We start from the raw sequence: 229,371 nt of genomic DNA, 5'->3' as shown, positions 1-229,371 counted from the left end.
GGCGCACCGCCCTCCCACCCCTCCCCCGGCCGATCGACGGAGATCTGATGACCGCAACGATGGAGAAGCGCCCGGCCCGGCGCTCCGAACCCTCCCGCTCCCCCGAGCCGCCGAAACGACGCAAGGCCATGAAGAGCCCGTACCCGACGTGGTTCTACCTGCCGGCCGGCGTCTTCTACGTGGTCCTGTTCCTCGTCCCGACGGTCGCCTCCCTCTACTTCTCCCTCACGCGCTGGACGCTCTTCGACTCGACCTTCATCGGCTTCGAGAACTTCGTCGAGTTCTTCCAGGACCCGGCGCTGACGACCGGCTTCGTCAACACCTTCATCTACGCGGCGATCACCTCGGGCCTGAAGATCGTGCTCGGCATGGCCCTCGGCGTGCTGCTGAGCTCGCAGATCATCGGCCGCGGCTTCCTCCGCAGCGTGGTGTTCTTCCCGGTGCTGGTGTCGACGATCGGCATCGGCATCACCTTCAAGGTGCTGCTCGACCCGTTCGACGGCCTGATCAACCAGGGCCTCGCGACGATCGGCCTCGCCGGCCCGGGCTGGCTCACCGACCCGCAGTGGGCGCTCTTCTCGGTCGCGCTCGTCGACGTCTGGAAGGGCGTCGGACTCGCGACGCTCATCTACATCGCCGGCATCGTCGCGATCCCGCAGGACTACTTCGAGGCCGCCCGCGTCGACGGCGCCGGCGCCTGGCACAACTTCCGGCACATCACGCTGCCGCTGCTGCGCCCCGCCACCGTGACGGTGATCCTGCTCTCGCTGATCGGCGGGCTGCGCTCGTTCGATCTGATCTGGGCGATGACCAAGGGCGGGCCCGGCTTCACCAGCGACGTGGTCGCCTCGGTCATCTACAAGCAGTACCAGGCCGGCTTCTACGGCCTCTCGACCGCCGGCAACGTCATCCTCTTCCTCGTCGTCGCAGCGCTGATCTTCCCGCTGTCGGCCTGGCTCAACCGGAAGGACAAGGAGCTGTGACCACCACGCCGCTCACGCCCGCCCCGCTCTCGCCGACCCCGCTCCAGGACGACCCGCTGCGCGCGAAGGTGCGCCAGCGCGGCGTCGGCCGCGGCTCCCGGACCTGGCGCTACGGCGGCGGGATCCTCGCCATCGTCCTCGCGGTCATCGTCTTCATCGTCCCCTTCCTCTTCATCGTGCTCACCGCCGCGAAGACGCAGCAGGAGTCGTCGCTGCTCGGCTTCACCCTGCCGACGCAGTGGGTGTTCCTCGAGAACCTGCAGGAGGTGGTCTCGGCGCGGAACTTCGTGCTGCTGCGGGCCTTCGCGAACAGCGCGATCCTGACGATCGTCTCCGTCACGGTGATGGTGGTCCTCGCCGCGATGGTCGGCTACGTCCTCCAGCGCCGCCGCTCGAAGTGGAACCCGCTCGTCAACGGCTTCGTCCTGGCCGGCCTGATCATCCCGCCCGCCGTCGTCCCGACGATCTGGGTGCTGCAGGGCCTCGAGCTCTTCAAGACGCTGCCCGGCCTGATCGCGGTGCACGTCGCCTTCGGCCTCTCCTTCTGCATCCTCCTGTTCCGCGCCTTCGTCTCGACGATCCCCCGCGAGCTGGACGAGGCGGCGACCATCGACGGGGCCGGCCCCTTCCGCCTCTTCTTCACCGTGGTGCTGCCGCTGCTGAAGCCGGTGATCGTGACAGTGATCGTCGTGCAGGCCGTGACGGTCTTCAACGACTTCACCTACGCGCTGTACTTCCTCCCCGGCGACGACAACGCGACCGTGCAGCTGACGCTCTACAACTTCTCCTCGCAGTCGGTGTCGTCCTGGAACCTGCTCTTCATGGACGTGCTGCTCATCACCATCCCGCCGCTCGTGATGTACATCTTCTTCAACCGCCAGATCGTCGCCGGCATGACGTCCGGAGCGGTCAAGGGCTGAGCGGAGCCGTCGGGCAGCCACGCCGTTCCGGAGCCGCCGTCGAACTCCTCCCGTTCCACCGGGAGAGGTTCGGCGGCGGTTCCGTCGTGGGGCGTTGAGCAGGCTCGACATCGAAGGTCGAGTTTCGAAGTCCGGCCTTCACCCTTTCCGTCGTGACGCGGTGTCGTCCCGAATAGCCCTGTTATGATCTCCGTATGCTGCGTCTCGCGCCAGTTGCATCTCTGGGTGATGAGCATCGAGGCGGTCGCTCAGCGCCGTAGAAGGACCCGTCCACCAGCGGAGCCGGCAGGACGAGCGACCGACAGACGTCCGTACTGGCGCGGATTGCGCGTCCTTCGAGGCGGCGCTCACACACACCCGCCGCAGGAGACCTCTCTCCGAGCCGGAGCGCTCGGCCTCCACGGCCGGGCGGGGCGGATGCCCCGTCGAGCGCCGTAGCGATCAGGCCACCCGTTCGATCCTCGTACTCTTCGTCGGCGACCGCAGAGCGCGAAAACCGAACGGTCTTCTCACGCTCGAAGACGTCGGTCTGAAGTCACGAAGGAGTGCACAGAATGGTCATGCGAACGAAGTCGACAATCCATCCGACCATCGTCGTGTCGAGCCTGGTGAGTGAGCGCTTTCGTCGACTTCCGTCGGCGTGAGCGGTAGACCGAGAGCCGAATATCGGCGCAGGAAGATCAGGACGGCTGCTCGTCCTCGCTGATCATGTTCAGCAGGGGGACGTTCTTCACGTTCTCCGCTGCCGCCGAGGACGAGCCGACGTGGTGGATCGTCCTCGCCGCGATCGGCCTCCTCGGAACCGGCATCGGCGCTTGCGCTGATCTTCATCGGCGATGACGCTGGGCGTCGCACGACGACATCACCCCTCGACGCCCGAGCCGGAAGGTCACGGGCTGCGCGGCCCTCGGTCCTCGTCCGTCGGGTGCTCCCCCGGCGGGCGCCGCTCGGTCCAGCGGGCGAGGTCCGACGGGGGCTCGGTCGTGGGGAGGTCACGGGGGCCGACGAGTCGGCGCAGCCGGGCCGGTCGGCGCGAGCGGGTCAGGGCCGTGCGCCAGCGGACGTCGACCGCGGCGCGCTGGAGCGGGTCGATCGGCTGGAGGACGCCGTCGATCCGCTCCTCGATGCGCACGAGCGGCGGGCGCACGAGGTGCAGGCGACGGCCCGGCTCGCGCTCCGGATCGGCGCGGCCGGCCCGGGTGCGGAGCTGCTGCTCCAGCTGCTCGGGATCGCGGGCCGACCAGGCACTGACGCCGACGCGGCCGTCGGGCAGGACGAAGCGCTCGGTGATCCGCAGCGGGAGCTCGTCGTGGGGGTGGGTCATCGTTCGTGCCTTTCCGAGGGAGGGTGGTGCCGAGCGGATCTGCGCCGGGGGACGTGGCATGGGGCCTGCGCGGGGGCGGTCGTCCAGCCGCATCGGGAGGAAAGTACTGCTCGCTTCCGCACGGCAGAGGGGCACGGGAGCGAGCTGTGGAGAGCTCCGCGATCCGCACTGTTGGGGAGGAGTGGCGTCTCCTGCGCCGGACCGCGACGGCGCGCGGGATCCGTGGCACGCTCGTGGAGACCGAAAGGCCGTGATGACCACCGCACCTCCCTCCGCTCCGACTCCCTCTCCCGCTCCGCTCGCCGGCGTCCGCGTGCTCGAGCTGGGCAACTTCATCGCCGCCCCCACCGCGGGCCGCCTGCTCGCCGACTTCGGCGCCGACGTGATCAAGGTCGAGCGCCCCGGCACGGGCGACGAGCTGCGCAAGTGGCGGCTGCACCCCGGATCGACGACGTCGATGCTCTTCCACACCCTCAACCGCAGCAAGCGCTCGGTCGCGCTGGACCTCCGCACGGAGGAGGGCCGCGACGCCGTCCGCGAGCTCGCCGCCGAGTGCGACGTCGTCCTCGAGAACTTCCGCCCGGGCACCCTCGAGCGCTGGGGCATCGGACCGGACGTGCTGAACGAGGCGAACCCCGAGCTGGTCATCGGCCGCATCTCGGCGTTCGGCCAGACCGGTCCGCTCTCCAGCCGGCCGGGCTTCGCGGCGGTCGCCGAGGCGATGGGCGGCTTCCGCGAGCTGGTCGGCGACCCGGACCGCCCGCCCGTCCGCGTCGGCGTCTCGATCGGCGACTCGATCGCCGGCCTCTACGCCGGCTACGGGGTGATGATGGCGCTCTTCCAGCGCGAGACCCGCCGTGCCGCCGGGCTCGGTCCGGCACCGCTGGTCGAGCGAGTGATCGACGTCGCGCTGAACGAGGCGATGTTCTCGATGATGGAGTCGCTCATCCCCGACTACCAGGCGCACGGCATCGTGCGGGAGCGCGTCGGTGGCCGAATGGAGGGCATCGCGCCGACGAACGCCTACGTCTGCGGCGACGGCTCGAGCATCGTCGTCGCGGCCAACGGCGACGCGATCTTCCAGCGGCTGATGGCGATCATCGACCGCGCCGACCTGGCCGAGGACCCGGACCTGCTCACCAACGACGGCCGCTGGCGCCGCCGCGACGAGCTCGACGCCGCGATCGGCGCCTGGACCGCCACGACGACCTCGGATGCGGCGCTCGCGATCCTCGACGAGCGCGGCGTGCCCTCGGGCCCGATCCTCACCGCCGCCGACATCAGCACGAACGAGCAGTACGCGGCCCGCGGCATGATCCAGAAGTTCGACGTCGACACGGGCGCCGGGATCATCGAGGGCGTCGGCTTCCCCGGCATCGTCCCGGTGCTCGGCGACCGCTCGCTCCCCATCCGCACGCTCGCGCCCGCGCTGGGCCACGACACCGAGGAGGTCCTGGCGATGCTCGGACGCAAGCGGATCGACGACACGACGGCGGAGGAGGAGACCCGATGACCGCCGCCGACCGTACCGTCCGGCTGCGCGACGTCACCCTCCGCGACGGACTGCAGCTGACCGGCAAGCTCCTCTCGACCGAGCGCAAGGTCGAGCTGGTCCGGGCGCTCCTCGCGGCGGGCGTCCCCGAGCTGGAGATCGGCTCGCTCGCCCGGGGCGATCTCGTGCCGCCGATGGCCAACACCCTCGAGGTCGTCGCGGCGCTGACCGCCGAGGAGCTCGAGCACTGCTGGGTCTGGGTGGCCACCCCGCGCCACATCGAGCGAGCGGCAGCGGCCGGCGCGCGCAACTTCCAGTACTGCCTCTCGGCCTCCGACTCCCACAACCGCGCCAACATCGGGCGGAGCACCGAGGCGAGCCTCGACGCGATGCCCGAGGCCGTCGCCCTCGCGCACGCGGTCGGCGGACGCATCCAGCTCTGCATCGCCACGTCCTTCACCTGCCCCTTCGAGGGCCCGGTTCCCGAGGAGCGGGTGCTCGCGATCGCGAACGACCCCCGCGCAGCCGGCGCCGAGGACGTCGTCATCTGCGACACCCTCGGCCAGGCCCACCCCGAGCAGGTGTTCTCGCTCGTCTCCCGGGTCGCCGCCGAGACGCCGCCGCGGGAGATCGTCTTCCACGGCCACGACACCTGGGGCGCCGGCGTGGTCAACGCGCTGACCGCCGTCCGCGCCGGCGCGACCGTCGTCGACGGCGCGCTCGGCGGGCTGGGCGGCTGCCCGTTCGCACCCGGCGCGAGCGGCAACACCGCCACCGAGGACCTCGTCTTCGCGATGCGCCCCGACTGGCTCGACACCGAGCGCTTCGCCGAGCTGGTGCGCCAGTCCGAGCGGCTGCTCGCCGACGTCGAGGAGCCGAACCGCTCGAAGGCCCGCCAGGGCGCCCGCTCGAAGGCCGAGGCGTTCCCCTGGGTGGTCGCGGACGCGACGTCCTGAGGCCGGGCGTGCCGGCGGATCCACGTGGAAGAGCTGCCCGCAGCCTTTGCTGGTCGAGTAGCCCTGCAGTGGCGCATCGAGACCCGCCGACACCAGCAGGGCGGGTCTGCAGACTCAGGTGCTGACGGTGGTGGATCTCGATACGCCCGCTCCGCGGGCTACTCGATCAGCATGGGCAGGGCCGCTTGACGGGCTGATCGATCAGCATGGGCAGGGCCGCTTGGCGGGCTGATCGATCAGCATGGGCAGGGCCGCTTGGCGGGCTGGTCGATCAGCAGGGGGCGGGCCCGCTGCGCGGGCTCCTCGATCCGCTTGCGCGGGCCCGCTCGGCGGGCCGCTCGATCGGCGCCGGGTTCGCTGCGTGATCGGCGCCCGAGGGCGGGCGGTCAGGCCGGGACGCGCTCGCGCGGGACGCGGGGCTTCGCGGCCGAGGTGAGGAGCGAGGCGAGGGCGACCAGCACGAGGACGACGGCCATCGCGCCGCGGAGGCCGAAGTGCTCGCCGAGGAAGCCGAGCAGGGGCGGGCCGACGAGGAAGGCGATGTAGCCGGCGGTCGCGACGGCGGCGACGGCGGAGGTCGGGTCCTCGCTCTCGCCCGCGGCGGAGAGGGTGACCGGGAAGCCGAGGGCCGCGCCGAGACCCCAGAGGACGACGGCCGCGCCGGCGACGACGGCGTTATCGGCGAAGACGACGATGCCGATCCCGACCGCCGAGACGAGGGTGCTCGCCAGCAGCACGGTCGCCTTGCCGAAGCGGGCCAGCAGCGGGGTGCCGAGGAAGCGGCCGACGGTCATCGCCGCGGCGAAGGCGGTGAACACCACGGTGCCGACGGTGGCGGAGACGCCGTGGCCGTCGACCATGAGCAGCGGCAGCCAGTCCGTCGCCGAGCCCTCGGCCAGCGCCAGGGCGAGCACGATCAGGCCGAGCATCAGCACGCGCGGCTGCTGCCAGACCGGCGTCGAGCGGACCTTCTCGCGGGGAGCGCCGGCGACGGCGCGCTCGACCCGACCGGTCTCGACCGGGATGGAGCGGATCACGGTGAGCAGCAGCGCCAGCGCGACGACCGCGACTCCGACGAGCTGCCAGACGACGGGGAAGTCGATCGCCGTCAGGCCGATGCCCGCGACCGCGCCAGTGACGGTGCCGAGACTGTAGAAGCCGTGCAGCGCGGGGAGGACCGAGCGGCCCGTGAGCGTCTCGAGCGCGGCGCCCTCCACGTTGAGCGCGATCTCGGAGATGCCGATCCCGAAGCCGACGAGGGCGAGGCCCGCCGCGACGCCGAACGGGGTGGAGAGCTCGGCGAAGACGCCGGTCAGCGCGATGCCGGTGACGAAGGAGGCGCCGCCGATGACGACGGTGAAGCGCACCCCCTGCCGACGCACGACGGCGGCCGAGGACAGGACTCCGCTCATCGAGCCGACGGAGAGGCCCAGCAGGACGAGGCCCATCTCCGCGGTCGAGGCCGCGAGCAGGTCGCGGACCGCCGGGGTCCGCACGACCCAGGAGGCCATCCCGATGCCGAAGACGAGCATGAAGGCCGAGATGGCCAGGCGACGCTTCACGGCGGAGACGGGGCGGGACGGCATGAGTACGACGGTATCGCCCGGGGGTGGACGGCAGTCGCCGCCGGACGGACGGGGCGCCCGTCAAGGTCCCCCGTCGGCACGCGGGCCGCGGCTAGCGTCGAGGAGGGCCGGTGCCGCGGAACGACGGCGCTGCCCGCTCGACGACCCCGGAGGACCCCATGCCCGACCAGTACACCTTCACCAACCCCGCCACGCAGTATCCGAACGTCACGCCGCCGGTGCAGCAGCAGCCCGAGCCCGGCCTCCAGTCGCGGATGACCCCGGTCCCGGACCTCGGCGAGGACAGCTACCGCGGCACCGGCCGCCTCACCGGGCGCCGCGCGCTGATCACGGGCGCCGACTCCGGCATCGGCGCGGCGGTCGCGATCGCCTTCGCCCGCGAGGGCGCGGACATCGCGCTCGCCTACCTCCCCGACGAGGAGGAGGACGCGCAGCACGTCGTCGAGCTGATCCGCGCGGCCGGCCGAACCGCCGTGACGATCCCGGGCGACCTGACCGACGCGCAGTACTGCCGGGACCTGGTCGCGAAGGCCGTCGAGGGGCTCGGCGGCCTCGACACGGTCGTGAACGTCGCCGGCAAGCAGGTCTGGCAGGACGACGTGCTCGAGCTCAGCGACGAGCAGTTCGAGACGACGTTCGCGATCAACGTCTTCGCGCCGTTCCGGATCATCAAGGCGGCGCTCCCGCACCTCCCCGCAGGCTCCACCATCATCAACACCGCCTCGGCCGAGGCGCACACGCCCGCGCCCGACCGCCTCGACTACGCGATGACCAAGGGCGCGATCAACAACCTCTCCAAGGGGCTCGCCCAGCAGCTCGCGTCGAAGGGCATCCGGGTGAACGTCGTCGCACCCGGTCCGACCTGGTCGGTGCTGCAGGTGACCGCGGGCGTCGACCCGGAGAGCCTGCCCGAGTTCGGCTCGAGCGAGGCGCCGATGGGCCGCGCGGCACAGCCGGCCGAGCAGGCGCCCGCCTACGTCTTCCTCGCCTCGGCGGAGTCGAGCTACGTGGTCGGCGAGACGCTGAACGTCAACGGCGGGATGGTCTCGCCGTAGCCGGTGCCGCTGGGGTCCGCGCCCGCCCTCTACCGTAGGGAGCATGAGGACGATTCGCTGGCTTCTACCGGCGGCGGGCGTGCTGCTCGTCGTGATCGGGATCGTCGTCGCGGCGACCACTCCGCGCGAGGTGTCGTTCGGCTGGTTCGCGTACGCGCCGCTCTCGGAGACGATGTTCTCGCCCGGGACGATGGTCGTCATTCCGGGCCTGGCGACCGCCGCCGCGCTGATCGTGCTCGGGCTGCTGGTGCTGGCGTTCTGCGCGGGCTGGGCTGTCGCCCGCCGGCACCCGCAGACCGCGAGCGGAGCACCGAGTCAGGGCGCCTGACGCCTCGGTTCGCGCGCCTGCGCTGTTATGCGGTGACGATGCGACGCGAGTCGGCGACGGACCTCCGGCTCGCGGAACGCGGTTCGGCTTGCTGAATCGGGCGGATCCCGCGAGCCGGAGGTGATTCCGCGAGCCGGAGCTGGACGTCGGCGGTGGCGCTCGCGACGTTCGGCACGTGGATCCGGGTCCGGCTCGTGGGATCGGCCGGTTCTCACGAGCCGAGGCCGTTCCTGCGAGCCGAGGCCGGTGCGGGTGGACCTCCGGCACGTGGAAAGAGGCTCGGCTCGCCGGATCGAGTCGATTCCACGAGCCGGAGCCGACTCCGCGAGCCGGAGCAGATCGCAGAAGCCGAAGCTGACTCCGTGAGCCGCCGCGGAGCAGGAGACCCTCACGCGAACGGACCCGAAACGAGCCCTGTGCATGGAGGGGAGCCCGATTTCCGTCCACTCGCACGCGGCTCCGACTGCGAACGGACCCGAACCGGGCGCTGCGCCCGGAGCGGAGCCCGATCCGCGTCCGGTCGCACGCCCGGATACGGGCCTCGCGTGGAGGCCAGGGCCCGTTCCGCGTCCGGTCGCGGAGCCGCCGCCCCAGGAGCCGGCCCGCCGCTAGGGTGAGCGCACCCGCCGCCGCCGCGATCCCCGCGCGACCGGGACACCGAGAGGCGGCCGCCGTGGTCCCCGACATCAACCCGTGGGCGGTCGGACTGGCCACCCTGTCGACGATGCTCGTCGGCTCGATCTGGTACACCCCGAAGGTCTTCGGCACGCTCTGGATGCGGCTGGCCGGCATCAGCCGGGAGCAGATGAGCAGCCGCAGCGCGGTCGTCCCGATCCTCGTCACCGTCGTGGTCAGCCTGGTCACCGCGCTCGTCCTGGCCGGCTGCGTCGACATCGCGCACGCCTTCTACGGCGGCAGCTGGTTCGCGAACTCGGTGGTCACCGGGCTGTTCCTCTTCGTCGGCTTCACCGCCGCGCGGATGATCACCCACGACGCCTTCGAGGGCCGGCCGGCCAAGCTGACGATCCTGAACATCACGCACGAGCTCGTCACGATCCTCGTGATGGCCGTGATCATCGGCCTGCTGCCCGCCTGACGCCGGGCCGGCTCGGCGCCGGCAGGGTCAGCCCTCGGGCAGCTCGGCGAACGTGCGCTTGGCGCCGTTGTACCAGCCCATCGACTGCACGGGGTGGCGCCAGCGGTTCTTCATGTCGTTGCGCGCCTCCTCGTGGACGGCGTCGCCGGCCTTCACCGCGTCGCGCAGATGCCGGTCCTGGAGGTTGATGACGACGTCGGCCGAGTCGCCGCGGTGCTCGTGATCGCAGGGTCCGCCGAGCTGGCGGCAGGTCATGGTCTTCATCGGGTGCTCCTTCTGTCGGGGCCCGGGTGGGCCTCTCTCCTGTTCGACGGCCGGGGAGCCGCCGATGTGACACGACACGCCGGAGCGCGTCAGCCCGCGTCGACCGCGGCGCCCTCGCGCCGGACGATCGACGCCAGCACGGCCGGGGCCGCCCGGAAGACGACGGCGGCGACCCGCCCGTCGAGAACGGTGAAGTCGAACGCGACCTGCGGGGCTCCGCGGTGGAACCAGGCGGCGCCCGGCCGCCCGTCGACGACCGCGGCGAGCGCCGCATGAGCACTGCCGTCGAAGAAGGCGGCCACGGCTTCGCGACCGTCGATCCGCTCCGGGGTCCCCGCGGCGAGCGCGTCGGCGTCCGCCCGGATGCTCGCGCCCGGTGCCAGCAGCCGCAGCAGTCGCGCCAGGTCGCCGCCGCGCGCCGCGGCCAGGAAGGCGTCGACCACTTGCCAGTCGGCGACCGGCCCGTCCGCGGGTCCGGCCGTGGTCTTGGCGCGCGCCCGCGAGGCGAGCTTGCGCGCCGAGACCGCGCTGCGCCCGAGGATCTCGCCGATCGTCGCGAAGTCGACGCCGAAGCTGTCCGCGAGCACGAACGCGACGCGCTCGTTGGGCGTCAGGGTCTCGACGACGACGTGCAGGGCCTGCCCGACGGCCTCCGCGCGCTCGAGCCCCGCACCCTCCGTGCCCGGGCCGGTCTCGACGAGCTCGGCGGGCTCGGGGATGCGCGCGCGCAGCCGGTCGAGGCAGAGCCGGGTGGTGACCGTCGTCAGCCAGGCCGGCAGGTTGTCGATCGCGGCCGTCGTGCCGTGCAGGCGCAGCCACGCCGACTGCACTGCGTCCTCGGCCTCGTGGTGATCGTCGAGCAGCCGCGAGGCGAGCCGGGTGAGCCGGCCGCGCTCCGCCTCGAAGGCGACGGCCTGCTCGTCGTCGGAGCGGGACACGCGTCCTCCTGACCGGACCTGCGGCGGCCGCAGCTCGCGCCCCGGCCGCCGGTCCGGAGAGGACCGCGCGGTGAGGGACGCCCCCAGTGTCGCGGCCGGCCGCCGCCGCGACAAGAGCGACGGCGGCCGGCCCCCGCGTCAGCGGTCCGCGCGCGCGTCCTCCGGAGCCTCCGACCGCACCCCGGCGGCCGGCGCCGCGAGGCTCTCGCGGTGCAGGCGCTCCGCCTCCTCGCCGCCGACGGCCTCGCCGCGGGCGACCATGCCGGACTGGTCCGACAGCGGGATCTGCTTGAGCAGCAGCGCGAGCACGAAGGCGATCGCGATGAACGGCAGGAGGTACCAGAACACCGGCGCCAGCGACTCGGCGTAGGCGCGGACGACGCCGTCGCGGACGTCGTCCGGCAGGGCGTTCAGCGCCTGCGGGTCGAGGGTCGCGGTAGCCGCTCCGACGTCGGCGACGCCCGCGTCGGTGAAGACGCCGGTCAGCTTCTCGGCGAGGGAGTTGGTGAAGATCGTGCCGAACACGGCCACGCCGAGCGAGGCGCCCACCTCGCGGAAGTAGTTGTTGGTGCTGGTCGCCGTGCCGATCATCTCGGGGGCGACGGCGTTCTGCACGACGAGGACGATGACCTGCATGATCAGGCCGAGCCCCGCGCCGAAGAAGAAGAGGTAGACGCAGATCAGCGGGATCGGCGTCTCGGCGGTGAGCGTCGTCATCGCCGCCATCGCGAGGCCGGTGAGCAGGGCGCCGACGATCGGGAACGCCTTGTAGCGGCCGGTGCGCGAGATCGCGATGCCCGAGTAGATCGACGTGCCCATCAGGCCCGCCATCATCGGCAGCATCAGCAGGCCCGAGGCGGCGGCGGAGGTTCCGGACGCCATCTGCAGGAAGGTCGGCACGAAGGCGATGGCGGAGAACATGCCGAGGCCGAGCGTGAGGCCGATCGCCGTCGCGTTCACGAAGATCGGGTTGCGGAAGAGGCTCAGCGGGATGATCGGGTCCTCGGCCCGCGACTCCACCCAGATGAAGCCGGCGACCGCGGCGATCAGCCCGGCGCCGAACGCCCAGGTCTCGAGGGCGCCCCAGCCGTGCGCGGCGTCGCCGCCGAAGTCGGTGAAGAAGATCAGGCAGGTGGTGGCGATCGAGAGCAGCAGCACGCCCGGGATGTCGATCCGCTTGGTCGCCCGCTTGCTGGGGAGGGTCAGCGCGAACCAGGCGATCGCGAAGGCCGCGATGCCGACCGGGATGTTGATGTAGAACGCCCACTGCCAGGTGAGGTGGTCGACGAAGAGGCCGCCGAGCAGCGGGCCGGCGACGGCGGAGAGGCCGAAGACGGCGCCGAGCGGGCCCATGTACTTGCCGCGCTCGTTGGCGGGGACGATGTCGGCGATGATCGCCTGCGACAGGATCATCAGCCCGCCGCCGCCGAGGCCCTGCAGGGCGCGGAAGACGACGAACGACCAGAAGTCGCCGGCCAGCGCGCAGCCGACGGACGCGAGGGTGAACAGCGCGATGGCGATCAGGAAGAGCGTGCGGCGGCCGAGGACGTCGCCGAACTTGCCGTAGATCGGCATCACGATCGTGGTCGCGAGCAGGTAGGCGGTGGTGATCCAGGCCTGGTGCTCGACGCCGCCGAGCTGGCCGACGATGGTCGGCATCGCGGTCGAGACGATCGTCTGGTCGAGGCTGGAGAGGAGCATGCCGGCGATCAGCGCGGAGAAGATGATCCAGATCCGGCGCTGCGTGAGCAGGAGCGGTGAGGCGGTGGCGGGGGCGGTCATGGTGTCCTCGGGGTCGGGTGGGGCGAGAGGGAGCGGGGCCGGTCGGCGCGGCGGGGCCGGGTCAGCCCAGGAGCAGGCGCGTCACAGCCGCGATGCGGTCCTGCGCGAGGCGCTCGAGCGGCACGGAGCCGTCGGAGTCGAGGTAGGCGCCGACGGCGCTGCGGATCACGGTGCCGGCCGTCTGCACGGCGAGCAAAACGGACGGGTCGGCGGAGTCGAGCCCTTCGCGCCGCGCGACGAGGTCGGCGACGAGCAGGTCGCGCTGGGTGCCGACGTCGAGCAGGGCCTGCAGGAGCTTGGGCTCGCGGTCGGCGACGGCGACGAACTCGCGGACGCTGTCGGCGTTCAGGCCGATCGCGGCGAAGTGCACCGTGCCGAGGGCGACGAGGGCCTCGAGCAGCGAGACACCCGGGCGGCGGGTCAGGAACTCCGCGACGCTGTCGTCGTCGAGGCCCTCCTCGGGCCGGCCGACGATCGCGTACTCCTTGCTGGGGAAGTAGTTGAAGAAGGTGCGGCGCGAGATGCCGACCTCCTCGCAGAGCTCCTCGACGGTGAAGCCCGAGAAGCCGTGGCGGATGGTCAGCTCGCGGGCGGTGCGGGCCAGCTCGCTGCGCCGCTCGGCCGCGCGCTGGTCGCGCCGGGTCGCGGTCGCATCTGCTTGCATACTGTGCATCATTGCACCATCGGGACCAAGGTGCAATGCTAGGAGTGTCGCGTAGCGGTGACCCCCGTCCGGGTGACTAACGGCCCTCAGCGGCGACCGGGGGCGCACCGTTCGATACCGTCATCGCGGAGGCGAGACACCGCCTCCGCTCGAGACTCGGGGGGACGATGTCGCAGCAGACCAGCCAGGACCCGGCGATCGGCGCCGACGCACCGCCCGGGGCGCCCGACGACCGGGACCGCCGCGCCGCCGTGATCGAGGCCCTCGGCCTGATGGGCTCCGGCCCCGAGGAGCGCTTCGACCGGATCACCCGGATGGCGCAGGAGCTCTTCCAGGTGCCGGTGGCGGAGATCCACATCCTCGACGAGACGACGCTCTTCACGAAGTCGCCGCAGCCCGAGGGGCCGGTGTCCTACCCGCGCGCGGGGACGTTCTGCGACGCGACGCTCGCCCAGCGGAGCACGCTCGTCGTCCCCGACCTCGGCGCCGACGGAGCCTGGGCGCAGCACGTGCACGTCTCCGGACCGCCGCACGTGCAGTTCTACGCCGGCCGCCCGCTCACGGTGGACGACGGCCTGCAGCTCGGGACGCTCTGCCTGCTCGACTTCGTCCCCCGCGCGCTCAGCCCGGAGGAGGAGCTGCTCTTCGAGGAGTTCGGCCAGTGGGTCGAGCGCGAGTTGCGCGACACCGCGGAGTGGGACCGCGCCGCCGACGTGCAGGCCCGCCTCTCCCCCACCGCGTTCCGCCACCCCGCCGGCTACGACCTGGCAGGCGCCTCGCTGCCCAAGTGGCAGATCTGCGGCGACTTCTACACCTGGACCGCGACCGAGGCGGTCGTCGACCTGACCCTCGTCGACGTGATGGGCAAGGGCACCGGCGCCGCGATCCTCGCCGCCGGCATCCGCGCGGCGTTCCGCGCCCGGGCCGGCGGCGCTCCGGACGCGGTGGTCGCCGCGGTCAGCGAGCAGCTGCAGCCGGACTTCTCCGCCACCGAGACCTTCGCGACGCTCTTCCACGGCCGGCTCGACACCGCGACCGGCCGGGTCGACTTCGTGGACGCGGGCCACGGGCTCACCGTCCTGCTCCGCGCCGACGGGACCTTCCACCGCCTCGCCGCGCTCGGCCTCCCCCTCGGCATCGCGGAAGACGGCGGCTGGGTCACCCAGACCGTCGATCTCGCCGTCGGCGACTCCCTGGTCTCCTTCACCGACGGGGTGCTCGACCTCTTCGACGGGACCCTGCAGTCGCTCGTCCTCGCGGCGGACCTCGTCCGCACCTCCGAGGGCGCCATCGGCTTCCTCACCGCCCTGACCGCGCTCGCCGGCTCCGGCCGCGCGCTCGACGACATCACCGCGCTCCTCGTGACGCGGACCCACGACACACCGCGCCCCGCCGCGGACACCGACCAGGAGCAGGCATGACCTTCAGCACCGAGACGATCGCTCCCGGCGTCGCCGTGATCACGGCGGCGGGCCGGCTCAATCTCGCCGCGGCGCGGGATCTGCGGACGGAGGTGCGCAGCGCTCTCGACGAGGGCAGCAGCCGCATCGTCGTCGAGCTGAGCGAGGTCACCTTCATGGACTCGTCCGGGCTCGGCGCGCTCGTCGCCTGCCTCAAGAGCGCCCGCCAGGCCGGGGGCGACCTCCGGATCGCCGCCCCGAGCGAGCAGGTCACCATGGTGCTCGAGCTCTCCAACCTCGACCGCGTGCTCGTCGGCTACGCCTCGGCCGGCGACGCGTACCGTGACTGAGCGCACCCTCGCCTTCCGGACGCCGCCCGACGACATCGAGCTCGTGCACGACCTGCTCGACTCGCTCTTCGGCGAGCGCGCCGACGTCGGCGCCCGCGACCGGATGGAGTTCGAGACGGCGCTCGTCGAGCTCGTCTCCAACGTGATCCAGCACGCCGTCTCGACCACCGCGGTCCTCTGCCGCCTCGTCGTCACCGTCGACGACGAGGCGCTCCGGGCCGAGCTGGTCGACACCGCGGACCCGCCCGGCGTCGACACCGGCCCGCGGGAGATGCCGGACGCGTTCGCCGAGTCGGGTCGCGGGATCGCCCTCATCCAGGCGCTGGTGACCGACTTCGACTACGAGCGCACCGCGAGCCGCAACCTCTGGTCGATCCGCAAGGACCGCGCCCTGCAGGCCTGACGCGCGGGGTCGCTCGCGCTCAGCCGATCGTGTGCGCCGTGATGACCGCCGCGGCGCGCGCGAGGTCCTCGACGACCTCCTCCTCGCCCAGGCGCGGGGACGCCCGCAGCACCTCGACGCTGACCGCGCCGTAGCGCTCGTCGACCGCCGCGAGCAGCGCGGTGCCGGAGTCGGTCAGCTGGAGCAGGACGCTGCGCCGGTCCTGCGGATTGGAGACGCGGTCGAGGTGGCCGGCCTTGGCCAGGCGGTCGAGCAGCGCGGTCACCGCCCCTGTCGTCAGCGACAGCTCGAGCCCCAGCCACTTGGGCGTCAGCCCGGGCGACTCGGCGAGCGCCTCCAGCGCGCTCAGCTCCGAGATCCCGATCCCGGCGTCGAGGGCGACCGCGGCGCGCAGGTGGCGCTGCGCCGTCTCGAGCTGCCGCAGCGCCTGCCGGAGGGCCGCGCCGGCGGGCTGCTCGCCGCCGTCGGCGGGGGGTGTGTTCTCGGGATCCATGCGGCCTTCTCGGGTGTCGGAGCGGGGGTGGGAGCGGGTGTCGGAGCGGCGACGTCGCCGGCGAGGTGGCTGTCCCCACAACAGGGGGTATTAGAACGATTGCAAAGTATCTTTGCCATCAAGTAACTTACTCGACAAGCCAGAAAACACCCCACAGCGAACTGCACGGCAGTTCACCTTCTACCCGATCAGGAGTCCTGTCATGTCGAACCACACCGCAAAGCGCAAGCGCGTCCGTTTCGCCCCCCTCGTCCTCGCCACCAGCGTCGCCGCCGCCGCGCTGCTGTCGGTCTCGATGTCCGGAACCCTCTCCGGCTTCGTCGCCAGCATCACCAACACCAACAACACCGCCGCCTCCGGCTCGCTCGTCATGGAGGAGAAGTCGACCGGCACCACGCCCGTCACCTGCCTCAGCACCGACGGCGGCTCGATCAGCACCAACACCGCGACCTGCTCGACCATCAACAAGTTCGGCGGATCGACCACCATGGTCCCCGGCCAGACCGTCAGCACCTCGATCACCATCAAGAACGCCGGCACCGTCTCGGCCAACACCTTCACCCTCACCCCCGGCGCTGCCTGCGCTCAGAGCGCCAACGGCACCCCGGCCGGCACCGCGACCGACTTCTGCTCCAAGCTCAACGTCGTCATCACCTCCGGCAGCACCACCGTCTACAGCGGCACCGCCGCCGCGCTCGCCGGCACCGCCGCCAAGTCGCTCTCCGCCGCCCCCGTCACCGCCGGCACCAGCACCCCCTTCACCATCGCCGTCACGCTCGACTCCTCGGCCGGCAACACCTACCAGGGCCTGTCCGCCTCGCTCCCCCTCACCTGGACCTTCGCCAGCTGATCGAGCCTCCCCGGCTCGCGCCGATCGAGGAACCCTCGATCGTCACCTGATCAGCTCATGCTGATCGAGTAGCCCGCAGAGCGGGCGTATCGAGATCCACCACCGAAGACCGCTTCCCCCGAAGCACCCGCCCCACCCCGAGAAACGCCCCCGCAACACCCGACACCCGCACCCCGGGGGCCGCCGCCCAGGCGGCCCCCACCCCGCCGAGGAGGTGGACCCGTGACCACGCTGCAGACCCGCCCCGCCCCCGCGCTCCCCGGATCCACCGCCGTCCCCACCGGCACCGCCTCCCCCCTCACCCCCGCCACCACCGTCTCCACCCCCGAGCCCCGCTCCCCCCGCTCCCGCCTGCGCACCGTCGCGACCTGGACCGTCACCGCCCTCGTCGCTGCCCTGGTCGTCGCCGCCTTCCTCTTCCACGCCTCCGGCGGACGCTGGTTCATCGTCCAGACGCCGTCGATGGGCACCGCCGCTCCCGTCGGCACCCTGGTCCTCACCGCCCCGACGCCCCTCGAGGACATCCGGGTCGGCGACGTCGTCAGCTTCCACCCCACCACCACCCCCGACGAGACCTACACGCACCGCGTGGTCGACCTCGCCGAGGACGGCACCCTGGTCACCCGCGGCGACATCAACGGCGCGACCGACCCGTGGGCGACCGGCGCCGAGCAGCTGATCGGCGAGGTCGTCGTCGCGCTCCCCGGCGCCGGCTGGCTCGCGAAGGGCCTGCCGATGCTCCTCGCCGGCACCGTCCTCGTCCTGCTGCTCACCCGCCTGCTCTCCTCCCCCACCCACCGCGCCGCGATGCGGGTGCTGGGGATCTCGCTCGTCGCCTCCTTCACGGTCTTCGTGCTCCGCCCGTTCGTCGGCATCGTCGTCCTCGAGGCGACCGTGGAGGACGGGCAGACGGACGCCTCGCTCGTCTCGGTCGGCATGCTCCCGATCCGCGTCACGGCCGTCGGCGGCACCCATGCCGACCTCGTCTCCGGCCAGGTCGGCAGCATCCAGGTGCCGGCCAACGGCGAGGACTTCTACAACGTGTCCTCGGCGCTGCACCTGCCGCTCTGGGGCTGGATCCTCTTCGGGGCCCTCTGCGCCACCCCCGTGCTCTGGACGATGCTGGTCGGACTCCCCGCCGAGGCCGAGCCGCGCGGCGAGCACGGCCGCCGGGCCCGCGCCACCGAGACCGCGCCGACCGAGACCGAGCCGGCCGAGACCGCCGAGACCGCCGAGACCGCCGAGACCGAGTCGGCCGCCCGATGAGCCGCCACCGCCGCACCCGCTCCGGCCTCCTGGCCCGCCTCCGCTCCGCGGCGCCGCGGACCCCGCGCACCACCCTCGCCGCGCTGCTCGTCGCCGCGCTCTCGGCCGTGCTGTTCCTCGCCCCCGCCACCTCCGGCGCCTACGTCGCCTCCATCCGCAACTCGAACAACACCGTCGGCAGCGCGGCGGCCTTCTTCACCTGCGACTCGGCGGTCGCCGCCGACAGGGGCGACGCGCTGTTCTCCTACACGCTCGCGCAGGCCACCGGAGCGACGACCGCCGTCGACACCGACTCCGGCGCCTACCCCGGCACCTACCGTCCGGCGATGACCAGCTCCGCGACCACCCCGAAGGCCTGCCCGCGCGACGCCGGCGGCTCCTGGCTGCTGAACGGGACGAACGGCTACCTCAGCACGCCGCTGCAGCTGGCCAACCCGACCACGTTCAGCACGGAGATCTGGTTCAAGACCACCGTCGCGGGCGGCAAGCTCTTCAGCTTCAACAGCAGCCGCGACACCGCCGGCAGCCAGTACGACCGGCACACCTACATCGGCGCGGACGGCCGCCTCGTCTTCGGCATCTACAACAACGGCGTCCAGTCGATCACCAGCCCGAACCCGGTCAACGACGGAGCCTGGCACCACGTCGTCTCCACCCTCTCGCCGACCGCCGGGACGAGCCTCTGGCTCGACGGCGTGAAGGTCGCCGGCAACACCGCCTTCCGCAGCGCGGAGAACACCACCGGCTACTGGAAGATCGGCTACGACACCCTCGGCGGCTCCTGGACGAACGTCGGCCCCGCCTCCTTCTCCGGCAGCCTGCGCTACGCCGCCGTCTACTCGACCGCGCTCACCGCGACCCAGATCCAGAACCACTACAACGCCGGCCGCTGAGCCGCCGCTCCGCTCCGCCCTTCACTGCCCCGCACCCCACTGCCCCGCCCCGCCCCGCCTCGCCCGCCCACCTCCGCACCCGAACGGATCCCGCCATGACCAGCACCCCCGCGCCCGGACTCTCCCGCCGCTCGCTCACCACCACCGCCCTCTGGACCGTCCCCGTGGTCGCCATCGCCACGGGCGCACCCCTCGCCGCCGCGTCGACCGCTCCCTGCACGAGCGTCACGCAGTTCGCCGCGACGAACTCGAGCGGCAACCCCGCCGTCCTCGGCGCGACCTCCGCGTCCGGCCGCACCTCGACGATCCGCATCACCTCGACGCTCGCCGCGGGCACGACCGACCTCTCCGGCGGCACGCGCTACAACATGAGCCAGAACGGCTCGGGCTGGGCCGGCAACGCTCCCGGCGGCGTCCCCTCCGAGTACTCCTTCGCCGGCTTCGGTCCGGCGGGAGCCCTCGTGCTCAATCAGCGTCGCGAGGGCGACCTCGCCGTCCTGCCCACCCCCGGATCCGACGCGCAGACCCTGACCTTCGAGTTCCGCGACGCCGACGGCGCGCTCTTCGACCCGGTCGACTTCCAGCTGACGGTCTTCGACATCACCTCGAACACCGACGCGAACTCGTGGGTGCCGACGTACTGGGACGCCGTCGGCTTCAGCACCGAGCCGACCTCGATCGCGACCTCGGGCTCCCTCCCCGGCGCCGGCGTCGGCACCCTCGCCGACCCCTTCCGCCGCGCGACCGGGAACGAGTACACGACGGCGGGCGTCACGAGATCCGACACCTTCCACTTCGGCGTCTTCCCCTCGGGCAGCACCCTCACCTACACCCAGCACGACGGCCGCCAGGGCTGGCACTTCGTCTCGCTCACCGACCTCCGCTTCGGCGCCGACGACTGCTAAAGTCGTCCTGGACGCGTTGCTTGCGACGCTCCACTTCCGAGGCCCACGCGAGAGCGTGGGCTTTCGGCGTCTCCCCGCCGCGCTGCCAGGATGAGGGCATGCGCGCTCTCGTCCTCGACTCCGTCCGCGGCGAGCCGGAGGTCCGCGACGTCCCGACCCCGAAGGCTCCGGCCGACGGCGTCGTCGTGCGGGTGCTGGCCACCGGGCTGTGCCGGAGCGACTGGCACGCCTGGGCCGGGCACGACGACATCGCGTTCCCGCACGTCCCGGGGCACGAGCTCGCCGGTGTGATCGCCGAGGTCGGGCCCGAGGTCCGGAACTGGGCGGTCGGCGACCGGGTGACCGTGCCGTTCGTCTGCGGCTGCGGCCGCTGCGAGTGGTGCCTGCAGGGCGACGCCCAGGTCTGCCCGGACCAGGAGCAGCCCGGGTTCACGCACTGGGGCTCGTTCGCCGAGTCCGTCGCGCTGCACGCGGCCGACACCAATCTCGTCGCGATCCCGGAGGGCGTCGACTTCGCGACCGCCGCGAGCCTCGGCTGCCGCTTCGCCACCGCCTACCGCGCGCTCGTCGGGCGGGCCCGGGTGCAGCCCGGCGAGTGGGTGACGGTGATCGGAGCGGGCGGCGTCGGCCTCAGCGCCGTGATGGTCGCGCACGCGCTCGGCGCCCGTGTCGTCGCGGTCGACCGGAACGCCGCCGCCCTCGAGGTCGCGACGAGGGTCGGCGCCGAGCACGTCCTCCTCGCCGACGCCCGCGATCTGCCGGCCGCCGTGAACGCGCTCACCGGCGGCGGGAGTCACGTCGCCGTCGACGCCGTCGGCAGCGAGCAGACCTCCTCCGACGCCCTCCTCAGCCTGCGCCGGCGCGGCCGGCACGTGCAGATCGGCCTGCTGCCGCCGGTCGAGGGCCACCCGCGCGTGCCGATGGCGCGCGTGATCGCCTGGGAGCTCGACGTCCTCGGCAGCCACGGGATGGCGGCGCGCGACTACCCGGCGATGCTCCGGCTGATCGAGCAGGGCGTCCTCGCTCCGCAGCGCCTGATCGAGCGCACCATCGGACTCGAGGAGGCGGCCGAGCTGCTCCCCGTCTTCGACCGCTCGAACCCCGCGGGCATGACGATCATCGACCCCGTGCGCTGATCTGCTCACTCCGCGGCGGGACCTCCGAGCACTCGCAGCACTCGCGCCCTCTCCGCGACGTCGTCCACGATGTAGCGGTGGCGGGGAAGCAGCAGCGCATCGGAGTACGTGCGCCTCAGAAGCGCCGCTCCCTCCTCCGCGGTGGTTCAACCCGCGTCGAGCTCTCCGTCTCCGGTCATGCGCGCGCCAGGGACCGTCCGGTGATCAGGATCCCGCGCTGGCGGAAGGCACGAGGGCTGTCCCGTTCGGCCTCCTCGCGGAAGATGCTCGGCACGGAGGGATACCAGGCCTCGACACGACGCTCAGCAGCCGACGCCCACGCGGGCGTCTCCCACCCGTCTCGTCCGGCCAAGTGATCCGCCAGAGCCGCGAACGCCGCATCGAGCTCGGCGGCACCTGTCAGCCCGGGCTCCTCCGAGAACACCCCGGAAGCGACCTCGGTACCGGCCCGCTTCGCCGTCGATACATAGTCGTCGAGGGTCTGCAGGATCCCGAACCTCCAGCAGGTCTCGAGCGACTCACCCTCGGCGAGCAGCTGCTCGACTCGGCGCGCGTTCCCCGCCGCGGTGTGAAGGACGCCTGCTCTGCGCCCGACCGGCGAGGAAGGCTGCTCGTCCTCGAGCTCGAGGAGCGCCCCGATCGACAGCACGTGACCTGTGAACTTCATTCCGTGACCTCGTCTCAGCGTGACCAGAGTAGTCCGGCACCGGCGGCCGCCTCCAGACGGCCTGCCCGCAGTGGGGCGCAGGTAATCGCTTTCCGATACGCTGGCCGGATCATGCAGCGCAGACGAGACGACCGCAGCCGCCCGCTCTCCGGAGTCCGACCGTGATCCCCCGGATCGGGCTCGTCGGCATCGGCGGCTACGGCGCCTCGCATCTCGGCGCCGTCCTCGCGGCGCACCGCGACGGCCGCGTCCGGCTCGTCGGCGTCGCCGACCCCCGGCCGCCGGTCGAGGGACTGCTCCCCGGCGGCGTCGCGCACCACCCCGACGCGACCGGCCTCTTCGCCGCCGGCGGCACCGACGTCGTCATCATCAGCACCCCGATCCACACCCACGCCGCGATCGCCCTCGCGGCGATGGACCACGGCAACGACGTCCTGCTGGAGAAGCCGCCGGCCGCCTCGCTCGCCGAGTTCACCGCCATCACGGAGCGCGCCGCGGCGACCGGCTCGCTCGTGCAGGTCGGCTTCCAGAGCCTCGGCTCCTCCGCGATCCCGGCGATCCGCGCGGCCGTGGCCGACGGCGAGATCGGCGACGTCGTCCGCTACGGCGCCTCCGGAGTCTGGGTCCGCGACGACCGCTACTGGTCGCGCTCCCCCTGGGCCGGCCGCCGCACGCTCGACGGCGCGGTCGTCGCCGACGGCGTCCTGACCAACCCCTTCTCGCACGCGACCGCCACCGCCCTCGCGATCGCCGGCGCCGACCGGCTCGAGGACGTCGTCGACGTGCGGCTGGACCTGCGCCGCGCGAACGACATCGAGGCGGACGACACCTCGGTCGCCGTGCTGACCCTGGCCGACGGCCTGCGGGTCACGACCGCGGTCACCCTCTGCGCCGAACGGCCGGAGGAGCCCTCCGTCGAGATCGTCGGCACCGGCGGGACGCTGCGGTTCTACTACACGCTCGACGTGGTGCAGCTCGTGCGCGAGGACCTGCCGCCGCGCACGCTGCAGTTCGACCGGATCACGCCGTTCGAGGGGCTGCTCGCCGCCCGCGAGCTGGGCACTCCGCTGCACGCCGGGATCGAGCGCACCGGAGGCTTCCTCCGCCTGCTCGAGGCGGTGATGGCGGCTCCGTCGCCGCGCGCGCTGCCCGCGGACGCCTGGCGCGAGGTGCAGGACGTCGAGGGACGCCACCGCGTCGTCGACGGCGTCGAGCACGCCCTGCAGGAGGCGCTGCGCCGCGAGTCGACGTTCGACGCGCTGGATCTGCCGTGGAGCTGAGCTCGCTAGGCCTCTAGAGAGCTCACTGGTCCTCGAGAAGAAGAAGCCCGGTCCGCCGCTCACCCTCCAGCGACGGCGGACCGGGAGTTCAGGGGTGCGCCGCTCAGAGGTGCGGCGACACCGTCTCGGCGAAGGTCGCGACGACGCGCTCCGCCACCTCGGGGTACGCCGTGTCCCAGACCTCCTGGTGGAAGATCTCGACCTCGACGTCGCCGGCGTAGCCCGCCTCGATGACCGCGCGGGTGAGCGATGCGAAGTCGATGACGCCCTCGCCCGGGTAGCGGCGGGCGAGCAGCACGTCGACCGGCAGCGGGGTCGCCCAGTCGCAGACCTGGTAGCTCGCGATCCGGCCCTCCGCTCCGGCGCGGGCGATCTGCGCGAGGACCTGCGGGTCCCACCAGACGTGGAAGGTGTCGACGACCACGCCGACCGCGGCCGCGTCGAACGGCGCGGCGAGGTCGAGGGCCTGGCCGAGCGTCGAGACGACGGCGCGGTCCGAGGCGTACATCGGGTGCAGCGGCTCGATCGCGAGCTGCACGCCCGCTGCCGCGGCGTCGTCGGCCAGCTCGGCCAGCGCCTCCTGCACGCGGGCCCGGGCGCCGATCACATCGCGCGAGCCGGCCGGCAGCCCGCCGGCGACGAGCACGAGCGCGGGGGCGCCGAGCGCGGCGGTCTCCTCGATCGCGCGGCGGTTCTCGTCGATCGCCGCCCGCCGCTCCGGACCCTCGGGCGCGGTGAAGAAGCCGCCGCGGCAGAGGGAGGAGACGCGCAGGCCGGAGTCGGCGACGAGGCGCGCGGCCTCCGCCAGCCCGACCTCGGCGACCGGCTCGCGCCAGAGGCCGATCGCGCTCATGCCCGCGGCGACCGTGGTGTCGAGCGCCTCGGCGAGCGAGGCGTGCTTGATGGTCGCCTGGTTGAGCGAGAGTCGCGGGTCGGCGCTCACGCGGTGACCGCCTCGACCAGGTGCAGCGCCTCGACGCCGCGGGTCACGTCGACCCCGTTCAACGCGAGCAGCCCGGTCCAGCGGTCGGCCGCGAGCTCCGGCCGCTCCAGCGCGCCGGACGCGTTCGCGAGCCGGACGATCTCGGACAGGTGCGGCAGCGAGCGCGCGGAGTGCAGCCCGCCCACCATCGAGAAGGCCGGCTGGTGGCCGTTCAGCCAGGACAGGAAGGCGACTCCGGTCTTGTAGTACTGCGTCGGCGCGGCGAAGACCTGACGCGAGAGCGCCTCGGTCGGGCCGAGCACGCGGCGGTACTCGGCGGTGTCGCCCGCGTCCAGCGCCTGGATCGCGGCGGAGGCGCTCGGCGCCAGCGCGGCGAAGGCGCCGAGCAGCGCGTCCGACCAGCGCGGCGTGCCGTCGGCGTCGGGGGCGCCCTCGATCAGGCCGACGTAGTTGAAGTCGTCGCCGGTGAAGAGCGTCGCGCCCTCGGGCAGCCGCGAGCGCAGCGCGATCTCCGCGTCCGCGTCCAGGAGCGACATCTTGATGCCGCGCACCGAGTCGAGGTTGTCCTCGATGATCCGCTGCACGACCGGGAAGGCGTCGACCGGGTCGGCCGCGCCGAAGTAGCCCTCGAGCACGCCGTCGAAGGCGGTGCCGAGCCAGTGCAGGACGACCGGCTTCGTGGCGCGGGCGAGCACGGCGGCGTAGACGCGCTCGTAGTCGGCGGCGGTCTCCGCGGCGCGGGCGAGGTGACGGCTGGCCATCAGCACGACCTCCGCCCCTGCGTCCTCGGCGAAGGCGAGCTGCTCGACGTAGGCGTCGATGACGGTGTCGAGCGGGACGACGTCGTCGGTGAGCTGGTCGGTGTTGATCCCGACCACGAGTGCCCCGCCGACCGTCGCGGCCTCGGCGGCGCTGCGGCGGATCAGCTCCTGGGTCGCGCTCCAGTCCAGGCCCATGTTGCGCTGCGCGGTGTCCATCGCGTCGGCGACGCCCAGGCCCCAGGACCAGACGTGGTGGCGGAAGCCGAGCGTGGCGTCCCAGTCGATCTGAGCCGGGTGGCCGGGGCGGTTCTCGCCGTGCACGAGCGGCACGACGTGCGCGGCGGCGTAGGCGGTGCGCGAGCGCAGCGGGGCGGTAGGCCTCGTGTGCGCGGGCGCCGGGAGCAGCTCGATGGAGCGGGTCGCGCCGTCGGCGCCGAGGAGGGTCAGCCCGCTCACTGGACGGCGCCCGCCTGCACGAGCACCTCGGCGTCGGCGGCGGCGTCGAGCGCGGCGACGTCGATGCGGCGCCCCTCGCGGGAGGACTCCAGGCCCAGTTCGGCCAGGCGCACGCCGCGGGCGCCGGCGAAGAAGTCGTACTCGTGCGGGGCGTCCTCGACCACGTGGCGGATGAACTGCTCCCACTGGGTCTTGAAGCCGTTCTCGAACACGTCGTTGACGGGCAGCTCCTGCCAGTCCTCGGCGTAGTCGTGCGTCTCGGGCAGGTCGGGGTTCCAGGTGGGCTTGGGCGTGGCGACGCGCGGCTGGATCTTGGCGCCGAACAGGCCGACCACGGCCGAGCCGAGCGTGCCGTCGACCTGGAACTCGACGAGCTCCTTGCGGTCGACCCGCACGGCCCAGGAGGAGTTGAGCTGCGCGGTGATGCCGCCGGCGAGATCGAAGATCGCGTAGGCCGCGTCGTCGGCCGTCGCCGTGTAGGGCGCGCCGTTCTCGTCGACCCGGGTCTCGATGTGGGTGGTCGCCTTGGCGTAGACGCCCTCGATCGGTCCGAAGAGGTTCTCGAGCACGTAGTTCCAGTGCGGGAACATGTCGACGATGATGCCGCCGCCGTCCTCGCTGCGATAGTTCCAGCTCGGGCGCTGGGCGGCCTGCCAGTCGCCCTCGAAGACCCAGTAGCCGAACTCGCCGCGGACGCTGAGGATGCGGCCGAAGAAGCCGGAGTCGATCAGGCGCTTGAGCTTCTGGAGGCCCGGCAGGTAGAGCTTGTCGTGCACGACGCCGTTCTTGATGCCGGCCTCCTTGGCCAGCTCGGCGATCTCGAGCGCCTCGGCGTAGGACTCCGCGGTGGGCTTCTCGGTGTAGATGTGCTTGCCGGCGGCGATCGCCTTCTTGATCGCGGGGACGCGCGCCTTCGTCACGAGGAAGTCGGCGTAGACCTGCCACTTCGGGTCGGCGAGCGCGGCGTCGAGGTCGGTGGTCCAGTTCGTCAGGCCGTGCTTGCCGGCGAGCTCGGCGAGCTTCGCCTCGGAGCGCCCGACCAGCAGCGGCTCGACCTGCACGCGGGTGCCGTCGGAGAGCAGCACGCCGCCCTGCTCGCGGATCGCCAGGATCGAGCGGACGAGGTGCTGGCGGTAGCCCATCCGGCCGGAGGCGCCGTTCAGGATGATCCCGAGGGTGGGGGTGGTCGACTCTGACACGGTGCGCCTTTCGAAGGAGGGGAAGCGTTTTCCTGATGCTAGCCGCGGACCGGTGCTGTGGGCAAGCGCTTTCCCATCCAGCGGAGCAACGGTGGCGACCGGGTCTCGATACGCGCTGCGCGCTGCTCGACCAGCATGTGCCGGCTGCGCCGCTCCTTCCGGCGATGCGGCTCGCGCGCGCCCCATGCTGATCGAGTAGCCCGCGCAGCGGGCGTATCGAGATCCACCACCGTCAGAACAGGCGTCTGCAGACCTGCCCTTCAGGGGAAGGCGGGTCTCGATACGCCCCTGCAGGGCTACTCGACCAGCACGACGCGCGCTACGCGGGCGGCGCGGCCCGCGGCGGGGTGCTCGCGCGCAGGACGACGCGGGTGGGCAGCTCGACGGAGGCCCCGTCGGCCTCGTCGCCGAGGGCCGCGGCGACGGCGCGCTCGCCGAGCGCGGCCAGCGGCACGGCGACCGTGGTCAGCCCCGGGTGCACGTCCTCCGCGATCGGGGCATCATCGAAGCCCGCGACGCCCATGCCCGTGCCGGGCTCGACTCCGGCCGCGCGCATCGCGGAGGCGACGCCGACGGCCATCAGGTCGGTCACCGCGAAGACGAGGTCGATGTCGCCGGCGCGCTCGGCCAGCAGCGCGGCCGCCGCGTCGAACGCGCCGTCCCGGGTGAGCGGCGCCTCGACGATCAGACTCGGATCGACGCTCACCCCCGCCGCCGCCAGCCCCTCGAGGAACCCCGCGACCCGGTCGGACGACGTCAGCACTGCCTCCGGACCGCGCACGATCGCGCAGCGCCGGTAGCCGGCCTCGGCGAGCGCCGCCGCGAGCGCACGCGCTCCGGCGCGGTTGTCCACCTGCACCGAGGGGAACGGCAGCCCGCCCTGGCTGATCATCGCGACCCGACCGCCGGACGCCTCGTAGGCCTGCAGCTCGGCGATCAGCGCGTCGCGGTGCCGGTCGGCGGCGAAGCGGCTGCCGGCCAGGACGATCGCCCGCGGCCGCCCACCGCGCAGCGAGCGGACCAGGCCGAGCTCCTTGTCCGGGTCGCGGTCGGTGACGGCGATCCGCACGTCCAGCCGCGACGCGTCGGCGGCGGCGATCACTCCGGAGGCGATGCCCGAGAAGTAGGGGTCGGTGATGTCGCTGACGAGCAGCGCGATCGTCGAGGTGGTCCCGCGCGCGACGGCCTGCGCCGCCGGGTTCGCGGAGTAGCCCAGTTCGGCCGCGGCCGCCTCGACTCGCTCGCGGTACTCGCCCTGCACCTTGCGCGCGCTGCCGTTGAGCACGCGCGAGGCGGTGGCCAGGGACACCCCCGCCGCCCGGGCGACGTCGTGCAGCGTCGCGGCGGCGGTCGTTCGTCGTGCTGCCACGGTGCTCCTCGGGGTCCGGCGGCGGCTTCCCGCGCGCTCGCCAGTGTACGGAGGAGCCGGGATCGGGCGGGAGCGAGTGTCCTCGGGGAGCGGTCCCGTTCAGCTCGCGTCGAGCGGCGACACCCCGGTCAGCTCGACGGCGCGGTCCCAGAGCCGGCGCGCGGCGTCCCGGTCGCGGGCGGCGCGGTTCGGGTTCACCTGGCGCGGCGCCCCGCGGACCTCGCCGAGGCCGCCCGGTCCGTAGTAGGCGCCGGAGCGCGCGTCGGGCGAGGTCGCCGCGAGCAGCGTCGGCAGCGCGCCGTCGTCACCGCTCTGCCCGACCGTGCGCATCAGGGCGCCCATGATCGCGCCCTGCCCGTCGCCGGTGTGCGTGTGCAGCTCGGTGACCGACATGCCGGGGTGCGCGGCCATCGAGCCGACGCTCGACCCGGCCCGGCGCAGGCGCCGGTGCAGCTCGAACGCGAAGACCAGGTCGGCCAGCTTGGACTGCCCGTAGGCCGGCCACGGGCTGTAGCGGCGGCGCTCCCAGTTGAGGTCGTCGAAGTCGAGCGTGCCGAAGCGGTGGGCGAGGCTCGAGAGCGACACGACGCGGTCCGCGATCCGCGGCAGCAGCAGCCCGGTCAGCGCGAACGGCCCGAGGAAGTTCGTGCCGAACTGCAGCTCGAAGCCGTCCGCGGTGCGCCCCTCCGGCACCGCCATGATGCCGGCGTTGTTGACCAGCACGTCGATCGGCCCGGTCGCCTCGGCGAACTCGCGCACCGAGGAGAGGTCGGCGAGGTCGAGCCGCCGGACGACGACATCGCCGCCCATGCGCTCCGCCGCCCGCTCGCCCTTCTCGACGGTCCGGCAGGCGAGGACCACGCGGGCGCCGTGCTCGGCGAGCGCCCGCGCGGTCGCCTCCCCCAGTCCGCTGTTCGCGCCGGTGACGACGAACGTCCTGCCGGTCTGGTCGGGGATGTCTGCGGCGCTCCAGGAGGTCATCCGCCCACCCTAGATTCCGGGCGTGCACGCCACCTGGGCGCCGGTCAGTCCTCGGTCCAGCGGTACCAGTGCGCCAGGACGACCGGGCCGAGCTCGAGAAGAGGAGAAGCGTCCCGGCGCCGGCGCTCCTCGGCGCTCCCGGTCAGGCCGATCCGCGCGTCGGGCGACATCGGCAGGATCTCCAGGACGACGTCCCCGGAGCCCGCGTTCAGCGCGTCCAGGTCGAGCACCCACGGTCCGCCGTCCCAGAACTGATCGGCGACGACCTCGCCGCCAACGAGGATCCGGGCGACGTCGCCGGCCCAGTGGATCTCGAGCTCGCGCCGCTGCGCCGCCGGATCGGTCTCCGGCAGCTCGAGCCGGTGCGCGGCCGCGGCGGCGAAGTCGGCGTCCCGGGGTGCGGAGGCGCGCCCCGCGGACTCCCCGTAGGACACCGGCACGGCGTCGCTCGCGCGGAGCAGGGGCGCCTCGGCCGCCTCCGTCTCCGGCCGCATCGACGCCGCCGATCCGGCGACCGGGACGAAGCGCTGCCCCTCCGGGTCGTAGACGCGCGGCAGGCGACTCCCCGCCCGGACGTCACCCGCGATCCGCCCCGCTCCGTCGAGCCACACGGGGTCCTCCGAGAGGACGAGACGACGCGAGCCGGCGTCGACGAGCACCGACGCCTCCTCGCCCGCCTCCGCGGACAGGATCAGCACCGAGCACGCACCCCCGTCGCCCTGCGCCCGCACCAGCACCGGCTCGACGACGTCGAGGCGGAGGAGCGCGCCGTCCCGCCGCTCCCCGTCGACCTCCAGCCGCGTGCCCTCGGTGAAGGCCAGCTCGGCGACGACGCCCGCGGCCGCCACCAGGACCAGCGTCGGCTCCGCCCCGTCGAGGAGCGTCAGCGGCGTCGCGGTCGCCCAGTCCAGCCGGACCCCGCCGACCGTCAGCCGCACCGGCCAGACCGCCAGCGTCCCCGCCGGCACGGGCGTGCTGACGGAGGGGAAGCGCACGACCTCGTCGTCGAGGCCGACCTCGAGCACCACGCCGGGGTGCTCCGGCAGCGGCTCGTGCGGCTGGTGCCAGGTGACGAACACGAAGCCGCTCGACCCGTCGCTCCGCAGCGCCCAGCGCAGCGTGTCCGTGTCCTGCTGGTCGACCGGCAGCTCGTCCGGCAGCGTCGACGGCATCTGCGCGAGCCGCTCGCCGAAGGCCTCGAGGAAGGCGTGCTGGCGCCGCAGCAGCGCGAGGGTCGGCGACGGCCGGCCGCTCGCTCCGATCGGCGCGCGGAAGTCGTAGTCGAACCGCGGCAGGTCGTTCGGGTAGCCGGTCGCCTGCGACTCCTGCAGCCCGTCGGCGACGGCGCTGCGCGGGTTCATGCCGCCGGCGTACATGTAGTAGCCCTGCCAGGCCGAGCCGTTGCCGATCTTGGTGTGCGCGACCGCCGCGATGTCGAGCGGCTGCACCGCCGGGCGCCGGTGGTAGGCGGTGGCCATGCCGCCGCCGAGCTCGCAGGTCGCCGGCGGGTAGTCGAGCGAGGGGGCGCGGGGCGTCACCGCGTCCGTCGTCGCGCCGCGGACGTCGGCGCCGATCCCCGGGTCGTCCCACTGGTGGCTGAAGAAGAAGTGGTCGCGGAACGTCGAGTCCCACGGCGAGTCGGACTCGACCCAGAAGCCGTCCGCGTAGCCGCCGAACAGCGGCAGCACCTCGTCCAGCGGCAGGTCGGCGCCGCCCCAGCCCGTCGATGTCCAGATCGGCGCCGTCAGCCCCGCCTCCCGGGCCAGGCCCTTCAGCGTCCGGATGTGCTCGGGCTGGTCGTAGATCTCGTTCTCGATCTGGATCGCGACCACGTTGCTGCCCGGTCCGCACCGCGACGCCAGCTGCCCGCCGAGCGCGCCGAACCAGTCCCGGACGAGCGCGAGGTACCCCGGGTCGTCGGTCCGGTGCTCCACCTCGGCGGCCTGCACCCAGTCCGGGAACCCGCCGTTGCGGACCTCGCCGTGGCACCACGGCCCCACCCGCAGCACGACGTCCAAGCCGACCTCGGCGCAGAGGTCGACGAACGCGCCGACGTCGAGGTCCCCGTCGAAGCGGCGCTCTCCGCGCGCCTCCTCGTGGTGGATCCAGATCACGTAGAACGCCACGACCGTCACCCCGCTCGCGCGCATCAACCGCAGCCGCTCCTCCCACCGCGCGCGCGGCACGCGGCTGTAGTGCAGCTCCCCGGAGACCGGGACGAAGGGCCGGCCCTCGCGCAGCACCGAGCGGCTGGTCAGCCGCCACCGGTCGTGGCGGTCGACCGCGGTGCTCATCGCGGGCTCCCGCGCGGGCGCGGCCCACGGGAGGTGCCGCACGGTGGCGGCGCTGACGGTGTCCTGGCGTGCTGCGGTCATCGAGATGCTCCTTCGGATCCGGTCGACGATCCCGTCCACGCTAGCGGGAGGCCGATCCGCAGCCGCCGCCTCAGCGCCGCGCCCGCGTCGACGCCCGCGCGACCAGCTCCGGCAGGAACACCGTCTGCCGCGGGATCAGCTCCGGGTCCGCTGCCTCCTCGAGCAGCACGCGCAGCGCGGTCCGCCCGATCACCGAGCTCGGCTGCCGCATCGAGGACAGCGGCACGGCGGCGGCCGCGGCGAAGGAGATGTCGTCGAAGCCGATCAGCGCGATCTCGTCCGGCACCAGCATCCGCCCGTCCACGGCGAGCGCCTGCAGCAGTCCGAGCGCGACCAGGTCGTTGGCCGCGAAGAGCGCGTCGGGGCGGTCGCGCCGCGGGCGGGCCAGGATCCGCATCCCGGCGGCGACCCCCTGCGCGACGGTCAGCGCCGTGGTCGCCACGACCTCGAGATCGACCGACGCATCGCTGTTCTCGACCGCGACCCGCGCGCCCGCCAGCCGGTCGGTGACCTGGCGGATCTCGAACGGCCCGCCCACGAAGGCGAGCCGGCGCCGCCCGGTCGCGATCAGGTGCTCGGCCGCCATCCGCCCGCCGGCCACGCTGTCGACCGAGACCGAGCTGTAGCGGCCGTCCCCGCTGAAGCGGTCGACCAGCACGACCGGCACCCCGCGCCCGCGCAGCTTCTCCAGCCGCTGCGAGATGTCGCCGTACGGCGCGATCAGCACGCCGCGCACCTGCTGCTCCTCGAACAGGTCGAGGTACTGCCGCTCGCGCGACGGGTCCTCGTCGGTGTTGCCGTAGAGCACGGCGATCTGGTGGCGCGACGCCTCGTCCTCCGCGCCGCGGACCACGTCGTTGAAGAACGGGTTCTGCCCGTCGAGCACCACGAAGCCGACGGTCGAGCTCACGCCGTTGCGGAGCTTCCGCGCCGCGTCGTTGCGCACGTAGCCGAGCGACTCGACGGCGGCGTTCACCCGGGCGAGCGAGTCGTCGGAGACCTCGTCCGGCCGGTTGAGCACGTTGGAGACCGTGCCGACCGAGACGCCGGCGCGCAGGGCGACGTCGCGGATGCTCACTCGCGCCACATCGCCTCCCCTGGGACGCCGAGCCGCATCTCGCGTTGACCGCTCCGGCTCAGCGTCCCTATAGTAGCGATGAAGCTGGATGAATCGATTCAGGTCCTCTTCATCCGAAGCCGGGACCTGACCGCGATTCCCCTCGATGAGGAGGTACCACCCGTGGCATCAGATCCGCCACCCGCACTCGAGCTCGCCCGCGTGGTCAAGGCGTTCGGCGCCGTCGTCGCGCTGCGCTCGGGCACCATCGCCGTGCACCGCGGGTCGATCCACGCGCTGGTCGGCGAGAACGGCGCCGGCAAGTCGACGCTCGTCAAGATCATCGCCGGAGTGCACCAGCGCGACGCGGGCGAGTTCCTCCTCGACGGCGAGCCGGTCGACTTCTCCTCGACCGCGCAGTCGAAGGCCGCGGGCATCGCCGTGATCTACCAGGAGCCGACGCTCTTCCCCGATCTCAGCGTCACCGAGAACATCTTCATGGGCCGCCAGCCCCGCGGTCGCCTCGGCCGCATCGACCGCAAGGCGATGCGCACCGAGGTCGTCGGCCTCTTCGAGCGCCTCGGCGTCCGGATCGACCCCGACCGCCCCGCCGAGGGCCTCTCCATCGCCGACCAGCAGATCATCGAGATCGCCAAGGCCATCTCGCTCGACGCGAAGGTCCTCGTGATGGACGAGCCGACCGCCGCGCTCTCCGGCGTCGAGGTCGAGCGCCTCTTCACCGTCGCCCGGTCGCTCCGCGACGAGGGCCGCGCGCTGATCTTCATCTCGCACCGCTTCGACGAGGTCTTCTCGCTCTGCGACACCATCACCGTGATGCGCGACGGCGCCTACATCTCCACCACCGCCACCGAGGACGCCACCGTCGACGGCATCGTCCGCGAGATGGTCGGCCGCGACATCACCGAGCTCTTCCCCAAGCAGGCGACCGAGATCACCGACGTCCTGCTCGAGGTGAGCGGCCTCACCTCGGCCGGCGTCTTCCACGACATCTCCTTCACCGTCCGCGCCGGCGAGATCGTCGGCCTGGCCGGCCTCGTCGGTGCCGGCCGCAGCGAGGTGGCCCGCGCCGTCTTCGGCGTCGACCCCTACGACTCCGGCTCCGTCACCCTCGTCGGCGGCCGGATCCCGGCGGGCAGCCCCTCGGCCGCGATGCGCGCCGGGCTGGCGCTCGTCCCCGAGGACCGCCGCAAGCAGGGCCTCGTGCTCGACTCCTCCGTCTCGCGCAACATCACGATGGCGATCCAGAAGTCGCTCTCCAAGGGCGGCCTGATCACCGGCCGCCGCGAGAACACCGCCGCGCGCGACTGGGCCGCGCGCCTCGAGGTCAAGACCGACGCGCTCGACACCGTCGCCGGCACGCTCTCGGGCGGCAACCAGCAGAAGGTCGTGCTGGGCAAGTGGCTCGCCACGAACCCGAGGGTCCTGATCATCGACGAGCCGACCCGCGGCATCGACGTCGGCACCAAGTCCGAGGTGCACCGGCTGCTCTCGCAGCTCGCCGGGGAGGGGATGGGGATCCTGATGATCTCGTCCGAGCTGCCCGAGGTGCTCGGCATGGCCGACCGCGTCCTGGTGATGCGCGAGGGGCGGATCACCGCCGAGCTCGACCGCGCCGAGGCCACCAGCGAGACCGTGATGCTCGCCGCCACCAGAGGAGCAGCCGCATGAGCACCGCCCAGGCACCGACGCAGAAGCGTGTGCCCGCCGCCAAGCCCAACGCCTTCGCCTCCGGCTTCGGCTCCTTCGTCCGGGCCCGCGAGACGGGCATCCTGCTCGCGCTGGTCCTCGTCGTCATCGCGACGACCGCGAAGAACCCGACCTTCCTCTTCTCCCCCGACGGCTGGCGCGACCTGCTGCTGACCCCGTCGATCCTGATCCTGATCGCGGTCGGCCAGGCCATCGTCGTCATCACCCGCTCGGTCGACCTCTCGGTCGGCTCGATCCTGGGGCTGACCGCCTACCTCACCGGCCGGCTGTTCCTGGACGTGCCGGGGATCCCGATCCTCGCGGTCTTCGCCGCCGGCATCGTCTTCGGCGGACTGCTCGGGCTGATCAACGGCGCGCTCGTCGCGTTCGCGAAGGTCCCCGCGCTGGTGATCACCCTCGGCACGCTCTACGCCTACCGCGGCATCAACGTCGCCTGGACGGGCAGCGACCGGATCAACGCGTCCGACATGCCCAAGGACTTCCTCGCCCTGGGCACCGGGCAGTTCCTCACCATCCAGTACCTCACGATCATCGCCCTCGTCGTGCTGGTCGCCGCGGGCTGGTACCTGCGCAACCAGCGCGCCGGCCGCGAGTTCTACGCGATCGGCTCCGACCCGGACGCGGCGCGGCTCTACGGCCTGCCCGTCACCCGGCGCATCCTGGTCGCCTTCGTCGTGTCCGGCGCGCTGACCGGCCTGGCCGGCGTGCTGTACGCCGCGCGCTACGGCACCGTCAACTCGCAGGCCGGCTCCGGCTACGAGCTCGACGCGGTCGGCGCCGCGGTGATCGGCGGCGTCGCGATCTTCGGCGGCTCCGGCACGGTCTGGGGCGCGGCGATCGGCGCGGTGCTGCTGCTCACCATCAACCGGGCCCTGCCGATCCTGGGCGTGCCCGACTTCTGGCAGCGGGCGGTGGTCGGCGTGCTGATCATCGGCGCGATCGTGCTCGACCGCGTGCTCTCCCTCCGACAGTCCCGCAAGCTCCTCGAAGAGAGGGACGACTCCTGATGAGCCTCGTCACCGACACCACCGCCGTGCGCACCGCGCGCGAGTACCGCGACTACGCCCGGCCGGCCTGGCAGCGCGTCCTGTTCAGCCGCGAGACGGCGATCGTCGTGCTGCTGATCCTCGTGATCGTCGTCGCCTCCGCCTCGGTGAAGAGCTTCGACAAGCCGATCACCATCACCTACCTCTTCCTCGACATCGCGCCGACGCTGCTGATCGCGCTGCCGATGACGCTGATCATCATCACCGGCGAGATCGACCTGTCGGTCGCCTCCACCGTCGGGCTGGCGAGCGTGCTCACCGGCACGCTGCACCAGGCCGGAGTGCCGTTCGAGGTCGCCGCGCTGATCGCGATCGTGGCGGGCGCCGTCGGCGGAGCGCTGAACGGCTTCCTGGTCACCGTCGTCGGGCTGCCCTCGCTCGCCGTCACGATCGGCACGCTCGCCCTCTACCGCGGGCTCGCGGTCGGACTGCTCGGCACCACCGCGGTCACCGACTTCCCCGAGTTCTGGACCGACCTCGCGAAGGCGAAGCTCGTCGGCCCGGTGCCGCTGGTGGTGCTGCCGTTCGCGATCCTGGCGATCGTCTTCGCGGTGGTGCTGCACTCCACCCGCTTCGGCCGCGGCGTCTTCGCCATCGGCCTGAACGACGAGGCGGCGATCTTCTCCGGCGTGAACGTGAACCGCACCAAGTTCATCCTGTTCGTGGTCTCCGGCGCCGTCTCCGCGCTGGCCGGCATCTACTACACGCTCCGCTACGGCTCCGCCCGCGGCGACAACGCGACCGGGCTCGAGCTGCAGGTGATCGCGGCCGTCCTGCTGGGCGGCGTGTCGATCTTCGGCGGCCGCGGCGCCCTGCACGGCGTGATCGCCGGCGTGATCCTGATCGGCGTGATCGCCTCGGCCCTGCGCCTCGCGAACGTCACCTCCGACGTCATCAACATCATCACCGGAGTGCTGCTCGTGCTCTCGGTGGTGTCCACCAGCTTCCTGGCCTGGCTGTCGCGACTGCGGCGCTCGGGCAGGAGACGCCCCTGATCCCGCATCACCGGCACAGCACCCGCACCACCCCGCACCACCCCCACAGCACCTCGACGAAAGGCAGACGATGATGTTCTCCTCCCGTGGGCGCCGCCTCGGCACCCTCACCGCACTGGCCGTCTCGGTCGCGCTCGTCGCGACCGGCTGCTCCGCCTCCGACGGCGACACCGGCGGCGACTCCGGTGGCGACGCCGGCTCCGGCGACTACTCGATCACCTTCCTGCCGAAGAACCTCGGCAACGCCTACTTCGACACCTCCGACGCCGGAGGCGAGAAGGCCATCGAGGAGTTCGGCGGCACGTACGCCGAGGTCGGCCCCGCCGAGGCCTCCCCCGACGCGCAGGTCTCCTACATCAACACGCTCACCCAGCAGGGCGCCGGAGCGATCGTCGTCTCGGCGAACGACCCGAAGGCGATCTGCGACGCGCTGAACGAGGCGCGCGACAACGGCACCAAGGTCGTCACCTTCGACTCCGACACCAACGCCGACTGCCGCGACCTCTACATCAACCAGGCCACCGCCGAGGGCATCGCCAAGGCGCAGGTCGACCTGATCACCGAGCAGATCGGCGACAGCGGCGAGGTCGCGATCCTCTCCGCCTCCGCGAACGCCACGAACCAGAACGCCTGGATCGAGCTGATGGAGGAGGAGCTCACCGCGAACCACCCGGACGTCACGCTCGTCGACACCGTCTACGGCGACGACGACGACCAGACCTCGTTCGACAAGACCGCGGCCCTCCTGCAGACCCACCCCGACCTCAAGGGCATCATCTCGCCCACGACGGTCGGCATCGCCGCCGCCGCCCGCTACCTCTCCACCTCGGACTTCAAGGGCAAGGTCGCGCTGACCGGTCTCGGCACGCCGAACCAGATGCGCGAGTTCGTCGAGGACGGCACCGTCACCGCGTTCGCGCTGTGGAACCCGGGAGACCTCGGCTACCTCGCCGCCTACGCCTCGAAGGCCCTGATCGACGGCGACATCACCGGCGCCGAGGGCGACACCTTCGAGGCCGGCGACCTCGGCTCCTTCACCGTCGACGCCGACGGCACCGTCCTCCTGGGCGACCCGTTCACCTTCACCGCCGACAACATCGCCGACTTCGACTTCTGACCCGTCGCAGTCCTACTGATCGCGCCATGCTGATCGAGTAGCGCCCGCAGGGCGACGCCATCCATGCTGATCGAGTAGCGCCCGCAGGGCGCGTATCGAGATCCACCGTCCCTGAAACGGTGGGTCTCGATACGCCGCTCCGCGGCTGCTCGACCAGCATGTTTCTTGCTGGACCAGCATGTTCCATGCCGATCGAGTAGCGCCCGCAGGGCGCGTATCGAGATCCCCCACCGAAAGGCCCCACCCCATGCAGCGTGTCTGCTTCCAGCTCCAGGTGCGACCGGAGCGCATCCCCGAGTACACCCGCCGCCACGCGGCCATCTGGCCCGACATGGCCGCCGCCCTGAAGGCCACCGGCTGGAACAACTACTCCCTCTTCCTCCGCCCCGACGGCCTGCTGATCGGCTACTTCGAGACCCCGTCCCTCGACGCCGCCCGCGCCGGGATGGCCGCCACCGAGGTCAACGCCCGCTGGCAGGCCGAGATGGCCGAGTTCTTCGTCGAGCTCGACGGCGCCCCCGACACCGGTTTCCTGCAGCTGACCGAGGTCTTCCACCTCGAGGACCAGCTGCCCTGACTCCCTCCTCCTCCCCGACACCCATCGGACAGAGCCGCGGCTCCGAATGATGCACGGGGTCGATCGAGGAGGTCGCAAGGATGTCGTTCAACAGTCGCCGCTGGCAGGTGCGCACCATCGTGGCCCGCGTCCAGGCCACCGCCGCCGTCGGCACCGCGGGTCTGGACACGGCCGCCCGCGCCGACCGCAAGCTCGAGATCCTCCGCATCGCGGACGGCGTCGACGCCGGCCGGGTCAGCAACGACGAGGCAGTCGCCGCGTTCGAGCGCCTGGCGGAGGAGCTCCGTCCGCACTCCGAAGGCAGCCTGGGGTCCGCCGGGTGCTGAGCGCTCCGTGACCGCCGACGCCCTGTCCGCTCCGGAGGGCCTCGTCCCGGGCCTCGCCGACGGCGACCACGCCGCGTTCCGCCGGCTCTACGAGCGGACCGTGCGCCGCGTCCGCTCGATCACCGTCGGCATCCTGCAGGACCACGCGCAGGCCGAGGAGGTCGCGCAGGAGACCTACTTCGAGCTCTGGCGCTCCGCCGGCCGGCACGCGGTCCTGGAGGAGCAGCAGCACCTCGTCGCCGTGATCGCCCGCCGCCGCGCGATCGACCGGGTCCGCGCCTCTCAGTCCTCCCGCGAGCGCGACCACCGGTACGCGATCCACAGCTACCTCCGCGAGATCGACGAGGCGGAGTCGCACGGCGAGATCGTCGGCGAGTTCAGCCGCGCCGCCGCCGAGATCCGCCGTCTCGCGCCGAAGCACCGCGACCTGCTCTTCCTCGCCTACGTCCGAGGCCTGACCCACGCCGAGATCGCCACCGAGCTCGGCCTGCCGATCGGCACCGTCAAGACCCGCCTCCGCGACACCCTCGCCCGCCTCCGCCGCGAGCTGACGCCCCCGCCCCCCTGACGCGCACTGCACGCCGGCCGAGCAGCCGCGCAGCGCCCCCTCCATGCCGGTCGAGCAGCCGCGCAGCGCCCCCGCATGCTGGTCGAGCAGCCGCGCAGCGCCCCCGCATCCTGGTCGAGTAGCCGCGCAGCGGCGTATCGAGACCCACATCCTCAGCACGGCGGCCCTGCAGCGGCCCCTCCGATGTCGTCATCGTCCGACGCGGACGCAGAACATCAGCCAGGAATCCGTCTCATCGCCCATCAGCGATGACAAGCGCTTCCAGCCGATGTTCTGCCGCCGCAGCCGCGCACAACATCAGCTGAGAAGGGGGTCCCTCGGCTGACAGAGGAGGCCGGTTGCTCTCAGCTGATGTTGTGCGCAGCACCGCAGCGAGACCCACCCACGCCGAAGCCCCCGCCCTCCGAGAGTGGAGAGCGGGGGCCACGGCGAGACCGTCAGCGCGTCAGAGCGTCTGCGCGAACGGGTCGAAGTCCACCGGCACCGCGGGCACCGGCGCGGACAGCGTGCTGTCGATCGCGACGAACTCGCCGTTCTCGGCCGACTCCTGCGCCGACAGCATCACGTCGAGCACGTGGAAGCCGAGCTCGCCGGTGGCCACGTGCGGGCGGTCCTCGGCGATCGCGCGGACCATGTCGAGCAGTCCGAGGCCGCGGCCGACGACCGTGCCCTTCTGCTCGATCTCGGTCCACTCCTGCTCGCCCCACTGGCCGTCGGCGATCGAGGTGCGGGCCTTCACGTACGCGGTGCGCCCCTCGAACTGGTTCGGGTCCGGGATCACGATCGACCCCTCCGTGCCGTGGATCTCGAAGACGCCGTGGCGCTCGAGCGCGGAGTCGAAGCTGAGCAGGCTCGACGCCTGCGGCCCGGCCGCGAACGAGGTCAGCACCTGCAGCGAGGTGGGCACCTCGACCGGGAACGTCGTCCCCGCGTCGGGGCCGGAGCGGATGACCCGCTCCTCGAGCTTCTTCCGCCCGAGGGCCGCGACCCGCTGGACCGGTCCGAACAGGCTGACGAGTCCGGTGAAGTAGTACGGACCCATGTCCAGCAGCGGGCCCGCGCCCTGCGCGAAGAGGAACGCCGGGCTCGGGTGCCAGAGGTCCGGTCCGACCGTCTGGAAGACGGTGGACGCGAACATCGGCTCGCCGATCACGCCGTCCGCGATCGCGCGCTTCGCGGTCTGGAAGCCCGGGCCGAGCAGCGTGTCCGGCGCCGAGCCGACGCGCAGCCCCTTGGCGGCGGCGTCCTTCAGCAGCTGCGCGGTGCCGGCGCGGTCCAAGCCCAGCGGCTTCTCGCTCCAGACGTGCTTGCCCGCGGCGATCGCCGCGGCCGAGACCTCGACGTGCGCGGCGGGGATGGTCAGGTTGACGACGACCTGCACGCCGGCGTGCGCGAGGACGTCCTCCGCCGAGCCCCAGGCGGGGACGCCGTGCTTCTCGGCCTGGCTCTTCGCCCGGTCGAGCAGCAGGTCGCCGACGATGAGCACCTCGACGTCCGGGAAGGACGCGAGGTTCTCGAGGTAGGTGTCGCTGATGACGCCGACGCCGATGACGCCGATCCCGATGGGCCCGCTCATGCCGCGTACCCGCCCTTCACGAGGAAGTCGTAGCTGGCCTGGATGTCCGCGAAGACGTCGCCGGGGGCGTTGTCGTACTCGATGACGGCGTACTTGATGGCGCCCTCGCCGGCCTTGAGCGCCTCGACGAGCGGCACGTCGCCCTCGCCCGGGCGGCGCTGGTCGAGAGTGTCCGAGCCGAAGGCCGCGGCGCCGGGGGCGAACGGGTTCTCGGCCGGCGCGATGCCGTCCTTGACGTGCACCGCGACCAGGCGCGAGCCCAGCTTCGACACCAGCGCGGGGCCGTCCTGGCCGCCGGTCAGCGCCCAGAACAGGTCCAGCTCGATCTCGACGCGCTCGTCGGTCGTCGCGACGAAGCGCTCGTAGGCGGTCTCGCCGTCGAAGGAGGCGATGAACTCCTGCGCGTGGTTGTGGTAGCCGACCTTCAGGCCGAAGGTCGCGGCGACCTCGGCGGCCTTGTTCAGGCGGTCGGCGATGTCCGCCACGCCGTCCTCGGTCAGCCAGCGCTCGGCCGAGACGAACGGGTCGATGACCGTCTGGATGCCGATCTGCGCGGCCGCCTCGAAGACGACCTCGGGGGCGGGCGTGGGGATGGAGCCGTCCGGCGTCCACAGCTCGTCGGAGAGCAGCGGAGCGTGGCCGGTCGGCGAGGCGAGACCGCTCGCGTCGAGCGCGGCGCGGATCTCGGCGGGACGGCGGACGAAGTCGAACGCCTCGACGTTCTTCAGTCCGATCGCCGCGAGCTTCTCGAGCGAGCCGTTCGGGTCCTCGGAGAACTCCTTGGCCAGCGTGTAGAGCTGGATGGAGGCCAGGGGCAGAGTCATGATCGATGTCGCTTTCACTGGTGATGGTGGTGCGGGCAGGACTGTCGTCTCCGACCAGCCTGTCCTATGGACGTCTGAGAAAGGCCTATCGGACTTTCTTGATGGGGAGGATGACGAGCGCGCCGACCACCGCGGCCAGTGCGCAGACCGTGAACCACAGCCCGTAGTTGTTGCCGGTCGGGTCGCTGACGTAGACGAGGATGCCGCCGACCAGCGGCGCGAGCGTCTGCGGCAGCGCGTTGGCGATGTTGAAGACGCCGAGGTCCTTGCCCGAGTCGTCGGGGTTCGGCAGCACGTCGACGACGAGCGCGAGGTCGACGCCGACGTAGATGCCGTAGGCGAGTCCGAGGACCGCCTCGAGGACGTAGAAGGCGCCGATGTCCTGCACGAAGATCAGCGCGAAGGTGCCGACCGCGAAGAGCGCGGTCGAGCTCCAGACGAACACCTTGCGGCGCCCGATCCGGTCGGAGAGCCAGCCGGCGAAGTAGCTCGCGCCGACGAGGGTCACCGTGTAGATCAGCACGCTGGTGGTGATCACGGCCGGGATGCTCCCCTCCTCCACGCCGATGTGGTTGAGGAGGTAGAAGAAGCGGAAGGTGGTGAAGCCGAAGCTCGCGAAGATGATCAGGAAGCGCGACCACCAGGCGAGCGCGTAGTCGGGGTTCTTCACCGGGCTGACCCAGAAGGTCTCGGCCCAGTCGCGCAGCGTCGCGCGCGGCGGCGCCTGCGGCAGGCGCTTGTCGGGCAGCACGACCGCGAAGACGACCATGGCGACGATCGCGAGGATCGACGGGGCGACGAACATCACGACCAGCTGACCGGCGAACGCCTGGGCCACGTAGGTGCCGCCGAGGATGCCGACGTTCTGCGCGATGCCGAGCGCCGCGGTGATCTTGCCGCGCTGGAACTTCGGTACCTGGTCGGCGAGCGTCGCGGTGAAGGGGGCGAGCGTCATGTTCGCGCCGAGCTGGGCGAGCGACCAGCCGACGGTCGCGACGAGCAGGGTAGGGGCGAGCGCCATGATCGCGAAGGCGACCGTCATCAGCACCGTGCCGGTCACGATCCAGATCCGGCGCCGGCCGAAGCGGCTCGTCGTGCGGTCGGAGAGGCGGCCGACGACGACGTTCGCGATCGTGGCGAAGAGGGCGCCGAAGCCGCCGAGCACCGCCGCGGCGCCGGTCGCGCCGTCCTGCGCGATCTCGCCCGACTCGACGAGCGACTGGATCTTGAGGCCGATTCCGACGACCGCCGGCCCGAGCAGCGCGATGAAGAAGATCAGCTGCGCCGCGAGCAGCCAGAAGACGTAGCCCTTCGTCGCCGGCTCGGTCGGCTCGGAGAACGCGTGGTGCCCCCGCACCGTCGCCGTCGCGGTGGTCATGCCCGAGGGCATCCCCGCCGCGGATCCGCTGGACGTCGTCATGATCGTTCCCTCTCGTCATCGAGTGTGCGGAATCGAGCGGTCGCACCCAAAACCTTGCATCGTATGGTTTTGAGTATGCAGGGCCACCCTCCCCGCCGCAACCGTCCACCGCACGAGACCGGAACCCGAGTTGCGCAAGATCCCGCCCCGACGACGCTAGCCCTCCCCCTCGCGCCGCCGCCGCCCCGCACCCGAGCTGGCGCGCGACGTCCCGCGAGCAGCCGTGTCGACGAGCTCAGCGCGACCACGGACCTCGGCGGCATCGCCGCGGCCGTCGACCGCTCGCTCGATCCACCGGCCGACGCCGCTTCGGCCTCTGCACAGGCGCAACGCCGCGATCGCGAGCGAGCGGCTGGATAAGGCGTTAAACCAAGAACGGCCCGCCGAAGCGGGCCGTCCTGTTCTGTCTCAACCAGAGTGCGCCCGGAGGGATTCGAACCCCCAACCTTCTGATCCGTAGTCAGATGCTCTATCCGTTGAGCTACGGGCGCAGTCCATCGCGTGGCCTTGGGGGGCGCACGCAACGAGGTACGACTATACACATCGGGGAGCCCCGCCGCGAATCGAGCGGGCGCCCGCCCGGGCCCGCGTACCGTGGCAGTCATGGAGGCCGCCGCGATCGAGCTCGTGCGCTTCGTCGTCTCGCCGCTGCACCGGTTCGAGGGCCGGCCGGCCGACGGCCCGATCCCCTCCGAGGGCAACGAGCAGCCCGAGCGGATCGAGATCCGCGCGGGACTCGGCATCGTCGGCGACCGCTACTTCGCCCAGCGCGCGCATCGCACCGCCGCGGTCACCCTCTTCGCGATCGAGTCGCTCGAGCACGTCGCGGCGGAGCTCGGCCGTGCCGCGTTCGACCCCGCCGACACCCGCCGCAACATCATCGTGCGCGGCGCCGACATCGACGCGCTCGCCGGCCGCACCTTCGCGGTGGAGCAGGGCGGCGAGCGGATCGAGTTCCAGGGCGGCCGCCCGGCCAACCCCTGCGCCTGGATGGACGTCTCGCTCGCGCCCGGCGCCTTCAAGGCGATGCGGCGCCGCGGGGGCGTGCGCTGCGCCCCGCTCACCAACGGCCTCCTCCACATCGGGCCGGCCCGGCTGATCCTCCACCGCTCCGAGGACATGCTGATCTGAGCGGATCGGCCAGCGCCTAGGCTCTCCCCCGACCCGTTCCCGCCAGGCCGCTGCGCCGCGACACCCGAGGAGGCGCCCGTGCCCTACCCCGGCCGCCCCCTGCGCGCCCTCGCCTCGAGCGTCCGCCACGGCCTGCGCGACGTCTTCTCCACCACGCGCTCCCGCCGGCGCGACCCGCGCCGCCGCTACAAGAACACCGACGTCTCCGTCCTCCGCGTCCACCGCCGCGACGTCTACGCCCGCGTCAACACCGTCGGCCACACCGGCGAGCGCACCTTCGTCCTCGTCCCGGGCATCGGCGTCGCCGCCACCTACTTCGAGCGGCTCGCCCCCGCGCTCAACGAGTTCGGCCCCGTGCACGCCCTCGACCTGCCCGGCTTCGGCGGCGTCCCGCACCCGCCGAACGCCCGGCACATGACCATCGGCGACTACGCCGAGCTGGTCGGCGCCGTCATCGACGACCTCGGCCTCGACGACCCGGTCGTCCTCGGCCACTCGATGGGCACGCAGGTCGTCGCGGAGCTCGCCGCGCGCCGCCCCGAGCTCACCACGATCGTCCTGCTCGGCCCGGTGATGAACCCGCACGAGCGCCGCATCCCCGTCGCCGCCTGGCGCTTCCTCCAGTCGAGCGTCCGCGAGCCGGTGCAGGTCGCCGTCCTCGCCGCCGCGGCGTACCTGCTCTGCGGCCCGCGCTGGTTCTCGCGGGTGCTGCCCGAGATGATGCAGTACCGGATCGAGGACGTCCTGCCCCGGATCCGCGCCTCCACGCTGGTCATCCGCGGCGAGTTCGACCGCCTCGTCCCGCGGGAGTGGGCCGAGGAGGTCGCCGAGGCGATCCCGCACGCGCGCGCCTGGGAGATCCCGGACGCCTCGCACTCCGTGATGCACGCCCACGCGGAGGAGGTCGCCCGGCTCTGCGTCGAGCACGCCCGCGCCCCGCAGCCCGACCGCGACGAGGCCGAGCTCCGCCGCTTCCCGGACGACGAGGTCGACCGCTCGCAGGAGGACGCCCCGATCGACGACCCGCTGGGCGCCCTCCGCGGCCGGGTGACCGAGCTCGCCGGCATCCTCGTCGACGACGACTCGCTGATCGCGGAGGGCAAGACCCAGCACGCCGAGGCCACCGACCCGGCCGCGCTGCAGGAGTCCGACACCGATGCCGGAGACGGCGACTCCGGGCCCGGCCTGTTCGACACGCCCACCGCACGCTGAGCGCGGAGCCCGCTCAGGACTCCTCGCCCACGATCTCCTCGCGGATGCGACGCAGGTCCTCGGCGAGCGCCCCCAGCAGGATCCAGTGCTCCGGGTGCGGGGTCACGATGACGAGCGGGGCGGTGAGCGCCGGCAGCTCGTCGGTGATCGGCTCCGGCTCCGGCACCGCGACCGAGGACTGCACAAGCAGCCGCAGGTCGTGCGCCGCCCGGTGCAGCTGCACCGCGATGTCCCCGATCGTCGGCTCGCCCACCAGGTCCTGGTCGTAGAGGTCGTGCACCGTGCGGGTCATGCCGCGGACGCGCGTCACGATGCGGGCGAGCCGCGGAGTGACGGAGTCCAGCGCCAGCAGCCGGTCGCGGTGCGCTGAGCGGCGGGGGTTCAGCCGCAGCGACTCCTCGCCCGTGGCGATGGCCTCCTCCGCCTTGGTCTGCATGGTCTGCAGCAGCCGCGCGTTGATCAGCAGCTCGCTGAGCCGCTCGCGGCCGACCTTCGTCTCGAGCACGTCGGCCAGGTCGTCCAGAGCCGCGGCGAGCTGCGCGGTCAGGTCGCCGACGGCCCGCTCGGCCGGCGCCAGCGTGATCGGCGGGACGATCAGCGCGTTGACGACGATGCCGACCGCCGCGCCGATCAGCGTCTCGAGGATGCGGTCGACGGCGTAGTTCGGCGTCACCGAGCCGACCGAGAGCACGAGCATCGCGCTGATCGGGATCTGCACGGCGGAGGCGGGCGTCAGCCGCACCGCCCAGCCCACGGCGATCGCGGCGACGATCGCCCCGAGGACGATCGCGCTGTCGTCGCCGAAGGCGGTCCCGATCAGCGACCCGACGACCACCCCGATGATCACGCCGACGCTGCGCTCGAGCGCCTTCGAGAACGACTGGTTCACGCTCGGCGCGACCACCAGCAGCGCCGCGATGGCGCCGAAGACGGGCAGCGTCCCGGGGAAGATCAGGGCGGCGATGATCCAGGTGACGACGGTCGCCGCCGCCGTCTTGACCAGCTGCAGCACCGGCGGCCGCGTGTCCACGGTGAAGCTGGACGTGAGGCGCATGGCTCCACGGTAGCCGCGGCGTGCGGGCGCGGTCACCGCTCGGGCGCCGCCTCGATGCTCGCGAGCACCGCCCGCAGGCCCCGGGCGGCGTCGTCGCGGAGCGCGTCCGGCACCGCGGCGAGCAGCTCCCGCTCCACCTCGAGCACTTCGGGGAAGGCGGCGTCGACCAGCGCGGTCCCCTCGGCGGTCAGCGCGATCAGCGCGCCGCGCCCGTCCGCCGGGTTCGCGGTCCGCAGCACCAGCCCGCGGCGCTCGAGCGCGTGCAGCCGCTTCGTCACCGCAGGGGCGGAGGCGAGGCCGATCGTCCGCAGCGTCGTCGGCGACTGCGGCGCGGCGAGCCGGCGCAGCGTCGTCAGCACATCGAACTCGCCGCGGGTCAGCTCGAAGACGGCGAGCCGCTCCTCGGTCGCCCGCACGAGCAGGGCGGAGGCGCGGATCAGCCGCCCGGCGACATCGACCGCCGAGGTGTCCAGCTCGGGCCGCAGCCGGCGCCAGCCCGCGCGGATCTCGTCGACGGCGTCCGGAGCCGCGTCGTGGTCCGGATGCGACGAGTCGCTCGACAGAAGATGATTCACGAGTAAAGTATATCTGGTTCACCCGTGAACGACCTCTCCGGCCGCTGCCGCTCGGATCCGCCCGCCGACCCGAGGACTCCGATGCCCGCCACCCCCTCCCTCCGCAGCGCCCTGCCGCACCCCCGCGAGCTCGTCGCCTTCGGCCCGCACGACGGCGCGCACCGCGTCGCCCTGCGCGCCGGGATCTCGATGGCGGTGCCGCTCCTCCTCCTCTGGGTCTTCGGCCGCACCGACCTCGCCCTCTACGCCACCTTCGGCGCCTTCACCGCGCTCTACGGCCGCCGGCACACCCACCGCCCGCGCCTGCTGATGCAGGCCTCGGCCGCCGCCTACCTCGTGGCGATGGTGACGATCGGCAGCGCCGTCGCCCTGTCGCCGCAGCGCGACTGGCTGATCATCCCGGTGGTCACCCTCTCCGCCGCCGGCGCCGCCTATCTCAGCGACGCCCTGCACTGGCACCCGCCCGGCCCGCTCTTCCCGGTGTTCGCCGTCACCGCCTGCGCGTCGGTGCCCGTCGAGGCGACGCGGATCCCGGAGGCATTCGCCCTCGCCGCCGCCTCCGCCGCCTTCTCGCTGCTCATCGGAGTGAGCGGGATCGCCGCCCCGCGCGCCCGGCTGCTGCCCGCGACGCCGTGGCGACCCTCCTTCCGCGCCGCCGCCGTCCGCTCCACGACCCGCGCCGGGATGCTCCGCTTCGGCGCCGTCGTGCTGATCGCCGGCGCGATCCCCACCGCGACCGGCCTCGGCCACCCCTACTGGGCGATGGTCTCCGCCGTCGCGGCGGTCTCGGGCGCCGACGCGACCGCCCGCCTCGTCCGCGCCGGCCACCGGATGCTCGGCACCGTCATCGGCGTCGCGATCGCCGCCGCGCTGCTCGCCCTGCCGCTGTCCCCGCTGGCCACGATCGGTGTCGTCGTGCTGCTGCAGATGCTCGCCGAGCTCGTCGTCGGCCGCAACTACGGCCTGACCCTCGCCCTGATCACCCCGCTCGCGATCCTGATGGTCGAGCTCGCCCACCACACCGACGAGTTCGTCCTCCTGCGCGACCGCGCCCTCGAGACCGCGATCGGCGTCGCCGTGGGCGTGGCCGCCACCCTGCTGTCCCACGCGGTCGCCACCCGCACGCCCCGGGGAACTACCGCCACCCGCTGACCGGCCGCTCGCCCGCATCCCGCGTCGCCCCACTCCAGATCTGCTCCAGATCGTGACAGAATCTGGAGCAACGAGAGGTGGGTGTGACGGTGAAGGTCCCCATGCCGCCCCCCGACTGGGCCGCGATCCTGCACGGCGAAGGGCGAGATCGGATCTTCTCGGCGATGGTCGGCGCCGATCTCGACGACAGCGCCTACCTGCCCTGGGACAAGGTCCGCTACCGGACCCCTCCCGCCGGCCTCACCGCCCAGGAATTCTGGGCGGCGCTCAAGCTCCGTCGTCAGTCCGGGCTGCGCACGGTCTCTCTCCTCTCGAAGGGCGGCAAGGCCTTCTCTTACACGCTCACCGATCACCTCCTCCGGAGGTGCGAGGAGATCGCGGCCCGCGCGAGCGGCACGATCTCGATGCCCGAGCTCGCCGTCTCCCAGGGCGATCGAGACCGGTACGTCGTCAGCTCCCTCATCGAAGAGGCGATCACCTCCAGTCAGCTGGAGGGCGCCTCCACCTCGCGCCGCGTGGCCAAGGAGATGCTCGTCTCCGGTCGCCGTCCCGTTACGAGGAGCGAGCGCATGATCCTGAACAACTATCGCGCCATGGAGCGCATCCGCGAGGTGACCGAGGAGCGGCTCACCCCGGAGCTCGTCCTCGAGCTGCACCGCATCGTGACCGATGGCACGCTCGACGACCCCGAGGACGCCGGACGCCTCCAGCAGGAGAGCGACGAGCGCGTCCGCATCTTCGGCGACGACGACCAGATCCTGCATGTGCCGCCGCCGGCCGCCGAGCTCGCCGATCGGCTCCAGGCGCTCTGCCGTTTCGCGAACGGCGAGGACGGCGACACGGCCTATCTTCCCGCTCCGCTCCGCTCGATCGTCCTGCACTTCATGGTCGGCTACGACCACTACTTCGCCGACGGCAACGGCCGGACCGCGCGGATCCTCTTCTACTGGAGCATGCTCCGGCAGGGCTACTGGGTGACGGAGTACCTCACCGTCTCCCGGATCCTCAAGAACGCTCCCGCCCGTTACGCAGGCGCTTACCTGCTCACCGAGGACGACGACGGCGATCTCTCGTACTTCCTCACCTTCCATGTCGACGTCTGCACGCGAGCGCTCGACGATCTGCAGAGACACCTGCAGCGCAAGAGCGCTGAACTTCGGGACATGAGAGCCCTGCTCGATCGCCGTTCGAACGACTTCAATCCTCGCCAGCTCGCCGCATTGGAGTCGGCACTCCGCGATCCGCAGTCGGAGTTCACGGTGCACGGGCACGCCACCACCCATCGCATCTCAGGAGAGACCGCTCGAGTCGATCTCCTCGGCCTCGAGGAAGCGGGGCTGTTCGTGCGCTCCCGACGGAGCAAGAGCTACGTCTGGCGCCCCGCCGGGGACGCGGGGCGCGTGGTCGAGATCGCTGCGGACGAATGACCGCTCGCTCCACCGTTCGATCCGGATCCCGGCGGGTCGGAGCCTCGCTCCCTCACCCGGGCACGACGGAACCCCCGGTCGGCTCGCGCTGACCGGGGGTTCCACGGCGGGGGTCGGCGGGCGCCGGACCCGGTGGGCCCGCCCGCCCCCGCACGAGGCGCGGAGTCGCGCGGCGGTTTCCCCCCACCGCGCGACCCTCACGCCTCAGCTAGGCGACGAAGCTCCACTTCTGGTGGTTGCCTCCGTTGCAGGACCAGGTGCCGAGCTGACGACCCGCGGTCGTGCTCTCGTCGGGCACGTCGAGGCAGGCGCCGCTCGCGCGGTTGACGATCGTCTGACCGCTCACCTGCCACTGCGTCGTCTGCCCGGACGTGCAGGGCGCCTGCACCAGCGCACCGCCGGAGCCCGAGGTCCCGGACTGCGCGAGGCAGAGCCCGCTGTGCTGCGTCTGGAACTGCACGGAGCCACCGGCTGACGCCCGGGCGAACACGGCGTTCGACCCGTTGCCGCAGGTCCACTGGACCACCTTCGAGCCGGTCGCGGTCGAGTCGTCCGCGACGTTCACGCAGAGTCCGCTCGACGCCGACTTGATCGTCGACCGCGGCAGCGCCGGAGCGGCGTTCACCGTTCCCGCCGCCGTGTCGATGACGACCCCGTCCACCTCGGGCATGGCGACCGAGGTGTTCGACGGGAACTGCAGTGGCTGCCAGACGTAGCTGGAGTCGTTGACCGCTCCGTTGTTCGCGCCCGCCCAGCGGTCGCCCATGTAGAGGTAGGACGTGCCGGCGGTGCCGCTGATCGTCGCGACGTAGGTCGGCTGCGAGCGGTTGCCGGTCGGCCCGCCGAAGTCGGTCGGCGTCGACCACGGCCCGGTGATCTTCGTGGCCGTGGAGTACTTGTTCTGGTTCGGGCTCCAGCCGGTGGTCCCGGAGGAGAGCGCGAAGTAGACGCCGTTGCGCTTGAAGACGGTCGGCGCCTCACGCGACTGGTTCTCCCAGTGCAGCCCCTGGAACGACTCGACGTTCGTGTACGACGCGTTGAGCTTGAAGATCGCCGTCGACGCGTTCGTGGTGGGGATGGCCGTCGACGAGAAGAGGTACGCCGACCCGTCGTCGTCCTGGTACACCGTCATGTCGCGCGACTCGTAGCCCTGCGGCCGGAAGCTGCCCTGGTAGGCGTAGGAGCCGTCGATCGTGCTCGAGGTCGCGACCGCGACCCGGCCCTCCCAGTAGTTCTGCCCGTTCTCCCAGTGCATCCAGAGCACGTACTTCTGCGTCGCCGCGTTGTACACGAGCTTCGGCCGCTCGATGGTGGAGACGTTCAGCTCCGGCGCCGAGTTCTTGGTGAGGATGTCGCCGCGGAACTCCCAGTTCTTGAAGTCGGTGGAGCGGTAGAGCGGAACCGAGATGAAGCGGTTGTCCGCGTCGGTGCTCTGACCGACCCAGTAGTAGTACTGCCCGACCTTGAGCAGCCCCGCGCCGTGCCCGTGGATCGGCTGGCCCTGGGTGGTGAGGAACTGCGTGCCGTTCGTGACGGTCTGCGGCGCCGCCGTCGCGGGCGCCAGGCCCGAGACCGCGACCAGCGCCGCCGTGGCGAGCGCCATGAGCGCCAGCCGGATCCGTCCTCGTCGTTTCGTCATTGAAACTCTCCTTCTAGTTGAGGGTCATCGAGGGGACGACCCACGTGGTGGTCGACATCGCGGGAGCGGATGCCGTGAACCGGTTGCCGGCGAGCGCGGCGGAGGGCAGCGCCGCGAGGTCCTGGGAGCCACTGGTGCGCACCCCCGAGGCGGTCGCGGTGGCGGGAGCGAAGCGGCTGAGGTCGTAGGTGACCGTCGCCGGCGTCGAGGTGTTGTTGACCGTGACCAGCACGACGCGCCGGCCGGCCTCGTCGTGGAAGGCGACGGTGTCGTTGTCGCTCACGCCGATCACCCGGTAGCCTCGGCGGATGTAGCGGCTCCACTGCGCCATCGCCCAGAACTTCTTGTTCCGGGTGTAGCTCGACAGGTCGGCCGAGGCGTTGTTGAGGTCGGTGTCGAGCATCCCCCAGCCGCCGGAGTCGACCGCCTGCCAGTAGGCGAACGCGCTCGCGCCGAGCCACTTCACGTCCCAGAGGATGTTCTGCGAGAGGGTCATGCCGCTCGCGTCGCCGTTGCCGTGCTCGGAGTCCCAGATCCGCCCGCCGCGCGCGGCCGTCTTGAAGCCGGTCCGGTCCGAGCCCTCGTAGCTGTGCACGTTGTACTGGCCGACGAGCCCGCGGGTCTGCGCGGACCAGCTGTTCACCGTGTCGCGGCCGACGTCGATGCTCGTCTCGTCCGACGCCGCGATCCGCGTCGGGGACCCCTGCCGCGCGAGCTCGTCCGCCAGGGCCTTCAGCATCGTCGCCTGGTTGGCCGGGAGCATCCGGTTGCCCTCCTGGCGGTTGCCGAAGCTCCAGTAGGCGGCGCTCGGCTCGTTCACCGGCGACAGCGTGCGGAAGGGCACACCCCAGGTCGTGCGGAAGCGCTCGTTGACCGTCACGAGGTACCGGGCGAAGGCCTCGTAGCTGTCGGTGCGCAGGTTCTCGGCGGCGTTCCTGCCGCCGGTGACACTGCCCGAGATCGTCATCCACCAGGGTGGCGAGTTCGCGAACGACTCGGCGAGGAACTCACTCGCCGGGATCCGCGACTTGGCGGCCTGGAGGAACCAGCGCTGGTTCGGGTCCGCCGACCAGTCGTAGGCCGCCGTGGCGGAGGCGAGATAGCCGGGGATGCGGGCGCGCAGGTCCATGTGCCCGGGGTAGGCCGGGTTCTCGCCGCCGCCGATGTTGTAGCGGACGATGTTCAGCCCGAGACCCTTGTCGCGGTCGAAGAGCAGATCGGCGTAGGTGTCGCGCACCGCCTGCGTGCCGCCGATGCGGTGCGCGAACCAGCAGAGCGCCGTGCCGAAGCCCTCCCACACGGGTCCGCGCTGCCCGGGGTCGACGACCGCGGTGCCGGTGGCGGCGTGCGCGGGTGCCGCGCCCGACCCGGCGACCGCCGTGACCGCGCCCGTGAGCGCCGCCGTGCCTGCGAGGGCGAGAAGCCCTCTCCTGTCCATCTTCATGGGTACCTCCTTGTACCTGTGGTGCTCGTGCCGCGGCGCCTGATCGGCATCTCCCCCGCACGGATGTCCACGTCAACATCACTCCGGCGAACGTAGCATGGCAGCGCAACCATCTCCAGCACGATGCGCGCCACCACCGGCAGAAGCCTCGGACGGGGGTCACCCACATCTCCGCGTGAGGGTCGTCGCCCCGAGTGCCAGGAGCGACGCACCCGGGAACGACAGAACCCCCGGTCGGCTCTCGCTGACTCGGGGGTTCTGACTGGCGGTACCGATCGGGCTCGCCGCGGTGCATGTCGGCTCAGGTCGCCGGTCTAGTCGACCTCGCTACCCCTCACCGCTGAGACGACGAGCGCACCAGAGCTGATCACCGCAGGGACGAAGCCGAGCAATGACTCCGCTGGGAAGCCCTGCACGATGAGCACGACACCGGCCGCGAGGCCTACGACAGCGAGGAGCTGCGACCCGATCGCTCCGACGATCACACCGACGGATTCCGCCCTCGTGAGCCGAGTCAGCGCTCCCGCGCGAGCATGTTCATTCGCGACATGCGCATCGACGATCTTCTCGGCACTGCCCGGAACGACGCGCTCGTATCCCTCGATCATCGCGACCGGAGGGAGAGGACCTCGAAACGATCGGCTTCGAGCGATCGCCTCTACCGTGCCGGAGCGCTCAGATTCTTCTTCGATTTCGGCGTCGAGCGTTCCATGGATGAGACCTCGGTCGGCGTCGGGTGACCAAGCACCTTCTTCATCTCGCCCAGGCGCCGTCTGTCGCCCGTCATTCCCACGAATGCTCCATGGGCCAGGCCCCTCATCGCTGCTCGAGCTGTCGGTGTCATCTGGCAGACCTACGTCCTCCGCCGGGCGAGAAGGAGCTCTCGCCACGTCATCGACCGAGAGCCTAGGCAGGTGACGCACCGGGGGCACGGGAGGCGCGTTTCCTCTGTCGCTCCGCGTCACCGGCCCCCTCCTCGAGAGCTTGACAGCTGCCGCCATCCGCCTCCGCCGACGGTGACGCGCGGGCCGGGAACGACAGAACCCCCGGTCGGCTCTCGCTGACTCGGGGGTTCTGACTGGCGGTACCGGTGGGATTTGAACCCACGGTGGACGCAAGCCCACACATGTTTTCGAGACATGCTCCTTCGGCCGCTCGGACACGGTACCGAGGACGAGTGTACGCGAGGCTCCGGAATCCCGCCAATCGGCGCGGGAACCGCGGCCGAGCGCGGGCGTGCGGCCGTCGCCGAGGCGTCAGGCGGGCTCGGGCAGGAGGAAGGCGAGCACCCGGTCCCACTCGGAGACGGCGAGCAGATGGCCTCGGCCGGGCACGACCTCGAGGCGCGAGTCCGGCAGGCGGGCGGCGTACCACTCGCCGTGCTGGCGGCCGACGGTCGCGTCCTCGCCGCCGTAGAGGAGGAGCGCCGGGGCGTCGACGGTCTCGACCGCGAAGCCCCACTCCTGGAGGGTGTAGCCGACGATGTCCGCGGCCTGGCCGAGGTTGCCCTGGGCGACGGCGCGCTCGAGCATCGCCAGGAGCCGCTCGCGGACGCCGGGCGCCTCGAGCACGTCCTCGTCGGCGGCGTCCGCTCCGAGCACGCCGAGCAGCGACTCGGGGGTGGGTGACGGGCCGAACGCCGCGTCGAGCGCGGCGGCGAGGGAGCGGACGGCCTCGTCCACCGGCAGCTCGCGCAGCTGCTCGAGCATCGCCCGGTTCTGCTCGCCGACCCACGGCACGGCGTCATCGGGCGCGGGAGTGCCGAGGACGGCGACGCGCCCGACCAGGCCCGGGTAGTTGGCCGAGAGGGCGAGGGCGACGCGGCCGCCCGCCGACCAGCCGGCCGCGGTGACGGAGGCGATGCCCGCGGTGGCCAGGTACTCGGCGATGTCGGCGGCGGCCTGCTCCGGACTCGCCCCGGCGCCGGCGCCGGCGGGATCGACGTCGGTCAGCAGCTCCGAGGCACCGTAGCCGGGGCGGTCGAACGAGAGCAGCCGCACGCCGTGTCGGGCGGTGGCCGCGGGGTCGGGGTCGAGACCGGCGGCGCCGGGTGCGGGGTGCGCGAGCACGACGACGTGCTCGGCGTCCTCCGGGCCGACCCAGGCGACTCCGAGCGCGCGGCCGGACTTGAGCGTGTGCACCGTCGAGGTCATGGGCCCAGTCTCCCGCAGACGACCGACACCGCCCGCGCGCCGCTCTGGTGCCGCCAGGACTCCTCCCCCACCGGGACGCCCGCCCGGCTGTCCACCGATCGGGCGCGGCGCGTCCGGGTGTCGGCGGTGCCCGCTAGGGTCGAAGACACGTTCGAAGGAACGCTCCGATGTCGGAGACCGGCCGTAGCGTCGCCGGTGCTCCCTCGCTCCACCACTGCCCCGCACTCCACCACTGCCCCGCACTCCCCCGGCCCGGAAGGACCCCATGGCCTCCTCGAAGACGCGCACCGCCGCCTACCGCTGCTCCGAGTGCGGCTGGACGACCGCGAAGTGGGTCGGCCGCTGCGGCGAGTGCCAGCAGTGGGGCTCCGTGATCGAGAGCACCGAGCGCACCGGCCTCGTCCGGGCGGTCGCGGCCGTCGCCCCCACCGCGGCGCGGCTCGCCAAGCCGATCACGCAGATCGAGACCACCTCCGCGGCGCACCGGCCCACCGGCGTGGGCGAGCTCGATCGGGTGCTCGGCGGCGGCATCGTCAACGGCGCCGTCGTCCTCCTCTCCGGCGAGCCCGGCGTCGGCAAGTCGACGCTGCTGCTCGAGGTCGCCTCCCGCGCCGCCGCCGAGGGCCAGCGCGTCCTCTACGTCAGCGCGGAGGAGTCCGCCGCCCAGGTGCGGATGCGGGCCGAGCGCACCGGCGCCATGCACGACAGCCTCTTCCTCGCCGCCGAGACCGACCTCGCCACCGTCCTCGGCCAGATCGACGAGGTCCGCCCGGACCTCCTGATCGTCGACTCGGTGCAGACCGTCGCGAGCGACACGGTGGACGGTCTGCCCGGCGGTCCGAGCCAGGTCCGCGAGGTCGCCGCGACGCTGATCCGCGTCTGCAAGGAGCGCGCCCTCCCCCTCGTGCTCGTCGGCCACGTCACCAAGGACGGCTCGATCGCCGGCCCGCGCCTGCTCGAGCACCTCGTCGACGTCGTCTGCCACTTCGAGGGCGACCGCCAGACGGCGCTGCGCTTCGTCCGCTCCCTCAAGAACCGCTTCGGCCCGACCGACGAGGTCGGCTGCTTCGAGATGACCGCCGAGGGCATCGCCGAGATCCCCGACCCCAGCGGCCTCTTCCTCAGCCGCACCCGCTTCCCCACCCCGGGCATCTGCGTCACGGTCGCGATGGAGGGGCGCCGCGCCCTGCCCGTCGAGATCCAGGCCCTCGTCATCGCGAACGACGGCGACCACCCGCGCCGGGTGACCAACGGCGTGGACGCCTCCCGCGTCGCGATGATCCTCGCGGTGCTCGAGCGCCAGGCCGGCATCCCGCTCCGCCGCTGCGACGTCTACGTCTCGACGGTCGGCGGCGTGAAGCTGATGGAGCCGGCCGCCGACCTCGCCATCGCCGTCGCGATCGCCTCGGCCCACGCCTACACGCCGCTGCGCCCCGGCATCGCGGCCTTCGGCGAGATCAGCCTCTCCGGCGACATCCGCCCGGCGTCCGGCGCGAAGCAGCGCGCCAACGAGGCCACCCGGCTCGGCCACCCCTCCCACCTGGACTCGAGCGCCTTCACCCTCTCGAGCGCGATCACCCACGCCCTGGTGCCGGTGCCCGCCCGCATCCCCGTCGGCTGACGGGCCCCGCGCCGGACCGCCGCCCTAGGCTGACGCCGTGAGCAGCGACACCGAGCGGGCCGGCACCGACCAGGACCGTCCCGCCACGGACGGAGACTCCGCCCCCGCTTCCGCACCGGCGGTCCGCCGCCGCCGCCGCTTCCCGATCCCCGCCCTGCTCGACCAGGCCTTCTTCGTCCTCGGCGGCGTCGCCGCGACCCTCCTGGCCGTCGTCCTCGTCACCGACGGCGTCCGCTCCGGCTGGGCGCAGATCGGCTTCTACGTCGCCGTCTGGGTCCTCGTCGCCTACCTCGTGCTGCCGCGGCTGCACCGGATCCTCACCCGGCTCTACGTGCCCGACTACTTCATCGGCCGCGCGCGCACCAGCGACGGCCTGCTCGGCGACCCGGTCAACCTCGCCTTCCAGGGCAGCGACGCGCAGCTCGTCCACGCGATGACCTCCTCCGGCTGGACCCGCGCCGACGAGGTCACGGTGCGCAGCAGCCGGCGGATCATCACCGCCACGCTCACCCGCCGCAGCTACCACCGCGCCCCCGTCTCGCCGCTCTTCGTGTTCGGGCGGCAGCAGGACGTCGCGTTCCAGCAGGAGGTCGCCGGCAACCCGGGCAAGCGCCACCACGTGCGCTTCTGGCGCTGCCCCGAGAACTGGTTCCTGCCCGGCGGATTCCCCGTCGAGTGGGTCGCCGCCGGCACCTTCGACCGCAGCGTCGGACTGTCGCTCTTCACGCTCCAGGTCACGCACAAGATCTCCCCCGACACCGACCAGGAGCGCGACCACATCGTGGCGAGCCTCCGCGAGCACCACCCCGAGGTGATGGTCGACGTCATCCAGGACTTCTCCACCGGCTACCACTCCCGGAACGGCGGCGGCGACTCCATCGTCACCGACGGCGATCTGCCGGTCGTCGACCTCCGCGCGATCCTCCTGCCGTCCGGGGCCGCCGAGCGCGACGCGATCGCCCCCGTCGCCGCCACCGAGCTGGCCGGTGCGCTCGGCACCTCGTCCGCCACGGTCCTCCGCCGGCCCGTCACCACGCACGTGGGCGCCCTGATGCTCGTCGCCCGCGGTCTCGCGTACGCTCTCCAGGCCGTGCTGCTGCTCGCCGGCGCCGCCTCGCTCGACGACCTGACCTGGCTCGACGGCGGCACCGCCACCGCGGGCGGCTCCACGCTCGACGAGGCCTCGACCCGGCCGATCGCCGCGGCCCTCCTCGGGGCGGCGACGCTGCTCTGGCTGCTCCTCGGCGCACTCGTGCTCCGCGGCTCCGGGACGGCCCGCCTGCTCGCCCTCTCCTCCAGCCTGCTCAGCACGATCACCGCCTTCGCCGCGGTGCTCCAGGGCGGCGCGGCGATCAGCCTGCAGACCAACCTCGGCAGCGTCGCCTTCGACATCCTCGTGCTGCTCGCCCTCTCGAGCCGCAGCTCCCGCGACTACGCGGCCGCGAAGAGCCGGCTCCGCGCCGACCGCCGCGCCGAGAGCAGGTCGAGACGGGCCGCGCGCAGCCGGACGGGCTAGACCCCTCCGCCTCCGCCGCCGCCCCCGCCGCCGCCGGAGCTGCCGCCACCACCCGCGCCGCCGCTCGACGAGCTCGACGAGGAGCCGACGAAGCTCGACGCGGACGAGGAGAACGAGGAGATGCTCCCCGCGAACGCCGCGGCGTGGAACCCCGTCGTCCCCGAGTACCAGACCGGGCTCTCGCCGGTCTGCTCGTAGGCGGTCGCGAGCGCCGCCGACCACTCCTTCTCCAGCCCGAGGAGCACCGCCCACGGCAGCAGCCGCTCGGTCACCTCGACGACCTCGACCGGACCGACGCTGCGCCGGTCGGCACCGCGGGGCGACTGCAGCATCGCGAACCGGTCCGCCTCCGCCAGCCGCAGGTACAGCTCGAGACCCTTCAGGTGATCCCGCAGCTCCGCGCCCGCGGCGGTCAACGGCACCTTCGCGAGCAGGACGCAGACCAGCGCCCCCACGACCAGCGCTGAGAGGAGCAGCACGATCGGCAGCGCCCCGCCGAGCGCCGCCCCGAGCAGCAGCGCTCCGGACAGCACGACGCCGACGACGGCGACCACCGCGAGCACGACCAGGAGCACGGAGCCGCGCACCGTCCCGGAGCGCCGCAGTCCCTCCTCCACGACCTGCGCGGACATCACCGTCTGGAAGGACGACACCGCCTTCCCGAACTCCTTGTCCTTCCCGCTCAGATCGCGGACGGCGCCCGGCGCGGGCGAGGGCCCGAACGCGATGTCGAAGAACTCGCGGTCGACGGGAGGGACGACCCGCGGTCGCCCGGCCCGTCGCGGCGCGGCCGTCGCCGGATCGAGCACGCGGAGGAGGAAGCCGGGCTTCCTCCCCGAGTCCTTCTCCTCGACCCGGACCAGCCCGCGGACCGCCGCGTCGAGCAGCGCCGCGGCCGGAGCGCGCGAGGACCGCCCGCGCAGCGCCGCCGAGAGGAAGAGCCCCTGCGCGGGCGGCTCGTACTCGGCGATCACCGTCGGGCGCCCCGGAGCATCGCGCAGCACCGTGGCACGCCGTCGGATCGCCGCGACGAGCACGCCGAGCAGCACGAGCATCGACGCCAGCTGCACCCAGGCCCAGCCCGAGGCGAAGTAGCCGTCGTCGCGCGGCGTGAAGGTCCCCGGCGCGAAGCCGACCGCGACCGTCACGTTCTCGTACGCCGCCAGGTCGGTCCCGCTCGCGGTCACCACGGCGCCGTCGCGGCCGATCGAGCAGCCGTCGGTGGAGCCGGCCGCGCCGCGGTAGCAGGACTCGGTCCCGGTCGCCGCCTCGGCCAGGCCGCCGGTGAGCCGGATCCGGACGTCGTAGCGGTCGAAGGGCTGCCGCCACTGCGTGCCGTTCGCGTCCCAGTAGAACTCGTCCTCGCCGCTCCTCGTGCCGGAGCCGGGCAGCGTCACGTCGTGCTGGGTGTAGGTGAAGACGTAGGTCTGGCTGCCGCTGACGAAGCCGTCCGCGGCGCTCGTCACGAGGAGGATCCCGTCCTCGGTCTCGGTGTCGACGGGCCGGGCCCGCCCCGTCTCGTCCGTCACCGACACCAGGTCCACGCCGGTCGGGTAGCCCTGGTACTGGAGCGGGATCGCCCGCTGCATCCCGCGGTTCTGGTCCTCGGGGAACTCCGCGACGAACGTCTCGACCGTCGTCAGCGTCGAGCGCCCCTCGGCGTCGCGGCCGAGGTCGTAGTCGACGGCGTAGCGGGAGAAGCGGAAGTCGTCGACGCCGCGTGCTGGTCCGCCGATGGCGGCGGCGCCGACAGCAGCGGCGGCGACCGGCTCGCCCCCGCGGCCCGCGGGCAGGGGCCCCGCCGCCGCCGTGGGCGCCCCCGCCAGCGCGGCCGCGAGCAGCATCCCCGCCGCTCCCGCGGACAGCCCGGATCCGCGCGCTCCGGAGCCCCGCCCCCTCGGCGTGATCGCGGACAGGAGCCGGCGGAGCGTCCTCATCATGTCCGTGAGCGTACGCGCGCGTGTTCCGCGCCACCTCCCCCTGAAGGGCGACAGGCGGGACGGACTACTGCAGCAGGAACTGCGTCGTCGACCCCGACGGGATGCCCGCGACGGAGACCGACAGGTTGTACGCCGCGCCGCCCCCCTCGACCGCCTCGCGCCCGCCGGAGCAGGTGTCCGGCGAGGAGCGGGTGCGGTCCCAGGTGATCGCGCTGCCCGTGACCGAGGTGCCGGCCTGGAGCAGGATCTCCAGGGAGGACCCGTTCGTCTGGCAGTCGGTCGAGGTCCAGACCGGGTCGGACCCGCTGGTGATCGTGAAGACCTGTCCGCTCGTCCCGGCGTCGATCACGCAGTCGGTGCTCGAGATGTTCGCGAGCGAGAGCGAGAGCTGCGGCGCCTCGTCGGGCCCGTAGCTCGTCGCATCGGTGACGGCCGTGACCGCGACGGTGTCCGCGGTGCAGGCGGCGGCGTCGGCGGGCGGCGAGCCCTCCGGCGCGGTGGAGGGGTAAAGCGTCGGCAGCGCTGAGGCCGTCGGGCTCGCGCTCTCGGCCGTCCCGCGCGCGCCCGCCCACGGCTGCAGCGAGACCAGCGCGGCGATCCCGGCGATGATCACCAGGAGCGCGAGCAGCAGGCCCGCTCTGCGCCGCCGGTAGACCCGGGAGGGCAGGCGGCGGGGAGGCGGAGTCACCGACACAGGCTACGACGCGCGAGCGCTCAGAGCGTCTTGAGCATGCGGGTGTTGCCGAGCGTGTTCGGCTTCACCCGGGCGAGGTCGAGGAACTCGGCGACGCCCTCGTCGGGAGAGCGGAGCAGCTCGGCGTACACCTCGGGGTCGACGACCTTCTCGCCGATCGGCGCGTAGCCGTGGCGCTCGAAGAAGCCGACCTCGAAGGTCAGGCAGAACAAGCGCTTCAGCCCGAGCTCGCGCGCGTCGTTCTCGAGGCGCTCCAGGATGTGGTGGCCCACGCCCCGGCCGAGCCAGTCCTTCGCGACGGCGAGGGTGCGCACCTCCGCGATGTCGTCCCACATCACGTGCAGCGCGCCGCAGCCGATGGCGGTGCCGTCCCCGGACTCGGCGATGCGGAACTCCTGCACGGCGCCGTAGAGCACCACGCGGTCCTTGCCGAGGAGGATGCGCTCGTTGACGAGCGGCTCGCTGAGCTCCTGGATGAAGGGGACGTCGCTCGTGCGCGCGCGGCGCACCGGGTACTTCCAATCGGCCATCCGACAAGCGTACGGCCGAACGACGACGAGCCCGTCCCTCCGCGAGGAGGAACGGGCTCGCTGTCGTGCTGTGCGGGTGCTACGCCATCAGGTCGGGCGTCGCGGGGCCGGCGGTCGCCGCTCCCGCCGTCGCACCGGCGCTGATCGAGATGAGACGCGGCGTCGTCGTGAAGACGAACTTGTTCTCCGCGAAGTCCACGTGCACGTGGTCTCCGGCACCGAGCTGGCCGTGCAGGATCTGCTCGGACAGCTGGTCCTCGATCTCGCGCTGGATCGCGCGGCGCAGCGGGCGGGCGCCGAGGGCCGGGTCGAACCCGACCTCGATCAGCCGCTCCTTGGCCGACTGCGTCAGCTCCACCGTCATGTCGCGGTCCAGCAGGCGGTCGCCGAGGCGGCCGATGAACAGGTCGACGATCTGGAGCAGCTCGGGCTTCGACAGCTGCGGGAAGACGATGACGTCGTCCACGCGGTTCAGGAACTCGGGCTTGAAGTGCTTCTTCAGCTCCTCGTTGACCTTGCCGCGCATGCGGTCGTAGCCGGTGGCGTTCTCGCCCTCGATCTGGAACCCGACGGGACCACCGGCGATGTCACGCGCACCGAGGTTGGTGGTCATGATGATGACGGTGTTCTTGAAGTCGACGACGCGCCCCTGGCCGTCGGTCAGACGACCCTCCTCGAGGATCTGGAGGAGCGAGTTGAAGATGTCGGGGTGGGCCTTCTCGATCTCGTCGAAGAGGACCACGCTGAAGGGCTTGCGGCGGACCTTCTCGGTGAGCTGGCCGCCCTCCTCGAAGCCGACGAACCCGGGAGGGGCGCCGAACAGCCGCGAGACGGTGTGCTTCTCGCCGTACTCCGACATGTCGAGCGAGATCATCGCGTTCTCGTCGTCGAAGAGGAACTCGGCGAGCGCCTTGGCGAGCTCCGTCTTTCCGACACCGGTGGGGCCGGCGAAGATGAACGATCCCGAGGGGCGCTTGGGGTCCTTGAGGCCGGCGCGGGTGCGGCGGATGGTGCGCGAGAGGGCCGCGATGGCCTCCTCCTGGCCGATGACGCGCTGGTGCAGCGCCTTCTCCATGAAGACGAGCCGCGAGGACTCCTCCTCGGTCAGCTTGAAGACCGGGATGCCGGTCGCCTGGGCGAGGACCTCGGCGATCAGGCCCTCGTCGACGACACCGGTCGCCTTGACGTCGCCCGACTTCCACTTCTTCTCCAGGCGCAGGCGCTCACCGAGCAGCTGCTTCTCCTCGTCGCGGAGCGACGCGGCCTTCTCGAAGTCCTGGTCCTCGATCGCGGCCTCCTTCGCGGTGCGGACGACGGCGATCTTGTCGTCGAACTCGCGCAGCTCCGGCGGGGCCGAGAGGATCGAGAGGCGCAGGCGGGCGCCGGCCTCGTCGATCAGGTCGATGGCCTTGTCGGGGAGGAAGCGGTCGCTGATGTAGCGGTCCGCGAGGTTGGCGGCCGAGACGATGGCACCGTCGGTGATGGACACCTTGTGGTGCGCCTCGTAGCGGTCGCGCAGGCCCTTGAGGATGTTGATGGTGTGGGGCAGCGACGGCTCCGCGACCTGGATCGGCTGGAAGCGGCGCTCGAGCGCGGCGTCCTTCTCGAAGTGCTTGCGGTACTCGTCGAGCGTGGTCGCGCCGATGGTCTGCAGCTCGCCGCGGGCGAGCAGCGGCTTGAGGATCGAGGCGGCGTCGATCGCGCCCTCCGCGGCCCCTGCGCCGACGAGGGTGTGGATCTCGTCGATGAAGGTGATGATGTCGCCGCGGGTGCGGATCTCCTTCGTCACCTTCTTGAGGCGCTCCTCGAAGTCTCCGCGGTAGCGGGAGCCGGCGATGAGCGAGCCGAGGTCGAGCGTGTAGAGCTGCTTGTCCTTGAGCGTCTCGGGCACGTCGCCGCGCACGATCGCCTGGGCGAGGCCCTCGACGACGGCGGTCTTGCCGACGCCGGGCTCGCCGATCAGGACGGGGTTGTTCTTGGAGCGGCGGGAGAGGATCTGCATGACCCGCTCGATCTCCTTCTCGCGCCCGATGACCGGGTCGAGCTTGTTGTCGCGCGCCGCCTGCGTGAGGTTGCGTCCGAACTGGTCGAGGATCTGCGAGCCGCCCTGAGGCTGCTGCTGCTCACCGCCCACGGCGACCTGCTCCTTGCCCTGGTAGCCCGAGAGGAGCTGGATGACCTGCTGGCGCACCCGGTTGAGGTCGGCGCCCAGCTTGACGAGCACCTGTGCGGCGACGCCCTCGCCCTCGCGGATGAGGCCGAGCAGGATGTGCTCGGTCCCGATGTAGTTGTGGCCGAGCTGCAGCGCTTCGCGCAGGGACAGCTCGAGGACCTTCTTCGCACGCGGCGTGAAGGGGATGTGGCCGGTGGGCTGCTGCTGCCCCTGGCCGATGATGTCCTGGACCTGCTCGCGCACCGCGTCGAGCGAGATGCCGAGGGACTCGAGCGCCTTGGCGGCCACTCCCTCGCCCTCGTGGATCAGGCCGAGCAGGATGTGCTCGGTCCCGATGTAGTTGTGATTGAGCATCTTGGCCTCTTCTTGGGCCAGGACGACGACGCGCCGTGCGCGATCGGTGAATCTCTCGAACATGCTGTCACTCCCTACAGAACCCGCAGGGGTGGGCTCCGATAGCTCGACTGTAACCAGCGCTCCCCCCGGTCGGACCCCCTGTTCGCCCTGGGCGTGAGACGGGTGCCCGAGAGCGGCCGTGCGGCGGCGCCGACGCCCAGCGACACGTCCGCCTCCCGGCGGATGCGACGGGGTCTCCCGTGCGGGATCGTGACTCAGCGCACTCACCACCGAGAGCCTCGATCACCTGGGGGACCAGCACCACATGACACGACTCGCACCACCCTTCGCCCGCGGCGCCGTCGCCGCCACCGCCGCCGCACTCGGCCTCGCGCTGCTGGCGGCGACGCCCGCCTCGGCCGCCGAGGTCGAGGGCGAGGAGATCTTCGAGTACAACGGAGGCGGGATCACCGTCGACGCAGGTCCCGAGTACGCCGGCTACGACGTGTTCGTGCAGTCGCAGATCCCGCGCACCGTCGAGGGCTACGAGGGCGGAGGGGTCTGGAACATCCGCAAGGCGTCGCTCGACGCCGAGGGCACCGCCCGCGTCGTCAACTTCGCCGGACCGACGAACCTCTACTTCTTCAGCCCGAGTGCCGTGCAACCCGGACTCGAGCTGCCCGAGCCCGACGCGACGGCGGCCATCTACCGCGGCGGCGAGATCGAGTACGACGTCGACCCCGAGGCCGGCACCGCCGTCGTCGACGGGGCCGTCCCGACGGTCGTGGCGCCCGCGCTGGCCGACCTGCAGACGTACGGCACCCCGCTCACGCTCGCGACCGTCCAGCCGTCGAGCTACACGGTCGACGAGGCGTTCGATCTCACCTTCTCCGAGCTCTACTGGGCGGCGCCCGGCGACCTGGACGGCCAGTCGACCAGCACGGTCGTCTACTCGGAGCCGACCACCATCGGCACCTCGACGATCGCCGGCGGCTCGGTGACCACCACGATCGGCGCCGAGTACACCACCGACCCGCACACGGTCGCGCTGCTGGACGGCTACGGCCGCGTGCTGTCGGCCGCGACGCTCGACGGCGGCGCCGCCGCTCCCGAAGCCGAGCCGACGGCGACCCCGACCGCGACTCCGACGCCGGTGGCCGTGGCCCCGGTCTCGAACAGCGGATCGAAGCCGGGCGCGAAGCCCGGCGCGCACCTGGCGGAGACCGGCGTCGAGGCCGGCTCGATCGCCCTGCTGGCGAGCGGCCTGCTCGCCGCGGGCCTCGGCGGACTCGTCCTGGCGCGCCGTCGCCGCGCGAGCGCCTGACGATCGATCGGGCGGGCGGCCCGTCGTGCCTCGGCACGGCGGGTCGCCCGCTCGTTCGTCGCTCTCTGCTCGCACCGTCGGGCGCCTCGCGTCCCGGAGCGGATCCGGCCCGCTCGAACACGATGTCCCGATTCGACGACGGCCGTCTCGAAGGGCTTGCGCGCGGGCGCTCCACCCCCGAGAGTGAGCCGACGACCTCGACGACGACGGTCGCCACCACCGGGGGACACACCACATGAACCGCTCGACCCGCCCGCTCCGCCCGCTCCTCGGCTGCGCTCTCGCCGCGACGGCCGCCGTGGGCCTCGCCCTGACCGTCGCCGCACCGGCCTCGGCCGACACGCCCTACGACCCGCTGGACTGGCAGGACGCGATCCTCTTCAACGGCGGCGGCATCTCGATCGATGCCGGCCCCGAGTACGCCGGCTACGACGTCTTCGTCCAGGCGCAGCTGCCGGTCGGCGCCCGAGGGAGCCGCGGCGAGTGGGTCCTCAAGAAGGCGTCGCTCGATGCGGAGGGCGACGCCCTCGTCTACAACTTCGCCGGCCCGGTCAACCTGTACTTCTTCAGCCCGAGCTCGCCCGAGGTCGGGCTCGAGCTCCCGGAGCCCGCCGCGACCGCGGCGATCTACCGCAATGAGGAGATCGCGTACGACGTCGACCCGGCGGCGGGGACCGCGGTCGTCGACGGCGACGTCCCCTCCGTCACGCCGCCGGCCCTCGAGAACTTCGAGATCTACCTCGCCGACTTCACCGACGCGTCGGTCGCGCCCTCGAGCTACCTGGTGGGCGAGAGCTTCGACCTGACCTTCTCGGACCTGTACTGGGCGACCGAGGGCGATCTCGACGGCCTGGCCACCAGCACCGTGATCTACTCCGAGCCGACCACGATCGGCACCTCCGCGATCACCGGCGGCGCCGTGACCACCACCATCGGCGCCGAGTACACGACTGAGCCGCACACCCTCGCCCTGATGGACGACTACGGTCGCGTGCTCGCGAGCGCCACCCTCGACGGCGGCGCCGCCGCGGGCTCCGAGCCCGTGGGCACCACCGCGCCGACCACCCCGTCCGCCACCCCCGTCGCCGCGGCACCTGCCTCGAGCACCGGATCGAAGCCGGGCGGACCCCGCCTGGCCGAGACCGGCCTCGAGGGCGGGGCCACCGCACTGCTGGGCTCGGCCCTCCTCCTGGCGGGCGGAGCCGGACTCGTCGTGGCGCGCCGTCGGCGCGCGAGAGCCTGACGCACCATCCGGGAGCGGACGGCGGGCCGAGCCGCCCGCCCGCTCCCGGCACGACGAGGCGAGCGCTGCTGGCGGTGCTCGCCTCCTCCGTGCTGCCCGGACTCGGGCACCGGATGCTCGGCCGACCGCGTGCGGCCGCCGTCCGCGCCGGCCTCGCCGTGCTCGTCGTGCTGGGCATCGCCCTCGGCACCTGGACCGCGGTCTCCGATCCGGCAGCACTCGTCGGGGCCGCGACCGACACCCGCGTCCTGCTGCTGCTCGGCGCGGTCGGCGCGCTGATCGGCCTGCTCTGGATCTCCGGCCCGATCGCCGCCGCCCTGCTCGCCCGGCGTACCGCGGTGCCGCGGGCGGCCCTCGTGCTCGTCACCGCGCTGGCCGTGCTCGCGCCCCTCGGGGCGACGACCTGGTGGGTCTCGACCGTCGCCGCGCAGCACCGCCTGCTGACGGCGGTCTCGGCCTCCGGACGCGGCCTGGAGCCCGTCGACGGCCGCTACACGATCCTGCTGATGGGCCTCGACGACGACCCCCTGCGCGACCAGGTCCTCCTGCCCGACTCCCTCACCGTCGTCAGCGTCGACGCCGTGACGGGGCGCAGCGTGCTGCTCGGCGTCCCGCGCACCGCTGCCAACTTCCTCTACCCGCCCGGCTCGGCGCTGGCGGCGGCCCTGCCCGAGGGGACCCGCTGCCTCGCCGGCTGCGGGGTCAACCACACCTACCAGTACGGGCTCGAGCACCCGGAGCTCTACCCCGGCAGCGCGGACCCGGGCGCGGACGCCGTGCGGGAGGCGGTCAGCGGCTACACGGGGCTGCCCGTGCAGGCGACGGTGTCGATCCGGATGACCGGCTTCGTCGAGCTCATCGACGCGCTGGGCGGCGTCTCGGTCGTGGTCGGCCGCCCGGTCCTCCAGGCGGGCGTGCCCGACGACGGCAGCGGACGACCCGTCGAGTACGGTCCGCCGATCGAGGCGGGACTCCAGCACCTCGACGGCAGCGAGGCGCTCTGGTTCGCCCGGTCGCGGGTGAACACCTCCGACGCCGACCGGTCCGAGCGGCAGGGCTGCCTGCAGGCCGCGCTGTTCCGCCAGGCCGACCCGCTGACGGTTCTGACCCGCTTCCAGGCGATCGCCCGGGCCGGCGGCGAGAACGTCTCGACGAGTCTTCCGGCCGAGTCGCTGCCGGCCCTCGCCCGGCTCGCCGTCTCGGCCCGCGAGCACCCCCTCCTGCGCGTCGAGCTCGGCCTGCCGCTGACCCTGCCCGAGCAGCCCGACATCGAGCTGGTCCACCGGACCGTCGCCGAGGCGATCGCCGGGACCGGCGAGGAGGACGCCGCGACGATCGAGGTGCCGCCGGCGGACGCTCCCCTCGAGCCGCCCGCCGCCGCCCCGGTGGATCCGGACGCGGCGGAGCCCGCCTGCAGCGTTCCGTGAGCAGCCGCCGAAACTCCATGCAGAGGCATACACTTCGGGGATGAGCGACCTCGAGAAGCACCCGGAGGAGCACCCGGTGCCCTCCGCCCGCAGCACCGCCGTCGAGGCTCCCGTCGTCGAGGCCCCTGCGGTCGAGATCCTCGAGGCGCGCCTGGTGCCGCTCGGCGGTCCCCGCGCGATCGAGGTGCGCCGCACGCTCCCCCAGCGCTCGCGCTCCACGATCGGCGCCTGGTGCTTCGCGGACCACTACGGTCCGGTGCGCCTCGGCGAGGAGGCGGGAATGGACGTCCCGCCGCACCCGCACACCGGACTGCAGACGGTCAGCTGGCTCTTCGAGGGCGAGATCGACCACCGCGACAGCGTCGGGAGCCACCAGCTGGTGCGGCCGGGCGAGCTCAATCTGATGACCGCCGGGCGCGGCATCTCGCACTCCGAGGTCTCCACCGGCGCCGAGCCCGTCCTGCACGGCGTGCAGCTCTGGGTCGCGCTGCCCGAGGAGGCGCGCCTGGGCGAGCCGTTCTTCGAGCACCACCGCGGCGTGCGGGTGGAGCTGCCCGGGGCGACGGCGCAGGTCTTCGTCGGCGAGCTGCTCGGCGCCTCCGTGCCCGCGAGCGTGTTCACCCCGCTCGTCGCCGCGCAGCTCGACCTCGAGCCGGGCGCCCGCGTCGAGATCCCGCTCGAGGCGGCGTGGGAGCACGGCGTGCTGGTCGACGCCGGCCCGCTCGAGGTGGACGGCGTCGACGTCCCCCGCTCCGACCTCGCCTATCTCGCGCCGGGCCGCGACGTCCTGGTCCTGACGGCCGGGGACGAGGGCGCCCGGGTCGTCTTGATCGGCGGCGAGCCGTTCCCCGACCAGCTGGTGATGTGGTGGAACTTCGTCGGCCGCAGCCACGACGACGTCGCCGCCGCGCGCGAGCGCTGGCAGAGCGACGTCATCGCGGGCGGCGACGCCGACGGGCCGTTCGGCACGGTCGCGGACTACCCCGGCCGGGCACTGCCGGCGCCGACCCTGCCGACCGTCCGGCTGAAGCCGCGCCGACGCGCCTGAGCGCACCGGCGCCGGGTCAGGAGGTCCGGGTCAGGAGGCCTCGGCCGCCTTCTCCTTCTCCTTCGCCGCGCGCTTCTCCGCCGCCTCGCGGTCGGTCGCTTCGGCGGTCTCGCGGAACGCGCGGCGCGGATCCTGCAGCGCGCTCATGGGCGACAGGTCGCGGCGCGAGACCGCGTCGACGACCCAGCCGGCGATGATGCGCCACTTGCGGTCGAAGGTCGGCATGGCCGCCCCGTGGTACGCCCGGTGCGCGAGCCAGGCGGGCAGCCCGCGCAGCTTCACGCCCTTGATGAGGCCCGCGCCCTTGCCGATCCCGTACTCGGCGACCGTGCCGACGGACACGTGGCGGTACTCCTCGACCGGGCCGCCGGTGATGTCGGCGATGATGTTGCGCGCCAGCAGCTTCGCCTGACGGACGGCGTTCTGGGCGTTCGGCGGGTAGTACGCGGGCTGCTTCGCGGCGGTCAGGTCGGGCACCTGTGCGCCGTCGCCGGCCGCCCAGGCCGAGCCGACGGGCTCGCCGTCCTCGGTGATCACCCGGAGGCGCGCGTCGGCCATCACGTGGCCCTTCGGCCCGCGCGGAGCATCGGTCGCGTCGAGGATCGGGTTGGGCTTCACGCCCGCCGTCCAGACGATCGTCGCGGCGGGGATCCGCTCGCCGCTGGAGAGCTCGACCACGCCGTCCTCGCAGGAGGGCATCGTCGTCTTCAGGTGCACGTGCACGCCGCGCTCGCGGAGGTGGTCGAGCGTCCAGACCGAGAGCTCCGGGCCGACCTCGGGCGCGACCCGGTCGAGCGCCTCGACGAGGTGCCAGGTGACGTCGCCCATCGAGAGCGACGGCTGCGCGGCGAGGGTGCGGCGGCTGAGGTCGAGCAGCTCGCTGAGCGCCTCGACCCCGGTGTAGCCGCCGCCGACGAAGACGAAGGTGAGCAGGCGCCGGCGCTCGGTCGGATCGGTGGTCAGCGCGGCCTTCGCGATGTTCTCGATGACGCGGTCGCGCAGGTGCGCCGCCTCCTCGACCGTCTTGAAGCCGATGGCGTGCTCGGCGAGACCGGGCGTCGGGAAGGTGCGGGTCACCGCGCCGAGGGCGAAGACGACGTGGTCGAAGGGCAGCGTGCGGCTGGTGCCGTCCATCGCCGCGACGGTGGCCGAGCGCTCGGCCAGGCTGACGCCGGTGATCGCGCCGCGGACGATGCGGGTGCGCTTCAGCGCCTGCACCAGCGGGACCGTGACGTGGCGCGGCTGGACGTGACCGCCGGCCACCTCGGGGAGGAGCGGCTGGTAGGTCATGTAGGGGTTCGGCTCGACGACGGTGACGTCGATCGGCGTCGCTCCGCGGAGCTTCTCGAGGCCCCAGGCCGTGTAGAGGCCGACGTAGCCGCCGCCGAGGATGAGGATGCGCGTCGTTCTGCTCGCCGCCATGACGTTCCCTTCTGAAGTGCCGGCCCGGGAGGACCGACGGCCCACCGTGCTGAGGACGATCCGACGCTACGCCGGGCGCCTCGGACAGCACAGGGCCTTGCGCGAGTCGCCGTCACCCGCAAGCGACGAGGGCGGGCGAGGACGGGCGGCACAGCGGCCGAGGGCCGGCTCAGCCCGCGGCGAGGTCCTCCCCGTTCAGACGGCGCCGGTACTCGCTCGGGGACAGCCCCGTCTCGGTCGCGATCGCGCGCCGCAGCCGCTCCGGCGACGAGAAGCCGGAGCGCCGGGCGATGTCGCTGAGCGGGAGGATGCTCGAGTCCGGCGTGCCGACCAGGCGCAGAGCGTTCTCCGTGCGGACGTCGGAGATGAGCCTGCGCAGGGTCGAGCCGCGCTCGTCGGCCACCGCGCGCTGCAGCGTGCGCAGGCTGACCCGGCAGCGCCGCGCCACCGTGCTCGGGTCGAGCGTCGGGTCGCTGTAGTCGGCCTGGATCACCTGCAGAGCGGCCTCGACCATGTCGTGCAGACCGAGGCGCTCGCGCGAGCCCTCCTCCCGCTCCGAGCCGAGCAGCCGGGCGAGGCGCAGGACGGTGCCCTCGAGGTACTCGGCCTGCACCGGGTTCTCGGGGTCGAGCTCGGCGAGGAACGCCCGCAGCATCGTCCGCGCGGTGGCCGTCGTCGAGGTGGCGGGGATGAGCCGGACCGGGTCGGTGCGGCGGCGCTCCGAGATGCCGTTGTCGGCGCAGAGCACGAGGAAGCGGGCCGGGCGGGAGGTGCGGATGACGACCGGATCCTCCGTGGAGAGGGCGAGCCCGCCCTCCTCGACCTCGAGCAGGCCGGACGTCGTGTCGACGACGAGGACGCCGTCCATCGGCAGGAGGAAGACGGAGGACCCGTCGACCGCGCTCGTTCCGGGCCAGCGGACGGCGAACGCCGTCGAGACGACGTGGATCACGCGGACGCGCTCGGTCGCGGCGATGGCGAGGTCCATCCGGAAGCCGGCCGACGTCGGGACGGAGACGTCGACCGTGCGGCGCAGCGCCGAGGCGCCCGCTGAGCCGCGGAGCCGCACGGCGCGCGCGCCGGCGCTCAGCGGGACGCAGAGCGGGTTCAGATGTGAGGGACGAGGGATCACGGTGGCGACTCCGATCGAAGAGGAGCGGACGTCGAGGAACGTTCGCCTTCGGAGCGTAACAAGAAGTGAGAGAGTCTCGCCATTCCTGAGCGAAGCTCGATTCACCCCTATTGGAGGGCCGAGGTGAGCCGCGCCAGATTGTCGAGGATTGTCGAGCGCAGCGGCTGCTGGCGCCACTCGCGCAGCGTCAGCTCGCGGGAGTGCTCCCGGTAGTCCTGCTGCACCTCGCGCAGGTCCTCGACGAAGTCGGCGCCGCGCACCATCAGCGACACCTCCAGGTTGAGGGTGAAGGAGCGCATGTCCATGTTGCTCGAGCCGATCACGGCGACGTCGTCGTCGATGGTGAAGTGCTTCGCGTGCAGGATGGTGGGCTTCCGGTACATCCAGATCCGCACGCCGGCGGTGAGCAGCGTCTCGTAGTAGGAGCGCTGCGCGTGGTAGACGACGGCCTGGTCGCCGATCTCGGAGACGAAGAGCTCGACGTGCACGCCGCGGCGGGTCGCGGTCGTGATCGCGTAGAGCATCGCCTCGTCCGGGACGAAGTACGGGCTCGTGATGATGATCGACTTCTGCGCCGAGTAGAGCAGCGCGAGGAAGAGGCGGAGGTTGTTCTCGCCGTCGAATCCCGGACCGCTCGGCACCACCTGGCAGTCGATGGTGTCGCGCTGCTGCAGCGCCTCCATCGGCTCGGACTCGCGCAGGAGCAGCTCGTCCGTCTCGCTGTACCAGTCGGTGATGAAGATGGCGTTGATGCCCTGCACCACCGGGCCCTCGAGGCGCACCATCAGGTCGTGCCAGTGCAGGCCGCGGCGGATGTTGCCGCGCTTGTTGTAGCTCGAGTCGACGACGTTCTGCGAGCCCATGAAGGCGGCGTTGCCGTCCACGATCAGCAGCTTGCGGTGGTTGCGGAGGTCCGGGCGCTGGTACTGGCCGAGCCACGGGCGCACGGGCAGCATGTACGACCAGCGCGCGCCGGCCCGCTCCAGCGCCCGCAGGCGGCGGTGCGTCCCGGTGTAGTAGCCGGGCACGCGGATGGACGCGATGTGGTCCAGCAGGATCCGCACCGTCACGCCGCGGGCGACGGCGCGGTCGAGCGCGTCGAAGAACGGGGCCGTCGTCGCGTCGGCGGCGAGGATGTAGAACTCGCAGTGCACGTAGCGGCGGGCGCGGTCGATCTCGTCGGCCATCGCGCGGATGGTCTGCTCGTAGCCGCCCTGCAGTCGGGCGTCGTTGCCGCCGACGAGGGGCATCGCGCCGAGGTTGCGGTTGAGGGTGACGACGGACTCGAGCCAGAGCGGCCAGGGGTGGTTGCGGGCGACCCGGTCGATGCCCTCGGTCGACTCCAGGATGAAGCGGTTGATCTCCTCCTGCTTGCGCCGGCGCTTGCGCGGGAGCCGGTAGCTGCCGATGAAGAGGAAGAGCAGGATGCCGACGTAGGGGATCAGGAAGATCGCCATCAGCCAGGCGAGGCCGGTGGTCGGGCGGCGGTTGCGCGGGACCACGATGACCGCGATCACGCGGACGACGAGCTCCACGACGATCGCGCCGACCGCGAGGACCAGCGACCAGTCGGGGGCGTTCACTCGGGCTCTACGCCGCGTCGCGCGGGGGCAGACCGCGGCGGGCCCGCTCCTGCGCCTCGATGCGGTCGTAGGCGCGGCGCTCGTTGCGGTCCGAGCGGATGAGCGCGCGCATGATGAACCAGAAGAGGAGCCCGATGGTGACGGTCGGCACGAGTGCCCACAGTCCTTGATTCCACAGCTCCCAGTCCATGGGGGCGATCCTACCGGGCCCGGCCGGGAGCGGGCCCGGAGCGGCCGCTCAGCGAACGGGGCCGGCCGGATCGCTCCCCCGGCCGCCCGGCGCGGCTCAGCTGCTCTCGATCGACCGGTTGAGGGCCGACGCGTCGGCGTTCAGCCCCTCGAGCTCGGTGCGCAGGCCGTCGTAGACCGCGATGTCCGCGTCGATCGCGGCACGGGTGGCGTCGATCGCCTCGCCCCGCGCGAGCAGGTCGGCCCGCTCGGCGTCGAAGGCGGCGTCCGAGGCGAAGTCGCCGCTGTCCGCCCGGGCGTTGAAGGAGTCGATCTCGGCGTTCAGCGCGTCGTACTCGGCGTTGTTGGCGTCGATGCGCGCGGTGAGGTCCGCGTACATCGCGTCGATGCGGGCGACCAGCTCGGTGATGCGGTCCTCGAGGTCGGTGAAGACCGCCTCGTACTGGGCGTTCAGACCGACCACGATCGAGCGGTCGGCGAAGTACTCGGCGTAGTGCGCCTCGAGCGCGGGCGGCAGGTCGGCGACCTCGGTGCCGAGGATCGAGTGCAGCTCGTTGACGCGCTCGCCCAGGCCTCCGGTGCGGTAGAGCTCCAGGCGCTCGGCGATCGGGCCGTCCTGCGGCAGGGCGGCGTAGGCCGCCTCGAGCTGCGCGCCGACCTCGGCCTGCTCGGCGGCGTCCATCCGCACCCACGCGGCGTGCAGCATCTCGTGGGCGGCGGTCACGTCGCGGATCCCGTCGAGGTCGGGGTTCTCGACGTCGGAGATGTAGATGTCGCTGCCGGTGTAGCAGCCGAGCACGATCTCGTCGGAGGCGCCGTAGCCGCAGAGCGCGTTGAAGCCGGCCGTCGGCTCGACCGAGGGGTTCGAGGCGAAGTAGAGGGCGCGGCCGCGGGTGGACATCGCTGTGCGGTCCGCGAAACCGGTGATCGTGCCGTCGGGGGTGAACGACTCCGCCGCCCGCTGATCCGCCAGCGCACGGCCCACGTCGGCGGAGTCGACGAGCACCGAGCCGGCGACCGCCGCGCCCACGCCGAACTGCGCGAGGGTGAGGACGCCGGCGACGACCGTCGCGACGATGCTGGATGCCCTGACCACGCCTCGAACCTACTTGACCAGCGGGAAGAGGATGGTCTCGCGGATCCCGAGACCGGTGACGGCCATCAGCAGCCGGTCGATGCCCATGCCCATGCCGCCGGTCGGGGGCATGCCGTGCTCGAGCGCGCGGAGGAAGTCCTCGTCGAGGCGCATCGCCTCGTCGTCGCCGGCCGCGGCCTGGAGCGCCTGCTCGACGAAGCGCTCGCGCTGGACGACCGGGTCGATCAGCTCGGAGTAGCCGGTGGCCAGCTCGAAGCCGCGGACGTAGAGGTCCCACTTCTCGACGACGCCCGGGACACTGCGGTGCGCGCGCACCAGCGGCGAGGTGTCGACGGGGAAGTCCATCACGAAGGTGGGCCGGACGAGGCCGCCCTTGACGAAGTGCTCCCAGAGCTCCTCGACGTACTTGCCGTGGGTGGGCACGTGCACCTCGACACCCTCGCGCGCGGCGAGCGTCTCGAGCTCGACCAGCGGGGTCTGCGGGGTGATCGCGATGCCGGCGGCCAGCGAGAGGCTCTCGTACATCGAGATGCGGTCCCACTCGCCGCCGAGGTCGTACTCGGTGCCGTCGGCCCAGGTGACCACGTGCGAGCCGGCGACGGCGAGCGCCGCGTTCTGGATCAGCTCCTGGGTGAGGTCGGCGATGCTCGAGTAGTCGCCGTAGGCCTGGTACGCCTCGAGCATCGCGAACTCGGGCGAGTGCGTCGAATCGGCGCCCTCGTTGCGGAAGTTGCGGTTGATCTCGAAGACCCGGTCGATGCCGCCGACGACGGCGCGCTTGAGGTAGAGCTCGGGCGCGATGCGGAGGTAGAGCTCGGTGTCGAAGGCGTTCGAGTGCGTGGCGAACGGGCGGGCGGAGGCGCCGCCGTGCATCACCTGGAGCATCGGGGTCTCGACCTCGAGGAAGCCGTGGTCGACGAAGGTCTTGCGGAGCGATGCGTTGACGGTCGAGCGGGCGATGACGGTCTCGCGGGCCTGCGGGCGCACGATCAGGTCGAGGTAGCGCTGGCGCATCCGGGTCTCGTCGCCGAGCTCGTTGTGCAGGTTCGGCAGCGGGAGGATCGCCTTGGCCGCGATGCTCCACTCCGACACCCAGACGGAGAGCTCGCCGCGCTTGCTGGAGAGCACCTCGCCGGCGACGAAGAGGTGGTCGCCCAGGTCGACGAGCTCCTTCCAGCTCGCCAGCGACTCCTCGCCGACGTCGCCGAGCGAGACCATCGCCTGGATCCGCGAGCCGTCGCCGGCCTGCAGCGTCGCGAAGCAGAGCTTGCCGGTGTTGCGCTGGAAGACGACGCGGCCGGCGAGGCCGACCCGCTCGCCGGTCTTGACGTCGGGCTCGATGCCCTCGTGGCGCGCGCGCACCGCGGCGATGGTGTCGGTGACCGCGACGGACACCGGGTAGGCGCCGCCGCCGAGGTCGTCGCCGGCCAGCTCGATCAGGCGCTCGCGCTTGGCCAGGCGGACGGCCTTCTGCTCGGAGGCCTCCTCGGGCGTGGGCTCGGACGGGGGCACGGGGGCGCCGGGGGTGTCGACCATGTCAGAACGCGGGTGCTTTCGGTTGGAGGCGGCGGGCGCGATCAGGCGAGCAGGATCGGGCCGTTGTCGAGGAGCCGGGTGGAGCCGACGACCGCGGCGACGAGCACGAGGGCCGGGCCGCGGTGGTCGTCGTCGACCGGCAGGAGCGTCGCCGGGTTCGCGACGACGAGGTAGTCCAGCTTAACCAGCGGCTCGCCCATCGAGGCGGACTGCGCGGCGGCGATCACGGCGTCGATGCCGCGATCGGCGGCGGAGGCCGCGGCCTCGAGCAGGAGCGGGATCGTCCGGGCGGCCCGGCGCTCGCGGGCGTCGAGGTAGCGGTTGCGGCTGGAGAGCGCGAGGCCGTCCTCCTCGCGGACCGTGGCCACGCCCTCGATCGCGACGGGCAGATCGAGGTCGCGCACCATCCGGCGGACGAGGAAGAGCTGCTGCGCGTCCTTCTGCCCGAACATCGCGACGTCCGGCTGGACGATGTGCAGGAGCTTCGAGACGACGGTCAGCATGCCGTCGAAGTGGCCGGGGCGCGAGCGGCCCTCGTAGAGCGAGCCGACCTTCCCGGCGACGACGCGGGTGGAGGAGGGGCCGTCCGGGTACATCTCGGCGACGCTCGGCGCGAAGACGTGGGCGACGCCGCGCTCCTCGAGCAGGGCGACGTCGGCCGCGAGGTCGCGCGGGTAGCGGTCGAGGTCCTCGTTCGGGCCGAACTGCAGCGGATTCACGAAGATCGAGACGACGACGATGTCCGCGATCTCCCGCGCCCGGTCGACGAGCGCGAGGTGCCCGTCGTGCAGCGCGCCCATGGTCGGCACGAGGGCGATCCGCGCCCCGCCGCGCCGCGCCTCCCGCAGGGTCTCCCGGAGCTCGCCGATGCGTTCGATGGTGCTGATCACCCGAGAACCCTACCGGCGAGGCGGAGTCCGGTGATCGAGGAGCCCGCGCCGCGGGCACCCTCCCCCCCATGCCGATCGAGTAGCCCGCGCAGCGGGCGTATCGAGATCCACCGGCGTCAGAGCAGGAGTCTGCAGACCCGCCCTGCTGATGACGGCGGGTCTCGATACGCGCCTGCGGCGCTACTCGACCAGCATGGGGGGGCGCTTGCAGCGCTGCTCAAGTACCGCGCGCAGCGGGCGTCGTTCATGCTGATCGAGTAGCCCGCGCAGCGGGCGTATCGAGATCCGCCGGCAAGGGAGGGCGGGCGTCAGCCGGCCGCGCGGCGGAGGGCGTCGTCGACGGAGGAGCGGACGAGGCTGGAGAGGAAGAAGCCGGGCTTGTCGACGCCGATGCCGGCGAGGAGGCCGGCGGCCTGTTCGACGATGGCGGTCGAGAAAGTGGTGGCGGTCGAGACCGCCTCGGCATAGGCGGGGCGGTCCGCCTCCGCGACGGTGACCGGCTCGCCGCCCATCTCGACGACGAGGGCCTGTGCGATCGGCAGCACCGGGCCGGGTGCGGTCACGGCGAAGTAGGTCTCGGCGAGGCGCGCCAGGTCGAGGCTGGTGCCGGTGAACGTCATCGCCGGGTGCACCGCGAGCGGGATGACGCCCGACGCCAGGGCGGGCGCGAGCACGCCGAAGCCGTGCTCCGCCGCGGTGTGCAGCACGAGCTGCCCGGGCTGCCAGGCCCCGGTCGCGGCGAGGCCCGCCACGAGGGCCGCGATCTCGGCGCCGGGGACGGCGATGATCACCAGCTCGCTCCGCTCGACGAGATCGGGGATCGCGAGCACCGGAGCGCCGGGCAGCAGGGCGTCGACGCGCTCGCGGCCGGCGTCGCTCGTCGTGGCGACGCCGACCACGGCGTGCCCGGCGTTGGCGAGCGCGGCACCGAGCACCGGGCCGACGGGTCCGGCCCCGATGATCCCGACGCCGAGGCGTCCGTCGCGGCGGGCGTCAGGCATACGGGTCCCCCTCGGGTGCGGCCCACGCGTCGCGGGGCGTCGGAGCGGCGGCGGCGCGCCGCCCCCAGTGGTGGCTGGCGTCGCGCTCGGCCGCGGCGGTCCCGGCGCGGCCCACGCTCTCGAAGAAGGCGATTCCGTCGCTGACGCTCATCACCGGCACCAGCGGCGTGACCGGGCCGGCGACCGTGTGCACGCGCGCCGAGGCCAGCCCGAGCATGCGCTGCAGCGGCCCCTGCTGGACGCCGACGCTCTGCATCCGGGCGAGCGGAACGACCGTGACGCGGCGCCAGACGGCTCCGCTGCGCAGGACCACGACGTCCTCCGCCAGCCGGAAGCCGGTGCGCCGCCAGGAGAACGGCCGGAGCAGCATCGCCGAACGGGGCGCGCTGGTGAAGCCCGGAGCGTCCCGGCGGCGCAGCGCGTCGCCGACCGGCGTCGCCTCGGCGCCCTCGTCGTCGCCGGGCAGCAGCAGCGCGAGCACGCGCTCGACGGCGGCGAGGTCGCCGACCGGGAGGATCGTGGTGTTCGGCTCGCCGTTCGCACCGCGCGAGGCCGCGTGGCCGGCCCGGTCGATCTTCACCTGCCACCAGCCGAACGGCCGCCAGAGCAGCGGCTGGGTGATCTCCACCGCGTGGATCCGGCCGGGCGGCAGGGTGTCGCTGCTGGTCGAGAGCACCCCGTAGCCGACGCGCACGCCGTCCGGCGTCGCGGCGATCGAGTAGCGCAGCGAGCGGACGAACTGGCGGATGTAGTAGCTGCCGGAGCCGATCAGGCCGGGCAGGATCGCGATCAGCACGTAGGGCGAGCCGTAGACCGAGGTGAGCACGACTGCCACGATCGCCACCACCAGGAAGACGGTGAAGCCGCTGAACACCAGGGAGCCGAGCAGCCGCCCGGGCGGGATGGAGACGACCGACTCGGGCGGAGCCTGCTCCTCCGGCTCGGCGAACTCCTCCAGCCGGCGCGCGAGGAAGCCGCCGGCCGGCGCCTCCCCCGCGACCGCCTCCCGCTCGCGCACCCCCGACGCCAGCCGCAGGATGTCGCGCCTCAGCGCGTCGACCAGCCGCGAGCCGAGGTAGGAGAGCTGCACGTTCGCGTCCTGCCCGGCGACGCTGACCTCGAGCTTGGCCGCGCCGAAGAGCCGGGCGAACAGCGGGCGCTGCACGGCGATGCCCTGGATGCGGTCGAGCCGCGCGCGCCGGTTGGTGCGAAAGAGCACTCCCGAGCGCACCTCGACGATCTCGTCGGTGATGCGGAAGGTGTGCATCCGCCAGGACAGCCAGAAGGCGAACACGGCGACGGCGAGACCGGCCGCCACGGCGAGCAGCGCCCAGCCGATCAGCCCGCGATCGATCAAGGCGTCGACCGGGTCGCCGCTCTCGTAATCGCCCGGGCCGGGGAGGAAGAGCTCGAGCAGGCGCTCGCGGAGATTGGTGATCAGGATGCCGAGGACCACCAGCAGGCCGATCCCGCCCTTGAGCACCGGTGTCGCGGGGTGCAGGCGATGCCACTCGCCGTCGGCGAGGTCGGTCTCGATGCCGCGGACGGCCGCAGGAGCCTCGCTCACAGGCCGGCCCGGCGCGACTCCGCCAGTTCGACGAGCCGATCGCGCAGCTCCTCGGCGTCGCCGTCGACGAGCCCGGGGATGCTGACACCGGTCGCCGCGGCGGCGGTCACGAAGCGCAGGTCGGCCAGGCCGAGGGCGCGGGCGAGCGGGCCGCGGTTGACGTCGATCAGCTGCATGCGGCCGTAGGGCACCGAGACGAAGCGCTGGAACATGATGCCGCGCCGGAAGAGCAGGTCGTCCTCGCGCAGCCGGTAGCCGTACGCGCGGGCGCGGCGGGGGGCGACGATCAGCAGCGTGACGGCGAGGATCGCCGCCGCGACGACGAGGATCCAGGCCCAGTCGACGCCGATCAGCAGCAGGAAGGTCGGAATGGCGAGGAGCACCACGCTGGAGACGACGGCCGAGACGACCTCGACGGCCACGTACTTCGGCGAGACGCGCCGCCACGGACCGGCCAGGTCGAGGCGGCCACCGGTCGCGCGCTCGGGACCGACGGAGTCGAGCCGGACACCCTCCGGCTGGACCGCGTCACGCCCCGGCCGAACCGCGTCCGGCTCCGGCTGAAGCGCATCGTCCACGGGCCGGACCGACTCGCGCTGCTGCTCGAGCGCCGCCTCGCGGCTCCGCGCCTCACGCCGGCTCAGCGGCTCCGGAACGGTCGCGGGGGTCGCCTCCTGGTCGTCGGCCATGATGACGTCCTCCCTGCCGGCGTCCGAGCGGGCGTCGGCGTCAGGCGTGGTTCACCTCGCCGACAGCGGGGTCGTCGTCGTCGGTCGGCGGGATGGTGCACAGGTGCTCGGCGACCAGACCGGCCACCAGCAGGACGATCGCACCGACGATGGCGGCCACGTCCTGCCACACGGAGCCTAGCGAAGGCACCACGGGCCGGCTCAGCAGGTAGACGAGCACCCCGCCGGAGGCCCCGAGCAGCAGGGCGCCGACGAGACTCGACGCCTTCGCCAGCACGACGACGCGCATCGCGCGGAACGGGTCGATGGGGCGGCGGAGCGTCCCCTTGGTCGCGCGGTGGATCGGGATCGCGAAGCCGATCACCAGCGCCGCGACCACCACGAGCGTGAGCGGGACGGTGAGCGGCGGGATCAGCACCGGGCGTCCCGCGGAGGCGATGGCCAGGTCGATCAGGAAGCCGGCGACCGCGCCGACGAGGGCCAGGCCGAGCAGGGAGCTGATGCGGGTGCGCTTCACGGAGTGCTGCTCTCGGAGTCGGTGCGGCCGGGGCCGGGGGCGGTCTCGGAGGTTCGCGGGCGCTGCCACGCTATCGCCTCGGGCCGGTCGGTCACCCGGTCCGTCGCGCGGGCGCGCAGCTCGGCGACCGGGCCGCGCCCCGCCAGGACGGCGTGCGGCTCCACGTCGAGCCACGGCTCGAGCACGAAGGCGCGCTCACCGGCGCGGGGGTGCGGGAGCGTGAGCTGCGCGTCGTCGCGGACGACGCCGCCGACCGCGATCACGTCGATGTCGAGCGTGCGGTCGCCCCAGCGCTCCTCGCCGTCGCCGCGGATCCGGCCGCCCGCGCGCTCGATCGCGGCCGTCGCGGCGAGCAGGTCGTCGGGCTCGAGCGTCGTCGAGCCGATCACGACGGCGTTGAAGTAGGCGGGCGCGTTTTCGTCGGCGCCGTCGAGCTTCCAGGCCGGCGACTCGACCACCTTCGACACCCCGTCCAGGCGGAGCCCGGGCGTCGTCGCGAGCGCGCGCACGGCGGTCTCCAGGTGCGCGAGCCGGTCGCCCAGGTTGCTGCCGAGGGCGAGGACGACCCGGCGCTCGGGCAGCAGCCGCTGCTGCCGCGGCCTCACGGGCGGACCCGGGTGATCTGCACGGCGACGTCGTCGAACGGCAGCGGGATGGGCGCGTCGGGCTTGTGCACGGTGATCCGGACCACCTCGGCGGCGGCGAAGCTCAGCGCGACCGCGGCCAGGCGCTCCGCGACGGTCTCGATCAGGTCGACCGGGTCGCGGGTGACGGCGTCGGCGAGGGCGATCGCCAGCTCGCCGTAGTGCACCGTCTCGGCCAGCGCATCGCCGCCCGCCGCGGGAGCGAGGTCGAGCCAGACCGTGGCGTCGATCACGAAGTCCTGGCCGTTCTCGCGCTCGAAGTCGAAGACCCCGTGGTGCGCGCGCACCCGCAGGCCCGTGAGGGTGATCGAGTCGCGCAGCGCGAGCGCGGCGGCGTCGAGGGCCGGCGGCGTCGCGGCGGAGCGGGCGGGGTCGGTCACGGGAGCTCCTCCTGGAGGCGGGCGCCGAGCGCGAGGGCGCGGGCGCTCGAGCGGACGTCGTGCACCCGGACGCCCCAGGCGCCGCGGTCGACGGCGGCGAGGCTCAGCAGCGCCGTCACGTCGTCGCGCTCCGCCGCGGTCGAGCCGGCGGGAGCGAAGGGCGCGAGGAAGCGCTTGCGGGAGTGGCCGACCAGCACGGGAAGGCCCAGCGAGACAATCGCGTCGAGGTGCGCGAGCAGCGCCCAGTCGTGGCCGCCGTCCTTCGCGAAGCCGAGTCCGGGATCGAGGATCAGGTGCTCGTCGCGGATGCCCGCCGCACGGGCGGCGTCCACGCGGCGCTCCAGCTCGGAGCGCACCTCGGCGACCACGTCGGCGTAGGAGGCGAGCTCCGTCATGCCGGCGCTGTGACCGCGCCAGTGCATGGCGATGTAGACCGCGCCGCGCTCGGCGACGAGCGGGAGCATCGCCGGGTCGGCGAGTCCGCCGGAGACGTCGTTGACGACGACCGCGCCCGCGTCCAGAGCGGCCTCCGCGGTCGCGGCGCTCATGGTGTCGATGCTGACCCGGACGCCCTCGGCCGCGAGCGCGCGGACCACCGGCAGCACGCGCCCCTGCTCGGCCGCGGCGTCGACGCGCGCGGCGCCGGGGCGGGTCGACTCCCCGCCGACATCGACGAGGTCGGCGCCGAAGGACGCCGGGCCGTCGCCGGAGGAGCGGGTCATCGTGAGTCCGTGCTCGACCGCGTCGTCGACGGACAGCCAGCGACCGCCGTCGCTGAAGGAGTCGGGGGTGACGTTGAGGATCCCGAGGAGCGCGGCGCGATGGCCGGGTGCGAGATCGGTGACGGCGAGGCCCACGTCAGGCCTCCCGGGCGGCGCCGATCAGCGCGATGATCTCGGCGCGCGCGGCGGGGTCGGCGAGGGTGCCGCGGGCGGCGACGGTGACGGTCGAGCTGGCCCTCTGGCGCGCGCCGCGCAGCCGGACGCAGCCGTGCTCGGCGTCGACGACGACCAGGACGCCCTCGGGCGAGAGACCGGCGTCGAGGACGTCCGCGATCTGCTCGGTGAGCCGCTCCTGCAGCTGCGGCCTGGACGCGACGGTCTCGACGACCCGCGGGAGCTTGCCGAGGCCGACGACCCGCTCGCCCGCCCGGTAGGCGATGTGCGCGACGCCGGCGAACGGCAGCAGGTGGTGCTCGCAGACGGAGCGGAACGCGAGATCGCGGACGACCACGGTCTGCGTGGCGGGCGGCTGCTCCCCCTCCTCGACGACCGCGAAGGTCTCGGCGAGGTGCGAGGCCGGGTCGAGGTCGAACTCGCCGAAGAACTCCTCGTAGGAGTCGGCGAAGCGCTGCGGGGTCGTCGAGAGCCCCTCGCGGCCCGGGTCCTCCCCGATGGCCGCGAGGAGCTCGGCGACGGCGGCCTCGATGCGCGCCCTGTCGACCGGCACGGTCCTGCTACGCCGTCGTCGGGCGCGGGTTGATCAGCGGCGGCCGCTGCGGGGCGGCGGGCTCGGAGCTCTCCGAGACGACCGCGCCGTCGGTGGCGCCGGCGTCGATCGGCGCCTTGGCCGGCGGCATGGCGATCGGCGGGAGATCGGAGAGCGGGCGCTTGTCGCTCGAGAGCCACTGCGGGCGCTCGTCGATCTTGCGGACGTCCTTGAAGATCTCGGCCAGCTGGTCGTGGTCGAGGGTCTCCTTCTCGAGGAGGTCGGCGGCGAGGCGGTCGAGGATGTCGCGGTTGGCGTTGATGACCTGCCAGGCCTCGTCGTGCGCCTGCTCGATCAGCTGCCGGGTCTCGAGGTCGACGCGCTCGGCGACCTGCTCGGAGTAGTCGCGCTGGTGGCCCATGTCGCGGCCGAGGAACATCTCGCCCGAGGAGGAGCCGAGCTTCACGGCGCCCACGTTCGAGGACATGCCGAACTCGGTGACCATCTTGCGGGCGATCGAGGTCGCCTTCTCGATGTCGTTCGAGGCGCCGGTGGTCGGGTCGTGGAAGACGATCTCCTCCGCGACGCGGCCGCCCATCGCGTAGGCGAGCTGGTCGAGCAGCTCGTTGCGGGTGGTCGAGTACTTGTCCTCGAGCGGCAGGACCATCGTGTAGCCGAGGGCTCGGCCGCGCGGGAGGATCGTGACCTTCGTGACGGGGTCGGTGTGGCGCATCGCCGCGGCGGCCAGGGCGTGGCCGCCCTCGTGGTACGCCGTGATCAGCTTCTCCTTGTCCCGCATGACGCGGGTGCGGCGCTGCGGACCGGCGATGACGCGGTCGATCGCCTCGTCGAGCGCGCGGTTGTCGATCAGCTGCGCGTTGGAGCGGGCCGTGAGCAGCGCGGCCTCGTTGAGGACGTTCGCGAGGTCGGCGCCGGTGAAGCCCGGAGTCTTGCGGGCGACGACCTCGAGGTCGACACCGCCGGCGAGCGGCTTGCCGCGGCCGTGCACCTCGAGGATCTTCTTGCGGCCGAGCATGTCGGGGGCGTCGACGCCGATCTGGCGGTCGAAGCGGCCCGGGCGCAGCAGCGCGGGGTCGAGGATGTCGGGGCGGTTGGTCGCCGCGATCAGGATGACGTTGGTCTTGACATCGAAGCCGTCCATCTCGACCAGGAGCTGGTTGAGGGTCTGCTCGCGCTCGTCGTGGCCGCCGCCCATGCCGGCGCCGCGGTGGCGGCCGACGGCGTCGATCTCGTCGACGAAGATGATGGCCGGCGAGTTCTCCTTGGCCTGCTGGAACAGGTCGCGGACGCGGCTCGCGCCGACGCCGACGAACATCTCGACGAAGTCGGAGCCGGAGATCGAGTAGAAGGGGACGCCCGCCTCACCCGCGACGGCGCGGGCCAGCAGGGTCTTGCCGGTGCCGGGAGGGCCGTAGAGCAGGACGCCCTTCGGGATCCGCGCGCCGACGGCCTGGAACTTGGCGGGCTCCTTGAGGAACTCCTTGATCTCGTGCAGCTCCTCGATCGCCTCGTCGGCGCCGGCGACGTCGCCGAACGTGACCTTGGGCGACTCCTTCGAGACCAGCTTCGCCTTCGACTTGCCGAACTGCATGACGCGGTTGCCGCCGCCCTGCATGCCCGAGAGCATCAGCCAGAAGAACGCGCCGATCAGGAGGATCGGGAGGAGGAAGCCGAGCGCGGAGAGGAACCAGTTGGTCTGCGGGACCTCGTCGTCGTAGCCGTCGGACGGGGCGGCGGTGGTGACCGCGTCCACGACCTCGGCGCCGCGCGGTGCCACGTAGTAGAACTGCACCTGCTTGCCGTTGTCGCCGTCGTCCTGCGCGAGGGTCAGGTCGACGCGCTGCTCGCCGTCGACGATCTTCGCGGAGTCGACCTTGCCGTCGGAGAGGAGCTGGAGCCCCTCCTGCGTGCTGATCTGCCGGAAGCCCGACATCGTGATCAGCGAGGAGCCGATCCAGACCGCCACGATCGCGAGGACGACGTAGAGAATGGGACCCCGGAAGATGCGCTTGACGTTCATGAATGTTGCGGGCGCAGGCCCGGCACCTTTCTGACGAGGAAATGTGAGTGTCAGGCTACCTCCCGCTCTCTGAGCGCGCGCCACGCGTTCGCCCTGGGCGGAGGAAGCGCGGGCTGGGCGCTCGGCCCCCTCTCCATGCTGATCGAGCAGCCCGCGCAGCGGGCGTATCGAGATCCACCAGCGCCAGAAGCCGAGGCTGCAGACCCGCCCTGCGGAAGACAGCGGGTCTCGATACGCCCCTGCGGGGCTGATCGACCAGCATGAGCGCGTGCCGACCAGCGTGAGGCGTGCGCGGTCGCCCGTGCTGGGCCGCTCGGGTCACGCCGTCTCGAGCAGGGGCTCCGGGTCGCGCAGCGCCGGCGTCAGGCCGCGGCGGCGGCGGGCGGCGGCCAGCACGGTGACGGCGAGGGCGCCGAGCAGCCAGAGCGAGAGCACCAGCACGGCGTTCGCGACGCCGATGCTGCCGCCCGCGATCAGGGAGCGGAACGCCTCGACCGTGTAGGTCAGCGGCAGCACCCCGTGCACGGCCTGGAAGAAGGCGGGCGCCGTCTCGATCGGGTAGGTGCCGCCGGCCGAGGAGAGCTGGAGCACGATCAGCAGCAGCGCGAGGAAGCGGCCGGGTGCGTCGAGCAGGGCGATCAGCGCCTGGTTGATCGCGACGAAGGTCAGGCTGGTGAGGACCGCGATCCCCATCAGCGCCGGGAGCTGCGCCATCTCGACGCCGACGCCGAAGCGGATCACCAGCGCGGCGAGCACGCCCTGCGCCACGGCCATCAGCGCACCGGGCAGGTAGCTGCGCAGCGCGATCACCCAGGCGGGCCGGCGGGCGGCGAGCAGACGCTCGCTCAGCGGTGCGCTCATCAGGTAGAAGGCGAGGGCGCCGACCCAGAGCGCGAGAGCCATGAAGTACGGCGCGAGTCCGGAGCCGTACTCGGGCACGCGGTTCAGGCGCTCGGTGTCGAGAGCGACGGGGGCCGCGGCGACGGCGCTGAGCGCGTCCGCCTGGTCCGCCGTGTAGGACGGGACCTCGGCGGCCCCGTCGGCCAGCTTCCCGGACAGCGTCTCGGAACCGGAGGCGAGGGAGTCGACCCCCGAGGCGAGGCTGCCCGCGCCGGTCGCGGCGTCCGCGGAGCCCTGCGCCGCGGTGTCGGCACCGGTGGCGAGGGCGTCGGAGCCGGAGGCGAGCGAGGCGGTACCCGAGGCGAGCGCGCCGGCCCCGCTCGCGGCGGAGTCGAGGCCGGTCGTCAGCGGGCCGACGCTGCCGGCGAGGGTGCCGGTGCCGGCGGCGACCTGCGCCGCTCCGGAGTCGAGGGAGGCGGCGCCGGTCGCGAGGGACTGCGCCCCGGTGCTGAGCGATTGCGCGCCGGAGTCGGCGGACGCGGCTCCGGAGGCGAGCGACTGCACACCGGTCGTGAGGTCGGCGGCTCCGGAGGACACGGAGGCGGCGCCCGCGGCGAGCGCGGTCAGCCCGCCCGAGGAGTCGCCGACGAGCGCCGAGGACCCGGCGGCGAGGGTCTGCGCGCCCTGGTCCGCGGCGGTCACTCCGGCCGATACTCCGGCGGCTCCCGACTCGAGCTGCGTGAGGAGGGCGAGTCGCTCGGTGTCGGTGAGAGTGCCATAGCCCGCGATCAGCGACCGGAGGCCGGTGTCGACCGTCGCCGCTCCGGTGGCCAGGGCGGGAGTGCTCGCGGCCAGCGCCGCCGAGCCGTCGCGCAGCGTCCCGGCGCCGGCGAGCGCCGCCGTCGCGCCGTCGGAGACGGAGGAGGCGCCCTCGGCGAGGGACTGCGCGCCGGTCGCGGCTGTCGCCGCTCCGGAGGACAGCGCGGCGGTGCCGTCGGCGAGGGTCGCCGCTCCGGTCGCCAGGTCCGCGGCTCCACCGTCGAGCGACTGCGCACCCGTGGCGACCGACTGCGCTCCGGTGTTCAGCGCGGCGGCGGACGACGGCAGCGCGGCCGTCCCGTCGGCGAGCTGCTGAAGCCCGGAGGAGAGGGTGGCCGCTCCGTCCGCGGCGGAGCCGGCCCCGGCGCGGAGCGAGTCCGCCCCGGTGGCGAGCTGCGCGGTGCCGTCCTGCAGCTGCTCGAGACCGACGACGAGCTCGTCCGAGCCGCTCGACGCGGCGGCCGCGCCGTCGGCGAGCTGCGTCGCGCCGTCGGCGGCCTGCTCCAGGCTGTCGTGCACGTCCGTGAAGCCGACGTAGACGTTCTTCAGGTACTCCGCACCGACCTGCTTCTCGAGGGTCTGGGTCACCGTGCTGCCGATCGTCGCGGCGATGTTGCCGACGATCAGGTTGGCGCCGTCGTTCGTCGCGATCGACAGCCGGGCCGCGGTCGCGGCCGACGGATCGTCCCCGCCGACGGAGGCGACGTCGGCCGAGAAGCCGGCCGGCACGGTCAGCACCGCGTAGACGGCGCCGGAGGCGAGCTCGCTCGCGGCCTCGTCGGCGTCGGTCCGCGTCCAGTCGAAGTTCGAGGCGGAGGTGCTCGTCGTCAGCTCGTCGGTCAGCGCGTCGCCGAGCGCCAGGGCCGAGCCGTCGGCGGCGGTCGCGCCGGTGTCCTCGTTCACGATCGCCGCGGGGACCGAGTCGAGGTGGTGGGTGGGGTCGAGGTTGGCCGAGGTCAGCAGTCCCGCGTAGATCAGCGGGATGAGCGCGATCGCGGAGAAGACGACGACGAGGCGCGGGGAGACGGAGCGCAGACGGTGGAGGAGCCGGGGTGAGCGGCGGGCGGCGGAGGCGGGCATGGTCCTTCTACTTCGAGGAGTCGGTGGCGGGGGCGGTGAGCCGCGGCGATGCGACTCCGGTGACGAGGAGCTCGGCGATCTCGGCCGAGGCGGAGGCGACCGGGCGGCGGTCGTCGCCGTCGAGCAGCCAGCCGACGACGAGCCAGACGGTCCCGGCGGCGAGGAAGACGGCGAAGCGCTCGACCCGGGCGCGGTCGCCCGCCTCCTGCGCGGCCAGCGGCGAGAAGGCGAGCAGCCGCTGGGCGAGGAAGGCGACGACCGACTCCTGGACGGAGCGGGCGGTGCCACCGCTCAGCGCGCGGCGGTAGAAGTCGGCGTGCTCGAGCAGCCCCGAGAGCAGGCCGCGGACGACGCGGGGCACCGCGGTCTCCCAGTCGTCCTGCGGCGAGGGCGGCACGACGGCGGCGAACAGCGCGTGCATCCGCTCGAGCGCGGCGGCCTCGACCAGCGAGGGCACGTCGCCGAAATGCTGGTAGAAGGTCGGCCGGCTGACGCGGGCGGCCGAGCAGAGGTCGGTGATCGACGGCTGGTCGTCGCCGGGGTGGTCGAGCGCGACCGTGATCGCGGCGATCAGCTGCTCGCGCGAGCGGGCGAGGCGGGGGTCGGCCATGGTGCCTCCTTTACGTTCGTAATCTACATTACAACCGTAAAGGAGTCGGAGGAAGCCCCCCCCCCCCGTTGAGCGAGCAGCCGCATCGCTCTCCTGCTGATCGAGCAGCCCGCGCAGCGGGCGCATCGAGATCCACCGGCACAGGACGTCGAGTCTGCAGACCTCCCTGCTGACGACGCCGGGTCTCGATACGCCCCTCCGGGGCTACTCGACCAGCATGGGACGGCGCGGACGTCGGCCCGGCCATGCTGGTCCGGCGGCCTGAGCCGCCTCCATGCTGATCGAGTAGCCCGCGCAGCGGGCGTATCGAGATCCACCAGCGTCAGAAGACGAGTCTGCAGACATCTCTGCTGACGACGCCGGGTCTCGATACGCCCCCTCCGGGGCTACTCGACCAGCATGAGAGGGAGACAGTAGCACTCCCCCTTCATGCTGATCGAGTAGCCCGCGCAGCGGGCGTATCGAGATCCACCGTGGCCAAGAGGGAAGTCTGCAGACCGCCCTGCTGACGACGCGGGGTCTCGATACGCCCCTCCGGGGCTACTCGACCAGCATGTCGGCGGGCGTCTCTCCCCGGTGGACCCACCGCGGCGGGCGGGCGGGTCTCAGGCTCCGTCGGGCTCGGCGGCGAGGATGGTCGCGATCTCGGTGGTGTCGATCACGAGGGTGTCGTGCGGGGTGAGGCCCGGGCTCTTCGGGGTGGGCACGGGCAGGCGGACGAGCAGTGCGCCGGGGTCGACGCTGAAGCGGCCGCTCGTGGTGCGGCCGATCGGATCGCCGTCGAGCTCGGCGAGCACGGGCTGGTCGAGCGAGAAGGAGAACTCTCGCCCCGGCCACTGGTGCAGCGACGCGAGGCCGTTGCGGTTGCCGGTCGCGACGTCGAGGGCGAGGCCGAAGCGGCGGCGCAGCAGCACCAGCTCGAGGTCGCCGTCGTCGAGGACCGCGCCGGCGGCGAGCTCGATGTTCGCCACGACCGAGCTGCAGTTGCAGGCCAGCACCATCAGGGTGCGGGTCGGCGGCTCCGGCTTGCCGTCGATGGTCAGCGTCACCTCGAAGCCGGCCTTGAACATCACCTCGGCACCCGCCGCCACGTAGGCGCCCCAGCCGACGCGCTTCTTCAGCTCGTCGTCGGTCTTGTCCATGATCTCGGCGTCCAGGCCCACGCCGCCCATCACCATGAAGACGCGCTCCTCGCCGTCGTCGAAGGTCGCCGTGCCGACGTCGATCGCCCGGTCCTGTCCGAGCAGCGCGATCTCGACCGCGTCGGCGAGCGCGCCGAGCGGGATCCCGAGGTTGCGGGCGAGCAGGTTGCCGGTGCCGCTGGGCAGCAGGCCGTAGGGGACGTTCGTGCCGCGCAGCACCGAGGCGACCGCGCGCACGGTGCCGTCGCCGCCCATCGCGCAGACGAGGTCGGCGCCCGACTCCAGGGCGGCGCGCGCGGCTCCGGCTCCGGAGTCGTCGACGCTGGTCTCGAACCAGAGCGGCTCGCGCCAGCCGGCGCGGCGGGCGACCGTGGCGACCACGTCCTGCGCGGCGCCGACGTCGTCGAACTTGCTCGGATTGATGACGACGGCGACCACGGGTCGCGCGGCCGTGGATCTCGCGGAAGGGGCTCTCACGCTCTCAGTCTGCTGTGCCGGACGCCGGCTCCCGCACCGTGCGCCGTGCGAGGGTCGCCGCCGCCTCCGTCGCGAGGACCGCGCCGAGCTCGGCCGAGAGCGTCGCGGGCAGGGTCGGCGGGGCGTCCCAGCGCGGTCCGGCGAGCAGGATCCCGCCTCGCTCGCTCGAGCGCCAGAGGGCGTCGACGCTGCCGGTGACGAAGCGGCGGATCCGTGCGGCGGACGCGGCGTCGACCCCGTCCGCCGTCGCGAGGTCGACCAGGTGCCGGTAGGCGATGCCGCCGAAGAGCGCGCCGTCCCCCGCACCCTGGTCGACGAAGACGCCGTCGGGCGCGAGGCGCGTGAGCAGGTCGTCGGCGGTCCGGGAGGCGTGCGCGAGCAGCCGTGCGTCCGGACGCAGCCGGTGCAGCGCCAGCGCCGCCCCGATGTAGACGCCGTGGTTGTAGCTGAACGCCCAGTCGTCGCGGGCCGAGCCGCCCTCGCGGCCGATGCCGTCGGCGACGAAGCCGGTGTCGTCGTCGCGCAGGCGCACGTGCAGCCAGTCGAAGGCGGCGCGGGACAGCTCCTCCCGGCCGTCGGGGCGGAGCCGCTCCAGCCGCGCACCCAGGATTGCGAACGGCCCGTTCGCCGGCGCGTTCTTGTAGTCGAGCTGGCGGCGGCGCCAGGCGAGGCTCGCGCCGTGCCGGAGGTTCCAGCCGCGCGCGACCGCGAAGCGCCAGAGCCGGTCCGCGCGGTCGAGCCAGCGGCCCTCCCCCGTCGCCTCGCCGAGGCGGGCCAGCGCGCCGCCGAGCCACATCATGTCGTCGAAGTAGCCGTTGACCAGCCGTCCGCCGTTGCGGAGCCGGACGGCGCGGTGGATCCGCGCGGCGCGCTCGAGGTGCTCGCTGTCGCCGGTGCGCTCGAAAGCGTCGACCGCGGCGTCGATCGCGTGCGCGAGCCACCAGTAGTCGAACTCGAGATCCGCGCGCAGCGACGTCGGGTAGCTCACGTGGTAGCCGAGCACCGGCACGGCGAACAGCCGCTCGAGGCTCGACTGCGCCGCGTCCGCGCGGGCGTCGGCCCCGGACCGGTCAGGCGTAGACGTGGGGAGCGAGGATCGCGACATCGCGGAGGTTGCGGTAGCGCTCGGCGTAGTCGAGGCCGTAGCCGATGACGAAGTCGTTCGGGATGTCGAAGCCCACGTAGGCGACGTCGACCTCGACCTTGGCGGCGCGGGGCTTGCGGAAGAGCGCGCAGATCTCGACCGACTCCGCGCCGCGGCTGCGCAGATTTCCCTGCAGCCAGGAGAGGGTGAGGCCGGAGTCGATGATGTCCTCGACGATCAGCACCTTGCGGTCGGTGATGTCGGTGTCCAGGTCCTTGAGGATCCGCACCACGCCGGAGGACTTGGTGCTGCTGCCGTAGGAGGAGACGGCCATCCAGTCCATCACGATGTCGAGCTTCAGCTCGCGGGCGAGGTCCGCCATCACCATGACGGCACCGCGGAGCACCCCCACGATGAGCAGGTTCTCGCCGGCGTAGTCGCGCTCGATGGCGCGTGCCAGGTCGCGGATCCGCTCGTGGATCTCGGCCTCGGTGAAGAGGACCTCGGTGATGTCGTCGGCGATGTCGGCTGCTTCCACCCGGCCACTCTACGGGCGGGGGCGCCCTGCCCCCCTCCGCGAGATGCCACTTGTGCACGCCTTCCACGGCGTGTCGCGTGCACAAGTGGCATCTCGCGGCGGGGAGATCACACGGGGGCGAAGACGAGAGTGGCGGATACCCGGGTGGCTCGGACGCCGGGGAGGTCGACGCCCTTCTGGCCGTGCCAGTCGGTGACGAGGGCGGCGACGGCGAGGGTCTGGGCGCGGGAGAGGGCGACGCCGAACTCGTTCTGCACGACGAGGCGGATGATGCGCTGGCGGAGCGCCGGGGGGTCGGCGGCGAGGCCGCGCGCGTCGACCGTGACGTGGCCGTCGTCGTTCTGGCCGACGAGCTCGAGCGCCCAGTCGAGCGCCATCGCATCGAGCGCGTCGCCGTCCTCGCGGAGCTGGTCGGCCGTGCGGGCGAGCGCCTCGGCGACTCCCGGGCCGAGCTCGTCCTCGAGCACCGGCAGTACCGAGCGGCGGACGCGGACGCGGGTGTAGCGCGGGTCGTCGTTGTGCGGATCGCTCCACGGCTCGAGGCCGGCGTCGGCGCAGGCCGCCACGGTGCTCGAGCGCCGGACGCCGAGCAGAGGGCGCCGCAGCACCCCGCTCACCGCCGCCATGCCGTGCAGACTCGCCGCGCCAGCGCCGCGTGCGAGTCCGAGGAGCACCGTCTCGGCCTGGTCGTCGAGGGTGTGCGCGAGGAGGACCGCCGCGGCACCCGTCGCCTCGACCGCGTCGTCGAAGGCGCGGTACCTCGCCGTGCGCGCCGCCGCCTCCGGACCGTCTCCGTCCGGCAGCACGGACACGACCTCGCGCAGCACGGGGGCGAGGCCGAGGGCGTGCGCCTGCTCCGATGCGCGTCGCGCGACCTCCGCCGAGCCGTCCTGGAGACCGTGGTCGACGATCACCGCGCCGGCTCGCCGGCCGCCGCGCTCGGCCTCGAAGGCGACCGCGGCCGCGAGGGCCAGCGAGTCGGCTCCGCCGCTCAGCGCGACGAGCACCAGGGCCCCCGGATCGAGCTCGTCGAGGCTCGCGCGCACCGCGCGCCGGATGTCGGCGACGGCGGGAGTCAGGCGGGGGCGATCGGGCACATCAAGTAACGTTAGGCCAGCGATCCGGCCTGCGAGCGCGCGTGTCCGCGCGCACTCCCCCGGCCGGTCCGACCCGCCGATGCGCCGCCCGCGGCGCCACCGACTCAAGGAGCGAACATGGCCGCATACGACGTCGTCGTAGAGATCCCCAAGGGCAGCCGCAACAAGTACGAGGTCGATCACGAGACCGGTCGCGTCTACCTCGACCGCGTGCTCTTCACCTCCTTCGTCTACCCGACGGACTACGGCTACTTCGAGAACACCCTCGGCCTCGACGGCGACCCCGTCGACGCGCTGGTGCTGCTCGAGTACCCCGTCTTCCCGGGCGTGGGCGTCTCCGTCCGCCCGGTCGGCGTGCTCAACATGAGCGACGAGGCCGGCTCCGACGCCAAGGTGATCGTGGTCCCCGCGAAGGACCCGCGCTGGCAGCACATCCAGGACATCTCGGACGTCCCGGAGCAGACCAAGAACGAGATCAAGCACTTCTTCGAGCGCTACAAGGACCTCGAGCCCAACAAGTGGGTCAAGGTCGAGGCCTGGGGCGACGCCGCCGAGGCGGAGCAGATCGTCCAGGACGGCATCAAGAAGCTGGCCGAAGAGGGCCACTGACCCTCACGGGTCTCCGAACGACGGAACCCGCCCCGTCGAGTCGACCGGCTGCTGCCGGCGCCTCGAGGGGGCGGGTTCTCGTGTCTTCGAGCGGTGCTGCCCGGGCGGAGCCGCGCGGGCGGCGCTACGCCGTCGGGCGGCCGACCATGCCGGTCGGGGTGCCCCAGATGGAGTGCACGCGCACCGGCGAGTTCGGGTTCGGCGCCTCGATCATCTGGCCGTCGCCGAGGTAGATCGCGACGTGATAGTAGTCGCCGGGCGAGTCGGACCAGAAGAGCAGGTCGCCGCGCTGACGCTGGCTGTAGGGGACGAGCTTGCCCTCGTTCGCCATGGTGTTGTACTGGTTCGTCGCGGAGTGGGTGCCGATGTACTCGCCGGCGCTCGCGTACGACTGCTTGGTCAGACCCGAGCAGTCCCAGACGTCCGGGCCCATGCCGCCGAGCACGTAACGCTCGCCGAGCTGCGCCATCGCGTAGGAGATCGCGGTCTCGACCTGGTTCTGCTGCGGCGCGGGGTTCTGCACCGGCGCCGGTGCGGGCTGCGGGGCTGCGGGCGCCGGGAGCGGTGCGGGCTGCTGCGCAGGGGCCGCCGGAGCGACCGGCTGCTGCGGGGCGGGCTGGGGGGCGGGCTGCTCGACGACCGGCTGGTTCGGGACCGGCGCCGAGGGCTGGCTCGCTGCCGGCGCCGCGGGGCGGGGAGCCGTCGACGAGGAGCCCGACGACGAGGACCCTCCCGACGAGGACCCGGACGACGGCTGCGCGACCGGCTGGGCGGCGGCCGCGTCGGCCTCGGCCTTCGCGGCGGCGGCGGCAGCGGCCGCGGCGGCCTTGCGCTCCTGCTCGCCGGCGAGGAACGCGGTCTCGATCTCGACGGTGGAGTCCTTGAGCAGCGCGAGCTGCGCGATGAGCTCCTCCGACTTCGCCTCCTGCGCCGCGAGGGCGCTCCGGGCGGAGGCGGCGGCGGCGTCGGCGCCCGTGCGGGCCTCGTCCGCGGCGTCGGACAGCTTCTGGTGCTCGACGACGGCGACGTCGGCCTGCTCGGCGAGCGACTCCGCGGTCTGCTTGTCGGCCAGGGCGTCGGCGTAGACGCGCTGCGACTGCTCGGAGAGCTGCGACATCGCGCCGAGCTGGTACAGCAGATCGCCCGCGTCCTGGCCCTTCGCGACGAGGCTCATCGAGAGGTCGCCGCCGGCGGAGCGGGAGAGGTGCGCGGCGAGGAGGCCGGCACGCATCTGCGACGTGTGCGCCGTCGACGCCGCCGCGTTCGCGCGGTCCTCGAGCTCGGTGACGGCGGCGGCCGCGGCGTCGAGCGCCTCCTGGGCCTGGCGCCAGGCCTCCGCCTTCTTCATCGCGACGAGCGACGCGTCGTCGACCGAGGTCTGCAGCCCGCCGATCAGCGCGGTGATCGAGTCGATCTCGGCCTGCTTGCTGGCCTCGTCGGTCTTCGCGTTCTGCACGTCGTCCCACGAGGGGTACGACGGGTCGTCCGCCTGAGCCGGCACGATGCCGAGCGACGCCGTGACGGCGGTCACCGCGAAGGCGGCCGAGACCGCCAGCGGAAGACGGCCCTTCCAGGCCCGCTCACGCGGGGCGGGGGTGAAGCTGCGGGCGGTCTTCTGCGCGTCAACCAAGTGTGACTCCTCGTGCGGCCATGAAGGGCTGAGCGTCGACGGCGGTGCCGTTGACGCGGGTCTCGTAGTGCAGGTGGCAGCCGGTAGAGGCGCCGGTGGTGCCGACGGCGGCGATCTGCTGGCCCGCCTCGACCCGCTGGCCGACGCTGACGTAGATGCCGCCGGGCATGATGTGCGCGTAGCCGGTGCTGATGCCGTCGCCGTTGCTGATCTCGATCCAGTTGCCGTAGGTGCCGAACCAGCCGGCGTAGGTCACCGTCCCGCTGTGGGCGGCGAAGATCGGAATGCCGCAGCCGCCGGCGATGTCGGTGCCGCGGTGGTAGGAGCTGGTCGAGCCGCCGCCGGTGGAGAGGCTGCCGCGCGGCCCGAAAGTGCCGGTGATCCGACCCGCGGCGGGACGCACCCAGCCGGAGTCGCCGACCGCGGTCGAGCCGCCGCCCGGGGACGGGGCGACCGGGGCGCTGTAGCCACCGCCGCCGCCGGATCCGCGGGAGGGAGCCGCTGCCGCCGCAGCGGCCGCGGCCTCTCGGGCGGCCGCCGCCTGCTGGCGAGCGATCTCTGCCTGCGCCTGACGGGCGGCCTCCTGCTCGGCGAGGATGCGCTGGCGCTCGGCCTCGCGGGCGGCGACGCCGGCCTCGTAGTCGGCGACGGTCGTCGACTCCGTGTCGCGGAGGGCAGCGAGCTGCTGCTCGAGCACGATGCTCTGGTTCTGCTGCTCGGTGAGCGCCGCCTCCGAAGCGGCCTGCGCGGCCGTGGCCTCGGCGAGCTTCGCCTCGGCGGCGACGCGGAGCTTCTCCCGCTCGGCCTGCGCGACCTTCGCCTGGTCGCCGAGCGACTCGGCGGCGTTCTTGGTGGTGCTGGCCTGCTCGTAGATGGCGTTGGAGCGCTCGACGAGCTTCGTCATGTTGCCGATGCGGCCGAGGAGGTCGTCGGCCTTGCCGCCCTCGCCGTCGAGGAAGATGTTGACCGAGAGGTCGGTGCCGGTGGTGCGGTAGAGCTGAGCGGCCAGGAGGCCCGCCTGCTGCGTCGCGGCGTCGGCCTGGTCGGCACTGGCGGTGGCCTTGGCCTCGAGCTCGCTCGCCCGATCGGCGGCGTCGTCGAAGTCCTGCTGCGCCGCGAAGTACTCCTCGCCGCGCTGCTCGGCGACCTGCTGCGCCGCCGCGACCTCGCTCTGCAGGCCGTCGATGAGCGAGAGGATGCTGTCCACCTGCGCGGCCGCCGCCTGGGTGTTGCCCTTCGCCGCCTCGACGTCGGCCCAGCTGGGGTACTCGACCGCCTGGGCGGGAGTGGCGACCAGCAGACCCGCGACCAGGGCCACCGCGGCCGAGACGAGGGCGGTGCCGCGGAGACGGCCGATCCGCGGCGCGCCGGAGCGGCGTGCGGGGCGGTTTCGGCGCGAAGAGTGGATCATGGGACCTCGGTGCTGGAGACGGACTACTCCCCCGGCAGCGGTGCGGCTCCGTCGCGAGGAAGTGGCGATTCCGACCCACACTAGTCAAGCCCTCCCCGTACGCCTAGGGATCGGCGTCGCCCGTCCGGGGCACAGGCGCGCATCGACGTCCGGCGGCCGACCCGCGATCGGCGCCCCTCGAGGGCCGGTTTTGCATATCCGGCCGGCTGTCCCTATGCTTGCGTGTCGGTAGTCATGGTGGGTCGGCCGCAGGGTCGCCCCGGCGAGCTTCCGGCCCCATCGTTTAGTGGCCTAGGACACCGCCCTTTCACGGCGGCAGCACGGGTTCGAATCCCGTTGGGGTCACGGATGAGGGCTACCACCGCAAGAGAAGAGCACCACCGCAGAACGGCCGGAGACGGACGGGATGTGAAAATCGAACAGCCTCGAAGGCAGTATGCTTGTCTTCGCAACGAGGCCCTGTAGCGCAGCTGGTTAGCGTGCCGCCCTGTCACGGCGGAGGTCGCGGGTTCAAGTCCCGTCAGGGTCGCAGAGAGGCCCTTCCGAGAGGAAGGGCCTTTTCCAGGAGACGACTCGTTCGTCTCCTCGCGGCATCGATGTCCTCGGACATCCTCGGCTGCAACGGCTCTGTAGCTCAGTTGGTAGAGCGCACGACTGAAAATCGTGAGGTCACGGGATCGACGCCCGTCGGAGCCACGGAAACCCTCGCCTAGCTTCTACATGGTGGGGGTTTCTTCCGTTAACGGTCGGCACGACTGCCGCGTGAGCCCCCGTCCGGCGGCCGGCGCGTGACGCTTCTGGCTCGATCCCCTCCGGGACGGGTCAGTAGAGCTTCGACCGAACGGCATCCACGAAGTCCGGCACACCGGCGCGGGTGAGCGCGAGCAGGAAGTCGTCGACCGTCATCGCCGGAGAGTCGTACCCCTCGACGAGTTCGACCAGAGCGCGGAGCGTCGGCGCGCGGTAGAGGTCGAGCTGGTCCAGCAGGAAGGCGTCGGGGTGGACGATCTCGAGGTCGAACGGCTCGACGGACTCCGGCGGGAAGTCCTTCGTATTGAACATCACCAGCACCTCTGCGCCGCCACGGACGGCGGCCGCGAGGACGTGCCGATCCTTCTCGTCGTTCGTCATCGTCGGTACCAGGTCGTCGTAGCCGGAGACCATGGCGTCGGCGAAGTAGCGCTCCATCGTCCCGACGCGCTTCTCGACGAGACGCGGATCCTCCCCGTTCTTCACCAGGTTCTTCGCGAGCTCGAACAGGACGTCCTTCGACCACAGCGGCCGGTAGAGCCCGCGATCAGCGAGTTCGAGGACGACGTCGTTGAGCAGAGCGCCGTAGAGGACGTTGGTGTCGAAGAAGGCCGGGAATCTCACTCAGCGTCGAGCTCCGCACGCCGCTTCACCGCGGCAGGATCGCCCACCTGGACCTTCGCGCTCAGACTCGCCTGCCGCAGCTCGCGCAGCGCGGCGCGGCGTTCGGCGCGGAAGTCCGCCTGGTAGGCGACCAGGTCCTCCAACCGGACCCGACGGTGACGACCGGGCTTGTCATGGGCGATGTCGCCCGCTTCCAGCAGGCGGACCAGCGTCGGGCGACTGATCCCGAGGAAGTCCGCGGCCTGCTGCGTCGTCATCGTCGTCCCCTGCGGGACCACCGTGATGCCCTCGCCCGCGGCGAGGGAGTTCGTCACCTGATCGAGGATGCGGAAGATCTCATCGGGGATGGGGCGGGCCCTGCCCTGGGGATCGACGAGCGCCGCCTTCGACGAGTTCTGCGCGAGGAAGATCTCGAGCTCTCGCATCAGCGCGGCGAAGTCGAGGATCTCGTCCCGGGCGGCGGCCTCGGGGAGGTACGTCTGGGCCTTGCGGGCACCGCGCGGTCGATCGGTGGACGTGCTCATGCCGTCGATGATACTCGGGAGAAACGAAAGAATCGAACATTTCCGAGGGGCCGAGAGGTTCGTCCTCGTGCGGCACCGATGCTCTCGCGCATCCCCGCCCCTACTGAATCCTCGGCTCGTCGGATCGACCTCGGCTCGCGAGAACGGCTCGATCCTGCGAGCCGGACGTGGTTCTGCGAGCCCGGGGTGCGCTCCGGGCGCTCAGCTGGGCTGCGTAGCCTGGGCGGGCCATGAATCCCGCCGCCTTTCCGCCGCCCGATCCGTCGACCGTCGCCCCTGAGCCGCCTGCCATCGCCGCCGCGCCGCCGCACGGTGGGCCCGCCTTCGCGTGGGCGCCGCCGCCCGAGCCGCAGCCGTCGGTCGACGCTCCGTACTCCTCTCTCCTCTATCTGCCGGATCCGCGGGTGCGCTGGGGGCTGCCGACGGCGGCGCTGACGATCGCCGGGATCGTGCTGCCGCTCGCGCTGCTGATCGTGCTGTTCGGCTTCGGGGTGCTGCCCTACTCCCCCGGGCTCGTGTTCGCGGGGTCGTTCGCCAGCTACCTGGTCGCGCTCGTCATCCCGTTCGCCGCATCGAAGCTGCGCGGGCTGGGGTCGCTCGCGGCCGACTACGGGCTGCGGTTCCGCTGGATCGACGTGCCGATCGGCATCGGGCTGGGGATCGGCGTGCGGCTCGCGATCGTCGCCGTGCTGATCGTGTTCTCGCCGCTGCTGGGCGAGGCGGAGAGCAACCTCGAGCTCGACCCCGATCCGCTGTGGTTCGTGCTGAGCTCCGTGATGATCCCGGTGCTGGTCGCTCCGATCGTCGAGGAGATCCTCTGTCGCGGGGTCGTCATGCGGGCGGTCCGCAACCGGATGCTGCGGACGAAGGGCGATGCGGCACCGCCGACCCGCGGACGGCGCGTCTGGGCGGCGGTGTTCAGCGTGATCGCTTCGACGCTGGTCTTCGCCCTGCTGCACGGGCACCAGATGGTGAACCCCGCGACGGTGGTCACGCTGGGGACGACGACGGTGATCGCCGGGCTGGCGCACGGCTGGATCTCGACGGTGACCGGCCGGCTCGGCGCGGCGATCGTGTCGCACGCGACGCTGAACGGTTCCGCAGTGCTGCTGCTGGTGCTGGTGACGGCGGTGGGGTAGTCCCGGCGACGGCGGATCTCGATGCGCCCGCTGCGCGGGCTGCTCGATCAGCATGGGATCGGAGCTGGCTGCTCGATCGGCATGCAGCGGGTCAGACGTCGAGGATGCGGAGGATCGGGTCGAGGGGGAGCTCGCCGCGGACCTGACGGTGCAGGCGCTCCATGTCGGCGTCGAGGGCGGCGGCGGTGCGCGCGGCGTCGGACAGGCCGTCGAGCAGCTGCTGCGGGACCTGGCGGTCGTACTTGTAGTAGATCTTGTGCTCGAGGCTCGCCCAGAAGTCCATCGCGATGGTGCGGAACTGGACCTCGACGCAGACGTCGACCGAGCCGCCGGAGAGGAACACCGGCACCTCGATGATCGCGTGCAGGCTCTTGTAGCCGTTCTCCTTCGGAGTGGCGATGTAGTCCTTCACCTCGAGGACGCGGACGTCGGCCTGCGAGGTGAGCATGTCGAAGACGCGGTAGACGTCCGAGACGAAGCTGCAGGTGATCCGGACGCCGGCGATGTCGGTGACGGCGGCGGCGATGCCCTCGAAGGAGGTGTCGCAGCCCTTGCGCTCGATCTTCTCGATCAGGCTGTCGGCCGACTTCAGCCGGCTCGACACGTGCTCGATCGGGTTGTACTCCCGCATCTCGCGGAACTCCTCCTGCAGGATCGTCACCTTCGTGACGATCTCGTCCATGCCGAACTTGTACTGCAGCATGAACCGCGCGAAGTCGTCGCGGAGGGCGCGGATCTCGGCGACCGTGCCGGCGTCGAGCGCCTGCGCGACCTCGTCGCTCAGCGGGGGGACGGCGGGCGCCGCGCGGTCGGGAGATCGGGGTTCCACGGGGAGCCACCCTACGCGCGGGCACCTCGGGCCCGGATGTGAAGCGCCATCGGGGTTCCGAGGAGTCGCTGCTCCGTCACGCGGGGGACGCCCCGCTCGATGTCCGCTGGCTAGCGTCGGAGGATGTTCTCCGCTCTGAACGTCTTCGGTATCCTCTACATCGTCGCGGCCATCGCGGTCGTCGTGATCGTGCTCGTGCTCGCCGTGCTGCTCTGCCGGCTCGCGATCGCCGCGCGCGAGAACCAGCTGGCGACCGTGCGCCTGCGCGAGCTGCAGATCGAGCGGCTGCTCCTCGACGAGGAGTGATCTCGGCCGATCGCTGCGGTCAGGGCAGCGCCGGGTGCGACTCCGGGCGGGACACCTTCGGGATCAGCAGCCCGAGCACCACGGCGACCACCGCGCCGATCGCGCCGATGACGAACGTCGTCTCGAACGCCTCCGAGCTCGGCAGGTCGACGGCGCCGACCGAGACGGTCAGCTGCGCCAGCACGGCCGCGGTCACCGCGGACGACAGCGTCGTGCCGAGGGTGCGCATCAGCGAGTTCAGGCCGTTCGCCGCCGCGGTCTCGGAGGCCGGCACCGCGTGCATGATCAGGGTCGGCATCGCGGCGTAGGCGAGGCCGAGCCCGACGCCGATCAGCGCGTTGATCACGAGGATCTGCCAGACCTCCGCGCCGAACGGGAGGATCAGCAGGTAGGACACCGCGATCAGCGCCGCTCCCGAGACCAGCACCAGGCGCGGCCCGGACTGCGCCGAGAGCCGGGCGGCGAGCGGCGAGGTCGCCATCATCGCCAGGCCCGAGGGCGCCAGGACCAGGCTCGCCACGATCAGGCTGAGGCCGAAGCCGACGCCGGACGCCGCGGGCAGCTCGAGGCGCTGCGGCAGGGTGATCTGCGCGCCGAAGAAGGCGAAGCCGACGGCCACCGAGGCGAGGTTGGTGAACAGCACCGCGGGGCGGGCGGCGACCCGGAGGTCGACCAGCGGGCTCTCCTGGCGCAGCTCGTACCAGCCCCAGATCAGCAGGACCGCGACGCCGCCGAGTCCGGAGCCGAGGATGCCGGGGCTCGTCCAGCCCGCGTCGTTGCCGCGCGAGACGGCGATCAGGATGCCGCTGAGGCCGATCGCGAGGCCGATCGTGCCGACGACGTCGAAGCGGCCGGGCGAGCGCAGGGTCGAGACGGGGATGACGAGGAGCACGAGGACGATGTCGAGCACGCCGAGTCCGGCGGACATCCAGAACAGCACGTGCCAGTCGAGGTTCTCGGCGACCAGGGCGCTGAGCGGCAGGCCGAGCGCGCCGCCGATGCCGAGCGTGGCGCTGACGAGGGCGATCGCGCCGGGCAGGCGGTCGCGGTGCAGGGTGTCGCGGAGGATCGAGATGCCGAGCGGGATGACGCCCATCACGGCACCCTGGAGGGCGCGGCCGACCACGAGCGTCCAGTCGTCGTCCGCGAAGGCGCAGACGATCGAGCCGATCACGAGGACGACGAGGGCGGCGAGGGCCATCCGGCGCTTGCCGTAGAGGTCGCCGAGGCGACCGGAGACCGGAGTGAGGATGCACGCGCTGAGCAGGGTCGCGGTGATCACCCAGGCGGTCTCGCTCCGATCGGCGCCGAGCAGGGTGGGCAGCTCCGACTGGATCGGGACGACCAGCGTCTGCATGAACGAGGCGCTCATCCCCGCGAAGGCGAGGACGGCGGTGATCAGGCGGGGGCTGGGCGAGCGGGTGAGCGAGCGTCTGTCGGAGTCGGGCACTGCGGTCCTTCGTGTCGGCGGCGTGCAAGAGCGGGGCGCCGGTGGTCCGGCGTCCTGCAGGGCGGGTCGTATTGCTCAGCTTTGCATCGCCGGGCCTCTGAGCCGAACCGACCGATGCTCGGAAACCTTCCCGATCGCTCTACCGGGCTGCCACGCGCGGGACGAGGATGGGCGCATGATCGAGATCGAGAGCTGGATCGCCGGCTACGAGAAGGCCTGGGCGACGGACGACCCCGCGGATGTGGCGGCGCTCTTCACAGAGGGCGCGGAGTACTTCACGTCGCCGTACGCGGAGGCGATCACGCCGCGCGACGCGATCGTGGAGTGGTGGGTCGCAGAGAGCGAACCGGACGACCCGACGTTCGCGTGGGGGCTCGTCGCGCTGACGGAGACCACGGCGGTGGTGGAGGCGCGGACCATCTACCCGTCGGACCGCACGTACCTCAATCTGTGGGTCATCCGCTTCGCGGAGGACGGGCGGGCGTGCTCCTTCACGGAGTGGTACATGGAGGAGCCGAGCGACTCGGTGAGCTGAGGGGGGCGGGTCTGGATACGCCGCTGCGCGGCTGCTCGACCAGCAGGCAGTCAATGCTGATCGAGTAGGGCGCGGAGCGGCCGTATCGAGCGGAGGGGGCGCCTTCGGCGCCAGCGCAGGGCGGGGAAGAGGCCGACGTCCGTGCGGTGGTGGGTCTCGATACGCCCCTGCGGGGCTACTCGACCAGCATGCAGGGGGCGCCGCGCGGCTACTCGACCAGCATGTAGGGGCCGCGGCGCGGCTACTCGACCAGCATGCGGGGGCCGCGGCGCGGCTGCTCGACCAGCATGCTGAAGGCAGCTCCGCGCTCGGTCAGAGGGCGGAGCCCGCGACGGCGAAGGTGTCGCAGGCGGTGGCGTCGGCGTCGAAGCCGGCCTGGAACCAGCGCTGGCGCTGCTCGGCGGAGCCGTGGGTCCAGCCCTCGGGGTCGACGGTGCCGGTCGCCTGCTCCTGGATGCGGTCGTCGCCGACGGCCGCGGCGGCGCTCAGGGCGTCGCGGTACTGCTCCTGCGTCACGGGCTTCAGATAGGGCGTCCCGGTCTCGTCGGGCACGGTCGAGGCGTCGCCGACCCAGGCGCCGGCGTAGCAGTCGGCCTGCAGCTCGAGGCGCACGGAGTCGGAGTCCGGGCCGGTGCCGCTGCGGTCGGCGGACTCCATCGCGCCGGTCAGGCTCTGGATGTGGTGGCCCCACTCGTGGGCCAGGATGTACATCTGCGCGAGCGAGCCGCCCGAGGTGTCGAAGCGGGTGCGCAGCTCGTCGAAGAAGTCGGTGTCGAGGTAGATCGTCTGGTCCGGCGGGCAGTAGAACGGGCCCACCGCGGCGGTCGCGTTGCCGCAGCCGGTGCTGGTCTGGTCCTCGAAGACGATCACTCCGCCGGTCGTCGTGTAGGTCGCCCCGACGGAGCCCGCCGCACCGGCCCAGTAGCGGTCGAGCGACTCCGCCGCGCCCTCGAGCCGGCAGTCGACCTCGGCGTTGGCTTCCGCGCCGGTATCGCAGTCGACTGCCTCGCTGGTCACCTGGTCCGGCGAGGTCCCGCCGCCGCCGCCGCCGACGAGACCGCCGAGCCCGGACAGGTCGACCCCGAGCAGCTGCGAGAGCAGAGCGAGGACGACGACGCCCACGGCGCCTCCGCCGACCGCGATGCCGGTGGTGCGGCCGCGCCGGCGGACCTTGCCACCGCTGAGCTGGGAGTCGTCGTTGAAGGTCATGCGGTCAAACTAGCGCCGACCGAGGACACGCCGCCCGGGGTTGCGGACGGCCCGGGCGGCTCGGGCGGATCAGCCCCAGCGGGACTCGCTCGCGTCGCGGATGATGTCGAGCAGCGCCTCGCGCAGCGGACCGTGATCGAGGGTCCCGGGCAGCATGTCGACCTCGAGCCGGTGCGCGCGCTGCCAGGCCTCGCGGCCCTTGTCGGTCAGCGACACCAGCTGCCGGCGGCGGTCGGTGGAGTCGCTCACGCGGGAGACGTGCCCCTCGCGCTCGAGGCGCTCGATCGTGCGCGACATGGTCTGCACCTCGACGTGCGCGGAGGCGGCGAGCTCCTTCTGCGCGGCCGGCCCGGCCTGCAGCAGGTGCAGCACGACCAGGCCCGCGTGGGTCAGACCGATCTCGGCGAGCGCGCCGTGCCAGGCGTGCTCGACCATCCGGGACGCCGTGGCGAGGAGGCGGCCCGTGGGCCAGCCGTCCATCCCCTTGTCGTCGTCCGCGCGCATCCGCCCAGGCTAGTCCGCCCCGCCGGCCGGGCGGGACGGAGCGGCCGATCGGCTCAGGAGGCGAAGCGGTCGGTCGCCTCGATCAGGGCGTCGAGGATGCCCGGCTCGTCGAACGCGTGGCCGGCGTCGGGGATCAGATGGAAGTCCGCCTCGGGCCAGGCCCTGTGCAGGTCCCACGCGGTGAACGCGGGCGTGCACATGTCGTAGCGGCCCTGGACGATGACGGCCGGGATGCCGCGGAGCACGCCGACGTCGCGGATCAGCTGCCCCTCCTCCAGCCAGCCCTTGTGCACGAAGTAGTGGTTCTCGATCCGCGCGAAGGCCAGGGCGAAGGCGGGGTCGGACCAGGCCTCGATCATCTCCGGCTTCTGCAGGAGCGTGATGGTGGAGGACTCCCAGGTGGTCCAGGCGACGCCGGCCGGACCGTGCACGGCCGGATCGGCGTCGTGCAGCAGCCGGTAGTAGGCCTCGATCAGACTGCCGCTCGTGCCCGCCGGGATCACCGAGGTGTAGCCCTCCCAGAGGTCCGGGTAGACCGCGGCGGCGCCGCCCTCGTAGAACCACTCGAGCTCGGCCCGGCGCAGGGTGAAGATCCCGCGGAGGACGATCTCGGTGACCCGCTCGGGGTGCGACTCGGCGTAGGCGAGGGCCAGCGTGGAACCCCAGGAGCCGCCGAAGACCTGCCAGCGCTCGATGTCGAGGTGCTCGCGGAGCTTCTCGAGATCGGAGACGAGGTACCAGGTGGTGTTCGTGGAGAGGTCGGCGTCCGGCTCGCTCGCGTGCGGGGTGGAGCGGCCGCACATCCGCTGGTCGAGGAGCACGATCCGGTACTTCTCCGGGTCGAAGAGGCGGCGGTGGGTGGCCGAGGCGCCGGCGCCCGGTCCGCCGTGCAGGAAGACGACGGGCTTGCCCTCGGGATTGCCCGAGGCCTCCCAGTAGATCTCGTGGCCGTCGCCGACGTCGAGCATTCCGGTGTGGAAGGGCTCGATCTCGGGGTACAGAGTGCGCATGGGCCGCACACTACTGACGATCAGGGTCGGGGGCCGCGATTGCGCCCGGCCCGGCCCCGGATGCGCGGGGGGGGTTGCGCATCCGGGTCGGCGTCAGGCCCGCTCGAGCACCGCCTCGGCGCGATCGGCGTCGCCCTCGGCGAGACCGCGGTCGATCGCAGCGCGGGAGGCGAGCCAGAGCGCGGCCCCGGCGACGAGGACGAGCACCTCGGTGGCGGTCAGCGCCCAGATGATGCCGCCGAGACCGAACCAGAGGTTCCCGAGCAGCACGACCGGGACGAAGAGGACGCCCTGGGTGAGAGACATGGTGGTCGCGGCGAGCGCGCGGCCGGTGGCCTGGAACAGCGAGGTGAGCAGCCCCGCGAAGCCGTTCGCGATCATCGCCACGAGCTGCGCCGCGAGCACCACGGCGCCGAGGGTCAGCACGGCGGGGTCGTCGGCGAAGACCGCGAGCACCGGCTCGTGCAGCAGCCAGAGAGCGGCGGCCGCGAGCACGGTGATCGTCCCGACCGCGACGGCGGCCCCGCGGACCGCCGCGCGCAGGCGCTCGCGGTCGCCCTTGCCGTAGGAGTAGGCGAGCAGCGGCAGCACGCCGAGGGTGATGCCCATCACCAGGAACTCGGGGACCTGGGCGATGCGGACCGCGACACCCATGGCCGCGAGCGGTCCGTCGCCGTAGGCCGCGGCGAGGTTGTTGAGCACGAGCGCGGTCACGATCAGGAAGCCCGACTGCAGCAGCTCGCCGGCGCCGACGCCGAAGACGGGCTTCAGCACGCTCGCGCGCAGGGTGAACCAGCGCGGCGAGAGGTCGATGTACTCGCTCCGGCGCTGGAGCCAGAGGGCGAAGTAGCCGACGACGAGCAGGTTGGCGAGGCCCACGGCGAGCGCCGCCCCGGCGACTCCGAGGTGCAGCACCAAGATGAAGAGGACGTCGAGGACGAGGTTCGCGACGGTCGAGAGGAGCAGGCCGATCATGACCTGGCGGGCCGCGCCCTCCGCCCGCACCAGCTGCTCGAGGCAGAAGGAGGCGGCGAGCACGGGCACGAAGGCGAGGGTGACCGCGGTGAAGGCGCCGGTCGCGGCCGCCGTGGTCGGGTCGGCGCCGAGGAGCGCGACCAGCGGGCCGAGCAGGAGCAGGCCGAGGCCGCCGAGGACGGCGCCGGTGAGGATCGAGCCCCAGAGCGCGAAGGAGGCGACGTGCTTGATCTCGCCGGCCTGCGCGGGGTCGCGCTCGGAGGCGCCGAGCAGGCGCGAGATGAGGGCGCTGCCGCCGACGCCGAAGACTCCGCCGACGGCCATCACCAGCCCGAGCAGCGGAGAGCCGAGGGTGATCGCGGCGAGCAGGGTCGCATCGTGCAGCGAGCCGACGACGCCGGCGTTGATGACGCTGTAAACGGCGGAGACGATCATCGCGGCGGCCATCGGCACGCAGAGGTGCACGAGCGCGCGGACGATCGGGGCGGAGGAGAGGTACCAGCGGTCGGAGCCGGGGGCGGCGGGGCGCGGGGTGGGGGTGGTGGTGGTGGGCGTGGTGTCGGTGGGCGTGGTGTCGGTGGGGGTGTCGGTGCTGGACATGGGTGGGCTTCTTCCGGGCAGGGTCGAGCGCGCGCCGAGGGTCGCCGGCACGGCGCGAGGAGGGAGGGCGCGCCGAGGAGGGCGCGGTCGGGGCACCGCGGAGGGCGCGGCGAGGAGGCGCGCGAGGGAGCGGCGCGCGAGGAAGGGCGGAACGGGAGGCGGGGGCGGAGCGCCCGGACGCCTAGCGGGTGGGGGGCGGGAGGACCGCGGTGATCTTGGTCAGGAGCGCCTGGAGGGTGGCGCGCTCCCCGGGGTCGAGGGGTGCGAGGAGGGTCTCGTCGGCCGCGAGCATGGCGTCCTCGAACCCGGCGATGAGCTCGGCGCCCGCGGGAGTCGCGTAGACGCGCTTGCGGCGGTCGTCGCCACCCTCGGTGCGCCGCTCGACGAGGCCGCGTCGCTCGAGCCCCTGCAGGAGGCTCGTGACGCTCGCGGGACTCGTCCGGCTGACCTCGGCGATCTCGCGCTGGATGACGCCGGGCGTCTGCGCGAGGTAGCCGAGGACGAAGGCCTGCTCGTGACTGAGCTCGCGGGCGCGGATCCAGTCCTCGCCGGCCTTGCGCTGCGCCCACGCCAGCCAGCGGACGAGCTCGAGTCCGGAGGTGGGGCGGTCGCGGGGTTCCTGCATGCTCAGAACTCTAATGGTTAGAGGTCTAACGGTCAAGGATCGAAGGGGTGAGGTCTCGATACGCCGCGTGCCGCGGCTACTCGACCAGCATGCACGGGAGCGCGGCGGCGAGGGAGAGCGACAGCATGCGTAGGAGCGCGGCGGCGAGGGAGAGCGACAGCATGCGCGGGCACGAGAGGAGAGCGCGGCGACAGCCGCTCCTTGCGCGGGTCGAGCAACGCGCAGCGCGTCTCGGGACCCCGCTTCCGATGCGGCGCGCAGGCGGCCGGACTAGCGTCGGCCGCATGAGCATGCAGCGCACCCCCGTCACCGTCGCCGTCACGGGAGCGGGAGGCGCGATCGGCTACGCGCTCCTGTTCCGCATCGCCTCCGGGCAGCTCCTCGGGCCCGACGTCCCGGTCCGGCTGAGCCTCCTCGAGATCCCCGCCGGCCTGCGCTCCGCGGCCGGCACCGCGCTCGAGCTGCAGGACGGCGCGTTCGGGCTGCTGCGCGGCATCGAGGTCACCGACGACCCGGCCGCCGCGTTCGACGGCGCGAGCGTCGCCCTGCTCGTCGGCGCCCGCCCGCGCTCGGCAGGCATGGAGCGCGCCGACCTCCTCGCGGCGAACGCCGGCATCTTCGGTCCGCAGGGCGCCGCGCTGAACGAGCACGCCGCCGACGACATCCGTGTGCTCGTGGTCGGCAACCCGGCCAACACCAACGCCTGGATCGCCCGCGCGAGCGCTCCGGACATCCCGGCCGGGCGCTTCACCGCGATGACCCGCCTCGACCACAACCGCGCGGTCGCGCAGCTCGCCGCGAAGCTCGATGCTCCGGTCGACGCGATCTCCGGCGTCACGATCTGGGGCAATCACTCCGCCTCGCAGTATCCGGACGTCAGCCACGCGGTCGTCGACGGCCGGCCCGTCGCCGACCTCGTCGACGCCGCCTGGCTGCACGAGGAGTTCGAGCCGCGGGTCGCCAAGCGCGGGGCCGAGATCATCGAGGTGCGCGGCGCCTCCTCCGCCGCCTCGGCCGCATCCGCCGCGATCGACCACGTGCACGACTGGGTCACCGGCACCGAGTGGACCTCCGCGGCGGTCGAGTCCGACGGCTCCTACGGCGTGGAGGAGGGCCTGATCTCCTCGTTCCCCGTCCGCTCCGTCGACGGCGAGTGGCGGATCATCCCGGGCCTGGAGATCGACGCCCACTCGCGCGCCAAGATCGACGAGTCCGTGCTCGAGCTCCGTGCCGAGCGCGACGCCGCCCTGGCCTTCCTGGAGCGCTGACTCCGGTCGCGAGATGCCACTTGTGCACGCTTCTCACGGCGTGTCGCGTGCACAAGTGGCATCTCGCGGAGGGGGGTCAGCGCTGGGGGGACTTCTCGGGGGTGGGGAGGGTGCCGGCGGCGCGGGCGGCCTCGTACCAGGCGTGCGCCTCCTCCTGGCGGGTCGCCTCGGCGCCGCTCGCGATCGAGGCGCGGATGTGCTCGGGGCGGTAGCCGAACGCCGCGACCAGGTCGCCGGCGTGCGGGCGCAGGCGCGCGAGCAGGCGGTCGATGTAGGAGGTCACCGCGAGCGCCCGCTGCGACGAGAGCCGGCCGTGCAGCAGGTACCAGGCGAGGTGCTTCTCGATCAGCTCGAGGCCGAACAGGTCGCGGAGCCAGGTCAGCACCGTGCGCGTCCCGTCGTCCTCGATGGTGGCGAGCGCCTCGGTGAACGCCTCCCACTGCAGCAGCTCGGCGTGCGCACGAGCGGCCTCGATCAGCTCGCTCTGGTGCGCGTTGAAGAGGCGGGCGGCCTCGTCGGCGGGAAGCTTCGACGCCGAGCGCAGGCGGGACGCGACTCCCGAGACCATGCTCTCGACGCGGTCCGTGAGCAGCTCGCGCTGCTCGTCGCGGAGCTGGCCGACGGAGCGGGCGGTCGAGCCGCGGTCGGCGACGACCTGCGCGAGCCGCCGCAGCCCGGAGTTGTTGACCGTCGCTCCGGCGACCTGGCCGACCGCGTAGCGGGCCAGCTCCCCCGGCTGCGCGTTCTTGAACCGGCGGCCGACGTCGGTCAGCAGGCGCTTGGCGACGAGCTGCAGCAGGACGGTGTTGTCGCCCTCGAACGTGGCGTAGACGTCGAGGTCGGCGCGGAGCTGGGTGAGCCGGTTCTCGGCGAGGAAGCCGGCGCCGCCGCAGGCCTCGCGCGCCTCCTGCAGGGTGTCCAGGGCGTGCCAGGTGGACAGCGCCTTGAGACCCGCGGCGAGCGTCTCGAGGTCCTGCCGCGACTCGTCGGTGTCGTTCTTGCCGGAGAAGACGTCGTCGAAGGCGCGCAGCAGCCTGTCGTGCGCGAAGCCCGCCGCGTAGGTCGTGGCCAGGCGCGGAAGCAGCCGGCGCTGTTGCCGCTGGTAGTCGAGCAGCACCTCCTCGCGGTCGCCGCCGCCGGTGAACTGGCGGCGCTGGTCGCCGTAGGTGATCGCGATGGTCAGCGCGATCTTCGACGCCGCGACGGAGGCGCCGTCGAGCGAGACGCGGCCCTGGACGAGCGTGCCGAGCATGGTGAAGAAGCGGCGGCCCGGGCTCGCGATCGGCGAGGAGTAGCTGCCGTCGGCCGCGACGTCGCCGTAGCGGTTGAGCAGGTTCTCGCGCGGCACGCGGACGTGGTCGAAGTGCAGGCGGCCGTTGTCGATGCCGTTCAGCCCGCCCTTCAGGCCGTCGTCCTCACCGCCGACGCCGGGGAGGAAGGCACCCTCGTCGTCGCGGATCGGCACGTAGAACGCGTGCACGCCGTGATTCACCCCGCGGGTGACGAGCTGCGCGAAGACGACGGCGGCCCGGCCGTCGACGGCGGCGTTGCCGAGGTAGTCCTTCCAGGCGGCGCGGAACGGGGTGGTCAGGACGAAGTCGCCGGCCTCCTCGTCGAAGGTCGCCGAGGTCGCGATCGAGGCGACGTCGGAGCCGTGCCCGGTCTCGGTCATCGCGAACGCGCCGGGGATCTCGAGGCTCATGATGCCGGGCAGCCACTTCTCGTGATGCGGCTGCGTGCCGAGGTGCAGGACGGCCGCGCCGAAGAGCCCCCACTGCACGCCCGACTTGATCTGCAGCGACGGGTCGGCGGTGACCAGCTCCTCGAAGCCGGCGATGTTGCCGCCGTGATCGGCGTCGCCGCCGAGCGCGACCGGGAAAGCGCGGTGCACGCCGCCCTCCGCCGCGAGGATGCTCATCTGCTGCGTGACCCGGGCTCGGTGCTCGGCCATCGGGAGGCCGTCGGTCCGGTGCAGCTCGGGGCGAGAGGTGAGGGCGCGGGTCGCGAGGCGCTGCTCGCGCCACTCGCCGAGGAGCAGCTCGCCGAGGGCCGCGACGTCGACGCCGGGGGCGCCGTCCTCGTCGAGCCGGGCGTCGACCTCGCTGCCGAGGACGTCGACGGGCGGCGGCGGGGTGATCGGGCCGGAGCGGGAGCGGCGGACCCGGGAGCGCGATCCGGCGCGGTCGGCGGCGTCGGCGGCGGAGTGGGGGCGGGGCGCTGTGGTGCTCATGAGGAGGATCCCTTCGACCGTCTTCGGCTCGGACCGCTCGCGATCGGCCGGAGCGGAGGATCGAGCGGTCGATCCCGTCGCTGCAGTGCGTCGGGAGGCGGTGCTCCTGCACGGTAGGTCGGGTCGGCGGATCGCGGAAACGTTCCGTCGCGCGGCCACAAAGGGCGGCGGGAGCGGGCGGGGGCGGGTTGTCGGAACCGGCCAGCGGGGCGGGGCGCGGATGCGCCGGTGGTGGGGCTCGGGTCTGCGGACGCGTCGTGCCCAGGCGGGTGGGTCTCGATACGCCCCTGCGGGGGTACTCGACCGGCATGAAAGCAGACATGTGCGCCGAGACATGCTGATCGAGTAGCCCGCGGAGCGGGCGTATCGAGCGGAGGGGGAGCCTTCGGCGCCAGCGCAGGGCGGGGAAGAGGCCGACGTGCATGCGGTGGCGGGTCTCGATACGCCCCTGCGGGGCTACTCGACCAGCATGTCTGCGGGCGTCTCTTCCAAGTAGATCCGGCGACACCGGACAGCGGGTCCGAAGACCGGCCGTCTCGACGAGGGTGGGTCTCGATACGTCCCTGCGGGACTACTCGACCAGCATGCGAGGGCCCTGGGGTGGCGGGAGCGGCGTGGCTAGGCTCGGGGCATGAGCGAGCCGCAGCTGCCTCCGCCCCCGCCGCCTCGACGGGAGAGCCGGCCGGACTGGCGGCCGCCCACCTCGGTGGAGTCGGTGCAGGCGCTGGAGTCGGCGCGGGCGGGTACCGCCCCGACCCTCCACGGGTCGCGGCGCCCGGTGCGGGTGTGGGACCTCGTGCTGACGATGGTGCTGATCCTGTGCGCGCTCGGGGCGACGCTGCTGCTGTCCTACTTCGGCCTGTTCTTCGCGATGGCGAGCGACTCCTGCATGGGCGGGAACGACTGCGACACCGGCCTGATCGGCTGGGGTGTGCTCGTCGCCGCGGGCGGAGTGTGGGTCCCGTTCCTCGCGGCGATCGCCGTCTCCATCGTGCTGCTGGTGGTGCGGCGGATCGCGTTCTGGGTGCCGATCGCGGGGCTCGCGCTGTCGTTCGGCTGCACCGTGCTCGGCGGCTGGATGGTGTCGACCGGCGCCGGGAGCTGAGCGGCGCAGCTCGGCCCGACCGCCGATCAGGCGTCGCCGCGGGGAGGGACCGCGGAGTCGGCGTCGACGCGGGGTCGGCGACGCGGGTCAGCCGTTCAGGAGATCACGGTCGCCTCGGGCTGAGCGCCGCGGCGGGCTCAGTAGGTGTCCCAGCCGGGGTCCTCGTCGGGCTCCTCCGGCGGGACCCAGTCGTCCTCCGGCGGGGCGGAGGAGACGGGCGGGCCGGAGCGCTCGCCGCCGAAGGACGGGCGGGCGCCGGACGAGCGGGAAGCCGTCGTCCGGGCCGCGGGCTGGCGGCGCGCCGGGGCCGGCTCCTGGTTCGCGTCGGGCTCGGCGATCTCGGGCGTCTCGCCCGCGACGACGGCGAGCACCGCCGCGCCGTAGGTGATCAGCTTCTTCTGGCCGACGCCGCCGATGACGCTGAGGGCGTCGATCGTGGTCGGCTCGACCGTGGCGATCTCGCGGAGGGTCGCGTCGTTGAAGACGACGTAGGCCGGGACCGACTGCGCGCGAGCCTGGGCGACGCGCCACTCCCGGAGCCGCTCGAACAGGGGCTGCGCCTCGGCCGAGAGGTCGGAGACGGTGGAGCGGCCGGAGCGCGACGAGCCGCTCGAGCGCGCGGGGCGCTCGGGCTCCTGCCGCAGCTCCACCTTGCGCTCGCCGCTCAGGACCGAGGCCGACTCGGGAGTGAGCACGAGCGTGCCGAAGCCGTCGTCGTTCACGCCGAGCAGGCTCTGCGCGAGGAGCTGGCGGGCGACTCCGCGCCACTGGGTGTCGCTGAGGTCGGCGCCGATCCCCCAGGTCGCGATCGAGTCGTGCTTGTGCTGGGTCGTGCGCGGAGTTGTCTTGCCGCGCAGGATGTCGATGATGTGGCCGGCGCCGAACTGCTGGTTGCGCTCGCGCTTGAGCCGGACCACCGTCGAGAGGAACTTCTGCGCGGCGACCGTGCCGTCCCACGAGGCGGGCGGCTCGAGGCAGGTGTCGCAGTTGCCGCAGGGGGTGCTCTCCTGGCCGAAGTAGGCGAGGAGGTTCACCCGGCGGCACTGCACCGTCTCGGAGAGGGCGAGCATCGCGTCGAGGTGCGCGGACATCCGCCGCCGGTGCGCAAGGTCGCCCGGGGACTCGTCGATCATCCGGCGCTGCTGGACGACGTCCTGCAGGCCGTAGGCGAGCCAGGCGGTGGAGGGCAGGCCGTCACGGCCGGCGCGACCCGTCTCCTGGTAGTAGCCCTCGACCGACTTCGGCAGGTCGATGTGCGCCACGAAGCGGACGTCCGGCTTGTCGATGCCCATGCCGAACGCGATGGTGGCGCAGACGATGACGCCCTCCTCGCGGAGGAAGCGCGACTGCGCGGCGGCCCGGACCCGGGCGTCGAGTCCGGCGTGGTAGGCGACCGCGTCGAAGCCGGCCGCGCGCAGGGCCTCGGCCGTCGCCTCCACGCTCTTGCGGGAGAGCGCGTAGACGATGCCCGCGTCGTCGGCGTGCTCGCGCTTGAGGAAGTCGATCAGCTGCTTGCGCGGCTCGACCTTGTTGACGATGCGGTACTGGATGTTGGGGCGGTCGAAGCTGGAGATGAAGTGGCGGGCCGCGCCGAGGTGCAGGCGGGTGGTGATCTCGCGGTGGGTCGCCTCGGTGGCGGTCGCCGTGAGGGCGATGCGCGGGACGTCGGGCCACCGCTCGGCCAGCTCGCCGAGGGCGAGGTAGTCGGGGCGGAAGTCGTGGCCCCACTGGCTCACGCAGTGCGCCTCGTCGATGGCGAACAGGGCGATGCGACCGCGGGCGAGGAACTGCTTGGTGCCCTCGTTGCCGAGGCGCTCGGGGGCGACGTAGAGGAGGTCGAGCTCGCCGTCGAGGTAGGCGCGCTCGACGCGCTGGCGCTCGCCCATGTCCTGGGTGGAGTTGAGGAACTCGGCGCGGACGCCGTTCGCGCGCAGGGCGTCGACCTGGTCCTGCATCAGGGCGATCAGCGGCGAGACGACGACGCCGGTGCCGGGCCGGACGATCGAGGGGATCTGGTAGCAGAGCGACTTGCCGCCGCCCGTGGGCATCAGCACGACCGCGTCGCCGCCGCCGATGACCTGCTCGACGATGGCCTGCTGCTCCCCGCGGAACGAGCCGTAGCCGAAGACCCGCTCGAGGATCTCCTGAGCCTCGGCGGAGGAGCCGGCCGGGGCGTCCGCGGTGGGGCGCTCGGCGGTCGAGAGGGCGGTCGCGGTCGGCTCAGTCACCCGTGGAACTCTACCCGGCGCCTCCGACGCGGCCCCGGGCGAGCGGCGTTCTGGGGAGGGTCGCAGCAGGTGCGGGGGTGGGGAGGAGGGGCGGGCGCGGGCGAGTGGCGGGCGCCGGGGTGCCTCCGGCTCGCGGAACGACCTCGGGCACCCGGGAACGGGTCGATTCCGCGAGCCGGAGGTGGAATCGCGAGCCGGAGGTGAGCGCGAAGCGGCTTCGGCACGCGGAAGCACCTTCGGCACGCAGGAACCGGTCGATTCGACGAGCCGGAGGTCGACGAGAGGCGACCCCGGCACGCGGGAATGCCTTCGGCACGCGGGAACCCGCAGATTCCACGAGCCGGAGCCGGGACAACGAGCCGGAGGTGAGCGCGAAGCGCCCCTGGCACGCGGAAGCCTCTCCGGCACGCGGGATCCGGTCGATTCTGCGAGCCGGACCCGGGACCGCGAGCCGGACGCTGACGGAAGCACCCCCGGCTCGCGGAAATACCTCCGGCACGCAGGAACGGGTCGATTCTGCGAGCCGGAGCCGGGATCACGAGCCGAACACCAGCGCGAGGCGCCCCGGGCACGCGGAAACACTTCCGGTCCGCGGGGTCCCGCCGATTCCACGAGCCGGAGGTGGAATCGCGAGCCGGAGATGAGCGCGAAGCGGCTTCGGCACGCGGAAGCACCTCCGGCACGCAGGAACCGGTCGATTCGACGAGCCGGAGGTGGAATCGCGAGCCGGAGGTCGACGGAAGCGGGCGGATGAGAAGCCGGCAGGCGGGGCGAGAGGCCGGCGGGGTCAGAGGTCGGTGATCGTCTTGGTGTCGCCGTCCCAGAAGCGGATGCTCGCGAGGCCGACGGTGAAGGGCTCGCCGAGGAGGGGGACGGCCTGGCCGAGCTGCTCGGCGCGGAGGCGGCGGGAGACGCTGATGTGCGGGGTCCACGACTCGGGCAACGAGGTGGGCACGGCGCCGGGCATCAGCTCGGTCGCGCGGGCGTGCAGGGCGTCGAGGGCGGGCGCGCGGACGGCTCCCCAGGCGAGCACGAAGCGGCCGGAGTGCGGGAAGAGCAGCACGGCGCCGAGCTCGACGGTCGCCGGGAGCTCGCCGAGTGCACCCGGCGGCGGCGGGGTCAGCTCGGGGCCGGCGAGGAGGGTGAGGTGCGGGCGGTTGCTGGCGGACGTGTGCAGCGCGAGGCTCGGGATGCCGGCCGCCTCGAGCGCCTCCCACTGGCCGCGGATCCGGACCTCCGACTCCGGGTCGAGGAGGACTTCGAGACTGCGCATGCCCCCATCCTGCCGCGCCGGCCGGGTCGCTCCCGACCGCTCGCCCGGTCCGTGCCCGCGCGGCCGCGCGACCCTCCAGGAGTTGCGGTAGTCGGCACCGAGTACCGCAACTTTCGCGTACTCGACCGACTCGCAGCGCGCGGGCCTCGGGAGGTCGGCGAGTACGCAGAAGTCGTCGTACTGGGCGCGCGAGTACGACAACTTCTGGAGGGCGGGAGGGCCGCGGCCGTCCGTCCGTGCCCGCAGACGCGCAACCCTCCGGAAGTTGCGGTAGTCGGCGGCGAGTACCGCAACTTTCGCGTACTCGACCGAATCACAGCGCGCGGGCCACGGGAGGTCGGCGGGTGCTCGGAATTCGTCGTACAGGGCGCGCGAGTACGACAACTCCTGGAGGGCGGGAGAGGTGAGAGGGGTGGTCCGTGCCCGCGCGGCTGCGCGACCCTCCAGAAGTTGCAGTAGTCGACGGCGGCTACCGCAACTTTCGCGTAGTCGACGCGTCCCCGCCCGGGCCGGAGCGCGGAGACCGCGCGACTCTCCAGAAGTTGCGGTAGTGGGGCGTGACTACCGCAACTTTTGGAGAGTGGAGAGAGGGGTGGCCGGGCGCGGGCGTCAGCCGATAGTCACCAGGGCGGACAGGAGCTCCGGGGCGCGGCGGTCGAGGATGCGGCCGCCGACGCGGACGCCGACGAGGGCGAGCACGGCGCCGACGACCACGGCGGCGGCGAGCGCGCCGAGGCCGAAGCCGAGGCTGCCGCCGACCAGCGAGATCGTGCCGAGGATGAGCGAGGGCAGCGAGAGCAGGGCGGTCGCACCCATGCTGCCGAGCATCACGACGCTCGAGATCATCCCGGAGCCGGGCGGCGTCTTCAGCGGGCTGTCGCCGGGGGCCGGCACGGGGTAGACGACCAGCGCGGACGCGACGCTCGAGACGCCGAAGCCGCTGAGCACCAGCGCGAGCGACATCCCGAGGACCGCGGGGATCGACTCCGCCCGCCCGGCGTAGAGGCAGGTGCCGACGGTGACGATCAGCACGGCCGGCACGCCGATGAGGCCGGCGGCGATGACGCGGCCGGCGCGGTCGGCCGAGCCGGCGACTCCGGAGCTGACGTGCGCGGCCCACGCGGTGCCGTCGTAGGAGACGTCGGCGCAGAGGGTCACGCCGAAGATCAGCGCGATGAAGAGGGAGGAGAGGACGACCAGCATCGAGCCGCCGCCCTGCAGCGCGCTGTAGAAGACGGCCAGCACGACGACCGCGGGGATCACCAGCAGTCCGCGGCTGTAGCGCGGGTCGCGCCACCAGTAGCCCAGGGCCCGTGCGGCGATCGCGCCGGTCGGGGTGCCGGGGAAGCGGCCGAGCAGTCCGATGCCCTGCGCGCCCGAGGCGGCCTGCGAGGAGGACGCGGCGGGCTCGGCCAGCGCGTGCCGCAGCGCCCGGGCCCAGAGCCAGACCACGGCGGCGAGCGTCGCGACGCCGATCGCGAAGCGGCCGAGGGCGACCGCCCACTCCCCCGCGACGATCGCGCCGGGGACGCCCCAGATCGCGCCGAGCGGCGACCAGCCGAGGGCGGACGCGACGACGGGGAGCGTGTCGAGGCCGTCGCTGATCACGGTGGTCAGTCCGATGAACAGTGGTCCGAGCAGGATCACGACGACCAGGACGACGCCGCCGATCACCTCGCGGTAGCGGCGGCTCGAGCCGAGGCCGGTGGTCAGAGCGCCGATGAGGCGCGAGGCGACCACGCAGGTGGCGACGCCGATGACCGCCGAGACGAGGCCGGGCAGGATGCCGACGGGGTTGCTCCACCAGGCCGCCGCGGAGGCGAGCGCGGCCAGCGAGGTGACGATCCCGGGGAAGCCCGCGAGGCCCGCGGCGGCGAGGCCGAGCATCAGCGTCCGGAGCGGGATCGGGAAGGTCGCCAGGGTCGGCAGGTCCAGGCTCTGGTCCGAGCCGGAGACGAAGATCGGACCGAGGACCCAGCCCAGCAGCAGCGCGGAGCCGCCGAGGACCAGGGCGACGTTCGCGAACGCCGGGTCGGAGGCGCCGAGCGCGATCAGCCCGACGACCACGACGCCGAGCACGCCGACCGCGTAGAGCCCGCCGAAGATCACGCCGATCAGCTGCCAGACGTTGCGGGTGAGCGTGTTGCGCAGCAGCAGCAGGCGCAGCCTCAGGAGATGCGCAACCATGCCGGGCCCTCCTGGTGGGTGCGGCCGCCCACGAGGTCGACGAAGCGCTCCTCGAGGCTGGATCCGGCGCGGACCTCCTCGAGTGTTCCGGCGGCGAGGACGCGGCCGTCGGCGATGACGGCGACACGGTCGCACATCCGCTCGACGAGGTCCATCGAGTGGCTGGAGACGATGACGGTGCCGCCGGAGGCGACGTAGCCGGTGAGGATGTCGCGGATGTTCGCGGCGGAGACCGGGTCGACGGACTCGAAGGGCTCGTCGAGCACCAGCAGCCGTGGGGCGCGGACGAGGGCGCAGGCGAGCGCGATCTTCTTGGTCATGCCGGCGGAGTAGTCGACGACGAGGGTGCGGTCGGCGGGGTCGAGGCCGAGCAGGGCGAGCAGGTCGTCGGCGCGCTCGAGGACGGTCGGGCGGTCGATGCCGCAGAGCAGGCCGTAGTAGGTGATCAGCTGCAGGCCGGTGAGGCGGTCGAAGAGCTTGACGCCGTCGGCGAGCACGCCGATCAGCCGCTTGGCCTCGAGGGTGTCCTGCCAGACGTCGACGTCGTGGATGGTGACGGTGCCCGCGTCGGGGCGGAGCAGGGCGGTCGCCATCGAGAGGGTGGTCGTCTTGCCTGCGCCGTTGGGGCCGACGAGGCCGAAGAAGGAGCCGGCCGGCACATCGAGATCGATGCCGGCGACGGCCTCCTTGTCGCCGAAGCGCTTGCGGAGGCCCCGGATGCGGAGGGCGATCTCGTCCTGGCGGCCGGTGGCGTCGGGGGCCGCCCAGGCGGGGGCGGGGGTGGCGGTGGTCGCGGTGCTCGGGCTCGCGACGGCCGCGGTGGTGTCGTGCTGATCGACGCCGTCCTGCGGGGAGTCGGTCGCGTGCTGCGGGGTGCCGGTCGCGTACTGCGGGGTGCCGGTGGGCGTCGTGCCGTTCGTCCCGTCCATGGGAGTCCCTTCGGTGCCTGTGTTGACGGGGCCGCGGTGGGCGGCCGCCCCTCAACGGTAGCGAGGGTCGGGTTGCGCGGCATCAGTCGCCGGGAGGAGTGGGCCGGCAGCCGGGCGGAGGACCTTCGGCTCGCGGGTACCCGCCGGGCTCGCTGAAATCGACGGATTCGGCGAGCCGAAGCGGTGATCGCGAGCCGGAGGTGACTCCGGTGGGTCGGGCTCGTCGAACCGCGCTCGGCTCGCTCGAACCGGCGGGTTCCGCGAGCCGGGGGTGGAACCGCGAGCCGTAGGTCAGGGCTCGGCACCTCCGGCTCGTCGATTCGACTCCGGCTCGCGGGGCTGAGCCGAATCTGCGAGCCGGAGACGGGATCACGAGCCGGAGGTGGTTCGCGGGGGCCTTCGGCTCGTCGGAACGCGCTCGGCTCGCGGGAATCGGCGGAGTCGGCGAGCCGGAGGTGGAATCGCGAGCCGGAGGTGGGTCGGGCTCCTGAGGAGGCGCGGAGGGGGCGTGTCTAGGCTGAGCCGCATGCCCACGCTCCTTCTCGTCCGTCACGGGCGCACCACGGCCAACACCGCCGGGATCCTCGCCGGACGCACCGCCGGGGTCCGCCTCGACGACGTCGGGCGCACGCAGGCCGCGCGCACCGGGGAGCGGCTGGCCGCGGTCCCGCTCGCCGCGGTCGTGTCGAGTCCGCTCGAGCGCTGCCGGCAGACGGCGCGGTACCTGCTCGAGCGCCAGGACGGCTCGCCGGCGACGCCGATCGAGAAGGGGATCACCGAGTGCGACTACGGCGAGTGGCAGGGGCGCTCGCTCCGGGACCTCGCCAAGGAGCCGATGTGGTCGGTCGTGCAGAACCAGCCGTCGGCGGCGGTGTTCCCCGGGGGTGAGGGTCTGGCCGGGATGCAGGCGCGCTCGGTCGCCGCGATCCGGCGGCACGACGCGGCGGTGGCGGCGGAGCACGGGGCGAACGCGGTGTGGGCGGCGGTCAGCCACGGCGACATCATCAAGGCGGTGCTGGCCGACGCGCTCGGCATGCACCTCGACCTCTTCCAGCGGCTGTCGGTCGGGCCGGCGTCGGTGTCGATCATCCGCTACAGCACCGGGCGGCCGGACGTGATCGCGATGAACACGGAGGCCGGCGACCTGGGCTGGCTGCGGGCGCCGGCGCCGGCCGAGGCCGAGGCGCCGGTCGGGGGCGGGGCGGGGCACGAGTAGCGGCGCAGAACATCAGCTGAGAGGTGTGGGCGTCGGCTGTGGGGGGAGGGACACCAGTCTCAGCTGATGTTGTGCGGGGTGGATCTCGAAACGCCCGCTGCGCGGGCTCCTCGATCAGCATGCAGGTGACCGCGGTAGGCACACGCTGGTCGAGTAGGCGCGGAGCGGCGTATCGAGACCGAACGCCGGCGGACGTGGATCTCGATACGCCCACTGCGTGGGCTACTCGATCAGCATGAAGTGCCCGCTGCGCGGGCTGCTCGATCCGCGCGGAGGGGCGGGCCCGCAAGGGCGCCTCCTCCGCGTGCAGGGGTGGGTCAGGCGGGCGCTCGTAGACTGAGGGCATGCCCATCGTGCACGGATTCGACTGGCCGGACCGCGTCGTCGTGGGGACGATCGGCTCCCCCGGCTCCCGCTCCTTCTACCTGCAGGCCCGGACCGGGCCGCGCGTCGTCAGCGTCGGGCTGGAGAAGCAGCAGTCGGCGCTGCTCGCGGAGAAGATCGACGAGATCCTCGACCAGCTGATGTCCGCCGAGGGCAACCCGGCGAGCGTGCCGCCCGGCACTCCTCCCGAGCTCGTCGACAACGAGCCGCTCGACCAGCCGGTCGCGGCCGAGTTCCGCGTCGGCAGCCTCAGCCTCGGCTGGGACCCGTCGACGGCGCAGGTCGTCATCGAGGCGTACCCGGTGGTCGAGGGCGACGACGAGGACGACCTCAGCATCGACGACTCCCCCACGCTGCCCGACGAGATGCTGCAGGTGCGGATCCCCGTCGGCACCGCCCGCGCCTTCGCCAAGCGCACGCTCGAGATCGTCGGCGCCGGCCGTCCGCTCTGCCCGCGCTGCGGCGAGCCGATGGACCCCGACGGGCACGACTGCCCGCTCACATGACCGACGCGTCCGAGCCGGCCGCCGAGCACGAGCTGCCCGGCGCCGGGCAGCCCGGCATCGAGCTGCCCGCCGACTCCGAGCTGCAGGGCGGCGAGCTGGAGCTGACCGGCCGGATCACGGTCGCCTCGAACGCGACGTTCCTCGGCAGCATCGGCGGTACCTCCGTCGTCTACAAGCCGGTGGCCGGGGAGAAGCCGCTCTGGGACTTCCCGGACGGGCAGCTCGCGGGCCGCGAGGTCTCGGCCTACCTCGCCTCGGAGGCGCTGGGCTGGAACGTCGTGCCGCGCACCTGGCTCCGCGAGGGACCGCTGGGCGTCGGCATGGTGCAGCTCTGGCAGGACATCGATCCGGAGCAGGACGCCGTCGACCTGGTGCCCGCGGACGCGGTGCCCGAGGGCTGGCGGCACGTCCTCGACGGCAGCGACGCCGAGGACCGCGACATCTCGCTCGTGCACGAGGACTCGGCGGCGCTGCGGCGGATGGCCGTCTTCGACGTCGTGGTCAACAACGCGGACCGCAAGGGCGGCCACGTGCTCGAGATGCCGGGCGGCCACCGCTACGGCGTCGACCACGGGCTGACCTTCCACGTGGAGCACAAGCTGCGGACGGTGCTCTGGGGCTGGATCGGCGAGCCGCTGACCGAGGACGAGCTGTCCGCGCTGCAGCGACTGCGCTCGGCGATCGACGGGCCGCTCGGCGCGGCGCTGTCCGAGCTGCTGCTGGACGAGGAGATCGCGACCTTCGCCAAGCGCTGCGACCGGCTCCGCTCCTCCGGCCGCTTCCCGGCACCGCGCGGCAGCATGCCCGCCGTGCCGTGGCCGCTGTTCTAGCCGCGGACGGCGATCCGGTCGCCCGGGAGCACCGGGCGACCGGACACTCGACGCGCTAGAAGCCCCAGCCGCGGCCGAACAGCTCGTCACCGGGAGGGCGTCCGCCTGGAGCCGCCCCGCGCGCACCGAGGTACGACGACACGACGGCCGCACCGAGGTCGTCCGCCTCCGGGTTCACGACCGAGCCGCCGACGCGCCGCGCCAGCGAGTCGATGAAGCGGGCGAGCCCCGGGTCGTCGCCCAGCCGGAAGAACGTGGTGTGCGCGCCGAGGCGGGTGGAGGCGTCGAGCTCGCGGACGGAGACGGCGACCGTCACCGGGTCCGGCGGGTAGTCGAAGTAGATCTGCCCGTCGGGCTCGAGGTGCGCGGTCGGCTCGCCGTCGGTGACGATCAGCAGCACCGGCTGCGCGCTGGGGTGCTTGCGGAAGTGCCGATTTGCCAGCAGCAGGGCGTGGTGCAGGTTGGTGCCCTTCTCCCACTCCGCGTCGAGGCCGACGAGCTGCTCGACGTCCATCACCTCGGCCTGGCGGCCGAACGCGATCAGCTGCAGCTCGTCGCCGCGGAACCGGCTCGAGATCAGGGTGTGCAGGGCGAGCGCGGTGCGCTTCATCGGCACCCAGCGGCCGTCCATCGCCATCGAGAACGACGTGTCGACGAGGAGGGCGACGCAGGCCTGGGTCCGCGCCTCCGTCTCCTGCACCTCGACGTCGCCGATCTCGATCCGGACGCCGGAGCCGGTCTTCCGGCCGTCGCCCGCGGTGCGGGTGAGCGCATTGGTGAGGGTGCGGGTGACGTCCCAGGCCTCGGTGTCGCCGAACTCCCACTGCCGGGTCGCGCCGGAGCGCTCGCCCGCGGCGCCCGCCCGGCGCACGTCGCGTGCGCCCTGTCGGCCGGAGATCGTGTCGGCGATGTCGCGCAGCAGCGCCTTGCCGAGCTGGCGCATGGCCTTCGGAGTGAGGGTGAGCGCTCCATCGGAGCCGCGGCGCAGGGTGCCGGAGTCGCGCAGCGCCTTCTCGAGGCGCTTGAGGGTCTGCGCGTCGACCGCCGCGTCGTCGCCGAGGCGGCGGGCCAGGAGGTCGAGGTCGAGGTCGTCGAGGTTCGAGCGCTCGTGCGGCTGCGCGAGCTGGTCGGCGAGCGCGTCGAGGTCGGCGAGCTCCTGGAAGACGCCCGTGCCGTCGCCGAGGCCGAGGCCCTGCTCGCCGTCCATCCGCTCGGAGCCGCCCCAGTCCTCGCCGGGGCGCAGGCCCCGCAGGGTCTCGTCCAGCTGCCCGAGCGACTGCATCAGCTCGGGCGTGCCGAAGGCCTGCTGGGCGAGGGCGTCGAGCTCGTCGCGCTGCTGCTGGGTCATCGAGTTGCGCATCCGCTGGGCCGCGGCGGCGCGGGCGGCCAGGGCGTCGATCAGCTCGTCGACGGTCTCCGGCCGCTCGGGGAAGTACTCGCCGTGCTGCGCCATGAAGGCGTCGAACTGCTCGGGGGTGTCCTCGCCGCGGGCGTGCGCCTCGAGGAGCTGGTTGAGGTCGCGGAGCATCGCGTCGATCGCGGCGCGGTCCTCGTCGCTCGCGTTCTCGAGGGCCTGCTTCATGCCCTCGAAGCGCTGCTCGAGCATCTCGGCGCCGAGCAGCTCCTTGATCTTCTCGTAGTCGGCGCGCGCCTCCGGGCTCTGCCAGCGGTAGTCCGAGAGCTCGGAGACCGCGGCGGCGGGCGAGGGCGGCAGGCTGTCGAGCTGGATCTCGGCGAGGGCGCGGTCGCCGTCGTCCATCTGGGTGTCGCGGGCGAGCTGCTTGCGCTCCGACAGGACGGCGCGGTCGAGCAGCTCGCGGACCTCGCGGAGGGTGCCGTCGAGGCCGTGCTTCTGCGTCAGCTCGCGCCGGCGCTCGGCGACCCGGGCGGCGAGGTCGTCGAGACCCTGGCCGTCGCGGCCGCCGCGCCGGAGGAACTCGCGCATGGCGCGCTCGGGCGAGGTGCCGGCCATGACGTCCTCGCCGATGGCGTCGAGCGCCTCGGCCAGGTCGACGGGCGGGGCGAGCGGGTCGGGACCGCCGTCGTAGCGGGAGTAGCGGGCGTCGCGCCCGAGCCGGCGGTTGCCCCTAGGCACTTGCGGGCCCTCCGGGCAGCGGGAGTCCGGCGGACAGCGGGAGGCCGATGACCAGCGGCTCAGCCATAGACGGCCTCGCCCCCGCCCGTCTCCTTGCTGAGCTTGCGGGAGAGGTAGAGGCCCTCGAGCGCGAGCTCGACGGCGCCCGCGCGGCGGCCGGCGCCGACGGCCTCGAGGCGGTCGGCGATGTCGTCGTAGAGGGTGGACTCGCCGAGGACGGGCAGGGCCGCGAGGAACTCCTCGGCCGTCACCTGCTCGCCGGTGGTGATCATCGCGCCGTTCTCGACGGCGGTGACGAGCGGGGTGAGGTCGAGTCCGCGGAGGTGCGCGCGGACCGTCTCGGCGGTGGCCTGCCGGAGGAGGTGGTCGAGGATCTCGTCCTCGCGGCCCTCCTCGCCGGACTCGAACTCGATCTTGCCGCCGAGCACGTCGACCGCGGTCTCGAGGTCGATCGGGCGGGCGACCGCCTCCTCCTCACCGCGGCGGGTGGCCCGGTGCAAGGCGGCGGCGGCGATGGTCTCGGCGCCGGCGATGGCGAAGCGGGCGCTCACGCCGCTGCGCTGGTCGACCGAGGACGACTCGCGCAGGGCCCGCGTGAAGCGCGCGAGGATCTCGATCAGCGCGTCCGGGACGGTGGCGACGAGATCGGCCTCCTGGCGGATCACGGCGACCTCGTCGACGAGCGCGGTCGGGTAGTGGGTGCGGATCTCGGCGCCGAAGCGGTCCTTCAGCGGGGTGATGATCCGGCCGCGGTTCGTGTAGTCCTCGGGGTTGGCGCTGGCGACGACGAGGACGTCGAGCGGGAGCCGCAGGACGTAGCCGCGGATCTGGATGTCGCGCTCCTCCATCACGTTGAGCATCGCGACCTGGATGCGCTCGGCGAGGTCGGGCAGCTCGTTGATCGCGACGATGCCGCGGTGACTGCGCGGGATGAGGCCGAAGTGGATGGTCTCCGGGTCGCCGAGGCTGCGGCCCTCGGCCACCTTCATCGGGTCGACGTCGCCGATGAGGTCGGCGACGCTCGTGTCCGGCGTGGCCAGCTTCTCGACGTAGCGCTCCTCGCGGCTGCGCCAGGCGACGGGCAGCTCGTCGCCGAGCTCCTCCGCCCGACGCTTGCTGATCGAGGTGATCGGCTCGTAGGGGTGCTCGCCGAGCTCGGAGCCCTCGATGACGGGGGTCCACTCGTCGAGCAGGCCGTTGAGCGTGCGGAGGAGGCGGGTCTTGCCCTGGCCGCGCTCGCCGAGCAGCACGATGTCGTGCCCGGCGATCACCGCCCGCTCGACCTGGGGGATGACGGTGTCCTGGAAGCCGTGCAGGCCGGGCCAGGGGTCGCGGCCCTCGCGGAGGGCGTCGAGGAGGTTGTCGCGGATCTCGGTGCGGAGGGTCTTCTGCGCGTGCCCGGAGGCGCGCAGCTGGCCGAGGGTGCTGATCTGGGGGCGCATCACCTCTGCAACGCTACGCCGCGGGTCCGACATGCGGTGGGGGTGCGCGGGATCCGCGGGGGTGCTAGCGGTGGTGGCGGATCGGGGCGATCATGCGGCCCCCGTCCGGCGGAGCGCGGGTCTCGATACGCCCCTTCGGGGCTACTCGACCAGCATGGAAGTGAGAACTCTCGAAGGTTCGGCGGGCAGCCTGGGGGGATGACCGGTCCCGTCCTCCGCTCGGCCCTCGTCGGCGTGACGCTCGCGCTCGGCGTGGGGCTCGCCTCCTGCAGCACGACTCCGGCCGCTCCCGGCCCCGATGCGCGCGAGCTCGTCGGCGCGAGCAGCGTCGCGGAGGGGCTCGAGGCGCCGTGGTCGGTCGTCTTCGTCGACGACGGCACGGCGCTCGTCAGCGAGCGCGACAGCGGACGGGTGCTCGAGCTCACGGCGGACGGCGGCACCCGCGAGGTCGGCGTCGTCGCGGGCGTGGTCGCCGAGGGCGAGAGCGGGCTGCTCGGGCTGGCCGTCGACGGGCGGACGCTGTTCGCCTACTCGACCGCGGCCGACGGCAACCGGATCCAGCGGTTCGCGCTCGAGGGCGAGCCGGGGGCGTACGCGCTCGGCGAGCCGGACACGATCCTGGACGGGATCCCGGCAGCTCGCACCCACGACGGCGGACGGATCGCCATCGGCCCCGACGGCCTGCTCTACGCGACCGTCGGCGACGCCGGGCGGCGCGAGGCGGCGCAGGACCCGGACGCGCTCTCCGGCAAGATCCTCCGGATGACGCTCGACGGCGCCGTGCCCGAGGACAACCCGTACCCGGGGTCGCTGGTCTGGAGCAGCGGGCACCGCAACCCGCAGGGCCTCGCGTGGGCGGAGGACGGCACGCTCTTCGCGAGCGAGTTCGGGCAGGACACCTGGGACGAGCTGAACGTGATCGAGCCGGGCGCGAACTACGGCTGGCCCGCGGTGGAGGGGATCGCCGGCGAGGACGGCTTCGTCGATCCTGTGCAGCAGTGGGAGCCGGGCGCGGCCAGCCCGAGCGGGATGACCGAGCTGGACGGCGTGCTCTACCTGGCGAATCTGCGCGGCGAGGTGCTCCGCGCGGTGCCGGTCGCGGATCCGTCGGCCTCGACCGACTACGCCGTGGGCGAGTACGGGCGGCTGCGGGACGCGGTGGCGGCGCCGGGCGGCGACCTGTGGTTCGTGACGAGCAACACGGACGGCCGCGGATCGCCGGGCGAGGCGGACGACCGGATCGTGAGCGTGCCGCCGCCGGGCTGACCGGTGTCCGGTCGAGGGCGTGCACGACTCAGGCTGAACGGGCGAACATCCGAGGAGACAGGCCTCGATCGTCCATCCAGCCTGAGTTGTGCACGGCCCACGGTGGGAGCGGGCTCCTCGCAGAGCCCGTTACTTGATCGAGCCGCGCATCACGCCGCTGACGACCCAGCGCTGGGCGAAGAGGTAGACGATCAGCAGCGGGGCCATCGCCATCAGGTACGAGGCGAAGGCGACGGTGTAGTTCGTGTTGAACTGCCCCTGGAAGACGTACTCCGCGAGCGGGAGCGTGCGGGCCGACGGGTCGGAGAGCACCACCAGCGGCAGGATGAAGTCGTTCCAGGCCCAGACGCAGGTGAGGATGCCGACGGTGGCGTTCATCGGTCCGAGCAGCGGGAAGATGATCTGCCAGTAGGTGCGCCAGGTCGAGGCGCCGTCGGTGCGGGCCGCTTCCTCGAGCTCGATCGGGATCGAGCGGATGAAGGCCGTGTAGATGAAGGTGTTGATCGAGAGGCCGAAGACGGCGTAGAGCAGGATCAGCCCGACCTGGTTGTCCAGGCCCAGCAGCGCCGTCTCCTTCACCACCGGCAGCATGATGATCGGGAACGGCACGAAGACCGCGGCGAGCAGATAGAAGTAGACGCCCTTGAAGAACGGCTTGTCGAGATTGCGGGCGACGGCGTAGGCGACCATTGAGTTGGAGAAGAGCGTCAGCGCGACCGCCCCCACCGTGATCAGCGCGGTGTTGACGAACGCCTGCGGGAAGCGGGTCGCCTGCCAGGCCGTGGCGAAGTTCTCCCAGGAGATCGAGGTCGGCAGCTCGAAGCCGGTGCCGCCGAGCTGGTCCGGGGTCTTCAGCGCCGTGACGACGGCGAAGTAGAGCGGCAGCAGGATCGTCAGCGAGCAGACGGCGATGAGCGCGGTGGCCCACCAGTTGATCCTGTAGGAGTCGCGGGAGGGGCGGCGCGGGCGCTTGCCGTCCTGCGGCTCGCCGAGGGCGATGGCAGTGGTGGGGGTGATGGTCGCGGTCATCAGAAGGACGCCTCTCTGCGGCTGAGGACTCGGAACTGGATCAGCGAGACCACGATGATGATGAGGAAGTAGAGGACGGCGTTGGCCGTCTGATAGGCGTACTCGCCGCCCTGGAAGCCGCCGCGGTAGATCAGCAGCGTGATCGACTCGGTCGAGGTGCCCGGGCCGCCGTTGGTGAGGGCGACGATGTGGTCGAAGACCTGGAGGAAGTTCTTCATCGATAGGACCATGTTGATCGTGAAGAAGGACGCGATCAGCGGGAAGGTGATCGAGGTGAACTGCCGCCAGGGAGTCGCGCCGTCGAGCGAGGTCGCCTCGTAGAGCTCCCCCGGAATGGTCTGCAGGCCGGCGAGGTAGATGATGATCGAGAAGGCCGAGGCCTGCCAGACCGCCAGGATCACGATCGCGACCCACGCCCAGTCGGCGTTCGCGAGGATGTTCTCGCCGAGCACCGGGATCGCTCCGACGATCTGCGGGAGCGAGTTCGCGAAGAGGTACTGGAAGACGTAGCCGATGACCAGGGTCGAGAGCACATAGGGGATGAAGTAGATCCCGCGGAACGCGGTCTGGAACTTGATCTTCGCGTTCAGCGCGATGGCGATCCCGAGCGAGATCACATTGACGAGGACGGTCGCGACGATCGCGAAGCCGAAGGTGAAGCCGTAGGCCTTCCACACCCGGTCGTCCTGGAGCAGGGCCAGATAGTTGGAGAAGCCGATCAGGTCCCACGAGCCGTAGCCGGCGTAGTTCGTGAAGCTGAAGAAGATGCCGGTGAGGACCGGCACGGTGTGCAGGACGAAGAAGAGCAGGACGGCGGGGACCGTCATCCAGTAGAAGGTCTTCGGGGTGCGGCCGAGCGTCCGCTTGCGCGGCGCGACCGGAGGCGTGGTGGCCGGCGTCTGGGGCGCCGCCGTCGTGGTCGTGGTCATGTCCTGCTCACTTCCGGGTCGTGCGTGCCGCGACCTTGCGCCACTCACTGTCGAGGGTGCGGAGCGCGGCGTCCGCGTCTCCGCTGGCGAGGAACGCCTGGAGGGTGGGGTTGAGCGGAATGCTCGCGGGGATCTGGTGGTCGACGAAGCCGATCAGGCGGCCCTGCTCGAAGTAGGGCTGCAGCTCGGCGAGGGTCGGGTCGCTGTTGGGGGCGGCGCCGACGAGCGGCGAGAAGGCGGCCTGGCTCTCCACGTAGGGCTCGACCACGGCGGGGTCGAGCAGGAAGGCGACGAAGCGGCGGGCGGCCTCGAGCTTCGCGGTGCCGCGGCCGATCGCTACGGCGACGTCGACGCCGGAGGTGACCTTCGTGTCGGCGGGGTCGTCGAGCACGGGGTAGGGGAAGACGCCGAGATCGATGTCCGGGTTGTTGGTGCGGACCGGGTTGATCGCCCAGATGCCCTGCGGGTACATCGCGGCCTCGCCGGCGGCGAAGGCCTGGTTGCCGTCGTCGTAGCCGCGGCCGAACGAGCCCTCCTGGGTGTAGGAGAACAGCTGTCCGAGGCGCTCCATCGCCAGCGCGTAGTCCTTCGAGAAGGAGACGGGCGAGTCGGGGCCGAGATCGGCTCCCTCCGCACGCATCGCGTCGAAGAAGCCCTCCGGCTGCAGCTGGCCGCCGAGGGCGTTGAACGCCGGGGCGCCGGTCCAGTTGTCGAGTAGCGCACCGTAGAAGGGGGTGATGCCGGCGGCGACGAGGGTGTCGCAGACCGCGATCAGCTCGTCCCAGGTGGTCGGCACCTCGATGCCGTTGTCGGCGAAGATCGTGCGGTTGTAGAGGATGCCGTCGGCGTTGTTGGCGAAGGCGAGGGCGTTGATCTCCTCGCCGTTGAAGCTGCCGAGGGCGTCGATGATCTCGAGCGCCGCCGGGTTCACCCGCTCGACCAGCTCGTCGCCGGTGAAGTCGTGGAAGACGCCGGCCTTCGCCAGATCGGCGTAGTAGCCGGAGCCGTTGAGGGTGAGGACGTCGGGGATCTTGTCCTTCACGAGCAGCGTGCGCAGGGCGGTGTCCGGGTCGGGGACGTTGTTGGCGATAACGCGGATGTCGGGGTTGGCGGCCTCGAACTGCGCGATGATCCGGGCGAAGTCCTCGACGGCCTCGGCCTTGAACTGGAAGAAGTCGAGCGTGGTGACGCCGTTCGCCGCGCCGGGCGAGGCGCAGGAGGCGAGGGCGGCGATCGAGGCGGCGGACGCGGCGGCCGAGAGGAACAGGCGCCGGGACAGGGCGCCGGGCGGGGGGACGTGGCGAGGGGTCATGGGTGGGGCGCCTCCTTGCGCGGGGGGGGGGGTGAGGGGCTGCAGGACGGTGGATCTCGAGACGAAAAGGCGTATCGAGACCGCGCGACTGAAGGACGGTGGATCTCGATACGCCCGCAGAGCGGGCTACTCGATCAGCAAAAGGGCGGCCCGCGGAGCGGGTCGCTCGGTCAGCGAGGGCGGCCCGCGGAGCGGGTCGCTCGGTCAGCGAGGGCGGCCCGCGGAGCGGGCTGCTCGATCAGCAAAGGTGGCCCGCGGAGCGGGTCGCCCGATCGGCGGGGCTACTCGACGGCGGTGGCGGTCAGGACGACGAGGGATTCCGGGTTCAGGACGGGGGTCTGCAGGCCGACCGTCGCGAGGACGCGGCCGGTGAGGACGGTGTCGTGCAGGGTCCAGTCGAGGGGCGACTGGCCGGGCCCGCCGAGCGGTGCGGACACTGGGGCGAGTCGGACGGTGTAGGCGGTGTCGGGATCGAGTCCCGGGAGGGTGAGCCGCCCGGGCGGGTAGCTCTCCCCCGTGCGGAGCTGGGCGAGGACGAAGAGGGCGGACGCGCGGTCGGCGGCGACGACTCCGGAGAGCGAGGCCGCGTCGTCGGCGAGGTCGGCGCGGACGACGGTGCCGCTGTGCAGCAGGCCGCGGTGCTCGCGGTGGAAGGCGACCCAGCGGGTCAGCTCCTCCTCCACAGCGGGCTCGAGGGCGGAGACGTCCCACTCGATGCCGAGATGACCGGTCAGCGCGGTGCCCGCGCGGAACGCGAGCGAGTGCGTGCGCTGGGTGGAGTGCGCCTGCGGCGGGCCGATGTGCTGGCCCATCAGCTCGGGCGGGACGACCAGCTGCGTGTACGGCTGGATGGTCTGCCGCTCGAGCGGGTCGTTGCAGTCGCTGGTCCAGATGCGGTCGGTGCGGGCGAGGATGCCGAGGTCGACGCGGGAGCCGCCGGACGCGCAGGACTCGATCTCGAGGCCGGGGTGCCGGGCGCGGAGCTCGTCGAGTAGCCGGTAGAGCGCGAGGACGTTCTCGTGCACGGCCGCGCGACCGGTGGCGGGCGAGACCGCCTCGATCAGGTCGCGGTTGTGGTCCCACTTCAGGTAGGCGATCGGGTACTCCGTCACCAGCGCGTCGAGGGCGGCGAGCACGTGCTCGTATGCGCCGCGCTGGGAGAGGTCGAGGACCTGCTGCTGGCGCGCCGAGTGCGGGAGGTGCCCGGCCGGGCCGAGGATCCACTCCGGATGCGCGCGGGCCAGCTCGGAGTCGGGGCTGATCATCTCGGGCTCGACCCAGAGGCCGAACTGCATCCCCCGGCCGGTGACGGCCTCGATGATCGGCGAGAGGCCGCGCGGCCAGACGTCCGGGTCGACGGTCCAGTCGCCGAGGCTGGTCGTGTCGTCGCGCCGGCCGAGGAACCAGCCGTCGTCGAGCACGAACCGCTCCACACCGATCCGCGCGGCGCTCTCGGCGAGCGCGGTGAGGCCGGCGAGGTCGTGGTCGAAGTAGACGGCCTCCCAGGTGTTGAGGGTGACGGGCCGCGGAGTGACGGGGTGCTGCGCGCGAGCCCGGAGCGACGCGTGGAACCGGGCCTGCAGGGCGTTCAGTCCGTCGCCCCAGGAGCCGTAGGCGATCGGCGTCTCGTAGCTCTCGCCCTGCGCGAGCTCGATCTCGGCCGGCCGGAGCAGCTCGCCGGTCGCGACCAGCGAGACGCCCTCGACGGTGCGCTGGGCGCGGATCGCGGCGTTGCCGCTCCAGCCGAGGTGCACGCCGTGCACGAGCCCGCGCTCCCAGCCGAAGCCGGGAGTGCCGACGGCGAGGAGGAGCGTCGCGTCGGCGCCGGGACGCCCGCGGCGCGTGCTGCGGGTGTGCTCGCCGATGGTGAGCGGGTGGCGCTGGGGGTGGCGCTCGCGGAGGTGGTGGCCGGTGGTGTCCAGGATCTCGCGGGCGGTCGCGGGGAGGGGGAAGCCGAGCTCGAGGCGCTCGAGGCGGAAGGGGCGCTCGTCGAGGTTCTCGACGCGGGCGCGCTGGGTGAGCAGTCCGGCGCCGTCGACCTCGACGTCGATCGTGACGCGCAAGCGGGCGCCGACGGCGACGACGCGGAGGGCGGCGCCGAGGCTCTCGAGGCTCTCGACGACGAAGCGCTCGCTCGCGGTCTCGCGCTCGTGCGTTCCCTCGAGGGTCGGCGCGTGCTGCCAGCCGTCCGCCTCGACGGCGACGAGGCCGAACGGGGCCGGGGCGTCGAGGCCGCCGGAGACGCGCTGCGGCACGGCGGCCGCGGCGAGCGCCGATAGTTCAGCGGCGGAAAGATCGCCGAGGTCGGCGCCCCAGTGCACGATCGCCGGGAAGGCGGCGATGCGGGCGTCGACGACCACGCTCGTTCCTCCGTTGCGGAGGTGGAGGACGCGGTCGGCGGCGGATCCCAAGGACTCGGGGGTGCTCGTCGGTGCGGTGCTGCGCTGCATGCGTTAGTTCTACGGCAGAAGTAATATGCCTGTCAAGAGGGCGGATGCGCTCGGTGAGGCCCGTCCGCGGGGTACCGGTCGAGTAGCTTCGTGTCGGAACGGAAAGAAGGGCGGCAGCATGGCGATGACGGACACCGTCGCGGCGGAGGACGGCGCCGGCACCTCGGCGGAGCTCCTGGCCCGCGAAGTGCTCATCCACGGGCCGATCTCGCGCGCGGACCTCGGCCGGCGGCTCGGCCTCTCCCCCGCCAGCCTCACCCGGCTCACCCGGCCCTTCCTCGAGAGCGGCCTCTTCGTCGAGGGCGCCGAGCAGAGCGCGGGGGTCGGCCGGCCGGCCCGCCCGCTCGACATCCGCCCGGAGGCGCTGCGCTTCGCGGGCGTAAAGATCACCGGCACCGAGGTGCTCGCCGTCCGCACCGATCTGCGGGCGCACACCGAGCGCGGGCTGGTCCGGGCGCTGCCGGGCACGTCGCCGCAGGAGGTGATCGCCGCGGTCGTCGCCGTCGTCGAGGAGCTGGGCGGGGCCTCCGCCTTCGCCGGACTGGGCGTGACGATCGGCGGCAGTGTGGACGCGGCGGGGCGGGTGCGGCGCGCGCCGTTCCTCCGCTGGCGCGACGTCGACCTCGCCGGGCCGCTGTCGGCGGAGCTCGGGCTGCCGGTGGCGCTGGAGAACGACGTCGTCGCGCTCACCGCGGCCGAGCACTGGTTCGGGCGCGGGCGCGGGCTCTCGCACTTCGCGGTGCTGACGATGGGCGCGGGCGTCGGCTACGGACTCGTGGTGCACGACCGCGTCGTCGCGCCGCCGGCCGCGGGCCTCGGGCTCGGCGGCCACTTCCCGCTCGACCCGGGCGGGCCGGTCTGCGAGGCGGGACACCGCGGCTGCTCGACGGCGATGCTGACGCTGCCGTCGCTGACGCGGCAGCTCTACGTGGCGACCGGGCACGAGCTGACGCTGGCCGAGGGCTTCGCGCTGGCGCGCGAGGGCGACGAGGCCGCCGCGCGGATCCTCGAGGACTCCGCCCGGGCCCTCGGCACGATGATCTCGGCGATCGCGAACCTGGCGATGGTCGACACTGTGATCCTGGCCGGGGAGGGCGTGGCGCTCTACTCGGAGCAGTCGGCGCTGGTGGACGCGGTGATCGCGGCCGTCCGCGATCCGGACGCCGACGCGCCCACCCTGCTGGTGGACGACGGCGGCCTGATCGAGTGGGCGCGCGGCGCCGCGGCGACGGCCATCCAGCGCCTGCTCCCCCGCATCGCCGGCCCGGTGCAGTAGCGCCGCGAGACGTCCCGCTCCCGTCGAGGCGTCCCGGTGCTGCGGGACGCCTCGACGGTTCGAGGACGCCTCGGCGGGGAGGGCGTCAGGCGCCGGGGGTCAGCAGGGCGGACTCCGGCGGCTCGACGAGCGGCGGTGACGCCTGGGGCGCGAGGACGTAGCGGGTGATCAGGCTGCGGGTCGCGGCGGACAACGGGCAGGTCGCCGCGCTGAAGGACCGCCTCGCGGACGCCGGCTACACCGGCACCACGGCCGCGGACCAGCTCGGCACGATCAAGGCCGTCGTCGACGGGATCGTGCTGGTGTTCAACGCCTTCGCGGTGATCGCGCTGCTGGCGGCGAGCTTCGGCATCGTCGACACGCTGCTGATGAGCGTGCGTCGTGATGGTGATCGCGTTCGTGGCGGGGACGCTGCCGGCCGTGCGGGCGGATCCGGTGCAGTCGCTGCGCTACGAGTAGCACCCCGGGGACTGTCGCTGCAGAACGTCAGCTGAGCGTGCGGCTCATCGCTCATGGGCGATGAGACGGCGTCTCAGCTGATGGTCTGCGTCCGTCAGCGCCCCTCGGCTGCGCTGCCCTCGTAGTCCGCGTCGGTGATGTGCTCGGCCCAGGCCGTCGTCGTCGCCGGGTCGTCGGCGGCCTCGAGCACGGCGAGGTGCTCCATGAAGACGCCGGGCGCGGAGGCGTGCCAGTGCTCCTCGCCGGGCGGGGTGTAGAGGGTCTGACCGGCGTGCACCTCGAGGACCGTGCCGTCGCGGCCGCCGAAGCGGGCGACGCCCGAGGTCACGTGCAGGTACTGGCCGCGGGCGTGCGAGTGCCAGGCGGTGCGGGCGCCGGGGGCGAAGCGCACCCGGGCCATCGTGGTGCGCTGGTCGGCGTCGTGCGGCACGACGATCGTGTCGAGCCAGACGTCGCCGGCGAACTGCTCGGGCGGGTTCTTGACGGTGGGGGTCGTCGGTTCGATGTTCATCGGGGTCCTTCTTCCGCTGTGGCGGCGGGCCGGGCGTCCGCCTCCGTCGCCACGCTAGGCCGGGGCCGGGGCGCAGGACAGGCCCTGGCGGTACACGTTCCGGCAGGGCCTCGCTCGCTCGGGGTCAGCGGTGTGGAGTGGTCGGAACCCCCCTTCCCCCAGCCCCGAGGAGACCCCGTGCCCGAGACCACCCCCAGCCCGCTCCGCGCCACCATCGGCGACCTCGCTCCTAAGATCGTCCAGCTCACCGAGGACGTGCTCTTCGGCGACGTCTGGGAGCGCCCCGAGCTCGCCAAGCGCGACCGCAGCCTGCTCACGCTCTCCTCACTGCTCACCGGCGGGAGCACGGTGCAGCTCGACGCGCACATCCGCATCGGCCGCGACAACGGGCTGACCGAGGCCGAGATCGTCGAGGCGTTCACCCACCTCGCCTTCTACGCCGGCTGGCCCAAGGCGCTCTCGGCGATCGACGTCGCGAAGCGCGTCTTCGCGGAATGAGCACGCGCCGCAGCACGCGCCGCGCCGTCTCGGAGCCGCTCGTAGGGTGGTCCCGGACCGACCTCGACGAGCGGAGACGACGATGACGAACGCGCAGGACGACGGGCGCCGCCAGGCGGTGGCGGGGCCGACCCGCTTCTTCGCCGAGGAGGCGTTCGCGGACGACGGCGGCACGACGCTGCGCTGGCTCGGCATGGCCGGGTTCCTGCTCACCTCGCGCGGCACCTCGCTGATGATCGATCCGCTGCTCGGCGGCTTCGACATGCCGGTGCTGATCGACTTCCCGATCGCCGCCGCCGCCGTGCCGCGGCTGGACGCGGTGCTGGTGACCCACAGCGACAACGACCACTTCAGCCGGCCCACCTGCCGGGAGCTCGCGCCGGTGACGACCGCGTTCCACTCGACGCGCTACGTCGCCTCGGAGATGACCGCCGAGGGGCTGCCGGCGCACGGGCACGGGATCGACGACGCGTTCGAGGTCGGCGGCGTCCGCGTCCGGCTGACCCCGGCCGACCACGCCTGGCAGAACGCGTTCCCCGAGCCGGGGCAGCGCTTCTTCGAGGAGGAGGACGCCTGCGGCTTCTGGCTCGAGACGCCGGACGGCACGATCTGGGCGCCGGGCGACTCTCGGCTGATCCGCGAGCACCACCTGACCGGGCCGAGCCCCGACGTGATGCTCTTCGACTTCTCGGACAGCGAGTGGCACTTCACCTTCGAGGGCGCGATCGAGATGGCGGACGCGCATCCGACGTCGCAGCTGCTGCTGCACCACTGGGGCTCGGTGGACTCGCCGGACTTCGCGCCGTTCAACGGCGACCCGGCCGACGTGCTGCGGGCGGTGTCGCATCCGGAGCGGGTGCAGGTGCTCGCTCCGGGCGAGCCCTTCCGGCTGGCTGGAGGGTCCCGGGCGAGCTGAGGGGCCCGACCGGAGCGCCCGGCGGTCGCCGCGCTCAGACCGCCGGCTGCGCCGCGGGGAGCACCAGGGCCGAGCGGCGGCCGAGCAGCCAGACCGTGAGCGCGAAGCCGCTCAGCACGGCGCCCGCGATGCAGACCGCGCCCCAGCCGCCGTGGGTCCAGAGGAAGGACGCGAGGGCCGAGCCGAGCGCTCCGCAGACGAAGTTGGTCGTGACGAAAGCGGTGTTCAGCCGGCTGCGCGCCGACGGGTCGACCTGGAACATCCGCGACTGGACCAGGATGTTGTGGCCCTGGATCGCGACGTCGAGCACCAGGATCGCGACGATCACGGCCACGATCGAGCCGCCGCCGAGGCCCGCGATCACGAAGGACAGCAGCACCGCCGCCCAGGCGACGCCGATCGCCGGGAGCGCCAGGCCGCGGTCGTGCAGGTGCCCGGCGCGCTGGGCGGCGATCGCACCGGCGAGGCCGATCAGGCCGAAGAGGCCGATCGTGCCGACGTCGAAGGAGAACGGCGGGGCGCTGAGCAGGAAGGTCAGGGACGTCCAGAACATCGTGAAGACCGCGAAGGACGTGCCGCCGAGGGCGAGGCTCCAGCGCACCGAGCGCTCGCGGCGGACGATCGCGAAGACCGAGGCGATCAGGGCCGGGTAGCGCAGGCGGGTCCGCGGCGGGAGCGACGGGATCGCCCGGGCGAGCAGGATCGCGAGCACGACGCCCGCGACCGCCGCGACCACGTAGACGGTGCGCCAGCCGGCGGCCTGGGCGATGAGGCCGCTGATCGTCCGCGAGACGAGGATGCCGGTCAGGATGCCCGAGACGACGGTGCCGACGACCCGGCCGCGGGTGGCGTCGTCGGCCAGGTCGCCCGCGAGCGGGGCGAGGATCTGGCCGGCGACGGTGGTCAGGCCGACGAGCGCGAGGGTGGCGACGAGCACGGCGAAGGTCGGGGCGAGCGCGCAGGCGAGCAGGGCGAGGGAGGCGCAGAGCATCGCGGCGGGGACGAGGACGCGGCGGTCGAGCACGTCGCCGAGCGGGACGAAGAGGAGCACGCCGAGGGCGTAGCCGAGCTGCGTCGCGGTGACGAGCCAGCCCGCGGATCCGGTGCTCGTGCCGAGATCGGTGGCGAGGAAGTCGAGCAGCGGCTGGGCCCAGTAGAGGTTGCCGACGGCGACGCCGCCCGCGATCGCGAAGAGGAGGGTGGTGCGGCGGTTCACTCGGCGGTCCTGTCGGCGGGGGCGGGGTGCGCGGCGGGGGTCGTCCGGGTCGTCTGCGTGCTCTGCGTCGCCGACCAGCTCGCGAGCAGCTTCAGGGCGTCATCGCTCGGCGAGCCCGGCTCCGCGCTGTAGATCAGGAAGTCGAGGCCGGGGTCGCCGAGCGGCTCGAAGGCCTCGTAGCTGAGGTGCAGGTCGCCGACGATCGGATGGTGGAAGAACTTGCTGCCGCTGGCGTGGTGGCGCACCTCGTGGGCGCCCCAGCGGGTGCGGAACTCGTCGCTCCGGGTGGAGAGCTCGCCGACGAGCGCCTGGAGGTCGGCGTCGTGCGGGGCGCGGCCGGCCTCGGTGCGGAGGATTCCGACGGTGATGTCGGCGGCGGTGCTCCAGACCGGGTAGAACGCCTCCGCGAGCTCGCGCTGCAGGAAGGCGAAGCGGGCGAGGTTGACCGGGCGCTCCGGGAGCGCGTAGAGGTCGGCGTAGAGCGCGCGGAAGAGGTCGTTCTCGACGAGGACGTCGAGGCGGCCGTTGCGGACGAAGGCGGGGGCCGAGGTGATCGACTCCACCGCGAGCCGCATGCTCGGGCGGACGGCGGCGGGCGCGCGCCGACGGGAGCGCAGCGGCGAGCGCTCGGCCGTGCGGGCGAGGTCGAAGAGGTGCTCGCGCTCGGCGCGGTCGAGCCGCAGGGCGTCGGCGAGCGCCGTCAGCACCGACTCGGACGCGCCGCGCAGGTCGCCGCGCTCGAGCCGCGAGTAGTACTCGATGCTCACGCCGGCCAGCTGGGCCACCTCGCTGCGGCGCAGGCCCGGCACTCGGCGGTTGCCGCCGGCTGGCAGCTCGACCTGCTCGGGGGTCAGCCGGGCCCGGCGGGAGGTCAGGAAGTCGCGCGCCTCGGGGTCGTTCGTCATGCCAGTCACGCTACGGCGCGGCGGCGCGCGGAGGGATGCCCTGCGGGGGCACCGGTGCGGGCGGGCGGGCGCGGCAGAGGCGACCTGCGGAGCGGGCGGGGCAGGCGACCCCTGCTGATCGAGTAGCCCGCGCAGCGGGCGTATCGAGATCCGCCGGCATCCCGCACCACTGCTGAAGATCGCGGGTCTCGATACGCCCCTGCGGGGCTACTCGACCACCATGCAAGCCCCCCCCTGCGGACGGGATGCATGCTGATCGAGTAGCCCGCAAAGCGGGCGTATCGAGATCCACCGAAGGCGGGCGGCGTCAGCCGCTCGTCGCGGAGGGACGGGCGGCGTCAGGGGCGGTCGAGGCGGGGGGCGGCGGCCAGCAGGCGGCGGGTGTAGTCCTCGCGCGGGGTGCCGAGGACGGCGGCGGCCGGGCCGGACTCGACGAGGCGGCCGTCGCGCATCACGGCGATGCGGTCGCTCATGTGCGCGATGACGCCGAGGTCGTGCGAGATCAGGAGCAGGGCGAGGCCGTGGCGGCGCTGGAGGTCGTCGAGCAGGTCGAGGATCTGCGCCTGGACCGAGACGTCGAGGGCCGAGACCGGCTCGTCGCAGATCAGGACGTCGGGGCGGGTCGCCAGGGCGCGGGCGATCGAGACGCGCTGGCGCTGCCCGCCGGAGAGGGTGCGCGGCGAGCGCCGCTCCAGCGACGCGGCGAGGCCGACGTTCTCGAGCAGGGCCGGCACCGACTCCGCCCCGGCGTCGCGGAGCAGCCGGCCGACGCTCCAGCGCGGGTCGAACGACGACAGGCTGTCCTGGTAGATCGCGCCGATCCGCGGGCGGAGCGGTCGCCGCGCGCGCTCGGTCGCCGCCGACCACGGGCCGCCGTCGAACTCGACCGAGCCCGCATCCGGACGCCGCAGCGCGAGCAGCAGCCGGGCGACCGTGCTCTTGCCCGAGCCGGACTCGCCGACGAGCCCGAGGGTCTCGCCGCGGCGCAGCTCGAGGCCGACGCCGTCGACGGCGGTGCGGGTGCCGCCGCCGGGGCGGGGGAAGCGGGTGACCAGGTCGGTCGCGCGCAGCAGCAGCTCGCCCGGCGGCGCGGGCGGGACGACGGGCGCGTCCGGATCCGTCAGCCGCGAGCCGCGCGGCCGCCCGGCCGGGACCGCGGCGACGAGCGTCCGCGCCTGGACCGACTCCGGCGAGCGCAGCACCCGCTTCGCCGGGCCGTCCTCGACGACCCGGCCGTCCGCGAGCACCAGGATCCGGTCGGCGAGCCCGGCGACGACGGCGAGGTCGTGCGAGACCAGCAGCAGCGCCCGGCCGCGCGCCTTCTGCTCGGCGAACAGCTCGAGCACCCGCGCCTGCACGGTGACGTCGAGGGCGGTGGTCGGCTCGTCGGCCACGAGCAGCGGCGGGTCGAGGGCGATCGCGGCGGCGAGCAGCGCGCGCTGGCGGAGCCCGCCGGAGAGCTCGCCGGAGCGGTCGCGCATCCTCTCCTCGGGATCGGGCATGCCGACGCTCGCGAGCACCTCGGCTACCCGCGCCGACGCCTCCGCCGCGGAGAGCCGGGAGTGCAGGCGCAGGACGTCGCCGATCTCGCGGCCGATCGGGCGCAGCGGATCGAGCGAGAGCAGCGCGTCCTGCGGCACGAAGCCGACGCCCGCACCGCGGAGGCGGCGCAGCGTCCGCGCGCCCGCACCGATCACCTCCTGGTCGCCGACCCGGACGCTCCCGGTCGCCGCTCCCCCGCTGAGACCCAGCAGGGCCCGCGCGGTGACGCTCTTGCCCGAGCCGGACTCGCCGACGATCGCGACGCACTCCCCCGGCTCGATCCGGAAGGACACCCCGTGCACGACCTCGACGCCGTCAAAGGCGACGCGGAGGTCCTCCACGACGGCGGCGCTGCCGGCGCTCCCGGCGCTCATCGCGCACCCCGCAGCCGGCCGCCGAGGACCGTCGTCGCGAGCGTCGTCAGCACGATCGCGAGGCCCGGGAACACCGTCAGCCACCAGGCGCTCGAGAGGTAGGTGCGGCCCGCGGAGAGCATCGCGCCCCACTCCGGCGCCGGCGGCTCGGCCCCCAGGCCCAGGTAGCTGAGCGCCGAGGCCCAGACGATCGCCTGGCCGACTCCGAGCGTCGCCAGCACCGCGAGCGGGCCGAAAGTGTTCGGCAGCACCTGCGCGAGCAGGATCCGCGGCGAGGAGTGGCCGAGCACCCGCGCCGCCTCGACGTAGCCGGAGTCGCGGATGCCGAGCAGCTGGGTCCGGAGGATGCGCGCGTAGCCGGGCGCGGTCGAGAGGCCGACCGCGACCGTCGCGGGGACGACTCCGGGGCCGGTGACCACGATGACCAGCAGCGCGAGCAGCAGCGCGGGGAAGGCGAAGAGGACCTCGAGAACGCGGCCGATCACGCCGTCGACGAAGCGGCCGCCGAACGCCGCGGCGACGCCCAGCACCGCGCCCAGCACCAGGCCGATGGCGGTGGCGCTGACGCCGATCAGGAGGGAGGCTCCGGCGCCGGAGATCAGGCGACTGAGCACGTCGCGACCCGACTCATCGGTGCCGAGCAGGTGCGCGGCGGAGGGCGGGTCGAAGGCGTCGCGCGGCGCGATGGCGAGCGGATCGAAGGGGGCGAGGAGGCCGGGGGCGACGGCCGCGAGCAGGAGGAGGACGACGAAGGCGAGGGCGAGCAGCTCGCCGACGCGGAGGCGGCCGGCGGCCCGGCGCGCGGGGCGGGCGGCGCGCAGCTCGAGCTCGCTCATGCGCGGGCCTCCTGCGGGCGGGCGGCAGCGAGGCGCGGATCGACGAGGCGTGCGACGAGGTCTGTCACGAGGGTGACGACGATGTAGGCGAGGGCGGTGACGAGCACGACCCCGGTGACGACGGGGACGTCGCGGACGGTCACCGCGGCCAGCAGCGTTCGGCCGAGGCCGGGCCGGGCGAAGATCGTCTCGACCACCACCGCGCCGCCGATCAGGTAGCCGAACGCCCAGCCCGAGAGCGAGACGCCCGGCAGCACTGCGTGCCGGAGGGCGTGCCGGAGCCGGATGCCGAGCTCGCCCTCGCCGCGGGCGCGGGCCGCGAGCACGAACGGCGACTCCAGCGCGTCGAGGAGAGAGCGGCGCATCACCTGGCCGAGGAAGCCGGCGAGCGGGATCGCGAGGGTCAGCGCGGGCAGCACGAGGCCGTTCGCGGAGCCGGTGCTGACCGGCGGGAACCAGCGCAGCGCGGTCGCGAAGACGGCGATCAGCACGGTGGCGAGCCAGAAGTGCGGGAGGGCGGCAGCGGTCAGCTCGAGGCCGGAGCCGATCGCGGCGGCGACCCGGCCGCCGCGGGTGGACCAGAGCGCGGTGGCGAGGGCGAGGATCCAGGCGAGGGTGAGCGCGAGCGCCGCCAGCAGGAGGGTGCCGGGCAGCTGCTGGGCGAGCAGGTCGGCGACGGGGGTGCGCAGGGAGTAGGAGGTGCCGAGGTCGCCGCGGGCGAGGCGGCCGAGCTGGGTGAGGTACTGCAGGAGGAGCGGCTGGTCGAGGCCGTACTGCTCGCGGACCGCGGCGAGCGCCTCCGGAGACGCCTGCGAGCCGGGGCCGCCGAGGATCGCCTGCGCCGGGTCGCCGGGGATGAGGCGGATGAGGAAGAACACGGCCGTCGCGACCGCCCAGAGCACCACGAGCGCGCCGCCGAGGCGCAGGAGGAGGCGGCGGATCATCGGGGCTCCTCTCGGGGGTGCGGGTTCTGGCGGGCGGGTCTCGATACGCCGCTTCGCGGCTACTCGACCAGCATGAAGGCCGCTGCTCGACCGGCGTGCTAGTCATGCTGATCGAGTAGCCCTCGCAGAGGGCGTATCGAGATCCACCGTGATCAGGACAGCAGGTCTCGATACGCCGCTGCGCGGCTACTCGACCAGCAAGCAGGGCCGCTTCGCGGCTACTCGACCAGCATGCAGGGCCGCTGCGCGGCTGCTCGACCAGCATGCTCCGGGCGCGAGCCGCGGAAGCGGGCGCGGAGGGTCAGAGCCAGGCGTCCGCGAACCAGGGGGTCGAGACGGTGGCCAGGGCGGCGACGCCCTGGACGGCCGAGCGGTGCAGGTAGTGGTTCTGCTGGTCGTAGAGCGGCAGGATCCAGTAGCCCTCGAGCACGATCCGCTGGGCCTGCGAGTAGAGGTCGGCGCGCTCGGTCTCGTCGACGGTCGCGCTCGCCTGCTCGAGCAGGGCGTCGAGGGCGGGGTCGTTCACCTGGGCGTGGTTGGCGAAGTAGCCGCTCGGCGCCGGGGTGATGCCGGAGGACGCGTAGAGGGTGCGCAGAACGTCCGGTCCGACCTTCGTGTACGGCGCGCTGACCAGCTCGTACTCGTTCGCCGCGAGCGCGGTGTACCAGCTGGAGAGGTCGAGCAGGCTGATCTGCACGTCGAAGCCGGCGACCTTCGCCGACGCCTGGATCTGCTCGAACAGCGACTGCTCGGCCGGGATCGACTGGTTGGTGCTGACCGGCAGGCGCAGGACGAGCGGCACGCCGTCCTTCTCGCGGATGCCGTCGCCGTCGGAGTCGACCCAGCCCGCGGTCGTGAGGAGGTCCTCCGCGGCGGCGATCTCGTCGTCCGAGCCGGCGTCCTCGAAGAGCGACGGGTCGGAGTAGGCGGTCGCCTCGCTGCTCGACAGCGGCGAGTACGAGCGCTCGGCGGTGCCGAAGAAGAGGGAGTCGATGGCGTCGTTGACGCCGACGGCGCGGATGAACGCCTCGCGCACGCTCTCGTCGTCGAAGGGCGCCTGGCCGGAGTTGAGCTCGAGGCGGTTCACCGAGCCGGGGCGGGGCGCGTCGATCTCGACCAGGTCGGAGGCGTCGGTCGCGGCGGCGAGCGTGTCGGGCTGGGCGTTGTCGATCACGTCCACCTCGCCCGCCTGCAGTGCCGCATAGCGGGTGGCGGAGTCGGGGATGAAGCGCCAGGTGATGCTGGAGAGGTAGGCGGGGCCGTCGTGGCCCTCGCCGGTCGGGCCGGTGGCGGCGTCGTAGTCGTCGTTGCGGGTGAGGGTCACGTGGTCCTGCTTGACCCACTCCGTCACCGTGAACGGGCCGGTGCCGACGGGCGCCTCGCAGTTGGCCTCCTCGCCGCGGGCGATGCCGGTGGGCGACTCGATCGCGGTCCACGGCTGCGAGAGCGACTCGAGCAGCGCGCTGTCGGGGGCGCTGAGGGTGAAGCGGGCGACGGTCGGCGAGACGGCGGTGACCGACTCGACCTTCGCGACGGCGAGGTAGCCGGTGGAGGACTTCGTCGCCGGGTCCTGGAGATGCTCGATGTTCGCGGCGACCGCGTCGGCGTCGAGCGGGGTGCCGTCCGTGAAGGTCAGGCCCTCGCGGAGGGTGAAGTCGTAGCTGAGCGCGTCGTCCGAGACGGTCCACGACTCCGCGAGCCACGGGGTGATCGTGCCGTCGTCACTGCGCGAGACGAGCGACTCCAGGACCTGGGTCGCGAGCAGCGCCTGCGGGTAGTTGCCGCCGACGTGCGGGTCGAGGCAGGTGGGCTCGGCGTCGCCGGTCGCGTAGGTGAGGACGCCGTCGGCGACCGGGGTGCTGGATCCTCCCCCGGCGTCGCCGCCGTCGGCGGTGCAGCCGGTCAGCAGGAGGGCGGAGGCCGCGAGGGCGGCGAGGGCGGAACGGCGCAGAGTCATGGCGGCTTTCGTCAGGAGGGGAAGCCGCGTTTCTTGGACCCGGCCCACTAAACGCTACCAGCGCGCTCAGCCTCCGGGCGGAGGTCCCCCGTTCTGCCCGTCCCCGCGAGATGCCACTTATGAGCGCGACACGCCGTAAGAAGTGCGCATAAGTGGCATCTCGCGGAAGGGGGCAGACGCGGGCGTCAGCCGGAGGTCGAGGCGCGGACGACGAGCTCGGGCTGGAAGACGACCTGGCGGGGCTCGGACTCGAGGAGCAGCTCGACGGCGGTCGCGCCGATCAGGGCGCTCGGCTGGCGGATGCTCGACAGCGGCACGATCGTCGCGGTCGCGAAGGCGATGTCGTCGTAGCCGATCAGCGCCACGTCCTCCGGCACCCGCACCTCGCCCAGCAGCATCAGCCCCTGCAGCACGCCGACCGCGAGCAGGTCGTTCGCGCAGAAGACGGCGTCGGGGCGGTCGGCGGGAGCGCGCTCGGCGAGCGTCCGCCCCGCGGCCCGGCCGTCCAGCACGGTGAGCCCCGGTGTCGGCAGCACCTCGAGCGTCGCGCCCGGCACCGCCGCCACGGCCTCCCGCGCCCCGGCGAACCGGTCCGCGACCTGGCGGATCGACTCCGGCCCGCCGACCACCGCGATGCGGCGCCGGCCGAGCCCGAGCAGGTGCTCGACCGCGAGCCGCCCGCCGGCGACGTCGTCGACCGCGACCGAGGAGAACGCGCTGTCCCCCGACTCCCGGTCGACCAGCACGCAGGGGATGCCGTGGGCGCGGAGGCGGTCGAGCCGCGCGGACCCCTCCCCCTGCGGCGAGATCAGCACCCCGCTCACCCGCTGCTCCTCGAACAGGTCGAGGTAGGAGTCCTCGCGGTCGGCCTCGGCGTCGGTGCTGGCGAGGAGGACGGAGAGCCCGGCCTCGGCGGCGCGGGCCTGGGCTCCGCGGGCGAGCTCGGCGAAGAACGGGTTGCCGGCGTCGAGCACGACGAGGCCGATGCTGCGGCTGCGGCCGGCGCGGAGCTGGCGGGCCGCGTCGTTGCGGACGAAGCCGAGCTCGGCGATCGCGGACTGCACCCGGCGGACGGACTCGGCGCCCACCTTCTCGGGGCGGTTGAGCACGTTCGAGACGGTGCCGACCGAGACTCCGGCGCGAGCGGCGACCTCGCGGACACTGATGGACGGCACATCGTCTCCTCGGGTCGTCGCGGATCGCAGGGCTGCGCGCGATCCGGGAATCATCTCATCCGGCGGCACCGCGGGGCTGGCCCCCCTCAGCAGGCCTTTGACAGCCCGGGAAGCGGAGCGATACGCTCGCTCAACGGCGCTGTGAAACGATTCATACGGTGCCGCCCGGTCGGCGCCCGCCGCACGGCCGGATCGCCCCGCACAGAAGGACCCCGCCGTGACCGACCTCAGCCCCGACATCCTCCGCCAGCTCGAGCAGCAGGCGATAGAACTGCCCTCGTGGGCGTTCGGCAACTCCGGCACCCGCTTCAAGGTGTTCAGCACGCCGGGCACCCCGCGGACCATCGAGGAGAAGATCTCGGACGCCGCCAAGGTCAACGAGCTGACCGGCCTCGCGCCGAGCGTCGCGCTGCACATCCCGTGGGACAAGGTCGACGACTACGCGGCGCTGGGCGAGTTCGCCGCGTCGAAGGGCGTCGCGCTGGGCACGATCAACTCCAACACCTTCCAGGACGACGACTACAAGTTCGGCTCGCTCACGCACTCCGACCCGGTGATCCGCCAGAAGGCGATCGACCACCACCTCGCCTGCATCGACATCATGGACGCGACCGGCTCGCGCGACCTCAAGATCTGGCTCGCCGACGGCTCGAACTACCCGGGCCAGCAGGACATCCGCGGCCGGCAGGACCGCCTCGCCGACTCGCTCGCCGCGATCTACGAGCGCCTCGGGACCGAGCAGCGCCTCGTCCTCGAGTACAAGTTCTTCGAGCCCGCGTTCTACCACACGGATGTTCCGGACTGGGGCACCTCCTACGCCCACGTCGCCGCGCTCGGCGACCGCGCGCTGGTCTGCCTCGACACCGGCCACCACGCGCCGGGCACCAACATCGAGTTCATCGTCGCCCAGCTGCTGCGCCTCGGGAAGCTCGGCTCGTTCGACTTCAACTCGCGCTTCTACGCCGACGACGACCTGATCGTCGGCGCGGCCGATCCGTTCCAGCTGTTCCGCATCCTCTACGAGGTGGTGCGCGGCGGCGGCTACGGCCCGGACTCGCCCGTCGCCTTCATGCTCGACCAGTGCCACAACGTCGAGGACAAGATCCCCGGCCAGATCCGCTCGGTGCTCAACGTGCAGGAGATGACGGCGCGTGCGCTGCTCGTCGACCGCGCGGCCCTCGAGGAGGCGCAGCTCGCCGGCGACGTGCTCGGCGCGAACGGGATCTTCATGGACGCCTTCTACTCCGACGTCCGCCCCGCCCTCGCGGCCTGGCGCTCGGAGCGCGGGCTGCCGGCCGACCCGATGGCGGCGTACACGGCGTCCGGGCACGCGCAGGCCATCGCGGAGGAGCGCGTCGGCGGCACGCAGTCGAGCTGGGGCGCGTAGGTCTCGGCGGGAATCCGCGCACAACCAAGGCTGGAAGGGCCGATCCGACCGTTTCTCGACGGATTCGGGGCTTCCAGCCTTAGTTGTGCACGGCAGCGGGGTGCGCCCCTGCCGGCGATCGGGGTCCTGAGTGCCTTCGAGTGCGGGATCCTGGGGCCGATCGGGCCGTCCGGCTGACCGAGATGAACTCCGGCACGCGGAACGAGCTCCGGCACGCGGATTCGCGGTGTTTCGACGCGCCGGAGGTGCTTCCGCGAGCCCGAGGTCGCACCGACGCCTTCCGGCACGCGGAAGCAGCTCAGGCTCGCGGAATCGCGCTGTTCCCGCGAGCCGGAGGCGATTCCGCGAGCCGGAGGTGGCTCGGGCACCACCTCCGGCACGCGGAACGAGCTCCGGCACGTGGATCTGCGTCGTTTCGACGAGCCGGAGGTGCTTCCGCGAGCCCGAGGTCGCACCGACGCGTTCCGGCACGCAGAAGCAGCTCCGGCTCGTGGAGTCGCGCTGTTCCCGCGAGCCGGAGGCGACTCCGCGAGCCGGAGGTCGCGCCCGGGGTCAGAGCGCCGCCCGGAGGCCGTCGACCAGGTCGTGCTGCGCCTCCCGGCCCGCGCGGGTCGGCACCAGCGGGTACACGTGCAGCTGGCCGACCGCCTCGTGCAGCTCGAACGGCACTCCGGCCGCCGCCGCCTTCTCGGCGAGGACGTGCGCATCGGGGTTCAGGACGTCGCGGGTGCCGGTGTAGACGCTCAGCGGTCCGAGGCCGGCGAGGTCGCCGAAGAGCGGACTGACGATCGGGTCGAGCAGATCGAGCTCGCCGCGCCACTTCTCGGCGAGCACGCGGCCGCCCGGCGTGCCGAGCCACGGATCGCTCGGCTGCACCTCCGGGATGCGCGGGTTGCTCCAGGAGAGGTCGAGCGCGGGCGAGATCAGCGTGGTCGACGGCAGGACGACGCCCTCGTCGCGGAGGGCGAGGGCCGTCGACAGCGCGATCTGGCCGCCCGCGGAGTCGCCGGCGAGCGCGGTCGCGCCGTACCGGTCGAGGCTCCGGTGCACGAGCGCGCGGACGCCGTCGCGCGCCTCGAGGGCCGTGCCGAACGGGACCAGCGGGTAGATCGGCAGGGTGACCGCCGCAGAGGCCTCGTCCGCGATCCGCGCCGCCAGCCACCAGTGCTGCGGCGCGATCTCGTTGACCCAGCCGCCGCCGTGCGCGTAGACGACCCCGCCGCGGATCCGCTGCGGGCGGATCGTGTAGACCGGCCAGCCGCCGACCTGCTCGACGTCGACGCGGACTCCGGGCCGCAGTCGCGGGGGCGGGCCGAAGCGGGCCGGCCGGAGGGCGTTCTCGCGGATCCGGCGGCGAGCGCCGTCCGCGCTGACGAACGTGCGGTTGGCGCGGGCCAGGCGCAGGGCGAGCGGGACGAGGGCGTCGGGGACGGCGAGGGGCATGCCCCAGCATCTCCCGCGGGGATCAGCGGAGCCTGGGCGCTCCGGCGCGCGGCGGATGCGGGCGCGGCTCCCCTCGGCCAGGGTGGTGCGATGGACACTGCACCGCTGCTCACCTGGACCCTCGCGCAGGAGATCCCGGTCCCCGCCGACGTCGACTCCCTCCTGGTGGAGGGGGAGAAGGCGGTCGCGTCGTTCCGCACGCTCCGCGACTCCGCCACCTTCACCACGAAGCGGCTGATCGTGCGCGACGCCCAGGGACTCACCGGCAAGAAGGTCGAGATCTACTCGCTGCCGTACAGCTCGATCAACATGTGGTCGAGCGAGAACGCGGGCACGTTCGACCTCAACTCCGAGGTCGAGCTGTGGACGCGGGCCGGGCACATCAAGGTGAAGCTCGGGCGCGGAGCGGACATCCGCCGGCTCGACTCGCTGCTCGCCTGGGCGGTCCTGCACCAGCACTGAGGCGGCGGCGGTTTCGCGACCCCGGCGTGACCGGTGTCGTCTCCGGCACGCGGGATGACCGTCGGCACGCGGAAACCAGAAGATTCGGCGAGCCGGAGCTGACTCCGCGAGCCGGAGGTCGGACCCGTCACCTTCGGCACGGGGAACGGGCCTCGGCTCGCGGAGATCGGCGGATTCAGCGAGCCGGAGGTGATTGCGCGAGCCGGAAGTGGGGCGGGCCTCGAGAATCCGTGGGCGGTGCCGTGGCTCAGTCGCCGCCGCCGCCTCCACCGTCCGAGCCGCCGCCACCGCCGCCGTCGCCGCCGGAGCCTCCGCTGTTCGACGAACCGCCGTCCGGGGAGCCGCCGTCGTCGGCACGGCCGTCGCGGGTGTCCGACCCGCTCGAGCTGCCGTCGCCCGTCGCGGCGGTCGAGCCGCCGTCCCGTGAGGCCGGGCGCGCTCCCGGGGCGCCCGCGCGCATCCGCAGGACGGTCGCGATGACCGATCCGACCACCGCGAGGGCGACGACGAGGGCGACGAGCGCCGCGATCTGCTGGTTCTCCACGTCCGGCTCCTGACTGCGTGAGTGAATCCTCAGCTTCACCGTAGCGAGCGGGGCTGGGCGCGGGCGACGGGGCGGAGGCTGCGCAGAACATCAGTCAGGAGTGGTTCTCGTCGCCGATGGGCGATGACGGGCGCTCTCGGCTGATGTTCTGCCGAGCGGCCGGGAGAAGTCGCCTCGGTGAAGTAGGGGAACCCCATGCTGATCGAGTAGCCCGCGCAGCGGGCGTATCGAGATCCACCACCGTCTGCACCTGAGTCTGCAGACCCGCCCTGCTGGTGACGGCGGGTCTCGATACGCCCCTGGCGGGGCTACTCGACCAGCATGCAGAGCCCCCGCGGGGCTACTCGACCAGCATGCAGAGCCCCCGCGGGGCTACTCGACCAGCACGCGGACGCCCCCGCGGGGCTGCTCGACCAGCAGGGTGGGCCGACGCGGCCGCGAGCGCCGACCGCTACGGTGACCCCATGCCGAGACAGCCGACGATCCGCGACGTCGCGGTCAGCGCCGGAGTCTCGTACCAGACGGTCTCGCGCGTGCTCAACGACAGTCCGCAGGTCCGGCCGCGCACCCGCGACAAGGTGCTCGCGGCCATCGACGATCTCGGCTTCCGGCGCAGCGCCGCGGCTCGGGCCCTGGCGGCGGGCCGCTCCGGGCTGATCGGCATCCTCGCTGCCGAGAGCCACAGCTTCTACGGCACCGCCACGGCGATGGCCGCGATCGAGCAGGCCGCGCGCGACGCCGGCTACCGGGTGCCCGTGGTCAACGCGGCGCCCGACGCGGAGTCGCTGGCCGCCGCGCTCGAGCACCTGCAGCGCGAGGCGGTCGAGGCGATCGTCGTGCTCGCGCCGCAGGAGCGCGCGCTCGAGGCGATCGAGAGCCTCGCGATCGGAGTGCCGTTCGTCACCCTCGGCGCGGCGGGGCGGGGCGCGGACCCGCGACTCCTCGTCGACCAGGCCGCGGGTGCGCGGCTCGCCGCCGAGCACCTCCTCGCGCTCGGCCACACCCGGATCGCCCACCTCGCCGGCCCGCAGCACTGGGTGGAGGCGCACGCCCGCCTCGACGGGTTCACCGCGCGGATGGCGGAGGCGGGGCTGGAGCCGGCCGCGCTCATCGGCGGCGACTGGACGGCGGAGTCCGGCTATCGGGCGGGACTGCGGCTGCTCGACGAGGTCGCCGACCTCACCGCGGTCGTCGCCGGGAACGACCAGATGGCGCTCGGGCTGCTGCACGCCTGCGCGGACCGCGGCGTGCGCGTGCCCGAGGACCTGAGTGTCGTCGGCTTCGACGACGTGCCCGAGGCCGCGCACTACCGACCGCCGCTGACGACGATCCGGCAGGACTTCGCCGAGGTCGGCCGCCGCACGATCGGCGTGGTGCTGGCGGAGCTGCGCGGCGAGCCGGCCGCCGTTGACCGGCCGGTGCCGCCGGTGCTGGTGGAGCGGGACTCGACGCGGGCGGTTTGAGGCGGGGGTCCGGCGACGCCGGGTCTCGATACGCGCCCTGCGGGCGCTACTCGACCAGCATGAAGACGGTGGATCTACTTGGAAGAGACGCCCGCAGACATGCTGGTCGAGTAGCCCCGCCAGGGGCGTATCGAGACCCGCCCACCGCAAGCACGTCGGTCTCTTCCCCGCCCTGCGATGGCGCCGAAGGCGCCCCCTCCGCTCGATACGCGCCCTGCGGGCGCTACTCGATCAGCATGAGCACGACGCAGGGCAGAGCGCGCGATCGAGAATCGCGTGCCAGCGATTCGAGACAGCGCGACGCGACCCGCTCCTCGTGACGCACCACGCGCCCGGCCGACCGCGCTGAGCCGCGCGGGGAGCGGCTCAGAAGGAGGCACAGCTTGCCGTCCGCAAGACACTTCGCCTACGCTGGCCCGTGGCTTTGTGAACGGTCACATGGCCCTCAGCGAGGAGTGCAATGGACCAGCGACGGCCCCCCGCCGAGGCGATCACGAGCGGCGCGACCGCCCTCGGGATCGAGCTCGGCTCCACCCGCATCAAGGCCTGCCTCGTCGACGCGGCCGATCCCTCCGTGGTCCTCGCCGTCGGCAGCCACGAGTGGGAGAACCAGCTCGTCGACCGCCGCTGGACCTACTCGCTCGACGCCGTGCACGAGGGGCTCCAGGCCGCCTACGCCGACCTCGTCGCCGACGCCGAGAAGCGCCACGGCGCCCGCCTGACCACGGTCGGCGCGCTCGGCGTCTCCGCGATGATGCACGGCTACCTCGCCTTCGACGCGGACGACGAGCTGCTCGTCCCGTTCCGCACCTGGCGCAACACCAGCACCGGCCCGGCGTCGGCCGAGCTGACCGAGCTGTTCGGCGCGAACATCCCGCTGCGCTGGTCGCTCGCGCACCTGCACCAGGCGGTCCTCGACTCCGAGCCGCACGTCGAGAGGATCGACTTCCTCACCACCCTCGCCGGCTACGTGCACTGGCGTCTCACCGGCGAGAAGGTCCTCGGCGTCGGCGACGCCTCCGGCATGGTCCCGACCGACCCGGCGACCCGCGACTACGACGAGACCGTCCTCGAGCGCTACGACGCCCGCGTCGCCGGCACCCTGCCGCCGCTGCGCGAGCTGCTGCCCGCCGTCCTCCCCGCGGGCGCCGCGGCCGGCGAGCTCACCGCGGAGGGCGCGCTCCTGCTCGACCCGACCGGCGCACTCCGGCCCGGCGTCCCGTTCTGCCCGCCCGAGGGCGACGCCGGCACCGGCATGGTCGCCACCAACTCCGTCGCCCCGCGCACCGGCAACGTCAGCGCCGGCACGAGCATCTTCGCGATGGTCGTCCTGGAGCGCCCGCTCGAGAGCGTGCACCACGAGCTCGACCTGGTCGCGACTCCGGCCGGCGACCTCGTCGCGATGGTGCACTGCAACAACGGCGCGAGCGAGCTCGCCACCTGGGTCGGCCTGTTCTCCCGGTTCGCCGCGGCCTCGGGCGGCCCCTCCGACAGCGACGCCGTCTACGGCACCCTCTTCACGGAGGCGCTGGCCGGCGAGGCCGACGCGGGCGGGCTCCTCGCCTACAACCACCTCGCGGGCGAGCCGATCGCCGGACTCGTCGAGGGCCGCCCGCTCGTCGTGCGCACCCCCGACTCGCGCCTCACGCTGGCCAACTTCATGCGCGCGCAGCTCTACGGCGTGTTCGGCACGCTCGCGCTCGGCATGCGCGTGCTGGCCGGCGAGGGCGTCGTGATCGACGAGATGTTCGCGCACGGCGGCATGTTCCGCACGGCCGGAGTCGCCCAGCGCTTCCTCGCCGGAGCGCTCGACGCCCCCGTCTCGGTCGCCGCGACCGCCTCCGAGGGCGGCCCCTGGGGCATGGCGGTGCTCGCCGCCTTCCGCCTGCAGGAGGGGACGACCCTCGACTCCTACCTGACCGAGCAGGTCTTCGGCGACGCCGGCTTCGAGACGGTGGCGCCCGACAGCGCCGACGTCGCCGGCTTCACCGCCTACCTCGAGCGCTACCGCGCCGGCCTCGCCGTCGAGCAGACGGCCGTCGACACCCTCACCACGCAAGGAGACACCGCATGACCGACAGCACCACCGCTGCGCCCGCCGGGTTCGGCCCCGAGGTCGAGGCGGCGATCGCCCGCGTCCGCGAGGACGTCGCCCGCCTGCACGCCGAGCTCGTCCGCTACGGCCTCGTCATCTGGACAGGCGGCAACATCTCCGGCCGCGTGCCCGGCGCCGACCTCTTCGTGATCAAGCCGAGCGGCGTCTCCTACGACGACCTCGCGCCCGAGAACATGATCCTCTGCGACCTCGACGGCACCGTCGTGCCGGGCAGCCTCGGGTCCGAGCGCAGCCCGTCCAGCGACACCGCGGCGCACGCCTACGTCTACCGCGAGATGCCCGAGGTCGGCGGTCAGGTGCACACGCACTCCACCTACGCCACCGCCTGGGCGGCCCGCGCCGAGGCGATCCCCTGCGTCATCACCGCGATGGCGGACGAGTTCGGCGGCGAGATCCCGCTCGGCCCGTTCGCGATCATCGGCGACGACTCGATCGGCCGCGGCGTCGTCTCGACGCTCACCGGGCACCGTTCGCGCGCCGTCCTGATGCAGAACCACGGCGTCTTCACCATCGGCAAGGACGCGAAGGACGCCGTCAAGGCCGCGGTGATGACCGAGGACGTCGCCCGCACCGTGCACATCGCGCGCCAGGGCGGCGAGCTCGTCCCCATCCCGCAGGAGTCGATCGACGCCCTGTTCGACCGCTACCAGAACGTCTACGGACAGAACCCCACCGGAGCACTCGCATGACCCGCAGCATCATCCCCGACCTCGCGACCCGCACCGTCTGGTTCCTCACCGGCAGCCAGGACCTCTACGGCGAGGACACCCTCCGCCAGGTCGCCGAGCAGTCGCAGGCCGTCGTCGCGCAGCTGAACGAGTCCAGCGACATCCCCGTGACTATCGAGTGGAAGCCGGTGCTGAAGAGCTCCGACGCGATCCGCAGCACGATGATCGAGGCGAACTCCGACGACTCCGTCGTGGGCGTCATCACCTGGATGCACACCTTCAGCCCCTCGAAGATGTGGATCCACGGCTTCGACGCGCTGGCCAAGCCGCTGCTGCACTTCCACACCCAGGCGAACGTGGCCCTGCCGTGGCAGGACATCGACTTCGACTTCATGAACCTCAACCAAGCCGCCCACGGCGACCGCGAGCACGGCTACATCCTCAGCCGGATGAGCGTGCCGCGGAAGACGGTCGTCGGCCACGCCAGCGACGCCCGCGTCACCGAGTCGATCGGCATCTGGTCGCGCGCCGCGGCCGGCTGGTCGGCCTCGCAGAGCATGAAGGTCGCCCGCTTCGGCGACAACATGCGCAACGTCGCCGTCACCGAGGGCGACAAGACCGAGGCCGAGATCCGCCTCGGCGTCAGCGTCAACACCTGGGGCGTGAACGAGCTCGTCGAGCGCGTGGACGCCGCGACGGACGCCGACATCGACGCGCTGGTCGCGGAGTACGTCGAGAGCTACGACGTGGTGCCCGAGCTGCTCCCCGGCGGCGAGCGCCACGAGTCGCTCCGCTACGGTGCGGCGGTCGAGATCGGCCTGCGCTCGTTCCTGGAGGAGGGCGGCTTCGAGGCGTTCACCGACTCCTTCGAGGACCTCGGCGGGCTGCGCCAGCTCCCGGGTCTCGCCGTGCAGCGCCTGATGGCCGACGGCTACGGCTTCGGCGGCGAGGGCGACTGGAAGACCGCCGTCCTCATCCGCATCGCCGCGGTGATGGGCGCCGGCCTGCCCGGCGGCACCAGCCTGATGGAGGACTACACCTACGACATGACGCCCGGCGAGGAGCTCATCCTCGGCGCGCACATGCTCGAGGTGTCGCCGTCGCTGTCGTCGAAGCGCGCGTCGCTCGAGATCCACCCGCTGGGCATCGGCGGCCGCGAGGACCCGGTGCGCCTGGTCTTCACCGCGGATGCCGGCGACGCGGTCGTCGTCGCGCTGAGCGACGTGCGCGAGCGCTTCCGCCTGGTCGCGAACAAGGTGACCACCGTCGAGCCGCCGCAGACGCTGCCGCACCTGCCGGTCGGCCGCGCCGTCTGGCAGCCCGCCCCCGACTTCGGCACCAGCGCCGCGGCCTGGATCACGGCCGGCGCCGCGCACCACACCGTCATGACGACGCAGATCGGCCTGGAGGCGTGGGAGGACTTCGCCCGCATCGCCGGCGTCGAGCTCCTCGTCATCGACGAGTCGACCACCCTCCGCGGCTTCGAGGCCGACATCCGCTCGAACGCGGCGTACTACCGCCTCGCGCAGGGGCTGTAGGGACGACTGACGGCCGGCTCCCCGCGGGGGGCCGGCCGTTCGTGCGTTCCCGGGGTCGCCTGATCAACAGAGGACGCCCTGCATGCTGGTCGAGTAGCCGCGGGGCGGCGTATCGAGACCCCGCGTCGCCGGCACGGTGGGCCTGCTGTGCCGACGTCTCGGCGATGGTGGATCTCGATACGCCCGCTGCGCGGGCTACTCGATCAGCATGGAGGGCGCCCGTTGCGCGGGCAACTCGATCAGCAGGAAGTGGGCCGCTCGGGCGACGTCGAGCGTGTGGCGCTGCAGAACATCAGCTGAGAAGGGGTGGCCTCCGCCGTCAGGCGATGCCCCCTGCTCTCAGCTGATGTTGTGCGCACCCCCTGCTGGTCGAGCAGCCGCGGAGCGGCGTGTCGAGACCCCGCGTGGTCAGCACGGCGGGATTGCAGGCGCGCGGTCAGAGGCCGTCGCCGTCGAACCAGTCGTTCTGCCACCGCCAGTCGATGGGGTCGCCGGCGCGCTGATAGCGGATGTCGGTGGAGAGGCGGAGGCGGCGGTCGGACGCGACGTTGTCGAGCGAGGCGTGGACGATGAAGGGCGAGTGGATCAGGACGTCGCCGGCCCGCATGTCGGCGGCGAGCCAGCGGGCGTCGTGCTCGTCGGCGAGGGCCGGGAGGTCGGCCGTCAGCGAGCGGGGGCGGCCGAGGAGGCCGGTGCGCTCGAGCTCCTCGACGCGGAGGTGCGAGCCCTCCAGGTAGACGAGCGGCCCGTTCTCGACCGGCGTGTCCCCGATCGGGATCCAGAGCGACAGCAGGTTGCGGGTGCCCTCGCGCAGGTAGACGAGGTCGTAGTGCGCCTGGGTCGCCGTGCCGATGCCCTTCTGGCCGGGGCGCACCTGCCGGAGGATCTTCCTCCGGTGCAGGTGGATCTCGTCGGCCAGCAGCGTGCGCATCATCGCGAGGATCGCGGGCTGGCGGCAGAACGCGGCGTACTCCGGGCTCGGGACGAGGGAGGAGAAGAGGATGTCGCGGAAGCGGGCGAGGTCCAGATCCGCGCCGTCGTCGCGACCGGAGTCCCAGGCGTCCTCGTCCGCGAAGAGGCCGGTCGGAGCGAGGGCCCTGCAGTACCAGCGGCGGAAGTCGAGCACGGTCTCGCGGTCGAGCAGCCCGCGGACGAGCAGGTAGCCGTCGCGGCGGAGGCGCCGCCAGAGCGCGTCGCGGTCGGCGAGCTCCTCCTCCGGGACCTCGTCGAGCGGACCCCAGCGCTCCGGCGCCGTGCTCAGTGCGTAGCCGTTGGACGTCGGCATCGACGGCCTCCCTGCGATCGGATCGTGCGGACCGTCCGCACTTCTGTCACCATCGTGACGCCCGCCGATCCCCGTCACCAGGGACCGACGTGACCAGGAGGAGGACTTTTGCACCCCGCGCCGAGCGCTCGCTACCGGACCCCCGACACGTCGACGGGGCTCGGTCTGTACGTCTTCGGGGCCGGGCGGCGCGCGGGGGTCTCCTCCCCCGTGCGGCAGCGGGTGCTGCCGGAGAGCGCGGTGGTCCTGATCGCGGAGGGCCGGGGCGAGTTCCGGGTGGGAGGCGAGACCAGCGCCGTCGAGGCGGGCGATGCGCTGTGGGTGCCGGCGGGGGTCGAGCACTCCTACCGGTCCGCGGCGAGCGGCTGGACCGAGCACTGGGTGCTGCTCGCCGGCACCGCGCTCGAGCACCTCGTGGCCGAGGGCCTGCTGCCGCGCGGGGCCGGAGTGCTGCACGTGCGCGGGGGCGACGCCTCGCACCTGTTCGCCGCGGTCCTCGACGCGCTCGAGGACACCGGTGCCGCCTCCGTCGCGCGGAGCAGCGCGCGGGCCCTGCTGCTCCTGCTGCGGCTGTCGGAGTCGCGGGAGCGGAGCCGCTTCGACCGCCGGATCGAGCGGATCGCGCTCTCCGGCGCGGGCGTCGAGGATGCGGCGAGGGAGCTCGGGCTGTCGCTGCGCGCCCTGCGGGCCCGGACGGAGGAGCGGGCGGGCGCGTCGCCGATCGAGCTGTTCCTCCGGATCCGCGTCGACGAGGCGAAGGCCCTGCTCTCGGAGGGCGACCTGCCGGTATCGGCCGTCGCGCGCGCCGTCGGCTACGAGGACCCGGGCTACTTCACCCGCGTCTTCCGCGCGCGGGTGGGAGTCACGCCGAGCGAGTTCCGGAGCCGGCACCGGCGCTGACGGCGCGGCGGGCGAGGCGTGCGCAACGGGACTGCGGTGCCGCAGTGTCGGCGACGGTGGATCTCGATACGCCCGCTACGCGTGCTACTCGATCAGCATGGAGGGCCTGCGGCGTTGCAGAACATCAGCTGAGAAGGGGTGGCCTCCGCTGTCAGGCGAGGGGCCCTGCTCTCAGCTGATGTTGTGCGCGCCCCTTGCTGGTCGAGTAGCCGCGGAGCGGCGTATCGAGACCCGACGTCGTCAGAACGCGGGACTGCAGGCCGAGGTCTCGGCGACGGTGGATCTCGATACGCCCGCTACGCGGGCTACTCGATCAGCATGGAAGAGGAGCGCGGCGTCAGCCGCTCGATCGCGCCGCTCAGCGGGAGGTGGAGAAGGCCGCGTCGAAGGCGTCGGCCGGGGGCGTGATCGCGTTGAGCTTGCGGACGAAGGCGAGGGCCTCGGGGGCGCCGTCGAGGCGGTCCATGCCGGCGTCCTCCCACTCGACGCTGGTCGGGCCGGTGTAGCCGATCGCGTTGAGGGCGCGGAAGACGGGCTCCCACGGGACGGCGCCGTGGCCGGTCGAGACGAAGGTCCAGCCGCGGCGCGGGTTGGCCCAGGGCAGGTGCGAGCCGAGGACGCCGTTGCGGCCGTCGAGATTGGCGATCGACTCCTTCACGTGCACGTGCAGGATGTGCTCGGCGAAGTCGAGGATGAACGCGACGCTGTCGAGCTGCTGCCAGACGAAGTGCGACGGGTCGAAGTTGAAGCCGAAGGACTTCCGGTGGCCGATCGCCTCGAGGGTGCGCTTCGCGGTCCAGTAGTCGTAGGCGATCTCGCTCGGGTGCACCTCGAGGCCGTAGCGGACGCCGACCTCCTCGAAGACGTCGAGGATCGGGTTGAAGCGGTCGGCGAAGTCCTGGTAGCCGGCGGCGATCCACTCGTCGGAGGCGGGCGGGAACATCGCCACGCCCTTCCAGATCGACGAGCCGGAGAAGCCGTTGACCTGCTTCACGCCGAGCGCGGCGGCGAAGCGAGCGGTGTCCTTGAGGTCCTGCGCGGCGCGCCGGCGGACGCCCTCGGGGTCGCCGTCGCCCCAGACGCGGTCGCTGAGGATGTCGCGGTGGCGCGCGTCGATCGGGTCGTCGCAGACGGCCTGGCCGGTGAGGTGGTTCGAGATCGCGAAGACCTGGAGGCCGTTCTTCTCGAGGATGTCCTTCCGGCTCTGCACGTACGCAGCGTCGTCCCAGCGGGCGACGTCGATGTGGTCGCCCCAGCAGGCGATCTCGAGGCCGTCGTAGCCCCACTCGCCGGCGAGACGGGCCACCTCCTCGAACGGGAGGTCTGCCCACTGGCCGGTGAAGAGGGTGATCGGTCGCGTCATCGCGGAGTCCTTACTCTCGACTCCCGTGCGCCGTCGCACCGGGAGAGGTAATTTGAAGTTCCAGGCAACATATCAGGCACTCCCGCGAGCCCGAAAGGAACCGATCATCACCCCGATCGACAGCGCATCGTCGCGCACCGACCTCCTCGTCACCGCCACCGCCGCTCCGACCTGGGAGGAGGGGCTGATCGTCGGCAGCGGCCGCGTCGGCGCCGTCGTGCACGGGCCGGCCGATGCGCTCACCGTGTCCCTGGCGCACGAGCGCTACTTCCTGCCCGTCAACGCGCGGCCCGCCGCGCCCGATCTCGCCGGGGTGCGCGACGAGCTGCGCAGCGCCCTGCTCGCCGGCGACGCCGATGCGGCGAGCGAGGCGCTGCTCCGCGGCGCGCGCTCCAGCGGCTACGACGGCGGCCTGATCTGGACCGATCCGCTCGGGATCTGCGCGACCGTCTCGATCCGCACGACCGGCGGAGTCGCCTCGAGCCGCCGCCTGATCGACCCGCGGCTGGGCGAGGTCGCGGTCGAGTGGACCGACCTCGACGGCGGGCGGCACGCGGTGCGGCTGCTCGCCCCGCACGGCGGCGAGAGCGTCCGGCTGTGCGTGGAGTCCGACCGCGACGGCGAGACCGTCGTGGAGCTCGGGCTGGGCGCGGGCGACGCGACCTCGTTCGACACCGGGGTCCCGGACGCGTCGGCGGTCGTCGAGGCGAGCGTCGAGGGTGGAGAGACGGGGCGACTCGTCGCCCTCGCCGGCACCGGCAGCGCGGAGACCGGGGGCGAGCGCGTCCGCGCGGTCGTCACCGCCGCCACCGGGGCGCCGTGGCAGGTCGACGGAGGCGTCACCCGCTCCGTCGCGCCCGTCGCGGGCGGCGCTCCCCGGCTCCTCCGCCTCGACCTCTCGCTCTCGGACGGGGAGCCGGTGGCGGACGACCTGTCGTGGACCGACCTGCGCGCGGCGCAGCGCGACGGCCACGGCCGCCTGGTCGGCGCCTCCGCGCTCGACCTGGCCGGCGCCTCCTCCGCCGTCCTCACCGAGGACCTCTGGGACGAGGCCCGCGCCGGCGACGAGGGCGCGCGCCGCCGCGTCGTCGAGCTCGCGTACCTGAGCGGCCGGGCGAACATCGTCGCCTCGACCGGCGAGCTGCCGCCGACGCTGCAGGGCGTCTGGCAGGGGACCTGGCGGCCGGCCTGGTCCGCCGACTACACGCTCAACGGCAACGTGCAGAACGGAGCGATGGCGGGGATGATCCCGACCGGCACGCCCGAGCTGGCGCTGTCGATCCTGGAGCTGGTGCTGCCGCACCTCGACGACTACCGCGAGAACGCGCGCCTCGTCTACGGGGCGGAGGGGATGCTGCTGCCGTCGCGGATGTCGACGCACGGCCGCGCGGACCACTTCGCGGCGAGCTACCCGCACCTGTTCTGGACCGGCTGCGGCGGCTGGGTGCTGCGCCTCGCCGCCGACGCCGTCGCCGCGACGGGCGACCGCGGGATCGTGGACGACCGGCTGTGGGAGCTGGCCGAGGGCGTGCTCCGCTTCGCCGAGACCGGGACGACGGTGGTCGACGGGGTGCGGCGGATCGTGCCGTCCTACTCCCCCGAGAACACGCCGGGCGGGGCGCGCTCGCCGCTGGCGGTCGACGCGACGATCGACGTCGCGGTGCTGCGCGACGCCGCCCGGGCGACCGCGCTGCTCGGGCGGGCCCGCGGCGACGACTCGCTCGACGAGCGCTGGGCGCGGGTGGTCGCCGAGCTGCCGGAGTACCGCGTGGCGGAGGACGGCACGCTGGCGGAGTGGATCGACCCGAGGTTCTCGGAGGAGATCGCGCACCGGCACGCCTCGCAGCTGTACCCGCTCTGGTACGGGGGCGATGCGGCGTTCGAGGGGGACGGTCCGGCGGCCGTGCGGTTGCGGGCGGCCGCGGCCGCGACGGTGGCCGCGAAGATCGCGTGGCGGGCCGAGGCGCCGACCGCTCCCCCGGGGCGGATGGAGATGGCGTTCGGGCTGGTGCAGGTCGGCACGGCGGCGGCGGCCCTGGGCGATGCGGAGTCGGCGCTGACCTGCGCGGAGTGGCTGGCGGTCGAGCACTGGTCGCCGACGCTGACGACCCGGCACGACGCGGGGCGGATTTTCAACCTCGACGCGAGCGGCGGGCTGCCGGGACTGGTCGCGGCGATGCTGCTCGGCTCGGACGACGAGACGCTGACGGTGCTGCCGGCACTGCCGTCGGTGTGGGCGCGCGGTGCGGTGACGGGGCTGCGGGCGCGCGGCGGGCTGGTCGTGGACCGGCTGGAGTGGTCGCCGGGGCGGGCGTCGCTGACGGTGCGGCGGGTGCCGGGCGCGGAGTGGCTGGCACCGGCGGACGGGACACGGCTGCGGACGCTCCGCGACGCGGTGCTGCGGGTCGACGGGCGCGAGGTCTCGGGCGGGCTGCCGATCGGCGCGGAGGCGGTGCGCGTGGACGTGGAGTGGCGCGGCTGAGGGTGCTGGGGTGACCTCCGGCTCGCGGAACGCGCCTGGGCACGCTGAACCGGGCGGATCCGGCGAGCCGGACGCGGAACCGCGAGCCGGAGGTCCCCCGGAGGTCCGCCGGAGTGACCTCCGGCACGTGGAACATGCTTGGGCACGCAGGAACTGGCGGATCCGGCGAGCCGGACGCAGAACCGCGAGTCGAAGGTCCACCGGGGGAACCTCCGGCACGCGGAACACGCCTCGGCACGCCGAAACCGCCGGATTCAGCGAGCCGGACGCAGAACCGCGAGCCGAGCCGAAAGTCCACCAGGGGAACCTCCGGCACGCGGAACGCGCCTCGGCACGCCGAAACCGCCGGAACCAGCGAGCTGGATGTGAGATCGCGAGCCGGACGTCCGCCGGGGTGACCTTCGGCACGCGGAACACGCCTCGGCACGCCGAAACAGGCGGATCCAACGAGCCGGACGCGGAACCGCGAGCCGAAGGTCGAGCCGGAGTTCAGCCGGGATGACGTCCGGCACGCAGAACACGCCCCGGCACGTGAGAACTGGCGGATCCAGCGAGCCGAACGTGATTCCGCGAGCCGGACGTGCCGCCGGCCGCCGCCCGCCGTCAGGCGTCCTGCCGCCCGTACCGGTCGTAGATGCGGTTGCGGGCCGCCAGCTCGGCCGGGGGCAGGCGCTGGGCGTCGGCGATCTCGTAGACGCCGAAGGTGTCGCGCAGGCGGGAGGACGGGTCGACCTCGACGAAGGTGCACCAGGGCAGCCAGTGGTGGTGGCTGCGCAGCGTCTGGCTCGCGAAGTCGCCGCTCTCGTGGCCGAGGCCGGGCATCGCGTAGCCGATGCTGCCGTCGACGTCGGTCGACTGCCGGGTGTTGCGGTGCAGGAACTCCGCGACGTCGCGGTAGTGGTCGTCGCCGGTGATCAGGAACAGCCGGTAGTAGCTGTACGAGCAGGCCGCCAGGTAGACGTCCGCCCCGCCGCCGAGGGTGATGATGCTCTGGCCGCTGATCGAGTACCGGTTGAAGGGGTGCTTCGGCCAGGGCGCGACCACCGGGAAGGACCACGCGTAGGTCCAGGTCTCGGTGTAGTCGGCGGCGCGGACGGCGCCCTCCAGCCAGCGGTGCTCCTCGGTCAGGTCGTAGAGCGCGAGGAAGCCGAACAGGCCGTAGATGCCGGCCTCCTTGTCCTGGATGTCGGCGTTGTCGCAGGTGCCGCCGCGGTACTCCAGGGTGCGGTGGATGTTCGCGAACGACCACTCGCCGGCGCGCACGGCGGACTCGCGGTAGCGCGCCTCCCCCGTCACCAGGTGCAGCTGCACCAGGAAGCGGATGACGCTCGGGGTGTTCGAGCGCGAGTCCATCCGCACCGAGCCGTCGGCGTTGTAGGCGCGGTGGAAGCTGCCGTCGGCGTCCTGCACCTCGAGCAGCCAGTCGGCGGTCCGCCGGCAGAACTCGAGCCAGAGCGGCCGCTCGTCGCCGAGGCCGCGCAGGTGCAGGTAGGCGTCGAGGATCGCCTCGACGCCGTCGGCGAGCATCCGCAGGTAGTGCGGGTACGGCTCGAAGCCGCCGAGGGAGGGGTTGAAGCACATCCGCGGCGGGCCGGACTCGGGCAGGGCCGTCCGCGCCCAGAAGTCGACGATGCCGACGCCCTGCTCGAACGCCTCGGGCACGCCCTCGCGGTCGCCGTAGCGCAGCAGCTGGTAGCCGATGCCGGGCTGCTGGCCGACGAAGCCGAACTGGAACGAGACGCTCGAGACGTCCAGGTCCGGCAGCTGGCAGGCGAACGGCAGGCCCCAGGAGTCGCCGTAGCGGCGGGTGAGGCGCTGCAGGATCGCCATCCCGTGGTGGAAGTGCCGCTCGTTGTCGACCTCGAACAGGTCGTCGCGCAGGCGCGCGTAGGCGCTGCGCCAGGTGGCGCGCATCATCGTCGCGAAGTCGTCGTGGCGGCCGAGATCGACGGCCACGGCGTAGCGCTGGCGGAAGCCGACCTCGACCGGGTGGTTGACCCGCTGCAGGGACTTCGGTGCCGCGTCGTAGTCGAGCCCGGAGTAGGGGTTTTCGACCGGGCGCTCGCCGTCGGCGCCGGGGTAGACGTAGTCGATCGACAGGCCGGCCGGCTTCTCGTCGAGCGGCGTCCGCACGCCGAAGCCGTAGTAGAGGTAGTTCAGCGTGGTGCCCTGCGGACGGCTCAGGCCGATCGAGCCGACGGTGCACTCCGGGTCGGTGAAGTTCTCCGAGCGGACCACGTCCAGACGCGGCAGCGTGACGTCGGCCGCCCAGCGCGAGAGCGCCACGGTCTCCCCGGTGGCGAGGCTCTGCGCGGCGAACAGCGGCAGCGCGTAGTGGGTCTCGGTGCGCCAGAAGTACTCGCTGCCGGGGTCGCGGCCCATCGCGTCGGCCGGCCCGAAGGCGTTGTCGCGGTACCAGGCGCCGGGCGCGAAGCACTCGTAGTCGCGCAGGTCGGCGGACCCGGTCAGCCCGAGCGAGATCGCCGTGGCGAAGCCGAGGTCGCCGCCGGCCGCGAGCACCTCGACCTCGCGGTGCACGGAGAACCCGGCGCCGGCGACGCGCCAGACGTCGGTGACCGCGAACGACGAGCCCGAGCGCACGGTGATCGTGCCGGTGGCGGTGAGCGCGCCGTCCCCCACCGAGACGTCGTCGTAGGGCGCGCCGGAGTACTCGCTGATCGCGGCGACGGTCTTGACCGTGACCCGCAGCGGGCGGTCGTTCGCGTACAGGACGCGATCGCCCGCGAGCACCTCGAGGCCGCCCGCGCGGGCGCGCAGGGTGTAGTCGGCGGAGCGGAGTTCCACGGTGGATCCTTCCTGGAGGGTCATGTCAGTGCTTCTCGTCGTGCGTGCGGAGGTCGGCCGCGGGGCTGGTCGTCTCCGCCGGCCCCGGCTCGTCCTCGAGCCGCCGCGCACCCGGATCGAAGCGCCGCGACCCCGGCCGGAACAGCAGCGCCACCCCTCCCTCGACGAGCGCCGCGACGAGCAGGAGGATCGCGAACGGGATCAGCGAGATCTCGGCCCACGCGCCCATCACCGGCATCACCAGGCCGGCCGCGGTGAAGCTGACCGTGCCGAGGATCGCGGTGACGCTGCCCGCCTCGCTCGACGGGCCCTGGAGCGAGAGGTACTGCACCGGCGCGAAGCCGAGCGAGCGCCCCGCGAGCGCGAAGGTGAGCGCGCCGACCACGACGAGCAGCGGCTGCGTCCCGGTGAGGGCGAGCACCGCGACCACGACGGCGCCGAGGCCCGTGACGATCGCCGACGCGGACATCGCGAAGCGGGGCCCGAACCGCGGCACGATCACCCGGCCCGTCGTCTGCCCGACCGCGATCGTCACGAGCGAGGTGACCAGGAACAGCAGCCCGTAGAGGTCCGGCCCCACCGCGTAGACGTTGGTGTAGAGGAACGGCGCGGTCGCCAGGTAGGCGAAGCCGACCGACCAGCCGGCGGCCGACGCGGCGGCGAGCGCCAGCACCCGTGGCCGGCGGAGCATCCCGAAGGAGTTCCGCAGCGACGGGCCGAGTCCACCCTGGTGCCGCCGCTCGCGGGGCAGCGTCTCGGGCAGCACCAGCAGCGCGATCACGGTGGCGAGCGCTCCCCAGGCGGCGACCGCGAGGAAGGAGCCGCGCCAGTCGATCACCTTGGTCAGCTGCGCGCCGACGGAGGGGACCAGGATCGGGAAGACCGAGACGATCACGGCGAGGTTCGCGAGCATCGTCACGAGCCGCTTGCCGCTGTAGAGGTCGCGGACGATCGCGGTGACGACCACGCCGGCCGCGGTGCAGGCGGCGCCCTGGACGAAGCGCGCCGAGAGCAGCACCGCCGTGTCCGAGGTCATCGCCGCGACGAGGCTCGCCGCGATGTGCAGGGCCGCCGAGACGCCGAGCGGCCACTTGCGGCCGACCGCGTCGCTGAGCGGACCGGAGATCAGCTGGCCGGCCGCGAAGCCGAAGGTCGCGCCGGTGACGACCAGCTGAGCGGTCGCGACCGAGACGCCGAGGTCGTCCTGCAGCGTCGGCAGGAAGGGCAGCACCAGGTCGATGGTGAGCGGCCCGAAGCCGACCAGCATCGCGAAGATCGGCAGCAGCAGCCGGCCGCGGGGCATCGCGCGAGTGGCGGAAGCGGTGGTGGTGGAGGCGGTCATGGGCGCGGAGCGCAGGTCACGGAGGGGGTCCTGTCCATCAGCTCCCGGCCGAGACCGGGAAGTAGAGCGAGAAGGGTTCGTCGACGACCTCGTGCAGAGGCCGGAAGCGGATCGCGGCGGGCTGACCGAGGGTGCGGTAGCCGCGGAGCCACTGGGTCCACTGCCGCTCGTTGTCGGGGGCGAGCAGCGCGGGGGCGTCCTCGAGGCGGCCGCGGAGGCTCACCTCGCGGTCGACGAGGCCGGCCAGCACGACCGGCCCCTCGACGAACGCGACGGTGCCGGGCTCGTCCGGGATCGGCACGGCGCGGATCTCGGTGCCGAAGGCGAGGTCGACGCCGGTGCGGCCGCCGGGGTGCGTCAGCAGGAGCGCGCCGTCGAGGCGCTCGACCTGCGCGGAGTCGCCCGCGACGCCCGGCTCGCCGACGGTCCACTCCGGCACCCGGATCCGCACCTGCAGCGCGACCCCCTCCGCCGACTCCACCTCGATGCGGATCCGCGAGGCGGAGGGCCGGTGGGCGTCGCCCGCCTCCCCCGCGTTGGCGTCCGGGCCCACATAGCCGGCGTTGTCGAGCACCTCGACCCGCACGGCCGCCTCGCCCGCCGCGGTCGCCACGCGGACACTCGCGTCGACGTGCTGCGCGATCGTCAGCTCGGCGTCGCCGCCGCGGTAGAAGACGAGACCGGAGTGGCGGGTGTGCGCCTGCACCAGCGTGCCGTGGCAGCACCAGAAGTCCTCGGTCGGGCTGCCCCAGTCCTTGCGGGCGCCGCCCTCCAGCGGGAGGAAGTAGGCGACCATCCCGGTCCTCGGGTTCTGCTGCGCGAGCAGGCCGTTCCAGAGGTTCCGCTCGGTGTAGTCGGCGTAGGCGAGGTCGCCGGTCCAGCGCAGCAGCACGTCGGCCAGCCGGATCATGTTGTAGACCGTGCAGTGCTCCTGCGTCTTCTCGCCGCGGCGGGCGGCGAACTCGAACGGCGGCGTCCAGATCTCGCCCGAGGTCTGGCCCCCGGTGCAGAAGGTGCCGCGGTGCACGACCGCCTGCTCCCAGTAGGCCTCGACGATCCGCCGCCAGCGCTCGTCGCCGGTGACCTCGTAGGCGCGGGCGGCGCCGAGCACCTCGGGGATCGTGGTGTTGGCGTGCATGTTCGTCAGCACGTCGCGGCCCGCGAGCAGGCCCTCGAAGAGCGAGCGGCGGTCGTAGCGCTCGAGCAGCTCCGCGTAGACGGGATCGCCGGTGATCGCGAGGAGGTCGGCCCAGACCTCGAGCATGCCGCCGGTCTCGACCTCGAGGATCTCCTGGAACGCAGCATCGTCGAAGCCGCGGACCCACTCCAGCAGCGGGGTCGTCGCGGCCCGCGCCATCCGGAGCGCACGCTCGTCGCCGAGGTCGAGGTGCAGGTCGACCAGGCCCATCAGCAGCTTGTGCATCGCGTACTGCGGCGCCCAGATCGGGCGGCCGGTCGCGAGGCGGTCGAGGTAGCCGCGCGGGATCGCCCAGATCCAGCCGCCGCCGTTCTCCTCCTGGCAGCGCTCGAGGCCGTCGAGCACGGAGTCGATCCGGACGCGCAGCAGCGGGTCGCCGGTGACCGCGACCTCGCGCGCCGCGGCGGAGAGCCAGTGGCCGAGGAAGTGGCCGCGCAGCTGCGAGCCGGGCGTCTCCCAGCCCCAGTGCCGGTCGAGACCGCGGGCCTCGCGCGACTCCTGGGACGGGTGCAGGTGCCAGCCCTGGTCGCCGATCCCGGCCTCGATGCGGAAGTTCTGCAGCAGCCCCTCGTCGGTCAGCGAGAGCAGGTAGTCGCGGTTGAGCCGCCGCCGGGCGTCGAGCACCCCGCGCTCCAGGCGGGACTCGTGCGGGGCCGGGTGGGTCAGCGGCATGGATGCTCCTCGGCGGTGAGTGATCGGGGTGGGCGGATCGAAGCGGGGTGGATCTGCAGTGAGCGGGACGACGACGGGATCGCCGGTGGTCGAGATCGATCTCTCACTGTACTCAGACCAGGATCGACGGTAGGAATGTCATCATGCAATCCCCGAGAGTGATCCATCTCGTCGCCGATGACGTGTCCGCCCTCCTCACTCAGTCGGGAGGTGACCTGCCCGTCCTGCTGCACTGGGGTCCGCGGATCGAGGCGAGCGACGACGACCTCGCCGGTTTCGCAAGAACCCCCGAGAGGACGGGGATGGACGGCGGTTCCGACGTGCCCTACGAGCCCGGGATCCTCCCCGAGCACACCTTCGGCTGGGCCGGCCTGCCCGGTCTCCGGGTGCACCGCGAGGGCGCCGGCTGGTCGCCGCGGCTCACCGTGGACGCCGTCTCGGTGGCCGGCGAGGCCCTCGCGGAGGGCGCCGTCGTGCAGCCCGGGAGCGCCGCCGTGACGGTCGAGGCGCACGATGCGCAGGCCGGAATCGGGGTCGTGCTGGAGATCGTTCTCTCGCCCGCGGGACTGCTCCGGACGCGCGTCTCCGTCCGCAACGACGGCACCGGGCACCTCGAGGTGATCGGCGCCGACCCCGCCCTGCGGATCCCGACCGAGGCCCGCGAGATCCTCGACTTCTCCGGCCGCTGGGGCACCGAGAAGATCCCGCAGCGCCACCCCGTCGTCACCGGCAGCCACTCGCGCTCCTCGCGGCGCGGCCGCACGGGCCTGGACGCGACGACCGTCGTCGCGATCGGCACCCCCGGCTTCGACGCGGCCGACGGCAAGGTCTGGCTCTGCCACGTCGGCATCGGCGGCAACCACGAGCACGCCGTGGAGCGCGGCGACGGCTGGCTCGCCTTCCGCGGCGGCGAGCTGCTCCTCCCCGGCGAGGTCCGCCTCGCGAGCGGCGAGAGCTACTCCTCCCCCTGGATCGCCGGCAGCTTCGGTGTCGGCCTCGACGCCGCCGCCGCCCGCTTCCACGCCTACCTCCGCGGAGTCTCGCGCTCCTCGCTCCGCCCGCGCCCGGTCACCCTCAACGTCTGGGAGGCGGTGTACTTCGAGCAGGACTTCGCGACCCTCGCCGAGCTGGCCGACCGCGCGGCCGCCCTCGGGGTCGAGCGCTGCGTGCTCGACGACGGCTGGTTCCTCGGCCGCAGCGACGACCGCGCGGGCCTCGGCGACTGGACGCCCGACCCCGTCTCCTGGCCGGACGGCCTCCTCCCCCTCGCCGAGCACGTCCGCGGCCGGGGCATGGAGTTCGGCCTCTGGGTCGAGCCCGAGATGATCAACGAGGACTCCGACCTCGCCCGCGCGCACCCCGACTGGATCCTGCGCGCTCGCGAGGAGCTGCCGCCGCGCTTCCGGTTCCAGCAGGTGCTCGACCTGACCAATCCGGACGCGTTCGCGCACATCCTCGGCGTGCTCGACGGACTGGTCGCCGACCTCGGCGTCGCGTACCTGAAGTGGGATCACAACCGCGATCTGATCGACGCCGGGCACCCCGCCACCGGCGCCGCCGCTGTGCACGAGCAGACGCTCGCGCTCTACCGGCTGATCGACGAGCTGCGCGAGCGGCACCCCGAGCTCGAGATCGAGAGCTGCGCCTCCGGCGGCGGCCGCGTCGACCTCGGGATCCTCGAGCGCACCGACCGCGTGCACACCTCCGACAACCAGGACCCGCTGGACCGCTCGCGGATGCTGCGCTGGACCGGGCTGCTCGTGCCGCCGGAGATGCTCGGCTCGCACGTCGCCTCGCCGGTCAACTCCGTCACCGGCCGCACCAGCGACCTGCACACCCGCTGCGCGATCGCCTTCCTCGGCCACTTCGGCATCGAGTGGGACCTCCGCGAGCTGGACGCGCACGAGGAGCCCGTGCTGGCCGGCTGGATCGCGGCCTACCGCGAGCACCGCGGGCTCATCGCGACGGGACGGGTCGTCGGGAGCGGAGACTCCGATCCCGACGCGCCCTCGCTGCGCGGCGTCGTCGCGACCGACGGCTCCGAGGCGCTCTACACGCTGGTCACACCGGCGCTGACGGCGGACTCGCGCCGCCGCGTCCGCCTCCCGGGCCTGGACCCGCGGGCCCGCTACCGCGTCGAGGCCGCGCGCCCCGGCTCGCTCGGCCCGCCCTGGCAGAGTCCGCGGTGGCTGGAGGCGACCGTGCCGCTCGACTCCGACGCCCCGGCCCCCGCCTACTCGGGGAGCCTGCTGGGCGAGGCGGGCCTGGACCTGCCGACCTTCCATGCCGACCGCGCGATCGTCCTGCGGCTCGTCCGCGTCGACGCGTGAGCGCCGCCGCCCCGACCACTGCCGACTCGCCCGCCACCACCCTGGAGCACCCCGTGAACACCACCGTCACCGTCGACCTCGACCGGCCCGGCGCCACCATCAGCAAGCACGTCTACGGCCACTTCGCCGAGCACCTCGGCCGCTGCATCTACGACGGCTTCTGGGTCGGCGAGGACTCGCCCGTCCCGAACGCCGGCGGGATCCGCCTGGACGTCGTCGAGGCCCTGCGCGCCCTCGACATCCCCAACCTCCGCTGGCCGGGCGGCTGCTTCGCCGACCGGTACCACTGGACCAACGGCATCGGCCCGCGCGAGGAGCGCCCCGGCCTGATCAACACCCAGTGGGGCGGCGTCGCCGAGGACAACTCCTTCGGCACCCACGAGTTCATGGCGCTCTGCGAGCTGCTCGGCGCCGACGCCTACATCTCCGGCAACATCGGCTCCGGCACCGTGCAGGAGATGGCCGACTGGGTCGAGTACCTCACCGGCTCCGGGAAGTCGCCGATGTCGGACCTCCGCCGCTCGCACGGCCGTGAGGAGCCGTGGACCGTCCGCTACTGGGGCCTCGGCAACGAGACCTGGGGCTGCGGCGGCAACATGCGCGCCGGCGCCTACGCCGACCTCGCCCGCCAGTTCGGCACCTTCGTGCAGAGCGGCAACGACGTGCCGCTGCACCGCATCGCGGCCGGCGCCGACGGCGCGGACACGCACTGGACGCAGACGCTGATGGAGGTGATCCCCGAGATCGAGGGGCACCCGTTCTCCTCCGTGCCGTGGGAGTCGGTCTCGGTGCACTACTACACGATCGGCGGCAGCTGGCACGCGAAGGGCAGCGCCACCGACTTCGACGCGGACACCTACTGGAGCACGATCGTCGCCGCGCAGGGCATCGAGGAGCTGCTGCGCTCGCACGCCGCCGTGATGGACGTGCACGACCCCGAGAAGAAGTACGGGATGGTGCTCGACGAGTGGGGCACCTGGTGGGACGTCGAGCCGGGCACGCACCCGGGCTTCCTCTTCCAGCAGAACACCATCCGCGACGCGATGGTCGCGGGAATCCACTTCGACGTCTTCCACGCCTTCGCCGACCGGCTCTCGATGGCGAACATCGCGCAGACCGTCAACGTGCTGCAGGCGATGCTGCTCACCGACCCCGACGGCGGCGAGATGGTGCGGACGCCCACCTACCACGTGTTCGAGATGAACAAGGGGCACCAGGACGCGACGGTACTGCCGACCACGGTCGCCGGGCCGACCCACGCGGTCGACGGGCGCGAGATCGCGCTCGCCTCCGCGTCCGCCTCGGTGAAGGACGGGCGCGTGCTGGTCTCGATGACCAACGTCGACCTGGACGAGCCGCTGGAGATCGAGCTGTCCTTCCGCGGCGGTTCCGTGACCGGAGCGACGGGGCGGCTCCTCACCGCCGACTCGCCCCAGGCGCACAACCGGCCGGGCGACGCCGACGCGGTCAGCCCGGTCCCGCTCGAGGGGTTGGAGACGACGGCGACGGGGCTGCGGGTGACGCTGCCGCCGCACTCCTTCGCGACGGTGTCGCTCGAGCTGGCCGAGGACGCGGCGGGCTCGCTCGTGGCAGGGTCGGAGGCATGATCGCCGCACGCACCGAGGCCGCCCGCCGCCCGCCGATGGGCTGGAACAGCTGGGACTGCTTCGGCTCCTCCGTCACCGAGGACGAGGTGCTGGCCAACGCCGAGTACCTCGCCGAGCACCTGCTGCCGCACGGCTGGGACACGGTCGTCGTCGACATCCAGTGGTACGAGCCGGACCCCGGCACGAGCGACTACCAGGCGGTGTCGGAGCCGGTCCTGGACGACTGGGGCCGGCCGCAGCCCGCGGTGGGGCGCTTCCCCTCCGCGGCGACCGGAGGCTTCACCGCGCTCGCCGCGCGCGTGCACGCCCTCGGGCTGCGCTTCGGCGTGCACCTGATGCGCGGCGTCCCCCGCCGGGCCGCCGAGCTCGGTCTGCCGATCCTCGGCTCCGACGCGACCTGCGCCGACATCGCCGACCGCGGGAACGTCTGCCCGTGGAACCCGGACGACTACGGCGTGGACATGACGGTGCCGGGCGCGCAGCAGTACTACGACTCGGTGATGGCGCAGCTGGCGTCCTGGGGCGTCGATTTCGTCAAGCTCGACGACGTGCTCTACCCGCCGATCCAGGCCGACGAGATCGCCGCGCTCTCCCGCGCGATCGACGCGACCGGCCGGCCGATGGTGCTGAGCCTCTCGCCGGGCAAGCAGCTCTCGCTGGAGAACCTGGAGCTGCTCCGGGACACCGCGCAGATGTGGCGGATCTCGGACGACTTCTGGGACGACTGGGGGCACCTGCAGGAGCAGTTCCAGCGCGCCGCGCGCTGGGCGCCGCACCAGCGCCCCGGCGCGTGGGCCGACGCCGACATGCTGCCGCTGGGCCGGGTCGGCGTGCGGGCGCACGTGGGCGAGGACCGCCTCTCGCGGTTCACCCCCGCCGAGCAGCGCACGCTCGTGACGCTCTGGTGCCTGCTGCGCTCGCCGCTGATGATGGGCGGGCACCTGCCGGACACCCCGCCCGAGACGCTCGCGCTTCTGACGAACGACGACGTCCTGGCCCTGCTGTCCAGCGAGGGCAGCCGCGAGATCGTCCGCGACGGCGACCTCGTCGTCTGGAGCGCCTGGCACGGCGACGTCCAGTGGCGCGGCGTCTTCTGGCTCGGCGACACCCCGCGCGAGTACTCCGCGCACCTCGCCGACCTCGGCTGCACCGGCACCCCCGTCGACGCCTGGACGGGCGAGCCCCTCCCCGTCGCCGACGGCGCGGTCGCCCTGACCCTCGAGCCCCACGGCGCCCACCTGCTCCGCTTCGCCTGACACGCCGCGCCCGCCCCGCCCCGCCCCCGCCCACTCCTCAAAAGTTGCGGTAGTCGCGCTCGACTACCGCAACTTCCGAGTTCTCGGGAGAAGTAGGGAGGGGCGCAACGCTGCCCTTGCTGATCGAGTAGCGCCCGCAGGGCGCGTATCGAGATCCACCACCGCAAGCACGCGTGGTCTCGATACGCCGCTCCGCGGCTACTCGACCAACAGGAAGGAAACCGCTGCGCGGCTGCGTTTCCGGCATGAGAGGGAGCCGCTCCGCGGCTGCTCGGCCGGCACGAGCGGCCGCTCCCGCGGCTGTTCCACCAGCAGGAGCACGGCACCGCTGCGCGGCTCCACGACCTCCATGGACGCCTGCGCGCGCCCCATGCTGATCGAGTAGCGCCCGCAGGGCGCGTATCGAGATCCGCCACCGCAAGCACGCGGGGTCTCGATACGCCGCTCCGCGGCTACTCGACCAGCATGCGGGGCCGCTGTGCGGCTCCTCAGCCTGCGTGACGGGCCGCTGTGCAGCTGCTCGACCAGCGCGCCGCCGCCAGTGCGCAGATATTGCGGTAGTCGGGCGCGACTACCGCAACTTTTGCGTTCTGGGGGCGGGTCAGGACTCCGTGTCGGTGAGGGCGTCGAGGCGGGCGACGTCGTCGGCCGAGAGGGGGAAGTCGACCTGGGCGTTCTCGCGGATGCGCGCGGGGGTGGTCGACTTCGGCAGGGGCAGGACGTCCTTCTCGAGCAGGTAGCGGATGCAGAGCTGCGCCACGGAGACGCCGTTGGCCTTCGCGATGTCGGCGAGGTCGGAGTTCTCCAGCAGGCCGCCGGTCGCCAGCGGCGAGTAGCCCTCGACGAGGATGCCGTTGGTGCGGCAGTAGTCGGTCGTCTCGTCCTGGGTGTTGCCGACGAACCAGCGGATCTGGTTCGCGTGCGGCTTCACGTCCGTCGCCGCGATCAGCGACTCCAGGTCGTCGACCGAGAAGTTGGAGACGCCGATGGCGCGGGCGCGGCCGGAGTCGTAGATCTCCTCCATCGCCTTCCAGGCCGCGATGTTGCCGTCGCGGTGGTCCGAGCCCATGTCCGACCACGGCCACGGGGCGTGGATCAGGTACAGGTCGACGTGCTCGAGCTCGAGCGCCGCCATCGTCGTCTCGAAGCTGTCCTTCGCGCCGGCGTGGTCCTTGACCTCGGCGGGCAGCTTCGTGGTGATGAAGACCTCGTCGCGCGGGATCCCGCTGTCGCGGAGGGCCCGGCCGACGCTCGCCTCGTTGCCGTAGCCGCGGGCGGTGTCGATGTGGCGGTAGCCGGCCTCGAGCGCCGTGGTCACCGCGTCGTAGGCGTCGGCGCCGTCCTCGATCTGCCAGGTGCCGAAGCCGATCCTGGGGATCTCGACCCCGTTGGACAGGGTGAAGGTGTCGGTCAGTGCAGGCATGTCTCTCCTCGAGAAGTCCGGCCCCGCGCGCGTCCTCGCGCCGGGGGTGCTGCTGTTCACGGTAGGCGCGCGGGACGGCGGGCGCAGGCCCCTTGCGGAGCCGCCTCCTGCTGATCGAGTAGCGCCCGCAGGGCGCGTATCGAGATCAGCCGTCACCAGGAGGGTGGGTCTCGATACGCCCCTGCGGGGCTGCTCGACCAGCATGAAAGGGGGCGCTGCGGCTGCTGGACCGCCACGAAGGGGCGCTCCGCCTCATGCTGATCGAGTAGCGCCCGCAGGGCGCGTATCGAGCGGAGGGGGCGCCTCCGGCGCCATCGCAGGGCGGGGAAGAGGCCGACGTCCTTGGGGTGCGCGGGTCTCGATACGCCCCTGCGGGGCTACTCGACCAGCATGTCCGCGGGCGTCTCTTCCAAGTAGATCCGACGTCACCAGGGTGGCGGGTCAGCCCCGGGTCACCGACCAGGGGGTGCGGAGGGCGCGCTCGGCGAGCACGCGGCGCGCGCCCGTCAGGGTGACGTCGGCGGTCTGCGCGGCGTCGGCGGCCGACGGGCCGGCGATCAGGCGCAGCGGGCCCGGGTCCACGCTGAGCGCGCCGTCCTCGCCGGTCGCCGCGAGCCGCGCCGCCTCGACGTGGAAGTGCACGGTCAGCGACTCCCCCGCGGCGATCGGCACGCGCGCGTAGCCGAGCAGCTGCGCCGCCGGCCGCACGACGGGCGAGGTCGGGTAGGCGGCGTACAGCTGCACGACCTCGACGGTGTCCTCGCCGCCGTTGCGGAGGGTGACCGCGGCGTCGAGCGCCCCGTCCACCGCCAGCACCGCCGGCGCCGTCAGCGCCTCGTACGCGATGGCGCCCCGCGTGAGCCCGAAGCCGAACGGGTGCAGCGGCGTGTTGTCGAGCGCCGTGATGCCGGGGTTCGAGAGCCCGAGCGACGGCTGCAGGTACGTCGTCGACGCCGAGGGGAGCCGCGGGATCTGCACGGGCAGACGCCCGGTCGGCGAGACCCGTCCCGAGAGCACGCCGGCGACCGCGGCCGCCCCGTCCGCTCCGGGGAAGAACGCCTGCACGACCCCGCGCGCCGAGCCGTACGCGCCGAGCGCGTAAGGCCGGCCCGAGAGCACGACCAGCACGGTCGGCACGCCGGTCGCGAGGACCGCCGAGACCAGCTCGTCCTGGGCGCCCGGCAGCCGCAGGTCGGCCGCGTCGCAGCCCTCGCCCGAGGTCCCGTCGCCGAACAGCCCGGCCACGTCGCCGACGACGACCACGGCTGCGTCGCTCGAGCGCGCCACGGCGACCGCCTCGGCGATCGAGGAGGTGTCCGCGGAGGTGATCGACCCGCCGGCCGCGAAGCGCACCCGCTCCTCGCCGAGCTCGGCGCGCAGGGCGGTCAGCACGGTCGGGATCTCGATCCCGAGGTCGTGCCCCGGGTGCTTGGAGAGCACGTGGTTCGGGAAGGCGTAGCAGCCGACCAGGCTGCGGAACTGGTCCGCCGCCGGACCGACCACCGCGACCGTGCCGGAGGCGAGCAGCCCGATCATGTCCTCGTCGCGCAGCAGCACGACCGACTCCTCCGCGATCCGGAGCGAGATCGCCCGGTTGCGCGCGCTGTCGAGGTCCACCGACTCGGCGCCCTCGGGCACCAGCGGCCCGCCGTCGAGCAGCCCGGCCTCGAACTTGTGGCGCAGGTGGCGCTCGACCGAGCGATCGAGGTCGCGCTCGTCGACGACGCCCTCGCGGATGAGCCGCGGCAGCTCGCCGTACGCCGCGGTCTGCGGCAGCTCGACGTCCACGCCGGCGCGGATCGCCAGCCGCCCCGCGTCGGCGGTGTCGACCGCGACGTGGTGCATCGCCTGGAGGAACGGCACGGCCCAGTAGTCGGCCACGACCGTCCCCTCGAAGCCCCACTTCTCCCGCAGGATCGTGGTCAGCAGGTGCCGGCTCGCGCTGCTGGGCACGCCGTCGATGTCGGTGTACGAGGTCATCACGCTGCGCGCGCCGCCGTGCCGCAGCGCGGCCTCGAACGGCGGCAGCACGGTGTCCGCGATCTCGCGCGGCCCCATGCTCACCGGAGCGTGGTTGCGGGCGCCGCGGGAGGCCGCGTAGCCGGCGAAGTGCTTGAGCGTCGCGATGATCCCCGCCGACTCGAGCCCGGCGACGTACGCGGTGCCGAGCTGCGAGACCAGGTACGGGTCCTCGCCGAGGGTCTCCTCGACGCGGCCCCAGCGGTAGTCCTTCACGACGTCCACCACCGGCGCGAGCCCCTGGTGGATGCCGAGGGCGCGCATGTCGGAGCCGATTGCCTCGGCCATCTCGCCGACGAGGTCCTCGTCGAAGGTGGCCGCCCAGGCGAGCGGCGTGGGGAACGCGGTCGCGCCGTACGCGGCGAGCCCGGTCAGGCACTCCTCGTGCGCGATCGCCGGGATGCCCAGGCGCTGCGAGCCGACGACCCGCTCCTGCAGCTCGCGGAGCCGGCGCACGCCCTCCGGCACCGAGACGGGCTCGGTGCCGAAGACGCGGGTGAGCTGGCCGAGACCGCCGTCGAACGGGTCGGCCGCGGTCTCGGGGCCGCCCTCGAGCTTCGGGGCGAAGTCGTCGGCGGAGTCGGTGAGCCAGACGGAGCCGAGCTGGGCCGCCTTCTCCTCGAGCGTGAGCTCGGCGGTGAGGAGACGGGCCCGCTCGCTCGCGGAGAGGGAGCGGTCCCGCCAGCCGCGACCACCGCTCCGATCCCCGGTCTCGTCGGTGCGGTCGGAGGGGACGAGAGTGGTGGAGGCGTCGTGCATCAGCCCTTGAACGCTCCGTCCATGATCCCGGACACCATGCGGCGGCCGACGAAGAAGAACGCGATCAGCAGCGGCAGCGTGGCCATGAACGACCCGCCCATCGCCAGCGCGACGTCGATCGAGCGGTTGGCCTGCAGCTGCTTCAGCGCGATCTGCACCGTGAACAGCTCCGGCGACTTCAGCACGATGAACGGCCACATGAAGTCGTTCCAGACCGCGGTGAACGTGATCAGCCCGAGCACGAACGCCGCCGGGCGGACCACCGGGAAGGCGATGCGCCAGAACAGCTGCCAGGAGTTGGCGCCGTCGATGCGTGCCGCCTGGATCAGCTCGTCGCTGACCGTCGTGGACATGTGCTGGCGCATCCAGAAGATGCCGAAGGCGCTGGCCAGACCCGGGACGATGATCGCCTGGAGGGTGTCGACCCAGTCGAGGGCCGAGACGATCAGGTACTGCGGGATGATGCTCAGCTGCGCCGGCACCGTCATGGTCAGCAGCACGATCAGGAACAGCACGTTGCGGCCCGGGAACTGCAGCTTCGCGAAGGCGAAGCCGGCCATCGCGCAGAGGATCGCGGAGAGGACCGCGATGCTCAGCGAGACGATCAGCGAGTTGAACAGCGACGCGATGAACGGGACGGTGTCGAACACCTTCTCCGCGATGGCGAAGAAGTTCGTGCCCGGGTACAGGCGCGGAGGGATCGACGTGACGGCGGTCGCGCCGACCGACGCGATGACGAACATGTAGTAGAGGGGGAACACTGAGACGAGCACGGCGACGACGAGGAAGACGTACGTCGGCCAGCCGACGCCGCCGCCCTTGCCGCGGCGCTTCGGGAGCACCTTCGGGGTGTCGCCGGTGGCGACGGCCCGGGCCTGCGGGAGGGCCTGATCGATCACATCGGACATCAGACGGCCGCCTTCCGGGTGCGGGTGGACAGGTAGAAGTTGATCAGCGAGACGACCACGACGATCACGAACAGCACGACGCCGATGGCGGAGCCGTAGCCGAACTTGAACTGGCCGAAGCCCTGCTCGTAGAGGAACAGCGCGAGCGTCTGGCACTGCCGGCCGGCGCCGCAGGTGAGGCCCGATTCGGGAGCCACCAGGAGCGCCTCCGTGAAGATCTGCAGACCGCCGATGGTCGACATGATCACGGTGAAGACGATGATCGGGCGCAGCGCCGGGATGGTGAGGTGGCGGAACTGCTGCCAGCTGGAGGCGCCGTCGACCGAGGCGGCCTCGAACATCTCGCGCGGAAGCGACTGGAGCCCCGCCAGGTAGAGCAACGTGTTGTAGCCGAACCAGCGCCAGAAGACCATCGTCGAGATGACGATCCAGGAGCCGTAGTTGGTGGCCAGGAAGTTGATCGAGGGCAGTCCGAAGATGCCGAGGAACCAGTTGATCAGGCCGAAGTTCTTGTCGAAGATCTGCGCGAAGACGATCGCGGTCGCCGCGACGGAGGTGATGTAGGGCACCAGCAGCGCCATGCGCCAGAAGTTCGCCCAGCGCAGCCGCGCGTGGTTGAGCAGGTGCGCCAGGAAGAGCGCGAAGAGCAGCTGCGGCACGGTCGAGATGATGAAGATGCCGAAGGTGTTGACCAGGGCGTTCCAGAACCGGCTGTCCGCGAAGAGCTGCTGGAAGTTCGCGAGGCCGACGAAGGTCTGCTCGCCGATCGGGTTCCAGTCGAACAGCGAGACGTAGAACGTGAAGAGCAGCGGGAAGAGCCCGAACACGATGAAGATGAGGAAGAAGGGCGCGACGTACGCGTAGGGGGCGATCCGCTCCGAGAGGGAGTTGCGGATCCTCGCGGCCTTCTGGACCGGGACGCTGGGCTGCTTGCGCTGCCTGGGGGGACGTATGGCTGTCGCCGTTGACACGTGGGTTACCTCCGTCGAAGGGGCGGCCCGGCGCGCGAGGCGCCGGGCCGCTCGGGTGGGTGGGGCGATCAGCCGCCGATGGCCTGCTTGGCCGTGTCGAGGGCCGTCGTCCACGCCTTGTCGGAGGTGACGTTGCCCGCCTCCAGCTCGACGAGGGTGTTCAGCAGGGCGCCGTTGATCGGCGTCGTGTCGGGACCGTTGTAGAAGGAGGGGAACTGCTCGACCGAGGTGGCCATGACCTCGCCGATCTTCGAGTCGCCGAAGAACGGGTCGGTGTAGTTGCGGACCTCGTCGCTCGCGACCGCCTCGGTGGCGGCGGGCAGGGTGCCCGAGGCCGCGAAGTGGTCGGTCTGGCCCTCGGCGGACATCATGGTCTTGATGTACTGCCAGGCGGCCTCGGGGTGCTCGGCGCGGGCCGGGATGGCGATGACGCTGCCGCCCCAGTTGCCGCCGACGCCGGGGACGCTCGTGACGCGCCAGTTCCCGGCGGTGTCGGGGGCGTCGGTCTTGATTCCGGCGAGGATCCACGACGGCGCGATGGTCACGGCGAAGGCGCCGTTGGCGCGGCCGGGGGCCCAGCCCGAGGACCAGGCGGCGATGCCGGCGCTGATGCCGGCGTCCTTGGCGTCCACGGCGACCTGGAACGCGTCCTTCACCTGCGGGTTGGTGTCGTAGACGAGCTCGCCGTCGGGCGAGTAGTACTTCTCGGAGACCTGGTTGACGGTCGAGAAGAAGACGCTGGTCTCGATGTTGTCGACGAACGGCTTGCCGGTGGCCTCGGTGTACTTCTCGCCCATGGCGATGAAGGACGGCCAGTCCTTCCACATCGCGGCGACCTCGGCCGGGTCGGTCGGCAGACCGGCGGCCTCGAAGAGGTCGGCGCGGTAGGCGAAGCCGAGTCCGCCGACGTCGGTGGGCACGCCCACGACGGAGCCGTCGTCGGCGGTCGCCGCGGAGGCGGCCCACGGGAGGTAGGCGGAGGCCACGTCGTCGCCGCCGAGGGTGCGCAGGTCGAGGAAGTTCGAGCTGTTGGCGACGAACTGGGGCAGGTCGTCGTTCTGGATCATGACTAGGTCGGGCACCTTGCCGCCGGCCAGCGCCGCGGTGAGGGCGGTCGCGGTCTCGGTGGTGCTGCCGACCTCGGAGAGCTTGATCTTCGCGTCGGGCATCTTCGCGAGGTACTCGTCGACGCTGTCCTTGGCGTTGATGCCGGTGAAGGACCAGAAGGTCGCCTCGGCGTTCGGGTCGTCGGACGCGCCGCCACCGCTTCCGGACGAGCATCCGGTGAGGGCGAGGGCCACGGCGGCGGCTGCTGCGGCCACGGCCGTCAGTCTTCTTTTCACGATTGTTCCTCTTCGTCGGGGATTCGCGGGGGGTCTCGCTGGAGGAGACCGGGAGCAAGAGAACGATCTCTTGGACGCCAAGGTAGCTGGCCTTTCGCCCTCGTGCAAGCGCGATCACGGAGTCGTTACCGCAGCGTGAGATATCGATCTCCCCTAGTATCTGTAAGAAGTTTCGCAAATCGGACCGCCACGGCCCCGGGGGAGGCGTCCCCGTGGGACTCTGGAGATCGAGCATCCGGCGCCCCGGCCGGCTCCCCTCCTCGTTCAGAAGGATGCAGCCATGACCCGACCCACGCTCGTGGACGTCGCACGGGCCGCGGGCGTGTCCCGCGCCACCGCCGCCCGGGTTCTCGCGGGCGGCACGAACGTCGACGTCCGCATGTCGGCCGCCGTCGAGCACGCCGCGAAGCAGCTCGGCTACGAGGCCAACAGCGCCGCGCGGATGCTGCGCGGCGGCCGCTCCGGCGCGATCGCGCTGATCGTCGCCTTCAACGAGCTCGACAGCCTCACCGGCACGTTCTTCACCTCGGTGCTCAAGGGCGCCGCGAAGGGGCTCTACGCCGCCGAGGTGCAGCCGGTGCTGCTGCCCGCGGACCACGACGACGGCGACCGCATCCCCAAGTTCCTCCGCTCGCGCGCGGTCGACGGGGCGATCGTGATCCTCCAGCACGAGATCACGCACCTCGCGCAGGCGCTCGCCGACTCCCCCGTGCCGATCGCCTGGGTCGGCCGGCCGCGGGTCGCGCTGGCCGAGGACGCCATCGTGATCGACTCCGACAACTACGGCGGCGGCCGGCTCGCCGCCCGCGCGCTCGCCGACTCCGGCCGGCGCCGGCTCGGCATCATCGCCGGCCCGCACGACATGGAGCCCGCCCGCGACCGCATCCGCGGCTGGCGCGACGAGCTGACCGAGCTGGGGCTGGATCACAGCCCGATCGTGCACGGCGAGTTCACCCTCGAGAGCGGCTCGGCCGCGATGGCGCGGCTGCTGCAGCGCCACCCCGACCTCGACGGCGTCTTCGCCTCCTCCGACCTGATGGCCAACGGCGCGATCCGCGTGCTGCAGGCCTCCGGCCGGCGGGTGCCCGCCGACATCTCGGTCGTGGGCTTCGACGACGTGGTCATCGCGACCACCTCGGACCCGACGCTGACCACGATCCGCCAGCCGCTCGAGGACATGGGGCGCGTCGCCGCGGAGACAGTGGTCGCCGTGGTGGCGGGCCGCGAGGTCGACCGGCAGCCGATCCTCGCGACGACGCTCGTGCAGCGGGAGTCGGCGTGATGCCGCCGCCGCATCGCGTGATCGTCAGCACCGACGCCGCGAACGAGGCCGACGACCAGTTCGCGATCGTGCAGGCGCTGCTGAGCGCGACACTCGACGTCCGGGCGCTCGTGGCGGCGCACTTCGGCCGGCCCGGGAGCCTGCGGGAGTCGCGCGCGGAGATCGATCGCGTGGTCGCCCTCGCGGGGGCCGACGTGCGGGTCGTCGACGGGGCGTCCGCGGCGCTGGTCGCCGGCAGCTCCGCGGAGTCCGTGGCGTCCGAGGGCTCGCGCGTGATCGTCGAGGAGGCGCTTCACGGCGAGGGCCGGCTGTGGATCGCCGTGCTCGGCCCGCTCACCGACGTCGCCGCGGCGCTGCTGGCGGAGCCGTCGATCGCCGAGCGCGACGTCGTCGTGGTCTGGGTGGGCGGCCCGCCCTACGAGGGCATCGCCGCCTACCACCCGGAGTTCAACCTGATCAACGACGTCGCCGCCGCGAACGCCGTGCTCGCCTCCGGAGTCGCCGTCTGGCAGATCCCGATGCCCGTCTACACGATGGTCGGCGTCGGCCACGCCGAGCTGCGCACGCGGCTGGGCGGCACGAGCCCGCTCGGCGACTACCTCGTCGACCAGCTGATCGCCTTCAACGCCACCGTCCCCTACGGCCCGCTCGACTTCCGCTCCCTCGGCGACAGCCCAGCGATCGGCGCCGTGATGAACCCCGCCGGCGGCCGCTGGCGCTCCGTCCCCGCCCCGCGCTTCACCACCGCCGGCGACCTCCAGCCCGGCGTCGGCCCGCACCCCATCCGCGTCTGCGAGTCCTTCGACACCCGCTGGCTCCTCGAGGACCTCTTCGCGAAGCTCCTCGAGTTCGGCCGCGCGGGCCGCTGACCGGCCCGCCCGCCGCCGCCGCCGCCATCGCCGCCATCGCCGTCATCGCCGTCATCGCCGTCATCGCCGTCATCGCCGTCATCGCCGTCATCGCCGTCATCGCCGTCATCGCCGTCATCGCCGTCATCGCTGTCTAAGACTTTCTACCGCTGTCTAACGTTTTTCTTAGATTCGGGTAGATTTCTGTAGATGGAGCCTGCCCTCAACCCCTACGCCCCGGGCTCCGGTCTGCAACCGCCGGCGCTCGTCGGGCGCGAGAGCGAGATCAACGCCTTCGACCTTCTCGTCGCGCGCTCCCGAGCCGGTCGCCACAGTCGCGGTCTCGTCCTGCACGGACTCCGCGGCGTCGGCAAGACGGTGCTCCTCAATCGCTTCCGCTCCCAGGCCGAGCGGGCGGAGTGGCTGCTGGTGGACATCGAGGCGCAGTCCTCCGAAGCAGGGAGGGAAGCGGTCCGCCGGAAGCTCGGCCGCGAGATCTCACTCGCGGCGAGGCGGCTCTACCGCGGTCGCGGAACGACTGAGGCGGTGCGGCGAGCGCTGGGCACGATCCGTTCCTTCAGCGCCGAGCTCGGAGGCGTCGGCTTCGAGATCGCCGTCGAGCCCGCCGAGGGCCGCGCCGATTCCGGCCGCATCGACGTCGACCTCCTCGAACTCGTCGAGGATCTCGTGCCCGCTCTTCACGAGCGTCAGATCGCTTTCGGCGTCTTCATCGACGAGATGCAGGACCTCGACACCGATCTGATGGCCGCCATCGTCGCCGTCCAGCACCGGGCAGGGCAGCGGGAGTGGCCCTTCTACGTCACCGGCGCCGGGCTCCCCACCTTGCCGTCCACCCTCAGCGCCGCCCGCTCCTACGCCGAGCGTCTCTTCAACTACCGCGAGATCGGGCCCCTCGACGACAGTGCCGCGCGCCAGGCGCTCATCGATCCCGCGCGCGTTCTGGGGGCCTCCTACGAGACGGACGCATCGGACCTCCTCGTCCGCTCCTCCCGCGGCTACCCGTACTTCCTCCAGACCTACGGCCAGGCGGCATGGGACCTCGCGATCGGTCGGACGATCACCCTCGACGACGCGCGCGAGGCCCTCCTCCGCGGCAACGAGGAGCTCGACATGGGCTTCTTCCCCGCACGGTGGGACCGGGCGACACCCACAGAACGGAACTACCTCACCGCCATGTCCGCCGACCTCGGCGCGCCCTCCTCCACCGCGACCCTGGCCGACCGACTCGGGATGAAGACGCGGAATCTGAGCCCCGCACGGCAGTCGCTGATCGAGAAGGGGATCATCTACTCGCCGGACCGCGGGCTCGTGGCCTTCACCGTTCCCGTCATGGACGAGTTCGTCCGTCGCCGATCGGAGTAGAGGCGAGCCGACGGCGAGCCGTCCCCAAACGGTCGAGTCGGCTACGCGAACGGGTCGACGTCGCGCCAGGCGCGGCCGAGGCCGACCTCGCGGCGGAGGCGGAGGAGCGGGTCGGCCGCGGTGTAGACGCGGCCGCGCTTCTCGCCGCTCGTCGCGAGGAGACCCGCCTGCGCGAGCGTCGCCAGATCCCGCGTGGCGGTCTGGGGACTGATCGATGCTCCCGCCTCCGCCAGGGAGGCGATGTACCGGCCGCGGCTGACGGTCGCACCGAAGAGCGCGTCGAACAGCGGATCCAGGGCCCGGTCGTCGATGCCCGCGGCTCGCAGCAGCTCGCTGAGGGCGGTCGAGGCGTCGCTGGCGGCGGTGATGCGCGCGGCGCGCTCCCGGGCCTGGTTGAGGTGGGCGGTGAGGACGAAGCGGATCCAGGGGCGCACGCTCTCGGGCGTCGCCGAGTCAGGATCCCAGGCGCCCCGGCCCACCTGCGCGAGGACGTCGTAGTAGGCCTGCGTGCGGCGGCCCAGGTACTCCTCGATCGAGAGGAAGACGGGCGAGACGTCGTCGTCCGCGGCGAGGACGAGGGACTGCAGCACGCGGGCCATGCGCCCGTTGCCGTCCTTGAAGGGGTGGACGAGCACGAAATTGAGATGCGCCATCGCCGCGTCGACGAGACGGTCGCCGGTCACGACGATCGTGTCCGCCAGCTCCTCCATCAGACCCGGGACGGCATCGACGTCGGCTCCCTCGTGGAGGATGTCCCCCGTGATCTCCCGCTGCACGAAGACGGGTCCCGTCCGATAGCGACCCGGTCGCTTCGAGAGGTCGTAGGAGGTCGCCATGTAGTGCAGGCTGCGGATCAGGGTGGGGTCGACCACGACGGGGTCCTGCGCGAGCTGGAGCACGTAGGTCATCGCCAGCTGGTAGCCCGCGAGAGCGCGCTCGGTCTCCTCGTCGACGTCGACGGGCCTCTCGCCCTGCGCGATCGCCGCCACGTCGTCGACGCTGGCGTGGATGCCCTCGATGCTGTTCGACCCCTGCACGTTCCGCGCGAACGTCATCCGCCGGAGCGACGCCGTCCACCGGTTGCCCTGACGCACCTGGTACCTCAGCGAGTCGCTCAGCTCCAGAATCGCGGCGCGGACGTCGCTCTCCTCGCTGCTCAGGTCGGGGGCGACGTACATACGGCCCTCCCGAGTCAATGACTATTAATTAGCATCATAGCTCGGAAGGCATGCGGTCGCCGAGGGGGCGATGAGAACGACTCCTGGCTGATGGTTCTGCGCGGGAAGGGCCGGCTAGGCGCGGGCCGCCTTGACGTATGCGACGAGGGCGTTCGCGTGCCCGTGGCCGAGACCGTGCTCGGTCTTCAGCCAGGAGACGACCTGCATGTGCGTCTCGGAGTCGAGCCGCTCGTCCACCAGGTCGAGCCACTCCTGGACCGGACGGCCGTAGGTGGTCTCGATGCTCGGGAAGTACGACGCGGGGCCCTTCGGCTTCGAGCCGTCGGCGGGAGGCTCGGGTGCGAGGACGCGCGAGGGGGTCATGCCGGTCACTGTAGCGGCGCCGGGTCGGCGGGTCTCGATACGCGGCTGCGCCGCTCCTCGACCAGCATGAAGGAGGCGCCGCCCTGCGATGCCGGGTCGGCAGAGCCATGCCGATCGAGTAGCCCTCGCAGAGGGCGTATCGAGATCCACCCGCCTGGAGACGTGGGGTCTCGATACGCGGCTGCGCCGCTACTCGACCAGCATGAACGGCCCGCCCCGCCCCACGGCAGCCCGCCGGCCGCAGCGTGCTGATCGAGTAGCGCCCGCAGGGCGCGTATCGAGATCCGCCCCTCCGGGCACGGCGGGTCAAACCTGCAGCTGCTCCCTCGCACCCTGAGCTGCTGACGCGACGCGACGCGACGCGGCTGCGGCCCCTCGTTCCGCGTCACGCCCTTGCCGACCCCGGTGATTCGGAGGACGCTCGTAACCATACGCAGAAGACCATGCCGATGAGGCCGGACACCGGTCGGTCCTTCTTCGACGAGGAGGAGAAGACGGATGCAGAGGACGGGCGGAGGAGCGATGAGGTCCCTGGGCGGCGAGGTCCGGAGGGAGCTGCGCGGCGCGGTCGCCTCCCGGCTCCTCCTCGTCCTCCTGCTCGCCGGCGCCGTCTTCGCGGTCTGGAGCGCGGTGACCGACGTCGGCAATGCACGGTCGACGGCGGCGCTGTTCGAGAGGACCGCCGCGGAGTACCGCTCGGCCGGGCACTCCGTAGAGGAGGCACTGGCGGAGCCCGTGAGCGTGACCACTCACGAGGACGGGCGGACGGAGATCGACAATCCTCTCCGCTACGACTTCGAGGCGGCGACGGCGGCCTCGGCGGCGCTGACTCCGCTCGGAGCGGTCGGCACGGGGCTGAGCCTCGCGGTGTTCCTCGTGACCCCGCTCCTCGGCTACGCGACGGGGCTCTTCGCGGCGACCACGGATCTCCGCGGCGGATCGATCATCGTGCGGTGGCCGCAGGTCCGCCGGGCGCGCACCTTCGTCGGCGCGAAAGCGGCGCTCCTCGTCATGGCCGTCCTGGCCTTCGGCGCGGCGCTCGTGCTGACGGCGGCCGTCGCCGGGCTCGTCACCGCGCAGCTGAGGCCGTTCCCCGTCGACGGATCGTCGCCGCCGCCGTCCGCCGATCCCGCGGCGGTCGGCGCAGTGGCGGCCGCCTTCGTGCTGATCGGGGTCGCGTTCGGGGCGCTGGGCTTCCTCGTCGCGACGCTGACACGGGAGCGCGCGTTCTCGCTCACCGTCTTCGCCCTGGCCTACTACCTGCTGCCGATCCTGGGGCCGTGGGACCCGCGGAACCTCGTGCCGAGCGTCGCGGCGCCGTGGCTCGTCTTCCACGGCGGGTTCCAGCCGCGGGCCGTCGGCGACCTCGGCGTTCCGCTGAGCGCGCTCGCGCTCGGCGGCGGAGCGCTCCTGCTCCTCGGCGCGAGCGCGGCGGTGTGGTCACTGCGCGACAAGACCCCGCGGGGCGTCTGAGCGGCGCCGGCGCTGCCGCCCTCGGCGTCCACCGCGCTGGGGACGCGGGGTCTCGATACGCGGCTCCGCCGCTACTCGACCAGCATGCAGGGGGCGCCCCGCGGCAGCACCCCGACCGAAGCGCGCTGAACAAGCAGCGCCCGCAGGGCGTCCGCAGCATGCTGATCGCGTAGCCCTCGAAGCGGGCGTCTTGAGATCCACCTCGCTCGGGACAGGGCCGCGCCCAGCATCAGCCGACACCGCCCGGCCTTCCCCGTCAGCGGAGGGACCCTCTTCTCACGCCGGCCGTCAGCGCTGCTGGTCGAGCGAGCTCTCCCCCGGCGCGGGCTCGAGGTCGTCCGACGACGGTTCGGGAAGGACGTCGTCCGCCGGCGGCTCCGCGCACAGGTACTGCGCCGAGATCGTGCGGTACGAGCGGGTGAGCATCGCGGCGCCGGCCGCGACCACCATGATCACCCCGCCGATCAGGAACACGAGCGCGATGCCCCGCCCGACCCCGTCGCCGAGCAGCCAGCCGTACGCCGCCCGCCCGTCCGCCGACTCCATGTACGGGATCAGCGCGAACTCCGCGATCGGCGCGATCAGGAACGCGGTGATCGGCGCCGCCGCCGATTCCAGCGCGGCCGCGAAGCCGAAGACCCGCCCCTGCGTCTCGAACGGCACCACCTTCTGCACGACCGTCTGCTCCGCCGCCTCGACCGCGGGGATCAGCGTCATGTAGACCCAGATGCCGCCGGCGTACAGCCACCACCAGTCGCGGAGGGTGAAGACCGCGCCGATCACGCCCATCGCCATCACGAGCAGCAGCATCGTCCGGATCGGGTTCCGGCCGAGCCCGAGCTTCGCGACCAGCAGCCCGCCGATGATGAAGCCGGTCGCGGTCACGCCGAGCACGACGCCCCACAGCTCCACCGGGAACAGCTCGAGCCCGTAGGGATCCATCAGCGCGAGGTACACGCCGCCGATCAGATTGTTGAAGGTCGAGAAGACGATCAGCGCGAAGAGCCCGGTCGCCGCGCGCACCGCCGTGATGCTCCCCCGCAGATCGATCAGCGGGGCCCGCGAGCCGGCCGCCGCGGGGATCGCCTCGGCGATCCGCAGGAACAGCAGGTGCACGAGTGCCGCGGCGGAGACCCCGATCGCGATCAGCAGCGTCCAGCCCATGCCGAGCAGGCCGATCGAGAGCCCACTGAACACGCTCGTCACCACGAAGGCGAGCCCCTGCACCGTGCCGACCAGGCCGTTCGCGTTCGCGTGACGCTCCACCGGCACCATCAGCGTCACCGTCGTCGACAGGGCGATGTTCCGCATGTTCTCGATCACCGCGCCGAACAGGACCGTGCCGGAGAAGACCCAGAACCAGGGCCCGCCGAAGTCCAGCAGCGTCGCCTCCGGCAGCGCGAGGTAGAGGCCGCCGGCGACGCCGAACGACACCAGCGTCACCGCCCCGGCGAACAGCATCACCCGGTGCTTCCGGTGCCGGTCCACGATCGTGCCGAAGGCCATCGCGAAGACCGCGACGAGCAGCATGTACGCGCCGCCGATGATCCCGGTGGCGAGCACCGACCGCGTCTCGAGATACACCCAGAAGGTCAGCGCGAACCAGAGGAAGCTCGTCGTCACGTTCGCGACCGCGGTGTTGACGAGGATCCAGCCGAAGGTGCGCAGGCTCGCCGCGCTCGGCTCCGCGGCGGGTGCGCCGCCGGCCTCGGGGACGGTCGAGGACATGGCTTCCCTCCGCTCGGCGACGGCCTGCCCGGAGTCGTCCCGGACCGCCGTCGCAGCCACCCTAGGCCCGCGCCGCCGACCGGTCGAGAGGCGACCGGGAGAGCAACGCGACCTCTCCGCGGACGCCGTCGCGTCACTCCGCTCGCGGCAGCGCCACCCTCATCCGGTAGAACCGGTCGGCCGTCCCCGCGAAGACCGCGAGCCGCTCGGCCGGCGAGAGCTGCGCCGTCAGCGCGTCGAACGCCGAGTACAGCTCGGTGAAGGAGCTGTAGAGCCCGTCCACGGGGAAGTTGCTGCCGAACATCGATCGGTCCGGCCCGAAGACCTCCAGGGTCTCGAGGACGAACGGCGCGATCGACTCCCGGGTCCAGGAGTGGTCATTGGTGCCGAGCGCCGAGATCTTGACGACGGTGTTCTCCTGCGCGGCGACCGCGGCCAGGCCCGCGCGCCACTCGGCGACCGACTCCGGATCCCGCCCGATCGGCATGCCCAGGTGATCGAGCACGATCGCCGTCCCCGGGAAGTCCGCGGCGAGCGCCGCCGCCTCCGCGAGCTGCGCGGGGAACACCTGCAGATCGAACGAGAGCCCCAGCCCCTGCAGCCGGCCGAAGTTCGCCCGCCAGACCGGATCGCCGAGGATGTCGCCCCGGTCCCGGTGGCTGAAGACCGGGTCCGGATGCCAGTTCAGGATGTCGCGGACACCGCGCGTGACCGCGAACGCGGCGTGCTCCTCGAGCAGCCGCGGCGCCTCCGGATCGAGCAGCGACACGTGCGCGACGTGCACGGTCGGCACCGCGCTCTCCCGCGCGAGCGCGTCGATCCACGCGGTCTCGGCGAGCGCGTCCGCGGCTCCGTTCTCGACGTGCACCGAGGCGAGCAGGGTCACGCCGCGGGCGTCCGCGCGGTAGTCGTCGACGCTGTAGGAGCGGCGGAGCGGGCGGTCGTCGCCGTGGTAGCGGAACGGCTCGGCGGGTCCCTCCAGCCACGGGTACGAGCGGCGCAGGTCGGTGAGGTGGTGGTGCGCGTCGATGACGACGAGGTCAGGCATGCGGCTCCTCCGGTCGGCGGGCGAGCCCGGCGAGCGTGCGGTGCACGCCGGTGTGGTCGAGGTCGCCGTCGCCCTCGGCGATCATCCTCTCGAACAGCGCGGTCACCGCGGCGGTGGTCGGCAGCACGACGCCCTCCGCGGCGGCGGACTCGGCGATGAAGCGCAGGTCCTTGAGCTGGTTGCGGGCGCTGCCGCCCTCGGCGAAGTCCTCGTCGAGCCACTTGCGGCTCTTCTGCTCCAGGACCTCGGTGCGCGCCAGTCCACCCTGCAGGAGCTCGACGACCGTGGCGGGGTCGAGGCCGGCGCTCCGGGCGAGCAGCAGAGCCTCCGACACCACGGCGACGGTGCCGGCGACGACGATCTGGTTGCAGAGCTTGGCGGTGGCGCCCGCTCCGCTCGGTCCGAGGTGGCGGACCGTGCGCCCGAGCCGCTCGAAGACGGGGAGCACGCGGGCCACCGGCTCGTCGGCGCCGCCGACCATGATGCTGAGCGTCGCGTCGCGGGCGCCGACCGTTCCGCCGCTGAGCGGGGCGTCGACCACCTGCACACCGTGCTCCGCGGCGAGGCGGCGGGCGAGCCCCGCGACCGCGACCGGCGAGATCGTGCCGTGCACGACGAGCACCGGAGCGGCGATCCCCGCCGCGCGCCAGCCCACGAGCAGGCCGTCCTCGCGCTCGAGCAGCGATTCCACCTGCACCAGATCGGGCAGCACCGTCAGCACGACATCGCCGGCCGCCGCCGCAGGGGTCGGCGCGACCACGGCGCCGAGCTCCGCGAAGGGCGCGGCCCGCGACGCCGTCCGGTTCCACACCGTGAGCGCCCCGCCCGCGAGCAGGTTCCGCGCCATGGGCGCGCCCATCGGTCCGAGGCCGAGCAGCGAGAGCTTCACGCGCCGGCCCCCGCGGGCGCCACGTCGGCGAGCTCCTGCGGCGCGACGTCGTCGAGCAGCACCCGCGCCTCGAAGCCGAGCAGCTCGCGGGAGCGGGTCAGGTCGAGCCCGACCGCGCGCCCCTCGAGCCGCCCGCGCGGGACGTCCGGGGCGATCGCGTCGAGCGCGTCCGCGGTGCTCCCGCGCAGATAGGTGAGCGGAGCGGCCACCAGGATCCCCGGCGCCGGCGGCGTCTCGTGCAGCAGCGCCGCGAGCACGGCCCGCGCCGAGTCCGCGGCGTCGAGATAGCTCCAGCCCTCCGCCGCCTGCCGTCGCGGGTCGGCCGCCAGCACCGCCCGCAGGTGCGCGCCGAACACGCGGCCGCCGTCCACGGTGATGTCGCGGACCAGCGGGTAGCGCAGCCCGGTGAGGCTCAGCCCCCAGGTCGCGTGCGCCATCCGCGCCGCGTCCTCGGTCGCGAGCTTCGACAGCGAGTACTCGTCCGAGATCCGCGGCACCGCATCCTCGGAGTAGGGGAAGACCGGCGGCAGCACCTGCTCGGCGCCGAGCGGGTAGCCGTTGGCGTTGATGCTCGAGGCGTAGACGACCTTCGCGACACCGGCCGCGGCGGCGGCGGCGAACACCGCGAAGCTGCCCACCGCGTTCACCCGGTAGGTCTCGACCGCGTCCGCCATGCCCAGCCCGGCGTAGCCGCCGAGGTGCACCACCGCGTCCTGCCCGGCGACCGCCTCCGCCAGCACGGCCGGGTCGGTCACGTCGCCGACGATCGAGCGGACGTCCGCGTCCGACGCGACCCGGTCCAGGACGGTGACCACCGCCCCCTCCGCCTGCAGCGCCGCGACCGTGGGCCGGCCGATCAGCCCGCAGCCGCCCGTCACGAGGACGCGGGCCCCGTCGAGCATCGTCAGCCGCGCCGTCATGCGCGCACCGACGGCGTCGACTCGGTGGGCGGGGCGGAGACGTCCTCGCGCTGCTTCTTCCTTCCCCGCGAGAGCATCGGCCAGCCCTTGCTGCCCTGGTCGAGCGTGACCGCGATGAGGACGACGAGTCCGGTCACGATCTGCTCGTAGAAGCTCGGCACGTTCAGCAGCACCAGGCCGTTGGTGAGAGCGCCGAGGATCAGCGCGCCGACCAGGGTGCCCGCGATGCGGCCCTCGCCGCCCATCAGGTTCGCGCCGCCGATGACCGCGGCCGCGATCGCGGTCAGCTGGTACGGGCTGCCCGCGTCCGGCTGCGCCGCGTTGATCCGGGCGACGATCACCAGGCCGGCCAGCGCCGAGAGACCGCCGGAGATGGAGTACACCGCGATCTTCACCCGGTGCACCCGCACGCCGGAGAGCCAGGCGGTCTCCTCGCTGCCGCCGACCGCGATCACGTTCTGGCCGAAGACGGTCTTGCGCAGCAGCAGCCAGGCCGCGATGCCGACGACCGCCACGATCAGCACGACGACGGGCACACCGCCGACGTAGCTGTTGAGCAGCAGGATGAACTCCTTCGGCACGTCGTAGACCGGCTTGCCGTTCGTGGCGACGTACGCGCCGCCCTGGAAGACGCTCATCGTGCCGAGCGTCGCGATGAACGGCGGCAGGTTGAGCTTGGTGACGAGCAGCCCGTTGATCCCGCCGCAGACGAGACCGAGGACGATGCCCGCGGCCAGTCCGAGCAGCGGCGGCACCCCGCCGTTGACCAGCAGCGACGCGCTGACGATGCCGACGAAGCTCGCCATCGCACCGACCGCGAGGTCGATGCCGCCGGTGATGATGACGAAGGTCAGGCCGATGCCGATGATCGCGTTCACGCTCGCCGACACCGCGACGTCGCGGAGGTTCCCGAGGGTGAGGAAGTTCGGGTTCAGGACGCCGAGGACGACGAAGAGGACGACCGCGGCGAGGTAGATGCCGAAGGCCTGCAGGTTGAAGGAGCGGCGGGGCGGCGTGGCGACGCCCCCGGTCTCGGGGGAGGTCATGAGATTCCTTTCGCGACGCCCATGGCGTTGGTGACGATGCTGTGCTCGGTGATGTCGTCGCCGATGTGCTCGGAGACGAAGCGGCCCGCCCTCATGACGAGGACCCGGTCGCTGAGGGAGATGATCTCGGGCAGGTCGCTCGAGACGACGATCACCGCGTGCCCCTCGGAGGCGAGCTGGTCGATGAGCTCGTAGATCTCGACCTTGCCGCCGACGTCGACGCCCTTGGTCGGCTCGTCGAAGAGGAAGACGCTCGCGCCGAGCCAGATCCACTTCGCGATCACGATCTTCTGCTGGTTCCCGCCGGAGAACTGGCGGGCGTTCAGCCGGACGTCGGCCGGGCGCAGCGACATCCGCCGGCCCATCTCCTCCGCCGTCGCGATCTGCCGCTTCGTGCTGATGAACGGACCGAAGCCGTTGAGCTGCCGATCGGAGGTGAGGGCGACGTTCGCGTAGGCCGGGGTCTGCAGCACGAGTCCCTGGTGCTTGCGGTCCTCCGGGATGAAGGCGATCCCCGCGTCGCGGCTGTCGCGCGGCGAGCGCACCTTGAGCGTGCGGCCGGCGAGCCGGACCGTGCCCTCGCTGCCCTCGTCGGCGCGGATCAGCGCGCGGAGGAACTCGGTGCGCCCCGAGCCGACCAGGCCCGCGATGCCGACGACCTCGCCGCGCCGCACCTGGATCGACTCCGGCCCGACGCCGCTCGGGTGCGTGACGCCGGAGGCTTCGAAGTGCACCTCGGCGTCCGCGGCGACCGGGTGCCGCCGCTCGAACGAGAGCAGCTCGCGCCCGACCATCCGCCGGACGATGTCCTCGGAGGACGTCTCGGCGATCGGCGCGTCGTAGGCGGGCCGCCCGTCGCGGAGGACGACGACCGTGTCCGAGACGCTCATCACCTCCGGCATCTTGTGCGAGACGTAGATCACGCCGACGCCCCGCCCGTGCGCGATCTCGCGCACCCGGGTCAGCACGCCCTCGACGTTGTGCTCGAGCATGCTCGTCGTCGGCTCGTCCAGGGCGACGATCTTGGCGCCGAAGGCGAAGGCCCGCGCGATGGTGAGCGCGTGCCGCTGCGCCGGGCTGAGCCGGCCGACCGGCGTCCGCCCGTCCATCGGGAAGCCCATCCGGTGGACGTCCTGGAGGGCCTGGTCGAGGTCGTCCTGGGCGGAGGCGCGCTGCGCGCGCGTGCGCCCGAGCAGCAGGTTCTGCGTCACCGTGAGCTGGGGCACGATGGCCGGCTCCTGGTGCGCGATCCGCACCCCCTCCGCGAGGGCCTGGCGCGAGGTGTACTCCATCCGCCGCACGCCGTCGATGGTGATCGAGCCGCGGTCGGGGCGGAGGGCGCCGCCGAGGATGTTGAGCAGGGTGCTCTTCCCCGCGCCGTTCTCGCCCGCGAGGGTGCGGATCTCCCCGCGTTCGAGGGTGAAGCTCACGCCGTCCAGGGCGCGGACGCCCGGGAACGACTTCGCGATGCCGCGGACCTCGAGCAGATGCTCGGCCATGTTCCGTCTTCTTTCCTGATCGAGAGGGGCCTTGCCGAGAGTGTGCTCCGCCGGAGGGGTCCCGGCGGAGCGCGGGGTCAGCCGCGGGTCACGGCATCCCGGTCTCGTAGTCGGCGACGTTCTCGCTGTCGATGATGAAGGCGGGCACGTCGATCCAGCCCGGCACCTCCTTGCCGGCGAGGAGCCAGAGCGCGGCGTCCACGCCGGTCGCGCCCTCCGTCGTCGGCAGCTCGCTGACGGTGGCGGTGTAGTCGCCGGCCAGGATCTGCTTCTTGGCCTGCGGGATGCCGTCGGTGCCGACGAGGATCACCTTCCCGGTGAGGCCCTTGGCGTCGATGGCGGCCTGCACGCCGAGCGCCATGCCATCGTTCTGCGAGTAGAACGCCTTGATGTCGGGGTTCGCCGTGAGCATCGTGGTCGCGATCTCCTGCGCCTTGGTCTGGTCCCACGAGGCGGTCTGCGAGGCGACGAGCTCGAGGTTCTCGTGCTTCGCGAGCGCGGCCGTGAAGCCGTCGCCGCGGTTGATCGCGTTGGAGGAGCCGGGGTCGCCCTCGATCATCGCGACCTGGCCGCCGTCCGGCAGCAGATCGGCGATGTAGTCGGCCGCCGTGGCGCCGATGGTGGTCGCGTCGGGGCCGACGTAGACGACACCGGAGACGTCGCTCTTCGCGTCGTTGAGCACGACGGCCGGGATGCCGTCGGCGAGGGCGGACTCGAAGACCGAGTCGAGGCCGGTCGCCGAGATGGGCGAGGCGAGGATCGCGGTGCAGCCCTGGTTCATCGCGCTCTTGGCCTTGTCGAGCTGCTCGGTGATCGAGGACTCGTCCGTGACGTCGAAGGTCTGGTAGTCGACGCCGAGCTCCTTCGCGCGGTTCTCGAAGCCGTCGCGCTCGTAGCCCCAGAACTCGTTCGAGAGGGTGCGGGTGATGTAGCAGAGCTTGGCGCCGTCGGGCACGGCCGGGTCGCCGAGCGAGGAGGTCACCTCGTCGACCGGGGTCTGCGCGGAGGAGTCGACGAGCGACACGATGTCGGCGCCGGAGCCGCCGGCGGCGGCACCTCCGCCGTCGCCGTCGGGCGAGGCCGAGCAGCCGACGAGGAGCGTCAGGGAGGCGAGCCCGGCGAGGGCGGCGCCGGTGGCGCGGGTGGGGAAGGACATGGGAGGGGGCCTTTCGTCATCGGAAGGTGGGACGGGGTCGTGCGGGGTCGCGGATCGCGAGGGTGGTGCGGAGGCGGGCCGGGCGGAGGAGGCGCCCGGCCCGAGGGGGTCAGGAGGCGAGCAGCGCCTCGGTCTCGCGGCGCAGCTCGAGCGCCTCGGCGAGCGACTCGTCGATGATCACGTCGTCCCAGCCGACCGTCGCGCCCTGCGCGACGTCGTGGCGCAGCTCGACGTGGTGGGCCAGGGCGACGGGGAGCGCCCCGATGGCGACCGAGTGCTTCGCGGAGACGAGCTTCCCGTAGACGGTGAAGCCGCCCTCGCCGTCGAGGAACTCGCCGGCCTTGAGGTCCTTCTTCGCGGTCGCGACGACGTCGCCGTAGAAGCCCTCGGGGTGCCCGGTCGAGATGCCGCGCAGCGCCGCGTTGGCGATCGACACGTTCAGCTCGAGGCCGACGTAGTGGTACGGCCGGTAGAGCGCCGCGTACTGCTTGGTCGGGTCCGGGTGCCACGGGTACTCGTCGAAGCAGGTGGACACGTAGGGGTTCGTCGCCTTGACCACGACGTAGACGCCCTCCTGCGTGTTGTGCGGGATGAGGGAGCCGTCGCGCCGGACACTCGACATCACGTCGACCGTCCCCTCGTGGTCGAGGGCGCCGCCGATCGAGCTCGGCCGGCTGATCGTCGCGATCTCCTCGACGTCGCCCGGCGTGAAGGTGAGGCCGGAGTCGGAAGGCACCAGGCCCGCCGCGTTCGCGACCGCCGCCATCTCGATCGCGGCCTTCGTGCCGTCGCGGAACGAGGTGTGCATGTACGGGTTGAGCTGGCCGGAGTCGGTCAGCTCCTTGCTGAACTCCCAGTTCTCCCAGACGTTGTCGGGGTTCATCTGGTGGTAGTGCTCGAGGTACTTGGCGCCCTTGCCTGCGCAGACGACGTCGAACCCGCTGGTGCGGGCCCAGTCGACGAGCTCCATGATCAGGGCGGGCTGGTCGCCGTAGGCCATCGAGTAGACGATGCCCGCGGCCTCGGCGCGCTTGGCGAGCGCGGGGCCGGCCAGCGCGTCGGCCTCGACGGTGACCATGATGATGTGCTTGCCGGTCTCGATCGCCCGGAGCGCGTGGTGCACGCCGACGATCGGATTGCCGGTCGCCTCGACGATGACGTCGATGTCGTGCTCGAAGAGGACGGCGGCGTTGTCGACGATGGTGGTCGTCCGGTTCGCGAGCGCCTCGGGGATGTCGGCGGCCATCGCCTCGGCCGGCCAGTCGACCAGCTCGAAGGCGCCGCGAGCCCGCGCGACGTTGACGTCGGCGATGGCGACCACGTGGACGCCGGGGATGTTGCGCGCCTGCGAGAGGTACATGGTGCCGTAGCGCCCGGCACCGATCAGCCCGACGCGGATGGGGCGGCCCTCTCGTTCGCGATCGCCGAGGAGTTTGTACAGGTTCACGGTGGCCTCTCTGGTCCGGGGGCGCACGGACGCAGAGGGCCGCCTCGGGGGCGGAGGACGTCGTCGTCGTGCGCAGTCTTCGTGGGGGAAGTGCTGCTCGCCGGCCTCAGTGGAACCGGTACCAGTTTTGTACCAGCAACGATTAGAGTGTGTCAACAGCGGGCGCGGCGGCCCGGTCCGGCGCCGATACGATTGCCCGACAGCTGGGGAGGAACCGTGCAGAAAGCACCGACGATCCGCGACGTCGCGCGCAGTGCGGGCGTCTCGGTGTCCGTCGTGTCGCGCGTGCTCAACGACGGGACCGGCCCGGTCGCCGTCGACACCCGGCGCCGTGTGGTCGAGGCGATCGAGCAGCTCGGCTTCCGGCCGCGTGCCGCGGCCCGCGAGCTGAGCCACGGTCAGACCCTGTCCATCGGCCTGGTCCTGCCCGACCTGACGAACCCGTTCTTCGCCCGCCTGGCCGACAGCGTCGTCTGGGAGGCGCGCGCCCGCGGCGCCCAGGTGCTCCTGATGACGACGCAGGAGGACTCGCACGTCGAGGGCGAGTCGCTCACCAGCCTGCTCGACCGCTCGGTCGGCGGCGTCATCGCGACCCCGTCCGGCGAGAACCTCGAGAAGTGGTCGCGGCTGCGCCGGGCCGGGATCGACGTCGTCTTCGTCGACCGCACGACCCCCGGTCTCGACGACGTCGACGTGGTCAGCATCGGCAACTCCGCCTCCGCCGCCCGGGCGACCGATCATCTCCTCGCGCTCGGCCACCGCCGGATCGCGATCGTCTCGGGGCCGCTGCGCACCTCGACCGGCCAGGCGCGCGTCGCCGGCTACCGCGCCGCCCTCGCCGCCGCCGGGCTGCCGATCGACGGCACGCTGATCCGCGAGGTCCCGTTCCGCGGCGACATCGGCGGCGAGGCCGTCGCCGCGCTGCTCGCGCTGCCGGAACCGCCGACCGCCCTGATCGTCGCCAACACGGCGCAGGTGCGCAGCGCCGTGCACCGCCTGTTCCAGCTCGGCGTCGCGATCCCCGAGGCGCTCTCCGTGGTCGTCTTCGACGACAACCCGTGGAGCGAGCTCGTCACCCCGCCGCTCAGCGTCGTCCGCCAGCCGATCGACATGCTCGCCCGGCACAGCGTCGACCTGGTGCTGGCCCGGATGCAGGGCCGGATCCCCGACGCCCCCCAGCACATCGAGGTCCAGGCCGACCTCGTCATCCGCTCCAGCTGCGCCGCCCCGGTGCAGCGCTGACTCCGCCCCACCACCCCTCCACGAAAGGCACTGCCATGTCCGACCCCGTCGTCGTCACCGCGATCTTCACCCCCGTCGAGGGCAAGCGCGACGCCCTCGTCGCCGCCCTCTCCCCCGCCATCGCCGAGGTCCACGGCGAGGACGGCTGCGAGCTCTACGCGATCCACGACTCCCCCGACGGCACCATCGTCATGCTCGAGAAGTGGACCAGCGCCGAGGCCCTCGACGCCCACGGCGCCGGCGACCCCGTCGTCCGCCTGAACGCCGCCATCAAGGGCCTCGTCGCCGCGCCCCCCGTCGTGACCCGCCTGTCCCCGATCCCCGCCGGCACCGCCACCCAGGGCGCCCTCTAGCCCCGGACCAGCACCGACTCGCCCGAGAAGGCCCGTTCTCCACCCCGAGAACGCGCCTTCTCGGGCGACTCAGCGCCGCACCGCCGTCAGCTCGGACGGCCCACCGAGGCGCGCTCGATCAGGCGCGTCTCGAGCTCGAGCCGCGTCGCGCTCGAGGACAGCGGCCGGGCCGCGCGGTGCGCCTGGTGCAGCATCCGGAAGGCGGCGGCCCCCATCTGGGCGATCGGCTGCTGGATCGTGGTCAGCGGCGGCGTCGCCCAGGCCGACTCCTGCACGTCGTCGAAGCCGATCACGCTGAGGTCGTCCGGGATGCGCAGGCCGGCCAGGTCGGCCGCGTCGTAGACGCCGAGCGCCATGGTGTCCGAGAGCGCGAAGAGCGCCGTGGGCCGGATCAGCGTGTCCGCCAGCATCGCGGAGGCGACGACCCGCGAGCGGTCGCGGTTCCAGCCGCCGTAGACCACGCGCTCCCGCGGCAGCGGCACCCCTGCGTCGCGCAGCGCCGTGCTGAAGCCGTCGAGCCGGGCGCTGCTGTAGAGCTGCCCGCGGGCGCCCGCGATCACGCCGATGCGGGTGTGACCCTGGGCGAGCAGGTGCTCCGCCGCCATCCGGCCGCCGTCCCAGTTGGTCGCGCCGACGCTCGCCACGTCGGCGGGTGGGCGGGTGATCGGATCCACGATCACCACGGGCAGCTCGGCCGTGGTGAGCAGGTGAAGCTGCGCCGCCGTGACGTCCACGAGGACGACGATCGCGCCGAGGGACGAGCGGCGCAGGAGCCGGTTGACCCATTCCCCGTCGGGCCGCGCGCGGGTGAGCACCAGGTCGACGCCGGCCGCCGCGGCCTCCTCCTCGATCCCGCCGAGCACGGGCCCGATCCAGGTGCCGTCGAGGTGGCCGACCACGACGTCGACGATGTGCGCGACGTGCGGGTCCTCCGCCGGCGGGCGCAGCCGCGGCCGGCGCCGGTAGCCCAGCTCGTGCGCGGCCTCCATCACCCGCAGCCGGGTCGCCTCGGAGACGTCGGTGCCGCCGCTCAGCACCTTCGAGACCGTCGGCACGCTCGTCCCCGCGCGCTCGGCGATGCGCGCCATCGTCGGCCGGGGAGCGGCACCGCTGTCGTCCATGCCCCCACTGTAGAGCAGAACGAGTTGCGAAACCCAGCCGCGAGACGAGCGCTGCAAGACCCCGGATACCGCCTTGCCCACGACTCTCCGCGGGTGCAGACTGGTCACACACGGGCGGCAACGGCAACAGAGTTGCGCAACTACCGTTCGATGACGAACCGCGGAGCGATCCGCCGAGCACCCCGAGGACACCGATGACCGACCTCCCCCCGTCCACTCCCGCCAAGAGGGCGCTCGTCGTCCGTGGCGGCTGGGACGGCCACCAGCCCGTCGAGGCGACCGAGCTGTTCCTCCCCTTCCTCGCCGAGAACGGCTTCGAGGTGCGCGTCGAGGAGTCGACCGCCGTCTACGCCGACGAGGACTACCTGCGCACCGTCGACCTGATCGTGCAGTCCAACACCATGACCTCGATCGAGTGGCCCGAGTTCCTCGGCCTGCGCGCGGCCGTCGAGCGCGGCACCGGCCTGGCCGGCTGGCACGGCGGCATCGCCGACTCGTACCGCAGCAACTCCGACTACCTGCAGCTGATCGGCGGCCAGTTCGTCTCGCACCCGGGCAAGCACCCGGACGAGCGCACCGGCGAGCAGTCGGACAACTACGTCCCGCACACGATCGAGATGACGGCCCTCGCGGCCGACCACCCGATCACCCAGGGCATCGGCGACTTCGAGCTCACCACCGAGCAGTACTGGGTGCTGCACGACGACTACAACGACGTGCTCGCGACCACCACGCAGGCCGTCCGCGAGTGGGACCCGTGGCACCGCCCGATCACCTCCCCCGCCGTCTGGACCCGCCAGTGGGGCGAGGGCCGCATCTTCGTCTCGACCCCGGGTCACCGCGTCGAGATCCTCCAGGACGCCAACGTCCGCACCATCATCGAGAGGGGACTGCTGTGGGCCTCCCGCTGAGAGTCGGCATCATCGGAGTCGGGAAGATCAGCGAGCAGTACCTCGCGAACCTCCCGACCTTCCCCGGCCTCCGCCTCGTCGCGGTCGCCGACCTGAACACCGCGCGAGCGCAGGAGGTCGCCGACGAGCAGGGCGTCCGCGCCCTCTCGGTCGACGAGCTGATCGCCGACCCCGAGGTCGACGCGGTGCTCAACCTGACCATCCCCGCCGCGCACGTCGAGATCGGCACCCGCGCCCTGAAGGCCGGTAAGCACGTCTTCGCGGAGAAGCCGCTCGGCCTGAACCCCGCCGAGGCCGCGCCGATGCTCGACCTGGCCGAGGAGCTCGGCCTGCGCTTCGGCAGCGCCCCCGACACCGTGCTCGGCACCGGCGTGCAGACCGCGCGGCAGACGCTCGACTCCGGCCTGATCGGCACGCCGATCGCCGCGCAGGTGCACTGGGCCGCGCCCGGCCACGAGCGCTGGCACCCGGCACCGGAGTTCTACTACCAGCCCGGCGGCGGCCCGCTGCTGGACATGGGCCCGTACTACCTGACCGCGCTGGTGCACTTCTTCGGCCCCGTCGTCCGGGTCACCGGTCTCGCGACCCGCTCGGACCGCCCGCGCACCATCGAGTCCGGCCCGCGCGCCGGCACGCCGATCCCCGTCTCGATCGACACGCACATCAGCGCCCTGCTCGAGCACGAGAACGGCGTCACCTCGACCGTGATGGTCAGCTTCGAGGTCTGGCGCACCCGCGCGCCGAAGTTCGAGATCTTCGGGACGGAGGGCACCATCGCCGTCCCCGACCCGAACATGTTCTCCGACCCCGTCGAGGTCGCGGTGCGCGACGAGGACTGGCGGGTCGTCCCCGACTCCGCCGGCGTCGTCGACACCGGGCGCGGCGTCGGTCTCGCCGACATCGCCGAGGCGATCGAGGAGGGCCGGCCGCACCGCGCCTCCGGCCGCCTCGGGCTGCACGTCCTCGAGATCATGGACGCGATCCTCCGCTCGAGCGCCGAGAAGGCGGTCGTCGAGATCGAGTCCAGGGTGGAGCGGCCCGAGCTGCTCCCGCTGCGGACGGCCGCCGGCGAGCCGGTCGGCGAGCCCGTCCGCGCCTGACACCGCCCGCGCCCGCAGGCACCACCCGAATCGACCCGCGCCGGCCGCGACCTCTCCCTGGTCGCGGCCGGCGCGCCCCTTCCGAGGAGACCCCCGATGACAGCACCCCTCCGCGTCGCCATGATCGGCCACGCCTTCATGGGCCGCGCTCACGCCCAGGCCTGGCGGACCGCCCCGCGCTTCTTCGACCTGCCGCTGCAGCCCGAGCTCGCCGTGGTCGTCGGCCGCGACGAGGGCCGCGCGCGGGCCGCCGCCGAGAACTTCGGCGCGGCCGAGTCCTCGATCGACTGGCGAGCGGTGATCGCCCGCGACGACATCGACCTGATCGACATCTGCACCCCGGGCGACCAGCACGCCGAGATCGCGATCGCCGCCCTCGAGGCCGGCAAGCACGTGCTCTGCGAGAAGCCGCTCGCGCGCTCCGTCCCCGAGGCGCGGACGATGACGGAGGCGGCCGCCGCGGCGACCGGCTTCGCGATGTGCGGCTTCAGCTACCGCCGCACCCCGGCGCTCGCGCTCGCCAAGCGCTTCCTCGAGGAGGGCCGGCTCGGCGAGATCCGGCACGTCCGCGCGCAGTACCTGCAGGACTGGCTGAGCGACTCCGAGGGACCGCTGACCTGGCGCCTCGACAAGGAGAGGGCCGGCTCCGGCGCCCTCGGCGACATCGGCGCGCACAGCATCGACACCGCGCAGTGGCTCACCGGGCAGACGATCGACGGCGTCTCGGCGATGCTGCGCACCTTCGTCACCGAGCGCCCGGTCCTCTCCGCGCAGGCCGGCCTCGGCGGTCGCGCCGAGGAGGGCGCCGAGCGCGGCCCGGTCACCGTCGACGACGCCGCGCTGTTCACCGCGACGCTGAGCGGAGGCGCCGTCGGCGTCTTCGAGTCGACCCGCGTCGCCACCGGCCGGAAGAACGCCAACCGCATCGAGATCAACGGCGAGACGGGCTCGATCGCCTTCGACTTCGAGCGGCTGAACGAGCTCGAGTACTACGACGCCCGCGACCCCGAGGACGCCCAGGGCTTCCGCACCATCCAGGTGACGGAGCCGGTGCACCCCTACGCCGCCGCCTGGTGGCCGACCGGGCACGGGCTCGGCTACGAGCACGTCTTCAGCCACCAGGTCGTCGACCTCGTCACGGCGATCGCCGAGGGCGTCCAGCCCACGCCGTCGTTCGCCGACGCCCTGCAGGTGCAGCAGGTGCTCGACGCCGTCGAGCGCAGTGCCGCGGACGGCTCCCGCCTCACGGCCGTCGCCTGACCGGGGCGTCCTGACGGAGGCGTCCTGACCGGGCCGTCCTGACGGAGGAGTCCCGACGGAGACGCCTCGACGGAGACGCCTCCGCGGGCGGTGGCTCACGGGTCACCGCCCGCGGAGGTGCTCGATCGAGACGGCCTTCGCGTCCGCTCGAGGGCCGTGCGTCCTGACGCGTCGACCCTCCTCCGATTCCCGACACGGCCGCAGGCCCCTTTCGGGGGGAGGGACGCCGGAGGACCCCGTAAACTGGGGACCTGGGGGTTCGAGTGGGTCCCCCGAGTGGGGGAGTGCTGCAGTGGGGATCGGTTTCCGGACCGCAGGGGAGCTGCGCGTCCTCGCGGGTGCTCGTCTGCACCCCGTCGTGGGCCCGACCCTCAGCCGCTCCCACGACCGCTCCCGGCTCTCGGCCGGGCTGTCGATGCCCAGCGGCCCCGGTCTCGTGCGGCCCTCGCCGCTGGCTCAGCCGTGGGAGGCGCCGCTCATCCGCCTGATCCGCGCGGGCGCCCCCGCGTCCGAGCTGCACGAGGCGACCGCCGCCTCCCCCGAGGGCTCGAAGCTCGCCGCCGTGATCGAGCTGGTCCGCGACGCGCTGTCGCGCCGGGAGGACGACCGCGCCCTCCGACTCGCCGGCTGGCTGGTGCGGATGCGCTACGACCCGTCCGCCGACCCGTTCCTCCGCCGCTACGGGATCGTCCTCACGGCCCACCTGCCGCTCAGCGCCGGACTCGACATCGACGTCCCGCTCGACGCGACCGCGCTGCGCCTGCTCTTCGCAGAGCTCGCCGCCGCGGACGACCCGGCCGGCGCCACGGCCGCCGTCGAGACACTCCCGCCCTCGACGCTGGCCGCCTCGACGCTCGCCTCGCTCTACTCCGCCCGGCGGCGCTGGGGCGACATGGCGCAGTTCTCGGCGCCGGTGGTCAACGTCGACGCGCCGTCCGCCGCGGTCCTCATCCGCCGCGGCGTCGCCCTGCGCGAGCTCGGCCTGATCGAGAGCGCCCTCGAGGCCTTCGACCGCGTGGTGCGGCCCAATGTCACGACCGCCCGACCCGTCGAGCTCCGGATCGAGGCCCTCTACGAGCGGGCCAGCACCCACCTCGCCGACGGCCGGCGCGCCCCGGCCCGCCGCGACCTCGAGCGCGTCCTCGCCCAGTACCCCGAGAGCCCCGAGGCCCACGAGCTGATGGCCGCCGTCGGCCGCTGACCCGCCCGTCGTCGCCCCCCCCACTCCTCAAAAGTTGCGGTAGTCGCCAGCGAGTACCGCAACTTCTGCTGAATGGATTGCCGTCGCCGGATCATGCGGGCGAGAAGCCCGCAGCGGGCAGCACCCCCTGCTGATCGAGTAGCCCGTGCAGCGGGCGTATCGAGATCCCCCCACCGCAGGCAGCGGAAAGGGGCGCCCCCGTCACCGGGAACGCCCCTCCACCTCCGATCGACCGGCTCAGCCCTCGGCCTTCGAGGGCTTGCCCTCGGCGGGCAGCACCTCGACCGGGGTGTCGCGCGGATCCTCGCCCTCGGCCTGCGAGGGCTTGTCGGCCTGGTCGTCCGGGTCCTCGACGGGGCTCGGGGTCTGGTCGCTCATCGCAGTCCCTCCGGCTCGTCCGAGGTGGCGGACGGCTCGGGGTGCGCCTCGAACTCCATCCAGGCCCGGTCGAGCGAGGCCTGCGCCGAGGCCGGCTCGCTCGCGAAGTAGCCGTCGTAGATGGCGCGTCCGCCGTGCTCCGGCAGGTCGCCGCGGCCGGCGTAGGTCTGGGCGAGCTCGCCGACCTCGTCGTCCCTCTTCTCCTGGTCCCGCAACCACGCGGGGAAGGTCTGCGTCATGGTGACACCTCTCTCTCCTCCTTCCAGACAATCCCTCCGACCAGCGGGCTGCAAGCCCTTGCCCCGGGCGTTCGCCCGCCGCGATCAGGGGCCGCGAGCACTGCGAGGATTCCGGTATGGACAGCAGCGAGCACTCCCGCCGCCCCGACGTCACGAGCGTCGACATCGTCGGCGGCGCCGAGCCGCTCGCGGTCGGACTGCACGCGTACGACGAGGGCTGGCCGGCGGCGTTCCGCGAGCACCAGCGGCGGATCGCGCAGGCCCTCGCCGCGCTGGACGTCGCGATCGAGCACATCGGCTCGACGTCCGTGCCCGGCCTGGCCGCGAAGCCGATCGTCGACATCGTGGTCGCCGTCCCCGACATCACCGCGGAGGAGGACTACCTCGCCCCGCTGCTCGCGGCCGGTTACCGGCTGCGCGTCCGCGAGCCCGGCCATCGCCTCGTCCGCACCCCGGAGCGCGACGTCCACGTGCACCTCTACGCCCGCGGCGACGCCGCGATCGAGGAGTACCTCCTGCTCCGCGACCACCTCCGCCGCGACGCGGCCGACCGCACCCTCTACGAGGCGACCAAGCGCTCGCTGATGGAGCGGAGCTGGGCCGACATGAACGCCTACTCGGACGCCAAGACCGAGGTGATCGAGGCCGTCAAGGCGCGGGCGCGAGCTGCACGCGGCGACACGGCGACGTCGGGCTCGACGCCGGCCTGAGCCCCGGTGCGTCGCCTCGCGCCGGTTCGCCGAACGGCGTTGCCCGCCGCGCCGCCGTCGCGTGAGGCTGGACGGATGCATGCCGACGAGTACGTGTCCCCCGAGGAGCTCCCCGAGCCGCCGACGCTGGACGTCGTGACGCGGTTCTTCCGAGGCCCGCTCTTCACCCTCACGCCGCAGCCGTCCCTGGAGGAGTGGGTGTCCTCGGCCTCGGCGCGCGATGCGGGCGGGGAGATCCTCTTCGACGAGGCATCGATCGGCTACACCTTCTGGCGCAACCCGGACGACCACGACGACCCCGCGAATCTCGAGGAGCTCGACGGCGAGCCGGGGCCCTCGCCCGACGCCTCGCCGACGCATCCCGTGCCCGAGTGGATGGCGGAGATCGCCGCCAGGATGCCGTACCCCCAGCTCTGGGACGCGGTTCGGACGAGCGTGGCGGAGGAGCACTCGCCGTGGCAGAGCATCGAGTTCGCGCTCCTCGAGCACGTGAACCGCATCCTGAGGAGCCGCCTCCGCAGCGAGCGCGCCGGTGGGAGCGACCCCGGCGAGCTCCTCGGCCCCGCGATGGACCTCGGCGTGGAGCACGGCGTCCCGCTCCTCCTCGACGGGCGGTGGGTCCCCGGCATCCGGATCGACACCGACCCGCACGTCCTCGGCGTCGGCGCCCACCTCGGCGACCGCTTCCTGACGGCCGTCGTCGACCGCGACCGCCTCCCCTTCCTCGACTTCACCTTCGTCACCCGCCACGCCCCCGCCTGAGCACCGTTGCTGGTCGAGCAGCCTGCGCAGCGGGCGTATCGAGAACCACCATCACCACGAGCCGAGTCCGCAGAGCTGAGGGGCTGACGGGGTCGGGTCTCGATACGCCCCTGCGGGGCTACTCGACCAGCATGCTTCCGCCGAGCCCCGCGTCGAGAGACCCGCCCCCCTTGCTGGTCGAGTAGCCCACTCCGCGGGCGTATCGAGACCCGCCATCGCCGAACCGCCGCTCGCCTCCCCCCGCCCGCCGCTCGCCTCCCCCCGCCCACCGCCGCTTCGCGCCGGGTCACCGCCCGCCGTTGCACCTGCCGAGGCGACGCGCAAGGCTCGGAGGATGTTCTACGACGAGAGCGCCCGCCTCGAGGACGTCCCGGTCCCGCCGACCCTCGACGAGGTGGCGCGCGCCTTCCCGGGCCCGCTGTACGGCTTCGTTCCTCAGCCGTCGCTCGAGCCGTGGACGTCCGGAACGGCGTCGAGCACCTCCGGCGGACGCGTCGAGATCGAGTCCGTGGCGATCGGCTACACGCTCTGGCTGAACCCGGACGACCACGACGACCCCGCCAACCTCGCGGAGCTCGACGACGAGCTGCGCGCCTCGCTCGACGCCCCACCGGTGCGCCCGCTGCCCGACTGGATGACCGCGATCACCGCCCGGATGCGCTACCCGTGGCTGTGGGAGGCGGTGCGGACGACCGTCGTGCACGAGCCGGCGCCGCCGTGGCACTCCGCCGAGAGCGTCCTCGTCGAGCACGTGAACCACATCCTGATGAACCGGTTCCGCGACGAGCGCGTCCGTGGCGCACTCCCCGGCGAGCTGCTCGGCCCGGCGACCGAGAAGTGCGTCGAGCACGACGTCCCGCTCCTCCTCGACGGCCGCCCCGTGCCCGGCCTCCGGATCGACACCGACGCGCACGTCCTCGGCGTCGGCGCCGACCTCGGCGACCGCGTCCTGACGGCCGTCGTCGATCGCGACCGCCTCCCCCTGATCGACCTCGCCTTCACCACCCTCCCGGTGCCGACCGAGTAGCCGCACAGCGGGCCCCCTTTGCTGGTCAAGTAGCCCGCGCGCAGCGCCCCCCTTTGTTGGTCGAGTAGCCCGCGCAGCGGGCGTATCGAGACCCACCCCGTCAGAAGCCGAGCTCGAAGCCCCCACCAGCTGAAGGACGGGGTCTCGAAGCTTCTATCTGTCAAGGGCGGCAGAGGAGTGGGAAGAGTTCGCGGCAGAGGGCTCGTTTGAGGAGGCGGATGGTGTCTTTGGTGGTTTTGCCGGCGGCGAGGTGGGTGTCGCGGTAGTCGCGGGTGCGTTGTTCGTGGCAGAGGCGGGCGATGACGATCTGGTAGAGCGCGCAGTTCGCTTGCCGGTTGCCGCCTCGGGAGAGGCGGTGCCGATTCGTTTTCCCGGAGGACACGGGTTGGGGGGCTGCTCCGAAGAGCTTCGCGAGAGCTGCTTCGGAACGGATCCGGTGCCCGTTCTCACCGACTGCGACGAGGAGTTCCGCGGCGGTGACCGCGCCGACGCAGTAGACCTCGAGCAGTCGTGGGGCGCGCAGTTCCACGAGCTCGGCGAGGGTTTCCTCGATGGCGGCGGCGTCCTCGTGCAGGGCGAGCCACCGGATCGCGTGCTGACGTAGCAGGCCGGTGAGGGTGTCGGTCACGATGTCACCGGTGCCCACCTCGGGAAGCTTCTTCAAGCGTGTCATGCGGGTTTTGCGGACTCCGGCGCGGGAGAGCTCTCGGAAGGAGTCCGGGGCGGTGATCAGGAACTGGTCGACTTGCCCTGCGATCTCTTTCTGCTGCTTCACCAGCATTTTCCTGGTTTTGGTCAGCAGGCGCAGCGCTTCAACGGTCGAGGTCGTGTCCTTCGGGAGGCGCGCAGCGGCGGTGTCGGAGAGGGCGCGGCGCGCGGCGGCTTCGGCGTCGAAGGCGTCGGTCTTTCCGCGTCGTCGGCGTTCGGCTTTGTCACCCGGGGGAACCTCGATCACGGCCACGTTCTGCGCGAGCAGGAACCGGGTCAGGGCGGCACCGTAGGAGCTGGTGCCCTCGACTCCGATGCGCAGCAGCGTCCCGAAGACGCTGATCCAGGACAGCAGCGCGGCGAACCCCGAGGTCGTCGCGGGAAACGCTTCGTCGGCCACGAGCCGGCCGGCGGTGTCCAGGACAGCGACGTGGTGGCTGTCCTGGTGGGTGTCGATGCCCGCGACGATCTCCTGACCGGTCTGGGCTTGCATCGTGTTTGTTGTCATGCTGGACACGTCCCTTCCAAGGGTCACGCGTCCGGTCAGTGGACAGACAAATCGGTGATGAGACCACAGGTCGGTCAGGCTTCTATCAAGTCATGACCAGCCGACCGGACGCTTTACGGTGTCGCGGGGTTCGACAATTCGAGACCAAGACAGCCCGGCTAGGCGTCAGATACGCGATCGAGTCAGGACCCCGCGACACCCCACAGACAATCACCGATACGCCGCTCCGGGGCTACTCGACCAGCATGATCCGGCCGGGCGCGACCCGCCGGTCGAGCAGCCCACGCAGCGAGCCCACTCTGCTGGTCGAGCCGCCCCGCGCAGCGGGCCCCCCTTGCTGATCGAGCAGCCCGCGCAGCGGGCGTATCGAGACCCACCCCGTCAGAAGTCGAGCCGGCAGAGCCCCCCTCAGCCGGCGCCGAGGTGCAGCCGGGAGTCGCACCAGCTCGCGATGCTCCGATCGTGGGTCGCGACGACCACGCTCGCGCCGTGACCGGCCAGCTCGGTCAGCACGTCGAGCACGGTCTCGCTGTTCTCGGCGTCGAGGGCGCCGGTCGGCTCGTCGGCGAGGACCAGGGTCGGGCTCTTGACCAGCAGCCGGGCGAGCGCGACCCGCTGCTGCTCGCCGCCGCTCAGCCGGGCGACACGCTCGCGACCCCGCCCCGCCAGGCCGACGCGCTCGAGCGCGCGCTCGAACCGGTCGCTGCGTCCGCGCCGCTCGCCGAGCGCGATCGCGAGGTTCTGCTCGACGGTCGCGGTGTCGACGAGGGCGTAGCTCTGGAAGAGGTAGCCGAGCCGATCCCGCCGGAAGCGCCGTCGGCCGTGCGCCCGCAGGCGGGTCAGCTCCTCCCCGTCGACCTCGATCGAACCCGAGTCGGGGGCGTCGAGGAGCCCGAGGCAGTTGAGGAGCGTCGACTTGCCGCTGCCGCTCGCGCCGGTGAGGGCGAGGGTGCTGCCGGAGGCGACGGTCACATCGAGCCCGCTCCACAGCGTGCGTCGGCCGTAGCCCTTGGCGAGGTGGGTGGCGAGGATCACAGGAGGCCTTTCCGTTCGGTCGGGATGAAGGAGTGGAGCGGGGAGCGCATCAGGTGTCGACGACGGGCGAGCGGCTCGCCCTCCGGTGGGCGAGGGCCAGGCACGCGAGGAGGAGCGCAGCGCTGGCCGCGACCACGCCGATGTCCAGCGCCGTCTGCTCGAGCAGGAAGTTCTCGGCGTCGACCGTGCCGAGGTCGATCACCGTGTGGACGTCCTTCGGATCTCGGAACCACTGCGGGACGACGGCGAGCGCCAGCGTCGCCGTCAGCAGCACACCCTCCAGCAGGAGCCCGCTCCGGTGCGCCGTGAGCGGTCCGAGCCCGGACAGCCGGTGCACGAACGCCCGCTTGCGGTCCTTCTCCACCAGCACCACCGCCGCGACGAGACCGGTGAGCAGCACGACGATCCCGCCGCTCACGAAGCCGACCACGTTGATCGCGTGGGCACCGAGCGCCCGCCGGTACTGCTCGTTCGCCTGGTACACCACTGGAGTGATGGAGGCCACGAAGGGGGAGAGACCGCCCACCTCGATCGCGGCCGGGAGCGCCGCGGGTTCGGTGAAGATCACTCCTCCCTGGGTGATCACCGCGACCAGCTCGGAGGCGGCGAGCACCCCGACCGATGGCAGAACGACGACGACCGGATCGACGAGCTCGGGCTCCGGGCGGAAGCTGTGCTCACCGGAGCCCAGGGTGACGAGGACCTGCCCTGACGGCACGACGTGCTCCGCGACGGGAAGACCGACGGTCGCGGGTGCCGGATCCGAGACGCTCGACTGCGTGTCCTGCCAGGAGTGCAAGTCGGCCAGCACGGACAGCCGGTGCTCAGCAGACGTGTCCTCCGGCTCGAGGACAGTGAGGACGCCGTCGGGGACCTCGGTCATCCGGCGCCCGTCGTCGCCGAGCACCTCGACCCTCCGAAGGTATCCCTCATTGACGAGCAGCACGTTTCCCTGGTCGCTGAGCCCCGGCGTGACGAAGATCATCCCGCCGGAGGCTTCCTGCGAGACGGCCAGATCGGCCAGTCGCCGATCAGCGGCGTGGTACTCGGACGGGCTCAAGTACCCGCCGATGCCGATCGTGACCGCGTCTTGCGCGACACTCCGGAGCTCGCGGCTGCGCCCCTCGATGTCGGCGACCCGGGCGCTCTGACCGAGCGCGGCGACGATCGCGAGGAGCACCAGCACCGCCGGGACCCGGACGGCGTAGACGCCGAGCAGCACCCACCAGCCGTCGATCTCGCCCTTCACCTGGTCGACGAGCCGGCGGCCGTCGGTGAGGGCGATCGCGAGGATCTGCGCGACGACCGCGGCGAGCAGGAGGAGCGCGAGCAGCCGACCGGAGAGCGCGAGGACCGTCGGCAGCTGCGCGAGGCCGTTCAGAGCGGCCGTCGCGAGAGCGACCGCCGCCACTCCGCCGACGGAGAAGGTGACCACCGGGAGCGCGAGGAAGCGCCACTCCGCGAGCAGGATCGTCAGGACCCCCGCGCCGTGCAGTCGCTGCACCCCGTGCGCCCGGCTCCGCAGCAGCGTTCCCGCTCCGACCAGAACGATGACGGCGAGCAGCGCGACGGCGAGTGAGCGCATCAGATCGCCGTACTCGCGGTACGTGTCGACGTCGATGCCCGAGGCGTAGGGCGCGACCCGGCCCGACCAGCCGCCGTTCTCGATGACCGCGAGCACCGCCTCCGCATCCGCTCGATCACCCCCGACCAGCCAGGCCCCGCGCGGATCGAGCAGGCCGAGGTCCTGCAGCGGCGCGACCGTCGTCGTGATCGCGGTGTCGACAGCGCCGTAGCCGTCGCGGAGCAGCTCCGCCGCGGTCCCCTCGCCTGCGACGTAGAGGTGGCGCACGGTCGCCGGATCCACCGAATCCTCGACGTACCGGACGATGTCGACACCACGATCGTCCGCCAGCGCCGTGAGGTCACGGTAGACCTCGCTCGCGGAGACCCGGGGTGTCGCGTCCTGCGACACGACGAGCTGCCAGCCCCCGTTCCACACCGGGCCACGCGCATCGAACGCGCGAACGAACAGGACGGCGAGCACCGCCGCCAGGACGACGGCCAGCACATAGCCGAGGACCACACTCTTGCTTCTCACAGCTCTCCCGCTGTCAGGGCGGGCGAGGCCGAAGCCCCGCCCGCCTATCGATCAGGACTCAGCAGACGTCGTAGTACGCGGAGTCGACCTCGAAGGTGCGAGCGGGTGCACTCACCGAGGCATCCCGGCCCGCAGCCTTGCAGCCGGTGCGGTGGTACTCGCCGTTGAAGACTGTCGCCTTATGCGACCGCGAGTCGTGCTGATACGACGACAGCACGGTCCCGCCGGTCGTCCCGTGGATCCACGTCCCTCCCTCCTCGGGGTGGGACACGGTGTACGCCGCCGCCACGGGCGCGATCAGCATCGCCCCCGTGAGGGCGAGTCCGGTGATGAAGGACCGGCGGGAGCCGGGTGCTCGGAAGGACATGGGGGACCTCTCTGTGTTCGGACCGCCGTCGCCGAGACCGGTGAGGCGGGCTGCGCTGCCGCAGCGAGGGAACCGTATGCCCAAACCCATACTGATCTGATCACATCGACGAGGCATCCGGACGACTCGGCGCGTTTCAGTGCCTGTGGAGGAGCCTCAACACCCCTCCGCACCCCGCCGAAAGGCCGGGCAAGCGCATACCCACCCCCGCCCCGCGCTCGGCGGCCGGAACCGCCCCCGCGCGGGAGTACCGTGACGCCATGACAGCGCAGGACGACATCGGTGCGGAGCAGGCGCCCGCGAAGGACTTCTCGCACGAGCAGGAGGGCTACCAGCACGGTCTGAAGCCCCGCCAGCTCCAGATGATCGCGATCGGCGGCGCGATCGGAACCGGCCTCTTCCTCGGCGCCGGCGGCCGCCTCAACTCCGCAGGCCCGGCCCTCGCGATCGCCTACCTCGTCGCCGGCGTCTTCGCCTTCTTCATCCTCCGCGCTCTCGGCGAGCTCGTCCTGCACCGCCCGTCGTCGGGATCGTTCATCTCCTACGCCCGCGAGTTCTACGGCGAGAAGTTCGCCTACGCCGCAGGCTGGATGTACTTCCTCAACTGGGCGATGACCTCGATCGTCGACACCACCGCCGTCGCCGTCTACCTCAAGTACTGGTCGGCCTTCACCGCGGCGCCGCAGTGGCTCCTCGCCCTGATCGCGCTGCTCGTCGTCCTCGCCGCGAACATGGTCGCGGTCAAGGTCTTCGGCGAGCTCGAGTTCTGGTTCGCGCTGATCAAGGTGACGGCGCTGGTCGCCTTCCTCGTCGTCGCGCTGATCTGGCTCGTCTTCGCCTTCCCGGTGCAGGCCGGCGGCGAGACCGTGCAGACCGGCGTCTCGATCCTCTCGGACAACGGCGGCATCCTGCCCAACGGACTGCTCCCCGCGGTCCTGGTGATGCAGGGCGTCGTCTTCGCCTACGCCGCGATCGAGCTGGTCGGCACCGCCTCCGGCGAGACGCAGGACACCGAGAAGGTGATCCCCCGCGCGATCAACTCGGTGATCTTCCGGATCGCGATCTTCTACGTCGGCTCGATCGTCCTGCTCTCGCTGCTGCTCCCCTACACCGCCTACAAGGAGGGCGAGAGCCCCTTCGTCACCTTCTTCTCCTCGATCGGCGGGCCCGAGGTCGGCACGATCGCCGGCTCGATCATGAACTTCGTGGTGCTCACCGCGGCGCTCTCCTCGCTCAACGCCGGCCTCTACTCCACCGGTCGCGCGCTGCACTCGATGGGGATGAACGGCTCCGCCCCGAAGTGGACGACGCGGATGTCGAAGGGCGGCGTGCCCTACGCGGGCATCCTGCTGACCGCGACCTTCACGGTGGCGGGCGTGGTGCTGAACTACTTCGTGCCGAGCCAGGCGTTCGAGATCGCGCTGAACATCGCGAGCCTGGGCATCATCACGGCGTGGGGCACGATCATCCTCTGCCAGATGCGACTGCGGCAGTGGGCGAAGAAGGGCCTCGCGAAGGAGCCGTCCTTCAAGCTCCCCGGCGCTCCGGTCACCTCCTGGCTGACCCTCGTCTTCCTGGCCGTGGTGCTGGTGCTGATGGCGATCGACTTCCCGGTCGGCACGCTCACGATCGCCTCGCTGGTGATCATCGTCCCGCTGCTGGTGGCCGGCTGGTTCCTGCAGCGCGGACGCATCCTCCGGATCGCGGAGCTGCGCGACGGAGTGACGGGGCCGTTCCCGGTGACCGGTCGCGACCCGTCCGCCCAGGTCCGGCGCGACCGCGACGACGAGAGCTGAGGCCCGCGAGACCGGCGCCCGGCCCGCGCGCCCACCGTTACTCTCGATCGCGCGGGCGCCCACGCGCCGGCGGAACGGGAGCGGCATGGCCACGGTGGACTCCGCGGAGCGGCGCGCGCGCCTGATCGAGCTGCTCGAGCGCGACGGCGCGATCCGCCTCGACGACGCGGCGGCCGAGCTCGACGTCTCGACGATGACCGTCCGCCGCGACCTGGCCGACCTCGAGGCGGAGGGCCGGCTCAGCCGGGTCCGCGGCGGCGCGGTCGCCGCGCTCCGCCCCCGCCCCTTCGCCGAGCGCCTGGCCGCGGGCGCCGCCGCCAAGCGCGAGATCGCCCGCAAGGCCGTCGCCCTGCTGCCCGACTCGGGCGCGGTCGCGGTCGACGCCTCCTCGACCGCCGGCACCCTGCTCGCCGCCGCCCCGGAGTCGCCGCGGCTGCTGATCGCCACCAACTCGCTGGAGAACCACGCCTCGGCCCGTGCCACCCGCGCCCGGGTCGTGCTGATCGGCGGCGAGCTCCAGGCCGAGACCGACAGCTTCGTCGGCCCGCTCGCCTGCGCCGGCGCGGCCGAGCTGCACTACGACCGCTTCTTCACCTCCGCCTCGGCGGTCACCCGCGCGGGCACCAGCGAGGTGACGCTCGAGGAGGCCCAGGTGAAGCGCGTGCTCGTCGCCGCCTCCGCCGAGACGGTGCTGCTGGTCGACTCCTCCAAGCTCGAGCGCACGGCCCTCGCCCGCGCGCTGGATTGGGACGCGATCGCGGTGCTCGTGACCGAGCTCGACCCCGCGGACGAGCGACTCGACCCGTTCCGCGGACTCGCCGACGTCCGCTGACGAGCATTGACCGGAACGAGTCGGCCTGTTAGCTTCTGTGATAGTTAACACACTCGTTCAATCAGACGGAGAAGTCATGGCAGCCTCGACCGCCGCAGAGCTCATCGCCCGCTCGAACCGCCTCGGGGCCGACCCGCGCAACACGAACTACGCGGGCGGCAACACCTCCGCGAAGGGCGTCGAGACCGATCCGGTCACCGGCGAGCCCGTCGAGCTGCTCTGGGTCAAGGGCTCCGGCGGCGACCTCGGCACCCTGAAGGAGTCCGGCCTCGCGATCCTCCGCATGGACCGCCTCCGCGCGCTCGTGAACGTCTACCCCGGCGTCGACCGCGAGGACGAGATGGTCGCCGCGTTCGACTACACGCTGCACGGCAAGGGCGGCGCCGCCCCCTCGATCGACACCGCGATGCACGGCCTCGTCGACGCCGCGCACGTCGACCACCTGCACCCCGACTCCGGCATCGCCTTCGCGACCGCCGCCGACGGCGAGCGCCTCACCGCGGAGGCCTTCGGCGGCACCGTCGCCTGGGTCCCGTGGCGCCGCCCCGGCTTCCAGCTCGGCCTCGACATCGCCGCGATCAAGGAGGCGAACCCCGAGGTCATCGGCGCGATCCTCGGCGGCCACGGCATCACCGCCTGGGGCGACACCAGCGAGGAGGCGGAGGCGAACTCGCTCCGCATCATCGAGACCGCCAGCGCGTACATCGCCGAGCACGGACGCCCCGAGCCCTTCGGTCCCGCCCTCGACGGCTACGCCGCCCTGCCCGAGGAGGAGCGCCGCGCCAAGGCCGCCGCCCTCGCCGCCCACCTGCGCTCGATCGCCTCGCACGACCGCCCCCAGGTCGGCCACTTCACCGACTCCGCCGAGGTCCTCGACTTCCTCGCGAGCACCGAGCACCCCCGCCTGGCCGCGCTCGGCACCTCCTGCCCCGACCACTTCCTCCGCACCAAGGTGAAGCCGCTGCTCGTCGACCTGCCGGCCACGGCCACGGTCGAGGAGATCGTCGAGCGCCTCCCCGCGCTGCACGAGGCCTACCGCGCCGACTACCAGGCGTACTACGACGCGCACGCGACGCCCGAGAGCCCCGCGATCCGCGGCGCCGACCCGCTGATCGTGCTCGTGCCCGGCGTGGGCATGTTCTCCTACGGCGCGAACAAGCAGACCGCCCGCGTCGCCGGCGAGTTCTACGTCAACGCGATCAACGTGATGCGCGGCGCCGAGGCGATCTCGACCTACGCGCCGATCGACGAGGCCGAGAAGTTCCGCATCGAGTACTGGGCGCTCGAGGAGGCGAAGCTGCAGCGGATGCCGAAGCCCAAGCCCCTCGCCTCCCGCATCGCGCTGGTGACCGGCGCCGCCTCCGGCATCGGCAAGGCCATCGCCACCCGCCTCGCCGCCGAGGGCGCCTGCGTCGTCGTCGCCGACCTCGATCTCGCCAAGGCGCAGGCCGCGGCCGCCGAGCTCGGCTCGACCGACGTCGCGGTAGGAGTGGCGGCGAACGTCTCCGACGCCGCCGCCGTGAGGGCCGCGATCGACGCCACCGTCCTCGCCTTCGGCGGTCTGGACCTGGTCGTCAACAACGCCGGCCTCTCGCTCTCGAAGTCCCTCTTCGACACCACCGAGGCCGACTGGGACCTCCAGCACGACGTGATGGCGAAGGGCTCGTTCCTCGTCTCGCAGGCCGCGGCCCGCGTGCTCGTCGACCAGAAGCTCGGCGGCGACATCGTCTACATCTCCTCGAAGAACTCGGTCTTCGCCGGCCCGAACAACATCGCCTACTCCGCGACCAAGGCCGACCAGGCCCACCAGGTGCGCCTGCTGGCCGCCGAGCTCGGCGAGCACGGCATCAAGGTCAACGGCATCAACCCCGACGGCGTCGTCCGCGGCTCCGGCATCTTCGCCTCCGGCTGGGGCGCGAACCGCGCCAAGACCTACGGCATCGACGAGGAGGACCTGGGCGCGTTCTACGCCAAGCGCACCATCCTCAAGCGCGAGGTCGTCCCCGAGAACGTCGCCAACGCTGTCTTCGCCCTCTGCACTTCGGACTTCTCGCACACCACGGGGCTTCATGTCCCTGTGGACGCGGGCGTGGCTGCGGCCTTCCTGCGATGACATCGTCATCGCGGGAACGCCGCAGCATCGCCCGAAAGGCGGCAGCCCTCGGCCCGGAAGACCGTGGAACGCGACGGCGACCCTCAATGGGTCGCATCACGCCGAAGGCGTCCGACCGAGGAGTCCTCCGATGAAGGCCGTCGCGGCGGTCGACCTCGGCGCCACCAGCGGGCGCGTCATCCTCGGCTACGTCGGCCACGACGAGCTGCGGATGCGGCACGTCGCGCGCTTCCCGAACCAGCCCGTCCGTGTGCAGGAGGGCGCCGAGTCCGCGCTGCACTGGAACATCCTCGAGCTGCACCGCTCGCTGACGACCGGGCTGACCAACGCGCTCCGCGACGAGCCCGAGGTCGTCTCGATCGGCGTCGACTCCTGGGCCGTCGACTACGCCCTGCTGCGCCGGGGCCGGATGCTCGGCGCGCCGTACCACTACCGCGACGAGCGGACCGCGCGCGGCGTCGCCGACGTGCACGCGCGGATCGGCGCCGAGGAGCTCTACGCGCGCAACGGACTGCAGCACCTCCCCTTCAACACGCTGTTCCAGCTCGCCGCCGAGCGCGACGTGCTCGCCCTCGCCGACCAGGCGCTGCTCGTCCCGGACCTGATCGGCTACTGGCTGACCGGCGTCGCCGCGACCGAGATCACCAACGCGTCCACCACGGGTCTGCTCGACCCGCACACTCGCGCGTGGGACCACGAGCTCCTCACGCGCCTCGAACTGCCGCTCGGGATCCTCGCGCCCCTGATCGAGCCGGGCTCCCGGCTCGGCTCGCTCCTGCCCGCCGTCGCCGCCGAGCTCGGCGCCCCGGCCGGGCTCGGCGTCGTCGCCGTCGGCTCGCACGACACGGCCTCGGCCGTCGTCGCCGTGCCGGCCGCGGACGAGGACTTCGCGTACATCTCCAGTGGCACCTGGTCGCTCGTCGGCGTCGAACTCGAGGAGCCGGTGGTCTCGCTGGAGGGTCGGGCCGCCAACTTCACCAACGAGGGCGGCGTCGACGGGCGAGTCCGATTCCTGAAGAACGTCTCGGGGCTGTGGCTGCTCTCCGAGTCGATCCGCACCTGGGAGCGCAGCACCGGCGAGCAGATCGACCTCGCCGAGCTGCTGCGCCAGGCCGCTGCGATCCGCGGGCCGATCACGACCTTCGACCCCGCCGACGAGCGCTTCCTCGCGCCCGGCAACATGCCCGGCCGGATCGTCGAGTGGTGCGTCGAGCGCGGTCTCGCACAGCCGCGCACCCGGCCCGAGTTCGTCCGCTCGATCCTGGAGTCGCTCGCCGAGGCCTACGCGAGCACCCTCGCCGACGCCGTCCGGCTGAGCGGCAAGCGGGTCCGCACGATCCACGTCGTCGGCGGCGGCTCGCAGAACGAGCTGCTCTGCCAGCTGACCGCCGACCGCACCGGGCTGCAGGTCGAGGCCGGCCCCAGCGAGGCCACGGCGATCGGGAACATCATCGTCCAGGCCCGCGCGCAGGGCCTCGTCTCCGGCTCGCTCGAGTCGCTGCGCGCGCTCGTGCGCCGAGCGTTCCCGCCGGTGCGCTACGAACCCCGTCCCTCCTCCCCCGAGAAAGGCTGACCAGCATGGTCCAGCGCCAGTTCCCGAAGCCCGTCGAGCTGCTCGAGTACCTCAGCTTCAAGAAGCCCGAGCTCGACGGCCGCAAGCGCCGCCTCGACGCCGCCCTCACCATCGAGGACCTCCGCTCGATCGCGAAGCGCCGCACCCCGAAGGCCGCGTTCGACTACACCGACGGCTCCGCGGAGGGCGAGATCTCGATCGCCCGCGCCCGCCAGGCCTTCGAGGACGTCGAGTTCCACCCCCAGGTGCTCCGCGACGTCGCCGCCGTCGACACGACCGCGACCGTCCTCGGCGCGCCCTCCGCCATGCCGTTCGGGATCGCGCCCACCGGCTTCACCCGCCTGATGCAGACCGAGGGCGAGACCGCCGGAGCCGGAGCGGCCGCCGCCGCGGGCATCCCCTTCACCCTCTCCACGCTCGGCACCACCTCGATCGAGAACGTGAAGAAGGCGAACCCCCACGGCCGCAACTGGTTCCAGCTCTACGTCATGCGCGACCGCGAGATCTCCTACGGCCTCGTCGAGCGCGCCGCCGAGGCCGGCTACGAGACCCTCTTCTTCACCGTCGACACCCCCGTCGCCGGTGCGCGCCTGCGCGACAAGCGCAACGGCTTCTCCATCCCGCCCCAGCTCACCGTCGGCACCGTCCTCGACGCACTGCCCCGCCCCTGGTGGTGGTTCGACTTCCTCACCACCCAGAAGCTCGAATTCGCCTCCCTCAGCGCGACCGGCGGCACCGTCGGCGACCTCCTCGACCTCGCCATGGACCCCACCATCAGCTTCGAGGACCTCAAGGTCATCCGCGAGATGTGGCCCGGCAAGCTCGTCATCAAGGGCGTGCAGAGCGTCGAGGACGCCCACAAGTTCGCCGACTTCGGCGTCGACGGCATCGTCCTCTCCAATCACGGCGGACGCCAGCTCGACCGCGCCCCCATCCCCTTCCACCTCCTCCCCGAGGTCGTCCGCGAGGTCGGCACCGACACCGAGGTGATGGTCGACACCGGCATCATGAACGGCGCCGACATCGTCTCCTCCATCGCCCTGGGAGCGAAGTTCACCCTCATCGGCCGCGCCTACCTCTACGGCCTCATGGCCGGCGGCCGCCAGGGCGTCGACCGCACCATCGCGATCCTCTCCGACCAGATCGTGCGCACCATGAAGCTCCTCGGCGCCCACTCCCTCGAGGAGCTCACCCCCGCCCACGTCACCCAGCTCGAGCGCCTCCAGCCCCGCCCCCGCGCCTGAGTCGGCACCTCCGGCACGCAGAACCGGCTCCGGCTCGCCACGATCCCCCGATCCGGCGAGCCGGAGCCGTTTCCACGTGCCGAGCCCCTGCGTGCTGGTCGAGCAACTGAAGCCACATGCTTTCCGAGTAGCCGCAGGCACCCTCATGCTGGTCGAGTAGCCGCCGCAGGCGGCGTATCGAGACCCACGTCCCCCAGCACGGTGGATCTCGATACGACCGCTCCGCGGTCTACTCGATCAACATGGAAGGGTCCGCGCCCCACCGTCATGCCTGCCAGCCGCCGCAGCCGCCCTCATGCTGGTCGAGCAGTCGCCGCAGGCGTCCTATCGAGACCCGCCGCACCCAGCCTCTTGCCAGGAACACCCGCAGCCCGCTACGGTCGACGAACGCCACCACGAAAGGAGCCGACCATGACGAACGCGCCGCACTTCACCACCGCCGGCTTCTTCGGCGCCCTCTCCGACTGACCGGTCGAGCCTCCCGCTCGTCATCGCTCAGACGGTGACGGCGCAGAAGAAGCTCCCGGTCCCGCGGCACCGCCGCACGGACCGTCGTCCCGTTCCCGACCCGATCCCCGGGTCCCGCGCGCCGCCCCTCCGGCGGCCGGTCCGCGCGCTCCGAGCGCGCTCCTCGCCGCGCCCACCAGGCGCTCTCCGGCGCGCCCGCGCCAGCCGCCCGGCATCGACCGGGCCCCGCACGAAGGACACCATCGTGAACACCGCAGCGACACTCGTCGCCCGCCTCCCCCGACCTCGACTCGCCCGCCTGCTCGACCGTCTCGCGCTCCGCACTGGGATCGCCCTCGTGACGTGGAGCACCCGGGAGCGCCGCCTCCCGCCCACTCACGCGGAGGTCACCGCCCTCCGCCACGAGCGCGCCGCCCTGCAGGACCGCGAGCGCCGCACCGCGCTCCAGCGCCTCCCGCGCTGATCCCGCCCACTACGCAGAAGTTGCGGTAGTCGCACGCGACTACCGCAACTTCTGCGTAGTGGTCTTCAGCCCGGGCTCTGCCGTCACGGACTGCGCCCGCCGGCCGTTCGGTTACACCTTCTCGTCGAAGAGGACCCGCGTCGGATCTCCGTGCTGGGTGACCTCAGCGATCTTCACCTGATCGTCCGAGTCGACGTTCCCCACCGAGAAGATCACGCGATCTCCGTCGAAGCGCTCGAAACCGCCCCCGAAGATGTACCCGGCCAGCGTCTGCGACTTCCACTTGTTGTTCACCCGGATGTCCACCCGCGTCCTGGAGTCGTAGAGCTCGCGCGCCATGCTGATCATCACCCTGTGATCCGCGAAGGACACCGTCACCTCCGGCGAAGCCGGAGAGGTCTGCGGCGACGGGGACGACTCCGCCGCGGGCGCGGGCGCGGGCGACGGTGCGGGGGCGGCAGGCACCGGAGCGGACACGGTCGTCGGAGCGGCCGACGCGGGCGCCGGAACGGCCTCGCCGAGCGTCCCGGCGAACAGCCTCTGCCGCCGGAGGGAGTCGTCGAAGCCGGAGTCCAGCGTCCCGACGTACTCGGTGACCACCATCCGATCCCCGGGCTTCACGTCGGGGACGAGGAACGCCACCGGATCACCGTCGGTGTGGGTGGCACTGAAGATCGTGCCGCGCGTCTGCTGGTTCTGGATCTGAGCCACAGGCCTCCCCTCGACGATGACGACGATCCTCTTCGCGGAGCGGTAGAGGTCCTCGGGCAGCGACACCACTGCCCCGTCGCTCACGAGCGTCACGTCCACCGATGACGACTGCGCGGGCGTCGCCGCTTCCGGTGCGGGCTTCGCCGGCTCTGTCGCGGGCGCGGTCTCCGCCGCAGCGGTCGGCAGGGGACGGCCGGGAAGTCCGGCGTCCGGTCCCGCCGACTGCTGGGACGTGGCCATGCCTGCCTCGCCGCGGTCGGACGGCGCGGCCGGGAGCTCCGTCGCGGACCGCCCCAGCAGTCCGAGGCCCGAGCCGCTCAACTCCTGGCCCTGGACGATCGAGGCGTCGCCCCGATCGAGCTCGGACGCCAGCGCCGGCGTCGCCGAGAGCAGGCCGAACAGGGTCGTCGCGGCCACGCAGGCCGCCACAGTGCGGGTGTTTCTCATGGATGTCCCTTTCCTGAATGCGACCAGCAGCGAAGGAGCGGCACGTCGAGGGACGGCCACAGCTGGTCGCGACGAGACATTCTCACCTAGACGACTCGACGACCGTCGCCCGCTGGCGCGTACCGCTCGGGCACCGAACCGGCGGGGGATCCCGCGTACTCGGTGACCGCCCTGCGATCGCGGCCCCCGCCCACAACGCAGAAGTCGCGGTAGTCGAACGCGACTACCGCAACTTCTGCGTCATGAGCCGAGCGGCCTAGAGCTGCTGGTCGAACACCTCGGCCTTTCGGAGTGCGTCCTGGAACCCGAAGCCCAGCACGCCCTCGTACTCCCAGACCTCCAGTCGATCGCCGGGATTCACCCCGTCGATGAGGAAGGTCGTCTCCGCGTCCTCGGTCGACTTCGAGACCCCGGCCACCCCGCGGGCATCGTTCTGCCGCATCTCGGCGACGGGCTTACCGCCGACGACGACCACGAAGCGCCGATCCGACTCGACGATCGCGTCCGGCAGGGTCACCAGGGCACGACCGTCCGAGATCGACGCCTTCACGAACGTCGGCTCCGCCGGGGCGGGCGGGGCAGGCGCAGCCGGAGTGGCCGTCAGAACCTGGTCGAGCAGCTTCTCCTTGCGGTGGGCCGGACCGCGCGAGTCGTACCACGTGCCCTCGTACTCCCAGACCTCCAGGTGCTGACCCGGCGTCACCGTGCTGAACTCGAACAGCTTGGCGTCGCCCTCGCGCCACACCTTCACGGCCCCGTACGCCGCGTCGCCCTGGATCTCGCCGAGGTCCCTCCCTCCGGCGGAGACCACCAACCGCTTGTTCGTCCGGAGGACCTCATCGGGCACGGACAGCACGGCGTTCCCGTTCACCAGGGACACCGCCACGCCGGGCTTCTCGCCCACCTGCTGATCGAACAGCTTCGCGATCCGCTTGACGTCCTCCACCCCGAAGTCGAACGCTGTTCCCTCGTACTCCGAGACCTCCACCCGGCTGCCGGGCTTCACACCGAGGAGCTGCACCCGCGTCAGGTCACCGTCGGTCCGCTTGCTGCCGAGGAACATGGTTCTCCCGTCCTGGCCGCCGCCGATGAAGGTCTCCCCGCCGTAGCTCTGACCGACCTCCACCCCGTCGGCCCGGAACACGAGCCTCCTCTCCGCCGCGAAGACGGCGGTGGGCACGCTCACCACCGCGAAGCCGTCCTCGAACGACGCCGTCAGTCCCGACTCGAGCGGAGCGTCCGACGCCCGGAAGTCGGCCAGCTTCTTGATCCAGTGGGCGTCGTCGACGTCGTCGCCCAGAGATCCCTCGAGCTGGAAGACCTCCAGCCGCTCACCCGCCTGCGCGGCACCGAACTCGACCTTCATCCGGCCGTCCAGCGCGTAGTACGACTTCCCGCCGAGGACGACACCGTTCTGGATCTGACCGAGGACCCTCTCCCCGGCGCGGACCATGAGCCACGTGTCCGACGAGGCGATCTCACCGGGGAGACTCACGATCACGTGACCGTCCACGAGGGATGCCGTCACGGTCGAACTCGCTGCAGGAGCGGACGTGGCGGGCGCAGCCGCGGACCGTGAGGCCCCGACCTCGGCTCGATCGGCTGGTGCGGCCATCGCCGGCGTCGCCGACAGCAGGCCGACCAGGGCGGTGGCGGCAGCGCAGGCCGCCAGAGTGCGCGTGCTTCTCATGGAATTCCCTTCCTTCAGTGCGACCGGCGACGACGAAGCGGCATCTTCTGGAGCAGCCCCGGCCGGTCACGAGGAGCCATTGTGTTCGGAGCGCACCGCACCCCCTCTCCCCCTGTCGCGCCGTGCGGCATGCCCGCCCCGCCCCGCTCGAGACCCCGGACGTCGCGCTGAGCCGCCCCCGCAACGCAGAAGTCGCGGTAGTCGAACGCGACTACCGCGACTTCTGCGTTCTCAGCCGGAGTCCCGGTGTCGGGCGAGAGTGCCTGCGGTGCGGGCTACGCCGCGGGAGCGGTCGGCGCGGTCGCCGGGAAGGCATCGCCGAGCTGCGCCGCGTAGACCCTCGTCCGGCGGAGGGTGTCGTCGAACCCGTCGTCCAGCGATCCCGCGTACTCGGTGACCGCCATGCGATCACCGGGCTTCACCCCGGGGATGTAGAGGACCGTCCGCCCATCGACGACATCGGGGACCACCCTCACCACCCCACGAGTCCGCTTGTTCTGGATCTGAGCGACAGGCTTCCCCTCGACGATCACCACGAACCGCTTGTCCGTGCGGTAGAGGTCATCGGACACCGACACCAGCACCCCCTCGTCCGAGAGCGTCGCGATCACGAACGGCTGCTCCGCGATCGGCGCCACTCCGGGAGCGGTCTCGGTCGACTCCGTCGCAGCGGCGGGCTCGGCCGACGTGTCGGCGAGCGCGGGCTCGATCCGCGTCGGAGTCGGGGCCGGCACGGTCGGCACCTCCCGAGAGGGAAGACCGAGCTCGCGGACGTCCGGTCCGCCCGGCTGTCGGCTCGCGGACATGGCCGCCTCGCCGCGATCCGGCTGCCCGGCCGGCACGTCCGTCACGTCCGTCACGGAGTCTCCGAGGAGTCCGAGACCGGCGCCGGGCGACTCCTCCCGCTGGACGGCTCCTCCAGCACCGCCGTCGAGCGGGCCGGCCATCGCCGGAGTCGCGGACAGCAGCCCGAGCAGAGTGGTCGCAGCGACGCAGGCCGCTGCAGTGCGCGTGTTCCTCATGGAGATTCCCTTCGATGAAGGCGACCAGCATCGGAGAGGCAGCACGTCTCTGTCGGCTGCGGCCGGTCGCGACGAGACATTCTCACCTCGACGCACCTCCGGCCGCTCCCCTGTGACGCGGTACGTACGCGAGCTCACGGAGCCCTGCCCGCGAGCCCCCGGATCACTCACCGCGCTCTCGTCCGCCTCGCGCTCCGCCTCGGTCCCCTAGAGCGTCACGGAGAACAACCTCCCCTTCGAGTTCTCCGCTGTCAGCGGGTCCGTGATCTCCCCCTCGAACTCCCAGACGTCCAGCTGCTCACCGGGCTTCACATCGGGGATCTCGAACAGCCGATCCGTGCCCTCCTTCCACTCCCGGTCCACCCCCACGGCGGTGTCCCCCTTGATCTCGGCGCGGACGGTGTTGATGCCGACCACGAGCAACTGGTTCGCGGCGAGGAACTTCTCCGGCACCGAGACCACTGCTTTCCCGTCCACGAGAGTCGCCGTGATCTCGGTACTGACCGCGACCTGCTGGTCGAACACCGTCTCCTCCCGGGGCTCGGTGTCCCGGCCGAGATCCAGTCGGCCGAAGTACCGCCGGACCTCCACCCGGCCACCGTTCCTGCCCGCGTCGATCCGGAAGCGCGCCACTGCGTCCGGACCCTCCGTGGACACGAGGTGGACGCCGCCGATCTGGCCGTCGGCACTGGTCTCGCCGATGTACTCCCCGTCGACGTAGAACACGTAGCGCTGCCCCGAGGAGAACCGCTCCATGGGCAGGGAGACGATCAACCTCCTGTCCGCTTCGAGCGTTGCCGAGAACCCGGGCGTCGGAGCCGGAGTCGACTCGGTCGGCACCTCCTGCACGGGCCGCGCGGGCAGAGGGGCGTCCGGTCCGCCGGGCTGCGGGGAGCCGAGCATGCCCGCGTCGCCCCGGTCGGGCCGCGCGGGCGCCGCGTCCGTCGCGAGGTGGCCGAGCAGTCCGAGGCCCGAGCCGCTCGACTCCTGGCCCTGGACGATCGAGGCGTCGCCCCGATCGAGCTCGGAGGCCAGCGCCGGCGTCGCCGAGAGCAGGCCGAACAGGGTCGTCGCAGCCACGCAGGCCGCCACAGTGCGGGTGTTTCTCATGGGTGTCCCTTTCCTCGATGCGACCAGCAGCGAAGGAGCGGCACGTCGAGGGACGGCCGCAGCTGGTCGTGATGAGACATACTCACCTAGACGACTCGACGATCCGTCCACCGTGGCGCGCCACGCACGCCCAGCCACCGAAGTGAGCCGACGGCAGGGCCGAGGCACAAGCCGGAGAAAGCAGTCGCTCACAGTCGCCGCACATATCGCTGAGTATCGTTCGGAGCGACACGGTCGTTCGGAACGGCACACTCGGAAGACACACGGAGGTCATCATGAAGAACCAGTCCTCGACCGGCGCGTTCGGCGCCGGCAACCCCGTCGACGGCATCTGGCAGGCGATGGAGCAGGCTCGCGCCGGCTTCGAGAAGCGCGTCGGCACCCGGGTCGGCCGCGGCGACGTCCGCGCCGCCGTCCTCGCCCTCCTCGCCGAGCAGCCGATGCACGGCTACCAGATCATCCACGAGATCGAGGAGCGCAGCGGCGGGAGCTGGAAGCCCAGCCCCGGCTCCGTCTACCCGACCCTGCAGCTGCTCGCGGATGAGGGCCTGATCACCGCCGACGAGTCGAACGGCCGCAAGACCTACAGCCTCACCGACTCCGGTCGTGCGCAGGTCGCGGCCTCCGGCACCGGCACCCCGTGGTCGGAGTCCGACCAGGTCGACTTCGGCGCGCTGCCGAAGGCCGGCGTCGCTCTCGCCCAGGCCGCCGCGCAGGTCGGCCGCTCGGGCACCCCGGCTCAGATCCGGCAGGCCGTCTCCGAACTCGAGGACGTGCGCCGCCGCCTGTACGCGATCCTCGCGCAGGACTGACCCGGGTGGCGCCGGTCCGCCCGGGTCCTGCCGACCCGGGCCGCCGAGCCCGCAGCGACCAGCGTCGCTACCGCCGCATCCTGCGGTTCGCCTCCTGGCACCTCGCGGTGACCTGGTTCTTCGATCTGCTGCTGCCCCGCGTCGGGCTGACGGCGATCGCGCTGCGCACCCGCCCGCAGCGGATGCGGCGCTTCGCGCGCAGCTTCCACGTCCTGGCCGTCGACCTCGGCGGGCTGATGATCAAGGTGGGGCAGTTCATGTCGTCGCGCCTGGACGTGCTCCCGCCCGAGATCACCCGTGAGCTGGAGGGCCTCCAGGACGAGGTGCCGCCGGTCCCCTTCCCGCGCATCCGCGCGCTCGCCGAGGCCGAGCTGGGCATGACCCTCGCGCGCGCCTACGCGGACGTCGACGAGTCTCCGGTGGCCGCGGCCTCGCTCGGGCAGGCGCACCGCGCGCGGCTCTCGCCGGTGGACGCGGCCGACTCCGGGCACGAGAACGCCGTCGTCAAGGTCCAGCGCCCCGGCATCGACGAGATCGTCGAGGTCGACCTCGCGGCGCTCCGGCGCATCGGCGGCTGGCTGACTCACGTGCGCCTCGTCTCCGATCGCGTCGACGCGCCCGCGCTCGTCGAGGAGTTCGCGGTCACCAGCCTCGAGGAGATCGACTACCTGCGCGAGGCCGCCAACTCGGTGCGCTTCGCCGCGGACTTCGCCGGTGACCCCCGCGTCGGCGTCCCGGACGTGATCTGGGAGCGCTCGACCCGCAAGGTGCTGACGCTGCAGGACGTCACCGCCATCAAGATCACCGACGCGGAGGGCCTCGCTGCCGCCGGAATCGACCCGCGCGACGTCGCCCCGGTGTTCGCCGCGGTCATGTTCGACCAGCTCTTCACCCACGGCTGGTTCCACGCCGATCCGCACCCGGGCAACGTCTTCGTCACGCCGACCCCCGGCGGCGAGCTGCCCTGGCGGCTCACCTTCATCGACTTCGGGATGATGGGCGAGGTGCCGCCGACGACGCGGGCGGGCCTGCGCGCGATGCTGATCGCCGCCGCCTCCCGCGACGGCAAGGGGCTCGTCGACGCCGCGCGCAACGTCGGGGTGCTGCTCCCCTCCGCCGACTCCCGCGAGCTCGAGCGGGCGATGACCCAGCTCTTCGCGCGCTTCGGCGGCATGGGCTTCGCGGAGCTGCGCGAGGTCGACCCGCGCGAGTTCCGCGACTTCGCGATCCAGTTCGGCGACGTCGTGCGCTCGCTGCCGTTCCAGCTGCCCGAGAACTTCCTGCTCATCATCCGGGCCATGTCGCTGACCTCCGGCGTGTGCAGCGCGCTCGACCCGGCGTTCAACCTCTGGGACTCGGTCGAGCCCTACGCGCAGCAGCTGATCCGGGAGGAGCGCGGGAACGTCGCGCAGGACGTGGGCCGGCAGGCGCTCGACACGCTCGGGCTGCTCGTCCGGCTGCCGCGACGCCTGGACGAGCTGGCGACGACCCTCGAGGACGGCACCCTCGCGGTCACCGTTCCGACGGTCGAGCGCCGGCTGAACCGGCTCGAGGGGACCGTGCGGCGGATCGTCTCCGCGGTGCTCTTCGCCGGGCTGCTCATCGCGGGCGCCGTCGTCCGGGCGGACGACACCGTGTTCGGCACGGTGCTGATGGCGGTGTCGGCACTGCCACTGCTGCACGCGTTGTTCTCGCGCTCCCGCCTGCTCTGACCCGGTCGGCGACTGACCGATTCCCGCCAGGTCATCGCTCTCCGCCGATCAGTGGAGAGTCGGCCGGTCGAGGTCCACGGTGGAACCACGGTCACCCACCACCGGGCGCCCGATCAGGTCCGAGGAAAGGAGTTGTCATGATCTTCGCGTTGATCGCCTATCTCATCTCGATCTTCGACTAGTCCCGCCGCACCGGCCGCGGCCACCCGCACACGCACGGGTGACCGCGACCACGACGGGGGATGTGAATCCCGTCACCGCGGATCCCACCACCGCGGATCCCACCACCGCGGATCCCACCACCGCGGGCCTGAGCACCACGGAGGAGTCCCGGGATCGTCGAGCGTCAGCGCTCCGATCCGGGCGCGCTCAGACGCTCCTCCAGCAGGCTGTGCTGTCCGTAGCGGGAGCCGAGCGACCCGCCGGGCGTGCCCCCGATCACCGCGACCCGCAGGGCGTCGCCGGGCTTCGCGGGCTTCATCCTCAGGAACACCCGATCGCCCACGGACCAGCGGTCCGCGTAGTAGGCGGAACCGCAGTAGGTCTCGCCGATGTACTCGTCGTTCACCAGGACGACGATCCGGGTGCGCGTCCGGAAGAGCCCGGCCGACAGGTCGATCACCACATCCTGACCGTCCAGGTGGGCGTTGACGGTGGTGTCGACCTGATACACGGAGTAGTTCGTGGTGCAGAGGGTCGGGTCGGTCGCCGTCCCACCCGTGTCGCCCGCCGCCGTCGCCGGGGGCGCGGACGTGAGTCCGAGGAGTGCTGCGGCGATCACGCCGATGGTCGTGGTGCGGACGAGCTTCATCCTGTTCCTTTCGATCGGACTCTCGACCGGTCGGGGGAGGACGGCGGCCTCCCCTCGTCCTGGACGAGAGGGGGTCGTCCGATCCTGGCGGAGCGAGTGCTGAAGGACGTCGTCGCTGTCACGGACTGAGGTGGATGGCACAGAGCCTGCCCTCGGCGACCTCCCGACAGGGAGCCCCTCGGCGGCCACTCGAAGGGAAGCGATTCCGCCGCCCAGGACGAGAAGCGCCACGGACTTGAAGATGCCTCGGGGCGTCGGCGACAGTGGGCCCCGGTCATCGCGACCGCTCCCTCCGCCCCGCACCACGAAAGGAGACAGCCATGATGCCCACCGCCCTCGTTGCGATCTTCATCGCCTTCTTCGGCTCGCTCTAGCGAGTCGACCACGGGGACGCGCCTCTTCCGCCTGAGCAGTCGCCCCTCCCCGTCCTCGAGGCAGACCCCGGCCGTCCCGGCCGCACGTCCCGTCCCGCCCGTTGAAAGGAGTCGATGTGCTGCTCGCATTCTTCGCGTACCTCATCGCCATTCTCGCCTAGCCCGGTGGCGCCACCGCGGTCGTGGTCCAGCACCGGAATCGGTGACGGGTCACGACCGCGGGGATCCCGGCATCGGGATCCCCCGGCCGCGCATTCCGTCCGCCGCGCATTCCGTCCGTTCTGACGAGAGGAGCTGACATGGCCTTCTTCGCCCTGGCATTCAGCTGGCTGTTCAACCTCTGACGTGGCGCTCCTTTGAGCGAGGAGCTCGAGGGACGACGACCACGACCCGACCGGCAGGGGGAGGCGGTCCTATCTCCCCGCCTCCCCCTGCCCCACCCCGCACTGCTGAGACCGCGGTCGCGCAGTCTCATGCGAGGACGATCACCTTCCCCGCGATCCGGCCCGCGGCCGCCTCGGCGTGGACCGCCGGCAGCTCGGCCAGCGGCACCCGGCGGGTGACCTCCACGGTCAGCTCCCCCGCGTCGACCAGGGCGACCAGCTCGGCGAGCCGCTCGCGGTTCGGGAGCACGAAGACCGTCGCGGCCCGCACGCCGCGGGTCTCGTCACCCGGAGTCGACAGGAAGGCCGTCGTGCTGACGACGGCCCCGCCGTCCCGCACCGCGGCGACGAGAGCGGCGAACCGCTCCGGCTCGAGCGGCGCCAGGTTGAGCAGCACGTCGACCTGCTCGCCGAGAGCACCGAGGAATTCGGTCGTCGTGTGGTCCACGATCTCGTCGGCCCCCGCCGCACGGACGGCGTCGATGCTGCGTGGACTGGCGGTCGCCACGACGTGCACGCCGGCGCGCTTCGCGAGCTGCACGGCGTACTTCCCGACCACCCCGCCCGCGCCGACGATGAGGACCCGCTGCCCGGCCACGAGCCGGCCGTCGTCGAACAGTGCCTGCCAGGCGGTGAGCGCCACCGACGGCAGCGCGGCCGCGTCGGCGAGCGGAAGGCTCGTCGGAGCGGCGACCACGGCCTCGGTCGGCGCCAGCACGTACTCGGCGGCTCCCCCGTCCCGCTCCATCGGCAGGAATGCGACGACCGGATCGCCCACCGCTACTCCTTCGACACCGTCGCCGACGGCATCCACCGTTCCGGACACGTCGTAGCCGGGCACGTGCGGGAGCTCGACCGGGATCGGCAGGAAGCCGGCGCGCATCCCCGCGTCGGCCGCGTTGAAGGCCGAGGCGGCGACCCGGAGCCGCACCTGCCCGGCGCCCGGAACCGGAACCGGGATGTCGTCCCGGACGAGGACCTCGGGTCCACCCACCTCGTGGAATCGCATTGCCTGCATGATCGTCTCCCTCTCGTAGTTGCTTCCAATTCGAAGCACTGAGGCCATGCTAGCACTGCTTCCAATTCGAAGCAACGATAGGATCGGAGGCATGACGAAGCCCGCCCTGACCGCGACCCAGCTCTCGGCCTATCTGGCCTTCACCGAGGTGGGCAGCCTGCTGCGGCCCGCGGTCGAGCAGCAGCTGCGCGAGGCGGGCGACCTCAGCTATCTGCAGTTCCAGCTGCTGGCGCGACTCGGCGACGCCCCGGGCGGTCGACAGCGGATGACCGACCTCGCCGATGGCGTCGTCCACAGCCGCAGCGGCCTCACCTACCAGGCGCAGCTGCTCGAGCAGCGGGGACTGGTCACCCGTTCCCCGTCGCCGGACGACGAGCGCAGCACGGTCGTCGCGCTCACCGGCGCCGGGCGCGACGTCCTGGCCGCCGTCTTCCCGGGGCACATCGCGACCGTGCACGGTCTGCTGTTCGCACCTCTCACCGACGCGGACGCGGGCGAGCTGGCCCGCATCCTGGGGCGGGTCGGTGAGCACCTGCGGGCGGCTCCGCCGAGGTCGGCGCGGCGCCGACGGCCGAGAGCAGCGCCGGCGCCCGAGGCGACCGGCGGGTCCTAGAGCAGGCCGGTCAGCACGCCGCCGTCCGCGCGCAGGGCCGCACCGTTCGTCGCGGAGGCGCGCGGGCTGGCGAGGTAGGTGACGAGCGAGGCGATCTCGTCCGGCTCGAGGAAGCGCTCGACGAGCGAGGTCGCGTTGCCGCCGATGATCGCGGCGCGGAGGACGTCGACCGGCACGCCCTGCGCATCGGCGATGTCCTGGACGCTGCTCGCGACGCCGTCGGACCAGGTCGGGCCGCCGAGGACCGTGTTGACCGTGACTCCGGTGCCGCGGGTCAGCTTGGCCAGGCCGTTGCCGAGAGCCAGCATTCCCGCCTTGGTGACGCCGTAGTGCGTCATGTCGCCCGGCACGTCGACGCCGGACTCGCTGCTGACGAAGACGATGCGCCCCCAGCCCGACTCCAGCATCGGGTCGAGGACGTGCCGGGACAGGCGGACTCCGCTCAGCACGTTCACCGTGAAGTAGCGCAGCCACTGCTCGTCGGCGATCGCCGCGAAAGGGGCGACCTCGAACAGGCCGACGTTGTTGATCAGGACGTCCACCCGGCCCAGGAGGCCCAGGAGCCGGTCGACCGACTCCGCGTCGGCGAAGTCGGCGGCGAGGCCCGAGACGACAGCGCCCGGGACCTGCGCGCGCAGCCCCTCGACCGCTGCGCGGACTCCCGCCTCGCTGCGGCCGTTGACGACGACCTCGACGCCCTCCCGCAGCAGCGCGAGGGCGATGGCACGGCCGATGCCCTGCGTCGATCCGCTCACGAAGGCGCGCTTGCCGTCCAGTTCCAGGTCCATGCGGGTCGGGTCCTCT

Annotated in this window: 197 protein-coding genes and 5 tRNA genes; 84 read left to right on the top strand and 118 right to left on the bottom strand. The window is 72.5% G+C overall.

The features are described 5' to 3' along the window. The first annotated feature begins 47 nt into the window (after positions 1–47). Positions 48–983: a sugar ABC transporter permease gene (locus tag EDF35_RS15035; RefSeq protein WP_123705466.1), complete on the top strand. Its 936-nt coding sequence runs from the start codon at positions 48–50 to the stop codon at positions 981–983. A gap of 68 nt (positions 984–1,051) precedes the next feature. Next, entirely contained in the window at positions 1,052–1,903 is an 852-nt protein-coding gene (locus EDF35_RS15030) for a carbohydrate ABC transporter permease (protein WP_123705636.1), read from the top strand. A gap of 680 nt (positions 1,904–2,583) precedes the next feature. Here the strand turns inward: EDF35_RS15030 and EDF35_RS21415 are convergent. Together EDF35_RS21415 and EDF35_RS15025 are read right to left on the bottom strand one after the other, a co-directional pair. Continuing rightward, on the bottom strand, positions 2,584–2,712 hold the full coding sequence (locus EDF35_RS21415; RefSeq protein WP_279587527.1) for a hypothetical protein: 129 nt from the start codon (positions 2,710–2,712) through the stop codon (positions 2,584–2,586). Positions 2,713–2,792: 80 nt separating this feature from the next. Beyond that, complete coding sequence (locus tag EDF35_RS15025) at positions 2,793–3,227, bottom strand: hypothetical protein (protein ID WP_133962908.1); 435 nt, start codon at positions 3,225–3,227, stop codon at positions 2,793–2,795. Positions 3,228–3,480: 253 nt separating this feature from the next. On the opposite strand from EDF35_RS15025, the gene EDF35_RS15020 reads away from it, so the two are divergent. Further along, positions 3,481–4,740 (top strand): CoA transferase, encoded by a 1,260-nt coding sequence (locus EDF35_RS15020; RefSeq protein ID WP_133962907.1) that lies wholly within the window; start codon positions 3,481–3,483, stop codon positions 4,738–4,740. Further along, complete coding sequence (locus EDF35_RS15015) at positions 4,737–5,675, top strand: hydroxymethylglutaryl-CoA lyase (protein ID WP_133962906.1); 939 nt, start codon at positions 4,737–4,739, stop codon at positions 5,673–5,675. Before EDF35_RS15020 ends, EDF35_RS15015 begins: the two co-directional genes overlap by 4 nt. 386 nt (positions 5,676–6,061) lie before the next feature. Here EDF35_RS15015 and EDF35_RS15010 read toward each other — a convergent pair whose 3' ends face one another. Then, the gene (locus EDF35_RS15010) at positions 6,062–7,261 is read right to left on the bottom strand and encodes an MFS transporter (protein WP_123705472.1); all 1,200 of its coding nucleotides are present in this window, start codon (positions 7,259–7,261) and stop codon (positions 6,062–6,064) included. A gap of 158 nt (positions 7,262–7,419) precedes the next feature. Between EDF35_RS15010 and EDF35_RS15005 the strand changes: the two genes are divergently transcribed. From EDF35_RS15005 to EDF35_RS14995, 3 genes are all read left to right on the top strand, one after another. Further along, positions 7,420–8,316, top strand: coding sequence for an SDR family oxidoreductase (locus EDF35_RS15005; protein WP_132437961.1), 897 nt, complete (start codon positions 7,420–7,422; stop codon positions 8,314–8,316). A 43-nt stretch (positions 8,317–8,359) separates the two neighbouring features. Beyond that, positions 8,360–8,644: a hypothetical protein gene (locus EDF35_RS15000; RefSeq protein ID WP_133962905.1), complete on the top strand. Its 285-nt coding sequence runs from the start codon at positions 8,360–8,362 to the stop codon at positions 8,642–8,644. A gap of 673 nt (positions 8,645–9,317) precedes the next feature. Next, a complete protein-coding gene (locus EDF35_RS14995) occupies positions 9,318–9,740 on the top strand; it encodes a DUF1761 domain-containing protein (protein ID WP_123705474.1) in 423 nt (140 codons plus the stop codon). 27 nt (positions 9,741–9,767) lie between these two features. Here the strand turns inward: EDF35_RS14995 and EDF35_RS14990 are convergent, their stop codons facing one another. The 4 genes from EDF35_RS14990 to EDF35_RS14975 all read right to left on the bottom strand — a co-directional run bounded on the left by EDF35_RS14990 (position 9,768) and on the right by EDF35_RS14975 (position 13,388). Continuing rightward, positions 9,768–10,004, bottom strand: a complete 237-nt coding sequence (locus tag EDF35_RS14990) for a hypothetical protein (protein ID WP_133962904.1) — start codon at positions 10,002–10,004, stop codon at positions 9,768–9,770. 89 nt (positions 10,005–10,093) lie between these two features. Next, positions 10,094–10,942 (bottom strand): sigma factor, encoded by an 849-nt coding sequence (locus tag EDF35_RS14985; protein ID WP_133962903.1) that lies wholly within the window; start codon positions 10,940–10,942, stop codon positions 10,094–10,096. A gap of 138 nt (positions 10,943–11,080) precedes the next feature. After that, positions 11,081–12,724: an MDR family MFS transporter gene (locus tag EDF35_RS14980; protein ID WP_133962902.1), complete on the bottom strand. Its 1,644-nt coding sequence runs from the start codon at positions 12,722–12,724 to the stop codon at positions 11,081–11,083. 61 nt (positions 12,725–12,785) lie between these two features. Beyond that, positions 12,786–13,388: a TetR family transcriptional regulator gene (locus EDF35_RS14975; RefSeq protein ID WP_166674127.1), complete on the bottom strand. Its 603-nt coding sequence runs from the start codon at positions 13,386–13,388 to the stop codon at positions 12,786–12,788. A gap of 167 nt (positions 13,389–13,555) precedes the next feature. Here EDF35_RS14975 and EDF35_RS14970 point away from each other — a divergent pair, with 167 nt between their 5' ends. From EDF35_RS14970 to EDF35_RS14960, 3 genes are read left to right on the top strand one after another with little or no spacing between them, the layout of a single operon-like run. Next, positions 13,556–14,809: a GAF domain-containing SpoIIE family protein phosphatase gene (locus tag EDF35_RS14970; RefSeq protein WP_133962900.1), complete on the top strand. Its 1,254-nt coding sequence runs from the start codon at positions 13,556–13,558 to the stop codon at positions 14,807–14,809. Further along, a complete protein-coding gene (locus EDF35_RS14965; protein ID WP_123446750.1) occupies positions 14,806–15,138 on the top strand; it encodes an STAS domain-containing protein in 333 nt (110 codons plus the stop codon). Before EDF35_RS14970 ends, EDF35_RS14965 begins: the two co-directional genes overlap by 4 nt. Next, entirely contained in the window at positions 15,131–15,541 is a 411-nt protein-coding gene (locus EDF35_RS14960; protein WP_123732725.1) for an ATP-binding protein, read from the top strand. Before EDF35_RS14965 ends, EDF35_RS14960 begins: the two co-directional genes overlap by 8 nt. A 19-nt stretch (positions 15,542–15,560) precedes the next feature. Here the strand turns inward: EDF35_RS14960 and EDF35_RS14955 are convergent, their stop codons facing one another. After that, positions 15,561–16,034, bottom strand: a complete 474-nt coding sequence (locus EDF35_RS14955) for a MarR family transcriptional regulator (protein WP_123732724.1) — start codon at positions 16,032–16,034, stop codon at positions 15,561–15,563. Positions 16,035–16,236: 202 nt separating this feature from the next. Between EDF35_RS14955 and EDF35_RS14950 the strand changes: the two genes are divergently transcribed. The 5 genes from EDF35_RS14950 (at position 16,237) to EDF35_RS14930 (ending at position 21,084) form a co-directional block, all read left to right on the top strand. Next, a complete protein-coding gene (locus tag EDF35_RS14950) occupies positions 16,237–16,884 on the top strand; it encodes a hypothetical protein (protein WP_133962899.1) in 648 nt (215 codons plus the stop codon). Between the two features lie 222 nt (positions 16,885–17,106). Then, entirely contained in the window at positions 17,107–18,150 is a 1,044-nt protein-coding gene (locus EDF35_RS20885; protein WP_166674126.1) for a S26 family signal peptidase, read from the top strand. Next, positions 18,147–19,043, top strand: coding sequence for a LamG domain-containing protein (locus EDF35_RS14940; RefSeq protein ID WP_123705482.1), 897 nt, complete (start codon positions 18,147–18,149; stop codon positions 19,041–19,043). Before EDF35_RS20885 ends, EDF35_RS14940 begins: the two co-directional genes overlap by 4 nt. A 95-nt stretch (positions 19,044–19,138) precedes the next feature. Next, the gene (locus EDF35_RS14935; RefSeq protein ID WP_133962898.1) at positions 19,139–19,948 is read left to right on the top strand and encodes a hypothetical protein; all 810 of its coding nucleotides are present in this window, start codon (positions 19,139–19,141) and stop codon (positions 19,946–19,948) included. Between the two features lie 98 nt (positions 19,949–20,046). Beyond that, on the top strand, positions 20,047–21,084 hold the full coding sequence (locus EDF35_RS14930; protein WP_133962897.1) for a zinc-dependent alcohol dehydrogenase family protein: 1,038 nt from the start codon (positions 20,047–20,049) through the stop codon (positions 21,082–21,084). A gap of 175 nt (positions 21,085–21,259) precedes the next feature. Here EDF35_RS14930 and EDF35_RS14925 read toward each other — a convergent pair whose 3' ends face one another. After that, a complete protein-coding gene (locus tag EDF35_RS14925) occupies positions 21,260–21,751 on the bottom strand; it encodes a hypothetical protein (protein WP_133962896.1) in 492 nt (163 codons plus the stop codon). Positions 21,752–21,912: 161 nt separating this feature from the next. On the opposite strand from EDF35_RS14925, the gene EDF35_RS14920 reads away from it, so the two are divergent. Beyond that, on the top strand, positions 21,913–23,031 hold the full coding sequence (locus EDF35_RS14920; protein WP_133962895.1) for a Gfo/Idh/MocA family oxidoreductase: 1,119 nt from the start codon (positions 21,913–21,915) through the stop codon (positions 23,029–23,031). 103 nt (positions 23,032–23,134) lie between these two features. On the opposite strand, the gene EDF35_RS14915 is transcribed toward EDF35_RS14920, so the two are convergent. The 7 genes from EDF35_RS14915 to EDF35_RS14885 form a co-directional block, all read right to left on the bottom strand. Continuing rightward, a complete protein-coding gene (locus EDF35_RS14915) occupies positions 23,135–23,974 on the bottom strand; it encodes a sugar phosphate isomerase/epimerase family protein (protein ID WP_133962894.1) in 840 nt (279 codons plus the stop codon). Beyond that, positions 23,971–25,191, bottom strand: coding sequence for a DUF993 family protein (locus tag EDF35_RS14910; RefSeq protein WP_133962893.1), 1,221 nt, complete (start codon positions 25,189–25,191; stop codon positions 23,971–23,973). The genes EDF35_RS14915 and EDF35_RS14910 overlap by 4 nt, the downstream gene beginning before the upstream one ends. Beyond that, positions 25,188–26,333, bottom strand: a complete 1,146-nt coding sequence (locus EDF35_RS14905) for a Gfo/Idh/MocA family oxidoreductase (RefSeq protein WP_123447046.1) — start codon at positions 26,331–26,333, stop codon at positions 25,188–25,190. The genes EDF35_RS14910 and EDF35_RS14905 overlap by 4 nt, the downstream gene beginning before the upstream one ends. A 376-nt stretch (positions 26,334–26,709) precedes the next feature. Further along, positions 26,710–27,759, bottom strand: a complete 1,050-nt coding sequence (locus EDF35_RS14900; RefSeq protein ID WP_133962892.1) for a LacI family DNA-binding transcriptional regulator — start codon at positions 27,757–27,759, stop codon at positions 26,710–26,712. 99 nt (positions 27,760–27,858) lie between these two features. Then, on the bottom strand, positions 27,859–28,740 hold the full coding sequence (locus EDF35_RS14895) for an oxidoreductase (RefSeq protein WP_133962891.1): 882 nt from the start codon (positions 28,738–28,740) through the stop codon (positions 27,859–27,861). A gap of 44 nt (positions 28,741–28,784) precedes the next feature. Further along, entirely contained in the window at positions 28,785–31,115 is a 2,331-nt protein-coding gene (locus tag EDF35_RS14890) for a beta-galactosidase (RefSeq protein WP_133962890.1), read from the bottom strand. Positions 31,116–31,185: 70 nt separating this feature from the next. Then, entirely contained in the window at positions 31,186–32,202 is a 1,017-nt protein-coding gene (locus tag EDF35_RS14885) for a LacI family DNA-binding transcriptional regulator (RefSeq protein WP_123705492.1), read from the bottom strand. A 153-nt stretch (positions 32,203–32,355) separates the two neighbouring features. Here EDF35_RS14885 and EDF35_RS14880 point away from each other — a divergent pair, with 153 nt between their 5' ends. The 7 genes from EDF35_RS14880 (at position 32,356) to EDF35_RS14850 (ending at position 38,529) form a co-directional block, all read left to right on the top strand. Next, positions 32,356–33,861 carry a sugar ABC transporter ATP-binding protein gene (locus tag EDF35_RS14880; RefSeq protein WP_243840001.1) on the top strand — a complete coding sequence of 502 codons (1,506 nt, stop codon included), beginning with the start codon at positions 32,356–32,358 and terminating at the stop codon, positions 33,859–33,861. Continuing rightward, positions 33,858–34,907, top strand: coding sequence for an ABC transporter permease (locus tag EDF35_RS14875; protein WP_133962888.1), 1,050 nt, complete (start codon positions 33,858–33,860; stop codon positions 34,905–34,907). Before EDF35_RS14880 ends, EDF35_RS14875 begins: the two co-directional genes overlap by 4 nt. Beyond that, positions 34,907–35,941 carry an ABC transporter permease gene (locus EDF35_RS14870; RefSeq protein ID WP_132437977.1) on the top strand — a complete coding sequence of 345 codons (1,035 nt, stop codon included), beginning with the start codon at positions 34,907–34,909 and terminating at the stop codon, positions 35,939–35,941. The genes EDF35_RS14875 and EDF35_RS14870 overlap by 1 nt, the downstream gene beginning before the upstream one ends. Before the next feature lie 70 nt (positions 35,942–36,011). Continuing rightward, positions 36,012–37,058, top strand: a complete 1,047-nt coding sequence (rhaS, locus tag EDF35_RS14865; protein ID WP_133962887.1) for a rhamnose ABC transporter substrate-binding protein — start codon at positions 36,012–36,014, stop codon at positions 37,056–37,058. Positions 37,059–37,305: 247 nt separating this feature from the next. Further along, positions 37,306–37,635: an L-rhamnose mutarotase gene (locus EDF35_RS14860; protein WP_123446769.1), complete on the top strand. Its 330-nt coding sequence runs from the start codon at positions 37,306–37,308 to the stop codon at positions 37,633–37,635. Between the two features lie 80 nt (positions 37,636–37,715). Continuing rightward, the gene (locus EDF35_RS14855) at positions 37,716–37,961 is read left to right on the top strand and encodes a hypothetical protein (protein ID WP_123446770.1); all 246 of its coding nucleotides are present in this window, start codon (positions 37,716–37,718) and stop codon (positions 37,959–37,961) included. Positions 37,962–37,968: 7 nt separating this feature from the next. After that, positions 37,969–38,529 (top strand): sigma-70 family RNA polymerase sigma factor, encoded by a 561-nt coding sequence (locus EDF35_RS14850; protein ID WP_123705498.1) that lies wholly within the window; start codon positions 37,969–37,971, stop codon positions 38,527–38,529. Positions 38,530–38,974: 445 nt separating this feature from the next. On the opposite strand, the gene EDF35_RS14845 is transcribed toward EDF35_RS14850, so the two are convergent. The 4 genes from EDF35_RS14845 to EDF35_RS14830 form a co-directional block, all read right to left on the bottom strand. Next, positions 38,975–40,105, bottom strand: a complete 1,131-nt coding sequence (locus EDF35_RS14845) for a Gfo/Idh/MocA family oxidoreductase (RefSeq protein WP_133962886.1) — start codon at positions 40,103–40,105, stop codon at positions 38,975–38,977. Further along, entirely contained in the window at positions 40,102–40,929 is an 828-nt protein-coding gene (locus EDF35_RS14840) for a sugar phosphate isomerase/epimerase (RefSeq protein ID WP_123705500.1), read from the bottom strand. The genes EDF35_RS14845 and EDF35_RS14840 overlap by 4 nt, the downstream gene beginning before the upstream one ends. Before the next feature lie 85 nt (positions 40,930–41,014). Beyond that, entirely contained in the window at positions 41,015–42,349 is a 1,335-nt protein-coding gene (locus tag EDF35_RS14835; protein ID WP_208110589.1) for an MFS transporter, read from the bottom strand. A gap of 418 nt (positions 42,350–42,767) precedes the next feature. Continuing rightward, a tRNA-Arg gene (locus EDF35_RS14830) sits at positions 42,768–42,840 on the bottom strand. Positions 42,841–42,952: 112 nt separating this feature from the next. Here EDF35_RS14830 and EDF35_RS14825 point away from each other — a divergent pair. Beyond that, complete coding sequence (locus tag EDF35_RS14825; protein WP_123446774.1) at positions 42,953–43,480, top strand: MOSC domain-containing protein; 528 nt, start codon at positions 42,953–42,955, stop codon at positions 43,478–43,480. 78 nt (positions 43,481–43,558) lie between these two features. Then, positions 43,559–44,692: an alpha/beta hydrolase gene (locus EDF35_RS14820; RefSeq protein ID WP_243840000.1), complete on the top strand. Its 1,134-nt coding sequence runs from the start codon at positions 43,559–43,561 to the stop codon at positions 44,690–44,692. Positions 44,693–44,705: 13 nt separating this feature from the next. On the opposite strand, the gene EDF35_RS14815 is transcribed toward EDF35_RS14820, so the two are convergent. Together EDF35_RS14815 and EDF35_RS14810 are read right to left on the bottom strand one after the other, a co-directional pair. After that, positions 44,706–45,746 carry an FUSC family protein gene (locus tag EDF35_RS14815; protein WP_123732706.1) on the bottom strand — a complete coding sequence of 347 codons (1,041 nt, stop codon included), beginning with the start codon at positions 45,744–45,746 and terminating at the stop codon, positions 44,706–44,708. Between the two features lie 32 nt (positions 45,747–45,778). Further along, on the bottom strand, positions 45,779–46,321 hold the full coding sequence (locus EDF35_RS14810; protein ID WP_133962885.1) for a MarR family transcriptional regulator: 543 nt from the start codon (positions 46,319–46,321) through the stop codon (positions 45,779–45,781). An 81-nt stretch (positions 46,322–46,402) separates the two neighbouring features. On the opposite strand from EDF35_RS14810, the gene EDF35_RS14805 reads away from it, so the two are divergent. Then, positions 46,403–47,473: an FUSC family protein gene (locus EDF35_RS14805; protein WP_133962884.1), complete on the top strand. Its 1,071-nt coding sequence runs from the start codon at positions 46,403–46,405 to the stop codon at positions 47,471–47,473. A 101-nt stretch (positions 47,474–47,574) separates the two neighbouring features. After that, the gene (locus tag EDF35_RS14800; protein WP_243839999.1) at positions 47,575–48,900 is read left to right on the top strand and encodes a Fic family protein; all 1,326 of its coding nucleotides are present in this window, start codon (positions 47,575–47,577) and stop codon (positions 48,898–48,900) included. Positions 48,901–49,108: 208 nt separating this feature from the next. Here EDF35_RS14800 and EDF35_RS14795 read toward each other — a convergent pair whose 3' ends face one another. Then, positions 49,109–50,539 carry an RICIN domain-containing protein gene (locus EDF35_RS14795; protein ID WP_208323078.1) on the bottom strand — a complete coding sequence of 477 codons (1,431 nt, stop codon included), beginning with the start codon at positions 50,537–50,539 and terminating at the stop codon, positions 49,109–49,111. A 13-nt stretch (positions 50,540–50,552) separates the two neighbouring features. Beyond that, a complete protein-coding gene (locus EDF35_RS14790) occupies positions 50,553–51,983 on the bottom strand; it encodes a glycoside hydrolase (RefSeq protein ID WP_133962883.1) in 1,431 nt (476 codons plus the stop codon). 548 nt (positions 51,984–52,531) lie between these two features. Here EDF35_RS14790 and EDF35_RS14785 point away from each other — a divergent pair. After that, positions 52,532–52,723: a hypothetical protein gene (locus tag EDF35_RS14785; RefSeq protein WP_133962882.1), complete on the top strand. Its 192-nt coding sequence runs from the start codon at positions 52,532–52,534 to the stop codon at positions 52,721–52,723. A gap of 339 nt (positions 52,724–53,062) precedes the next feature. On the opposite strand, the gene EDF35_RS14780 is transcribed toward EDF35_RS14785, so the two are convergent. Further along, positions 53,063–53,152 (bottom strand) — tRNA-Ser (locus EDF35_RS14780). An 87-nt stretch (positions 53,153–53,239) separates the two neighbouring features. Next, positions 53,240–54,136 (bottom strand): alpha/beta hydrolase, encoded by an 897-nt coding sequence (locus EDF35_RS14775; protein WP_133962881.1) that lies wholly within the window; start codon positions 54,134–54,136, stop codon positions 53,240–53,242. 265 nt (positions 54,137–54,401) lie between these two features. On the opposite strand from EDF35_RS14775, the gene radA reads away from it, so the two are divergent. Continuing rightward, the gene (gene radA / locus EDF35_RS14770) at positions 54,402–55,757 is read left to right on the top strand and encodes a DNA repair protein RadA (RefSeq protein ID WP_123705510.1); all 1,356 of its coding nucleotides are present in this window, start codon (positions 54,402–54,404) and stop codon (positions 55,755–55,757) included. A gap of 37 nt (positions 55,758–55,794) precedes the next feature. Beyond that, complete coding sequence (locus tag EDF35_RS14765; RefSeq protein ID WP_133962880.1) at positions 55,795–57,273, top strand: LssY C-terminal domain-containing protein; 1,479 nt, start codon at positions 55,795–55,797, stop codon at positions 57,271–57,273. Here EDF35_RS14765 and EDF35_RS14760 read toward each other — a convergent pair. From EDF35_RS14760 to EDF35_RS14745, 4 genes are all read right to left on the bottom strand, one after another. After that, on the bottom strand, positions 57,270–59,213 hold the full coding sequence (locus tag EDF35_RS14760; RefSeq protein ID WP_133962879.1) for a DUF2207 domain-containing protein: 1,944 nt from the start codon (positions 59,211–59,213) through the stop codon (positions 57,270–57,272). The genes EDF35_RS14765 and EDF35_RS14760 overlap by 4 nt on opposite strands. 64 nt (positions 59,214–59,277) lie before the next feature. Continuing rightward, positions 59,278–59,901, bottom strand: coding sequence for a hypothetical protein (locus EDF35_RS20880; RefSeq protein ID WP_166674124.1), 624 nt, complete (start codon positions 59,899–59,901; stop codon positions 59,278–59,280). 26 nt (positions 59,902–59,927) lie between these two features. After that, positions 59,928–60,437, bottom strand: a complete 510-nt coding sequence (locus EDF35_RS14750) for an amino-acid N-acetyltransferase (RefSeq protein WP_123446786.1) — start codon at positions 60,435–60,437, stop codon at positions 59,928–59,930. 79 nt (positions 60,438–60,516) lie between these two features. After that, complete coding sequence (locus EDF35_RS14745) at positions 60,517–63,027, bottom strand: ATP-dependent Clp protease ATP-binding subunit (protein ID WP_123732698.1); 2,511 nt, start codon at positions 63,025–63,027, stop codon at positions 60,517–60,519. Positions 63,028–63,271: 244 nt separating this feature from the next. On the opposite strand from EDF35_RS14745, the gene EDF35_RS14740 reads away from it, so the two are divergent. The 4 genes from EDF35_RS14740 (at position 63,272) to EDF35_RS14725 (ending at position 67,988) form a co-directional block, all read left to right on the top strand. After that, positions 63,272–64,270 carry an LPXTG cell wall anchor domain-containing protein gene (locus EDF35_RS14740; RefSeq protein WP_133962878.1) on the top strand — a complete coding sequence of 333 codons (999 nt, stop codon included), beginning with the start codon at positions 63,272–63,274 and terminating at the stop codon, positions 64,268–64,270. A 235-nt stretch (positions 64,271–64,505) separates the two neighbouring features. Next, the gene (locus EDF35_RS20875) at positions 64,506–65,513 is read left to right on the top strand and encodes an LPXTG cell wall anchor domain-containing protein (RefSeq protein ID WP_166674123.1); all 1,008 of its coding nucleotides are present in this window, start codon (positions 64,506–64,508) and stop codon (positions 65,511–65,513) included. Between the two features lie 74 nt (positions 65,514–65,587). Beyond that, on the top strand, positions 65,588–66,940 hold the full coding sequence (locus EDF35_RS14730; protein ID WP_133962877.1) for an LCP family protein: 1,353 nt from the start codon (positions 65,588–65,590) through the stop codon (positions 66,938–66,940). A gap of 40 nt (positions 66,941–66,980) precedes the next feature. Then, entirely contained in the window at positions 66,981–67,988 is a 1,008-nt protein-coding gene (locus tag EDF35_RS14725) for a pirin family protein (protein ID WP_123705516.1), read from the top strand. A 30-nt stretch (positions 67,989–68,018) separates the two neighbouring features. On the opposite strand, the gene EDF35_RS14720 is transcribed toward EDF35_RS14725, so the two are convergent. From EDF35_RS14720 to tilS, 22 genes are all read right to left on the bottom strand, one after another. Continuing rightward, entirely contained in the window at positions 68,019–69,410 is a 1,392-nt protein-coding gene (locus tag EDF35_RS14720) for an FAD-dependent oxidoreductase (protein WP_133962876.1), read from the bottom strand. Positions 69,411–69,579: 169 nt separating this feature from the next. After that, entirely contained in the window at positions 69,580–70,542 is a 963-nt protein-coding gene (locus EDF35_RS14715) for an AraC family transcriptional regulator (protein WP_133962875.1), read from the bottom strand. Between the two features lie 107 nt (positions 70,543–70,649). Further along, complete coding sequence (gene cls / locus EDF35_RS14710; protein ID WP_133962874.1) at positions 70,650–72,125, bottom strand: cardiolipin synthase; 1,476 nt, start codon at positions 72,123–72,125, stop codon at positions 70,650–70,652. 7 nt (positions 72,126–72,132) lie between these two features. Beyond that, positions 72,133–72,315, bottom strand: coding sequence for a hypothetical protein (locus EDF35_RS14705; RefSeq protein ID WP_123446793.1), 183 nt, complete (start codon positions 72,313–72,315; stop codon positions 72,133–72,135). A gap of 96 nt (positions 72,316–72,411) precedes the next feature. Next, complete coding sequence (locus EDF35_RS14700) at positions 72,412–73,410, bottom strand: hypothetical protein (protein ID WP_133962873.1); 999 nt, start codon at positions 73,408–73,410, stop codon at positions 72,412–72,414. A 9-nt stretch (positions 73,411–73,419) separates the two neighbouring features. After that, positions 73,420–74,946 (bottom strand): lysine--tRNA ligase, encoded by a 1,527-nt coding sequence (gene lysS / locus EDF35_RS14695; protein ID WP_133962872.1) that lies wholly within the window; start codon positions 74,944–74,946, stop codon positions 73,420–73,422. A 41-nt stretch (positions 74,947–74,987) separates the two neighbouring features. Beyond that, positions 74,988–75,824 carry a pantoate--beta-alanine ligase gene (panC, locus tag EDF35_RS14690; protein ID WP_243840019.1) on the bottom strand — a complete coding sequence of 279 codons (837 nt, stop codon included), beginning with the start codon at positions 75,822–75,824 and terminating at the stop codon, positions 74,988–74,990. A gap of 320 nt (positions 75,825–76,144) precedes the next feature. Then, positions 76,145–76,837 (bottom strand): DUF2520 domain-containing protein, encoded by a 693-nt coding sequence (locus EDF35_RS14685; RefSeq protein ID WP_123705524.1) that lies wholly within the window; start codon positions 76,835–76,837, stop codon positions 76,145–76,147. Continuing rightward, positions 76,830–78,404 (bottom strand): PH domain-containing protein, encoded by a 1,575-nt coding sequence (locus EDF35_RS14680; protein WP_133962870.1) that lies wholly within the window; start codon positions 78,402–78,404, stop codon positions 76,830–76,832. Before EDF35_RS14680 ends, EDF35_RS14685 begins: the two co-directional genes overlap by 8 nt. Beyond that, on the bottom strand, positions 78,401–79,093 hold the full coding sequence (locus EDF35_RS14675) for a PH domain-containing protein (protein ID WP_133962869.1): 693 nt from the start codon (positions 79,091–79,093) through the stop codon (positions 78,401–78,403). The genes EDF35_RS14680 and EDF35_RS14675 overlap by 4 nt, the downstream gene beginning before the upstream one ends. A gap of 40 nt (positions 79,094–79,133) precedes the next feature. Beyond that, positions 79,134–79,610 (bottom strand): DUF3180 domain-containing protein, encoded by a 477-nt coding sequence (locus tag EDF35_RS14670; RefSeq protein ID WP_123446799.1) that lies wholly within the window; start codon positions 79,608–79,610, stop codon positions 79,134–79,136. After that, positions 79,607–80,215 carry a 2-amino-4-hydroxy-6-hydroxymethyldihydropteridine diphosphokinase gene (gene folK, locus EDF35_RS14665; protein ID WP_133962868.1) on the bottom strand — a complete coding sequence of 203 codons (609 nt, stop codon included), beginning with the start codon at positions 80,213–80,215 and terminating at the stop codon, positions 79,607–79,609. The genes EDF35_RS14670 and folK overlap by 4 nt, the downstream gene beginning before the upstream one ends. Beyond that, the gene (folB, locus tag EDF35_RS14660) at positions 80,212–80,634 is read right to left on the bottom strand and encodes a dihydroneopterin aldolase (RefSeq protein WP_243839998.1); all 423 of its coding nucleotides are present in this window, start codon (positions 80,632–80,634) and stop codon (positions 80,212–80,214) included. The genes folK and folB overlap by 4 nt, the downstream gene beginning before the upstream one ends. Continuing rightward, a complete protein-coding gene (folP, locus tag EDF35_RS14655) occupies positions 80,631–81,491 on the bottom strand; it encodes a dihydropteroate synthase (RefSeq protein ID WP_123705528.1) in 861 nt (286 codons plus the stop codon). The genes folB and folP overlap by 4 nt, the downstream gene beginning before the upstream one ends. A gap of 1 nt (position 81,492) precedes the next feature. Continuing rightward, a complete protein-coding gene (gene folE / locus EDF35_RS14650; protein ID WP_123446802.1) occupies positions 81,493–82,083 on the bottom strand; it encodes a GTP cyclohydrolase I in 591 nt (196 codons plus the stop codon). Positions 82,084–82,090: 7 nt separating this feature from the next. Beyond that, positions 82,091–84,103 (bottom strand): ATP-dependent zinc metalloprotease FtsH, encoded by a 2,013-nt coding sequence (gene ftsH, locus EDF35_RS14645; RefSeq protein WP_123705529.1) that lies wholly within the window; start codon positions 84,101–84,103, stop codon positions 82,091–82,093. A 318-nt stretch (positions 84,104–84,421) separates the two neighbouring features. Further along, on the bottom strand, positions 84,422–86,842 hold the full coding sequence (locus EDF35_RS14640; RefSeq protein WP_133962867.1) for a YhgE/Pip domain-containing protein: 2,421 nt from the start codon (positions 86,840–86,842) through the stop codon (positions 84,422–84,424). Between the two features lie 7 nt (positions 86,843–86,849). Beyond that, positions 86,850–87,452 carry a TetR/AcrR family transcriptional regulator gene (locus tag EDF35_RS14635; RefSeq protein ID WP_123446805.1) on the bottom strand — a complete coding sequence of 201 codons (603 nt, stop codon included), beginning with the start codon at positions 87,450–87,452 and terminating at the stop codon, positions 86,850–86,852. Between the two features lie 605 nt (positions 87,453–88,057). Continuing rightward, positions 88,058–89,071 carry a diacylglycerol kinase family protein gene (locus EDF35_RS14630; protein ID WP_123705532.1) on the bottom strand — a complete coding sequence of 338 codons (1,014 nt, stop codon included), beginning with the start codon at positions 89,069–89,071 and terminating at the stop codon, positions 88,058–88,060. A gap of 4 nt (positions 89,072–89,075) precedes the next feature. Continuing rightward, entirely contained in the window at positions 89,076–90,176 is a 1,101-nt protein-coding gene (locus EDF35_RS14625) for a glycoside hydrolase family 76 protein (protein ID WP_123705533.1), read from the bottom strand. Next, positions 90,142–90,693, bottom strand: a complete 552-nt coding sequence (gene hpt, locus EDF35_RS14620) for a hypoxanthine phosphoribosyltransferase (RefSeq protein WP_123446809.1) — start codon at positions 90,691–90,693, stop codon at positions 90,142–90,144. Before hpt ends, EDF35_RS14625 begins: the two co-directional genes overlap by 35 nt. A gap of 107 nt (positions 90,694–90,800) precedes the next feature. Then, positions 90,801–91,790, bottom strand: coding sequence for a tRNA lysidine(34) synthetase TilS (gene tilS, locus EDF35_RS14615; protein ID WP_123705534.1), 990 nt, complete (start codon positions 91,788–91,790; stop codon positions 90,801–90,803). 117 nt (positions 91,791–91,907) lie between these two features. Between tilS and ppa the strand changes: the two genes are divergently transcribed. After that, a complete protein-coding gene (gene ppa / locus EDF35_RS14610) occupies positions 91,908–92,399 on the top strand; it encodes an inorganic diphosphatase (RefSeq protein ID WP_123446811.1) in 492 nt (163 codons plus the stop codon). 124 nt (positions 92,400–92,523) lie between these two features. Here the strand turns inward: ppa and EDF35_RS14605 are convergent, their stop codons facing one another. Both EDF35_RS14605 and EDF35_RS14600 read right to left on the bottom strand, forming a co-directional pair. Then, a complete protein-coding gene (locus tag EDF35_RS14605; RefSeq protein ID WP_123705535.1) occupies positions 92,524–94,029 on the bottom strand; it encodes a C40 family peptidase in 1,506 nt (501 codons plus the stop codon). Further along, positions 94,022–95,440, bottom strand: coding sequence for a peptidoglycan DD-metalloendopeptidase family protein (locus EDF35_RS14600; protein ID WP_243839997.1), 1,419 nt, complete (start codon positions 95,438–95,440; stop codon positions 94,022–94,024). Before EDF35_RS14600 ends, EDF35_RS14605 begins: the two co-directional genes overlap by 8 nt. A 272-nt stretch (positions 95,441–95,712) precedes the next feature. Here EDF35_RS14600 and EDF35_RS14595 point away from each other — a divergent pair. The 3 genes from EDF35_RS14595 to EDF35_RS14585 all read left to right on the top strand — a co-directional run bounded on the left by EDF35_RS14595 (position 95,713) and on the right by EDF35_RS14585 (position 96,136). Next, positions 95,713–95,785, top strand: a tRNA-Glu gene (locus EDF35_RS14595). Between the two features lie 110 nt (positions 95,786–95,895). Beyond that, a tRNA-Asp gene (locus EDF35_RS14590) sits at positions 95,896–95,969 on the top strand. A 94-nt stretch (positions 95,970–96,063) separates the two neighbouring features. After that, positions 96,064–96,136: transfer RNA gene (locus tag EDF35_RS14585), tRNA-Phe, on the top strand. Between the two features lie 126 nt (positions 96,137–96,262). Here the strand turns inward: EDF35_RS14585 and EDF35_RS14580 are convergent. Both EDF35_RS14580 and EDF35_RS14575 read right to left on the bottom strand, forming a co-directional pair. Next, on the bottom strand, positions 96,263–96,814 hold the full coding sequence (locus EDF35_RS14580; protein WP_123705536.1) for a PIN domain-containing protein: 552 nt from the start codon (positions 96,812–96,814) through the stop codon (positions 96,263–96,265). Further along, positions 96,811–97,338 carry a helix-turn-helix domain-containing protein gene (locus EDF35_RS14575; protein ID WP_123705537.1) on the bottom strand — a complete coding sequence of 176 codons (528 nt, stop codon included), beginning with the start codon at positions 97,336–97,338 and terminating at the stop codon, positions 96,811–96,813. Before EDF35_RS14575 ends, EDF35_RS14580 begins: the two co-directional genes overlap by 4 nt. A gap of 230 nt (positions 97,339–97,568) precedes the next feature. On the opposite strand from EDF35_RS14575, the gene EDF35_RS14570 reads away from it, so the two are divergent. Next, positions 97,569–98,477, top strand: coding sequence for a type II CAAX endopeptidase family protein (locus tag EDF35_RS14570; protein ID WP_133962866.1), 909 nt, complete (start codon positions 97,569–97,571; stop codon positions 98,475–98,477). 91 nt (positions 98,478–98,568) lie between these two features. Here EDF35_RS14570 and EDF35_RS14565 read toward each other — a convergent pair whose 3' ends face one another. After that, entirely contained in the window at positions 98,569–99,180 is a 612-nt protein-coding gene (locus EDF35_RS14565) for a GTP pyrophosphokinase family protein (RefSeq protein WP_123705644.1), read from the bottom strand. Between the two features lie 249 nt (positions 99,181–99,429). Between EDF35_RS14565 and EDF35_RS14560 the strand changes: the two genes are divergently transcribed. Further along, positions 99,430–99,612 carry a hypothetical protein gene (locus EDF35_RS14560; protein ID WP_123446814.1) on the top strand — a complete coding sequence of 61 codons (183 nt, stop codon included), beginning with the start codon at positions 99,430–99,432 and terminating at the stop codon, positions 99,610–99,612. A gap of 19 nt (positions 99,613–99,631) precedes the next feature. Here EDF35_RS14560 and EDF35_RS14555 read toward each other — a convergent pair whose 3' ends face one another. Beyond that, positions 99,632–101,062 (bottom strand): MFS transporter, encoded by a 1,431-nt coding sequence (locus tag EDF35_RS14555; protein ID WP_243839996.1) that lies wholly within the window; start codon positions 101,060–101,062, stop codon positions 99,632–99,634. A 175-nt stretch (positions 101,063–101,237) separates the two neighbouring features. Here EDF35_RS14555 and EDF35_RS14550 point away from each other — a divergent pair, with 175 nt between their 5' ends. After that, positions 101,238–101,597 (top strand): nuclear transport factor 2 family protein, encoded by a 360-nt coding sequence (locus tag EDF35_RS14550; protein WP_123705539.1) that lies wholly within the window; start codon positions 101,238–101,240, stop codon positions 101,595–101,597. 312 nt (positions 101,598–101,909) lie between these two features. On the opposite strand, the gene EDF35_RS14545 is transcribed toward EDF35_RS14550, so the two are convergent. The 5 genes from EDF35_RS14545 to EDF35_RS14525 all read right to left on the bottom strand — a co-directional run bounded on the left by EDF35_RS14545 (position 101,910) and on the right by EDF35_RS14525 (position 106,520). Further along, positions 101,910–102,806: a neutral zinc metallopeptidase gene (locus EDF35_RS14545; protein ID WP_133962865.1), complete on the bottom strand. Its 897-nt coding sequence runs from the start codon at positions 102,804–102,806 to the stop codon at positions 101,910–101,912. 69 nt (positions 102,807–102,875) lie between these two features. After that, entirely contained in the window at positions 102,876–103,310 is a 435-nt protein-coding gene (locus EDF35_RS14540) for a MarR family transcriptional regulator (RefSeq protein ID WP_123705541.1), read from the bottom strand. A gap of 53 nt (positions 103,311–103,363) precedes the next feature. Then, a complete protein-coding gene (gene pip / locus EDF35_RS14535; RefSeq protein ID WP_123732675.1) occupies positions 103,364–104,320 on the bottom strand; it encodes a prolyl aminopeptidase in 957 nt (318 codons plus the stop codon). Positions 104,321–104,413: 93 nt separating this feature from the next. Then, complete coding sequence (locus tag EDF35_RS14530) at positions 104,414–105,895, bottom strand: MATE family efflux transporter (protein WP_133962864.1); 1,482 nt, start codon at positions 105,893–105,895, stop codon at positions 104,414–104,416. A 181-nt stretch (positions 105,896–106,076) separates the two neighbouring features. After that, a complete protein-coding gene (locus tag EDF35_RS14525) occupies positions 106,077–106,520 on the bottom strand; it encodes a MarR family transcriptional regulator (RefSeq protein ID WP_123705544.1) in 444 nt (147 codons plus the stop codon). Between the two features lie 290 nt (positions 106,521–106,810). Between EDF35_RS14525 and EDF35_RS14520 the strand changes: the two genes are divergently transcribed. After that, entirely contained in the window at positions 106,811–107,788 is a 978-nt protein-coding gene (locus tag EDF35_RS14520) for a malate dehydrogenase (protein WP_133963038.1), read from the top strand. Positions 107,789–107,864: 76 nt separating this feature from the next. Here EDF35_RS14520 and EDF35_RS14515 read toward each other — a convergent pair whose 3' ends face one another. Continuing rightward, positions 107,865–110,018 (bottom strand): acyl-CoA dehydrogenase, encoded by a 2,154-nt coding sequence (locus EDF35_RS14515; protein WP_133962863.1) that lies wholly within the window; start codon positions 110,016–110,018, stop codon positions 107,865–107,867. 631 nt (positions 110,019–110,649) lie between these two features. Between EDF35_RS14515 and EDF35_RS14510 the strand changes: the two genes are divergently transcribed. Continuing rightward, positions 110,650–111,123, top strand: coding sequence for a DUF6264 family protein (locus EDF35_RS14510; protein WP_133962862.1), 474 nt, complete (start codon positions 110,650–110,652; stop codon positions 111,121–111,123). Positions 111,124–111,260: 137 nt separating this feature from the next. Here EDF35_RS14510 and recQ read toward each other — a convergent pair whose 3' ends face one another. From recQ to EDF35_RS14490, 4 genes are all read right to left on the bottom strand, one after another. Continuing rightward, the gene (gene recQ, locus EDF35_RS14505) at positions 111,261–113,264 is read right to left on the bottom strand and encodes a DNA helicase RecQ (RefSeq protein WP_243840018.1); all 2,004 of its coding nucleotides are present in this window, start codon (positions 113,262–113,264) and stop codon (positions 111,261–111,263) included. An 874-nt stretch (positions 113,265–114,138) separates the two neighbouring features. After that, positions 114,139–114,624, bottom strand: a complete 486-nt coding sequence (locus EDF35_RS14500) for a 2'-5' RNA ligase family protein (RefSeq protein WP_133962861.1) — start codon at positions 114,622–114,624, stop codon at positions 114,139–114,141. Positions 114,625–115,233: 609 nt separating this feature from the next. After that, a complete protein-coding gene (locus EDF35_RS14495) occupies positions 115,234–116,811 on the bottom strand; it encodes a transporter (RefSeq protein ID WP_133962860.1) in 1,578 nt (525 codons plus the stop codon). After that, complete coding sequence (locus EDF35_RS14490) at positions 116,793–117,740, bottom strand: ATP-binding cassette domain-containing protein (RefSeq protein ID WP_133962859.1); 948 nt, start codon at positions 117,738–117,740, stop codon at positions 116,793–116,795. The genes EDF35_RS14495 and EDF35_RS14490 overlap by 19 nt, the downstream gene beginning before the upstream one ends. Before the next feature lie 526 nt (positions 117,741–118,266). On the opposite strand from EDF35_RS14490, the gene EDF35_RS14485 reads away from it, so the two are divergent. The 3 genes from EDF35_RS14485 to EDF35_RS14475 all read left to right on the top strand — a co-directional run bounded on the left by EDF35_RS14485 (position 118,267) and on the right by EDF35_RS14475 (position 120,676). Beyond that, positions 118,267–118,956 carry a histidine phosphatase family protein gene (locus EDF35_RS14485; protein WP_133962858.1) on the top strand — a complete coding sequence of 230 codons (690 nt, stop codon included), beginning with the start codon at positions 118,267–118,269 and terminating at the stop codon, positions 118,954–118,956. A 344-nt stretch (positions 118,957–119,300) separates the two neighbouring features. Beyond that, the gene (locus tag EDF35_RS14480; protein WP_123732666.1) at positions 119,301–119,846 is read left to right on the top strand and encodes a DUF3090 domain-containing protein; all 546 of its coding nucleotides are present in this window, start codon (positions 119,301–119,303) and stop codon (positions 119,844–119,846) included. Positions 119,847–119,908: 62 nt separating this feature from the next. After that, positions 119,909–120,676 (top strand): SCO1664 family protein, encoded by a 768-nt coding sequence (locus EDF35_RS14475; protein ID WP_243840017.1) that lies wholly within the window; start codon positions 119,909–119,911, stop codon positions 120,674–120,676. A gap of 55 nt (positions 120,677–120,731) precedes the next feature. On the opposite strand, the gene EDF35_RS14470 is transcribed toward EDF35_RS14475, so the two are convergent. Next, a complete protein-coding gene (locus tag EDF35_RS14470; RefSeq protein WP_133962856.1) occupies positions 120,732–122,771 on the bottom strand; it encodes a VWA domain-containing protein in 2,040 nt (679 codons plus the stop codon). Between the two features lie 59 nt (positions 122,772–122,830). Then, positions 122,831–124,213 carry a magnesium chelatase gene (locus tag EDF35_RS14465; protein WP_133963036.1) on the bottom strand — a complete coding sequence of 461 codons (1,383 nt, stop codon included), beginning with the start codon at positions 124,211–124,213 and terminating at the stop codon, positions 122,831–122,833. Between the two features lie 198 nt (positions 124,214–124,411). On the opposite strand from EDF35_RS14465, the gene EDF35_RS14460 reads away from it, so the two are divergent. Beyond that, positions 124,412–125,479 carry a PQQ-dependent sugar dehydrogenase gene (locus EDF35_RS14460; protein ID WP_133962855.1) on the top strand — a complete coding sequence of 356 codons (1,068 nt, stop codon included), beginning with the start codon at positions 124,412–124,414 and terminating at the stop codon, positions 125,477–125,479. 129 nt (positions 125,480–125,608) lie between these two features. Here the strand turns inward: EDF35_RS14460 and EDF35_RS14455 are convergent, their stop codons facing one another. The 4 genes from EDF35_RS14455 to EDF35_RS14440 all read right to left on the bottom strand — a co-directional run bounded on the left by EDF35_RS14455 (position 125,609) and on the right by EDF35_RS14440 (position 131,199). Continuing rightward, positions 125,609–126,508 carry a carbohydrate ABC transporter permease gene (locus EDF35_RS14455; RefSeq protein WP_127887579.1) on the bottom strand — a complete coding sequence of 300 codons (900 nt, stop codon included), beginning with the start codon at positions 126,506–126,508 and terminating at the stop codon, positions 125,609–125,611. Next, entirely contained in the window at positions 126,508–127,437 is a 930-nt protein-coding gene (locus EDF35_RS14450; protein ID WP_133962854.1) for a sugar ABC transporter permease, read from the bottom strand. Before EDF35_RS14450 ends, EDF35_RS14455 begins: the two co-directional genes overlap by 1 nt. A gap of 7 nt (positions 127,438–127,444) precedes the next feature. Next, positions 127,445–128,749 (bottom strand): extracellular solute-binding protein, encoded by a 1,305-nt coding sequence (locus EDF35_RS14445; protein ID WP_133962853.1) that lies wholly within the window; start codon positions 128,747–128,749, stop codon positions 127,445–127,447. 281 nt (positions 128,750–129,030) lie between these two features. Then, positions 129,031–131,199, bottom strand: a complete 2,169-nt coding sequence (locus EDF35_RS14440; RefSeq protein WP_133962852.1) for an alpha-galactosidase — start codon at positions 131,197–131,199, stop codon at positions 129,031–129,033. Between the two features lie 118 nt (positions 131,200–131,317). Here EDF35_RS14440 and EDF35_RS14435 point away from each other — a divergent pair, with 118 nt between their 5' ends. Together EDF35_RS14435 and EDF35_RS21260 are read left to right on the top strand one after the other, a co-directional pair. Beyond that, positions 131,318–132,475: an ROK family transcriptional regulator gene (locus EDF35_RS14435; protein ID WP_243839994.1), complete on the top strand. Its 1,158-nt coding sequence runs from the start codon at positions 131,318–131,320 to the stop codon at positions 132,473–132,475. 164 nt (positions 132,476–132,639) lie between these two features. Further along, on the top strand, positions 132,640–132,969 hold the full coding sequence (locus EDF35_RS21260; RefSeq protein WP_243839993.1) for a hypothetical protein: 330 nt from the start codon (positions 132,640–132,642) through the stop codon (positions 132,967–132,969). Positions 132,970–133,028: 59 nt separating this feature from the next. Here EDF35_RS21260 and EDF35_RS14425 read toward each other — a convergent pair whose 3' ends face one another. Further along, positions 133,029–133,445, bottom strand: coding sequence for a cupin domain-containing protein (locus EDF35_RS14425; RefSeq protein WP_133962851.1), 417 nt, complete (start codon positions 133,443–133,445; stop codon positions 133,029–133,031). A 177-nt stretch (positions 133,446–133,622) separates the two neighbouring features. On the opposite strand from EDF35_RS14425, the gene EDF35_RS14420 reads away from it, so the two are divergent. Together EDF35_RS14420 and EDF35_RS14415 are read left to right on the top strand one after the other, a co-directional pair. After that, complete coding sequence (locus EDF35_RS14420) at positions 133,623–133,943, top strand: carboxymuconolactone decarboxylase family protein (protein ID WP_123705558.1); 321 nt, start codon at positions 133,623–133,625, stop codon at positions 133,941–133,943. Positions 133,944–134,025: 82 nt separating this feature from the next. Then, a complete protein-coding gene (locus EDF35_RS14415; RefSeq protein WP_133962850.1) occupies positions 134,026–134,859 on the top strand; it encodes an MBL fold metallo-hydrolase in 834 nt (277 codons plus the stop codon). 34 nt (positions 134,860–134,893) lie between these two features. Here the strand turns inward: EDF35_RS14415 and EDF35_RS14410 are convergent, their stop codons facing one another. The 7 genes from EDF35_RS14410 to EDF35_RS14380 all read right to left on the bottom strand — a co-directional run bounded on the left by EDF35_RS14410 (position 134,894) and on the right by EDF35_RS14380 (position 143,808). Continuing rightward, positions 134,894–136,075: an MFS transporter gene (locus EDF35_RS14410; protein ID WP_133962849.1), complete on the bottom strand. Its 1,182-nt coding sequence runs from the start codon at positions 136,073–136,075 to the stop codon at positions 134,894–134,896. Then, positions 136,072–136,980, bottom strand: coding sequence for a helix-turn-helix transcriptional regulator (locus tag EDF35_RS14405; protein ID WP_133962848.1), 909 nt, complete (start codon positions 136,978–136,980; stop codon positions 136,072–136,074). Before EDF35_RS14405 ends, EDF35_RS14410 begins: the two co-directional genes overlap by 4 nt. 338 nt (positions 136,981–137,318) lie before the next feature. Further along, complete coding sequence (locus EDF35_RS14400; protein ID WP_133962847.1) at positions 137,319–138,896, bottom strand: ABC transporter ATP-binding protein; 1,578 nt, start codon at positions 138,894–138,896, stop codon at positions 137,319–137,321. Next, positions 138,893–139,732, bottom strand: coding sequence for an ABC transporter permease (locus EDF35_RS14395; protein ID WP_133962846.1), 840 nt, complete (start codon positions 139,730–139,732; stop codon positions 138,893–138,895). Before EDF35_RS14395 ends, EDF35_RS14400 begins: the two co-directional genes overlap by 4 nt. Further along, entirely contained in the window at positions 139,729–140,676 is a 948-nt protein-coding gene (locus EDF35_RS14390; protein ID WP_133962845.1) for an ABC transporter permease, read from the bottom strand. Before EDF35_RS14390 ends, EDF35_RS14395 begins: the two co-directional genes overlap by 4 nt. A gap of 301 nt (positions 140,677–140,977) precedes the next feature. Continuing rightward, positions 140,978–142,633, bottom strand: coding sequence for an ABC transporter substrate-binding protein (locus EDF35_RS14385; protein ID WP_133962844.1), 1,656 nt, complete (start codon positions 142,631–142,633; stop codon positions 140,978–140,980). Between the two features lie 185 nt (positions 142,634–142,818). Beyond that, positions 142,819–143,808 carry a LacI family DNA-binding transcriptional regulator gene (locus EDF35_RS14380; RefSeq protein ID WP_243839992.1) on the bottom strand — a complete coding sequence of 330 codons (990 nt, stop codon included), beginning with the start codon at positions 143,806–143,808 and terminating at the stop codon, positions 142,819–142,821. Between the two features lie 217 nt (positions 143,809–144,025). Between EDF35_RS14380 and rhaI the strand changes: the two genes are divergently transcribed. Continuing rightward, positions 144,026–145,195, top strand: a complete 1,170-nt coding sequence (rhaI, locus tag EDF35_RS14375; protein ID WP_166674122.1) for an L-rhamnose isomerase — start codon at positions 144,026–144,028, stop codon at positions 145,193–145,195. Positions 145,196–145,747: 552 nt separating this feature from the next. Here the strand turns inward: rhaI and EDF35_RS14370 are convergent. Then, positions 145,748–146,638, bottom strand: coding sequence for an alpha/beta hydrolase fold domain-containing protein (locus EDF35_RS14370; RefSeq protein WP_123446853.1), 891 nt, complete (start codon positions 146,636–146,638; stop codon positions 145,748–145,750). 90 nt (positions 146,639–146,728) lie between these two features. Between EDF35_RS14370 and EDF35_RS14365 the strand changes: the two genes are divergently transcribed. Further along, the gene (locus tag EDF35_RS14365; RefSeq protein ID WP_123446854.1) at positions 146,729–147,100 is read left to right on the top strand and encodes a PH domain-containing protein; all 372 of its coding nucleotides are present in this window, start codon (positions 146,729–146,731) and stop codon (positions 147,098–147,100) included. A gap of 247 nt (positions 147,101–147,347) precedes the next feature. Here EDF35_RS14365 and EDF35_RS20870 read toward each other — a convergent pair whose 3' ends face one another. Further along, the gene (locus EDF35_RS20870; RefSeq protein WP_166674121.1) at positions 147,348–147,644 is read right to left on the bottom strand and encodes a hypothetical protein; all 297 of its coding nucleotides are present in this window, start codon (positions 147,642–147,644) and stop codon (positions 147,348–147,350) included. 464 nt (positions 147,645–148,108) lie between these two features. On the opposite strand from EDF35_RS20870, the gene EDF35_RS14355 reads away from it, so the two are divergent. The 4 genes from EDF35_RS14355 (at position 148,109) to araA (ending at position 153,429) form a co-directional block, all read left to right on the top strand. Continuing rightward, complete coding sequence (locus tag EDF35_RS14355; RefSeq protein ID WP_133962842.1) at positions 148,109–149,107, top strand: substrate-binding domain-containing protein; 999 nt, start codon at positions 148,109–148,111, stop codon at positions 149,105–149,107. Positions 149,108–149,567: 460 nt separating this feature from the next. Continuing rightward, on the top strand, positions 149,568–151,181 hold the full coding sequence (locus EDF35_RS14350) for an FGGY-family carbohydrate kinase (protein ID WP_133962841.1): 1,614 nt from the start codon (positions 149,568–149,570) through the stop codon (positions 151,179–151,181). Next, positions 151,178–151,912 (top strand): L-ribulose-5-phosphate 4-epimerase, encoded by a 735-nt coding sequence (locus tag EDF35_RS14345; RefSeq protein WP_123446858.1) that lies wholly within the window; start codon positions 151,178–151,180, stop codon positions 151,910–151,912. The genes EDF35_RS14350 and EDF35_RS14345 overlap by 4 nt, the downstream gene beginning before the upstream one ends. Next, positions 151,909–153,429, top strand: coding sequence for an L-arabinose isomerase (araA, locus tag EDF35_RS14340; RefSeq protein ID WP_133962840.1), 1,521 nt, complete (start codon positions 151,909–151,911; stop codon positions 153,427–153,429). Before EDF35_RS14345 ends, araA begins: the two co-directional genes overlap by 4 nt. 436 nt (positions 153,430–153,865) lie before the next feature. Here the strand turns inward: araA and EDF35_RS14335 are convergent, their stop codons facing one another. Beyond that, entirely contained in the window at positions 153,866–154,714 is an 849-nt protein-coding gene (locus EDF35_RS14335) for a phytanoyl-CoA dioxygenase family protein (protein ID WP_133962839.1), read from the bottom strand. 108 nt (positions 154,715–154,822) lie between these two features. Here EDF35_RS14335 and EDF35_RS14330 point away from each other — a divergent pair, with 108 nt between their 5' ends. Further along, entirely contained in the window at positions 154,823–155,614 is a 792-nt protein-coding gene (locus EDF35_RS14330) for an AraC family transcriptional regulator (protein WP_133962838.1), read from the top strand. A gap of 358 nt (positions 155,615–155,972) precedes the next feature. Here the strand turns inward: EDF35_RS14330 and EDF35_RS14325 are convergent, their stop codons facing one another. Then, the gene (locus EDF35_RS14325; RefSeq protein WP_133962837.1) at positions 155,973–156,977 is read right to left on the bottom strand and encodes a sugar phosphate isomerase/epimerase family protein; all 1,005 of its coding nucleotides are present in this window, start codon (positions 156,975–156,977) and stop codon (positions 155,973–155,975) included. A 25-nt stretch (positions 156,978–157,002) separates the two neighbouring features. On the opposite strand from EDF35_RS14325, the gene EDF35_RS14320 reads away from it, so the two are divergent. Next, positions 157,003–159,459: a glycoside hydrolase family 95-like protein gene (locus EDF35_RS14320; RefSeq protein WP_166674120.1), complete on the top strand. Its 2,457-nt coding sequence runs from the start codon at positions 157,003–157,005 to the stop codon at positions 159,457–159,459. A gap of 603 nt (positions 159,460–160,062) precedes the next feature. On the opposite strand, the gene EDF35_RS14315 is transcribed toward EDF35_RS14320, so the two are convergent. The 3 genes from EDF35_RS14315 to EDF35_RS14305 are packed head-to-tail and all read right to left on the bottom strand — an operon-like array spanning position 160,063 to position 165,476. Continuing rightward, positions 160,063–162,264 (bottom strand): hypothetical protein, encoded by a 2,202-nt coding sequence (locus tag EDF35_RS14315; RefSeq protein ID WP_133962835.1) that lies wholly within the window; start codon positions 162,262–162,264, stop codon positions 160,063–160,065. Positions 162,265–162,289: 25 nt separating this feature from the next. Further along, on the bottom strand, positions 162,290–163,606 hold the full coding sequence (locus EDF35_RS14310; protein ID WP_133962834.1) for a multidrug effflux MFS transporter: 1,317 nt from the start codon (positions 163,604–163,606) through the stop codon (positions 162,290–162,292). A gap of 37 nt (positions 163,607–163,643) precedes the next feature. Beyond that, positions 163,644–165,476, bottom strand: a complete 1,833-nt coding sequence (locus EDF35_RS14305; protein WP_133962833.1) for a beta-L-arabinofuranosidase domain-containing protein — start codon at positions 165,474–165,476, stop codon at positions 163,644–163,646. Between the two features lie 143 nt (positions 165,477–165,619). Between EDF35_RS14305 and EDF35_RS14300 the strand changes: the two genes are divergently transcribed. Genes EDF35_RS14300 through EDF35_RS14290 form a run of 3 tightly spaced genes read left to right on the top strand, consistent with a single transcriptional unit; the run spans position 165,620 to position 170,669 of the window. Continuing rightward, positions 165,620–167,806 carry an alpha-galactosidase gene (locus EDF35_RS14300; protein ID WP_133962832.1) on the top strand — a complete coding sequence of 729 codons (2,187 nt, stop codon included), beginning with the start codon at positions 165,620–165,622 and terminating at the stop codon, positions 167,804–167,806. Positions 167,807–167,859: 53 nt separating this feature from the next. Beyond that, on the top strand, positions 167,860–169,413 hold the full coding sequence (locus tag EDF35_RS14295; RefSeq protein ID WP_133963033.1) for an alpha-L-arabinofuranosidase C-terminal domain-containing protein: 1,554 nt from the start codon (positions 167,860–167,862) through the stop codon (positions 169,411–169,413). Next, complete coding sequence (locus tag EDF35_RS14290) at positions 169,410–170,669, top strand: alpha-galactosidase (RefSeq protein WP_243839991.1); 1,260 nt, start codon at positions 169,410–169,412, stop codon at positions 170,667–170,669. The genes EDF35_RS14295 and EDF35_RS14290 overlap by 4 nt, the downstream gene beginning before the upstream one ends. Positions 170,670–171,270: 601 nt before the next feature. Here the strand turns inward: EDF35_RS14290 and EDF35_RS14285 are convergent. The 5 genes from EDF35_RS14285 to EDF35_RS14265 all read right to left on the bottom strand — a co-directional run bounded on the left by EDF35_RS14285 (position 171,271) and on the right by EDF35_RS14265 (position 178,071). Next, positions 171,271–172,092, bottom strand: coding sequence for an aldo/keto reductase (locus EDF35_RS14285; protein WP_133962831.1), 822 nt, complete (start codon positions 172,090–172,092; stop codon positions 171,271–171,273). A 441-nt stretch (positions 172,093–172,533) separates the two neighbouring features. Continuing rightward, positions 172,534–174,870 (bottom strand): glycoside hydrolase family 3 N-terminal domain-containing protein, encoded by a 2,337-nt coding sequence (locus EDF35_RS14280; protein WP_133962830.1) that lies wholly within the window; start codon positions 174,868–174,870, stop codon positions 172,534–172,536. Continuing rightward, positions 174,870–175,778: a carbohydrate ABC transporter permease gene (locus tag EDF35_RS14275; protein WP_123706487.1), complete on the bottom strand. Its 909-nt coding sequence runs from the start codon at positions 175,776–175,778 to the stop codon at positions 174,870–174,872. Before EDF35_RS14275 ends, EDF35_RS14280 begins: the two co-directional genes overlap by 1 nt. Further along, positions 175,778–176,749, bottom strand: coding sequence for a sugar ABC transporter permease (locus EDF35_RS14270; protein WP_208323077.1), 972 nt, complete (start codon positions 176,747–176,749; stop codon positions 175,778–175,780). The genes EDF35_RS14275 and EDF35_RS14270 overlap by 1 nt, the downstream gene beginning before the upstream one ends. 68 nt (positions 176,750–176,817) lie before the next feature. Beyond that, positions 176,818–178,071 carry an extracellular solute-binding protein gene (locus tag EDF35_RS14265; protein WP_133962829.1) on the bottom strand — a complete coding sequence of 418 codons (1,254 nt, stop codon included), beginning with the start codon at positions 178,069–178,071 and terminating at the stop codon, positions 176,818–176,820. A 301-nt stretch (positions 178,072–178,372) separates the two neighbouring features. Between EDF35_RS14265 and EDF35_RS14260 the strand changes: the two genes are divergently transcribed. The 3 genes from EDF35_RS14260 to EDF35_RS14245 all read left to right on the top strand — a co-directional run bounded on the left by EDF35_RS14260 (position 178,373) and on the right by EDF35_RS14245 (position 181,605). Beyond that, complete coding sequence (locus EDF35_RS14260) at positions 178,373–179,374, top strand: LacI family DNA-binding transcriptional regulator (RefSeq protein WP_123446870.1); 1,002 nt, start codon at positions 178,373–178,375, stop codon at positions 179,372–179,374. Then, complete coding sequence (locus EDF35_RS14255; RefSeq protein WP_133962828.1) at positions 179,374–180,243, top strand: nucleoside hydrolase; 870 nt, start codon at positions 179,374–179,376, stop codon at positions 180,241–180,243. Before EDF35_RS14260 ends, EDF35_RS14255 begins: the two co-directional genes overlap by 1 nt. Before the next feature lie 189 nt (positions 180,244–180,432). Continuing rightward, positions 180,433–181,605 (top strand): ATP-binding protein, encoded by a 1,173-nt coding sequence (locus EDF35_RS14245; RefSeq protein ID WP_133962827.1) that lies wholly within the window; start codon positions 180,433–180,435, stop codon positions 181,603–181,605. 41 nt (positions 181,606–181,646) lie between these two features. On the opposite strand, the gene EDF35_RS14240 is transcribed toward EDF35_RS14245, so the two are convergent. Both EDF35_RS14240 and EDF35_RS14235 read right to left on the bottom strand, forming a co-directional pair. Continuing rightward, positions 181,647–182,783: a Fic family protein gene (locus tag EDF35_RS14240; RefSeq protein WP_133962826.1), complete on the bottom strand. Its 1,137-nt coding sequence runs from the start codon at positions 182,781–182,783 to the stop codon at positions 181,647–181,649. Positions 182,784–182,897: 114 nt separating this feature from the next. Further along, on the bottom strand, positions 182,898–183,146 hold the full coding sequence (locus tag EDF35_RS14235) for a DUF4287 domain-containing protein (protein ID WP_123706483.1): 249 nt from the start codon (positions 183,144–183,146) through the stop codon (positions 182,898–182,900). 522 nt (positions 183,147–183,668) lie between these two features. On the opposite strand from EDF35_RS14235, the gene EDF35_RS14230 reads away from it, so the two are divergent. Continuing rightward, positions 183,669–184,619, top strand: a complete 951-nt coding sequence (locus EDF35_RS14230; RefSeq protein ID WP_133962825.1) for a hypothetical protein — start codon at positions 183,669–183,671, stop codon at positions 184,617–184,619. 288 nt (positions 184,620–184,907) lie between these two features. Here the strand turns inward: EDF35_RS14230 and EDF35_RS14225 are convergent, their stop codons facing one another. The 8 genes from EDF35_RS14225 to EDF35_RS14190 form a co-directional block, all read right to left on the bottom strand. Beyond that, entirely contained in the window at positions 184,908–186,347 is a 1,440-nt protein-coding gene (locus EDF35_RS14225) for an MFS transporter (protein WP_133962824.1), read from the bottom strand. A gap of 133 nt (positions 186,348–186,480) precedes the next feature. Further along, positions 186,481–187,395: an amidohydrolase family protein gene (locus tag EDF35_RS14220; protein ID WP_123706480.1), complete on the bottom strand. Its 915-nt coding sequence runs from the start codon at positions 187,393–187,395 to the stop codon at positions 186,481–186,483. Next, a complete protein-coding gene (locus EDF35_RS14215) occupies positions 187,388–188,284 on the bottom strand; it encodes an NAD(P)-dependent oxidoreductase (RefSeq protein WP_243839990.1) in 897 nt (298 codons plus the stop codon). Before EDF35_RS14215 ends, EDF35_RS14220 begins: the two co-directional genes overlap by 8 nt. Further along, entirely contained in the window at positions 188,281–189,204 is a 924-nt protein-coding gene (locus EDF35_RS14210; protein ID WP_133962823.1) for an NAD(P)-dependent oxidoreductase, read from the bottom strand. The genes EDF35_RS14215 and EDF35_RS14210 overlap by 4 nt, the downstream gene beginning before the upstream one ends. Next, positions 189,201–190,250, bottom strand: a complete 1,050-nt coding sequence (locus EDF35_RS14205) for an ABC transporter permease (RefSeq protein ID WP_133962822.1) — start codon at positions 190,248–190,250, stop codon at positions 189,201–189,203. Before EDF35_RS14205 ends, EDF35_RS14210 begins: the two co-directional genes overlap by 4 nt. After that, the gene (locus EDF35_RS14200) at positions 190,247–191,749 is read right to left on the bottom strand and encodes a sugar ABC transporter ATP-binding protein (RefSeq protein WP_133962821.1); all 1,503 of its coding nucleotides are present in this window, start codon (positions 191,747–191,749) and stop codon (positions 190,247–190,249) included. Before EDF35_RS14200 ends, EDF35_RS14205 begins: the two co-directional genes overlap by 4 nt. A gap of 88 nt (positions 191,750–191,837) precedes the next feature. Beyond that, complete coding sequence (locus EDF35_RS14195; RefSeq protein ID WP_133962820.1) at positions 191,838–192,905, bottom strand: substrate-binding domain-containing protein; 1,068 nt, start codon at positions 192,903–192,905, stop codon at positions 191,838–191,840. A gap of 109 nt (positions 192,906–193,014) precedes the next feature. Continuing rightward, positions 193,015–194,352: a Gfo/Idh/MocA family oxidoreductase gene (locus EDF35_RS14190; protein ID WP_133962819.1), complete on the bottom strand. Its 1,338-nt coding sequence runs from the start codon at positions 194,350–194,352 to the stop codon at positions 193,015–193,017. 216 nt (positions 194,353–194,568) lie between these two features. On the opposite strand from EDF35_RS14190, the gene EDF35_RS14185 reads away from it, so the two are divergent. Beyond that, on the top strand, positions 194,569–195,594 hold the full coding sequence (locus tag EDF35_RS14185) for a substrate-binding domain-containing protein (RefSeq protein WP_133962818.1): 1,026 nt from the start codon (positions 194,569–194,571) through the stop codon (positions 195,592–195,594). Positions 195,595–195,629: 35 nt separating this feature from the next. Next, positions 195,630–195,947, top strand: coding sequence for a putative quinol monooxygenase (locus EDF35_RS14180; RefSeq protein WP_133962817.1), 318 nt, complete (start codon positions 195,630–195,632; stop codon positions 195,945–195,947). Between the two features lie 86 nt (positions 195,948–196,033). On the opposite strand, the gene EDF35_RS14175 is transcribed toward EDF35_RS14180, so the two are convergent. Continuing rightward, positions 196,034–197,068: a LacI family DNA-binding transcriptional regulator gene (locus EDF35_RS14175; RefSeq protein WP_208323076.1), complete on the bottom strand. Its 1,035-nt coding sequence runs from the start codon at positions 197,066–197,068 to the stop codon at positions 196,034–196,036. Between the two features lie 194 nt (positions 197,069–197,262). Here EDF35_RS14175 and EDF35_RS14170 point away from each other — a divergent pair, with 194 nt between their 5' ends. The 4 genes from EDF35_RS14170 (at position 197,263) to EDF35_RS14155 (ending at position 201,540) form a co-directional block, all read left to right on the top strand. Further along, positions 197,263–197,979, top strand: a complete 717-nt coding sequence (locus EDF35_RS14170) for a ThuA domain-containing protein (RefSeq protein WP_133962816.1) — start codon at positions 197,263–197,265, stop codon at positions 197,977–197,979. Next, positions 197,964–199,079, top strand: a complete 1,116-nt coding sequence (locus EDF35_RS14165; protein WP_133962815.1) for a Gfo/Idh/MocA family oxidoreductase — start codon at positions 197,964–197,966, stop codon at positions 199,077–199,079. Before EDF35_RS14170 ends, EDF35_RS14165 begins: the two co-directional genes overlap by 16 nt. Before the next feature lie 96 nt (positions 199,080–199,175). Beyond that, a complete protein-coding gene (locus EDF35_RS14160) occupies positions 199,176–200,339 on the top strand; it encodes a Gfo/Idh/MocA family oxidoreductase (RefSeq protein WP_123706471.1) in 1,164 nt (387 codons plus the stop codon). A gap of 292 nt (positions 200,340–200,631) precedes the next feature. Continuing rightward, entirely contained in the window at positions 200,632–201,540 is a 909-nt protein-coding gene (locus tag EDF35_RS14155) for a tetratricopeptide repeat protein (RefSeq protein ID WP_123706470.1), read from the top strand. Between the two features lie 237 nt (positions 201,541–201,777). Here the strand turns inward: EDF35_RS14155 and EDF35_RS20865 are convergent, their stop codons facing one another. Then, the gene (locus EDF35_RS20865; protein ID WP_159421935.1) at positions 201,778–201,918 is read right to left on the bottom strand and encodes a hypothetical protein; all 141 of its coding nucleotides are present in this window, start codon (positions 201,916–201,918) and stop codon (positions 201,778–201,780) included. Then, on the bottom strand, positions 201,915–202,157 hold the full coding sequence (locus EDF35_RS14150) for a hypothetical protein (RefSeq protein WP_123706469.1): 243 nt from the start codon (positions 202,155–202,157) through the stop codon (positions 201,915–201,917). The genes EDF35_RS20865 and EDF35_RS14150 overlap by 4 nt, the downstream gene beginning before the upstream one ends. 116 nt (positions 202,158–202,273) lie before the next feature. On the opposite strand from EDF35_RS14150, the gene EDF35_RS14145 reads away from it, so the two are divergent. From EDF35_RS14145 to EDF35_RS14135, 3 genes are all read left to right on the top strand, one after another. Then, positions 202,274–202,867, top strand: coding sequence for a GrpB family protein (locus EDF35_RS14145; RefSeq protein ID WP_133962814.1), 594 nt, complete (start codon positions 202,274–202,276; stop codon positions 202,865–202,867). Positions 202,868–202,942: 75 nt separating this feature from the next. Next, positions 202,943–203,629, top strand: a complete 687-nt coding sequence (locus EDF35_RS14140) for a hypothetical protein (protein ID WP_133962813.1) — start codon at positions 202,943–202,945, stop codon at positions 203,627–203,629. A 334-nt stretch (positions 203,630–203,963) separates the two neighbouring features. Further along, a complete protein-coding gene (locus EDF35_RS14135) occupies positions 203,964–204,656 on the top strand; it encodes a hypothetical protein (protein WP_133962812.1) in 693 nt (230 codons plus the stop codon). Positions 204,657–204,816: 160 nt separating this feature from the next. Here the strand turns inward: EDF35_RS14135 and EDF35_RS14130 are convergent, their stop codons facing one another. From EDF35_RS14130 to EDF35_RS14115, 4 genes are all read right to left on the bottom strand, one after another. Beyond that, positions 204,817–205,872, bottom strand: a complete 1,056-nt coding sequence (locus EDF35_RS14130; protein WP_166674119.1) for an IS110 family transposase — start codon at positions 205,870–205,872, stop codon at positions 204,817–204,819. 408 nt (positions 205,873–206,280) lie between these two features. Then, entirely contained in the window at positions 206,281–206,907 is a 627-nt protein-coding gene (locus EDF35_RS14125) for an ATP-binding cassette domain-containing protein (protein ID WP_133962810.1), read from the bottom strand. Positions 206,908–206,956: 49 nt separating this feature from the next. Further along, positions 206,957–209,008 (bottom strand): hypothetical protein, encoded by a 2,052-nt coding sequence (locus tag EDF35_RS14120; RefSeq protein WP_133962809.1) that lies wholly within the window; start codon positions 209,006–209,008, stop codon positions 206,957–206,959. 58 nt (positions 209,009–209,066) lie between these two features. Then, positions 209,067–209,375: a lactococcin 972 family bacteriocin gene (locus tag EDF35_RS14115; protein ID WP_132436830.1), complete on the bottom strand. Its 309-nt coding sequence runs from the start codon at positions 209,373–209,375 to the stop codon at positions 209,067–209,069. Between the two features lie 260 nt (positions 209,376–209,635). On the opposite strand from EDF35_RS14115, the gene EDF35_RS14110 reads away from it, so the two are divergent. The 6 genes from EDF35_RS14110 (at position 209,636) to EDF35_RS14085 (ending at position 217,864) form a co-directional block, all read left to right on the top strand. After that, entirely contained in the window at positions 209,636–211,171 is a 1,536-nt protein-coding gene (locus EDF35_RS14110) for an amino acid permease (RefSeq protein WP_123706462.1), read from the top strand. 85 nt (positions 211,172–211,256) lie between these two features. Beyond that, complete coding sequence (locus tag EDF35_RS14105; RefSeq protein ID WP_123706461.1) at positions 211,257–212,003, top strand: DeoR/GlpR family DNA-binding transcription regulator; 747 nt, start codon at positions 211,257–211,259, stop codon at positions 212,001–212,003. Positions 212,004–212,079: 76 nt separating this feature from the next. Continuing rightward, entirely contained in the window at positions 212,080–214,116 is a 2,037-nt protein-coding gene (locus EDF35_RS14100; RefSeq protein WP_133962807.1) for a bifunctional aldolase/short-chain dehydrogenase, read from the top strand. 130 nt (positions 214,117–214,246) lie between these two features. After that, positions 214,247–215,689, top strand: coding sequence for a rhamnulokinase family protein (locus EDF35_RS14095; protein ID WP_133962806.1), 1,443 nt, complete (start codon positions 214,247–214,249; stop codon positions 215,687–215,689). A gap of 5 nt (positions 215,690–215,694) precedes the next feature. Continuing rightward, complete coding sequence (locus EDF35_RS14090; RefSeq protein WP_133962805.1) at positions 215,695–216,933, top strand: alpha-hydroxy acid oxidase; 1,239 nt, start codon at positions 215,695–215,697, stop codon at positions 216,931–216,933. Between the two features lie 712 nt (positions 216,934–217,645). Continuing rightward, the gene (locus EDF35_RS14085; RefSeq protein WP_133962804.1) at positions 217,646–217,864 is read left to right on the top strand and encodes a hypothetical protein; all 219 of its coding nucleotides are present in this window, start codon (positions 217,646–217,648) and stop codon (positions 217,862–217,864) included. Between the two features lie 111 nt (positions 217,865–217,975). Here EDF35_RS14085 and EDF35_RS20860 read toward each other — a convergent pair whose 3' ends face one another. From EDF35_RS20860 to EDF35_RS14065, 4 genes are all read right to left on the bottom strand, one after another. Then, on the bottom strand, positions 217,976–219,022 hold the full coding sequence (locus EDF35_RS20860) for a hypothetical protein (RefSeq protein WP_166674118.1): 1,047 nt from the start codon (positions 219,020–219,022) through the stop codon (positions 217,976–217,978). A gap of 256 nt (positions 219,023–219,278) precedes the next feature. Beyond that, the gene (locus EDF35_RS14075; protein ID WP_133962803.1) at positions 219,279–220,550 is read right to left on the bottom strand and encodes a hypothetical protein; all 1,272 of its coding nucleotides are present in this window, start codon (positions 220,548–220,550) and stop codon (positions 219,279–219,281) included. Between the two features lie 437 nt (positions 220,551–220,987). After that, positions 220,988–221,734, bottom strand: coding sequence for a hypothetical protein (locus EDF35_RS14070; protein WP_133962802.1), 747 nt, complete (start codon positions 221,732–221,734; stop codon positions 220,988–220,990). Between the two features lie 207 nt (positions 221,735–221,941). After that, positions 221,942–222,844 (bottom strand): hypothetical protein, encoded by a 903-nt coding sequence (locus tag EDF35_RS14065; protein ID WP_133962801.1) that lies wholly within the window; start codon positions 222,842–222,844, stop codon positions 221,942–221,944. 275 nt (positions 222,845–223,119) lie between these two features. Between EDF35_RS14065 and EDF35_RS14060 the strand changes: the two genes are divergently transcribed. Together EDF35_RS14060 and EDF35_RS14055 are read left to right on the top strand one after the other, a co-directional pair. Further along, positions 223,120–223,656 carry a PadR family transcriptional regulator gene (locus tag EDF35_RS14060; protein ID WP_133962800.1) on the top strand — a complete coding sequence of 179 codons (537 nt, stop codon included), beginning with the start codon at positions 223,120–223,122 and terminating at the stop codon, positions 223,654–223,656. 5 nt (positions 223,657–223,661) lie between these two features. Beyond that, positions 223,662–225,368, top strand: coding sequence for an AarF/UbiB family protein (locus EDF35_RS14055; protein ID WP_133962799.1), 1,707 nt, complete (start codon positions 223,662–223,664; stop codon positions 225,366–225,368). Between the two features lie 346 nt (positions 225,369–225,714). Here the strand turns inward: EDF35_RS14055 and EDF35_RS14050 are convergent, their stop codons facing one another. Both EDF35_RS14050 and EDF35_RS14045 read right to left on the bottom strand, forming a co-directional pair. Beyond that, the gene (locus EDF35_RS14050) at positions 225,715–226,179 is read right to left on the bottom strand and encodes a hypothetical protein (RefSeq protein WP_123706451.1); all 465 of its coding nucleotides are present in this window, start codon (positions 226,177–226,179) and stop codon (positions 225,715–225,717) included. A gap of 845 nt (positions 226,180–227,024) precedes the next feature. Then, on the bottom strand, positions 227,025–227,954 hold the full coding sequence (locus EDF35_RS14045; protein WP_133962798.1) for an NADP-dependent oxidoreductase: 930 nt from the start codon (positions 227,952–227,954) through the stop codon (positions 227,025–227,027). 91 nt (positions 227,955–228,045) lie between these two features. On the opposite strand from EDF35_RS14045, the gene EDF35_RS14040 reads away from it, so the two are divergent. Continuing rightward, on the top strand, positions 228,046–228,567 hold the full coding sequence (locus EDF35_RS14040; protein ID WP_123732602.1) for a MarR family transcriptional regulator: 522 nt from the start codon (positions 228,046–228,048) through the stop codon (positions 228,565–228,567). Here the strand turns inward: EDF35_RS14040 and EDF35_RS14035 are convergent. Then, entirely contained in the window at positions 228,564–229,355 is a 792-nt protein-coding gene (locus EDF35_RS14035) for an SDR family NAD(P)-dependent oxidoreductase (RefSeq protein ID WP_133962797.1), read from the bottom strand. The genes EDF35_RS14040 and EDF35_RS14035 overlap by 4 nt on opposite strands. Positions 229,356–229,371 lie beyond the last annotated feature (16 nt).

The sequence above is a fragment of the Rathayibacter sp. PhB151 genome (assembly GCF_004366415.1).
Taxonomy (GTDB): Bacteria; Actinomycetota; Actinomycetes; order Actinomycetales; family Microbacteriaceae; genus Rathayibacter; species Rathayibacter festucae.
Note: the sequence above shows the minus strand (reverse complement) of the source record. Positions and strands in the feature narration are given on the sequence as shown.

Excerpts from the sequence above, each read along its gene's own strand:
- EDF35_RS15035 (WP_123705466.1), top strand. The coding sequence starts at position 48 with ATGACCGCAACGATGGAGAAGCGCCCGGCCCGGCGCTCCGAACCCTCC.
- EDF35_RS21415 (WP_279587527.1), bottom strand. The coding sequence starts at position 2,712 with ATGCCGGTTCCGAGGAGGCCGATCGCGGCGAGGACGATCCACCACGTC.
- EDF35_RS15025 (WP_133962908.1), bottom strand. The coding sequence starts at position 3,227 with ATGACCCACCCCCACGACGAGCTCCCGCTGCGGATCACCGAGCGCTTC.
- EDF35_RS15020 (WP_133962907.1), top strand. The coding sequence starts at position 3,481 with ATGACCACCGCACCTCCCTCCGCTCCGACTCCCTCTCCCGCTCCGCTC.
- EDF35_RS15015 (WP_133962906.1), top strand. The coding sequence starts at position 4,737 with ATGACCGCCGCCGACCGTACCGTCCGGCTGCGCGACGTCACCCTCCGC.
- EDF35_RS15010 (WP_123705472.1), bottom strand. The coding sequence starts at position 7,261 with ATGCCGTCCCGCCCCGTCTCCGCCGTGAAGCGTCGCCTGGCCATCTCG.
- EDF35_RS15005 (WP_132437961.1), top strand. The coding sequence starts at position 7,420 with ATGCCCGACCAGTACACCTTCACCAACCCCGCCACGCAGTATCCGAAC.
- EDF35_RS15000 (WP_133962905.1), top strand. The coding sequence starts at position 8,360 with ATGAGGACGATTCGCTGGCTTCTACCGGCGGCGGGCGTGCTGCTCGTC.
- EDF35_RS14990 (WP_133962904.1), bottom strand. The coding sequence starts at position 10,004 with ATGAAGACCATGACCTGCCGCCAGCTCGGCGGACCCTGCGATCACGAG.
- EDF35_RS14980 (WP_133962902.1), bottom strand. The coding sequence starts at position 12,724 with ATGACCGCCCCCGCCACCGCCTCACCGCTCCTGCTCACGCAGCGCCGG.
- EDF35_RS14975 (WP_166674127.1), bottom strand. The coding sequence starts at position 13,388 with ATGCAAGCAGATGCGACCGCGACCCGGCGCGACCAGCGCGCGGCCGAG.
- EDF35_RS14970 (WP_133962900.1), top strand. The coding sequence starts at position 13,556 with ATGTCGCAGCAGACCAGCCAGGACCCGGCGATCGGCGCCGACGCACCG.
- EDF35_RS14965 (WP_123446750.1), top strand. The coding sequence starts at position 14,806 with ATGACCTTCAGCACCGAGACGATCGCTCCCGGCGTCGCCGTGATCACG.
- EDF35_RS14955 (WP_123732724.1), bottom strand. The coding sequence starts at position 16,034 with ATGGATCCCGAGAACACACCCCCCGCCGACGGCGGCGAGCAGCCCGCC.
- EDF35_RS14950 (WP_133962899.1), top strand. The coding sequence starts at position 16,237 with ATGTCGAACCACACCGCAAAGCGCAAGCGCGTCCGTTTCGCCCCCCTC.
- EDF35_RS14940 (WP_123705482.1), top strand. The coding sequence starts at position 18,147 with ATGAGCCGCCACCGCCGCACCCGCTCCGGCCTCCTGGCCCGCCTCCGC.
- EDF35_RS14935 (WP_133962898.1), top strand. The coding sequence starts at position 19,139 with ATGACCAGCACCCCCGCGCCCGGACTCTCCCGCCGCTCGCTCACCACC.
- EDF35_RS14930 (WP_133962897.1), top strand. The coding sequence starts at position 20,047 with ATGCGCGCTCTCGTCCTCGACTCCGTCCGCGGCGAGCCGGAGGTCCGC.
- EDF35_RS14925 (WP_133962896.1), bottom strand. The coding sequence starts at position 21,751 with ATGAAGTTCACAGGTCACGTGCTGTCGATCGGGGCGCTCCTCGAGCTC.
- EDF35_RS14905 (WP_123447046.1), bottom strand. The coding sequence starts at position 26,333 with ATGGGCTACCGCCAGCACCTCGTCCGCTCGATCCTGGCGATCCGCGAG.
- EDF35_RS14895 (WP_133962891.1), bottom strand. The coding sequence starts at position 28,740 with ATGACCTCCTGGAGCGCCGCAGACATCCCCGACCAGACCGGCAGGACG.
- EDF35_RS14890 (WP_133962890.1), bottom strand. The coding sequence starts at position 31,115 with ATGACCGCAGCACGCCAGGACACCGTCAGCGCCGCCACCGTGCGGCAC.
- EDF35_RS14875 (WP_133962888.1), top strand. The coding sequence starts at position 33,858 with ATGAGCACCGCCCAGGCACCGACGCAGAAGCGTGTGCCCGCCGCCAAG.
- EDF35_RS14870 (WP_132437977.1), top strand. The coding sequence starts at position 34,907 with ATGAGCCTCGTCACCGACACCACCGCCGTGCGCACCGCGCGCGAGTAC.
- rhaS (WP_133962887.1), top strand. The coding sequence starts at position 36,012 with ATGATGTTCTCCTCCCGTGGGCGCCGCCTCGGCACCCTCACCGCACTG.
- EDF35_RS14860 (WP_123446769.1), top strand. The coding sequence starts at position 37,306 with ATGCAGCGTGTCTGCTTCCAGCTCCAGGTGCGACCGGAGCGCATCCCC.
- EDF35_RS14855 (WP_123446770.1), top strand. The coding sequence starts at position 37,716 with ATGTCGTTCAACAGTCGCCGCTGGCAGGTGCGCACCATCGTGGCCCGC.
- EDF35_RS14845 (WP_133962886.1), bottom strand. The coding sequence starts at position 40,105 with ATGAGCGGGCCCATCGGGATCGGCGTCATCGGCGTCGGCGTCATCAGC.
- EDF35_RS14840 (WP_123705500.1), bottom strand. The coding sequence starts at position 40,929 with ATGACTCTGCCCCTGGCCTCCATCCAGCTCTACACGCTGGCCAAGGAG.
- EDF35_RS14835 (WP_208110589.1), bottom strand. The coding sequence starts at position 42,349 with ATGACGACGTCCAGCGGATCCGCGGCGGGGATGCCCTCGGGCATGACC.
- EDF35_RS14825 (WP_123446774.1), top strand. The coding sequence starts at position 42,953 with ATGGAGGCCGCCGCGATCGAGCTCGTGCGCTTCGTCGTCTCGCCGCTG.
- EDF35_RS14815 (WP_123732706.1), bottom strand. The coding sequence starts at position 45,746 with ATGCGCCTCACGTCCAGCTTCACCGTGGACACGCGGCCGCCGGTGCTG.
- EDF35_RS14805 (WP_133962884.1), top strand. The coding sequence starts at position 46,403 with ATGCCCGCCACCCCCTCCCTCCGCAGCGCCCTGCCGCACCCCCGCGAG.
- EDF35_RS14800 (WP_243839999.1), top strand. The coding sequence starts at position 47,575 with ATGCCGCCCCCCGACTGGGCCGCGATCCTGCACGGCGAAGGGCGAGAT.
- EDF35_RS14795 (WP_208323078.1), bottom strand. The coding sequence starts at position 50,539 with ATGACGAAACGACGAGGACGGATCCGGCTGGCGCTCATGGCGCTCGCC.
- EDF35_RS14790 (WP_133962883.1), bottom strand. The coding sequence starts at position 51,983 with ATGAAGATGGACAGGAGAGGGCTTCTCGCCCTCGCAGGCACGGCGGCG.
- EDF35_RS14785 (WP_133962882.1), top strand. The coding sequence starts at position 52,532 with ATGCGCATCGACGATCTTCTCGGCACTGCCCGGAACGACGCGCTCGTA.
- EDF35_RS14775 (WP_133962881.1), bottom strand. The coding sequence starts at position 54,136 with ATGACCTCGACGGTGCACACGCTCAAGTCCGGCCGCGCGCTCGGAGTC.
- radA (WP_123705510.1), top strand. The coding sequence starts at position 54,402 with ATGGCCTCCTCGAAGACGCGCACCGCCGCCTACCGCTGCTCCGAGTGC.
- EDF35_RS14760 (WP_133962879.1), bottom strand. The coding sequence starts at position 59,213 with ATGATGAGGACGCTCCGCCGGCTCCTGTCCGCGATCACGCCGAGGGGG.
- EDF35_RS14750 (WP_123446786.1), bottom strand. The coding sequence starts at position 60,437 with ATGGCCGATTGGAAGTACCCGGTGCGCCGCGCGCGCACGAGCGACGTC.
- EDF35_RS14745 (WP_123732698.1), bottom strand. The coding sequence starts at position 63,027 with ATGTTCGAGAGATTCACCGATCGCGCACGGCGCGTCGTCGTCCTGGCC.
- EDF35_RS14740 (WP_133962878.1), top strand. The coding sequence starts at position 63,272 with ATGACACGACTCGCACCACCCTTCGCCCGCGGCGCCGTCGCCGCCACC.
- EDF35_RS20875 (WP_166674123.1), top strand. The coding sequence starts at position 64,506 with ATGAACCGCTCGACCCGCCCGCTCCGCCCGCTCCTCGGCTGCGCTCTC.
- EDF35_RS14725 (WP_123705516.1), top strand. The coding sequence starts at position 66,981 with ATGAGCGACCTCGAGAAGCACCCGGAGGAGCACCCGGTGCCCTCCGCC.
- EDF35_RS14720 (WP_133962876.1), bottom strand. The coding sequence starts at position 69,410 with ATGGCGGCGAGCAGAACGACGCGCATCCTCATCCTCGGCGGCGGCTAC.
- EDF35_RS14705 (WP_123446793.1), bottom strand. The coding sequence starts at position 72,315 with ATGGACTGGGAGCTGTGGAATCAAGGACTGTGGGCACTCGTGCCGACC.
- lysS (WP_133962872.1), bottom strand. The coding sequence starts at position 74,946 with ATGGTCGACACCCCCGGCGCCCCCGTGCCCCCGTCCGAGCCCACGCCC.
- EDF35_RS14685 (WP_123705524.1), bottom strand. The coding sequence starts at position 76,837 with ATGCCTGACGCCCGCCGCGACGGACGCCTCGGCGTCGGGATCATCGGG.
- EDF35_RS14675 (WP_133962869.1), bottom strand. The coding sequence starts at position 79,093 with ATGGCCGACGACCAGGAGGCGACCCCCGCGACCGTTCCGGAGCCGCTG.
- ftsH (WP_123705529.1), bottom strand. The coding sequence starts at position 84,103 with ATGAACGTCAAGCGCATCTTCCGGGGTCCCATTCTCTACGTCGTCCTC.
- EDF35_RS14640 (WP_133962867.1), bottom strand. The coding sequence starts at position 86,842 with ATGCCCGCCTCCGCCGCCCGCCGCTCACCCCGGCTCCTCCACCGTCTG.
- EDF35_RS14635 (WP_123446805.1), bottom strand. The coding sequence starts at position 87,452 with ATGGCCGACCCCCGCCTCGCCCGCTCGCGCGAGCAGCTGATCGCCGCG.
- EDF35_RS14625 (WP_123705533.1), bottom strand. The coding sequence starts at position 90,176 with ATGTCGCGATCCTCGCTCCCCACGTCTACGCCTGACCGGTCCGGGGCC.
- ppa (WP_123446811.1), top strand. The coding sequence starts at position 91,908 with ATGGCCGCATACGACGTCGTCGTAGAGATCCCCAAGGGCAGCCGCAAC.
- EDF35_RS14600 (WP_243839997.1), bottom strand. The coding sequence starts at position 95,440 with ATGATCCACTCTTCGCGCCGAAACCGCCCCGCACGCCGCTCCGGCGCG.
- EDF35_RS14575 (WP_123705537.1), bottom strand. The coding sequence starts at position 97,338 with ATGAGCACGTCCACCGATCGACCGCGCGGTGCCCGCAAGGCCCAGACG.
- EDF35_RS14570 (WP_133962866.1), top strand. The coding sequence starts at position 97,569 with ATGAATCCCGCCGCCTTTCCGCCGCCCGATCCGTCGACCGTCGCCCCT.
- EDF35_RS14565 (WP_123705644.1), bottom strand. The coding sequence starts at position 99,180 with ATGCTGCAGTACAAGTTCGGCATGGACGAGATCGTCACGAAGGTGACG.
- EDF35_RS14560 (WP_123446814.1), top strand. The coding sequence starts at position 99,430 with ATGTTCTCCGCTCTGAACGTCTTCGGTATCCTCTACATCGTCGCGGCC.
- EDF35_RS14550 (WP_123705539.1), top strand. The coding sequence starts at position 101,238 with ATGATCGAGATCGAGAGCTGGATCGCCGGCTACGAGAAGGCCTGGGCG.
- EDF35_RS14545 (WP_133962865.1), bottom strand. The coding sequence starts at position 102,806 with ATGACCTTCAACGACGACTCCCAGCTCAGCGGTGGCAAGGTCCGCCGG.
- EDF35_RS14540 (WP_123705541.1), bottom strand. The coding sequence starts at position 103,310 with ATGCGCGCGGACGACGACAAGGGGATGGACGGCTGGCCCACGGGCCGC.
- pip (WP_123732675.1), bottom strand. The coding sequence starts at position 104,320 with ATGCGCACTCTGTACCCCGAGATCGAGCCCTTCCACACCGGAATGCTC.
- EDF35_RS14530 (WP_133962864.1), bottom strand. The coding sequence starts at position 105,895 with ATGTCCAGCACCGACACCCCCACCGACACCACGCCCACCGACACCACG.
- EDF35_RS14525 (WP_123705544.1), bottom strand. The coding sequence starts at position 106,520 with ATGCAGGAACCCCGCGACCGCCCCACCTCCGGACTCGAGCTCGTCCGC.
- EDF35_RS14520 (WP_133963038.1), top strand. The coding sequence starts at position 106,811 with ATGCAGCGCACCCCCGTCACCGTCGCCGTCACGGGAGCGGGAGGCGCG.
- EDF35_RS14515 (WP_133962863.1), bottom strand. The coding sequence starts at position 110,018 with ATGAGCACCACAGCGCCCCGCCCCCACTCCGCCGCCGACGCCGCCGAC.
- EDF35_RS14510 (WP_133962862.1), top strand. The coding sequence starts at position 110,650 with ATGAGCGAGCCGCAGCTGCCTCCGCCCCCGCCGCCTCGACGGGAGAGC.
- EDF35_RS14500 (WP_133962861.1), bottom strand. The coding sequence starts at position 114,624 with ATGCGCAGTCTCGAAGTCCTCCTCGACCCGGAGTCGGAGGTCCGGATC.
- EDF35_RS14495 (WP_133962860.1), bottom strand. The coding sequence starts at position 116,811 with ATGGTTGCGCATCTCCTGAGGCTGCGCCTGCTGCTGCTGCGCAACACG.
- EDF35_RS14490 (WP_133962859.1), bottom strand. The coding sequence starts at position 117,740 with ATGGACGGGACGAACGGCACGACGCCCACCGGCACCCCGCAGTACGCG.
- EDF35_RS14485 (WP_133962858.1), top strand. The coding sequence starts at position 118,267 with ATGCCCACGCTCCTTCTCGTCCGTCACGGGCGCACCACGGCCAACACC.
- EDF35_RS14480 (WP_123732666.1), top strand. The coding sequence starts at position 119,301 with ATGCCCATCGTGCACGGATTCGACTGGCCGGACCGCGTCGTCGTGGGG.
- EDF35_RS14465 (WP_133963036.1), bottom strand. The coding sequence starts at position 124,213 with ATGCGCCCCCAGATCAGCACCCTCGGCCAGCTGCGCGCCTCCGGGCAC.
- EDF35_RS14460 (WP_133962855.1), top strand. The coding sequence starts at position 124,412 with ATGACCGGTCCCGTCCTCCGCTCGGCCCTCGTCGGCGTGACGCTCGCG.
- EDF35_RS14455 (WP_127887579.1), bottom strand. The coding sequence starts at position 126,508 with ATGACCGCGACCATCACCCCCACCACTGCCATCGCCCTCGGCGAGCCG.
- EDF35_RS14450 (WP_133962854.1), bottom strand. The coding sequence starts at position 127,437 with ATGACCACGACCACGACGGCGGCGCCCCAGACGCCGGCCACCACGCCT.
- EDF35_RS14445 (WP_133962853.1), bottom strand. The coding sequence starts at position 128,749 with ATGACCCCTCGCCACGTCCCCCCGCCCGGCGCCCTGTCCCGGCGCCTG.
- EDF35_RS14440 (WP_133962852.1), bottom strand. The coding sequence starts at position 131,199 with ATGCAGCGCAGCACCGCACCGACGAGCACCCCCGAGTCCTTGGGATCC.
- EDF35_RS14435 (WP_243839994.1), top strand. The coding sequence starts at position 131,318 with ATGGCGATGACGGACACCGTCGCGGCGGAGGACGGCGCCGGCACCTCG.
- EDF35_RS14425 (WP_133962851.1), bottom strand. The coding sequence starts at position 133,445 with ATGAACATCGAACCGACGACCCCCACCGTCAAGAACCCGCCCGAGCAG.
- EDF35_RS14415 (WP_133962850.1), top strand. The coding sequence starts at position 134,026 with ATGACGAACGCGCAGGACGACGGGCGCCGCCAGGCGGTGGCGGGGCCG.
- EDF35_RS14405 (WP_133962848.1), bottom strand. The coding sequence starts at position 136,980 with ATGACGAACGACCCCGAGGCGCGCGACTTCCTGACCTCCCGCCGGGCC.
- EDF35_RS14400 (WP_133962847.1), bottom strand. The coding sequence starts at position 138,896 with ATGAGCGCCGGGAGCGCCGGCAGCGCCGCCGTCGTGGAGGACCTCCGC.
- EDF35_RS14395 (WP_133962846.1), bottom strand. The coding sequence starts at position 139,732 with ATGAGCGAGCTCGAGCTGCGCGCCGCCCGCCCCGCGCGCCGGGCCGCC.
- EDF35_RS14390 (WP_133962845.1), bottom strand. The coding sequence starts at position 140,676 with ATGATCCGCCGCCTCCTCCTGCGCCTCGGCGGCGCGCTCGTGGTGCTC.
- EDF35_RS14385 (WP_133962844.1), bottom strand. The coding sequence starts at position 142,633 with ATGACTCTGCGCCGTTCCGCCCTCGCCGCCCTCGCGGCCTCCGCCCTC.
- EDF35_RS14370 (WP_123446853.1), bottom strand. The coding sequence starts at position 146,638 with ATGCCCCTCGCCGTCCCCGACGCCCTCGTCCCGCTCGCCCTGCGCCTG.
- EDF35_RS14365 (WP_123446854.1), top strand. The coding sequence starts at position 146,729 with ATGGACACTGCACCGCTGCTCACCTGGACCCTCGCGCAGGAGATCCCG.
- EDF35_RS14355 (WP_133962842.1), top strand. The coding sequence starts at position 148,109 with ATGCCGAGACAGCCGACGATCCGCGACGTCGCGGTCAGCGCCGGAGTC.
- EDF35_RS14350 (WP_133962841.1), top strand. The coding sequence starts at position 149,568 with ATGGACCAGCGACGGCCCCCCGCCGAGGCGATCACGAGCGGCGCGACC.
- EDF35_RS14345 (WP_123446858.1), top strand. The coding sequence starts at position 151,178 with ATGACCGACAGCACCACCGCTGCGCCCGCCGGGTTCGGCCCCGAGGTC.
- araA (WP_133962840.1), top strand. The coding sequence starts at position 151,909 with ATGACCCGCAGCATCATCCCCGACCTCGCGACCCGCACCGTCTGGTTC.
- EDF35_RS14335 (WP_133962839.1), bottom strand. The coding sequence starts at position 154,714 with ATGCCGACGTCCAACGGCTACGCACTGAGCACGGCGCCGGAGCGCTGG.
- EDF35_RS14325 (WP_133962837.1), bottom strand. The coding sequence starts at position 156,977 with ATGACGCGACCGATCACCCTCTTCACCGGCCAGTGGGCAGACCTCCCG.
- EDF35_RS14310 (WP_133962834.1), bottom strand. The coding sequence starts at position 163,606 with ATGACCGCCTCCACCACCACCGCTTCCGCCACTCGCGCGATGCCCCGC.
- EDF35_RS14305 (WP_133962833.1), bottom strand. The coding sequence starts at position 165,476 with ATGCCGCTGACCCACCCGGCCCCGCACGAGTCCCGCCTGGAGCGCGGG.
- EDF35_RS14300 (WP_133962832.1), top strand. The coding sequence starts at position 165,620 with ATGCAATCCCCGAGAGTGATCCATCTCGTCGCCGATGACGTGTCCGCC.
- EDF35_RS14290 (WP_243839991.1), top strand. The coding sequence starts at position 169,410 with ATGATCGCCGCACGCACCGAGGCCGCCCGCCGCCCGCCGATGGGCTGG.
- EDF35_RS14285 (WP_133962831.1), bottom strand. The coding sequence starts at position 172,092 with ATGCCTGCACTGACCGACACCTTCACCCTGTCCAACGGGGTCGAGATC.
- EDF35_RS14280 (WP_133962830.1), bottom strand. The coding sequence starts at position 174,870 with ATGCACGACGCCTCCACCACTCTCGTCCCCTCCGACCGCACCGACGAG.
- EDF35_RS14275 (WP_123706487.1), bottom strand. The coding sequence starts at position 175,778 with ATGTCCGATGTGATCGATCAGGCCCTCCCGCAGGCCCGGGCCGTCGCC.
- EDF35_RS14260 (WP_123446870.1), top strand. The coding sequence starts at position 178,373 with ATGACCCGACCCACGCTCGTGGACGTCGCACGGGCCGCGGGCGTGTCC.
- EDF35_RS14255 (WP_133962828.1), top strand. The coding sequence starts at position 179,374 with ATGCCGCCGCCGCATCGCGTGATCGTCAGCACCGACGCCGCGAACGAG.
- EDF35_RS14245 (WP_133962827.1), top strand. The coding sequence starts at position 180,433 with ATGGAGCCTGCCCTCAACCCCTACGCCCCGGGCTCCGGTCTGCAACCG.
- EDF35_RS14240 (WP_133962826.1), bottom strand. The coding sequence starts at position 182,783 with ATGTACGTCGCCCCCGACCTGAGCAGCGAGGAGAGCGACGTCCGCGCC.
- EDF35_RS14235 (WP_123706483.1), bottom strand. The coding sequence starts at position 183,146 with ATGACCCCCTCGCGCGTCCTCGCACCCGAGCCTCCCGCCGACGGCTCG.
- EDF35_RS14230 (WP_133962825.1), top strand. The coding sequence starts at position 183,669 with ATGAGGTCCCTGGGCGGCGAGGTCCGGAGGGAGCTGCGCGGCGCGGTC.
- EDF35_RS14225 (WP_133962824.1), bottom strand. The coding sequence starts at position 186,347 with ATGTCCTCGACCGTCCCCGAGGCCGGCGGCGCACCCGCCGCGGAGCCG.
- EDF35_RS14220 (WP_123706480.1), bottom strand. The coding sequence starts at position 187,395 with ATGCCTGACCTCGTCGTCATCGACGCGCACCACCACCTCACCGACCTG.
- EDF35_RS14210 (WP_133962823.1), bottom strand. The coding sequence starts at position 189,204 with ATGACGGCGCGGCTGACGATGCTCGACGGGGCCCGCGTCCTCGTGACG.
- EDF35_RS14205 (WP_133962822.1), bottom strand. The coding sequence starts at position 190,250 with ATGACCTCCCCCGAGACCGGGGGCGTCGCCACGCCGCCCCGCCGCTCC.
- EDF35_RS14200 (WP_133962821.1), bottom strand. The coding sequence starts at position 191,749 with ATGGCCGAGCATCTGCTCGAGGTCCGCGGCATCGCGAAGTCGTTCCCG.
- EDF35_RS14195 (WP_133962820.1), bottom strand. The coding sequence starts at position 192,905 with ATGTCCTTCCCCACCCGCGCCACCGGCGCCGCCCTCGCCGGGCTCGCC.
- EDF35_RS14180 (WP_133962817.1), top strand. The coding sequence starts at position 195,630 with ATGTCCGACCCCGTCGTCGTCACCGCGATCTTCACCCCCGTCGAGGGC.
- EDF35_RS14175 (WP_208323076.1), bottom strand. The coding sequence starts at position 197,068 with ATGGACGACAGCGGTGCCGCTCCCCGGCCGACGATGGCGCGCATCGCC.
- EDF35_RS14170 (WP_133962816.1), top strand. The coding sequence starts at position 197,263 with ATGACCGACCTCCCCCCGTCCACTCCCGCCAAGAGGGCGCTCGTCGTC.
- EDF35_RS14160 (WP_123706471.1), top strand. The coding sequence starts at position 199,176 with ATGACAGCACCCCTCCGCGTCGCCATGATCGGCCACGCCTTCATGGGC.
- EDF35_RS20865 (WP_159421935.1), bottom strand. The coding sequence starts at position 201,918 with ATGAGCGACCAGACCCCGAGCCCCGTCGAGGACCCGGACGACCAGGCC.
- EDF35_RS14150 (WP_123706469.1), bottom strand. The coding sequence starts at position 202,157 with ATGACGCAGACCTTCCCCGCGTGGTTGCGGGACCAGGAGAAGAGGGAC.
- EDF35_RS14145 (WP_133962814.1), top strand. The coding sequence starts at position 202,274 with ATGGACAGCAGCGAGCACTCCCGCCGCCCCGACGTCACGAGCGTCGAC.
- EDF35_RS14140 (WP_133962813.1), top strand. The coding sequence starts at position 202,943 with ATGCATGCCGACGAGTACGTGTCCCCCGAGGAGCTCCCCGAGCCGCCG.
- EDF35_RS14135 (WP_133962812.1), top strand. The coding sequence starts at position 203,964 with ATGTTCTACGACGAGAGCGCCCGCCTCGAGGACGTCCCGGTCCCGCCG.
- EDF35_RS14130 (WP_166674119.1), bottom strand. The coding sequence starts at position 205,872 with ATGACAACAAACACGATGCAAGCCCAGACCGGTCAGGAGATCGTCGCG.
- EDF35_RS14115 (WP_132436830.1), bottom strand. The coding sequence starts at position 209,375 with ATGTCCTTCCGAGCACCCGGCTCCCGCCGGTCCTTCATCACCGGACTC.
- EDF35_RS14110 (WP_123706462.1), top strand. The coding sequence starts at position 209,636 with ATGACAGCGCAGGACGACATCGGTGCGGAGCAGGCGCCCGCGAAGGAC.
- EDF35_RS14105 (WP_123706461.1), top strand. The coding sequence starts at position 211,257 with ATGGCCACGGTGGACTCCGCGGAGCGGCGCGCGCGCCTGATCGAGCTG.
- EDF35_RS14100 (WP_133962807.1), top strand. The coding sequence starts at position 212,080 with ATGGCAGCCTCGACCGCCGCAGAGCTCATCGCCCGCTCGAACCGCCTC.
- EDF35_RS14095 (WP_133962806.1), top strand. The coding sequence starts at position 214,247 with ATGAAGGCCGTCGCGGCGGTCGACCTCGGCGCCACCAGCGGGCGCGTC.
- EDF35_RS14090 (WP_133962805.1), top strand. The coding sequence starts at position 215,695 with ATGGTCCAGCGCCAGTTCCCGAAGCCCGTCGAGCTGCTCGAGTACCTC.
- EDF35_RS20860 (WP_166674118.1), bottom strand. The coding sequence starts at position 219,022 with ATGAGAAACACCCGCACTGTGGCGGCCTGCGTGGCCGCGACGACCCTG.
- EDF35_RS14070 (WP_133962802.1), bottom strand. The coding sequence starts at position 221,734 with ATGAGGAACACGCGCACTGCAGCGGCCTGCGTCGCTGCGACCACTCTG.
- EDF35_RS14065 (WP_133962801.1), bottom strand. The coding sequence starts at position 222,844 with ATGAGAAACACCCGCACTGTGGCGGCCTGCGTGGCTGCGACGACCCTG.
- EDF35_RS14060 (WP_133962800.1), top strand. The coding sequence starts at position 223,120 with ATGAAGAACCAGTCCTCGACCGGCGCGTTCGGCGCCGGCAACCCCGTC.
- EDF35_RS14050 (WP_123706451.1), bottom strand. The coding sequence starts at position 226,179 with ATGAAGCTCGTCCGCACCACGACCATCGGCGTGATCGCCGCAGCACTC.
- EDF35_RS14045 (WP_133962798.1), bottom strand. The coding sequence starts at position 227,954 with ATGCAGGCAATGCGATTCCACGAGGTGGGTGGACCCGAGGTCCTCGTC.
- EDF35_RS14040 (WP_123732602.1), top strand. The coding sequence starts at position 228,046 with ATGACGAAGCCCGCCCTGACCGCGACCCAGCTCTCGGCCTATCTGGCC.
- EDF35_RS14035 (WP_133962797.1), bottom strand. The coding sequence starts at position 229,355 with ATGGACCTGGAACTGGACGGCAAGCGCGCCTTCGTGAGCGGATCGACG.